This is a genomic window from Schauerella aestuarii (assembly GCF_009866805.1).
GTDB lineage: Bacteria > Pseudomonadota > Gammaproteobacteria > Burkholderiales > Burkholderiaceae_B > Schauerella > Schauerella aestuarii.
This window is the reverse complement of record NZ_SIZW01000039.1, coordinates 631547-855934: the sequence shown is the minus strand read 5'-3', so window position 1 is coordinate 855934 and position 224388 is coordinate 631547. Positions and strand designations below refer to the sequence as shown.

At 61.5% G+C, this 224388-nt stretch carries 188 protein-coding genes, 2 tRNA genes, 7 pseudogenes and 3 riboswitches (1 of these 200 running past the window's edge); of the genes and pseudogenes, 98 read left to right on the top strand and 99 right to left on the bottom strand.

Translation table 11 applies throughout. The annotated features are described in order from the left end of the window. The 3 genes and pseudogenes from EYW45_RS06790 to EYW45_RS06780 all read left to right on the top strand — a co-directional run. Window positions 1-1203, top strand: a pseudogene (locus tag EYW45_RS06790) (DUF802 domain-containing protein); the annotation flags it as partial. Further along, window positions 1200-1838: pseudogene (locus EYW45_RS06785) on the top strand (OmpA family protein); the annotation flags it as partial. The pseudogenes EYW45_RS06790 and EYW45_RS06785, both read left to right, overlap by 4 nt. A 182-nt stretch (window positions 1839-2020) precedes the next feature. Beyond that, window positions 2021-2791 (top strand): DUF2894 domain-containing protein, encoded by a 771-nt coding sequence (locus tag EYW45_RS06780; protein WP_161134560.1) that lies wholly within the window; start codon window positions 2021-2023, stop codon window positions 2789-2791. On the opposite strand, the gene EYW45_RS06775 is transcribed toward EYW45_RS06780, so the two are convergent. The 3 genes from EYW45_RS06775 to EYW45_RS06765 all read right to left on the bottom strand — a co-directional run bounded on the left by EYW45_RS06775 (window position 2788) and on the right by EYW45_RS06765 (window position 7914). Next, window positions 2788-3441: an FMN-binding negative transcriptional regulator gene (locus tag EYW45_RS06775; RefSeq protein ID WP_161134559.1), complete on the bottom strand. Its 654-nt coding sequence runs from the start codon at window positions 3439-3441 to the stop codon at window positions 2788-2790. The genes EYW45_RS06780 and EYW45_RS06775 overlap by 4 nt on opposite strands. Window positions 3442-3696: 255 nt before the next feature. After that, a complete protein-coding gene (pdxR, locus tag EYW45_RS06770) occupies window positions 3697-5199 on the bottom strand; it encodes a MocR-like pyridoxine biosynthesis transcription factor PdxR (RefSeq protein WP_161134558.1) in 1503 nt (500 codons plus the stop codon). 243 nt (window positions 5200-5442) lie between these two features. Then, complete coding sequence (locus EYW45_RS06765; RefSeq protein WP_161134557.1) at window positions 5443-7914, bottom strand: TonB-dependent receptor; 2472 nt, start codon at window positions 7912-7914, stop codon at window positions 5443-5445. 291 nt (window positions 7915-8205) lie between these two features. On the opposite strand from EYW45_RS06765, the gene EYW45_RS06760 reads away from it, so the two are divergent. Both EYW45_RS06760 and EYW45_RS06755 read left to right on the top strand, forming a co-directional pair. Next, the gene (locus tag EYW45_RS06760) at window positions 8206-8712 is read left to right on the top strand and encodes a sigma-70 family RNA polymerase sigma factor (protein WP_161134556.1); all 507 of its coding nucleotides are present in this window, start codon (window positions 8206-8208) and stop codon (window positions 8710-8712) included. Further along, window positions 8709-9713, top strand: a complete 1005-nt coding sequence (locus EYW45_RS06755; RefSeq protein WP_235938892.1) for a FecR domain-containing protein — start codon at window positions 8709-8711, stop codon at window positions 9711-9713. Before EYW45_RS06760 ends, EYW45_RS06755 begins: the two co-directional genes overlap by 4 nt. Window positions 9714-9842: 129 nt before the next feature. Here the strand turns inward: EYW45_RS06755 and EYW45_RS06750 are convergent, their stop codons facing one another. The 3 genes from EYW45_RS06750 to EYW45_RS06740 form a co-directional block, all read right to left on the bottom strand. Then, a complete protein-coding gene (locus EYW45_RS06750) occupies window positions 9843-10811 on the bottom strand; it encodes a Bug family tripartite tricarboxylate transporter substrate binding protein (RefSeq protein ID WP_161134555.1) in 969 nt (322 codons plus the stop codon). Between the two features lie 90 nt (window positions 10812-10901). After that, window positions 10902-12245, bottom strand: coding sequence for a hydantoinase/carbamoylase family amidase (locus EYW45_RS06745; protein WP_161134554.1), 1344 nt, complete (start codon window positions 12243-12245; stop codon window positions 10902-10904). Continuing rightward, the gene (locus EYW45_RS06740; protein ID WP_161134553.1) at window positions 12242-12913 is read right to left on the bottom strand and encodes an orotate phosphoribosyltransferase; all 672 of its coding nucleotides are present in this window, start codon (window positions 12911-12913) and stop codon (window positions 12242-12244) included. Before EYW45_RS06740 ends, EYW45_RS06745 begins: the two co-directional genes overlap by 4 nt. Window positions 12914-13093: 180 nt before the next feature. On the opposite strand from EYW45_RS06740, the gene EYW45_RS06735 reads away from it, so the two are divergent. Continuing rightward, the gene (locus tag EYW45_RS06735) at window positions 13094-14038 is read left to right on the top strand and encodes a LysR family transcriptional regulator (protein WP_161134552.1); all 945 of its coding nucleotides are present in this window, start codon (window positions 13094-13096) and stop codon (window positions 14036-14038) included. 31 nt (window positions 14039-14069) lie between these two features. Here EYW45_RS06735 and EYW45_RS06730 read toward each other — a convergent pair whose 3' ends face one another. Together EYW45_RS06730 and EYW45_RS06725 are read right to left on the bottom strand one after the other, a co-directional pair. After that, complete coding sequence (locus tag EYW45_RS06730; RefSeq protein ID WP_268894258.1) at window positions 14070-14630, bottom strand: TetR/AcrR family transcriptional regulator; 561 nt, start codon at window positions 14628-14630, stop codon at window positions 14070-14072. Between the two features lie 230 nt (window positions 14631-14860). Next, window positions 14861-15979, bottom strand: coding sequence for an alpha/beta fold hydrolase (locus EYW45_RS06725; RefSeq protein ID WP_202444594.1), 1119 nt, complete (start codon window positions 15977-15979; stop codon window positions 14861-14863). A 224-nt stretch (window positions 15980-16203) separates the two neighbouring features. Between EYW45_RS06725 and EYW45_RS06720 the strand changes: the two genes are divergently transcribed. From EYW45_RS06720 to EYW45_RS06710, 3 genes are all read left to right on the top strand, one after another. Continuing rightward, the gene (locus EYW45_RS06720; RefSeq protein ID WP_161134550.1) at window positions 16204-16491 is read left to right on the top strand and encodes a co-chaperone GroES; all 288 of its coding nucleotides are present in this window, start codon (window positions 16204-16206) and stop codon (window positions 16489-16491) included. Window positions 16492-16546: 55 nt separating this feature from the next. Next, a complete protein-coding gene (groL, locus tag EYW45_RS06715; RefSeq protein WP_161134549.1) occupies window positions 16547-18193 on the top strand; it encodes a chaperonin GroEL in 1647 nt (548 codons plus the stop codon). A gap of 345 nt (window positions 18194-18538) precedes the next feature. Further along, entirely contained in the window at window positions 18539-19465 is a 927-nt protein-coding gene (locus tag EYW45_RS06710; RefSeq protein WP_161134548.1) for a YihY/virulence factor BrkB family protein, read from the top strand. Window positions 19466-19677: 212 nt separating this feature from the next. Here the strand turns inward: EYW45_RS06710 and EYW45_RS06705 are convergent, their stop codons facing one another. The 5 genes from EYW45_RS06705 to EYW45_RS06685 form a co-directional block, all read right to left on the bottom strand. Then, the gene (locus EYW45_RS06705; RefSeq protein WP_202444593.1) at window positions 19678-20721 is read right to left on the bottom strand and encodes a Bug family tripartite tricarboxylate transporter substrate binding protein; all 1044 of its coding nucleotides are present in this window, start codon (window positions 20719-20721) and stop codon (window positions 19678-19680) included. A gap of 52 nt (window positions 20722-20773) precedes the next feature. Next, window positions 20774-21655: an SDR family NAD(P)-dependent oxidoreductase gene (locus EYW45_RS06700; protein ID WP_161134547.1), complete on the bottom strand. Its 882-nt coding sequence runs from the start codon at window positions 21653-21655 to the stop codon at window positions 20774-20776. Then, on the bottom strand, window positions 21648-22391 hold the full coding sequence (locus EYW45_RS06695) for an SDR family NAD(P)-dependent oxidoreductase (protein ID WP_235938891.1): 744 nt from the start codon (window positions 22389-22391) through the stop codon (window positions 21648-21650). The genes EYW45_RS06700 and EYW45_RS06695 overlap by 8 nt, the downstream gene beginning before the upstream one ends. Before the next feature lie 153 nt (window positions 22392-22544). Further along, window positions 22545-23447, bottom strand: coding sequence for an isocitrate lyase/PEP mutase family protein (locus EYW45_RS06690; protein ID WP_161134546.1), 903 nt, complete (start codon window positions 23445-23447; stop codon window positions 22545-22547). Between the two features lie 58 nt (window positions 23448-23505). Continuing rightward, the gene (locus EYW45_RS06685) at window positions 23506-24216 is read right to left on the bottom strand and encodes a GntR family transcriptional regulator (RefSeq protein WP_161134545.1); all 711 of its coding nucleotides are present in this window, start codon (window positions 24214-24216) and stop codon (window positions 23506-23508) included. 401 nt (window positions 24217-24617) lie between these two features. Here EYW45_RS06685 and acnA point away from each other — a divergent pair, with 401 nt between their 5' ends. The 7 genes from acnA (at window position 24618) to pyrF (ending at window position 33500) form a co-directional block, all read left to right on the top strand. Then, a complete protein-coding gene (acnA, locus tag EYW45_RS06680; protein WP_161134644.1) occupies window positions 24618-27365 on the top strand; it encodes an aconitate hydratase AcnA in 2748 nt (915 codons plus the stop codon). A 61-nt stretch (window positions 27366-27426) separates the two neighbouring features. After that, window positions 27427-28791, top strand: a complete 1365-nt coding sequence (locus EYW45_RS06675; protein WP_161134544.1) for a dihydroorotase — start codon at window positions 27427-27429, stop codon at window positions 28789-28791. A 197-nt stretch (window positions 28792-28988) separates the two neighbouring features. Next, complete coding sequence (locus EYW45_RS06670) at window positions 28989-29714, top strand: isochorismatase family protein (RefSeq protein WP_161134543.1); 726 nt, start codon at window positions 28989-28991, stop codon at window positions 29712-29714. Then, a complete protein-coding gene (locus tag EYW45_RS06665; protein WP_202444592.1) occupies window positions 29711-30745 on the top strand; it encodes a CobW family GTP-binding protein in 1035 nt (344 codons plus the stop codon). The genes EYW45_RS06670 and EYW45_RS06665 overlap by 4 nt, the downstream gene beginning before the upstream one ends. Window positions 30746-30759: 14 nt before the next feature. Continuing rightward, the gene (locus EYW45_RS06660) at window positions 30760-31155 is read left to right on the top strand and encodes a diacylglycerol kinase (RefSeq protein WP_161134542.1); all 396 of its coding nucleotides are present in this window, start codon (window positions 30760-30762) and stop codon (window positions 31153-31155) included. A 160-nt stretch (window positions 31156-31315) separates the two neighbouring features. Continuing rightward, complete coding sequence (locus EYW45_RS06655; RefSeq protein WP_328703597.1) at window positions 31316-32650, top strand: NAD(P)/FAD-dependent oxidoreductase; 1335 nt, start codon at window positions 31316-31318, stop codon at window positions 32648-32650. Between the two features lie 13 nt (window positions 32651-32663). Then, the gene (pyrF, locus tag EYW45_RS06650; protein ID WP_161134540.1) at window positions 32664-33500 is read left to right on the top strand and encodes an orotidine-5'-phosphate decarboxylase; all 837 of its coding nucleotides are present in this window, start codon (window positions 32664-32666) and stop codon (window positions 33498-33500) included. Window positions 33501-33681: 181 nt separating this feature from the next. Here the strand turns inward: pyrF and EYW45_RS06645 are convergent, their stop codons facing one another. The 6 genes from EYW45_RS06645 to ribBA form a co-directional block, all read right to left on the bottom strand. Continuing rightward, entirely contained in the window at window positions 33682-34251 is a 570-nt protein-coding gene (locus EYW45_RS06645) for a CinA family protein (RefSeq protein WP_161134539.1), read from the bottom strand. Further along, on the bottom strand, window positions 34248-34757 hold the full coding sequence (locus EYW45_RS06640) for a phosphatidylglycerophosphatase A family protein (protein ID WP_161134642.1): 510 nt from the start codon (window positions 34755-34757) through the stop codon (window positions 34248-34250). The genes EYW45_RS06645 and EYW45_RS06640 overlap by 4 nt, the downstream gene beginning before the upstream one ends. Before the next feature lie 35 nt (window positions 34758-34792). Continuing rightward, complete coding sequence (thiL, locus tag EYW45_RS06635) at window positions 34793-35761, bottom strand: thiamine-phosphate kinase (RefSeq protein WP_161134538.1); 969 nt, start codon at window positions 35759-35761, stop codon at window positions 34793-34795. Window positions 35762-35854: 93 nt separating this feature from the next. Then, window positions 35855-36349 (bottom strand): transcription antitermination factor NusB, encoded by a 495-nt coding sequence (gene nusB / locus EYW45_RS06630; protein WP_161134537.1) that lies wholly within the window; start codon window positions 36347-36349, stop codon window positions 35855-35857. Beyond that, entirely contained in the window at window positions 36321-36845 is a 525-nt protein-coding gene (ribH, locus tag EYW45_RS06625; protein WP_161134536.1) for a 6,7-dimethyl-8-ribityllumazine synthase, read from the bottom strand. The genes nusB and ribH overlap by 29 nt, the downstream gene beginning before the upstream one ends. A gap of 16 nt (window positions 36846-36861) precedes the next feature. Then, window positions 36862-38049, bottom strand: a complete 1188-nt coding sequence (ribBA, locus tag EYW45_RS06620) for a bifunctional 3,4-dihydroxy-2-butanone-4-phosphate synthase/GTP cyclohydrolase II (RefSeq protein WP_161134535.1) — start codon at window positions 38047-38049, stop codon at window positions 36862-36864. Window positions 38050-38215: 166 nt separating this feature from the next. Here ribBA and glpD point away from each other — a divergent pair, with 166 nt between their 5' ends. The 3 genes from glpD (at window position 38216) to EYW45_RS06605 (ending at window position 42455) form a co-directional block, all read left to right on the top strand. Beyond that, on the top strand, window positions 38216-39772 hold the full coding sequence (gene glpD / locus EYW45_RS06615; RefSeq protein WP_161134534.1) for a glycerol-3-phosphate dehydrogenase: 1557 nt from the start codon (window positions 38216-38218) through the stop codon (window positions 39770-39772). After that, complete coding sequence (locus tag EYW45_RS06610) at window positions 39748-40569, top strand: IclR family transcriptional regulator (protein WP_161134533.1); 822 nt, start codon at window positions 39748-39750, stop codon at window positions 40567-40569. Before glpD ends, EYW45_RS06610 begins: the two co-directional genes overlap by 25 nt. 137 nt (window positions 40570-40706) lie before the next feature. Then, window positions 40707-42455 (top strand): CYTH and CHAD domain-containing protein, encoded by a 1749-nt coding sequence (locus tag EYW45_RS06605; RefSeq protein WP_161134532.1) that lies wholly within the window; start codon window positions 40707-40709, stop codon window positions 42453-42455. Between the two features lie 94 nt (window positions 42456-42549). Here the strand turns inward: EYW45_RS06605 and ftsY are convergent, their stop codons facing one another. Then, on the bottom strand, window positions 42550-43668 hold the full coding sequence (gene ftsY / locus EYW45_RS06600) for a signal recognition particle-docking protein FtsY (protein WP_235938948.1): 1119 nt from the start codon (window positions 43666-43668) through the stop codon (window positions 42550-42552). Between the two features lie 469 nt (window positions 43669-44137). On the opposite strand from ftsY, the pseudogene rsmD reads away from it, so the two are divergent. The 3 genes and pseudogenes from rsmD to EYW45_RS06585 all read left to right on the top strand — a co-directional run bounded on the left by rsmD (window position 44138) and on the right by EYW45_RS06585 (window position 45622). After that, window positions 44138-44735: pseudogene (gene rsmD / locus EYW45_RS06595) on the top strand (16S rRNA (guanine(966)-N(2))-methyltransferase RsmD). Between the two features lie 19 nt (window positions 44736-44754). Continuing rightward, window positions 44755-45258 carry a pantetheine-phosphate adenylyltransferase gene (coaD, locus tag EYW45_RS06590; RefSeq protein WP_161134531.1) on the top strand — a complete coding sequence of 168 codons (504 nt, stop codon included), beginning with the start codon at window positions 44755-44757 and terminating at the stop codon, window positions 45256-45258. A 112-nt stretch (window positions 45259-45370) separates the two neighbouring features. Further along, window positions 45371-45622 carry a YfhL family 4Fe-4S dicluster ferredoxin gene (locus tag EYW45_RS06585; RefSeq protein ID WP_161134530.1) on the top strand — a complete coding sequence of 84 codons (252 nt, stop codon included), beginning with the start codon at window positions 45371-45373 and terminating at the stop codon, window positions 45620-45622. Window positions 45623-45674: 52 nt separating this feature from the next. Here the strand turns inward: EYW45_RS06585 and EYW45_RS06580 are convergent, their stop codons facing one another. The 12 genes and pseudogenes from EYW45_RS06580 to EYW45_RS06525 all read right to left on the bottom strand — a co-directional run bounded on the left by EYW45_RS06580 (window position 45675) and on the right by EYW45_RS06525 (window position 57699). Next, window positions 45675-46064 (bottom strand): MOSC N-terminal beta barrel domain-containing protein, encoded by a 390-nt coding sequence (locus EYW45_RS06580; RefSeq protein ID WP_161134529.1) that lies wholly within the window; start codon window positions 46062-46064, stop codon window positions 45675-45677. After that, the gene (locus EYW45_RS06575) at window positions 46061-48820 is read right to left on the bottom strand and encodes an AsmA family protein (RefSeq protein ID WP_161134528.1); all 2760 of its coding nucleotides are present in this window, start codon (window positions 48818-48820) and stop codon (window positions 46061-46063) included. The genes EYW45_RS06580 and EYW45_RS06575 overlap by 4 nt, the downstream gene beginning before the upstream one ends. Before the next feature lie 288 nt (window positions 48821-49108). Further along, a complete protein-coding gene (locus tag EYW45_RS06570) occupies window positions 49109-49522 on the bottom strand; it encodes a PaaI family thioesterase (protein ID WP_161134527.1) in 414 nt (137 codons plus the stop codon). Between the two features lie 85 nt (window positions 49523-49607). Continuing rightward, a complete protein-coding gene (gene ychF / locus EYW45_RS06565; protein ID WP_161134526.1) occupies window positions 49608-50699 on the bottom strand; it encodes a redox-regulated ATPase YchF in 1092 nt (363 codons plus the stop codon). Window positions 50700-50787: 88 nt separating this feature from the next. Continuing rightward, window positions 50788-51540, bottom strand: coding sequence for a CPBP family glutamic-type intramembrane protease (locus tag EYW45_RS06560; protein WP_161134640.1), 753 nt, complete (start codon window positions 51538-51540; stop codon window positions 50788-50790). Window positions 51541-51596: 56 nt separating this feature from the next. Then, window positions 51597-52193, bottom strand: coding sequence for an aminoacyl-tRNA hydrolase (gene pth, locus EYW45_RS06555; RefSeq protein ID WP_161134525.1), 597 nt, complete (start codon window positions 52191-52193; stop codon window positions 51597-51599). 104 nt (window positions 52194-52297) lie between these two features. Then, window positions 52298-52930, bottom strand: coding sequence for a 50S ribosomal protein L25/general stress protein Ctc (locus tag EYW45_RS06550; protein WP_161134524.1), 633 nt, complete (start codon window positions 52928-52930; stop codon window positions 52298-52300). Between the two features lie 123 nt (window positions 52931-53053). Then, complete coding sequence (locus EYW45_RS06545; RefSeq protein WP_161134523.1) at window positions 53054-54004, bottom strand: ribose-phosphate pyrophosphokinase; 951 nt, start codon at window positions 54002-54004, stop codon at window positions 53054-53056. Window positions 54005-54144: 140 nt separating this feature from the next. Then, window positions 54145-54218, bottom strand: a tRNA-Gln gene (locus EYW45_RS06540). 4 nt (window positions 54219-54222) lie between these two features. Then, complete coding sequence (gene ispE, locus EYW45_RS06535; RefSeq protein WP_161134522.1) at window positions 54223-55164, bottom strand: 4-(cytidine 5'-diphospho)-2-C-methyl-D-erythritol kinase; 942 nt, start codon at window positions 55162-55164, stop codon at window positions 54223-54225. Window positions 55165-55248: 84 nt separating this feature from the next. Next, entirely contained in the window at window positions 55249-55818 is a 570-nt protein-coding gene (gene lolB, locus EYW45_RS06530; protein WP_161134521.1) for a lipoprotein insertase outer membrane protein LolB, read from the bottom strand. After that, window positions 55815-57699: pseudogene (locus tag EYW45_RS06525) on the bottom strand (tetratricopeptide repeat protein). The gene lolB and the pseudogene EYW45_RS06525 overlap by 4 nt, the downstream one beginning before the upstream one ends. On the opposite strand from EYW45_RS06525, the gene mutM reads away from it, so the two are divergent. The 4 genes from mutM (at window position 57698) to EYW45_RS06505 (ending at window position 61651) form a co-directional block, all read left to right on the top strand. Beyond that, on the top strand, window positions 57698-58525 hold the full coding sequence (gene mutM / locus EYW45_RS06520) for a bifunctional DNA-formamidopyrimidine glycosylase/DNA-(apurinic or apyrimidinic site) lyase (protein ID WP_161134639.1): 828 nt from the start codon (window positions 57698-57700) through the stop codon (window positions 58523-58525). The pseudogene EYW45_RS06525 and the gene mutM sit on opposite strands and share 2 nt — an antisense overlap. 156 nt (window positions 58526-58681) lie before the next feature. Then, entirely contained in the window at window positions 58682-59638 is a 957-nt protein-coding gene (locus EYW45_RS06515) for an MBL fold metallo-hydrolase (RefSeq protein ID WP_161134520.1), read from the top strand. 79 nt (window positions 59639-59717) lie between these two features. Beyond that, complete coding sequence (locus EYW45_RS06510; protein ID WP_161134519.1) at window positions 59718-61448, top strand: FAD-dependent oxidoreductase; 1731 nt, start codon at window positions 59718-59720, stop codon at window positions 61446-61448. An 8-nt stretch (window positions 61449-61456) separates the two neighbouring features. Continuing rightward, complete coding sequence (locus tag EYW45_RS06505) at window positions 61457-61651, top strand: DUF2783 domain-containing protein (RefSeq protein ID WP_161134518.1); 195 nt, start codon at window positions 61457-61459, stop codon at window positions 61649-61651. 50 nt (window positions 61652-61701) lie between these two features. Here EYW45_RS06505 and EYW45_RS06500 read toward each other — a convergent pair whose 3' ends face one another. Continuing rightward, complete coding sequence (locus EYW45_RS06500; protein WP_161134517.1) at window positions 61702-62607, bottom strand: LysR family transcriptional regulator; 906 nt, start codon at window positions 62605-62607, stop codon at window positions 61702-61704. Between the two features lie 127 nt (window positions 62608-62734). Here EYW45_RS06500 and EYW45_RS06495 point away from each other — a divergent pair, with 127 nt between their 5' ends. Further along, on the top strand, window positions 62735-63736 hold the full coding sequence (locus EYW45_RS06495) for a Bug family tripartite tricarboxylate transporter substrate binding protein (RefSeq protein WP_161134516.1): 1002 nt from the start codon (window positions 62735-62737) through the stop codon (window positions 63734-63736). Between the two features lie 19 nt (window positions 63737-63755). Beyond that, on the top strand, window positions 63756-64988 hold the full coding sequence (locus EYW45_RS06490) for an FAD-dependent monooxygenase (RefSeq protein ID WP_235938883.1): 1233 nt from the start codon (window positions 63756-63758) through the stop codon (window positions 64986-64988). A gap of 87 nt (window positions 64989-65075) precedes the next feature. Here EYW45_RS06490 and EYW45_RS06485 read toward each other — a convergent pair whose 3' ends face one another. After that, on the bottom strand, window positions 65076-65984 hold the full coding sequence (locus EYW45_RS06485; protein ID WP_161134515.1) for a LysR family transcriptional regulator: 909 nt from the start codon (window positions 65982-65984) through the stop codon (window positions 65076-65078). A 129-nt stretch (window positions 65985-66113) separates the two neighbouring features. Here EYW45_RS06485 and hmgA point away from each other — a divergent pair, with 129 nt between their 5' ends. Continuing rightward, window positions 66114-67412, top strand: a complete 1299-nt coding sequence (gene hmgA / locus EYW45_RS06480) for a homogentisate 1,2-dioxygenase (RefSeq protein WP_161134514.1) — start codon at window positions 66114-66116, stop codon at window positions 67410-67412. Between the two features lie 103 nt (window positions 67413-67515). Beyond that, window positions 67516-68832, top strand: coding sequence for a fumarylacetoacetase (gene fahA / locus EYW45_RS06475; RefSeq protein ID WP_161134513.1), 1317 nt, complete (start codon window positions 67516-67518; stop codon window positions 68830-68832). Between the two features lie 238 nt (window positions 68833-69070). Here fahA and EYW45_RS06470 read toward each other — a convergent pair whose 3' ends face one another. The 4 genes from EYW45_RS06470 to EYW45_RS06455 form a co-directional block, all read right to left on the bottom strand. After that, entirely contained in the window at window positions 69071-70984 is a 1914-nt protein-coding gene (locus EYW45_RS06470) for an LTA synthase family protein (protein WP_161134512.1), read from the bottom strand. Between the two features lie 174 nt (window positions 70985-71158). Further along, window positions 71159-72490: a sensor histidine kinase gene (locus EYW45_RS06465; protein WP_161134511.1), complete on the bottom strand. Its 1332-nt coding sequence runs from the start codon at window positions 72488-72490 to the stop codon at window positions 71159-71161. Then, the gene (locus EYW45_RS06460) at window positions 72490-73209 is read right to left on the bottom strand and encodes a response regulator transcription factor (RefSeq protein ID WP_407924900.1); all 720 of its coding nucleotides are present in this window, start codon (window positions 73207-73209) and stop codon (window positions 72490-72492) included. The genes EYW45_RS06465 and EYW45_RS06460 overlap by 1 nt, the downstream gene beginning before the upstream one ends. A 28-nt stretch (window positions 73210-73237) precedes the next feature. Then, complete coding sequence (locus tag EYW45_RS06455; RefSeq protein ID WP_235938946.1) at window positions 73238-74635, bottom strand: FAD-binding oxidoreductase; 1398 nt, start codon at window positions 74633-74635, stop codon at window positions 73238-73240. A 425-nt stretch (window positions 74636-75060) separates the two neighbouring features. Here EYW45_RS06455 and EYW45_RS06450 point away from each other — a divergent pair, with 425 nt between their 5' ends. Further along, window positions 75061-76458, top strand: coding sequence for a phosphomannomutase/phosphoglucomutase (locus tag EYW45_RS06450; protein WP_161134509.1), 1398 nt, complete (start codon window positions 75061-75063; stop codon window positions 76456-76458). 5 nt (window positions 76459-76463) lie between these two features. Then, complete coding sequence (gene pgi / locus EYW45_RS06445; RefSeq protein WP_161134508.1) at window positions 76464-78023, top strand: glucose-6-phosphate isomerase; 1560 nt, start codon at window positions 76464-76466, stop codon at window positions 78021-78023. A 127-nt stretch (window positions 78024-78150) separates the two neighbouring features. On the opposite strand, the gene EYW45_RS06440 is transcribed toward pgi, so the two are convergent. From EYW45_RS06440 to coq7, 10 genes are all read right to left on the bottom strand, one after another. Next, the gene (locus EYW45_RS06440; protein ID WP_161134507.1) at window positions 78151-79308 is read right to left on the bottom strand and encodes a glycosyltransferase family 4 protein; all 1158 of its coding nucleotides are present in this window, start codon (window positions 79306-79308) and stop codon (window positions 78151-78153) included. After that, window positions 79305-80468 carry a glycosyltransferase family 4 protein gene (locus tag EYW45_RS06435; protein ID WP_161134506.1) on the bottom strand — a complete coding sequence of 388 codons (1164 nt, stop codon included), beginning with the start codon at window positions 80466-80468 and terminating at the stop codon, window positions 79305-79307. The genes EYW45_RS06440 and EYW45_RS06435 overlap by 4 nt, the downstream gene beginning before the upstream one ends. Further along, window positions 80465-81655, bottom strand: coding sequence for a glycosyltransferase family 4 protein (locus EYW45_RS06430; protein ID WP_161134505.1), 1191 nt, complete (start codon window positions 81653-81655; stop codon window positions 80465-80467). Before EYW45_RS06430 ends, EYW45_RS06435 begins: the two co-directional genes overlap by 4 nt. Beyond that, complete coding sequence (gene asnB, locus EYW45_RS06425; protein ID WP_161134504.1) at window positions 81652-83604, bottom strand: asparagine synthase (glutamine-hydrolyzing); 1953 nt, start codon at window positions 83602-83604, stop codon at window positions 81652-81654. The genes EYW45_RS06430 and asnB overlap by 4 nt, the downstream gene beginning before the upstream one ends. A 25-nt stretch (window positions 83605-83629) precedes the next feature. Continuing rightward, window positions 83630-84793 carry a glycosyltransferase family 4 protein gene (locus tag EYW45_RS06420; RefSeq protein WP_161134503.1) on the bottom strand — a complete coding sequence of 388 codons (1164 nt, stop codon included), beginning with the start codon at window positions 84791-84793 and terminating at the stop codon, window positions 83630-83632. After that, entirely contained in the window at window positions 84768-86138 is a 1371-nt protein-coding gene (gene murJ, locus EYW45_RS06415; RefSeq protein ID WP_161134502.1) for a murein biosynthesis integral membrane protein MurJ, read from the bottom strand. The genes EYW45_RS06420 and murJ overlap by 26 nt, the downstream gene beginning before the upstream one ends. A gap of 1 nt (window position 86139) precedes the next feature. Further along, complete coding sequence (locus tag EYW45_RS06410; RefSeq protein WP_161134501.1) at window positions 86140-87165, bottom strand: SDR family oxidoreductase; 1026 nt, start codon at window positions 87163-87165, stop codon at window positions 86140-86142. 9 nt (window positions 87166-87174) lie between these two features. Next, the gene (tviB, locus tag EYW45_RS06405; protein WP_161134500.1) at window positions 87175-88452 is read right to left on the bottom strand and encodes a Vi polysaccharide biosynthesis UDP-N-acetylglucosamine C-6 dehydrogenase TviB; all 1278 of its coding nucleotides are present in this window, start codon (window positions 88450-88452) and stop codon (window positions 87175-87177) included. A 97-nt stretch (window positions 88453-88549) separates the two neighbouring features. After that, on the bottom strand, window positions 88550-89653 hold the full coding sequence (locus tag EYW45_RS06400; protein WP_161134499.1) for an MraY family glycosyltransferase: 1104 nt from the start codon (window positions 89651-89653) through the stop codon (window positions 88550-88552). A 594-nt stretch (window positions 89654-90247) separates the two neighbouring features. Further along, on the bottom strand, window positions 90248-90925 hold the full coding sequence (gene coq7 / locus EYW45_RS06395) for a 2-polyprenyl-3-methyl-6-methoxy-1,4-benzoquinone monooxygenase (protein WP_161134498.1): 678 nt from the start codon (window positions 90923-90925) through the stop codon (window positions 90248-90250). A 329-nt stretch (window positions 90926-91254) separates the two neighbouring features. Between coq7 and EYW45_RS06390 the strand changes: the two genes are divergently transcribed. From EYW45_RS06390 to EYW45_RS06380, 3 genes are read left to right on the top strand one after another with little or no spacing between them, the layout of a single operon-like run. Next, window positions 91255-91698, top strand: a complete 444-nt coding sequence (locus tag EYW45_RS06390; protein ID WP_161134497.1) for an OsmC family protein — start codon at window positions 91255-91257, stop codon at window positions 91696-91698. Window positions 91699-91710: 12 nt separating this feature from the next. Further along, the gene (locus tag EYW45_RS06385; protein WP_161134496.1) at window positions 91711-92682 is read left to right on the top strand and encodes a thymidylate synthase; all 972 of its coding nucleotides are present in this window, start codon (window positions 91711-91713) and stop codon (window positions 92680-92682) included. Continuing rightward, window positions 92679-93191, top strand: a complete 513-nt coding sequence (locus tag EYW45_RS06380; RefSeq protein ID WP_161134495.1) for a dihydrofolate reductase — start codon at window positions 92679-92681, stop codon at window positions 93189-93191. The genes EYW45_RS06385 and EYW45_RS06380 overlap by 4 nt, the downstream gene beginning before the upstream one ends. Here EYW45_RS06380 and EYW45_RS06375 read toward each other — a convergent pair. Then, window positions 93188-94624, bottom strand: a complete 1437-nt coding sequence (locus tag EYW45_RS06375) for an aminotransferase-like domain-containing protein (RefSeq protein ID WP_161134494.1) — start codon at window positions 94622-94624, stop codon at window positions 93188-93190. The genes EYW45_RS06380 and EYW45_RS06375 overlap by 4 nt on opposite strands. A 282-nt stretch (window positions 94625-94906) precedes the next feature. Here EYW45_RS06375 and EYW45_RS06370 point away from each other — a divergent pair, with 282 nt between their 5' ends. From EYW45_RS06370 to EYW45_RS06340, 7 genes are all read left to right on the top strand, one after another. Beyond that, window positions 94907-96190: an aspartate aminotransferase family protein gene (locus EYW45_RS06370; RefSeq protein WP_202444625.1), complete on the top strand. Its 1284-nt coding sequence runs from the start codon at window positions 94907-94909 to the stop codon at window positions 96188-96190. A 180-nt stretch (window positions 96191-96370) separates the two neighbouring features. Beyond that, a complete protein-coding gene (locus EYW45_RS06365; RefSeq protein WP_161134493.1) occupies window positions 96371-97864 on the top strand; it encodes a CoA-acylating methylmalonate-semialdehyde dehydrogenase in 1494 nt (497 codons plus the stop codon). Between the two features lie 220 nt (window positions 97865-98084). Beyond that, on the top strand, window positions 98085-99632 hold the full coding sequence (locus EYW45_RS06360; protein WP_161134492.1) for an ABC transporter substrate-binding protein: 1548 nt from the start codon (window positions 98085-98087) through the stop codon (window positions 99630-99632). 12 nt (window positions 99633-99644) lie between these two features. Beyond that, complete coding sequence (locus EYW45_RS06355) at window positions 99645-100586, top strand: ABC transporter permease (RefSeq protein ID WP_161134491.1); 942 nt, start codon at window positions 99645-99647, stop codon at window positions 100584-100586. 1 nt (window position 100587) lies between these two features. Beyond that, a complete protein-coding gene (locus EYW45_RS06350; RefSeq protein WP_235938881.1) occupies window positions 100588-101400 on the top strand; it encodes an ABC transporter permease in 813 nt (270 codons plus the stop codon). Next, on the top strand, window positions 101397-103064 hold the full coding sequence (locus EYW45_RS06345; protein WP_161134489.1) for an ABC transporter ATP-binding protein: 1668 nt from the start codon (window positions 101397-101399) through the stop codon (window positions 103062-103064). Before EYW45_RS06350 ends, EYW45_RS06345 begins: the two co-directional genes overlap by 4 nt. A gap of 6 nt (window positions 103065-103070) precedes the next feature. Next, window positions 103071-104558: a M81 family metallopeptidase gene (locus tag EYW45_RS06340; protein ID WP_161134488.1), complete on the top strand. Its 1488-nt coding sequence runs from the start codon at window positions 103071-103073 to the stop codon at window positions 104556-104558. A 137-nt stretch (window positions 104559-104695) separates the two neighbouring features. On the opposite strand, the gene gcvP is transcribed toward EYW45_RS06340, so the two are convergent. The 11 genes from gcvP to apbC form a co-directional block, all read right to left on the bottom strand. Continuing rightward, the gene (gcvP, locus tag EYW45_RS06335) at window positions 104696-107587 is read right to left on the bottom strand and encodes an aminomethyl-transferring glycine dehydrogenase (protein ID WP_161134487.1); all 2892 of its coding nucleotides are present in this window, start codon (window positions 107585-107587) and stop codon (window positions 104696-104698) included. Between the two features lie 236 nt (window positions 107588-107823). Next, window positions 107824-108204, bottom strand: a complete 381-nt coding sequence (gene gcvH / locus EYW45_RS06330) for a glycine cleavage system protein GcvH (protein WP_161134486.1) — start codon at window positions 108202-108204, stop codon at window positions 107824-107826. A 178-nt stretch (window positions 108205-108382) separates the two neighbouring features. Continuing rightward, entirely contained in the window at window positions 108383-109486 is a 1104-nt protein-coding gene (gene gcvT / locus EYW45_RS06325; protein ID WP_161134485.1) for a glycine cleavage system aminomethyltransferase GcvT, read from the bottom strand. A 95-nt stretch (window positions 109487-109581) separates the two neighbouring features. Further along, window positions 109582-109711, bottom strand: a riboswitch (glycine riboswitch). A gap of 34 nt (window positions 109712-109745) precedes the next feature. Further along, window positions 109746-109843: riboswitch (glycine riboswitch) on the bottom strand. 168 nt (window positions 109844-110011) lie between these two features. Then, the gene (locus EYW45_RS06320) at window positions 110012-110638 is read right to left on the bottom strand and encodes a superoxide dismutase (RefSeq protein ID WP_161134484.1); all 627 of its coding nucleotides are present in this window, start codon (window positions 110636-110638) and stop codon (window positions 110012-110014) included. 176 nt (window positions 110639-110814) lie between these two features. Then, window positions 110815-112017 carry a BaiN/RdsA family NAD(P)/FAD-dependent oxidoreductase gene (locus tag EYW45_RS06315; RefSeq protein WP_161134483.1) on the bottom strand — a complete coding sequence of 401 codons (1203 nt, stop codon included), beginning with the start codon at window positions 112015-112017 and terminating at the stop codon, window positions 110815-110817. Next, window positions 112017-114278 carry an arginine/lysine/ornithine decarboxylase gene (locus tag EYW45_RS06310; RefSeq protein ID WP_161134482.1) on the bottom strand — a complete coding sequence of 754 codons (2262 nt, stop codon included), beginning with the start codon at window positions 114276-114278 and terminating at the stop codon, window positions 112017-112019. The genes EYW45_RS06315 and EYW45_RS06310 overlap by 1 nt, the downstream gene beginning before the upstream one ends. Window positions 114279-114426: 148 nt before the next feature. Further along, window positions 114427-114882 carry a hypothetical protein gene (locus EYW45_RS06305; RefSeq protein WP_161134481.1) on the bottom strand — a complete coding sequence of 152 codons (456 nt, stop codon included), beginning with the start codon at window positions 114880-114882 and terminating at the stop codon, window positions 114427-114429. 102 nt (window positions 114883-114984) lie between these two features. Further along, window positions 114985-115551 carry a dCTP deaminase gene (gene dcd, locus EYW45_RS06300; protein WP_161134480.1) on the bottom strand — a complete coding sequence of 189 codons (567 nt, stop codon included), beginning with the start codon at window positions 115549-115551 and terminating at the stop codon, window positions 114985-114987. Between the two features lie 78 nt (window positions 115552-115629). After that, window positions 115630-119373, bottom strand: a complete 3744-nt coding sequence (locus EYW45_RS06295) for a translocation/assembly module TamB domain-containing protein (protein WP_202444591.1) — start codon at window positions 119371-119373, stop codon at window positions 115630-115632. Window positions 119374-119378: 5 nt separating this feature from the next. Further along, complete coding sequence (locus EYW45_RS06290; RefSeq protein ID WP_161134479.1) at window positions 119379-121328, bottom strand: autotransporter assembly complex protein TamA; 1950 nt, start codon at window positions 121326-121328, stop codon at window positions 119379-119381. A 5-nt stretch (window positions 121329-121333) separates the two neighbouring features. Continuing rightward, window positions 121334-122419 (bottom strand): iron-sulfur cluster carrier protein ApbC, encoded by a 1086-nt coding sequence (gene apbC, locus EYW45_RS06285; protein ID WP_161134478.1) that lies wholly within the window; start codon window positions 122417-122419, stop codon window positions 121334-121336. A 101-nt stretch (window positions 122420-122520) separates the two neighbouring features. Between apbC and EYW45_RS06280 the strand changes: the two genes are divergently transcribed. Both EYW45_RS06280 and metG read left to right on the top strand, forming a co-directional pair. Continuing rightward, a complete protein-coding gene (locus EYW45_RS06280; RefSeq protein ID WP_161134477.1) occupies window positions 122521-122832 on the top strand; it encodes a hypothetical protein in 312 nt (103 codons plus the stop codon). A 183-nt stretch (window positions 122833-123015) separates the two neighbouring features. Further along, window positions 123016-125193 (top strand): methionine--tRNA ligase, encoded by a 2178-nt coding sequence (gene metG, locus EYW45_RS06275; RefSeq protein WP_161134476.1) that lies wholly within the window; start codon window positions 123016-123018, stop codon window positions 125191-125193. 3 nt (window positions 125194-125196) lie between these two features. On the opposite strand, the gene EYW45_RS06270 is transcribed toward metG, so the two are convergent. The 3 genes from EYW45_RS06270 to EYW45_RS06260 form a co-directional block, all read right to left on the bottom strand. After that, window positions 125197-125943 (bottom strand): sulfurtransferase, encoded by a 747-nt coding sequence (locus EYW45_RS06270; protein ID WP_161134475.1) that lies wholly within the window; start codon window positions 125941-125943, stop codon window positions 125197-125199. A gap of 83 nt (window positions 125944-126026) precedes the next feature. Beyond that, window positions 126027-126959, bottom strand: a complete 933-nt coding sequence (locus tag EYW45_RS06265) for a DUF4377 domain-containing protein (RefSeq protein WP_235938879.1) — start codon at window positions 126957-126959, stop codon at window positions 126027-126029. Window positions 126960-126961: 2 nt separating this feature from the next. Then, complete coding sequence (locus EYW45_RS06260; protein ID WP_161134474.1) at window positions 126962-127489, bottom strand: META domain-containing protein; 528 nt, start codon at window positions 127487-127489, stop codon at window positions 126962-126964. 119 nt (window positions 127490-127608) lie between these two features. Here EYW45_RS06260 and EYW45_RS06255 point away from each other — a divergent pair, with 119 nt between their 5' ends. The 6 genes from EYW45_RS06255 to EYW45_RS06230 all read left to right on the top strand — a co-directional run bounded on the left by EYW45_RS06255 (window position 127609) and on the right by EYW45_RS06230 (window position 134496). Next, a complete protein-coding gene (locus EYW45_RS06255) occupies window positions 127609-128505 on the top strand; it encodes a LysR family transcriptional regulator (RefSeq protein ID WP_161134473.1) in 897 nt (298 codons plus the stop codon). A gap of 260 nt (window positions 128506-128765) precedes the next feature. Then, window positions 128766-129962 (top strand): CaiB/BaiF CoA transferase family protein, encoded by a 1197-nt coding sequence (locus EYW45_RS06250; RefSeq protein WP_161134472.1) that lies wholly within the window; start codon window positions 128766-128768, stop codon window positions 129960-129962. After that, window positions 129959-130912, top strand: coding sequence for a hydroxymethylglutaryl-CoA lyase (locus EYW45_RS06245; RefSeq protein ID WP_161134471.1), 954 nt, complete (start codon window positions 129959-129961; stop codon window positions 130910-130912). The genes EYW45_RS06250 and EYW45_RS06245 overlap by 4 nt, the downstream gene beginning before the upstream one ends. Before the next feature lie 180 nt (window positions 130913-131092). Next, the gene (locus EYW45_RS06240) at window positions 131093-132085 is read left to right on the top strand and encodes a Bug family tripartite tricarboxylate transporter substrate binding protein (RefSeq protein WP_161134470.1); all 993 of its coding nucleotides are present in this window, start codon (window positions 131093-131095) and stop codon (window positions 132083-132085) included. 114 nt (window positions 132086-132199) lie between these two features. Beyond that, a complete protein-coding gene (locus EYW45_RS06235) occupies window positions 132200-133195 on the top strand; it encodes an alpha/beta hydrolase (RefSeq protein WP_161134469.1) in 996 nt (331 codons plus the stop codon). A gap of 284 nt (window positions 133196-133479) precedes the next feature. Then, window positions 133480-134496, top strand: coding sequence for a pentapeptide repeat-containing protein (locus EYW45_RS06230; RefSeq protein WP_161134468.1), 1017 nt, complete (start codon window positions 133480-133482; stop codon window positions 134494-134496). 90 nt (window positions 134497-134586) lie between these two features. On the opposite strand, the gene EYW45_RS06225 is transcribed toward EYW45_RS06230, so the two are convergent. Then, window positions 134587-135723 (bottom strand): metallophosphoesterase, encoded by a 1137-nt coding sequence (locus EYW45_RS06225; RefSeq protein ID WP_161134467.1) that lies wholly within the window; start codon window positions 135721-135723, stop codon window positions 134587-134589. Between the two features lie 341 nt (window positions 135724-136064). On the opposite strand from EYW45_RS06225, the gene EYW45_RS06220 reads away from it, so the two are divergent. Next, window positions 136065-136997: a hypothetical protein gene (locus EYW45_RS06220; RefSeq protein ID WP_161134466.1), complete on the top strand. Its 933-nt coding sequence runs from the start codon at window positions 136065-136067 to the stop codon at window positions 136995-136997. 12 nt (window positions 136998-137009) lie between these two features. Here EYW45_RS06220 and EYW45_RS06215 read toward each other — a convergent pair whose 3' ends face one another. From EYW45_RS06215 to EYW45_RS06205, 3 genes are read right to left on the bottom strand one after another with little or no spacing between them, the layout of a single operon-like run. Further along, window positions 137010-137765 carry an amino acid ABC transporter ATP-binding protein gene (locus EYW45_RS06215; protein ID WP_161134465.1) on the bottom strand — a complete coding sequence of 252 codons (756 nt, stop codon included), beginning with the start codon at window positions 137763-137765 and terminating at the stop codon, window positions 137010-137012. Then, on the bottom strand, window positions 137762-138442 hold the full coding sequence (locus EYW45_RS06210) for an amino acid ABC transporter permease (protein ID WP_161134633.1): 681 nt from the start codon (window positions 138440-138442) through the stop codon (window positions 137762-137764). Before EYW45_RS06210 ends, EYW45_RS06215 begins: the two co-directional genes overlap by 4 nt. An 18-nt stretch (window positions 138443-138460) precedes the next feature. Continuing rightward, window positions 138461-139243, bottom strand: a complete 783-nt coding sequence (locus EYW45_RS06205) for an amino acid ABC transporter substrate-binding protein (RefSeq protein ID WP_161134464.1) — start codon at window positions 139241-139243, stop codon at window positions 138461-138463. 266 nt (window positions 139244-139509) lie between these two features. On the opposite strand from EYW45_RS06205, the gene EYW45_RS06200 reads away from it, so the two are divergent. From EYW45_RS06200 to EYW45_RS25005, 11 genes are all read left to right on the top strand, one after another. Further along, window positions 139510-140010: an RNA polymerase sigma factor gene (locus tag EYW45_RS06200; protein ID WP_161134463.1), complete on the top strand. Its 501-nt coding sequence runs from the start codon at window positions 139510-139512 to the stop codon at window positions 140008-140010. Further along, window positions 139997-141022, top strand: a complete 1026-nt coding sequence (locus EYW45_RS06195; RefSeq protein ID WP_161134462.1) for a FecR family protein — start codon at window positions 139997-139999, stop codon at window positions 141020-141022. Before EYW45_RS06200 ends, EYW45_RS06195 begins: the two co-directional genes overlap by 14 nt. Before the next feature lie 353 nt (window positions 141023-141375). Continuing rightward, on the top strand, window positions 141376-143814 hold the full coding sequence (locus EYW45_RS06190) for a TonB-dependent receptor (protein WP_235938877.1): 2439 nt from the start codon (window positions 141376-141378) through the stop codon (window positions 143812-143814). A 304-nt stretch (window positions 143815-144118) separates the two neighbouring features. Continuing rightward, entirely contained in the window at window positions 144119-146269 is a 2151-nt protein-coding gene (locus EYW45_RS06185; protein WP_161134461.1) for a type VI secretion system Vgr family protein, read from the top strand. A gap of 49 nt (window positions 146270-146318) precedes the next feature. After that, entirely contained in the window at window positions 146319-146792 is a 474-nt protein-coding gene (locus EYW45_RS06180; RefSeq protein WP_161134460.1) for a hypothetical protein, read from the top strand. Window positions 146793-146847: 55 nt separating this feature from the next. Continuing rightward, window positions 146848-147621 (top strand): hypothetical protein, encoded by a 774-nt coding sequence (locus tag EYW45_RS06175; RefSeq protein WP_161134459.1) that lies wholly within the window; start codon window positions 146848-146850, stop codon window positions 147619-147621. A gap of 44 nt (window positions 147622-147665) precedes the next feature. Continuing rightward, complete coding sequence (locus EYW45_RS06170) at window positions 147666-148232, top strand: hypothetical protein (protein ID WP_161134458.1); 567 nt, start codon at window positions 147666-147668, stop codon at window positions 148230-148232. A gap of 51 nt (window positions 148233-148283) precedes the next feature. Continuing rightward, complete coding sequence (locus EYW45_RS06165) at window positions 148284-148574, top strand: PAAR domain-containing protein (protein ID WP_161134457.1); 291 nt, start codon at window positions 148284-148286, stop codon at window positions 148572-148574. Between the two features lie 924 nt (window positions 148575-149498). After that, window positions 149499-152228 carry a TnsA endonuclease N-terminal domain-containing protein gene (locus tag EYW45_RS06160; RefSeq protein WP_161134456.1) on the top strand — a complete coding sequence of 910 codons (2730 nt, stop codon included), beginning with the start codon at window positions 149499-149501 and terminating at the stop codon, window positions 152226-152228. After that, window positions 152215-153267, top strand: a complete 1053-nt coding sequence (locus EYW45_RS06155) for an AAA family ATPase (RefSeq protein ID WP_161134455.1) — start codon at window positions 152215-152217, stop codon at window positions 153265-153267. The genes EYW45_RS06160 and EYW45_RS06155 overlap by 14 nt, the downstream gene beginning before the upstream one ends. Further along, window positions 153264-154598 (top strand): TniQ family protein, encoded by a 1335-nt coding sequence (locus EYW45_RS25005; protein WP_161134454.1) that lies wholly within the window; start codon window positions 153264-153266, stop codon window positions 154596-154598. Before EYW45_RS06155 ends, EYW45_RS25005 begins: the two co-directional genes overlap by 4 nt. Window positions 154599-154685: 87 nt before the next feature. On the opposite strand, the gene EYW45_RS06145 is transcribed toward EYW45_RS25005, so the two are convergent. Next, window positions 154686-155093 (bottom strand): hypothetical protein, encoded by a 408-nt coding sequence (locus EYW45_RS06145; RefSeq protein WP_161134453.1) that lies wholly within the window; start codon window positions 155091-155093, stop codon window positions 154686-154688. 255 nt (window positions 155094-155348) lie between these two features. On the opposite strand from EYW45_RS06145, the gene EYW45_RS24480 reads away from it, so the two are divergent. Further along, window positions 155349-155696, top strand: coding sequence for a hypothetical protein (locus EYW45_RS24480; RefSeq protein ID WP_235938875.1), 348 nt, complete (start codon window positions 155349-155351; stop codon window positions 155694-155696). A gap of 312 nt (window positions 155697-156008) precedes the next feature. Here EYW45_RS24480 and EYW45_RS06135 read toward each other — a convergent pair whose 3' ends face one another. From EYW45_RS06135 to EYW45_RS06125, 3 genes are all read right to left on the bottom strand, one after another. After that, the gene (locus EYW45_RS06135; RefSeq protein ID WP_161134451.1) at window positions 156009-156434 is read right to left on the bottom strand and encodes a hypothetical protein; all 426 of its coding nucleotides are present in this window, start codon (window positions 156432-156434) and stop codon (window positions 156009-156011) included. 1032 nt (window positions 156435-157466) lie between these two features. Continuing rightward, window positions 157467-157943: an antitoxin Xre/MbcA/ParS toxin-binding domain-containing protein gene (locus tag EYW45_RS06130; RefSeq protein ID WP_161134450.1), complete on the bottom strand. Its 477-nt coding sequence runs from the start codon at window positions 157941-157943 to the stop codon at window positions 157467-157469. 1096 nt (window positions 157944-159039) lie between these two features. Further along, window positions 159040-159423, bottom strand: a complete 384-nt coding sequence (locus EYW45_RS06125; protein WP_235938873.1) for a hypothetical protein — start codon at window positions 159421-159423, stop codon at window positions 159040-159042. Between the two features lie 161 nt (window positions 159424-159584). Here EYW45_RS06125 and EYW45_RS06120 point away from each other — a divergent pair, with 161 nt between their 5' ends. Together EYW45_RS06120 and EYW45_RS06115 are read left to right on the top strand one after the other, a co-directional pair. Continuing rightward, window positions 159585-160262, top strand: coding sequence for a heavy metal response regulator transcription factor (locus EYW45_RS06120; protein ID WP_161134449.1), 678 nt, complete (start codon window positions 159585-159587; stop codon window positions 160260-160262). Further along, on the top strand, window positions 160259-161653 hold the full coding sequence (locus EYW45_RS06115) for a heavy metal sensor histidine kinase (RefSeq protein ID WP_161134448.1): 1395 nt from the start codon (window positions 160259-160261) through the stop codon (window positions 161651-161653). Before EYW45_RS06120 ends, EYW45_RS06115 begins: the two co-directional genes overlap by 4 nt. 22 nt (window positions 161654-161675) lie before the next feature. Here the strand turns inward: EYW45_RS06115 and EYW45_RS06110 are convergent, their stop codons facing one another. The 4 genes from EYW45_RS06110 to EYW45_RS06095 form a co-directional block, all read right to left on the bottom strand. Then, a complete protein-coding gene (locus tag EYW45_RS06110) occupies window positions 161676-162578 on the bottom strand; it encodes a cation diffusion facilitator family transporter (protein WP_161134447.1) in 903 nt (300 codons plus the stop codon). A 63-nt stretch (window positions 162579-162641) separates the two neighbouring features. Then, entirely contained in the window at window positions 162642-165815 is a 3174-nt protein-coding gene (locus EYW45_RS06105) for a CusA/CzcA family heavy metal efflux RND transporter (protein ID WP_161134446.1), read from the bottom strand. Window positions 165816-165832: 17 nt separating this feature from the next. Next, complete coding sequence (locus tag EYW45_RS06100) at window positions 165833-167353, bottom strand: efflux RND transporter periplasmic adaptor subunit (RefSeq protein WP_161134445.1); 1521 nt, start codon at window positions 167351-167353, stop codon at window positions 165833-165835. A 12-nt stretch (window positions 167354-167365) separates the two neighbouring features. Next, window positions 167366-168835, bottom strand: coding sequence for a TolC family protein (locus tag EYW45_RS06095; protein WP_328703596.1), 1470 nt, complete (start codon window positions 168833-168835; stop codon window positions 167366-167368). Between the two features lie 126 nt (window positions 168836-168961). On the opposite strand from EYW45_RS06095, the gene EYW45_RS06090 reads away from it, so the two are divergent. Further along, entirely contained in the window at window positions 168962-169300 is a 339-nt protein-coding gene (locus EYW45_RS06090; RefSeq protein WP_161134444.1) for a DUF4148 domain-containing protein, read from the top strand. Window positions 169301-169624: 324 nt separating this feature from the next. Here EYW45_RS06090 and EYW45_RS06085 read toward each other — a convergent pair whose 3' ends face one another. From EYW45_RS06085 to EYW45_RS06055, 7 genes are all read right to left on the bottom strand, one after another. Further along, a complete protein-coding gene (locus EYW45_RS06085) occupies window positions 169625-170803 on the bottom strand; it encodes an MFS transporter (RefSeq protein WP_161134443.1) in 1179 nt (392 codons plus the stop codon). A 35-nt stretch (window positions 170804-170838) separates the two neighbouring features. Next, window positions 170839-171591 carry an arsenical resistance protein ArsH gene (gene arsH, locus EYW45_RS06080; RefSeq protein WP_161134442.1) on the bottom strand — a complete coding sequence of 251 codons (753 nt, stop codon included), beginning with the start codon at window positions 171589-171591 and terminating at the stop codon, window positions 170839-170841. Beyond that, window positions 171542-171973 carry an arsenate reductase (glutaredoxin) gene (arsC, locus tag EYW45_RS06075; protein ID WP_161134441.1) on the bottom strand — a complete coding sequence of 144 codons (432 nt, stop codon included), beginning with the start codon at window positions 171971-171973 and terminating at the stop codon, window positions 171542-171544. The genes arsH and arsC overlap by 50 nt, the downstream gene beginning before the upstream one ends. Before the next feature lie 31 nt (window positions 171974-172004). Then, window positions 172005-173297: an arsenic transporter gene (locus EYW45_RS06070; protein ID WP_161134440.1), complete on the bottom strand. Its 1293-nt coding sequence runs from the start codon at window positions 173295-173297 to the stop codon at window positions 172005-172007. Between the two features lie 30 nt (window positions 173298-173327). Continuing rightward, a complete protein-coding gene (locus tag EYW45_RS06065) occupies window positions 173328-173813 on the bottom strand; it encodes an arsenate reductase ArsC (protein WP_161134439.1) in 486 nt (161 codons plus the stop codon). Between the two features lies 1 nt (window position 173814). Further along, complete coding sequence (locus tag EYW45_RS06060; protein WP_161134438.1) at window positions 173815-174309, bottom strand: arsenate reductase ArsC; 495 nt, start codon at window positions 174307-174309, stop codon at window positions 173815-173817. Between the two features lie 63 nt (window positions 174310-174372). After that, window positions 174373-174696 (bottom strand): ArsR/SmtB family transcription factor, encoded by a 324-nt coding sequence (locus EYW45_RS06055; RefSeq protein WP_161134437.1) that lies wholly within the window; start codon window positions 174694-174696, stop codon window positions 174373-174375. 647 nt (window positions 174697-175343) lie between these two features. On the opposite strand from EYW45_RS06055, the pseudogene EYW45_RS06050 reads away from it, so the two are divergent. From EYW45_RS06050 to EYW45_RS06020, 7 genes and pseudogenes are all read left to right on the top strand, one after another. Beyond that, a pseudogene (locus EYW45_RS06050) lies at window positions 175344-175845 on the top strand (sigma-70 family RNA polymerase sigma factor). A gap of 194 nt (window positions 175846-176039) precedes the next feature. Then, window positions 176040-176429 carry a FecR domain-containing protein gene (locus tag EYW45_RS24475; RefSeq protein WP_235938871.1) on the top strand — a complete coding sequence of 130 codons (390 nt, stop codon included), beginning with the start codon at window positions 176040-176042 and terminating at the stop codon, window positions 176427-176429. A 179-nt stretch (window positions 176430-176608) separates the two neighbouring features. Further along, window positions 176609-176681, top strand: a riboswitch (Fluoride riboswitch). Between the two features lie 82 nt (window positions 176682-176763). Further along, on the top strand, window positions 176764-178077 hold the full coding sequence (locus EYW45_RS06040) for a voltage-gated chloride channel family protein (protein ID WP_161134436.1): 1314 nt from the start codon (window positions 176764-176766) through the stop codon (window positions 178075-178077). Between the two features lie 295 nt (window positions 178078-178372). After that, complete coding sequence (locus EYW45_RS06035) at window positions 178373-178693, top strand: DUF190 domain-containing protein (RefSeq protein ID WP_161134435.1); 321 nt, start codon at window positions 178373-178375, stop codon at window positions 178691-178693. 575 nt (window positions 178694-179268) lie between these two features. Next, window positions 179269-179817: a phosphatase PAP2 family protein gene (locus EYW45_RS06030; protein ID WP_161134434.1), complete on the top strand. Its 549-nt coding sequence runs from the start codon at window positions 179269-179271 to the stop codon at window positions 179815-179817. Beyond that, entirely contained in the window at window positions 179814-180431 is a 618-nt protein-coding gene (locus tag EYW45_RS06025; protein ID WP_161134433.1) for an ABC transporter ATP-binding protein, read from the top strand. Before EYW45_RS06030 ends, EYW45_RS06025 begins: the two co-directional genes overlap by 4 nt. Next, entirely contained in the window at window positions 180422-181216 is a 795-nt protein-coding gene (locus EYW45_RS06020) for an ABC transporter permease (RefSeq protein ID WP_161134432.1), read from the top strand. Before EYW45_RS06025 ends, EYW45_RS06020 begins: the two co-directional genes overlap by 10 nt. A 104-nt stretch (window positions 181217-181320) precedes the next feature. Here EYW45_RS06020 and EYW45_RS06015 read toward each other — a convergent pair whose 3' ends face one another. The 7 genes from EYW45_RS06015 to EYW45_RS05985 all read right to left on the bottom strand — a co-directional run bounded on the left by EYW45_RS06015 (window position 181321) and on the right by EYW45_RS05985 (window position 187924). Beyond that, window positions 181321-182040 (bottom strand): 2,3-bisphosphoglycerate-dependent phosphoglycerate mutase, encoded by a 720-nt coding sequence (locus EYW45_RS06015; RefSeq protein ID WP_161134431.1) that lies wholly within the window; start codon window positions 182038-182040, stop codon window positions 181321-181323. Window positions 182041-182268: 228 nt separating this feature from the next. After that, window positions 182269-182850 carry an Nmad2 family putative nucleotide modification protein gene (locus EYW45_RS06010; protein ID WP_161134430.1) on the bottom strand — a complete coding sequence of 194 codons (582 nt, stop codon included), beginning with the start codon at window positions 182848-182850 and terminating at the stop codon, window positions 182269-182271. Window positions 182851-182852: 2 nt separating this feature from the next. Next, the gene (gene sorB, locus EYW45_RS06005; protein ID WP_161134429.1) at window positions 182853-183539 is read right to left on the bottom strand and encodes a SorB family sulfite dehydrogenase c-type cytochrome subunit; all 687 of its coding nucleotides are present in this window, start codon (window positions 183537-183539) and stop codon (window positions 182853-182855) included. A gap of 10 nt (window positions 183540-183549) precedes the next feature. After that, on the bottom strand, window positions 183550-184797 hold the full coding sequence (gene sorA / locus EYW45_RS06000; protein WP_161134428.1) for a SorA family sulfite dehydrogenase catalytic subunit: 1248 nt from the start codon (window positions 184795-184797) through the stop codon (window positions 183550-183552). A gap of 70 nt (window positions 184798-184867) precedes the next feature. Then, window positions 184868-185653 carry a substrate-binding domain-containing protein gene (locus EYW45_RS05995; RefSeq protein ID WP_161134427.1) on the bottom strand — a complete coding sequence of 262 codons (786 nt, stop codon included), beginning with the start codon at window positions 185651-185653 and terminating at the stop codon, window positions 184868-184870. Window positions 185654-185678: 25 nt separating this feature from the next. Then, entirely contained in the window at window positions 185679-186710 is a 1032-nt protein-coding gene (locus tag EYW45_RS05990; protein WP_161134426.1) for a beta-propeller fold lactonase family protein, read from the bottom strand. Window positions 186711-186802: 92 nt separating this feature from the next. Next, the gene (locus EYW45_RS05985) at window positions 186803-187924 is read right to left on the bottom strand and encodes a YeiH family protein (RefSeq protein WP_161134425.1); all 1122 of its coding nucleotides are present in this window, start codon (window positions 187922-187924) and stop codon (window positions 186803-186805) included. Between the two features lie 129 nt (window positions 187925-188053). Between EYW45_RS05985 and EYW45_RS05980 the strand changes: the two genes are divergently transcribed. The 4 genes and pseudogenes from EYW45_RS05980 to EYW45_RS05970 form a co-directional block, all read left to right on the top strand. Then, window positions 188054-188965 (top strand): LysR family transcriptional regulator, encoded by a 912-nt coding sequence (locus tag EYW45_RS05980; RefSeq protein WP_161134424.1) that lies wholly within the window; start codon window positions 188054-188056, stop codon window positions 188963-188965. Further along, window positions 188962-189258, top strand: a complete 297-nt coding sequence (locus EYW45_RS24835) for a COG4315 family predicted lipoprotein (protein ID WP_202444589.1) — start codon at window positions 188962-188964, stop codon at window positions 189256-189258. The genes EYW45_RS05980 and EYW45_RS24835 overlap by 4 nt, the downstream gene beginning before the upstream one ends. 44 nt (window positions 189259-189302) lie before the next feature. Further along, window positions 189303-189767: pseudogene (locus EYW45_RS05975) on the top strand (IS66 family transposase); the annotation flags it as partial. Window positions 189768-189977: 210 nt separating this feature from the next. Next, window positions 189978-190415, top strand: a pseudogene (locus EYW45_RS05970) (hypothetical protein); the annotation flags it as partial. Between the two features lie 329 nt (window positions 190416-190744). Here EYW45_RS05970 and EYW45_RS05965 read toward each other — a convergent pair. The 3 genes from EYW45_RS05965 to EYW45_RS05955 all read right to left on the bottom strand — a co-directional run bounded on the left by EYW45_RS05965 (window position 190745) and on the right by EYW45_RS05955 (window position 195399). Continuing rightward, window positions 190745-192172 (bottom strand): UvrD-helicase domain-containing protein, encoded by a 1428-nt coding sequence (locus EYW45_RS05965; RefSeq protein ID WP_161134421.1) that lies wholly within the window; start codon window positions 192170-192172, stop codon window positions 190745-190747. After that, window positions 192162-193892, bottom strand: a complete 1731-nt coding sequence (locus EYW45_RS05960) for an ATP-dependent nuclease (RefSeq protein ID WP_161134420.1) — start codon at window positions 193890-193892, stop codon at window positions 192162-192164. Before EYW45_RS05960 ends, EYW45_RS05965 begins: the two co-directional genes overlap by 11 nt. A 373-nt stretch (window positions 193893-194265) precedes the next feature. Continuing rightward, on the bottom strand, window positions 194266-195399 hold the full coding sequence (locus EYW45_RS05955) for an SAVED domain-containing protein (RefSeq protein WP_161134419.1): 1134 nt from the start codon (window positions 195397-195399) through the stop codon (window positions 194266-194268). A 108-nt stretch (window positions 195400-195507) separates the two neighbouring features. Here EYW45_RS05955 and EYW45_RS05950 point away from each other — a divergent pair, with 108 nt between their 5' ends. The 3 genes from EYW45_RS05950 to EYW45_RS05940 are packed head-to-tail and all read left to right on the top strand — an operon-like array spanning window position 195508 to window position 198873. After that, entirely contained in the window at window positions 195508-196719 is a 1212-nt protein-coding gene (locus tag EYW45_RS05950) for a nucleotidyltransferase domain-containing protein (protein ID WP_161134418.1), read from the top strand. 47 nt (window positions 196720-196766) lie between these two features. Further along, window positions 196767-198440, top strand: a complete 1674-nt coding sequence (locus EYW45_RS24830; protein WP_161134417.1) for a ThiF family adenylyltransferase — start codon at window positions 196767-196769, stop codon at window positions 198438-198440. Then, on the top strand, window positions 198415-198873 hold the full coding sequence (locus EYW45_RS05940; RefSeq protein ID WP_161134416.1) for a Mov34/MPN/PAD-1 family protein: 459 nt from the start codon (window positions 198415-198417) through the stop codon (window positions 198871-198873). Before EYW45_RS24830 ends, EYW45_RS05940 begins: the two co-directional genes overlap by 26 nt. A gap of 321 nt (window positions 198874-199194) precedes the next feature. On the opposite strand, the gene EYW45_RS05935 is transcribed toward EYW45_RS05940, so the two are convergent. Next, window positions 199195-199268 (bottom strand) — tRNA-Gly (locus EYW45_RS05935). A 196-nt stretch (window positions 199269-199464) separates the two neighbouring features. Here EYW45_RS05935 and trmB point away from each other — a divergent pair. Genes trmB through thiS form a run of 3 tightly spaced genes read left to right on the top strand, consistent with a single transcriptional unit; the run spans window position 199465 to window position 201311 of the window. Then, complete coding sequence (gene trmB, locus EYW45_RS05930; RefSeq protein ID WP_161134415.1) at window positions 199465-200160, top strand: tRNA (guanosine(46)-N7)-methyltransferase TrmB; 696 nt, start codon at window positions 199465-199467, stop codon at window positions 200158-200160. Continuing rightward, window positions 200161-201111 (top strand): prolyl aminopeptidase, encoded by a 951-nt coding sequence (gene pip / locus EYW45_RS05925; RefSeq protein WP_161134414.1) that lies wholly within the window; start codon window positions 200161-200163, stop codon window positions 201109-201111. Then, window positions 201111-201311 (top strand): sulfur carrier protein ThiS, encoded by a 201-nt coding sequence (gene thiS, locus EYW45_RS05920; RefSeq protein ID WP_161134629.1) that lies wholly within the window; start codon window positions 201111-201113, stop codon window positions 201309-201311. The genes pip and thiS overlap by 1 nt, the downstream gene beginning before the upstream one ends. A gap of 169 nt (window positions 201312-201480) precedes the next feature. On the opposite strand, the gene ffh is transcribed toward thiS, so the two are convergent. Next, window positions 201481-202893, bottom strand: coding sequence for a signal recognition particle protein (ffh, locus tag EYW45_RS05915; RefSeq protein ID WP_161134413.1), 1413 nt, complete (start codon window positions 202891-202893; stop codon window positions 201481-201483). Between the two features lie 107 nt (window positions 202894-203000). Here ffh and EYW45_RS05910 point away from each other — a divergent pair, with 107 nt between their 5' ends. The 10 genes from EYW45_RS05910 to EYW45_RS05865 all read left to right on the top strand — a co-directional run bounded on the left by EYW45_RS05910 (window position 203001) and on the right by EYW45_RS05865 (window position 213377). After that, window positions 203001-203843 carry a cytochrome C assembly family protein gene (locus EYW45_RS05910; protein ID WP_161134412.1) on the top strand — a complete coding sequence of 281 codons (843 nt, stop codon included), beginning with the start codon at window positions 203001-203003 and terminating at the stop codon, window positions 203841-203843. Window positions 203844-204054: 211 nt separating this feature from the next. After that, window positions 204055-204276 carry a PP0621 family protein gene (locus tag EYW45_RS24710; protein ID WP_161134628.1) on the top strand — a complete coding sequence of 74 codons (222 nt, stop codon included), beginning with the start codon at window positions 204055-204057 and terminating at the stop codon, window positions 204274-204276. Further along, on the top strand, window positions 204273-204893 hold the full coding sequence (gene ampD, locus EYW45_RS05900) for a 1,6-anhydro-N-acetylmuramyl-L-alanine amidase AmpD (RefSeq protein WP_407924899.1): 621 nt from the start codon (window positions 204273-204275) through the stop codon (window positions 204891-204893). The genes EYW45_RS24710 and ampD overlap by 4 nt, the downstream gene beginning before the upstream one ends. A gap of 66 nt (window positions 204894-204959) precedes the next feature. Further along, entirely contained in the window at window positions 204960-205886 is a 927-nt protein-coding gene (locus EYW45_RS05895; protein WP_161134411.1) for a LysR substrate-binding domain-containing protein, read from the top strand. 186 nt (window positions 205887-206072) lie between these two features. Further along, window positions 206073-207059, top strand: coding sequence for a Bug family tripartite tricarboxylate transporter substrate binding protein (locus EYW45_RS05890; protein WP_161134410.1), 987 nt, complete (start codon window positions 206073-206075; stop codon window positions 207057-207059). An 18-nt stretch (window positions 207060-207077) separates the two neighbouring features. Then, window positions 207078-208442, top strand: coding sequence for an acyclic terpene utilization AtuA family protein (locus EYW45_RS05885; RefSeq protein WP_161134409.1), 1365 nt, complete (start codon window positions 207078-207080; stop codon window positions 208440-208442). Between the two features lie 49 nt (window positions 208443-208491). Beyond that, the gene (locus tag EYW45_RS05880) at window positions 208492-208818 is read left to right on the top strand and encodes a DUF4387 domain-containing protein (RefSeq protein WP_161134408.1); all 327 of its coding nucleotides are present in this window, start codon (window positions 208492-208494) and stop codon (window positions 208816-208818) included. A gap of 274 nt (window positions 208819-209092) precedes the next feature. Further along, the gene (locus EYW45_RS05875) at window positions 209093-210697 is read left to right on the top strand and encodes a GMC family oxidoreductase (RefSeq protein ID WP_161134407.1); all 1605 of its coding nucleotides are present in this window, start codon (window positions 209093-209095) and stop codon (window positions 210695-210697) included. A gap of 21 nt (window positions 210698-210718) precedes the next feature. After that, complete coding sequence (locus EYW45_RS05870) at window positions 210719-212179, top strand: aldehyde dehydrogenase family protein (RefSeq protein WP_161134406.1); 1461 nt, start codon at window positions 210719-210721, stop codon at window positions 212177-212179. 187 nt (window positions 212180-212366) lie between these two features. Further along, window positions 212367-213377, top strand: coding sequence for a Bug family tripartite tricarboxylate transporter substrate binding protein (locus EYW45_RS05865; protein WP_161134405.1), 1011 nt, complete (start codon window positions 212367-212369; stop codon window positions 213375-213377). A 54-nt stretch (window positions 213378-213431) separates the two neighbouring features. Here the strand turns inward: EYW45_RS05865 and EYW45_RS05860 are convergent, their stop codons facing one another. Genes EYW45_RS05860 through EYW45_RS05850 form a run of 3 tightly spaced genes read right to left on the bottom strand, consistent with a single transcriptional unit; the run spans window position 213432 to window position 215884 of the window. Further along, a complete protein-coding gene (locus EYW45_RS05860) occupies window positions 213432-214334 on the bottom strand; it encodes a LysR family transcriptional regulator (RefSeq protein WP_161134404.1) in 903 nt (300 codons plus the stop codon). Between the two features lie 8 nt (window positions 214335-214342). Next, window positions 214343-214897, bottom strand: a complete 555-nt coding sequence (locus EYW45_RS05855) for a helix-turn-helix domain-containing protein (protein ID WP_161134403.1) — start codon at window positions 214895-214897, stop codon at window positions 214343-214345. Between the two features lie 18 nt (window positions 214898-214915). Next, entirely contained in the window at window positions 214916-215884 is a 969-nt protein-coding gene (locus EYW45_RS05850) for a LysR substrate-binding domain-containing protein (protein WP_235938866.1), read from the bottom strand. 270 nt (window positions 215885-216154) lie between these two features. Here EYW45_RS05850 and EYW45_RS05845 point away from each other — a divergent pair, with 270 nt between their 5' ends. Both EYW45_RS05845 and EYW45_RS05840 read left to right on the top strand, forming a co-directional pair. Then, entirely contained in the window at window positions 216155-218002 is a 1848-nt protein-coding gene (locus EYW45_RS05845) for a CocE/NonD family hydrolase (protein WP_161134402.1), read from the top strand. Window positions 218003-218027: 25 nt separating this feature from the next. Further along, window positions 218028-219056, top strand: a complete 1029-nt coding sequence (locus EYW45_RS05840) for an ABC transporter substrate-binding protein (RefSeq protein WP_161134401.1) — start codon at window positions 218028-218030, stop codon at window positions 219054-219056. 58 nt (window positions 219057-219114) lie between these two features. Here the strand turns inward: EYW45_RS05840 and EYW45_RS05835 are convergent, their stop codons facing one another. Continuing rightward, entirely contained in the window at window positions 219115-220092 is a 978-nt protein-coding gene (locus tag EYW45_RS05835) for an SDR family NAD(P)-dependent oxidoreductase (protein ID WP_161134400.1), read from the bottom strand. Window positions 220093-220250: 158 nt separating this feature from the next. Here EYW45_RS05835 and EYW45_RS05830 point away from each other — a divergent pair, with 158 nt between their 5' ends. Genes EYW45_RS05830 through EYW45_RS05820 form a run of 3 tightly spaced genes read left to right on the top strand, consistent with a single transcriptional unit; the run spans window position 220251 to window position 222698 of the window. Further along, entirely contained in the window at window positions 220251-221189 is a 939-nt protein-coding gene (locus tag EYW45_RS05830; protein WP_161134399.1) for an AraC family transcriptional regulator, read from the top strand. Window positions 221190-221206: 17 nt separating this feature from the next. Continuing rightward, window positions 221207-222247 carry an MBL fold metallo-hydrolase gene (locus tag EYW45_RS05825; protein ID WP_161134398.1) on the top strand — a complete coding sequence of 347 codons (1041 nt, stop codon included), beginning with the start codon at window positions 221207-221209 and terminating at the stop codon, window positions 222245-222247. Between the two features lie 34 nt (window positions 222248-222281). Continuing rightward, window positions 222282-222698 carry a RidA family protein gene (locus EYW45_RS05820; protein WP_161134397.1) on the top strand — a complete coding sequence of 139 codons (417 nt, stop codon included), beginning with the start codon at window positions 222282-222284 and terminating at the stop codon, window positions 222696-222698. Window positions 222699-222838: 140 nt separating this feature from the next. On the opposite strand, the gene EYW45_RS05815 is transcribed toward EYW45_RS05820, so the two are convergent. Further along, window positions 222839-224388: the final stretch of an autotransporter domain-containing protein gene (locus EYW45_RS05815; RefSeq protein ID WP_161134625.1), read on the bottom strand. Its footprint extends 3739 nt past the window's final position; 1550 of the gene's 5289 nt are visible here — the last part of the coding sequence; its start codon lies beyond the right edge, outside the window; it ends in the stop codon at window positions 222839-222841.

Below are 224388 nucleotides of genomic sequence, written 5' to 3'. Positions count from 1 at the left end.
GCCGATACCGCACAGCGCCTGCAAGCGATGTGCGACGCGCTGGCGAAGACGGCGTCGGATATCTCCTCCGAAACCCGCGCGCAAGCCACGAGCACACTGGCCGAGATCGACCGTGTGGTGCAAGTGGCTGCCGACGCGCCCAAGGCCGCCGCCGATCTGCAAACGGCCCTGGCCGCGCAGGATCAAGCGCGGCTAGCCGCATGGACGGCGTCGCTGGCCGAGATCGCCTCAACGCTGCGCGAAGAATCGAAAGCAGCCAATGCCGATACCGCGCGCCGCATGCAAGACATGTGCGACGCCCTGGCGCAAACGGCATCCGACATCTCCTCCGAGACCCGCGCCCAAGCTACCAGCACATTGGCCGAGATAGACCGCGTGGTGCAGGTGGCTGCCGACGCACCCAAGGCCGCGGCCGATCTGCAAACGGCCCTGGCCGCGCAGGATCAAGCGCGCCTGGCCGCCTGGACCGACTCGCTTGCCACGATGGCCGCCACGCTGCGCGAAGAATGGCAGCAGGCCGGTGCCCACACCACCGAGCGCAGCCAGGCGATCTGCGACGCGCTAGCCCAAACCGCGCGCGACATCTCGTCTGAAACGCAGGCTCACGCCAGCAGCACCATCGCCGAGATTGCACAGCTTGTACAAGCCGCGTCCGAAGCGCCGCGCGCGGCGGCCGACGTGGTCATCGAAGTGCGACAGAAACTCTCAGACAGCATGGCACGCGACAACGCCATGCTGGAAGAACGCAGCCGTCTGCTCGACACGCTGAGCACGCTGCTCGATGCGGTCAACCATGCGTCGACCGAACAGCGCACGGCGGTGGATGCCTTGGTCGCGACCTCGGCCGACGTGCTGGACCGCGTGGGCACCCAGTTCATCGATCGGGTGGAAAGCGAAACCACGAAGCTCACCGAGGTCGCTGCACAGGTCACCGGCAGCGCCGTCGAAGTGGCGAGTCTGGGCGAGTCGTTCGGCACTGCGGTGCAACTGTTCAGCGAATCGAACACGTCGTTGGTGAGTCACCTGCAACGCATCGAAGCCGCGCTCGACAAATCCACGACGCGCAGCGACGAACAGCTGGCTTACTACGTGGCCCAGGCACGCGAAGTGATTGACTTGAGCATGATGGCGCAAAAGCAGATCCTCGAAGATCTGCAGCACGTTGCCCGCGCGCAAGCACCCGAGAGCGACGCGCAAGCATGAAAGAAGACATCGACGCGGGCGTGGAGCCCACCGTCCCCGTCTGGCCCGTTTTCGGCGACCTGATGTCGGTGTTGCTGGGCGCGTTCGTGCTGGTGGTGGTGGGCGTGATCGGCGTGCAACTCGAACTTTCAGCCCGGCTCGACGAAGAGGTCAAGCAGCGCCAGGAAGAAACGCAGCGCCGCGTCACCCTCGAAGAAGCCTTGGCGGTGCCGCTGGCAGCCGGCCGGGTGACGCTCATCAACGGCCGCATCGGCATCAGCGGCAACGTGCTGTTTGCGCTCAATTCGGCACAACTGCAGCCCGAAGGCCGCGAGATCTTGAAGAGCCTGATTGCTCCGCTTTCGGTGTACCTCGAAACCCATCAGGAAGTGCTGATGGTGAGCGGCTTCACCGACGATCAACAGGTGCGGGAAAACAATCGTCGATTCGCGGATAACTGGGAGCTCTCGGCCCAGCGCGCATTGACGGTGACGCGCGTGCTGATCGATGAGGGCATCGCGCCCGCTTCCGTGTTTGCGGCCGCCTTCGGATCGCAGCAACCGGTGAGTTCCAACGCCGATGAAGAAGGCCGGGCCAAGAACCGCCGCGTGGAGATCGCGCCGATTCCGAAGCCCTCTGCCGATGCTGTCGCGCCAGCCAAGCCCGCGGCTGCCGTGCCTGCCGTTCCCGCAACAGCAACAAGCACGACGCCAGCCGCCGGCGATGCGGTCGCGCCGGTGGCGAAGCCTGCCGCCGATGCTGCGTCTGCGTCGCCAGCAGGCGCAGCACCCAACGCATCGCCAGCCAACACGCCGTCCAGCGGCCAGGCACCGTCACGATGACCGGCGATGCGACGACCGATCTGCACGCGACGCTCCATGCGTGGCGCGCCAGCGGTCACGATCGCCTGAATCCCGCGCGCTTTCAGTTCATCGCCGCACTGGCGCGCCGCGCGGAAAGTCATCGCGGACTAGCGCGGCAAGTGCTCGACCGCAAGCTGGCCGATGCGTTGGCGGCCTATGCGGCCCACATCGAACGCACGAGTGAAGCCGCAGAACCGGCGAGCGCAACAGCGCAGCCATCCGCGAAGGACGTTGCGAGCGTCGATGCGCGGGCCGATCGCGGCGCCGGCAGAGATCGAGAAGCCAGTGAACATCCGGCCGGCCCTGTAAATCGAGTCGCCGACACTACGGCCGTCGTGCCCGCTGGACGGCCGCTCGAAGCGCTCGCTGCGCATCTCGCCATGCAGCACGCCGCCGACGGCGACAGTGCCGTTTTACAGACGCTTGCGCAGCAGCGCGCGGCGTACCCCGAATTGCCCGCCATCGATTATTTCCGCGAGGCCTGGGCAAGCGTGAGCACCAACAAGCAATTACGGCAGTCGCAAGCGCACGTGCCAGATAATGCCGGGCCACTGAACTCCAGCCACCTCGTGCATCGCTCGCTCTCGCTGATGCGTACCTTGTCGCCGGGCTATGTGCGGCAGTTTCTGTCGTATGTGGACGCGCTGTCCTGGATGGATCAGCTGAATCAGGCCGGCACCACGCCGGCCAAGGATGCGCCGCGCACGGCCGCCGGCAAGAAAAGCGCCGCGCGCAAGAAAAGCTAGGCTGCCGCGCCCTTCTTCTGCGCCGCGGCTTGCGCCATCGCACAGGAGATCTCGGTTTCGTGACGCGCCTTCAACGCGTCAGCGGGGCCTTCGATATCGCGCACGTCCTTGTGCTTGCCGAGTTTCGATTTCGCCACAAGCGACGTGATGCGAATCTCGATCCCCACGATTGCCTTCAGCAAAGCATCGATGAATTCCGGCTCCGAATCCGTCATCTTCCACGGTTTCTCGTTGCCTGCGGTTGCCTCATGCGTGCGCGTCAACCGCGCCACCATGCCGCGCACGAATCGCTCGTCGTCCTGAATCGTGATCACGCCATGCGCATGCACCACCTGATAATTCCAGGTGGGCACCTGGCGATGCAATTCGTGTTTGCTGGGATACCACGTGGGCGAGATATACGCGTCTCCCCCGCGAAAAATGACCAGCACCTCATCGCCCGATTTCAGCGCCTGCCAGATCGAATTGGCACGGGCCACATGCGCGGTCAGTTGCCCCGGGCCGTCTTCGCCGGGCTCGAATTCGAACGGGATGTGATTCGCGTCCAGCATGCCGCCGGCCTGCGTCACCAGGATCCCGAACGGATGCTCCTTGATCACGCGGTGAATTTCGTCGAGGCGCGTCTCCTCGGTTTGCGCGGGCAGGTACATACTGGATACTCGATAAAGAAGTGGTTGCCACGCGATGCTCGGGGTGGCCAGCCGTTTGCCCAGGGCACGATGGCAAATGATTTGCACAATGGGCAAGTCGCCACTACATCACACCCTGCCCTACCAGGGTAGGCATGCTTTCCAGCAAAACGAGCGGGCCAATCGGGCCACAGTCCCGGCACACCAACCGGAACGCGCGCTCCTACGCAGCGCGTCACTCACTGTGGCGCGGCCGATGCGGTCTTACCCCCCCCGTCATCGTCGGGCGACCTGCTGCGCCAGCGCCGCAGCGATCGTTGTTACTGCCGCCTTGATGGCCTCCGGCGTAAACCCGCCAAACCCCAACATGAAACCGCGCATCGTCGTTGCGCGCACATAAAACGGCGATATCGCCCGCAACTCAAGCCCCCCTTCGCGCAACGGTGTGGCCACCGCCACATCGTCGATATCGTCATGCAGGCGAAACACCACGTGCATCCCTTGATCGCAAGGCAGCACCGCGCCATACGCTTGAAGCTGGCGTTCGCATTCGCGAATCAGCACCTGGCGGCGCTTTTGCAGCAAGCCGCGAATGCGCCGCACGTGAATCTCGTAATGCCCCTCGCGAATGTACTCCGCGAGGATCGCCTGCTGCGATTCGGAAGAATGCCGGTCTGCCAGCAGCCGCGCCCCCGCAAACGCGTCCACCAACGCGCGCGGCACGATCGCGTAGCCCAGGCGCAAGCTTGGGAACATCATCTTGCTGAACGTGCCGAGGTAGATCACGGATTCGGATCGGGCATCCATGCCCTGCAGCGAAGGAAACGGCCGCCCCTCGTAACGCAGTTCGCTGTCGTAGTCGTCTTCCACGATCCAGCTTTGCGTGCGCGCCGCCCAGTCCAGCAACTCGGCCCGGCGCGCCATGCTCATCATCATGCCCAACGGAAACTGATGCGACGGCGTGACGAACGCCGCTTTCGCCTGGGGCGCCAGTGTCATGCCCGCTGTGACCTCAAGCCCCTCAGCATCCACCGGTACAGGCACGGTGAGCACGCCGCGATGGGCAATGGTCGCCGCCATCAACGTGTAGCAGGGATCTTCCACCCACGCCGTATCGCCCGCGTCCAGAAGCACTTGCGCGCAAAGCGTCATGCCCTGCTGGCTGCCGGAGGTGATCACCACCCGATCTGCATCGCACTGCACGCCGCGAAACTTGCGGGCATACTCGGCCACCACTTCGCGCAACGGCAGATAGCCCTGGGGCTCGCCGTAACCCGCGTGCCGCCAGGGCCGGCGTCCAAACCGGTTCGCGATCTGCGTCCACGCACGGCCTGGCGACATTTCTTCCGATGGGGCGATGATGGCCAACGGCACCTGTTTCTGCGGCAGCAGCGTGGTCGACACGGCTGCGAGACGACGTGCGTGCGCCGAGAGCGCGCGAGCGGGACCGATGGCCGTCGAGGCGTTTTCTTGCGCCAGGGTGGACACGACGGTGGCGGTGTCGGGCGACCGTGGCGCCACCCAGGTGCCGGCCCCCGCACGCGTCTGCAGATAGCCCTCGGCAATGAGTTGAGCGTAAGCGGTATCCACGGTGGCGCGCGCGACCGTGAGCCGCGTGGCCAACGCGCGGATGGCGGGCAGGCGATCGTTTGCGCGCAACACACCCGCCTTGATCCCCACCCGAAGTTGATGCGCGATTTGATCGGTGAGCGTAGGCGCCCCCCGCGCGCGATTCAATACGATCTCGACCGGGACATCGAGCCCACTCGTTCGTGACACACCCTGCTCCTCATGCAAACGATGCACTGTAAACCGTGGCGCCCGGCCAGGCACCGCGATGTCATTATCGCTTCAAGGGGGCATCGCGCGGTCGATGTGTGCCGTCTCCCTCGCGGCTTGCGTCACGAGCGGAAATCGAAGCAAAGCGGGCTGCTTCCAAGTTGAGAAGCAGCCCGGGTGGGGAAATCGCCCTCGTCGGGCTTCAAGCGACTTACTGCACCTCGCCCTAAAATGCACCTCGCCTTAAAACGCGGCAGACACCGACAGCAATACCGTGCGCGGTGCGCCGATGGTCAACCCTTCACGCGCGGCCGATTGCCAATAGTTCTTATCGAGCACGTTCTCTACCGTGGCACGCACGACCATCGGCGTACCGTTGGCCTTGAAGGCATAGCGCGCGCCCACGTCGAAACGCGTCCAGCCCGGAATGGTTTGCGTGTTGCCCACGTCGATGTATTGATCGCTAGTGCGCAGCATTCTGGCGGTCAGCGTCAATCCGGTCATGAACGACGTATCCCACTCCGCCGCCGCATTGAACTGCAAACGCGGCACGGCAGGCGCCCGATTGCCATCGTTCAAGCCGCCTTCGGTGCGCGTCAATCGGCCGTCGGTGTAGGCCACCCCGCCCAGCAAGCGCACGCTTCGCACCGGTTCACCCTGCAACAGCAATTCGAGACCGCGATTGCGCTGCTCGCCATTAGCCACGAAACGCTGGGTTGAAAAATCGAGAAAGCTGCTGGGCTGCTCGATCTGGAACGCGCTGATCGTGGCCGCCACCTTGCCGAAGTCGTATTTGGCACCCACTTCGATTTGCTTGGATTTCGCCGGTGCAAACATCTCACCCGCGTTGATCGCGCCTTCCGGTGCGGTCGGCCCCTGACTCAACCCTTCAATGTAGTTGCCGTACAGCGACAACGGCTCGATCGGCCGCACCGTCAGTCCCACTGCAGGCGTGATGGCGGATTTGTCGTAGCGCGTGGTGCGCTCACCGCTGATCTGATTGAAATTCGACGCATCGATCTGCTGATGCCGGACGCCGGCAATCACCTGCACCCGATCGTCGGCAAAGGACAGCGTATCCGCCAACGCCACGCTATACAGGCGCGATTCGGTGGCTTTCGCCAGTCCGCTGGGACGGGCGATATTCGGCTTGGCCAAATACACCGGATCGTAGATATTGGAGAACACCGTGCCGGAGCGAATCCGGGCCGACGAGTAATCGATATCCAGCACGCTCGCGCTGAGGGTGGGTTCGTGCTTCACCGCACCCGTATCGAATCGCCCCCGCACACCCATTTCGGCGGTCTTGCTAAGCAGCGACTCATTCAAGCGGGCGGGTACTGCGCCGATACTGCCGTCGCCGTCGAGCATCAGCCAACTGGTCTGCAGGCTTTCGAAATCATGCTTGCGCGCCCCGAACGCGCCATACACGCTCCAATCCGACGTCAGGTCATACTCGGCGCGAACAGCGCCCGACCATTCGTCGGTTTTCCAATACGTCCAGGGCGGAAAGAAATTGCTGCGCGCATCGGGCGGCCCACCGATCTGCACGCCGGGCGACGGCGGAAACAGCAGCCCGCTGCGCGCATCGGTTTTGCGATTCTGGTAGTTCAGATCGCCTTCGATGCGAAACCGGTCGGCCTGATAATCCAGACCCAGCGCCACCGCGCCCATGTCCTCTTTGCCGTTATCCACGGTCATGTCGCCGCCACTGCGCTGCACATTCAACCGCACGCCCAGCTCCTGGCTATCGCCGTAGCGCCGCGCAAGATCGGTATGCACGCCGAACTGGCTATCGCCGATATACGACAGCGTTACGCGATTCAACGGATCCGGGCCGGCGCGCTTGGGCACCAGATTGATCGCGCCGCCCACCGAGCCGTAGGGCGCCATGCCATTCAACAGTGCATTGGGGCCGCGCAGCACTTCGACGCGCTCGATACCGATCAGCGAACTGGCGTTGCGGGGCGAAATGCCATAAAGGCCGTTGAAAGACACGTCGTAATTGAAGAGCGTGAAGCCCCGGATATTGAACTCATCGCGCCCGGCGCCGCGCGCATACGTGTTGCGCACCGAGGGATCGTTGACGAGGATATCGCCGATGTTCTGTGCCTGTTGATCCTCGATCAGCGCCGCCGTGTATTGCGTGGCGCTGAAAGGCGTGCTCATGTCGTCGCGATTGCCCAGGATCCCCAAACGGCCGCCGCTGGCCACCTGCCCCCCCGCATACACCGGCGGCAGACTGTCGGAAAACGCCGATCCGCGCACGATCACCGGTTCGAGCAGCGTCGCGGCGGCCTGTGGCGCGAGCGTCAACCGATATTGCCCAGGCGCGTCGCGCATGGCTTGCAGCCCCGTGCCCGCCAGTGCGCGCACCAGTGCCTCATATGGCGAGAACCTCCCTTGCACGCCATTGCTCTGACGGTTCGTCACCAATTGCGGCGTGGCCGCGAGCCGCAGGCCCGAGGCGTTGGCAAGCTGCGCCAGCACCTGATCGAGCGGCGCGGGCGGAATCGAAAAGGCGATTGCGTCAGATGCAGCCGTGGCTTGCGTCGGCACCTGCTGCGCGTATGTGACCGAACTCCAGGCCGATGGCAGCGCCACGCCCAGCGCAACCGCCAGCCCAAACGCGCCGCCCCGGCTGCGTGCCGGAGAAAACACGAGCTTGGCCGTTGACGAGGATGCCGTCGCGTCAGAAGGAAAACGAGGAAACATGACTAACCTGTGCATTCAAACAAGAGAAAGGGACATTGAGATGCTTTGCGGCGCTGGACCATGGAAAGCGGCGCGGCGAGATCTCTCCTACTTGTTGATCGAACAGCCCTGTCAAAAGCGGAACCTTTATTTCGCATGTTCGTGTGCGGATGGGTCGCCGGCGTCGCCGCCTTGTCTCCGGCAGCCCCAAGACAATTGCCTTCCTCCCCTCAGTGAGTGATAATCGTTCGCAATTCAACTTTACCTCGTCAGCCCGCGCCGCGGTGACTGTTGGCAGGTCGGTCACAGGCAGTGAACACCTTGGATAACGCCGTGCCGCCTAATGTCGAAACGCTCTACAGCGATCACCACGTGTGGCTCCAGAGCTGGCTGCGCCGCCGATTGGGCAATGCGGCCGATGCCGCCGATCTGGCGCACGACGCCTTCCTGCGCCTGTTGACGGTGCCGCGATCCTTCGGCAGCGCGCCTGAGGCGCGCGTGTATCTGCGCACCATGGCAGGCGGCCTGTGCGTCGACTTGTGGCGCCGGCGCCAAGTCGAGCAAGCCTGGCTGGATACCCTGGCCGCCATGCCGCAGGCCCATGTGCCTTCGGGCGAGCACCAAACCATGGTGCTCGAAGCCCTGCAAGAAATCGACCGCATGTTGTGCAAGGTGCCCGTGAAAGCCGCGCACGCCTTTGTGATGGCCGTAGGGTGCGACATGACGGACAAGGAAGTCGCAGAAGAACTCGGGGTATCGACCCGCATGGTGCGCAAGTATGTGGCGCAGGTCATGCTGCATTGTTTGAGAGCACGTTGAGCGCGACTAACCTCTCCTCGACGTCCGAGCACCCGTTGAACCACACGGGTGACGATGCGCTCGAACAGGCGGCTGACTGGTTCGCCCTGTTGCGATCGGGCGAAGCCTCGGCCGCCGATCGCGCAGCGTGGCAAGCCTGGTGCAATGCAAGCGAAGCGAACCGCTCAGCTTGGGCACAAGTCGAGAATATCGGCCGTCGGTTTCAGCCCATACAAACCACGCCAAACCCCCGCGACACGATGGGCGCCTATCGCCTGGCCACGGTGAACGCCCGGCGCCGCCGACTCGTTCTGGGCCTGTTGACGATCGCCGGCACCGGGTCGCTCGGTATCTTGGCTTGGCGGCACTCGCCGGCACCGATCTGGCTGGCGGCCAAAACCGCAGACCACCGCACGGCCATGGGTGAGGTGCGCCAGATCACCCTTTCCGATGGCAGCACGGTCTGGCTCGGCACTGCGAGCGCCTTCGATGAGGACTTCAGCACCGGATTGCGCCGCCTGTACTTACGCGCGGGCGAGATGCTCATCGCCACCGCCGCCGACTCAAGCCGCCCTTTCGTGGTGGACACGCCCCATGGCCGACTGCGAGCCTTGGGCACCCGATTTACCGTCCGGCTCGACAACGCCGACACGCGTCTCGCGGTGTACGACGGTGCCGTGCAAGCCCGCGCAGCCGAAGGCGCAATCGATATCATCCGGGCGGGTCAGGAAGTCAGGATGTCAAAGCGCGGCCTGACAGATTTCAAACCCACGGATCCCGCTCGCGAATCGTCGACGCGCGGCCTCTTCATCGCCCAACATGTACCGCTGCACGCCGTCATGCACGAGCTGGAGCGGTATCGCATGGGCCACATCAGCTTGTCGCCCGACGTGGCGAACCTCGCGGTGTTTGGCAGTTACCCGATGACCGACCCCGATCGCACGCTGGCCATGCTCGAATCGGTCATGCCGATCCGCGTGCGTCGTCCATTGCCGTGGTGGATCAGGATCGAGGCGCGGTAGACACGGCAAACGCGCGCCCAAAAAAAACGGGCCACCCGCATGCGCAAATGGCCCGATACCTTCAAGTCATACCGTCAAGTCGACGCCGGCAGCTACCCAGCAAGCCGTCGCCGCCCCGCCGTGCAGGCTTTAGTTCAACTGCACGTTCGCATCCTTGGCGATCTTGCCGAACTTCACCGTTTCAGTGGCGATGTAGTCCTTGAACGTCTTTGCATCGGCGTACTGCACCGTCAAGCCAGCTTCCTTCAACTTGCCGTTCGTCACCGGATCGGCCAATGCCTTCTCCAGCGCCGCGCCCAGCTTCGCAACCACGGCCGGATCCGTCTTGGCGGGTGCCCACAAACCGAACCACAGCACGATGTCCACGCCCTTCAGCGCAGGCGATTCGGCCAGTGCCGGCATATTGGGTTCGGCTTCCGTACGCTTGGCCGACGTCACGCCGATGCCCTTCAACGCGCCCGAACGAATGTGCGGCAATGCCGTCGAGAACACCAGCACGCCGCCTTCGATCTGGCCGCCCATGATGTCGGCCAGCACTGGCGCGCCGCCCTTGTAGGGCACATGGAACATCTGGCCGCCGCTTTCCTTGGCGATCAGCTCACCGGCCAGGTGCAGAGGCGTTCCGATACCGGACGTGCCGTAGCGGAATTCCTTGGTCTTGATGCTGGCCAGAAACGACGGCACATCCGTGATCGTCTGATTGGGCGCAGCCACCAGGGCGAGCGGCTGCGAACCCACCTGGCCCACCGGCGCCAGATCGCGCTCGCCGTCGTACTTCACGGCCGGGTTGATCTGCTGCGCGATCGAGATTTCGCTGGGCGAGCCCAACAGGATCGTGTAGCCGTCGGGTTGGGCATTGACCACGCGCGATGCGCCGATCGTGCCGCTGGCGCCGGGCGCATTCGTCACGACCACAGTCTGGCCCAGGAACGGGCTCATGCCCGCGCCAACCAGGCGTGCGATCAGATCGTTGCTGCCGCCACCGGCGTACGGCACGACGATGGTGACGGGTTTGTTCGGAAAATCTTCGGCCGCATAAGCAGCGCTGGACAATGCAAATGTTGCGGAAACAAGCGCGCCGACGAGCGGCTTGCTCATCTTGGTGAGACAAAACACAGTGGGATCCCCTTGGTTTTTTGGTAAAGGCAAATAGCGGGTGGGTAAAACACACGAGCCGATGCAGGCACATCAGCTCGCGCGAGGAGGCGCGATTATGTCAAGCAATGCGCCTTCGAACAAATCGACACCGACCAGAAAGTCGTCGATGTCCATATCTTCATGCGGATTGTGGGAGCCGTTTTCGTTGCGAACGAACACCATGGCCGAGGGCACCCCCGCGTTGGCGAAGACGGCCGCATCGTGGCCGGCCCCGCTGGGGATCTCTTCGAGGACCGCGCCGGTGACCGTGGCAGTGGCAGTGGCGGTGGCATTGGCATTGGTAGTGCCAGTGGCAGCGCCGTTGCGGGCGGCCGCCACTTTCAGTCGCTCGACCCAGCCCGCATCCATCGTGGCCGGCGCCGTGACCAGTTTTTCGTCGAACTCGAACCGCACACCCCGGGATTTCTCAATGGCCGCGCACTCGTCGCGCATCAGCGCATAAAAGCGCTCCATCGTTTGGGCATCCTGGCTGCGCGCCTCGAAGCTCAAGCGCACCTCGCCCGGAATAACCGACACGGCATGCGACTGGGGCAGCGTGGAGCAGATCCCGCTCGTCATCACCAGATCCATCCCCATCTGCAGCAGCACCCGCCAATGTTCGTCCATCCGCGATAGCAACTCGGCCACCGCCAGCAGCGCATCCTTGCGCAACCAGCGCGGCACCGCGCCCGAATGGCCCGCCTCACCGATACAACGCACCACGTTGTGCCGGATATTGCCGCGGATACCGGTTACGGCCGCCGCCGGCCAGCCGCGCGCCACCATCACCGGCCCCTGCTCGATATGCAGTTCGAGATACGCGCGCACCTGCGCCACGTCGAGCAACGGCTCGCCCGCGCGCACCGCCTCCACATCAACGCCGCAAAGCGCCATCGCCTCGCCCAACGTGCCCTTGCCACTGCGATGCTTGAGCGCCAGCGCCTGCGCGGGCAACCGCCCCAGCAGCGACAACGACCCCATATAGGCTTTGCCGTACCACGCACTCTCTTCACCACGCAGCGCCAGCACCCGCACCGGCGGCGCCGACGCGTAGCGATCGCGCAATCCAGCCAGCACCAGCATGCCCGCCACAATGCCCGCCAACCCATCGAAATTGCCGCCTTGCGGCACCGAGTCGGCATGCGACCCGATCACCACGAACGGATCGGTGCGCGTGTCTTCAGGCAGCCGCATCCACAGATTGCGCGCGCGGTCGTACTCGCACACGAGGCCCATTTCCTCGGCGTGCGTTTCGAGCAGCCGCAACGCCGTGTTCTCACCCGCGCCATAGCTTTCGCGCGTCACGCCGGGGCCGTCTTCCGTCTCGCGGCGCACGTCCGCCAGGATCTCCAGAGCCAACGCGCGGGGATCGGCACACACATCCATCGCCGTCATGCTCCCGTCCCTCCGTGATGGATGGACCAACCCACCGGGTCTTGCGCAAAGGTAGACAGCATCCGCGCCTGCGCCGCATCCAGCCGCCCACTCTTGATCAACGCCTCGTGCAGATGCTGCCAGCGCGCCAACGCATGAAGATTAAGCGACCCGTCGTCAGACGTGCGCCCCTCAGGGGCATACAGTGCATAGTCGAGCAGCACAAACACATCCGACACCACCGGCCCGGCCTGGCGCAACGCCGCCACCGCACCCGCCTTCGAGCGCCCGTCCGTGGTCACATCGTCCACCAGCAACATACGCGCATCCTGAGGCATCGTGCCTTCCAGTTGCGCCGTCATCCCCCAGCCCACCGGCCGCTTGCGCAGATACAGCATCGGCAATGACAGCCGCTCCGCCAACCAAGCCGCGAACGCAATGCCCGAACTCTCCGTGCCCACGATCGCGTTGATACCCTGCGCCTCGACCACAGGCTTGATCACCCGTGCAGCGATATCCATCATCTCGGTACGCATCGCCACGTCCGACATCAGCACCTGCGCATCCACATACACCGGGCTCGCCCAGCCGGACGTATAGAAGAACGGCTGACCGGAAGCGATGCGAACGGCATCCAGCCCAACGAGGATCTGAGCTACGCGCGGCGCGTCGTCAGCGGAAAGAATCATGAGGGGTGCGTCCTGAATGGATGGAAATAGAGCAAGCATCCTAAGAACCGGAGCCACATGGGAGAAGTTCCGATAATTCCTCGACCCGTTCCCAAATGAGATGCCTCAGCACCAGAATGGCGAATCGAATGCGCTACGATCGTGCATGACCGCACCCTCTTTGTGCAGCCCGGAGCCACGATGTCCCCGTTCGCCTCATCCCGCAGTTTCCTGCGCCAGATCGACGTCTCCACGCTTGATCTGTTCATGCTCACCTGCGAAACCGGCAGCATCGCTCAGGCCGCCGAACGCGGCCAGATCGTGGCCTCGGCCATCAGCAAGCGCATTGCCGAATTGGAACTGCTCGCCCGCACGCCGCTGCTGCATCGCCACGCGCGCGGCGTGCGCCCCACCCCCGCCGGCGAACTGCTGCTGCGCCACGCCAAAGCCATCCTCATGCAGGTCGAACACCTCAGAGCCGACTTGGGCGAGTACGCGCGCGGAGTGCGGGGCGTGGTGCGGCTCAGTGCGAACGCCTCGGCAGTTGAACAGTTCTTGCCCGAAGACATCGCGAGCTTCGTCAGCCAACACCCTGAAATCCGGATCGACCTGAGGCAAAACACCAGCCGAGCCGTGGCGCGAGCGGTGCGCGATGGCGTCGTGGATCTGGGAATTTGCAGCCCCAGCGAAGAAGCAGCCGGCTTGGCTGTACTGCCCTATCAGCGCGAACACATGGTGCTCGTGATCCCGGCGGGCCATGCATTAGCGAAACGCCGACGCATGCTTTATGAAGACGCGCTCGATTATCCGCAGATCGGATTGCGAGATAGCAGCATCGTGCGCGAGACACTGGATCGCGAGGCGCAATCGGTGCATCGGGCGTTGCAGCAGCGTATCGAGGTGGATAGTTTGAGTGCGATGTGCCGCATGATCGAGTGCGGGCTGGGGGTGGGGGTGATGCCGGAAGGCGCGTTTCGGGCGCTGGATAAGGCGAAACGGATGAGAGGCGTGGCGCTTAGCGATAGTTGGGCCGAGCGGGAATTGAATCTTTATGCGGTCGATTTTGCGGGGTTGCCTGCAGCGGCCCGGGGGTTCGCCGAGGCGATTGGCGCGAAGGAAAGCGCCGCTGGATCGCATTCACTTTAGGGGTTGGCGCATCCCGATATATTGGTTAGCTTCAATCACTGGACTGTGATCGCGCCTTCATCTCGTCCAATGCTCGTGTTCCACTGATCGCTACCGCTCGAAGCGTGGCCGGCGTTGCACCGTCTCGGGCAAGAATCGACATGCCGGCCTGCAGCGCTGCATAAAAAGCCGCTGCGGCTTGGCTATCGAAGGTCGCGGCCAAATCACCGGCTTGGATGGCAACGTCGAAACGCTGTTTGAGCCGTCTGATGTCGTTCGCGCGGCGACGCTGCAACTCATCTCCAACCGCACTCGCGCCTTGCCTGGCGTGATGCGCACCGAGGACGATCATGCACCCCGCAGGATAAGCAGGATCTGAAAACGCGTCCGCGGTTCGCATCAGAAAGCTTTCGATCGCGCCCTCGATGGTCGCGTCTTCGAGCGAGGCCCAGATCATCGGGCCCAACGTCTCCTGGTACATGTCCAGTGCCTCACGGAAGATCGCTTCCTTGGAGCCAAACGCCGCATAAAGACTGGCGGATCGAAGCCCTGTCGCTTGGGTCAGGTCCGTCATCGACGTCTCTTCGAATCCCTTGTTCCAGAACATGAGCATTGCGTCGCGAAGTGCGACTTGACGGTCAAAGCCCCGCGGGCGACCACGTTCTGCCATCGTCGATCATTACCTTTGCTGCTCGGGCGCGTCGCGCTATTGCTGAACATCCGCAGCTTCATTATCAAAGGGCTCGGCGCGCAATACGATGCGCGCCGCCGATGAAGCCAAATATGTTACCAGCACAGGATCGCAGCAGCGGATGGCCGATCGGGCCATCCATCGCACGGCAGCTACGGGCGGAAGAAAGCCTTGAGGGCACTCACGGTTGCGGCCGGTTGATCCTCCGGCACGTAGTGGCTCGCTCCACTCACTTTGACCACCTGCACGTTTTTGCCCTTCGAAGGCATGATGGTTTTCAAGAACGGATAGTTCCTCTCTCCGGCGAGCATGAGCAATGGAGGATCGATCGGGCCATAGTGTTTTTGATCTTCGATGTCCTGGCGGAAGGTCTGATACCAGGCGTTGCCCGCACGAATAGCGTCTGCGCTACTGTAAGCAGCCGCATAGATTTCGCGGTCCTTTGCACTGATGGCGCTGGGGTCCTTGAGCTGGGTATCGAACAACCAGTCGATCAAAAGCCGCATGCGCCCGATGAGCATTGCCTCGGGCAAGTCTGGAATCTGGTTGAGGGCGAACCACCAGAGGAAAACGGGATACTCGGCGTTGCCTGAGCCGACGGCGGGTTGACCGGCTGGCGGCAGCAGGGTGAGGTCGTACAGGCTTTCGTCCGGATGAGCCACGTCGATCAGCGCAATCTTGTTGACCTGACTGGGGTAATTGGCCGCGAACGCATAAGCGACCATCGCCCCAATGTCGTGGCCCGCGATATCCACGCGGTCATGCCCCAGTGCCGCGGCCAGCGCATGAATATCCGCGGCCATCGTTTTCTTGTCATAGCCCGCGAGCGGCTTGTCGGACCCTCCCATGCCCCTCAAGTCGACAGCAATGACCTGATGGGTCTTGGCCAATTCCGGCATGATCTTGTTGAACTGCCACCATGTTTGCGGCCAGCCCGGAAGAAGATAGAGCGGTTTGCCCTGCCCACCGATCACATAGTGCAACCGGACACCGTTGACGTTCTGTGTGCGGCTGACGAAGCCACCTGGAAGAGATTGGGCAAGTCGTTCATTGGAGACGACAGCTTGTTGACTGGCTGTCGGATCCACACGAGTGGCGGCGGGGGCCGCTTGAACGACGGGAGCCGCAAGGAATAGAAAACCAATAAGGGCAAGCTGCAAACGAATGTTGCGCAGGCGCGCGACGCTTGCCGCTAAAACGCGATGTGGCATCACCGATCCTTTTATTGGTTGATTGACCAATAATTTAAATGCGGCAATCTTCGAGGTCAACGATTTATTGATTGAGTGACCAATATTTCTCCAACGCGTCGCAACAAGGGCAGGCGCGCAGCGCTCTCAATCGACCACACCATTTTGTAACACCTCCACCCCACCCTCTTGAAGACTGTCACATCGTCCTTATAATTAGCACTCGATCCTAGAGAGTGCTAACGCTCTCGGACCCTAGTGTCTTAGACCTTCGTGTCTTTTTTACCTAATTACAGGAGTTTTTCATGGCCCTGCGTCCCCTGAATGATCGCGTGATCATCAAACGCCTGGACAACGAGCGCACCACTGCCTCGGGCATCGTCATCCCTGAAAGCGCGGCTGAAAAGCCCGACCAAGGTGAAGTCATTGCTGTCGGTCCCGGCAAGAAGACGGAAGACGGCAAGCTGTTGCCGGTCGACCTGAAAGCAGGCGACAAGGTGTTGTTCGGCAAGTATGCCGGCCAAGCCGTCAAGGTCGATGGCGAGGAATTGCTCGTTATCCGCGAGGAAGAAATCCTCGCCGTGATCTCGTAATCGCACTTCCCCCGATCGCACTCGTAATCGCAAAAACGAATACAAGGAATCAAGCATGGCTTCCAAGCAAGTATTGTTCGGTGATGACGCCCGCGTCCGCATCGTCCGTGGCGTAAACATCCTCGCCAACGCAGTCAAAACCACCCTGGGTCCCAAGGGCCGCAACGTGGTGCTCGAGCGCTCCTTCGGCGCCCCCACCGTCACCAAGGACGGTGTGTCGGTCGCGAAAGAGATCGAACTGAAAGACAAATTCGAAAACATCGGCGCTCAGCTGGTCAAGGAAGTCGCTTCCAAGACGTCTGACAACGCGGGTGACGGTACCACGACCGCTACGGTTCTGGCCCAGTCGATCGTCCAGGAAGGCCTGAAGTATGTGGCCGCCGGCATCAACCCGATGGATCTGAAGCGCGGTATCGACAAGGCTGTTGCAGCCGCTGTCGCCGAACTGAAGAACCTGTCCAAGCCTTGCACCACCAGCAAGGAAATCGCTCAAGTCGGTTCGATTTCGGCCAACAGCGATGCGTCGATCGGCAAGATCATCGCCGACGCGATGGACAAAGTGGGCAAGGAAGGCGTCATCACCGTCGAAGACGGCAAGTCGCTGGACAACGAGCTCGACGTCGTCGAAGGTATGCAATTCGACCGCGGCTATCTGTCGCCCTACTTCATCAACAATCCGGACAAGCAAGTTTCGGCGATGGACGATCCGTATGTCCTGATTTTCGACAAGAAGATCAGCAACATTCGTGACCTGCTGCCGGTGCTGGAACAAGTCGCCAAGTCGAGCCGTCCGCTCTTGATCATCGCTGAAGACGTCGAAGGCGAAGCCCTCGCGACCCTCGTGGTGAACAACATCCGTGGCATCCTGAAGACCACCGCCGTCAAGGCTCCGGGCTTCGGCGATCGTCGCAAGGCCATGCTGGAAGACATCGCTGTCCTGACCGGCGGTACCGTGATCTCGGAAGAGACCGGCATGTCGCTCGAGAAGGCCACGCTGGACGATCTGGGCCAAGCCAAGCGCATCGAAGTGGGCAAGGAAAACACGACGGTTATCGACGGCGCTGGCGACAGCAAGTCGATCGAAGCCCGTGTGAAGCAAATCCGCACCCAAATCGACGAAGCGACCTCGGACTACGACCGTGAAAAGCTGCAAGAACGCGTGGCCAAGCTGGCCGGCGGTGTTGCTGTGATTCGCGTCGGCGCCTCGACCGAAATCGAAATGAAGGAAAAGAAGGCCCGCGTCGAAGATGCGCTGCACGCAACCCGTGCCGCCGTCGAAGAAGGCATCGTTCCTGGCGGTGGTGTTGCGCTGATCCGTACGCGTGCCGTCGTGGCACAAGTCAAGGGCGACAACGTCGACCAAGACGCCGGCATCAAGCTGATCCTGCGTGCCATCGAAGAGCCCCTGCGCACCATCGTGGCTAACGCCGGCGAAGAGCCCAGCGTCGTGGTCAACCAGGTTGCCAGCGGTTCGGGCAACTACGGCTACAACGCCGCCACCGGCGAGTACGGTGACCTGGTCGAACAAGGCGTGCTGGATCCCACCAAGGTGACCCGCACTGCCCTGCAAAACGCCGCCTCGGTTGCCAGCCTGTTGCTGACGACGGAAGCAGCTGTTGCAGAAATCGCTGAAGACAAAGCCGCCGGTGGTCCTCCCCCGGGTATGGGCGGTATGGGTGGCATGGGCGGTATGGACTTCTAAGTCCAACTTCCCTGCTTCACAGGCAAGCTGGCAACGGCACAGCCTGGGATCCGGTGAAAGCCGGATCCACCGCACCACAAACACCTCGACAGGTTCGCCTGCCGGGGTGTTTTGCTTTGCAGGGCAGCAGGCCAACCTGCGCGCGGGGTGTTTTGCTTTGCAGGGCAGCAGGCAGCAAGCCGCCCTGCGCGGCCGAGCGCCGTTAAACTGGCTGCAGACCCTTCCGCGACGGGCATCCCAATTGCGGGACGCAGCGCTTGCGCGCGCGGGCAGCGCGTCATACTCGGTTTGCCCGCGCATACTGCGCTGCAGGTACAGGCATCAGCATCACAACAAGGATCCGTTATGAAACTCCCCGGAGAACTTCGCGTCATGAGCTTTCGCTCAGTAGGCGCCATGCTGAAGGAATCGGCTGCGCAATGGTCCAAGCATCGCGCTGCCAGCAAAGGGGCGGCACTCGCGCTGTATATGATTTTCTCGCTGGCACCGATGCTGATCCTTGTGATTGCCGTGGCCGGCTTTTTCTTCGGCGAAGTGGCGGTGCAGGCGCAACTGGTGGATCAATTGCGCGATCTCACCGGCGAACGCGGCGCGGAAGTGATCCAGACGGTGCTGGCCAGCGCGCATGAATCCAATAGCGGCATCATCGCGGCGATGGTGTCGATCGGGGTGTTGATTTTCAGCGCCACAACCGCCTTTGCCGAGTTGCAGGCGAGCCTGGACGATATGTGGGAAGTGGAAGCCGCCAAACCGGAAGGCATCAAAGGTTTCGTCCGTACGCGGTTTGCGTCGTTCGGTTTGGTACTCGTACTGGCGCTCTTCCTGTTGATTTCCTTGAGCGTGAACGCGGGGCTTGCTGCGGCGAAAAGTTATTACGGCACGATGTGGGCAGCGTCGTCGTTTGCCACCGTGGCCGATGTGTTTGCGAATCTGTTTGCGTTCAGCGTGGTGTGCGCGCTGTTTGCGGTGATTTATAAGCTGCTGCCGAGCACCAAGCTGTCGTGGCGGGATGTGGTGCCGGGTGCGATCATCACGGCGATTCTGTTTCTGGTCGGCAAATACGCCATCGGGCTGTATCTGGGACGTGACGGTGTCGCGTCGTCGTATGGCGCGGCGGGTTCTGTCGTCGCACTGCTGTTGTGGATCTATTATTCGGCCCAGATTTTCTTCATGGGTGCCGTGATTACCCGGCAGTTTGCCGAGCGCTTCGGCACGAAGGCGCGGCATGCCGCTCGAATGGATGCGGGAACGACGTCGCAGCCGATTGGTTGAGTGGACGTCTCGACGTGTCTGTACGAGCATAGGCGAATGCGTACACGTCACCCCAGCGCATAGCGCAGCACCGCGCGGTCTCCGTTGCGGCTCAGGCGCTCAAACGCAAATCGCGCACCGAGTACAGGCAAAGAAAAAGCGGACCGAGTTTCGGTCCGCTTGGCTTTTGGCGGGGGTGCGCACCTCGGCCTCACCGCCCTTCAGGAGCCCAATCAATCCACCTTGGCACCCGAGATCTTCACGGCCTCAGCCCACTTCGTGATTTCGCTATCGACGAAAGCGCGAAACTGCTCCGGTGTGCTGGGTGTGAATTCGCTGCCCGCGGCAAGCATTTTCGCTTTCGTTTCAGGCTGCTCCATCACGCTGCGCATGTCGGCCGAGAGCTTGTCGATAATCGGTTTGGGCGTGCCTTTGGGCACGAAGAAACCCGACCAGGGCGGGGCCGAGAATCCGGGGAAGCCTTGCTCGGCCACCGTGGGATAGTCGGGCGTGCTGGGAAAGCGTTCTGCCGTGGTGACGGCAATCATCTTCAGCTTGCCGGATTTCACATAAGCCTGCACTGCCGGCAAGCCGGTAATGCCCACCTGGATCTGACCGCCGATCAGATCGGTGATCATCGGCGTGCTGCCGCGATACGGAATGTGCGCGATCGGGAAGTGTCCCTTGCTGCGCAGCATTTCCATGCCGAGGTGCGAAGCCGTGCCGTTACCGTCCGAGCCGTACGAGTACTTGCCCGGGTCAGCCTTGAGCAAGGCGATCAGCTCTTGCAGATTATTGGCGGGCACGTCGTTGTTGACCACGATGGCATTGGGATACAGCGTGGCCTGGGTCACCGGCTCGAAATCCTTGAGCGGGTGATAACGCATATTGGAATACAACGAGGTGTTGATGCCATGCGAACCGGTCACGCCGAGGATGATGCTGTAGCCATCGGGCGCGGCACGGGCCACGACTTCCGACCCCAGGTTGCCACCGGCACCCGGACGGTTTTCGACCACGACCGATTGGCCCCATTTCTTCGACAATCCCTCAGCCAGCAAACGACCGGTGATGTCGGTTGCGCCGCCTGCAGGAAACGGCACGACGATGGTGACCACACGCGAGGGATACGTGGCGGCATCATCCGCCGCGAGCGCAACGCCAGGTGCGGCAAACGTGCCGGCCAATCCCAGAAACGGCACGAGCATCGCGGCGGCAATCCCGCGACGCATGCAATTGACACCGTGCGATGCACGATGGATGGCAGACTTCTTCATACGGCTTTACTCCCAAACATGACTTCCCCTTGTTGAGCCCAGGCATCGAGGCCTAGACGGCTGTATATCCTCCGTCGACGAGCAGATCGGTTCCGGTAATGAACCCTGCCCCGACGCCGGTAAGAAACAATGCGGCTTCGGCCACGTCTTCGACGGTGCCCAAGCGTTGTATGGGATAACGCGGCGCCAGCGTACGCGTGGCCGCGTCGGCGCCGCCATAACGGGTGACGACGCGACTGGTGAGTACCGCGCCGGGCGACAAACTGACCGCGCGGATCCCTTGCTCGGCGTAGTCGACCGCCAGCGAACGGGTGAGCGCCATCAAGGCGGCCTTGCTGACGCCATAAGCGCCACGTCCGGCTGCGGTCACATGACCGAGCTGAGACGACATATTGAGAATCACACCGCCACCCTTGGCCGCCATGTGCGGCACGCACGCCCGCGCCATGCGCCAGGCACCGGTAAGATTGACGTCGAGCGCCGTTTGCCAAGCCTCGTCGTCCAGGTCGCACACGGGCTGCGAGGAGGTGACCGTAGCCGCGTTGTTGACGAGTACATCGACCCGCCCCCAACGTGCGGCCACTGCATCGATTGCCGCGATCACGGATGCCGTGTCGGCCACGTTGCAGGCGAGCATGAGCAGATCGGCGGAGTCGTCATCTTGGATATCGCCATCAGACCCGCGCGGCGCCTCGGCTTCGACGCCACACCACGCCTTGTAGCGTTCGGCCAGCACGGCGGCGTTCAGATCCAGGGCGGCCACCCGGCAACCCTGCGCCAGAAAGCGCTCGGCGATCGCCAATCCGATATCACCGGCAGCACCGGTAATCACGCACACGCGCGAGCGGGATGCACCATCGCCAGGCGTGCGCGACAACGACCCCACCTCGGCGTGCCCGCGAGCGCCCTGCTTGGGTGAAAAAGCATTAACCATGAGGCAGATCCAACGACGCGCCGCCGCACACATACAGCGTTTGCCCGGTGATCGCGCCGGCCTCGGGGCCAATCAGAAACGCGATCGTGGCGGCCACTTCGGACGGCTCAATCAGGCGCCCGATCGGTAAAGCCGTTCGGGGTGGCGCACCGCGTTCGGGATCCCGCAACATGGGCGTATCGACCGCACCGGGCGCCACAACATTGACGGTGACGCCGCGCGTGACCAGCTCCGCCGCCCAACTGCGCGCCAAGCCGATCTGCGCGGCTTTGCTGGCGGCATAGGCGGCACGCCCGGGCCGGCCGAGCACGGCGCGGCTGGACACGAGAATCACCCGGCCATCATGCGCGGGCAGCCTATCGGCCAGCACGCGCATCAGGCGCATCGGCGCTCCGGCATGCAATTGCCACAGCGCATCCGCTTCCGCCATATCGGTATCGGTCAGCCCACCGGAACGCACGATGCCGGCGCAGTGCACGATCGCCGTCAGCGGGGTATCGCCGATGGCATCGAGCGCGGCATCGCAATCGCGCGGATCCAGCAGATCGGCCACGATGCCGATGAATTCGGGCGGCGCGTCCTGCGGCGCAGGCGCGCGATCGATACCGATCACCTGCCAGCCGTCGTCGAGCAGTCGCTGCGCCAGCGCCAGGCCGATGCCCGAGGAGGCGCCGGTAATCAGGCACCGGGGCGTGTCGGTCGGCATACCGGGAAGCAGGGAGAGGGACGGCATCATGGCTGCGCGTGCATTGAGAGAGGAGGTTGCGATTACGGTTGCGGTTGTCGTTGGCGTTGCAGTTGCGTGTGCGATGACAGTTGCTTGTGCAGTTGCAATTGCTTATGCGACTGCAGCGCCAGGCGATGGCAGTGTGGCGGTTGCCGGTTCCGGTCAGGCCGCCACAGCGGGCAACGTCGTCAGGCGCTTTTCCATTTCGCGCATTTCTTCGTAGCCCATCAGTTTCATGATGTCTTCGATGCCCACGAGCAGGTCAGGACGATGCGCGGGTTGGCCGGTCGCAATCACCTCCTTCATCACTGCCAGCGCTTCCTGCATCGAGCGGATGGCAGCGGCCGGCAGCATGCGCGGCAAGCTGATGCGTTTCACGCCGAGTTCTTTCAGGCGCGGCAGCGGAATGAGCGGCGTGGTCGGGCGTTCGCGGATACCGAAGCCCATATTGACGCTGATGGGGATACCGGCCGCATCCACGATGCGCTTGATGTCATCTTCGGTGCGCACGGCATCCGGAAACAGCATGTCGGCGCCGGCTGCGGCATACGCACGGGCGCGCTTGATTGCACCTTCGATGCCTTCCACGGCCAGCGAATCGGTGCGCGCGATGATGACGAATGCGTCATCGCGGCGCGCTTCGCAGGCGGCTTCGATCTTTTTGACCATTTCTTCCAGCGGGATCACGTCTTTGCCCGGCATGTGACCGCAACGCTTGGGGCTGACCTGATCTTCGATATTGACACCAGCGATGCCGGCCTCTTCGAACATGCGCACGGTGTGGAACACGTTGACCGGGTTGCCATAGCCCGTGTCGGCATCGGCCGTCAGCGGAATCGACACGGCACGCGCCAGGTGGCGACAGTGGTTGACGTTCTCGCTCAAGCCCATCACACCGATATCGGCGATGCCCAGCAGGGCATTGGATAGCGCCGCACCGCTGGTGCACGCCGTCTTGAATCCGGCCGCTTCGACCAAACGAATGCTATAGCCATCGTAAACACCCGGCGACACGATAAAGGGTTCGGTGTTCAACAATTCCCGAAATTTACGGGCTTGACTCATACAGGTGCTCCAGAAGAAAGAAAGTGCGCAGGCGCAGGGCAGCGCGCCGCGCGAATCGTTATTTCGATGCGTTGGCCGACATTGGCGTGTCGCCAAGATGCTCGAAGAGATGTTGGGCTGCGCGCTCGATATGCGAGCGCATCAGCGATTCGGCGAGTTCGGCATCGCGCGATTTCATGGCGCGCAAAATTTGCCAATGCTCGGCATACGCGTCGTGCTTGCGTTCGAGCACGGTGCCCGAATGACGGCGGTAGACGCGCAACAGGTGATAGAGATCGCCGCACAGCGCATTCACGATGCGGCTATTGCCGCTGGCGCGCACGATGCGCTCATGAAAGTCGAATACGCGTGGCGCTTTGGTCGCACCCGCATCGGCTTCGACCTGGCGCTGACGATCCTGCTCGAGCTCCATGATCAACAGCGCGATTTCGTCGTCCGACATGCGGCGGGTGGCCAACTGGCATGCCACCCCTTCGAGCGCCATGCGCATCTGAAAAAGCTCGATGGCGGATTCGGCCGACATCGACGCTACGCGCGCCTTCACGTACGGCTCGCGGGTCACCAGCTGAATGCCTTGCAGGCGGCGCACGGCTTCACGGACGGGTCCGCGGCTGACGCCGAATTCCTGCGCAATCGCCACTTCGTTGATCACGCTGTCGGGCGACAGGCGCCCTTGATAGATCCACTCGAGCATGTGTGCAAACACCGCGTCGGCCAAGGGGCCGGTAGTGTCTTCAAGGCTGGTGGTAATCGGGCGGGTGTCACTCATGATGTCGCCAGATTATCAAACTGATTGTTAAAGTGTCAACTCTTTAGAATTTTTTGATGTCGGTAGATGTCAAACCATGCAGCCATACCTCTTCTGGGCACCCTCGACGGCAAAGGGTTGATTCGGTCATAAAACCACGACAGCGATCCATACCGGTACGCCGTGAGCGCCTTACACTTCCCTTAATATCAACGCACTAGGGTTTCCCCTAGGAATCATAGTCTCTTGCCTGTCAGCCCCTGTCGAGCCAAGCGGTGGCGCCAGCATGCCATGCTCATCCACTGCCTCAACACCAAACCAGCTTGGCGTCCGAAATGCCAAAGTGTTGACACTAAAACGGTAGCGCGCATAAGATAGGTCATCTAATGCCTTCTCGCCTTTCGGCTTTTCCGTCCGCGCATATGCCCGCCACCCTGCCCTTCAAGGACGACCTCGTCCGCTTTGCCGACATCGCCAGCGCCACGCGCACGGCGGGTTGCGACATCGATACCTACCCCTATGTGATCCGGGTGCTGCTGGAAAACCTGCTGCGGCATCGCGCATGGGGAGCGGCCGTCACGCAGGCGGATATCGATGCACTGTTGCATTGGGGGTCGCACGCGCAAGCCGACCTGCCGCTGCACGTGGCCCGCGTCATCCTTCCCGACTCGAGTGGCTTACCGGTGTTGCAGGATCTGGCGGCACTACGTGACGCCGTGGCCGAACGTGGCGGCGATGTGGATGCCGTCGCCACACGCATCCCAGTGGATGTGATCGTCGATCACTCGCTGCAGGTGGATCACTGGGGCAGCGGCGATGCGATGGTGCGCAATCTGACGCGCGAGTTCGAGCGCAACGATGAGCGCTACCGCTTTCTCAAGTGGGCGCAGCAGGCGTTTCGCGGGCTGCGTGTGTTTCCGCCTGGCACAGGCATCATCCACCAGGTCAATCTCGAGCACATCGCACCGGTGGTGGTTGAAACGCAGCGCGACGATGGCCTGTGGGCCCATCCCGATTTCGTGATCGGTGGCGACTCGCATACCCCCATGATCAATGCGCTGGGCGTACTGGGCTGGGGCGTGGGCGGCATCGACGCCGAAGCGGCACTGTTGGGCCATGCGTATACCTTCCCCGTGCCGGAAGTGGTGGGTGTGCGGTTGAGCGGGCATATCGCCGCCCCCGCCATGACCACCGATGCCGCACTTCTCATCGTGCAGCAACTGCGCCAGGCCGGCGTGGCCGGCACGATGGTGGAGTTCTTCGGCCCGGCGGTGGCACTTCTTTCCGTGCAGGAGCGCGCCACGATTGCAAACATGGCGCCCGAGTACGGTGCCACGTGCGGCTTCTTTCCCATCGACGACGCGACGCTGACCTATCTGCGCGCCACCGGCCGGCCTGCTCGCCGCACCGAACTCGTGGAAGCCTACGCGCGCGCCAATCATCTGTTTCGCGGTCCCCAAGCCGCCACGCCGCACTACACCCGCGTCATCGACATCGATTTGAGCGAAGCGCGCCCGAGCCTGGCCGGCCCACGCCGCCCGCAGGATCGCATGCCGATCAAGGCGATCCCGGCCGACTTTGGCCGACGCTTGGGGCTCTCGCTGGCGGATGGCGGCTTCGACGTGCACACCTACACGCCCCAGTCCGGCACGCCCGATGCCATGCGCGGCAAGCAGAAGGCGCAGGATGCACAGCCCGACTGCACGCGCACGCACGACGACCTCGACCTGCGGCACGGCGCGGTAGTGCTGGCAGCCATCACGTCGTGCACGAATACATCCAACCCCAGTGTGATGATTGCCGCGGGCTTGGTCGCGCAGAAAGCCGTGGCGCGCGGCCTGATGCCCAAGCCCTGGGTAAAAACTTCGCTCGCCCCGGGCTCGCGCGCCGTCACCCAATATTTGCAGAATGCCGGGTTGCTGCCCGCACTGGAGCAACTGGGTTTTTACGTGATCGGCTATGGCTGCACCACCTGTGGCGGCAAATCGGGTCCGCTGGACCCAGCCGTGGCACGCGTTATCGAAAGCAAGAAGCTCGTTGCCGCTGCTGTGCTGTCGGGCAACCGCAACTTCGAGGGCCGCATTCATAAACTGATCCGCGCCAACTACATCGGCGCGCCGCCTTTGGTCGTGGCTTACGCCCTGGCCGGCCGGATCGACATCGATTTCGATACCCAGCCGCTTGCCAAGGATGCGGAGGGCAAACCCGTGTTCCTGCGCGATCTGTGGCCCACGCCCGAAGAGATTGCCGCACTGCTGCCCCTGGCCAGCGACCCGGCGATGTTTGAGCAAACCTACGATCCCGCCAACATGGACGCCGCCATCTGGAACGATCTCGAAGCGCCGGGCGGCCAACGTTTTCCATGGGATCCCGAGTCGCACTATCTGGTTGAGCCGCCTTTCTTTCGCAACACGCCACAGGGCAATGCGCTGGATGAGCTGGCCCGCGTGCTGACCGACACCCGCGTGCTTGCCGCGTTCGACGATTCGCTCACCACCGACCACATCTCGCCGGGTGGCGAGATTCCGCCCGACACACCTGCTGGCCTTTACCTGCAAGCTGCCGGCATCGTGCCCCGCGACTTCAACAGTTATGTGGCGCGCCGCTGTAATTTCGAAGTGATGACGCGCGCGACGTTTGCCAACATCCGCATCAAGAATGCGCTGCTGCCCGAGGAAGAAGGCGGCGTCACGCGGCACTTTCCCGATGGCGCCCGCATGACGATTTTCGATGCGGCTGCGGCGTATCGGCAGGATGGCATCGCCACCGTGATCATCGCCGGCAAAGAGTATGGCACCGGCAGCAGCCGCGATTGGGCAGCCAAAGGCTCGGCGCTCCTGGGCGTCAAAGCCGTGATCGCCGAATCCTTCGAACGCATCCATCGCGCCAACCTGGTGGGCATGGGCGTGCTGCCGTTGGCGTTTCGCGCAGGCGAAGGCTGGCGCGCCTTGGGGCTTACCGGCGAGGAGTCGTTTACCTTCGAAGGCGTGGCCCATGGCGTGCGCACGGGCGAGGCGATCCGTGTGATCGCGCGCCAAGGCGATCGCGAAGTGCGCTTCGACGCGCTCCCACAAGTACTGACCGCGGCGGAACGCGGCCTGATGGCCGAGGGGGGCATTCCTGCCAGCGTGCTCAACAGCTTTACTGCCGTGCACGCAACGCCGTCGTGATGCCTCACATCGTCCGCCTTGCTCACCTCACCTCCACGAACGTCCACACCACCGCCACGCCATGACGCTTGATCTTCTGCTTACCCATGCCCGCATCCTGCTGCCGCAACAAGGCCTCACCGAAGGCCAGATTGGCGTGAAGGACGGCCGCATCGCCATCATCGCGGGGCCCGACGCCGACTTGACGGCCACGGAGACGATCGACTGCAAGGGCCTGTGGGTGCTGCCCGGCGTGATCGACCCGCATGTGCATTTCGGTTTCGGCTCGCCCGAAACCGACTTCGAAACCGAGTCGCGCAACGCGGCGCTCGGCGGCACCACCACCGTGCTGTCGTTCCATCGCTCGAAAGATATCCGCGAGTCGTTCGAACCCACGCGCGAGCGCGCCGAGCGGCAAAGCTGCATCGATTTCGGGTTTCACTTCGGCATCACGAGCAATCTGCATGTGGAAACGCTGGACGAGATTTCGCACGGCTTTGGCGTGTCGTCCTACAAGCTTTACATGATGTACAAGGGCGCGGCCGGCTTGTCGAAAGGCTTTACCGATATCGACGACGGCCTGCTCTACTCGGCCTTGCAGGCCACGGCCGCCATTCCCGGCGCGGTACTCGGTGTGCACTGCGAAAACGTCGAAGTCATTCCGGTGCTTCGCGACCCGCTGCGCGCCGCCGGCCGCGACGATTTGAAAGCCTGGAACGAACAAAGTCCGGATTTCCTGGAGGCCGAGAACGTGCACCGCGTGTGCTACTTCGCCTCCAAGACGAATACCCCCGTCAACATCGTGCATCTGAGCTGCCGCGAAGCGCTGGACGAAGTGCGCCGCCACCGCCTGCGCGCCGAAGGCCCGCCGATCTATGTGGAAAGCTGCCCGCATTATCTGTTCTTGAACGACGAGTCGCCGGCCGGCCCCTACGCCAAGGTCAATCCGCCCGTGCGCGGCCAGGACGACGTGGAAGCCATGTGGGAAGGCGTGCGCGATGGCGCTATCACCACCATCGGTTCGGATCACGTGCCGCGCAAACGCGCCACCAAGGACCACGATATCTGGGCCGCCAGCAACGGCTTTCCGGGCACCGGCATGATCTTGCCGATCCTGCTGCACGAAGGCTACCACCGCCGCGGCGTGCCCCTCATCCGCCTGATGGAACTCGCCGCCACCAACGCCGCGCGCATCTACAACCTGCCGTCCAAGGGCAGCATCGAAATCGGCAAGGACGCCGACCTGCTGATCGTGGATCCCGAGCTCGAGCGCACGGTGGATCCGGCCACGCTGGAGTCGCACGCCGACTATTCGCCGTACGAAGGCATGACGCTCAAGGGCTGGCCCGTGCGCACGCTGGTGCGCGGCCGCACTGTGGCGCAGGACGGTCGCATTACCGACGACGCGCGCACCAATCCGTCCGGCCGCTACGTCCGGCGCCTGTGAAGGTTGCACGACCGAGGTGCCGGGCCCGCGTCACACTGATCGCAGGCAATCCGGTGCCTCATACGAAAACGCCCGACAACGCACGTACGCACTCGCATCGCGAATGTGAATAAACGAACGACAGCGATGCATCCAACTCGGCGCCATCGCTTCACGCTTTTGCATTTCAAGACACTCTCTACAGGACCCTCGACGCCATGAGCGACACCAAACGAATCTGGGACGACTTTCTTACCGAACGCGACCAGGAAGTATTGAAGGTAGCCGGCTACGGCAAACGCGGCGGTTTCGGCAAACGCCCGGCACTATTCATCATCGACGTGCAGTACAACTTCTGCGGCGATACGCCCGAGGATATTCTCGAAGGCCTGAAGCAATACCGCACGCATTGCGGCCGCGAAGCCTGGGATGCCGTGGCGCACATGGTGCCGCTGCTCGAACTTGCGCGCGAAAAGAATATCCCCGTGTTCTATACCGAAAGCGGCCGTCGTCCCGACTTGATGGACAGCGGCGTGCAAGTGGGCAAGAACCACCGCGGCGGTGAAAAAACGGTAGTGGCCAATACGCACGCCACGCAAACCGTCGAGCCGCTGGCCCCGCGCCCGCAAGACATTCGGATCTCGAAGCAGAAGCCGTCGTGCTTCTTCGGCACGATCTTCATGAGCCACCTCAATTTCTTCGATGTGGATACGCTGATTCTCGTGGGCTGCACGTCGTCGGGCTGCTTGCGCGCCACGGCCGTGGACGCGTACTCGTACAACTTCAAGGTGATCATTCCCGAAGAAGCGGCGTTCGACCGGTTCCAGGCCAGCCATGCCGTCAATATGTTCGACTTGAACTGCAAATATGCCGACGTGATCCCGTCGATTGAAGTGGCCGATTATCTGAAAGGTCTGCCGGCCCCGGTTGCGGAGCAGGCTTGAAGCCAACGGCACCCCAGGCGCCGTTGCCCGTCTATCTGCTGACGGGCTTTCTGGGCAGCGGCAAGACCACGCTGCTCAGCCGGCTCGTGCGCAGCGCCGCGTTTGCCGATACGGCCGTCATCATCAATGAGTTCGGCCAAGTGGGCCTGGACCATCGGCTGGTCGCGTCGTCCAATGACGACGACGTGGTGCTGCTGGATTCCGGCTGCCTGTGCTGTGCCACCAATAGCGCGCTGCAGGATAGCCTCGAGTCGCTGTATTACCGGCGCCTGCGCGGCGACGTGCCCGCGTTTGCGCGTGTGGTGGTCGAGACGTCCGGCTTGGCCGATCCCGCGCCGCTGATCAACACGTTGGCTGGCGATCCGTCCGTGGCGCGCCATTACCGGTTTGGCGGCGCGATCACCACGGTCGACGGCATCCATGGGCTGCGCACGCTGGACGATTATCGCGAGGCCGCCACGCAGGCGGCCGTGGCCGACAAGCTGATCATCACGAAAACGGATGTGACGCCCGACCCCGCGGTGCACGCCTTGCGCGAAGCGCTGCGGGCGCGCAATCCGATGGCGCCGATCGTGACTGCGACGGCGCACGCCTGCGAAGGCGAAGCCGTGCTCTTCGACGGATTGCATCGGACGGCGCCGGTGTCGGCAGGTCCCGCCGCGAACGATCGCACGTCAACGTTCTCGCCTGCCGTCCCGCTCGCACTGACGCGACTGGGCCATGTGCTGCGCTATGGCATTGCGTCGTACGTGTGCCGGGTCGAGGCTCCCGTCACCTGGCCTGCCTACGCAGCCTGGGTCAAGCATCTGCAAACCCACTTCGGCGAGAACCTCCTGCGCGTCAAGGCGCTCTTGCCAATGAGCGACGGGCAAACCTACGCCATTCATGGCGTGCGTCATCTGTTCAGCCCGCCGGACCCCATCGATACCGCCGCTGCGGGCGACCAATTGGGTACTATCGTGATCATCGCGCAGGCGATGTCGGAAGAAGACGTCGCCCAGGCGCAAGCGGTGCTTACGCGCCCCACTTGATCACCGGACCCTCGATGTCAGATACGCCCCACCCCTCTCCCTTCAAGAGCAAACGTGGCCTGGGCCGGCTCTTCAACGCCTTGCGCTACGCCGTGCAAGGCATGCAGGCGGCGCTCACGCACGAAGCGTCTTTTCGTCAGGAGTTCGGTCTGGCGGTGATCATGATCCCCACGGCGTTCTGGCTCGGCCGCCACCCCTACGAAGTGCTGCTGCTGATTGCCGTGGTGCTCGTCGTGCTGGTGGTCGAACTGCTCAACTCTGCCATCGAAACAGTCGCCGATGCGGTATCGCTCGAGCCGCACCCGCTGATCGGCCGCGCCAAGGATTTGGGATCTGCTGCGGTGATGATCACGCTGATCTTTGCGGGAGCCACCTGGGCGATGGTCGCGTATCTGCGGTTTTGGGGCTGAACGTCCTGTTTTCGGCTCCGCGCCTGCTTGTTGGCGCCGGCACTTTCCCTATGCCTGCCTTGATCGAGTGACCGAAGCGGACGTCGGCAGGGCAAGTACGTTCGTCCACGCGATGGACGCTTCAAGCACGGGGCCGTTTATACTTGTCCCTATGAATGATGTGTCACTTCCCGCCAGCCCGGACGCCGTCCGACCCTCCTCCCCACGCAAAGTCGTCATTATCGGCGGCGGTGCGGGCGGCCTCGAACTCGCCGCAACGCTCGGCCGCAAGCACGGCCGCGAAGCCGTCACGCTGGTCGATGCGCGCCCCTTCCACGTGTGGAAGCCCTCGTTGCACGAAGCGGCCGCGGGCACGCTCGATATCCATCAGGAAGGCCTGTCCTATCTGATGATGGGTGCCTTGTCGCACTTCGGGTTCGTGCTCGGTGGCGTGACCGACATCGACCGCGCGGCGCGCACCATCACGGTGGCCCCGGTGTGCGATGCCAACGGCGTCGAGGTCGTGCCGGAGCGGCGCATCGGCTACGAGATACTGGTGTTGGCGATCGGCAGCACGTCGAACTTTTTCGGCACAGCCGGCGCCACCGAACACGCACTCACGCTGGACACCATCGATGGCGCCGAACACTTCCGGCTCACCATGCTCAAGCAGATGGTGCAGATCGATCAGGCCAAGGCCACCTCCCCCGATGCCCGACTGAACGTGGTGATCGTGGGCGGTGGTGCCACCGGCGTCGAGCTGGCAGCCGAGCTGCACGAAGCCAGCCATGTCATCAGCGCCTACGGCCTGCCGCACTTCAAGCCGTCGCGCGATCTGGCGATCACATTGATCGAAGGCGCGCCGCGCGTATTGGCAGCCCTTCCCGAACGCATCTCGGCCGCCGCCACCGAACGTCTGCAATCGATGAACGTGCAGATCGAAACCGGTGCCAAGGTGTCCGAGGTGGGCCACGACTACGTCAACGTGTCCGACGGCCGCACCTTCGAGGCCCAGATGTGCCTGTGGGCCGCCGGCATCGCCGGACCCGCATTGTTGAAGACGCTCGACCTGCCGCTGAACCGCATCGGCCAACTCGAAGTGGACGGCACATTGCAAACCGCCGACCCCAATGTGTACGCCATCGGCGACTGCTCCGCCGCGCCCTGGAAAGACGGCAAATCGGTGCCGGCACGCGCCCAGGCCGCGCACCAGCAGGCCGACTACCTCGCCACCCGCATCAGCGATCGCCTGAAGGGCCGCGCGTCGTCGTCCGCCACCTACGTCTATCGCGATCACGGCTCGCTGGTGTCATTGGGCAGCAGTGCCGGCGTGGGCAGCCTGATGGGCAAGCTCTCGGGCCGGGGCCTCTTCGTGAGCGGTACACTGGCACGCCTGATGTATATGAGCCTGCACCTCATGCACCACAAAGCGGTGCTGGGTGTGTCACGCACAGCCACCCTGGCGGTGGCCCGATTGCTCATGCGTCGCACCCGTCCGCGCGTCAAACTGCACTGATTCTCTTATCCCCATGAACTTCAAGTCACTCCTCGACCAGGCTTGGTCATCCACCGGTTCGCTCCTGCAGGTGGGACTGGATCCCGATCTGGCCCGCTTGCCTGCCGAACTGCAGGACGATCCCGATGCGATCTTCACGTTCTGCCGCGATATCGTCGATGCGACCGCGCCATACGCCTGCAGCTTCAAGCCGCAGATCGCGTACTTCGCCGCTCATCACGCCGAGGCGCAGCTTGAAGCCGTGTGCGCGCACATCCGCGCCAAACACCCCACGCTTTCGATCGTGCTGGACGCCAAGCGTGGCGACATCGGCACCACCGCCGAGCAGTACGCCCGCGAAGCTTTCGAGCGCTACGGCGCGCATGCGGTCACCGTCAGCCCGTATCTGGGCTACGACTCGGTGGAGCCTTATCTGGCGTGGCGCGACCGTGGCATTTTCATCCTGTGCCGCACGTCCAATCCAGGCGGCTCGGATCTGCAGTTTCTGAAGATGGAAAACGGCGATCCGCTCTACCTGCACGTGGCCGGTCTGGTCGCGGACAAATGGAATCGTCACGAACAATGCGGTCTGGTCGTGGGCGCCACGTTCCCCAATGAACTGGCGGCTGTACGTGCCCGTATCGGCGAGGCCATGCCGTTGCTGGTCCCCGGCATCGGCGCCCAGGGCGGCGACGTTCGCGCCACCGTACAAAGCGGCTGCAATGCCGCCGGCACCGGCATGCTGGTGAACTCGTCGCGCGCGATTCTGTATGCGAGCGGCGGCGACGATTGGCGCGAGGCAGCCGCTCGTGCGGCCAAGTCGCTGCGCGATCAGATCAACGCCGTACGGGACGTTCAGCAGCAGGCGTGACGTCGATGAGAATGAGCGGCCTGAGGTGATTCGCATCAGGCATGACTTTCCTCGACATCAGGCTGAACCCAACATCGTCATCGAGCCTGGACGTAAAAAAGCCCTCCTGTAAACGACGCCACGGCGTCGGCAGAGAGGGCTTTTCAACGCAATCGCGTGATGCGATCGCACGTTTGGTCGTTCAGGCAATGACCGGCGTGGCGCGAACATCCGTCACACGGGCATCGATCGATTCCAGCAGCCCGCGCAACGCAGCGCCGACTGCGGCCAGACGAATCTCGGCGCGATTACCCGGAAATACGCGCGTTGCCGCCCGGGTGGTGATGCCGTCACCGGCGCGCACCGCGAAGCCGAAGCACACCATGCCCACCGGCTTGCCGGGCGTACCGCCGTCGGGGCCTGCGATACCGGTGATGGACACCGCCACATGGGCGTCCGGCGCCCCCAGCAACACACCGCTCGCCATTTCGATCGCCACTGGTTCGCTTACCGCACCGTGACGCTCGAGCGTCTCGGGTGAAACTTCCAGGTTTTCGATCTTGGCATCATTGCTGTACGTAATGAACCCGCGGTCGAACCAGGCGCTCGAACCGGCCACGCTGGTGATCGTGGCGCCCAACAGGCCACCCGTGCACGACTCGGCCACACCCACGAGCCACCCCTGGCGCTGCAGGTCCTGGCCCAACTGCTCGGCCAGCGCCACCACATCTTCTTCCAGCGCCGGCGTATTCAATACGGTCTCGTTCATCATCCCAAAACTCCCAAGCGCACCGCCGCGGCGATCACCAGCAAGGCATAGCACGCGGCCAAAATGTCGTCCACCATGACCCCCAGCCCGCCTTTGACGTGCGCATCGCAGTACTTGATCGGTTGGGGTTTGAGAATGTCGAACACGCGAAAAAGCACGAACGCCGCAATCTGAGAAATCCAATCCGACGGTGTCAGCCACAACACCAGCCACATTGCGATCATCTCATCCCAGACCATCCCCAGATGATCCGGAGTGTCGAGTTCGCGGCATACCTTCAGGCATGCCCAACATCCATATGCAAACGCCAAAGCAAGAAATAGGCCTACATACAGGTCCGACGGGAGCCAATTCTCCACTGCAATCCACATCAGCCAGGCGAGCAGCGTGCCCCAGGTGCCTGACATCGGCCGCAGAAGCCCACTGCCGAAGCCGAAGGCGATCAGGCGGTGCGGACGCGCGCAGATCCAGGACAGGCTGGGATAAACGACGCGCATGCGCTCGGCCATCGAACTGGTGGCCGGATCGGATGAGGGTGAGGGGGTCATGTCGAGGCGAAGTGATCGAAGCCGCCCGGCAGATCGCCGATCGGCTGGCCGGCAGTATCGAGCACGCGCAGACCACGCTGGGACACGATGGTGCCCACGCGGGTGATGCGAACGCCGATGCTGCGGGCGGATTGAATGATGCGATCGCGATCGGCCGGGTCGGCCGTCACGCACAATTGGTAGACGTCGCCACCGCCCAGCACACAGCCGCGCGCTTGAGCGGCAGGCAAGGCAGCAAGCGCATCGTCCACGGGTAAGTCGGCTTCCTGCAGGGTGGCACCGACCTGGCTGGCCGCGAGGATATGCCCCAGATCTTGCAACAACCCATCGGAAATATCGATGGCGGCGTGCGCGATGCCCGCCAACCCCATCCCGAGTGCAACCTGCGGTTCGGGCCGTTCCAGCGCGGGCCGGCAAGCCGCCAGCAGCGCGTCATCTCGGGCCCATTGACCCGAAAGCAGGCGGTAAGCCGCGTCGGCGGCGCCAAGCGTGCCGCTCACCCATACGTCGTCACCCACGCGGGCACCGGAGCGCTTCAATGCGCGCTGCGCATCCACGGCACCGAACACCGTCACGCTGATGGCAACATGGCCGTCGGCCGCACGCGTGGTGTCGCCCCCGATCAACGGACAGCCGTGCGTATCGCACAGGGCATGAAACCCGCGCGCGAACGCTTCCACCCAGGGCAGATCGACATTGGGCAATGCCAATCCCAGCAGACAGCCAATGGGTTGAGCCCCCATGGCGGCAAGATCGGAAAGATTGACGGCCAGCGATTTGTGACCCAGTGCGTACGGATCGACGTCCGGGAAGAAGTGCCTACCTGCAAGCAACAGATCGGTGCTGGTGGCGACATGCTTGCCGTGGGGCACGGCAAAGAGCGCGCAATCGTCGCCCACGCCCAGCATGCCATCCGGCGCCGGGCGCGCAAAGCAGCGCGCGATGAGGTCGAACTCCGATGTCATGCCTCACCCCTCGCCGCTGTGCGCACAAGACGCTGGGCGGTAAAGGATGGGCTGACCGGACATCGCGCGCAACGCCTCGGAGGTACGCCGCGATCAGCGGCGCGCCGCCGCTGCAACCTCGGAGGGACGCACATCGGCGGCCAGCTTATCGAGCACGCCGTTGACGAACTTGAAGCCGTCGGTACCGCCAAAACTCTTGGCCAGTTCGACCGCCTCATTGATCGCCACGCGATACGGCACTTCCACGTGATGCACGAGTTCGTACGCGCCGATGAGCAAGATGCCATGTTCGACAGGTGACAGCTCGACGAGCGGCCGATCGACGAATGGCGAAAAACGCTCGCGCAGCGCCGGCGCTTCGCGGATCACGCCATGCAGCAAGGTTTTGAACCACTGCGCGTCGGCTTCCGAAAAATCGTCGGCATCCCGCACGTGCGCATCGATCTCGCCCGCGTCTTGATTACCCACGCCGCCCTTCAACAGCCAGGAATACACGCCTTGCAGGGCAAACTCGCGGGCACGGCGACGCGCGCTACGCGCGTTCGCACGTGCTTCGCCATCAACGCCCGTTGTCTTCTTCGTCGTCAAAATCTTCGTCCTCTTCTTCGTCTTCGTCTTCGGCTTCCGGCTCGAGCGCGGCAACCAGATTGGCCATTTCAACCGCGACCTGGGCGCAATCGCGACCCTTGCCGGCAGCGCGCTCTTGCGCCTGCGCTTCGGTTTCGGTGGTCAACACGCCGTTGGCCACGGGAATACCCGTCTCGAGCGAAATACGCGAAATGGCTTGTGCGCTTTCGTTGCTGACGACTTCGAAGTGGTAGGTTTCGCCGCGGATGACCGCGCCCAGCGCGATCAAAGCGTCGAATTCGAATGTTTCGGCCATACGGGCCAGGGTGACGCCGAGTTCAAGCGCGCCGGGGACCGTCACGACCATCACGTCGCGCTCGTCCACGCCCAGCGTAGCCAGTTCTTCAAGGCAGGCATCGAGTTCGGCTTGGCCGATCGCTTCGTTGAAGCGCGCACGCACGATGCCGATATGCAGTCCCTCGCCGTTGAGGTCGGGAGTAAGGATGTAGGGATTCATAAGGGCCGCCTGGAAATTAAGTGGCGCTTGGTTGGGCAAGCGCGGAAGGGTCGCAATCGTAACCCGTAATGGTGAGTGAGAAGCCGGCCATGCTCGGCATCTTGCGGGGTCGTGCCAACAATTTCATCTGCCCCACGTTCAAATCGCGCAGAATCTGGGCGCCGATCCCGTAGGTGCGCAATCCCAGACGGTCGCCATCCTGCGAACCCGGGTGAGCCTTGGGATCGGTCCACGCCGTGATCTGCGCCGCCAGATGCTCGGAAGAGGCCTGGCAGTTCATCAGGATGACAACGCCCGCGCGGCTCGCCGCAATCGTTTGCATGGCGCGCGCCACGGTCCAGCTATGCGGGCTCGACCCGGTATCCAGCACATCCAGGAGCGATGCCGGCTCGTGCACCCGCACCAGCGTTTCGCTGTCAGGATCGATCGTGCCGTGCACCAGCGCCAGATGGGTGGAGGCCGTCGCGGTATCGCGGTACGCCACGGTATGGAACTCGCCCCACGGGGTTTGCAAGGGACGTTCACCCACCCGCTTCACGATCGACTCATGCTCGCTGCGGTACTGGATCAAATCGGCGATCGTGCCGATCTTCAGGCCGTGTTCGCGGGCGAAACCCATCAGATCGGGCAGCCGCGCCATCGTACCGTCGGGCTTGAGGATCTCGCAGATGACGGCAGCCGGGGTGAGCCCCGCCATCGCGGTCAGGTCACATCCCGCCTCCGTGTGCCCGGCACGCACCAGCACACCGCCGGGAACCGCACGCACAGGAAAAATGTGACCCGGCTGAACCAGATCGTCGGGCCGCGCGTTGCGTGCCACCGCGACCTGGATGGTGCGGGCGCGGTCAGCGGCCGAGATGCCGGTCTCGACACCGGTAGCGGCTTCGATCGACATCGTGAAATTGGTGCCGTACCGGGTGCCGTTGCGCGAGGCCATCAACGGCAGATCGAGCTGGCGGCACCGTTCTTCGGTAAGGGTGAGGCACACCAGGCCGCGGGCATGGGTCACCATGAAGTTGATGGCTTCGGGCGTGACGAATTCCGCCGCCATCACGAGATCGCCTTCGTTTTCACGGTCTTCCTCGTCCACGAGAATGACCATCCGGCCGGCGCGCAGCTCGGCGATGATGTCGGAAACGGGGGCGATGTCGAACGATTCGGCATTCCCGCCGGACGCGGACGTGGGGTGGAGGGAGACGGACATGGCGGCAACAGTGTGGGCGGGAAACCCCTGATTCTACCAATGTGGGGGCCGCCGTGCGCTCGTATTCGTACATGTACGACCCTTCAGCGCAAATCGTGCTCTGCCCCCGTTTCCCAGAGTAAACTTCAGGGTTTCCCCGCCCCACTTCGCGGATCGCCCCATTACTATGACCACGCCTTCAGTTTCAGCCGCTCCCGCGCATTACGCGGTCGACATGCTCATCGTCGGAGGCGGCATCAATGGCGTCGGCATCGCCCGCGATGCGGTCGGCCGTGGCCTGAGCGTGTTGTTGTGCGAAAAGAACGACCTGGCCAGTGCCACGTCGTCGGCCAGCAGCAAGCTGATCCATGGCGGTCTTCGCTATCTCGAAAACTACGAGTTCCGTCTGGTGCGCGAGGCGCTGTCCGAGCGTGAAGTGCTGCTCTCGAACGCGCCCCATATCGTGCACCCCCTGCGTTTCGTCCTGCCGCACGACAAAAACCTGCGTCCGGCCTGGATGATCCGCATCGGCATGTTCCTCTACGATCATCTGGCCAAGCGCTCGCCGCGCCTGCCGGGATCGCGCAAACTCGATCTGCGCAAGGTGCCGCAAGGCGCGCCGCTGCGCACCAGTCTGCATACGGGCTTCGAATATTCCGATGCGCGCGTCGATGACTCGCGCCTCGTGGTGCTCAACGCCATGGACGCGCGCGAGCGCGGTGCCCACATCCTCACGCGCACCGAATGTGTGGCGCTGCGCACCAGCGGCGGCCGCTGGCAGGCCACCTTGCGCGACGTCGACGGCACTGACATCACCGTGGATGCCGGCATCCTCGTCAATGCGGCCGGCCCCTGGGTCGAGCGCCTGCAGCGTCTGGCCATTCTGGCCGAAACGGGCGAAACCGAGTCGGCCACGCCCCCACGCAGCAAGCTGCGCCTGGTAAAAGGCAGCCACTTCACGGTGCCCAAGCTCTACGAAGGCAACTGGGCCTACATCCTGCAAAATGCGGATGGCCGGATCATGTTCGTGATCCCCTATCAGGACCAGTACTCGTTGATCGGCACCACCGATGTCGTCTACCAGGACGATCCGTCGGCGGTGCACATCAGCGATGAAGAAGTGCGCTATCTGTGCGACATCGTCAACAGCTACTTCGTCAAACAAATCAAACCGTCCGACATGACGTGGTCGTATTCCGGCGTGCGTCCGCTGTATGACGATCAGGCGGGCAACGCCTCGGCGGTCACCCGCGATTATGTATTCGATGTGAGCGGCGGCAAGGAGGGCAAACCGCCCTTGCTGTCGATCTTCGGCGGCAAGATCACGACCTATCGCCGCCTGGCCGAACACGCGCTCGAAAAACTCGCGCCCTTCACGAGCAAGCCGAAGGGCTGGACGGCCACTGCCCCGCTGCCGGGTGGCGACATGCCCAACGCCGATCCCGCCGCCTACGCCGCAAAATTCGCACGCCGCTATGAGTGGCTGCCCGAAAGCGTCGTTCAGCGCCTGGTGGGCGCCTACGGCACGCTGGCGGAGGGCATCGTGGGCGGCGCTACGTCGCTTCACGACCTGGGGCTCGACTTCGGCCTGGGTCTGTATGAACGCGAGGTGCGCTGGCTCGTCGAACACGAATGGGCCCGCACCGCCGAAGACATCCTCTGGCGCCGCACGCGCCTGGGGCTGCACGCCGATGACGGCATGTCTCAGCGCCTGACCACATGGCTAGAACAGAACCGGACGTAACCGCCGCCGCCAACGACGGCCGCCGCAGCATCCAGTCGATCGAGGTCGGCTGCACGCTGTTGACCGCCCTGGTCGAGGCGGCCACCCCCTTGAGCCTGCGCGATCTGGCGCAGGCCGCCGGCATGACGTCGGCCAAGGCCCACCCCTATCTGGTCAGTTTCATTCGGGTCGGCCTGGTGCAGCAGGATGGCGTCACCGGCCACTACGAACTCGGCGCATTTGCCCTGCAGATGGGGCTCGTCAGCCTGCAACGTCTCGACCCGGTGCGCGCCGCCATGCCCGAGCTTGCAGAGCTCCGGGATGAGATCGGCCACACGCTCGGAATCGCCGTGCTCGGATCGCATGGGCCCACGATGGTGCACATGTCGCAGGCGAGCTACCCGGTACACGTCAATATGCGCCAGGGCACGGTGATGTCCATGCTGCACACCGCCACCGGTCTCGTCTTTGCCGCGTGGTTGCCGCCCAAGGTGGCCGACCACTACATCACACGCGAGATCGGCGATACCGCCGTCATCTCCAGCATCGACACGCCCGTTGCCACGCCCCGCTCCACGCTTGACGCGATGCTGGCCGACATCAGGGTGCACGGTATGGCCCGCGCGCTCGGCAATCCGCTGCCGGGCGTCGATGCGCTATCGGTACCGGTTTTCGACAACACCGGGAGCGTGGTGTTGGCCCTGACCAGCCTTGGCCCCACCGGGCGGTTCGATACGGCCTACGACGGCGTGATTGCGCGCCCATTGCTGCGCTGCGCACAGTCGATTTCACGCAAGCTGGGTTATACCGGACGGTAACGTCATTGCCGATCCCGCAGCGATGCAGGATGATCGGATTCGGCAATGTCGGCAGTCGTATGACCGAATTATGACCAGTCATCAAATCGACGGTCTCTGCTGAGTAACATCTGGCTCTTTTTTGTTGGAAGGTGATCATGTCGGAACAGGAATTGAAGTTGCACGTCCCGGCAGCCGCGCGGCCCGCAATCGAACGCGAGCTCAAGAAGCAGCGCGACGTGTCGCAGGTGCGGCTGCATGCCCTGTATTTCGACACTGCCGATCGCGAACTGGCCCGCGCGCGCATTGCCTTGCGCCTGCGCCAGGAAGGTCGCGACTGGATTCAAACCCTGAAGGCGCCCGGCGCCGACGCGATCACCCGCAAAGAAGTCAACCACGCCCGGCCCGGCCCGGTGCTGGATCTGTCGGTGTATGCCGGTACCGAATTCGAGGCCGCGCTGTCGCAGATCAAGGGTGAACTCACCCTGCGTTACGTAACCGACGTGGTGCGCACGCTGCGCAAGATTCGCACGCGCCAGGGCGTGGTCGAGCTGGCTTACGACATCGGCATGTTGCGCGCTGGTGCGCTCGAGCTTCCGATCTCCGAGGTCGAATTCGAACTGGTTTCCGGTCAGGTGGCGGCACTCTTCACGCTCGGCCGCACCTGGTTGCAACGCCATGGCCTGGTGCTGGATGCCCGCTCGAAATCCGAGCGTGGCGATGCGCTGGCCACATTGGCGCATGTGCTCGCGCCCGCCGACCCCACCGCGCTGCCCGAAGCCGATGAACGCACCCGCGCCATCGCGCAATTCTGGGCGCCGCGCGGCGCCGAAGGCATTACGCTGAAGCCCGAGATGACGCCAGGACAGGCCTTGTCCGCCGTCACCGCAGAATGCCTGGATCAGATTATCCGCAATACGGCCGTCATGGCCGAGGTCGACACGCTCGGCGTGTATGACGCAGGCCGGGCCGAACATGTGCATCAATTGCGCGTGGGGGTGCGCCGTTTGCGCTCAGCGTGGCGCCTGTTCGAAGGGTTGGCGACGCTTCCCTCCGACGTCTTGCAAGAAGACATCAAGGTGCACTTCTCGGCATTCGGCGCCAACCGCGATCAGGATGTGCAGGACGAGACGATCGCGCCGGTGCTGCGCGAAGCGGGCATGCCCGATTTCGCGATGCCGGGTTCGCCGCCGGCAGAGGATGCACGAACGTTGGCACAGGGCCGTGCGTTTCAGGGCTGGTTGCTCGAGATGCTCGAATGGAGCCTGACGCCGCAACCGCCCTACACCCCCCACCTCGTGCCTACGGCGACTGAGCCGCTCAAAGCCGCAACGGGTGCGGCAGCGTCGATCGCCATTGCGGACGAGGATGATGATGTGGACGCGCCCGCCGCCGCCAGCGGCCAGCATGTGGGCGAACTGGCTGCCATGCTCGCCACCGCCTCAGGCACGGGCAGCGCGCCCGGCGAAGCCATGGTCGTACCGATCATCATCCCCCTCCATCCGGCCACGCCTGCCCATCCGCTGCAAGCGCGGTTGGTGGATCGGCTGCGTCGCTGGCACAAGAAAGTCGTGTCCGACGGCAAGCACTTCGCGACGCTGGCCATCGACGACAAGCACGCCTTGCGCAAACGCGCCAAACGGTTGCGGTACGGGTTGTCGTTTACCGAAAGCCTGTTGCCCGCCTCCCGCCTGAAGGCGTATCGCAAGCAACTGGCGCAAGTGCAGGACGTGTTGGGGGAATTCAACGACCTCGCTGTCGCCCATGAGCGCTATGAAGCGGCTGCGGCCGCCCATCCCGAAGCATGGTTTGCGGTGGGCTGGATCGCTGCACGCCAGGCCGCACTGGTAGAGCGTGCCGAGCACGCCTTTCGCGAGTTGAGCAAAACGCCCACGTTCTGGAAGTGATGCGGTACGGCGGCATCGATATGCCGCCAAACGATCTGAGAAATAAATGGGCCGCTCTAAAGCGGCCCATTTTCGTACGCTGATCGAAGGCCCGTCAGGACAGTCCCAGCAGCGCCTGAGCGAACTCGCGCGCCACGAACGGCTGCAAATCCTCCATGCCCTCGCCCACGCCGATCCAGTACACCGGAACGGGGCGTACGCCTTGGCTGCCCGCGGCCACGGCGGCGAGCGTGCCGCCCTTGGCGGTGCCGTCCAGCTTGGTCACCACCAGCCCGGTCAGATTGAGCGCGGCGTCGAAAGCGCGAATCTGCGCGATGGCGTTCTGGCCCGTGTTGCCGTCGATCACCAGCAACACCTCGTGAGGTGCCGCCGGATCGGCCTTGGCGATCACGCGACGGATCTTCTTGATCTCTTCCATCAAATGCAACTGCGTGGGCAACCGGCCGGCGGTATCCACCATGACCACGCCCATTCCCCGGGCACGGCCAGCATTGACGGCATCGAATGCGACCGCCGCCGGATCGCCCTTGTCCTGCGCGATCACGCTCACGTTGTTACGGGCGCCCCAAGCCACCAGTTGCTCACGGGCCGCCGCGCGGAACGTGTCGCCGGCCGCCAGCAAGACGCTCGCGCCCTGCCGCTGGAAGGTATGCGCCAGCTTGCCGATCGACGTGGTCTTGCCCGCCCCATTCACGCCGGCAATCATCACGACGAGCGGTTGGGCGCGCTTCAGGTCGAAGGGACGCTCGAGCGGCTTGAGATGGTCGGTCAACACATCGCACAAGGCACGCTTGACCCCTTCTGCGTCTTCGATCCGCTCTTTCTTGACGCGGGCGCGCAAGGCGGTGATGAGCTTTTGGGTCGCTTCTACGCCCGCATCGGCCATAATGAGCGCCGATTCGAGCTCTTCAAACAGGTTTTCGTCGACGCTGACGCCCACGAAAATGCCGCCGATGCTCTGCCCGGTGCGCGACAAGCCGCGCTTCAGACGGGTAAGCCAGGAGGCTTTCTTTTCGGCCGGGGCGGCGGCTTCGGCAGCAGGCGTGCCGGGCACTGCGGGGACGGTGCCGACGATCGGCGTGATGCGATCCGGTACGGACGGCACCGATGCCGAAGCCTGTGCGGCGGATGCCGGCGTTGCAGGCAGCGCCGCCGCGGGCGCATGGGCTGGCAGAATGGTTGGCCGGTCGACCGGCGTGCCGGACGGCGCCATCGAGGGCGACACGGCGGTTGCCGGTCGAACTTCTGCAGGAATCACCGCAGGTGCAGGCTCGGCCGGCGGCACATCGACCGTGACCTGCTGCGGCACAATAGCGGGCTGGCTGGCGTAGCTGCCCGTTGCAGGAGCGATCGACGCGCCCGGAGGAACAGTCGCCGGTGAGACAGCCGGCGTTTGGGCGGTATCGAGCGGCGGAATGGTCGGTTCGAAATGCGTCGCCCCGACGTCCACCGCGTCTTCGGAGGCAATCGGATCGGCCGGCGGGGGTATCGCCCCATCCGGCAACGACGGCTCGATACGCGTAGCGGGATCGGCGTACGGCGCAGTACTCTGCGCATCGGCCACGGCGACATCGCCCGACGCAGGCGGAACGCCTTCGGCGGGGTGCTCGACTCCCGGCTGCGGGGCCGGCTTTTCAGCAGGCGCGGCAGGCGGAGGAGATTTTTTCTTGAAGAAGCGGAACATGGGCAAGAAGTATATTCGCATCGTTGGCGGTCAGTACCGCCGAACCCCTATCGAAGTGCTCGATATTGCCGGTTTGCGGCCCACACCCGACCGTGTGCGCGAAACGGTGTTCAATTGGCTGGCCCATTTCTGGGCCGGCGATCTGGCGGGCCGCAAGGTGCTGGATCTGTTTGCCGGTAGCGGCGCGCTCGGCTTCGAGGCGGCATCACGGGGCGCGGCGCACGTGCAGATGGTCGAGCGCGACCCCAAGGCGGTGGCCGCGATTCGCGCGTTGCGCGACAAGCTGGGTGCCACCGCGATCCGCATTCTGCAATCGGATGCCCTCGCCTCGCTCGATCGATTCGATGCGCCTGCATTCGATCTGATTTTTCTCGATCCACCCTTCAATGCCGAGTGGTTGCCTAAACTGTGGGATCGCCTGCCGGCTTTGATGGCTACCGATGGCTTAGTCTATGTGGAGTCCGAAGCCCCCCTTACGCCGGAGGCGCCATTCACACTACTGCGTCAAGGCAAAGCGGGCGCCGTACACTTCCACCTTCTTCGAATTTGCTGCAATGCGCAAAAGGGACAATAATCTGCGCTTCGGAGGAAGGTGACATAAAGGTAGGAGTACACATGATTACAGCCATATATCCGGGCACGTTCGATCCGCTGACGCGCGGACATGAAGATTTGGTGCGCCGGGCAGCCTCGCTGTTCGACAAGGTGGTGGTCGGTATCGCCCACAGCCGCAATAAAAAACCGTTCTTCAATATCGACGAACGCGTCAGCATTGCGCGCGAAGTGCTGGGCCACTACGGCAACGTCGAAGTGAAAGCATTCGGCGGCTTGCTCAAGGATTTCGTACGCGAACAGGAAGGCCAGGTCATCGTCCGCGGATTGCGCGCCGTCTCCGATTTCGAATATGAGTTTCAAATGGCCGGCATGAACCGCCATCTGCTGCCCGAAGTCGAAACGCTGTTCATGACGCCGTCGGAACAGTACCAGTTCATTTCCGGCACCATCGTGCGAGAGATTGCACAACTGGGCGGCGACGTGAGCAAGTTCGTGTTTCCTTCGGTCGAACGCTGGATGCACGAAAAGGCCAGCGAGCGGCGCGAGCAATCCTGGCCGGGCTAACGCCGGCGGGGCTGCCATCCAACCCGATTTGACCAGAGGTCTACAATAGACGGATAGCAGTGTCGGCACGTGCCGCCCTGCTGTCTATGCCTCTTTTTGGTTGGTTTCGATCATGGCCCTTCGAATTACCGATGAATGCATCAATTGCGACGTGTGCGAGCCGCCGTGTCCTAATGACGCCATCTCGATGGGCGAGGAGTTCTACGTCATCGATCCCGACGCCTGTACCGAATGCGTGGGCCATTTCGATGAACCGCAATGCAAGGTCGTATGTCCGGTGGAGTGCATCGAACTCAATCCGCAGTGGGTTGAGGGACAGGATGCGTTGATGGCCAAATATCGCCGTCTGACCGGCAAAGCATAAGCCGCTTTCATCACCGGCCCATTACCCGCGATCATCGCCGCCGCCTGGCGCTTTACCCGCGCGGCCAGCATACCTCGGCCACATCCGGGTGCACCTTCATGATGCCGCACGGCTGGCGCAAGTAGCTCGACATCCACGCGGTGGCAAGTTCGCCCTCATCGACGACATCGATTTCCTGATCGCCCACCATGGCGGTGAAGCGTACGCTGTCGTCGTCTTCGATCACATCCAGCGGAATATCCAGGCGCAGCATGCCGGGCGCACGGATCACGAGATACCCCAATCGGAGTTCGACGGTCACATCGGCGAGCTGTGGAAAATGCGTCTGCGTCATCCACCGCCCGTCTTCATGCACCACCAGCCAGCGCCGGTCGTACGCCTGGGCGCGCTCGTCGGCCACGCTACCGCATTCAACCAACGGGGTGTAGACCACGGGTGTCATCGCTTCAGCAGTCCCTTGAGCGCATTGCCGATCTCCTTGGCGGCCTCGGGCGATGCGCCGGTGTTCTTCTCGATCACTTCGCGCAACTTGTCTTCGGCACGGCCTTTGAGCAATTCTTCGGCAGCGCCCCGCCATTGCACGGCAAACAGCGGCTTTTCGAACGGCCCGGCCACATGGATCGGCACCGTCACGTTGCGCAATTCTTCCAGCCCTTCTCCGTCCTGCCCCGTGAGCGTATTGACCACACGAATCAGGGCCACGAAATCGACCACGCGTGTGACCAGATTGAAGGTCGCAGGACTGCCTTGCGAGATGCGCAGCAACGGCGACGACAAATTGAGGTTTTTGACCGTGCCGATGCCGCGGTCGAACTGAACGTCGGCATCCAGTGCAGTGAAGTCGGTTTGCTGGGCATCGCCGGTGGCCACGCCCACTGTTGGCGAAACCTCGCCCGTGACGACGCGCTTCAGTTCACGCAGCGTTTGCGCGATGTTGATGCCCTTGACCGCGCCATCGCGCAAGCGTGCCTGCAACGTACCGGCCAGATTGTTGGTCATCGCGTAGGTATTGGCGCCCGACGTAGTGAGGTCCAACACGACCGAACCCTTGCCGCTTAATGACGTGCGGCGGGTGAGGTCGTTGAGCAGCGGCTCGATCGAGATGCCGGCGAGCGAGAGCTTTGCCGCAACCTTGTTGTTTTCAGAGGCATTCACCGACACGACGCCGGCGAGTTTGCCTTCGTAAAGCGTGGCGGCAAGCGTGCTGATATCGAGTTTGCCCTTTTCCAGCTTGATGTCGGCACTGACGTCGTCGGCCTTCATCCCACGTACCACAAGCTTGCCCACCTTGATGCTACCGCTCGCCGTGGGGCCCACCAAGGCGCGCAGGTCGATCGTGTCGTCGACGGGCGGCGCTGCCGGAGCCGGTGTGCTCGTCGGCGCGGGGGTCGGTGTTGGCGCGGGTGTGGGCGCAGGGGTCGATGTGGCAGGCGCAGGCGAAGAAGGTGCTGCCGGCGCAGCAGCCGACGTGGACGCCGGAGCCGATGTGGACGCTTGCGCTGGGGCCGCTGCAGCGGGCTTGGCACCGGCCGTAGACGCTGCGCCATTTGCCGCCGCGGGCGCATTGGCTGCAGTGGCCGCATCGGGCGCGGCCGTTGGCGCAGCAGCCGGCGCGGGCGCGGCAGCAGGTGCGGACGGCGCAGCAGCCGCAGGTGCCGGCGCAGGCGTTGCTGCCGGTGCGGCGGCAGGCGCAGGCTTGGCCGTCGAAGCAGCGGCGGCGGCCGGCGGTACGAGCTTGTCCAGATCCAGCACATCCACGGCCAGTGAAAACGCCAGACGCGGCGCATCGGACAATCGGGCGACGTCCGCCGTCAGATCGAACTTACCGCCTTCAAGCACGGCATTGATCTTGGCCGCAGCCTGATCCTTGACCAGATCGGCGCTCAGGCTGCCGATCACCGGGATCTGCAAATTGCCCTTGGGCAGACCAGGATCGGTAATGTTCACGTCGCCACGCAGCGCCGGCATACTGGCCGTGCGTTCCGACAAGCCCAGCGACACCGGGGAAGTAAACGCAAACTTCACCAATCGGTCGTTCTGTTTGAGTGTGCCGTTGAGCTTGGCTTCCTGGATGTCGAGCTCGGCGGCATTGCCGCTGATGCCCGTGAGGCCGAAGTTCGTATCGATGCCACTCGGGCCATCGAGACGCAGCCGGCCGGTAAGCGCATCACCAGCCGCCTTCTCGGGCGAAATATTCAACGACGGTGCATCCAGCGCGAGCTCGAACGGCCCACGTTCCATCGCGCCGCGCGCGCGCACTGCCAGACGATCGATCTGCAGCCTGCGCTTGAATGGATCGGCCACCAGACGAGGAATCGAGACGCTGGCGTCCACGCCCTTCATCGCCAGATCCGGGCGCGTCACATCGCCCTGGAACAGCAATTCGAGGCCCGCCACATTGAGCGACGACGTTTGACCATTGAAGGCCACGTTGCCGCGCGCGATCAGGCTGGTGGCCTGCGCGTCGGGCAATTGGCCGGTAATCCGCATATCGAGCTTCTGCGCGGAATATTCCTTCGCGGCCGGGTTGAGCATCAACATGCCCTGCCCCGTCAGATTGGCATCCATGCGCGGATTGCCGCCTTCGAGGTGCGCATTCAAATTCACGTTGAACGGCTGATTGAAGGTGATGCGGCCGGTGCTCGCGTTAAGCCGATTGATCGTGATCGCGCGGCCAGTAATCTGATCCTGCAGCACCAGATCGCCCTGCTGCAAATCCATGCCGGCGATATCGATCTGAAAACCGGAGTTCTGGTCGCGCGGCGCGTCGGCGGAAGCGGACTGCGACATGTGATTGTCGGCACCCACCAGATTACTGAAATTGAATTGCCCGGTTTTGTCGCGAATCACCCGGGCCTTGAAACCCGTGACCGCCACGTGATCGACCACGAGATTGTCGGACAGCAGCGGCCAGATCGCCACGGCAAGGCGAGCGCTCTCGACCGAGGCGAACGTCTCGTCGCTATTCACTTCCGACAGCGACACGTCCTGCAACGACAATCCCAGGCGCGGGAAGAGCGACAACTCGATGTCGCCTTCGATCGCCAACGTGCGCTGATAGCGCGTTTGTATGAGCTCTTCGAGCTTGTACTTGTATGCGTTGGGATCGAACGTGAGGAGGAATATTGCCAGGCCCACGATCGACACCAACATCAGAACCACAAGGCCTATCAGTATTCGCTTGATCCACGTCTTCATCGTTGCCTCGTGGGTACCTCGATCAGTATTGTGCGGGAGCGGCGCAGAACAGAGGCGCCTAAGGAGCGGTGCCCGGGCCGCACATTACGTGCGCGCGCCTGCAAGCCGCTGCGAAGGGCCTATCGTATCAAATTGAGGGGGTCGGTTTGCGCCAGCCCCGGCATTGGAAGTGACTAATTTGTACCGCAATGTGGCGCAACGCCGTTGAAAGCAAATGACGTCAGGTTATGGGTTCGACCCACACCGCCGCAAACGGTTCCGCACAATGCGCCGCTGAGCGCTAGCCTATTACCAAAGCACCATCTGCGTGCAACGAAAGAGCGCCGTCTTCTTGCCTTGATCGTTGAACACTGCCGCGGACCAGACCTGGGTATTGCGTCCCAGATGCTCGGCCACCGCTTCGGCCCGAAGCACACCGCCTTTCGCCGTACCCAGGAAGTTACTTTTCAACTCGATGGTGGTGAAGTTCTTGGCGCCTTCCGGCAAATGGGCGATGGTGGCATATCCTGCGCTGGTGTCGGCCAGGAGAATGACCGTGGCGGCATGCAGAAACCCGTTAGGCGCCATCATCCAGGGCTGAAGCTCGATCTGCGCCTCCAGACGTCCTTCGTCGAACGCGGTGACCTCGAAGCCGTAATGCCCGGGCAGACGATCCGCGGAACGGGCGTTCAGATACTCGAGGGTGATATCGGGGCGAAGCATGCGTCTCATCCTGGTGATGGTGGAAGACACAGTTTATCGCCTGCACCGCCGCCATTACCCAGGCGACGGCCCTGAACGCCTAACCTTAAACGTTGAACAGGAAGTTCATCACATCGCCGTCCTTGACGATGTATTCCTTGCCTTCGGCGCGCATCTTGCCGGCTTCCTTGGCGCCCTGCTCGCCCTTGAACGCGATGAAATCCTCATACGCGATCGTTTGCGCGCGGATGTACCCGCGCTCGAAGTCGGTATGGATCACGCCGGCGGCCTGCGGGCCGGTGGCGCCGATCGGCACGGTCCAGGCGCGCACTTCCTTCACGCCAGCGGTGAAGTAGGTTTGCAGGCCGAGCAGCTTGAATGCGGCGCGGATCAGTCGGTTCAGGCCCGGCTCTTCCATGCCCATGTCGGAAAGGAACGCGACGCGGTCTTCTTCACCCAGGTCCACGATCTCCGACTCGATAGCGGCACAAATAGCCACCACAGGCGCGCCGCGCGACTTGGCGAATTCGGTCAGGCGATCCAGGAGCGGATTATCCTTGAAGCCGTCATCGCTCACGTTACCCACATACATGGCGGGCTTGGCGGTGATGAAGCAGAGCTGGGCGATATCGGCGAGCTCTTCCTTGGTCAATCCCAAGGCGCGGATCGGCTTGGCTTCGTCGAGTTGCTTGATGCATTTCTCGATCACCGTCACCAAACGCTGGGCATCCTTGTCGCCCGAGCGCGCAGTCTTCGAGAAGCGATGCAGGGCCTTTTCGGCCGTCTGCATGTCGGCCAGTGCCAGTTCGGTTTCGATGACTTCGATGTCCGCAATCGGATCCACGCGGCCGGCCACGTGAATCACGTTGCCGTCTTCGAAGCAGCGCACCACGTTGACGATGGCGTCCGTTTCGCGGATGTGGGCCAGGAACTGGTTGCCCAGGCCCTCACCCTTGCTGGCGCCCGCCACCAGGCCGGCGATGTCCACGAATTCGACCGTGGCCGACAGGATGCGCTCGGGGTTGACGATTTCCGCCAGCTTGGCCAAACGGGGATCGGGCACCTCGACCACGCCCACGTTGGGCTCGATCGTGCAGAACGGATAGTTTTCCGCCGGAATGCCCGCACGCGTAAGCGCGTTGAAAAGCGTCGATTTACCGACGTTGGGAAGACCGACGATGCCGCATTGCAATGCCATGAGAAAAATCCATCGAGATAAAGATTGAGCCGGGCAGTTTAACGCCTGCACCGGCGAATGAGATTCGAGCGACCTCGGGCGCGATGCCCTAGCCGCCCAACGCTTCTGGCGAGACGACCTGCATCGCCAGGAACAGCAACAACAATGGCCCGCCGTTATAGAGGGCGTGCAGCACGATCGAGGCGCCGATACCGCGTCGCATCCGCACCCAGCCCATCACCACGCCGGCCGCAAACTGCGGCAGCACCAGTACGGGCATCATCCACCAGGCAATCGCGCCCAGCTTGAAGTTCGCGAGGTGCAAGGCAGCAAACCCGAGCGAAGCGCCGTAAAACACCCAGCCAAAATGCTTTCGGTACAGCCGTCGCCAGCCATGCACCCGCACGCGGCGCACAGGCCCTTCCCGCAGCGTCCAGAATGCCACGAGGATGGCGATCGCCATCATCCACACGGCCCAGGTCTGCGGACCTTTCACCATGGCAAACGCCGCAATCGGCAGCAGCCATAACGCCTGCAGCGGCCGCCGCAGGCCGTAGCGGAACGTGAGTTCCTCGACGAGCGGTGCCCACAGGAAGCCGGTGAACCAGGGAATATTGTTCATATCCAGGCGGTGGGTGCTGCCGCCGGCCGATGCGGCCTGCACGGCCAGGGGGCCCAACACGCCCGCGTTCAACAGCCACAGCACGGCCGCCCAGGCCAGCAAGCGGCGCCACGCCAATCCCGACACCGCATCGGCCACGCCGATCGAGCCCGCATGACGGCCCGGCCGCCGCGGGCCGAGCGACGGCTTGCGAATGAAACGCCACAGATCGACCACGTCGTCGCGAAAACGCGCGCCCAGCGGCCTTGAAGGCGGCCGCTCGGGTGCCGTCGGCTGCACCGATTCGCCCGGCGTATTCACTTCACGCCGCCGTCGGCCAACTGCCGTGATGCCCGGGCAAAATCGCCCAGCAAGAACCAGGTCATCACGGCGCGGCACCGATCGATCACGCGATCGATTTCCGCCTGTTCTTCACGCCGCGGCGGATGCAGGACGAAATCAGCCACTTGCTGCGCCAGGTTCAACGTGCGCGGATGACCGATGCCCAAGCGCAAGCGCCAGAAATCGGGGCTGCCGAGCGCCGCCTGGATATCCTTCAGGCCATTGTGACCGGCATGACCGCCGCCCTGCTTCATCTTGACTTGGCCCGGCAGCAGATCGAGTTCGTCGTGCAGCACCAGCACCTGTTCGGGCACGAGCTTGTAAAAGCGGGCCAACGCGCCCACGGCCAGGCCGGAGCGATTCATATACGTCATGGGTTTGAGCAGCAATACGTTGTCGCCGTCGACGCGCGCCTTGGCCACCGCACCGGAGAATGCTTTCTCGACGGTAAACGACGCCTTCAGATCGTCGGCCACGTGGTCGGCGAGCCAGAAGCCGGCGTTATGCCGCGTGGTCTCATATTCCGCACCAGGATTGCCTAGTCCGACGATGAGTCGTATCGGTGTCGACATGCTGAACCCTTGTCCTGAAACCTCAAAAAAAGAACCCTGCGCATGCGAATCGCGCACGCGCAGGGTTCGTTCGATCCGCCAGTTTAAGGTGGGGATCGCGTCTATCAGGCCTGCGGCGCGTCGGGCGCGTCGTCGCCTTGAGCCGGAGCGGCTTCGTCTTCTTCGATCTCTTGCGGACCCTTCACGTTGGCCGAGGCCAGGATCGGGTCGGTTTCAGCGCCGTGGGGGACGTACGTCACGCCGTTCGGCAGCTTGATGTGCGAGAGGTGCAGGGGTTCGCCAACCAACAGGTTGCCCAGGTCCACTTCGATGAACGGGGGCAGGTTCTTGGGCAAGCAAGAAATTTCCAGTTCGGTCACGATGTGCGTCACGACAGCAGCGTTGAGCTTGACGGCCGGCGACGATTCTTCGTTGATGAAGTGCAGGGGCACCTTGGTGTGCAGAGCGGACTTGGCATCGACGCGTTGGAAGTCAACGTGCAGGACCAATTGGCGATAGGCGTGCCATTGGACCGAACGCAGCAGAACCTGCTCGCTCTTGCCTTCCAGTTGCATTTCCAGGATCGACGAATGGAATTGTTCCTTGCGCAGGGCGTGGAAAATTTCATTGTGATCGAGTTCGATGTTCTTGGGCTCGCTCGTTCCACCGTAAACGATGGCGGGAACGCGGCCAGCGTGGCGCAGGCGGCGGCTCGCACTCGATCCCTGTACGCTACGCGTAGTGGCATTGAATTTCATGGATAACTCCAAACAGTGGACACCGTGATCTGGCGTCCGATTAGCGACACGGCGGGCAACATGCCCGCCGTCATCTGAACGTGCCGCCGCGACCAGCGGCACGCGCAATTCTGAAAGCTTTACTTAGTCGACGAACAGCGAGCTGACCGACTCGGCGTTCGAGATACGCAGAATGGTCTCGCCCAGCAATGCCGCGCACGACAATTGGCGGATCTTGCCGCACTGGGCAGCCTGGTCCGACAACGGAATGGAATCAGTAACGACGAGTTCGTCGAGTTCCGATGCCGCAATGCGGTCGACCGCGCCACCCGACAACACGGGGTGCGTGCAATATGCGTACACGGCGCCGGCGCCGCGCTCCTTGAGCGCCTGGGCAGCCTTGCACAGCGTACCGGCCGTGTCGACCATGTCATCCATGATCAGGCACGTGCGGCCGTCGATCTCGCCGATGATGTTCATCACTTCCGACACATTGGCACGCGGACGACGCTTGTCGATGATGGCCAGGTCGGCCTCGAGCTGCTTGGCCAATGCCCGGGCACGCACCACGCCGCCGATATCGGGCGACACCACCACGAGATTCGAGAAATTGCGGCGCCAGATGTCGCCCAGCAAAATCGGACCGGCGTAGATGTTGTCGACCGGAATGTCGAAAAAGCCCTGGATCTGATCGGCGTGCAGATCCATTGTGAGCACGCGATCGACGCCGGCGACCTGCAGCATGTTGGCCACGACCTTGGCCGAAATCGACACCCGCGCCGAACGCGGGCGGCGATCCTGACGCGCATAACCGAAGTAGGGAATGGCGGCGGTGATGCGGCCGGCCGAAGCCCGGCGCAAGGCATCGACCATCACCATGACTTCCATCAGGTTGTCGTTGGTAGGCGCACAGGTGGGCTGCAGCACGAACACGTCTTTGCCGCGCACGTTCTCATTGATCTCGACCATGACTTCGCCGTCCGAAAAACGGCCGACCGTCATCTTGCCCAAGGACATGTCCAGATGGTTGACCACGTCGACGGCCAAACGTGTATTGGCCGTCCCGGTGAAAATCATGAAGCTGTCGTTTGGCATGAGCGGTGCTGCTGTCGAGTGAAAAGGCGCGGCGCGAGAGACGCCGGATTTAATACGTACCAACAAAAAAAGCTGCTGAACCGGGCCAGTATCAGACGGGCATGTTCAACAGCTTTTTTTAATATTTTTATGAATTCGGGCTGGGGAGGAAGGATTCGAACCTTCGCATGCTGGAATCAAAATCCAGAGCCTTAACCAACTTGGCGACTCCCCAACAATCAAGCAATCCAATACCGCAACGGATGCTCGTCAAGACCGGAGCAGGACTGCAGCAACCTGAATCGGGCGGCGGCATACACATCATCTGTGCTTGCCCTCCCGCTTGTCCGGCCAGGTGAGATTGCAGAACCTCGACTTGCGGCACGCATTGTAGCGGCAATTTCCTGCTCTGCCAAAACGGCTGTTGCGAAAGAGGGATATTCGGCAAACAAACACGCACCGGAACCCGACATTCGCGCAGCCACTCCCATCTGTTTCAGGGCTCGCAGGGCATTCGAGACAGGCTCAAAACGCTTGCAAACCACCGGTTCCAGATCATTCCGACCGAAGTCAGAAGTGGGCCGTGCAAGAAAGTCCGCTATTATGATCATCGGCGAATCCCTTGTCAAATCGGGGTCGCTAAAAACCGACATTGTCGGCACGGAAGCGTCGGGTTGCGCGATCACATACGCCCGTTCGGGCAACGTCACAGCGGTCAGTTTTTCGCCCACGCCTTCGGCGAATGCCGACTGCCCGAAGATGAAAACCGGCACATCTGCGCCCAGCGGCAACGCCAGCGCCATCAAGGCTTCGCGCGACAAGCCCGTGTTCCACGCCCGGTTGAGCGCCATCATCACGCTGGCCGCATCGCTCGATCCGCCCCCCAGCCCGCCCCCTGCCGGGATGCGCTTGACCAGGTCGATGTGCGCGCCCTGCGTGCAGCCGGTCGCGGCCTGCAGGGCCCGTGCGGCCCGCACGCAGAGATCGTCGTTTTCAGCCACGCCAGGCAGATCGTAGGCGCGCGTGATCTGCCCATCGCGGCGCACCTCGATATGCAAGGTGTCTTGCAGATCGATGAAACGGAAGACGGTCTGCAGCAAGTGATAGCCGTCGGCGCGACGGCCCACCACATGCAGGAACAAATTGATTTTGGCTGGCGCCGGGATGTCGTAGAGCGTCACGGGTGCAATTCAAACGAAACGCGCCGCAGGATGCGGCGCGCGATACAAAAAACAGACCGGCGCGATACGCCGTCCGCCATGCAATCAGGGCGCGTTGACGACGAGGCGAACCACAACCCGACGACCATCGACGCGGCGTTCGAGCACAAGCAGTTGCGGGCCTTGCGCGTCATAGCGCGACAGGTTGGCTTGCCAGCCGCCCTGTTGGAATGATGTGGGACGATTTTGCGCGTCGCTCTGCAATTGCGTGGCGGCGGGCTGGCGCGCCGTACGGCCGCGCAGCCAATCGCGCATGCCGGATACCGGCACCGGGCTGCCCAGCGCATCTTCGGCCAAGGCATCGGGATCGTCGGCTTGTAGCACCTCGCCATTGGCACGCGTGAGCGTCGCGCCGCGCGCCGTGCCCTCGACGCGGGCCTGGGTCGACCCAAGCGGATTGGTGAGATCCAGCACGTACCGATCGCCTTCGTCGAGCCAGGAGAAACCGCCTTGCACCGCATCCTGCTTGCCGTCCGGCTCGGTCACGGTGAGGGCGAAGCGCCCTACCCGGCTGAACTCATCGGCGCGACCCGAGCCGCCGATACGATCTGGCGTCACGCACGCCGCCAACATCAGGCATAACGCGCCTGCAATCGCTACCCGCCAACCCTTCATAACTTCACACCCAAACGCTGGATCGTGTCGTTGAGCGTTTTATTCGTCGAATCCTTTTCATAGGCGCCCTGCAGCAGCTTCTGCGCTTCGTCGCGCTTGCCGTCCACCCACAGCACTTCGGCCAGGTGAGCGGCGATATCGGCCTCGGGGCGAAGCACGTAGGCTTTGCGCAGAAAGTCGATGGCGGCAGCGTTATCGCCCAGGCGGTACTTCACCCAGCCCATGCTATCCATGATGAACGGGTCGCCGGGCTTGAGTTCCATGGCGCGACCGATCAGCGACTGCGCTTCGGGCAGGCGCTTGTTGTTGTCGGCCAGCGTGTAGCCCAAGGCGTTGTAGGCATGCGCATGGTCAGGGTCGAGCGCGATCACTTCGCGCAGCAGCTTTTCGAGCTGGTCGAACTTGCCCTGGCGCTCGACCGTCATGGCGAGTTCGTACTTGATCTCGACGCTATCGGGAATGGCGCGATCCGCATCGGACAGCACTTTCACGGCAGCGTCGAGCTGATCGGCATCGCGCAGAATCTGCGCCTTGGCCAGCACACCGATCACCCGCTCGTCGTCATCCAGCGGCTCGGCGGTGTCGATCAAGCGAACGGCCTCGGCCACGCGGCCTTGCTTGGCGCGAATACCGGCCTGACGCACGGTGGACGAATAGCGCAACGAGGGATCGTCGATCTGGTCCAGCTGCGCCACGGCGTCGTCATAGCGGCCTTGGTCTTCTGCAATCTTGGCCAGCATCGCATGCGCATCGGCAGCCGCTGCGCCCGCGTCGCTCGCGCCCGGCACAGTGGCCTGCTCGCGTTGGTTCTGCACGCTCAGATATTGCTCGAGCAACGATCTGGCCTGATCGGCGCGACCGGCCTTGTAGGCCACTTGCGCCTGCAGCGACAGCAGATCGAAGTCTTCCGGCGACTGCTTGGACATCGCCTGCAGCTCGGTAAGGGCACCGTCGTAATCGCCGGTGTCGGCCAACTGACCAGCCAACATCAGCCGCAACTTGCGCGCATCGGGATGCCGGGCGATATACGCCCGGGCATCGGCCTGAGCACGGCCCGGATCGGCAACCATGCCGTATTCGAGCAGCCGCTGCGCCGCTTCCTCCGAGTTCGGGTCCACCCGCAAGGCATTGCGCGCCTCGGCCAGCGCACGTGGTGTATCGCCACCCGCCTGCGCCACATCGGAAAGCGCCAGGAATGCGGCCGGCGATTTGCGCGCCGTCGGGCTCAAGGCCTGGTCGAGGATCTGGAACGCGATGCGCTTGTCATTCAGGCGGCTCAACACGGCCAGCGCCTGGCCGATGGCGGCCGGCTTGTCCTTGGAGGCGTCGATCCGGACGCGCAGCGCTTCGGCCAAGCCCTCGGTCTGGCCATTGGCGGCCGACAAGGCGAGCTCAGTCGAATTGGCTTCGATATCGTTGGGCGACAGGCGCGACCAGGCGCGCGAGGCTTCGAGCGCACCGCGCAGGTTGCCGCCAGCCAGGAAGAACTCCAACCCGCGGCGGGCAAGCCGTGGATCGCTGGTGTCGCGCGACAGATTGACCATCGTGGTGCCGGCAACACCGAGCATGCCGCGCTGCGCCGCGATTTCAGCGCTCACCACACGATAGAACACATCCGAGGTCAGGGTGACGAGCGGCAGTTGCCCCGAACGCAGGCGGATGACTTCCGTCTCTGGCTTTTGCGTCTTGGGACCCATCCGGGGACCGGTAGCGTCACGCGGCCGGCTTTCGGCGGCGTGCAGGGGTGCGCTGTGTATTCCCACCAGGGCTACAAACAGCGCGGTCAATCCGATATTCAAGAGTTTCTGCGACGACTTCACGCGGCCCGTCCGGTTGATGGCACAATCAGTACATACATTGGATGATCTTACACTGGCTCATGCCGGAACTGCCCGAAGTCGAAACGACCCGGCGTGGAATCGACGCCGTGATGACAGGCCATCGCCTGTCCCATCTCGTTATCCGCCACCCGCACCTCCGTTGGCCCATACCGCCCGAACTGCCTGCCTTGCTGGCGGACCAGACGGTGCTGGCCTGCGAGCGCCGCGGCAAATACCTGCTCTTGCGGTTTGCCCACGGTACGCAAATTGTGCACCTGGGGATGTCGGGCTCGCTACGGCGGGTGCCCGCCGACGAGCCGCCGCGACTGCACGATCATGTGGATTGGGTGTTTCCGCATGCCATCTTCAGGCTGCACGACCCCCGGCGCTTCGGCGCGGTGCTGTGGCACGACGCCAAAGCCGGACCGATCGAATCGCATCCCCTGCTCGCGCGCCTGGGCATCGAGCCCTTCGATCCGCGCTTCGATGCCAAGTGGCTGCACGACCAGTTCAAAGGCCGGCGCGTGGCCATCAAGCAAGCCCTCCTGGCCGGCCATGCCGTGGTCGGCGTGGGCAATATCTACGCTTCCGAGAGCCTCTTTCGCGCTCGCATCAACCCGCGCACACCCGCGCAAAAGCTGTCGCTTGCGCGCTGCCAACGATTGTTCGAAGCTATCCGCAGCACGCTGCTCGACGCGCTCGCTTCGGGCGGCAGCACCTTGCGCGACTATGTGGGCGCCAGTGGTGAGCCCGGTGCCTACTTCACCATCCACGCCGCGGTGTACGAGCGCGATGGGCAGCCCTGCCGCGTTTGCGAAACGCCCATCAAGCGCATCGTGCAAGGCCAACGGGCGACGTATTACTGCCCCAAGTGCCAACGGGTATAGCGCAGCAGCAGTACTGCCCGGCAGGGCAGCGGCCAAAAGGAACTATGGCGGATCTCCTCACAATTCGTTTATAACGAACGTATTGCACTAAAACGAACGCAAGACTATAGTGATCTCGACCGCCCCTGTAGAGGCGACCGTCTGGAGACACCGTTCATGACCAAGAAATTTGCTTCGCACGCCGACGTCGAAGAGAAAGTCGTCTCGTTCGAAAAGCTTTCGGATAACGCCTATGCCTACACGGCCCAGGGCGATCCCAACACCGGCATCATCATCGGCGACGACGCCGTCATGGTCACCGACACGCAAGCCACGCCGGTCATGGCGCAGGACGTGATCCGCCGCATCCGCGAAGTCACCGACAAGCCGATCAAGTACGTGCTGCTCTCGCACTATCACGCGGTGCGCGTGTTCGGCGCGTCGGCCTACGAAGCGCAGGAAATCATCGCCAGCCGCGACACGTACGACTTGATTGTCGAGCGCGGCGAGCAAGACAAGGCCAGCGAGATCGGCCGCTTCCCCCGCCTCTTCCGCGCCGTTGAATCGGTACCCGATGGCCTGACGTGGCCCACGATGACGTTTTCGGGCGAGATGACCGTCGATCTCGGCAACCTTGAAGTCAAACTCATGCAGGTGGGGCGCGGCCACACCAAGGGCGACACGATCGCGTGGCTGCCGGATCAGAAGATCCTGTTTGCGGGCGATCTGGTCGAGTACATGACCACCCCCTATGCGGGCGATGCCTATTTCCGCGACTGGCCCGCCACGCTGGACAACCTGGCCCGCATGGCGCCATCGCAGTTGGTGCCCGGCCGCGGTCCGGCGCTCACCAACCCGCAAGACGTGCAGCGCGCCCTGGCCGGCACGCGCGCGTTCCTGACCGATCTGTACGGCAGCGTCTATCAAGGCGTGGCCGACGGCAAAGACCTCAAGACCATCTATCGCGAAACCTATGCGCTGATGCAGCCGCGATATCGCGACTGGGTGATCTTCGATCACTGCATGCCGTTCGATGTGACGCGTGCCTATGACGAAGCCACCGGCCATGACCACCCGCGCATCTGGACCGCCGAGCGCGATGTCGATATGTGGCAGCAACTCGAAGGCGCTTAAGCGCACACGATCGACCCGTTGCGCGTGACCGTCCGGCACAGGACGGCGCGCGAGAACAAGCCCACACCGGAGACAAATCGTGGGAGACATCGACTATCAGCGGCTGGCGTTCGCCTATCGGCGCCACGCCGATCAGGATCGCGCGCCCGCGGCACCCCATCCCGTGGTCGTGGTGGGCGCAGGCCCCGTCGGCCTTACGGCGGCGATCGACCTGGCGCAACAAGGCGTGAAGGTCGTTATGCTGGATGACGACGACCGGTTATCGACCGGGTCGCGCGCCATCTGTTTCGCCAAGCGCACGCTGGATATCTGGGATCGCCTGGGGCTGGGCGAAACGATGACGCAAAAAGGCGTGTCGTGGAATGTCGGGCGCGTGTTCTTCCGCGACCAGGAAGTGTGGCAGTTCGATCTGCTGCCCGAATCGGGCCATCGCCGCCCGGCCTTCATCAATCTGCAGCAGTACTACGCCGAAGGCTATCTGCACGATTGCGCAAGCCGCCACCCCAATATCGACCTGCGCTGGAAAAGCAAAGTCGCCAACGTGACCCCGCATGCGGATCACGTCACGCTCGCAATCGAAACACCCGACGGCCCCTACACGCTCGACGCGCAGTGGGTTGTGGCGTGCGATGGCTCACGTTCGCCGATTCGAAAAGCGATCGGCCAGGAAAGCCGCGGCCGCGTCTTCCGAGATCGGTTTCTCATCGCCGACGTGAAGATGACGGCAGACTTCCCCACCGAGCGCTGGTTCTGGTTCGATCCGCCCTTTCATCCCAATCAATCGGTATTGCTGCACCGGCAGCCCGACAACGTCTGGCGCATCGACTTTCAGTTGGGCTGGAACGCCGATCCGGTAGAGGCCGTCAAACCCGAGAACGTGATGCCCCGCATCCGTGCCTTGCTGGGCGCCGACGTGGACGTCACTCTCGAGTGGGTAAGCGTATACACCTTCGCATGCGAACGCATGGATGCGTTCAGGCATGGCCGCATATTGTTTGCGGGCGATTCGGCCCACCGCGTGTCGCCGTTCGGGGCGCGCGGCGCGAACAGCGGCGTGCAGGATGCCGACAACCTGGCGTGGAAGCTCAAGCTTGTGCTGCAAGGCAAGGCGCCTGCCACGCTGTTGGACTCTTACGCGTCCGAGCGCGAATTTGCCGCTGACGAGAACATCCGCCATTCATCGCGCGCGACCGATTTCATCACACCCAAAAGCGAAGCGAGCCGCGTGCTGCGCAATGCCGTCCTCAATCTTGCCAAGCGGCATGTGTTTGCACGCGCGCTGGTCAATAGCGGACGCCTCTCCACCCCCACCGCCTATCTTCAGTCCGAACTGAATACACCGGACGCGGCGCCCTTTTCTGCGGCGCGGGTTGCCCCTGGCGCAACGGCACTCGACGCACCTGTCACCTTGCCCGACGGTACGGCAAGCTGGTGGCTCGACGCGCTGGGCGGCCGCTTCGTGCTGGCGCACTTTTGCGGCGACCGTGCGCCCGATGCCGCAACGTGGGCGCGGTTGCAAGCCGCTTCCGCACATGCGGTGCCGCTGGACGTCGTGCTGGTGTTCGACACCGCGCCGGCATGCGCGCAGGCGCCTGCCGGTGCCACCTGCCGCATCGACAGCAACGGTCTCTTGCGCCAACGCTACGACGCCGAGGCCGGCACCGGCTACCTGATCCGCCCCGACCACCACATCGCGGCACGCTGGCGAACGCTGGATGCCCGACACGTGGATGCCGCGCTGGCGCGAGCCACCGGACACGCGGCCGCCGTGGATGTCAGGCCAGCGTCGGCTGCAGCCATTGCTCTGTGAGAACCCTCATGCCATTGCAACGCGAACTCAATCTTGCCGCACCCGACGATTTTTATGAGACGCTCATCGACACGCACCGGGATTTGACCCCGGCGCAAAGCGAAGAGCTCAACGCCGCATTGGTGCTGCTGCTGGCCAATCACATCGGCGACATGGCGGTGCTGCGTGAGGCATTGAATGAAGCCCGAATGTCGGTGGTGTGACGCGATCGAAGGTGTGAGGCGCGGGACATCACCGCTTCGATGTGCGCGGCTCACACATTCAGTCGTGTTCGCATGACGCGCGTGAAGGTTTCGGCAAAACGATCGATCGTCTCGACGTCGCGGCGGCCCGCCCGCGTAATCACGTAGTAATCCAGATCGACGCGGGGCACGAGCGGCGCGAGGTGAACCCGCCAGCGCTGAGCCGCCACCCCTGCAAACGACGGCACGATCGCTTCTCCCAACCCTGCTTCGACAAGCGCGAGTACGGTCTCGAGATGCGTGACCGTGCGGCGGCGCGCAACGTCCTCAGGGCGGCTTTGCGCATGACGATCCGCCAGGCGTTGAATGGCATTGTCGGCCGGCAATGCGATCAGCTGCGACGACGCGACATGCGCCCATTGAACGGCGCGCCGCCGACGTGAATCCCCCATTGCGCCGTGCGGCTGAGCGAGCGCAAGATGTGCCGGAAAGATCGCGCGCCGCTTTACCCCGGCCACTTTGCCGAAGAACCCGCCAAAGCCGGCGTCGAGGGATCCGTCCTCCACGCCCCGCTGTATCAAGCCACGATCGAGGTCCTGCATATCGACGACCACATCGGGAGCTTCCTGCGCGAAGAGGCTGAGGATCTCGGGCATCACGCTGCTTGCGATCAGCGGCGTGACGCCTACGCGCAGCGCATTGCGCGCGCGCTCGCCCGATTGCGTCAGCCTTGAAAGGGCATGGCCCAGCTCCGCGACCGTGCGCAGGGCAATGGGCAGCAAGGCCTGTCCTTGCGCGGTGAGCGTTACCGCGCGCGTGCTGCGCTCGAACAGTCGGCATCCCACGCTGTCCTCGAACTCTCGCACCATCGCGCTGAGCCCGGCCTGGGTGACGTGCAATTGCTCCGCAGCCTTCGTGAAGCTGCCGTGCTCGGCCACGGCCAGGAAACCACGCAACTGCCGATACGAAAAATTCATCGCGCAATAACAAATATTGGTTGTTAATGCATTAATTATCGTGGTTTTACTTGTTTATCGCTTTGCGCTGCAATAACGAGGAGCGTCCCACCCATGATGGACGCCGCAAACATGGATGGAGACTCCCATGACGTTCCCCTTCTTCAGTTCCCGCCGCCTGCGCGGCATCGCGCACGTCGCGGCAGCATTGGCGGTAAGCGCTTCGATGATGCCGGTTGCCGCCCACGCTGCCGATACTTTTCCCTCCAAACCGATCACGCTCGTCGTGCCCTTCCCACCCGGCGGGCCGACCGATAGCAGCGCGCGACTGTTCGGGAAAGTCATGGCCGACGCGCTGGGACAACCGGTGATCGTCGAAAACCGCGCGGGTGCAGGCGGCACCGTGGGAACGGCCGCCGTGACGCGCCAACCTGCCGACGGCTACACCCTGCTTTGGGGCGGCACCAGCAGCATGGTCGTGGCCCCGGCGCTCTATCCCGATCTGCAGTACGACGCCATCAAATCGTTCACACCCATCGGCATGGCGGTGCGTGGCCCACTCATCCTGGTGGGCCGCCCGGCGCTGACTGCCCAAACCCTCCAGGACGTGCTGCGCGAGGGTCGCAGCAAACAGGCAACCGTGGCCTCGGCCGGCAACGGCTCCGTCGGCCACCTGACCGCCGAGCTGTTCAAAAGCGAGAGCGGCGTCGATATGCTGCACATTCCTTATCGTGGCGGTGCACCGGCCATGAGCGATGTGATGGGCGGTCAGGTCGATTATCTCTTCGATACGGTCACGCTGCTGTACCCCCAGATCGCTACAGGCAAACTGCGCGCCTTTGCCGTCACCGGTTCGCAACGCTATGCGAAATTACCCGATGTGCCCACCGTTGCTGAAGCGCTCGGCAAGCCCTTCGAGGCCTACTCCTGGTTCGGGTTGCTGGCGCCCGCGGGCACGCCGGCGCCTGTGGTGGCGACCTTGACGAAGGCCTTGGCTAGTGGCGCCAAGGATCCCGAGGTCATCAAACAGATGAACGCCCTGGGCCTGGAGCCCGTGGGTGGATCGCCCGCCGACTTCGCCGCATCGATCCAGACCGACCTCGCCAAATGGGGTCGGGTGGTCAAGCAGGCCAACGTCAAACCCGAATAGCACCAAGGACGCCGCAGTCATGTCTCTTCTTTCCATGCAAGACGCATCCGCCACCCCCGATGCGCCGCTTTTCATCATCGCCGGTGCGGGGCTTGGCGGCCTGACCGCAGCGCTGGCCCTGCTGCGGCGTGGCTATCGCGTTCGCGTGCTCGAACAAGCCAACGCCCTGGGCGAAGTGGGTGCCGGCATTCAGCTCAGTGCCAATGCCAACCGCGTGCTCTTCAACCTCGGCCTGGCAGACGCGTTATCGAAAGTCGCCAACCCCGCAGCCGGCAAACGCATTCGCCTCTGGTCGACGGGGCAGACCTGGCCGCTCTTCGATCTGGGCGGCGAGTCGGTCTCGCGCTACGGCTATCCGTACTACACGCTGTATCGTGCCGACCTGCACCGCATCCTTGTCGACGCGGTTCTCGCCGCGGATCCCGATGCGATCAAGCTCGGCGCGCGCGTGATCGCGGCGGACCAAGTCGACGCAGGGGTAACGGTGGCGCTTGCGAATGGCGACCGGCTGCATGGCGACGCCTTGATCGGTGCAGACGGCGTGCATTCGCAACTGCGAAGCGCGATGTTCGGCGCGGATCGCGCGCAATTCTCCGGAACGGTGGCATGGCGCGGCATTATCCCCGCCGAAAAACTGCCGGCACATTTGCGCGAGCCCTATGCCGTGAACTGGGTGGGACCCGGTGCCCACGTCATCCACTACCCCCTGCGTCGCGGCGAACTCGTCAATTTCGTCGGCATTCTGGAACGAGACGACTGGCAGATCGAATCCTGGACCGAACGCGGCACCGTCGCGGAATGCGCCCATGATTTCGAGGGGTGGCACGACGATGTGCAAACCCTCATTCATGCCCTGGATGCGCCGTTCAAGTGGGCATTGATGCTGCGCGAGCCGCTTCCCAAATGGACTTCAGGCCGCATCACGCTGCTGGGTGACGCCTGCCATCCCACGCTGCCCATGCTGGCGTCCGGCGCCGCCATGGCGATCGAGGACGGTTATGTGCTTGCCCGCGCCATCCAGGCGCACGATGGCGACATTGCCACGGCCTTCGCCCGCTACGAGCATGCACGTGTAGAACGCACGGCGCGAGTGGTTCGCGGGTCGGCCGAGAATGCCAAGCGCTTCCACAATCCGGCGCTTGCGCACGCCGAAGGGGCGGCCGCGTATGTGGCGCGCGAATGGACCGAAGATCGCGTCAAGGCGCGCTATGAATGGTTGTTCGAGTATGACGTCGACAGCGTGAATGTGTGACGCGCAGGCGTCGGCACTGCTGCCGACGCCTGCAACGCTAAGGGTGTCAATGGACTCAGGCCACGCACGCTGCGCGCCACCCTGACGTCACGGCAGCGCCACGAACGCATCCATCACCATGTCCCGCAACCATTGATTGGCCGGCTCGCGTTGCACGCGGCGAGGCCAATACAAGTTGGTTTGCAACTGCGGCACCCGCACCGGTGGCGTGAGCTGCAACAGATCGAATCGCGGCGCGGCGCTGGCCGCCAGTTTTTCGGGCACGGTCGCCAAAAGATCGGTCACGCTGAGGATGTATGGCACGGCCGAAAAGTGCGGCACGCTGTAGTGATCTTCCAGCCCAACACCCGCGCGGGCCAGCGCCTGATTGACCTGGCCGTAGGGCGCCGCGCGCGACACGATCAGATGACGCTCGGCGCGAAACGCCTTGAGCCCCATTTCCGCGTGCGCCGTGGGATGCCCGCGCCGAAAGAGCGTGGCGTATCCCTGGCGAAACAGCATGCGCTGAAAGGTGCCCGCGCCTACCCTATCGAACGCCCCCACTGCCGCATCGATGCGGCCCGCCGCCATCTCGCGCGCCAGATCGGCACCGGCGACCCGCACCGTATCCAGGCGTACGCCGGGCGCGTGGCGAGCGCAATGTTCGATCAACACCGGCATGAAATAGATCTCACCGACATCCGTCATGGCGAGGCGAAATCGGCGTGCACTCGTGGCTGGATCGAAGTCATCCTGCGCGGCAAACACATGATGCAGTGCTGAGAGCGCTTCAGCCACCGGCGCATCGAGCCGCTCGGCCAGCGGCGTGGGCTGCATGCCTTGCGCGGTGCGTACGAAAAGCTCGTCGTTCAGCCGCTCGCGCAACCTGCGCAGCGCATGACTGACCGCGGGCTGTGACATATCGAGTTGCCGCGCGGTCTCCGACAAATTGCGCGATGCCATGATCTGCTGAAAGACCACCAGCAGATTGAGATCGACACTGCGAAGATCGGTCATATCATCCTCTAGACATCCCTTGCACGCGTGACCTGCACTATTCACGCCATGAATAATGCTTATTATCCATGATGTATGGCGCAGCGCTGCCCCGATTGGCGACAATAGCCTCAAACGAGAGGAGACCTCATGAGCATCCAATACCAGACCGGGTTCGGCAATCAGTTCGCCACCGAGGCGTTGCCGGGCGCACTGCCCGAAGGGCGCAATTCGCCGCAGCGATGCGCCTACGGCTTGTACGCCGAGCAATTGTCGGGTACCGCCTTCACGGCGCCGCGCCATGAGAACCGGCGCTCCTGGCTCTATCGCATTCGTCCGGGCGTGCAGCACAAGCCGTTCGCCCCCTATGGCGGTGCGGCCGATTGGAAGAGCGACTTCGGCACCCTGCCCGTTACCCCCAATCAACTCCGCTGGAGCGCGCGGCCCATGCCGGCCGCCCCCACCGACTTCATCGACGGCATGTACACGATGGGTGGCAACGGCGCGCCCGATGAGCACAGTGGCGTGGGCATTCATGTGTACACGGCCACGGCATCGATGGACGACCGGTTCTTCTATAACGCCGACGGCGAGATGCTGGTCGTGCTGCAACAGGGCCGACTGCGTTTCGAGACCGAATTCGGGTTGATCGAGGCGGAACCGCTGGAGATCGTGGTGATCCCGCGCGGCGTGCGTTTTCGCGTCGTCCTGCGAGATGCCGATGCGCGCGGCTACGTGCTCGAGAACTTCGGGGCCGCGATGCGCTTGCCCGAGCTCGGCCCCATCGGTTCGAACTGCCTGGCCAACGCCCGCGACTTCCAGACGCCCTGCGCCTGGTATGAGGACCGCGACGGCGACTTCCGCCTGATCGGCAAATTTACCGGCGGCTTCTGGCAGGCCGAGATCAGTCATTCGCCGCTGAACGTGGTGGCCTGGCATGGCAATCATGCCCCCTACAAGTACGATCTGCGGCACTTCAATGCCATCGGCTCGATCAGTTTCGATCATCCCGACCCCTCGATCTTCACCGTGCTGACGTCGGCCTCCGATACCCCGGGTACGGCCAATATGGATTTCGCAATCTTCCCGCCGCGCGTGCTGGCGATGGTGGACACTTTCCGTCCGCCCTGGTTCCACCGCAACGTGGCCAGCGAGTTCATGGGTCTCATCCAGGGCGTGTACGACGCCAAGGCCGAGGGCTTTGAACCGGGCGGCGCGAGCCTGCACAACTGCATGAGCGGGCACGGCCCGGATGCGGAAACCTTCGAGAAGGCGTCAGCGGCAGACACGAGCGTGCCCCACTACATTCGCGACACGATGGCGTTCATGTTCGAAACGCGCCGCGTGATCCGCCCCACCGAAGCCGCGCTCGCTGCGACCACGCTGCAAGGCGAATACTATCAATGCTGGCAAGACATCAAGAAGCACTTCGATCCCAGCAAGCGATAGCTGACGGACCTGCACCGGTGCCGCGCGCATCACGACTCAGCTAACGACGCGCGATCCACACCCGATCGCGCCCCGACAATCTTCAAGCGAGATGACAGCCCCAATGGTTACATTGAACGAAACCCACGATCCCAAACTGCAGAGCTGGGTCACCAGCGCCAACGACGACACCACCGGATTTCCGATCCAGAATCTGCCGTTTGCCGTGTTTCGCCGCGCCGGCAGCAACGAGGCGTTTCGCCCTGGCGTCGCGATCGGCGATCAAGTGCTGGATCTGCCGGCACTGGCCGACGCCAAAGTCTTCAACGGCCAAGCCGCCGAGGCGCTGGAAGCCTGCCGCGATACCGCGCTCAACGGTCTGATGGCATTGGGCCAGACGCACTGGTCAGCCCTGCGTCTGGCGCTGTCGCGGGCGCTCTCCACCGGCGCCGCCGCTCAAACCCGCATCGCGCCGCTGCTGGTGCCGCAAGCCGAGGTGGAATACAACACGCCGGCCCGCATCGGCGACTACACCGATTTCTATATCTCGCTGCATCACGCCACGGCGATCGGCAAACAGTTTCGTCCCGACAATCCTTTGCTGCCCAACTACAAGTGGGTGCCGATCGGCTATCACGGGCGCGCCTCGAGCCTGGGCGTGAATCAATCGTTTCCGCGCCCGATGGGCCAGATGAAGCCGGCCACCGAAGGCGGCACGCCCGACTTCGGCCCTTGCAAGCGCCTGGACTACGAACTCGAACTCGGTATCTACGTGGGCACCGGAAACGCCCAAGGCACGCGCATCGGCATCGACGACGCCGAATCGCATGTGTTTGGTCTGGGCATTCTCAACGACTGGTCCGCGCGCGATCTGCAGGCCTGGGAATACCAACCCCTGGGCCCGTTTCTCGCCAAGAATTTTGCGTCCACGCTCTCGCCCTGGATCGTCACCCTCGAAGCCCTGGCCCCGTTCCGCACCGCGTTCGATCGTGGCGCCGACGAGCCCCAGCCGATGCCGTATTTGAACTCGACGAACAACGTCAAGGAAGGCGCCTTGGACGTCGCACTGGAAGTGCTGATCACCACCACCCAGTCGCGCAAGACGGACGCCGCGCCGGCATCGCTCTCGAAAAGCAATTTCCGTCATGCGTACTGGAACGTCGCGCAGTTGATCACCCATCACACGGTCAACGGCTGCAATCTGCAACCGGGCGATCTGCTCGGCACCGGTACCCTGTCAGGCCCCGAAGCCTCCCAAGCCGGCTCCATTCTGGAGCTCACGAAAGGCGGCAAAACGCCGATCGATCTGCCCTGGGGCGAGAAGCGCGTCTTTCTGGAAGATGGCGATCAAATTATCTTGCGCGCAGAGTGCCGTAAAGCGGGCTATCCGCGCATCGGCTTCGGCCAATCCGCAGGCACCGTCCTGGCGGCGCGGGAATAACCCTGGCTGCACGGGAACAACATCTGTGCGAGGCGTGTCCGTCACCGTGCCGCACCAAGCGGCGCGAGGTGGCATTCCGCATGAGGCCGCGCGAGGCGGTACGCGCATGCGGCAACGCGACGCGACGCAACGTGACGTGACGTGAAAGCGGCCCACGGCCGCGCCCGCCAGTCGCCCAAAACACTTCGGCCGATGCTGCTTCCCGCAACATCGGCCGATGTGGTTCTAGTGGCTTGGGTTACTTACCCGCCTCGGCCGGCTTGGGCAGCGCATATCGCTCGTTCATGTACGCCCAGCTCGGCCACAGCACCGTGGCCAGGGCCTTGCGTGAAAAGGCCGGATCGGTCGACATCGGCGTGAATCGGTCGTCCACCTCACCCACACCCGGCACATAGCTGTACTGACGCGGCGTTTTATGCGGCTCGATCACCAGTAACTCGTCGCCCTTCAAATACGCGAAGTTCTCACCGTACTGCATCATCGCGCGGTTGGGATCGCGCTGCGTCAGATCCGCGCCCAACATCGGGTGCACACTGTCGATACCGGCCAATGACAACAACGTGGGGCCCATGTCGATCTGGCTGACGATGCGGTCATCCTTGCGCGGCGCGATATCGGCACCCAGCAGCAGAGCCGGAATGCGGAAGTGCTTGACCGGCACGAGGTTGGCGCCGAAAACGCGCGCATCGTGATCGGCGATCACCAGAAACAACGTGTCCTTCCAATAGGGCGCCTTGCGCGCCTTATCGAAAAAGTCGCCGATCGCCCAATCTGCATAGCGCACGGTGTTGTCGACCGTGGCGGGATCGCCCACGGGCTTGATGCGGCCCTCCGGATACTCCCATGGCGAGTGATTGCTTACCGAGAACGCCAGCGTGAAGGTCGGCTTGTCGCCGTCCTTGCGCAACTCGCGGTCGAGTTCGTTGAACATGTCTTCATCGGACGCCCCCCAAGAACCCACGAATACCGGGTTCTTGAAGTCCTTGCGATCGATCACGCGATTGAAGCCATTACCCAGGAAAAACGCCCGCATGTTATCGAAGTGGGCCTCGCCGCCATAGATGAAGCGCGACTCGTAGCCCTTGGTGCCCAACAACTCGGCCAGGGTGAAGAAGCCGGTTTGCGATCGCGGTTGCTTGAGCACGGATTCGGCCGGCGTGGGCATGAAGCCCGCCGTGACCGCTTCGAGACCACGCACCGAGCGCGTGCCCGTGGCATAGGCGCGCGTGAAGTTCCAGCCTTCCTTTGAGAGCCGGTCGATCTGCGGTGTGAGATCGCGTCCGCCCAGATTGCCCACGAATTGGGCACCCAGACTCTCTTGCAGAATGATCACGATATTGCGCGGCTTCTCATGCCGGGCAGTGGCTTGCTGCGCATGCAAACTGGGCAGCCGTGCGTCGATCGGCGGGCCGGAGAACCCCGCATCGGTGCGCACGATCGTATTCATTTCGTCCACCGGCATGTCGCCGTAGAGCGACGCCGAGGAAATTTCGTTGCTCACCTTGTAGGCGGCGTCGATCACGCTATAAAGCGAATTCAGCGGCAGGGTGTTGACCATTGCATCGCTGCTGAACGCCACCATTGCCGGATTGATCGGACGATGTTGCAGCGTGCCGCGAATCGCCAGCACACCGACCGCGATCACCACGAAAGAAAGCACCGGGCGCCACAACCAGCCCATGCGTTTGTCGACCACCGTGGTGGGGAACAGCTTGCGGCTGCCCCACGCGGCCAAAGCGAGCACGATGAAGGCGGAGAGCAGCACGAGCTTGTAGCCTTCCCACAGCATCGACGCGACTTCCCGCGGATTGACCAGATACTCGAAGAACAGGCGGTTGGGACGTGTGTCGTACTCGGCGATGAACTGGGGTGTGGATACCTCCAGCAGCACGTAGAGCATCCAGCAGAGGCGGAACCAGTACGCGGTCAGGCGCACGGCGAGCGGACGGTGACCGAACCAGAACGACAACGCCGCAGGCAACACCGAGAACATGCCGATGGAGCAGATATCGATGCGCAAGCCGCCCAACATGACGGGCAGCAAGCCGCCGGCATCCTGCACGCGGTCCCACATCCAGAACGACAGCCCCAGGCGGCTGAGCGTGAGCATCAGAAAAACGGAGACAATGAACCGCAGGGTCAATTGACGCATGCTGCACTCCCCAAACGTGTTTCGTGGCGCTTATGCCGCTGTACAGCCTCGATCATCGATGCAGGTCCTCAACAGAAAAAAGTTTTTAACGTTAAAGAATGACGCGTGAAATTAGCGTCAAATCGAGCGTTTTCGACAGCTTTATTGCGCCTGCCAAGCGTTCTGCGCCTCGACTCAGGCGTTCAGGTCGAATTCCAGGCGGAACGTCGTGCCTTGCTCCGGACCGCTGGTGTGCGAGGTTACGCTAAGCGACCAGCCCTGCATATCGCAGATGCGCTTGGCGATGGCCAGGCCCAGTCCACGACGCGGTGCGGCATCCGATACCAAGGCAACGGCTTGGCCGTTGGTTTGATCGGTGCGATGGCCGCTGTAATAGCGATCGAAGACGAACGGCAGCGCCGCCCCGTCAATGCCCCGCCCGTCGTCGCGCACCAACATGGCCTGGCCATCCCATTCGGCGCGCAAGGTGGCGGGTGCCGCGTGTTCGACTGCATTGCGAATCAAGTTGCGCAGTACGGTCAACACGGCATGCCGATCGAGTTCGCGCGTGACGTCGGGCGCGATGCGATTCTCGAGCAGCAATCCGGCCGCCTCGGCCTGCATGGCCTGCACCCGCCAGGCATCGTCCAGCACGCCTGCCAGATCGACCGTCTCGCGCGGCCGGCGCTCGTCTGCGGCCAGCGCGCGGGCACCCGCCAGGGCGGACGTCACCGCATCCACGTTGGCCATGATCCGATGCAAGCGCAGCTTCTGATCGTCGTTGAGCGTGTTGGCCAGCAACATGATTTCGCTATCGGTGCGCATGGCCGACAACGGCGTACGTACTTCATGACTCAGATTGGCGGTGAACTCGCGCTCACGCGCCATGATGCGGTCCACCTCGTTCTGCACGCGATTGAAAGCCTCCACCAACCGGCCAGCTTCATCGGAACGCTCCACGGCGAGATCGGGCGATCCCGGCGCCCAGGTCGCCAACCGATCCGTGAGATCGAGCATGGGCCCGACCGCCAACTTGGCCACGTTGCGGGCTACGCCATAGGCCCCCACCATGCAAATCGCGCCAAGCCCGATCACGATCAGACCGAAGTCGTACACGCGCCCTTCGTTCTCGGTGGCGTCGTAGAGCACCACGACGCGGCCCAGCGCCGAATCGGCCACCATCACGTGCCAGATGGCCCCGCCCGGTTCGATCTCGTGCAGGCCTTCGGCCAGACCCTGCAACTCGGCCGGCAACGGATGACCCACGCGAGGATGATCTTCGAACCACGCGTTCATCGATGCGCCCAGCCAGCGGAATTCCGCCTCCCCGGCGCGCACCTCACCACGGTCGATCATCTGCAAAAGGCGGCTGGTCTCGGTAGCGAGGATGTCGTTGACGAGATCGTCTTCCATGCGGTCGAACGTGGCATACGCCAGAATGACCAGCGCACTGACGAACAACGCGACCGTGCCCGCCAGGGCCCAGACGACCCGTTGCGTGAGCGTGCCGCTTTGCGAGGTTTCCATCACGCCGCGGCAGGCGCGACGATGCGCCAACCCGTGCCGTGAACGGTTTCGATCCCGTCGAATCCGGCCTCGCCCAACGCGCGGCGCAGCAGGTGAACCTGGCTGCGCAGGGCATCGGACGACGGCGGCTCGCCGCCCCATAACGCCGTTTCAAGCTCGTCGCGCGTCAACACCCGACCCACGTCCCGCAACAACAGATCGAGGATCTGCGACGACTTGCGCGTGAGATGCACGATGGCGCCGTTCACCATCACTTCGCGGGTGCGGGAATCCATGCGCAGATTGCCGCACGTGCGCACAGCCGTCACCGTCGCGCCTTTCGCCCGCTGGATCAACGCCAGCAAGCGCGCGGCGACTTCCGCCAATGCAAAGGGTTTGGTGAGGTAATCGTCGGCACCGTGCGCAAAGCCCGCGAGCTTGTCTTCGAGTTCGTCGCGCGCGGTGAGCATGAGGACCGGCACCGTGGAAAACTGCTCGCGGCGCAGATGCGCGAGTACCGAATAGCCATCGCGGCCCGGCAGTCCCACATCCAGCACCACGGCGTCGAATCGCTCCTGCTCGAGCATGCGCACCGCGGCATTGCCTTCATATACCGCGTCGGGCACGAAGCCGCGCGTTTCCAGATAGCTATACAGATTGCCGGCGATCGTCAGATCGTCTTCGACAATAAGCACGCGGTAATGCGGCATGTGCGGATCGGTCGGCGCCGGATGCGTCATGACGTGTCTCCCTCGGAAGCTGGCGTGACTACGCCTGCAGCACTTTACCCGGATTCATGATGCCGGTCGGGTCCAGTGCGTCTTTGATGCGACGCATCAGGAGCAGCGCGACGGGGTCCTTGTAGCGCGGCAACTGATCGCGCTTGAGCTGGCCGATGCCATGCTCGGCGCTGATCGAGCCGTCGTGTGCCACCACACTGGCGTGCACAATGGCATACACGGCCTCTTGCAAGGCGAGCAATTGCGTTTCGGTCTGCTCCGGCGCGCGCGATACGTTGTAGTGCAGATTGCCGTCGCCCAGGTGCCCAAAGATCACGTTCTGCACGCCGGGATGGGCGGCTTGAATGGCGGCATTGGTGGTGGTGACGAAGTCGCCGATGCGCGAAATGGGTACCGAGATATCGTGCTTGATCGCTTTGCCGTAGGCCAACTCGGCCAGCGGAATGCTCTCACGCAGATGCCACATGGCGCGGCTCTGCGCCCCGTTGGCCGCCACGGCCACGTCCACCGCCTCGCCTGCCTCCAGCGCGTCGCCCAGAATCGTTTCGAACCGCGCCTGTGCATGCGCTTCGCTTTCGCTGTCCGACAACTCCAGCAGCGCGAACCACGGCGACTGCGTGCTCTCACCCGACAGCGGGAGCCGCTGATCCGGAAACTGCCGCAGCACGCCTTGCAGGCAATGCCGGCTCATGACCTCGAAACCCGTGAGCGAGGCGCCGAAGCCGGCACGCGCGCGCGCCAGCACCGCCAGCGCGGCGGTAAGCGACTCGAACGCGAGGAAGGCCGTGCAACTGGCCACCGGCAAGGGAAACAGCTTGAGCGTGGCTGCCGTGATGATGCCCAGTGTGCCTTCGCTGCCGATGAAAATATCGCGCAGATCGTATCCGGTATTGTCCTTGCGCAGGCCGCTCAGGCCATTCCAGATCTCGCCTTGTGCCGTCACGACCTCGAGCCCGAGCGCCAGATCGCGCGTGTTGCCATAGCGCAGCACCTGCGTGCCGCCCGCGTTGGTGGCCAGGTTGCCGCCGATGCAGCAACTGCCCTCGGCGGCCAGGCTCAATGGAAACAGGCGTCCCACATCGCGCGCGGCGCTTTGCACCGCCTGCAGCACGCACCCGGCCTCAACCGTGATCGTGTCGTTCAACGGATCGATAGCACGTACCGCATCCATGCGCCGCAATGACATCACGATCGCATCGCCACCGGCATCCGGCGTGGCACCACCGCACAAGCCGGTGTTGCCCCCCTGCGGCACCACGGGCACGCGATGCTGGTGACACCACCTCATCACCGCAGCCACTTGCGGCGTATCGGCCGGGCGCACCACGGCAAGCGCCTGCCCCACGTAGCGCCCGCGCCAATCGGTGAGATACGGCGCGGCATCCTCGCCGGTGAGCACATGCGAAGCACCCACGATTGCGCGCAACGCATTGAGCGCCGCAGCCGCGCCAACGGCCGTATCGGCCGCTCTATCGGCCGTCAAATCGGTCGCGGTGTGGGTCGCTTCGTCGGCACCCGTGCGTGCAGCGGTATCGGTCAAGGAAGAATCGTGCGGCACCCTCAGTCCCCATAAAAAGGTCGCGCCCCTACGACTTAGGCAGTATGGCCGCGACGACCTATGCATTGTAGGCTTTCACCGTTGCGCATCGGGAGCTGATCAGCGGCTTGATCGCTAGCATGAAACGCACGAAATCGGACTGTTCCGACGTGCCTCGGCATGTATTTTGCTTACCGATGTCATCTTTTACACGACACCGCTTGCGATTGGTGACGAAATCATCGCAAACGGACGCCAAAACTCAAATCGTTGAGCAATAATCTCGACGACACGCATACCCTTTAGGAGCTTTTGTGAGCGCAGCTTCGCCATACACCAAGTCGGTTTTCAAAGCCTATGACATCCGCGGCATCGTCCCGGAGCAAATCAACGCCGACTTCGCGCGTGCCCTGGGCCGCGCCCTGGCTGCCAAAGCCCGCGAAAAGAACCTCACGACCCTCGTGGTCGGCCGCGACGGCCGCCTGAGCAGCAAAGAGCTGTCCGAGGGCTTGCAGGAAGGGTTGCTGGAAAGCGGCATCGATACCCTGGATATTGGCGAAGTGCCCACGCCGCTCGTCTACTACGCTACCCACGTCTACAAGACGGGATCGGGCGTTGCCATTACCGGCAGCCATAATCCGCCCAAGTACAACGGCTTCAAGATGGTCATGGCCGGTGCCGCGCTGTACGGCGCCGATGTCCAGGCGCTGCGCGAATCGATGGATGCCACGTACGGCCAGGCACCTGCCGGCGTGAAGCGCGGCACGCGCCGTGAACTGAACATCGTTGACGAGTACATCGAACGCATCACGCGCGACGTCAAATTGTCGCGTCCGATGAAAGTGGCGATCGACTGCGGCAACGGTGTGGCGGGCGCCATCGCCCCCAAGCTGTTCCGTGCGCTGGGCTGCGAAGTGACCGAACTCTTCTGCGAAGTGGACGGCACGTTCCCCAACCACCATCCCGATCCCGCCGAGCCCGAAAACCTGCACGACCTGATGCACTGCCTCAAGACCACCGATTGCGAAATCGGTCTGGCCTTCGACGGCGACGGCGATCGTCTGGGCGTGGTCACCAAGTCGGGCGAGATCATCTGGCCGGACCGTCAACTGATTCTGTTTGCGCGCGACGTGCTGTCGCGTTGCCCGGGCGAAACCATCATTTACGACGTGAAGTGCAGCCGCCATGTGGGCCTGGCCGTGCGCGAAGCCGGCGGCAAGCCGCTGATGTGGCAAACCGGCCACTCGCTGGTCAAGGCCAAACTGGCCGAAACCGGTGCGCCGCTGGCCGGCGAAATGAGCGGCCATATCTTCTTCAAGGAACGCTGGTACGGCTTTGACGACGGGCTCTACACCGGCTCGCGTCTGCTGGAAATCGTGTCGCGCGACGCCGACGCCTCCGAAGCCCTCGAAGCGCTGCCGCAAGCGTTGTCCACGCCTGAGCTCAAGCTCGAGATGAACGAAGGCGAGCCGTTTGCACTGGTCAAGGCGCTGCAGGAAAGCGGCAAATTCGACGGTGCCACTGAAATCATCACGATCGACGGCGTACGCGCCGAGTACCCGGACGGCTTTGGATTGGCGCGCCCATCCAACACCACCCCGGTCGTCGTGCTGCGTTTCGAAGCCGACAACGAGGCCGCGCTCAAGCGCATCCAGGAATCGTTTCGCGAGCAATTGCTGCGTCTCGCGCCCCAAGCCAAGTTGCCGTTCTGATCGCCATGCCCGACTCCCTTGCCGCCAGCCCTGCCTGGCAAGCCTTTGCGCAAGCCGTCCACGACACCCCGCTCGATGGCGCCGATCTGGCGATCATCGAGGCGGCCGGTCTGCAGGTCGATTTCACAACCCAGCGTCATTCGGCCGCCTTGACGGCAGCCGGTGCGGCGCTGTTGGCGCAACAGGGCTTCGAGCCCACACGCCAGGCGCTGTTCGATGGCGCACCGGTGAACTGGACGGAAAATCGCGCGGCATGGCATACCGCCCTGCGCGCGGCCAACCCGCCGGAAGCCGTGTCTGAAGCGGTGACCAACGAACGCGCCCGCGTGCGCGCCTTCGTCGAAGACGCGGATACCCGCGGCGCTTACAAGCACATCCTGCATCTGGGGATCGGCGGTAGCGATTGGGGACCGCGCATGGTCATCCAGGCGCTCAAGTCGCACGCCATGACGCGCACCATGCGCTTCGCGTCGAACGTCGACGGTCATGCCATCGACGAGGCCCTGCAGGGCCTGGATCCCAAGCAAACGCTGATCGTGATCGCCTCCAAGACGTTCACGACCACCGAACCCCTGGCCAATGCGAAGATCGCGCTTGACTGGCTCGCCGCCGGCGGCGTGGCCGACCCGTTGGCGCAAGTGGCCGCCGTTACGGCCAACGTCGATGCGGCGCGCGCCTATGGCGTGGCGCCAGAGCGCATTTTCAGCTTTTGGGATTGGGTCGGCGGCCGATATTCGTTGTGGTCCTCCATCGGTCTGGCGATCTCGCTCGCGCTGGGCCCGGACGCACTCGACGGCCTGCTGGCTGGCGCGGCCGACATGGACGAACACTTCCTGACCGCCCCCGTCGAACACAATGCGCCGGTGCAAATGGCGTTGGCGGGTATCGCCAATTGCAGCGTACTCGGCTATACGTCGCTCGCGCTCGCGCCCTACGACGCGCGCTTGGCGAGTGTGGTGCCTTGGGCGCAGCAGCTTGAGATGGAATCGCTGGGCAAAACAGCCACGCACAGCGGCAGCGCCGTCGATGTGCCCACCAGCCCTGCCGTCTGGGGTATGCCCGGTACCGATGGCCAGCACACGTTTTTCCAGTGGCTGCACCAACATCCCGTGGGCGCACCGGTCGACTTCATGCTCTGTCTGACGCCGGACCATCCGTATGCGCGCAATCACACCTTGCTCGTGGCGAATTGTCTGGCGCAACGTGCGGCATTGATGCGCGGCAAGCCCGACGCACAAAATGCCGCCGAGGCTCGCGAACTCACCGCAGATGACGCCGCCGCCGCCAAACTGGCGCCGCACCGCGCGCATGCGGGCGGTCGGCCCAGCACCCTCATCGTGCTGCCGCGCCTTACCGCGCACACGCTCGGTGCGCTCCTGGCGATGTATGAACACAAGGTGTTCACGCAAGGCGTGGTGTGGGGTATCAACCCGTTCGATCAATGGGGGGTGGAGTACGGCAAGCAGTTGGCCAAGAACATCATCCATGAGCTCGACGACCCCAAGGCGCAGATCAGCGCGCAAGATCCCTCGACGCAGCATTGGATCGAAAAGCTCTCAGCCTGATCGTTTCAACGGGCATGACCGCCCGCGCTGCGAAAAAAACGCCTCACCGCTTGGACACTCGTCCGGCTGTGGGGCGTTTTCAATGGTGCCATCGATGCTTGGTGGCGCGCGGCAAAACAGTCGAGGACTAGCGCCCCGCCGCCTCACATAGCATGTCGTATACATGCACGTGCTTGCCGGCCACCTCGCGCACATCGAACGCTTGTTCTGCCAACGCGCGTCCCGCCAGACCCATGCTGGTGCGCATGGTTTCATCCTGCGCCAGCTGCCCAATCGTGTCCGCCAGCGACGCGGCATCCTTCACCGGCACCAGCACACCCGTCACATCGGGTTCGATCGCGTCCCGGCAACCGGGCACGTCAGTCGTTACGACCGCCCGCCCAGCCGCTGCCGCTTCGAGCAATGCCTTGGGCAAGCCTTCGCGATACGACGGCAACGCCACAATATGCGAATCGGCATACAGCGCGGGGATGTCGTCCCGCTCGCCCAAGCATTCCACATCGCCCTGCGCACGCCACGCCGCCACCTCATCATCCGTGATGGAGGCCGGATTGCCCGGATCGGGATTGCCGGCCAGTCGCATCCTCACCGGCACGCCGCGCTCGCGGAGCAAGCGCGCCGCTTCCACATACTCGCGTACGCCCTTGTCGATCAACAACCGTGCGGCCATGGTCACCACCACGGGTGGCGCGGGCGGCGGCGGGGCGGCGGCGAAATCGCTGAGTTCGACCCCCGCGCCACGAATCATCACCACTTGATCGTCGCGGATGGCGCCCAACTGCGCCAGCATCCCGCGGTCGCTCTGGTTCTGAAAAATCACGCGGCTGTTGGGATGCCCCAACGCCACGCGATAAAGCCGGGCCACGATGGCGCGCACGATGCGGGCACGAACGCCGCCCTGCATAAAGATGAAGCCCAATCCCGAGATCGCGGCCACCATGCCGGGTACGCCTGCCAGCCGCGCCGCAATACCGCCATACAGCACGGGTTTGATCGTCACCAGATGCACCACATCGGGCCGCACCTGTTTGAAAAGACGCCGCAGCGCCACAATGGTGCCCAACTCCTGCAAGGGTTGCTTGCCGCTGCGCGTCATGGGCACGTTGTGGTGCGTCATGCCCAGCGCTTCGATCCGTGTCACGCTTTCGCCCCCCATCGTTGCCACATGCACGGCATAGCCTGCAGCTTGGGCCGCCAGGGCCAGTGGCAACCGGTGCGACAAAAAGAACGCCGGATTATTCACGACAAACATCAACGTGCGAGGACGGGTCTGCGCAGGCGTCATGCAGCGCGTCCCGCGATCTTGCGCCACACTTGCAAATAGCCTTTGACCATGCGATCCAAAGCAAACTCGCTTTGAACGCGCTCGCGTCCATGCTCACCGACCGTGTTGCGGCCGTATTCGGCCACGGCCGCCAGCGCCGACCCGATCGCGCCGGCCAAGGCACCCGGCCGCTCGGCCGGTGCGACCCAGCCCGCATCGCCCACGATACGCGCCGCGTCGCCCACCTGCGTGACCACGCACGGCGTGCCGCATGCCATGGCCTCAGCCACCACGTTGGGAAAACCTTCCGCCCGGCTCGACAGCACATGCACATCCAACGCATTCATCACAGCGGGAATATCGTCGCGCGGTCCCACCAGAATCACGCGCGAGCGCAATCCGAATTGCTCGATGATGGCCGACAGCGCCTGATTGTCGGCCGTCATGCCGCGGCCGATCAGGGCGCAACGCATCTTGCCCGCCTTGTCTTCCGCTTCCAGCGCGGCGAGTGCGCGCAGCAGATTTTCATGATCCTTCAACGGATCCCAGCGCGCGACGCAGCCGATCAACGGCACGTCGGCCGGCACGTCCCACTCCTTGCGCAAGCGCTCACGCCCGAGTGGATCCGGCGAGAAGCGAGCCAGGTCGTAGCCGTTATTGATCACCACCATGCGGTCGCCGTCGTAGCCTACCGCCTTGTGACGTTCGGCCGCATCCTGTGCACAACACACGATGGCCGCCGGCACCCGGCGCGACAGGCGCGCGCACAGGCGCAACACGATGCGCGCGGAGCGGCTGCTCTTTTCGAGGAACGCACCGGAGTTGCGGATGCCCCAGGAAATCGCCCGCACACCCGCACTGCGCGCCGCCAACCCGCCCAGTAAATCGGAGTGGTACATCCACGTTTGCACGACATCGGGCTCGCGTTCCTTGATCAAGCGGCGCAGCGCCAGAAAGCCGCCAATGCTGAAACGGCCCCGCGACATGCCCAGCGTGCGCACATCGACGCCGGCCACGCGCAGGCGCTCGGCGTAAATGCCGCCATCGGTCAGCGAAACCACGGTATGCGTCACCGACTGGCTCGATGCCGTCGTGAGGCGATACAGCACGGACTCGGCGCCGCCCTGCCCCAGACCCGTGATGACGTGCAGAATATGGAGGGTGGGGTTGCTCGTCGTCATGGCGTTCCTTGCCGCGCGGCCGCGTCTGGCTGAGAGATAAGTTCGTTCGCGTCGGCCGACGCTTGAGCCGGATGTGCGCCCACCTGGGCGAACAGCGCGTCCCATTGAGCCAGCACTGCCGGCAAAGAATAACGGCGCCGCACGGCACGCGCCGCACGTTCGCCCAGATCGCCGCGCAAATCGTCGTCGCTCATCAGGCGCCGCAGGGTGTCCCGCAGCGCTGCGACGTCGTTTGCCGGCACCAATAAACCATCGCGGCCATCGCGCGTCATTTCGCGCGGGCCGCTCGGGCAGTCGAAGGCGGCGCACGGCAAGCCCAACGCCATGGCTTCGAGCAGCACATTCGGAAAGCCTTCCACCGATGAACTCAGCACGAAGGCTTGCGCCAGCGCAAGTTCGTCCCAGGGCGACTCGGTGCGCCCCGGCAACCGCACGCGATGACCCAGGCCTGCCTGCGTCACTTGTGCTTCCAGTGCGGCGCGCTTGGGTCCCTCGCCCCAGATCCACAGATCCCAATCGGGAATATCGCCTGTGAGCCCGGCAAACGCCTCGATCAGCAGATCGAATTGCTTTTCGCCGACCAGGCGGCCCATGGCCATCAGCCGCTTGCGCACCGCGCGCGGGGCGATCGGATCGACACCGGCGGGCGGCGCGTCGACGAGGTCGGCCGGCAAAGGATTGGGAATCACCGCCAGGCGTTTGATGCCCGGCACCTGTTTGGCAAACGGTTCCACCGTATCTTCGGCCTGCACCGTCACCATGTCGGCGCGCGGATACAACGCGCGGCGCAGGCGCTTCCAGATCGGCGACACCTTCTGCAGCACCGGATTCGTGCGCTCGCACACGATCAGCGGCACGTTCAATCCTCGCGTCGCAAGGATTGCCGCCACGTTCACGTTGGTCAGAAACGAAACGACGACGTCCGGCGCTTGCTCTTGAACAAGACGACGCAAGGCGCGCAAGCGCGTGAATGCCGCCATTGGACCCTTGGCACGGGTGCCTGCACGATCGGCCAGCCACACCAGATCGACCGCATCCGACACGGGATAAAAGCACGTGCCTTTGGACGAGAACGTGGGCACGAGCGTGACCCGATCGCCGCGAGCCGACCATGCGTTCACGAGCGTGGCGGCGACCCGTTCGGCGCCGCCTGCATGCATTGAGCTCACCAGCAGCATGATCTTCATGCGGCTTCTCGCGTCACGATCAGCGGAGCATCGCGCGGCGTCAGCGCCTCGCCCGGCGGGTGCCGCTCAAGCCAGGCTTGCATCATCAATACGCCCCACAAATGACTGCTCCAGTTACGTTGGCCCGAGCGATGCTCGCGCCATTTCTGCACGATGGGTTCGGGCTTGAAATAACCCTGATTGTGCAACAGCGCCGGGTCGAGCAAGGCATCGGCCCATTCGCGCAACGGCCCGCGCAGCCACGCCGCCAGCGGCACCGAAAAGCCACGCTTGGGGCGATCGACGAGCGCCTGCGGCACATGGCGATACAGCACCTGCCGCAACAGCCACTTGCCGGTACGATCGCGCAGCTTGTAGCGTGCAGGCAGTTGCCAGGCAAATTCGAACACCCGATGATCGATCAACGGCACGCGCGTCTCGAGACCCACGGCCATGGCCGCCCGGTCGACCTTGACCAGGATGTCGTCGGGCAGGTAGGTGACGCTGTCCAGCTTCATCATGGCATCCAGCGTGGAACCCGTCATGATCTGCGCAAACGGCGTCGCGGGTTCGGTGCCGCCGATGACGATATTGTCGGGATGATGCCAGTACGACACGAACTCGCGGTAGAACTCGCCTTTCGTACGCGTGCGCAAGAGGCTGCCCATCTTGCCGACCTTGCCGCGCCACGCGCCATTGCCCGGCAGTTGCGCCGACGCCGACATCGCCAGCCCTACCGGATGCCGCACCAGGCGCGGCACGCGTTCGCATTTGGCCCACCAGTCGCGCACGCGCAAATAGCGGGAGTAGCCCCCGAAGAGTTCGTCCCCGCCGTCGCCCGACAAGGCCACGGTCACGTGTTCGCGCGCCATGCGCGTCACCAATGCGGTCGGGATCTGCGAGGCGTCGGCAAACGGTTCGTCGTAAAGATCCGGCAGCGTCGGCACCACGGCGAGTGCATCGTTGGCGGTCACGTAAAGTTCAGAATGATCCGTGCCCAAATGCCGCGCCACCGCCTTGGCATGCTCGGCTTCGTCGTAGCCTTTTTCGTGAAAGCCGATGGCGAACGTGCGCACAGGTTGACCGCGCTGCGCTTGCATCAGCGCGACGATGGTCGACGAATCGATCCCGCCGGAAAGAAATGCGCCCAGTTTCACATCGGCCAGCATCTGGCCCGATACGGCCTGCGAGAGCACCTGCTCCAACGCGTCCGCGGCGGCCCCATCGCTATCGAAGGCGAGCGGCGACTGCTCGCCTGCCTGCGCGGCGGCCATAGCCGACCAGTACACCGTGGGCTCGGGCATGGCCGCATGCAGCAGATCGTTTTCCGACAGGGTGAGCCACGTGCCGGGCGGCAGTTTCGCCATGCCTTCGTAAATGCACCAGGGCGCTGGAATGTAGTTGTGCCGCATCAACAGCATCAGCGCATCGCGATTGACCGTCTGGCCAAAGCCGGGCACCGGCCGCAGGGCCTTGAGTTCGGATGCGAAGACCAGATTGCCATCGGCATAACCGTAGTACAGCGGTTTCTCGCCCATCCGGTCACGCGCCAGCGACAGCGAACGGGTGTCGCGATCCCACAGCGCAAACGCATACATGCCCACGCACGCCTGCAGCGTGCGATCCATGCCCCAGGCCACCAGGCAGGCCAGCACTGTTTCGGTATCCGAATGCCCGCGCCAGTCGGGCGCGGCGCCGCTGGCTTCGAGCTGGGCGCGCAACGCCAGATGGTTGTAGATCTCGCCGTTGAGCACCAGCACGTACCGCTGGCAGGCGGAGATCATGGGTTGATGGCCGGCCTGCGACAGATCGAGAATCGCCAGGCGCACATGCGCCAGGGCAATGCCCGCGCCCGCGTCTTCCCACAGCCCGTGATCGTCCGGGCCGCGATGCCGAATCTGCCGGCAGCTCTCAGCCAATACGCGAGACTTGTCGGCAAGCCCGCCCCATATTCCCGCTATTCCACACATAACCTGTCTCGTCTCATACTGCTCATCAGCTCGCGCGGCTTGCCGCCTGATCGCGCGCGTCGTCAAATACTTTTTGCCAGCGGCTCAATACATGTTCTGGCGAAAACCGCTCGCGCACTTCGATGGCGCGCGCACCCAGGGCCTCGCGGTGCGCATCGTCGGCCATCAGCGCATCGAGCGCCTGCGCCATCGCGTTCACATCGCCGTTGGGGCGCACCAGCACGCCGTCCACCCCTTCGCGCACGATCTCTCGCGGACCGGTGTCGCAATCGAAAGCGGCTGCGGCCAGGCCGCTGGCCATCGATTCGAGCAAGGTATTCGACAGCCCTTCGAAGCGCGAACTCAACACATACAGATCGGCCGCGCCGTACCAATCGCCCACGTTGCCCACGCGACCGGGCAGCAACACGCGCTCGCTCAAGCCCGCAGCGGCAATGTGCGCGGTCAGGCGGGCGCGCTCGGCCCCCTCGCCCAGAATAATCAAATCCCATTCGGGATGCGCCGCCGCTACTCTATTAAAAGCGGTCACCAACGTTTCGAAGCCCTTGTCCGGATGCAGGCGCCCCACCGCCAGCGCGCGGCGGCGGCCATTGCGAGGCGGTGGCGGCACGTGCGGTTCGCTCTGCGCCAGGGGCCAATGCACCGGGTTGGGGATGACGTCCAGGTGTGCACCCGGCACGTGCTTGTCCAGCCAGCGGGCCGTGCCGCTGGTGAGTGCCACCACGCGGTCGGCGCGCGGATAGGTCCAGCGCCGCAACCGGCGCCACATGCCGGAAATGCGCTGCGACGGCGGATGCGTGTGTTCGGTAGCCACCACGGCGCACGGCAGGCCGCGCGCAGCGAGCACCGACAACACGGACGCCGTGGTCATCATGCCCAGCACCACATCCGGCTTGAACGACACCATCAGGCGGCGCAAGGCGCGCACGCGTTTGAAGTTTGCCGTAATCCCCCGCCAGCCCCCGCCGGTCACACCGGCCAGGGTCAGGGTTTCACGCTGCACATCGGGATGCAAGGGATAGACGTCGCCATGGTCGTCGGTTTGCGTGACCACCATGACCGTACGGCCCGCATCCGCCCAGTGCCGGCTGAGATCGGCGGCCACGCGTTCGGCGCCGCCGCCGCGCAAGGAATGGATGACGATCATGACCCGCAACGACACATCACGCTCCTGGCTTCGATTGGCCATTGGCCGCCACCAGTGCGGCCGGCTTGAGCGCGACCACCACATAGCAGACGTACGACAACGCGTACATGAAACTCGTGGCCAACATGATGCCGGCCGTGCCCATGCGCGGCGCCAGCACCATGTTCAACACGGCCTTGAGCAGAAAATTGGCGACGGCGATCGCCGCCATGATGCGGTAGCGGTTCTGGCTGGCGAGCAACTGCACCAGAATCAGCACCCCGAAATAAAACGGCAACTGCAGCAGCCCCCAGCGCAACACGCCGGCCACGGCAATCGTGTCCTCGGCGGTAAAGGCGCCACGCTCGAACAATATGCGCACGCCCCATGGCGCCAGCAGCCAGCCGATCACCACGACCACGGCGCCCGCGCCTACCATGGCCACGGACCATTTGAGCGCCATCACGCGCGCCTGGGCGCCGTCGCCCCGCGCCTGCACATCGGCCAGCACCGGCAAGGCCGCACGGCCAACCGAGACCGCACCGATGCCGAGCAGCAGCGACAACAACCGCGCGGCGTAGCCGAGCGTGGCGTTGGCGTTCGATCCCAGATTGGCAGCCGCGTACTGATCGAGCGGCCCGACGAAACTCATCGCAAACTGGCCGATCAGCATCACACCTGCCGCGCGCACCAGCATCGGCCAGTGCGGCGAGCGAAAGGCAACAACCGGCGCGCCCCAGAAGCCGCGATCGGCGCGCGCCGCCAGCCAGGCAAGCCACACCGTCTGCACCGCATAGCCCACCAGTGTGCCCCAGGCCAGCGGACCCACGCCCGGCGTGGTGGTGGCCAACATCACGAAGATCAGCACCGATACGGCCGGCACGCTGTCGAGCAAGGTGTTCACGTGACGCTCGTGCGCCCGCAGCCGCGCTGAACTGATGCCCGCGATGAGCATCAGGCCGGCAACCGGCGCAAAGGCCCACAGCAACTGATCGGTCATGCCCTGCACCGTGGCGGACAGACCGCCGCCCAACAGGTCGACCACAAAGGGCCATGCCCACCAGATCAGCAGCCCCAGGCCGAGCGCAGCGATCGCCATGATGCCTTGCAGCTCGCGCACAAAGTGCACGCGTTCCGCATCGTCGGCGCGCCGCAGGCGCACCAGCACGGGAATCAGGACGACGGAGAGCACACCCACAATCGTGACGGGCATCCACGATGCCATCGTCAGGGTGAATTGATAGGCGTCGACCGCATCGCTGACACCGTAGCGGTAGGCCACCGCCATCTCTTTGATGGCGCCTGCCGCCTTGCCGAGCACCAGAAACAACGCTACCCGGGCCGCGCCGCGAAAGATCCGCTGGTGGTCCGGGTTGATGGCGTTGAATCTGGCGCGCAGCGCTTTCAAATCAGCGCAGGAATTGCGTGTACCAAGGCATGGCAACCTCGAGACCCCGAAGGATGTCGTGCTTGGGCTCATAGCCCAAGAGATTGCGCGCCTTGTCGATATCGGCTTGCGAGTGCCGCACATCGCCCGAGCGGAACTCGGCATACACCGGCTGCTTGTCGTACTGCACGCCGTGACGGCCGAGCTGGTCGGCCAGATGCGCAAACAACTCATTCAGGCTGGTGCGGGCGTTGACGGCCACGTTGTAGACCTGATTGACGCCCTCGGGCTGCGCAAGCGCCGCCAGAATATTGGCCTGAACGGCGTTTTCCACGAAGCAGAAATCGCGGCTCGTCTCGCCGTCGCCGTTGACGACGACGTCCTCGCCGCGAATCATCGCCGCGATCCATTTCGGGATCACCGCGGCATAGGCGCCGTTGGGATCCTGACGCTTGCCGAACACATTGAAATAGCGCAGGCCAATGCTGCCGAAACCATAGGCGCGCGCGAATACATCGCCATACAGTTCATTGACGTACTTGGTGACGGCGTACGGCGACAACGGCTTGCCGATGTTTTCTTCGATCTTCGGCAGCGCCGGGTGATCGCCATACGTCGAACTCGATGCGGCGTAAACGAACGACTTGACGTCGGCGTCTCGCGCAGCAACCAGCATATTCAGAAAGCCGCCGATGTTGACGGCATTGGTGGTGACCGGGTCTTTCAGCGAACGCGGCACTGAACCCAGCGCGGCTTGATGCAGGACGAAATCGACGCCGGCGCAAGCGCTCGCGCAGGCTTCTGCGTCGCGGATATCGCCTTCGATGAATCGAAAGCGCGCCCACTGCTCGGGCGTCACCAACGCCTGCACTTCATCGAAGTTGCGCTGGTAGCCGGTGGCAAAGTTATCCAGGCCAACCACGTTCTGGTCGAGCTTGAGCAAGCTTTCCAGCAGGTTCGAGCCGATGAAACCGGCGCATCCCGTGACCAACCAGGTACGGGGCTCGGCGCGCAATTGCGCCGTCACGTTCTCATATTGCGAGCTCATAAAGCCTCCTTACAGGCGCAGATCGGATTCTTGGGGCGTGAGCACATACTTGAGGTCGTACAGCACGTTGTTCGGCTTGCCGAACTCGCGAATCCGCGCCGCACCCATTTCGATGAACTGCTTGTGCGCCACGGCCAGCACGATCGCGTCATAGGCGCCGGCCTTGGGCGAATCCACCGGCGTCAAATCGTATTCGTGCTGCGCCTCGGCGGGGTCGACCCACGGGTCGTACACATCCACCTCGACGTTGTAGTCGCGCAGCTCATTCACGATATCCACGATACGCGTGTTGCGCAGATCGGGGCAGTTTTCCTTGAACGCCAGGCCCATCACGAGCACGCGGGCGCCCTGCACGTGGATACGGCGCTTGGTCATGCACTTGACCAGTTGCGACACCACGTATCCCCCCATGGCGTCGTTCAAGCGCCGGCCGGCCAAAATGATTTCGGGGTGATAGCCGATCGCCTGCGCTTTGTGCGTGAGGTAATACGGGTCCACGCCGATGCAGTGGCCACCCACCAGACCCGGACGGAACGGCAGGAAGTTCCACTTCGTGCCGGCAGCCTGCAGCACCGCTTCGGTATCGATGCCCATCTTGTTGAAGATCAGCGCCAGCTCATTGATCAGCGCGATGTTCACATCGCGTTGCGTATTCTCGATCACCTTGGCGGCCTCGGCCACCCGGATGCTGGACGCCTTGTGCGTACCGGCGGTGATGATCTCTTTGTAGATCTGGTCGACGAGTTCAGCCACTTCAGGTGTGGAGCCGGACGTCACCTTCTTGATCGTGCTGACGCGGTGGGCCTTGTCGCCCGGATTGATGCGCTCGGGACTGTAGCCGGCGAAAAAATCGACGTTGAATTTCAGGCCCGACACGCGTTCGAGCACCGGCACGCAATCTTCTTCGGTCGCGCCCGGATAAACGGTCGATTCGTACACCACGATGTCGCCGCGCTTGAGCACGGCACCGATCGTCTCGCTCGCCTTGATCAGCGGCGTGAGGTCGGGTTGCTTATAGTCGTCGATCGGCGTGGGGACGGTCACGATGTAGACGTTGGCATCCGCGAGCTGGGCGCGGTCGGCCGTATAGCTCAGATGGCGCGCCTCTGCGAGCTCGGCGTCGTCCACTTCGAGCGTGTGATCATGGCCGGCATTGAGCGCATCGATGCGGCGCGTGTTGATGTCGAAACCGATGATGGACCGTTTCTTGCCGAACTCCACAGCCAACGGCAGGCCCACATACCCCAGCCCGACGACCGCGAGTTTGACGTCTTCAATACGCAACATGACTCTCCTCTACCGTCGCAACGTGCAACGGACCTGAATGAACAAAGGGGGGATAAACGATAACCGAGTGCTGCGGCGTCATGACGACACCGATGACTCAATCGGTTCGTATCGCCGACGGCAGCAACAACCAGCCTGGCCTGCGCCACGACACCAGTCGCGAATACAGCCAGATATAGACGGCGGCAAACACCGCCATGCTGGCGCAGAGCGCCCAGGCGTTGTCCCACCAGATGGTGGCCGGAACCAGCCCGATCAGCGCCAGCACCCACAGATACGGCGATGCCAGGGCATTGCACAGGGCTGGAATCGAGCGGCGACGGCCTTTGCTGAACGTGACCCGCACCAATCGGCGAAATACCAGTTGATGCAAATGCAACGCATCCGGCTGATCGACGGGAGTGCCGCGCTTGAAGCGGCGGCGCCAGATCGAAAAGCCGGTTTCGAAAACGGGATAGAACAGGACGGCGAGCGCGAAGAACGGGGATACCGACGGATTGCGCACCACCAGCAACACTGCCAATTCGGCCAGCATGAAACCCAGGAAATAGGCCCCGCCGTCGCCCAGGAACACGCGGCCGAACGGAAAATTCCACACCAGGAAGCCCAGGGTGGCCGAGGCCACGGCGGCGGCGATCATGAAAATCGGCATGTCGCCAACCTGAATCGCGACCAGCGCAATCGACACGGCCATCAAGGTAGCGATCATGCCGGCCAGACCGTTCATGCCATCGACGATATTGAGGGCATGGGTGCACCCCCCCACAGCGATCATCGTGAAGAGCAGCGAAATTGGCCAGTAGGCCAGAATGAAATCGACAGGCGCGATGCCGACGCGCGTGACGCCGCCGAGCAGCCACCAGGCGATGGCGGCCGACAAAAAGGCGGCCATCAGGCGTTTGCCGGAGCCGATATCTTTGGTGATGTCTTCAAGGAGGCCCGCCACGAACACCGGCAAAGCCGAAACGAACAACGCGGGCCAGAGCCACGTCAACGTCATATTGCTGGGACCCAGTACCAGCAGCCCGGCGAGTGATCCGGCGAGCACGGCCAAACCGCCCACCCGGGGCGTGGCGCGCGAATGGCTCGCTTGAGGTTTGTTGAGGTCGCTATCGCCAGTGAAGGCACCGTGCCAACGTTCGGACGCCACGATGAGTCCACCCACCATGAACGCGACCACGCAGATATAGAGCCACGTCACAAGGCGTCCTTGAAATGGTCGTGCGGAGTCAGGTCAGCATTATGCCGGGCGCATGTAACGTTGATATATGGTGCGAATGATGAAGTGAAATCGCGGCGAACAAAACGTAACAGCTTGAGCATGGGTGTCCTGATTGGGGTAAACCCCGGGGGATGGCGCCATGCTAGCGCAAAAAAAGACAAAAAAAAGCCCGAGATCTTGCGATCTCGGGCTAAATCCACCAAAGGAGGAGGGTGGAGGAGACAACCGTGGCATGTCGGGATCAGAACCTTTTCGATCACCACGCTGCTGGGGTTTTTCACCGCACCAACTGCGTTTCGACATCCGATGTACAAACTATAAAGCGATTTTTTGTGCGGCGCAAGATTTTTTTGAGGGTGTGGCAAAAAACCAATAGCGCACCAACTTCTCCCCACCTGCACCGCGCACTATATATGAACGATAACCTGTTTTCGGCCCACCAACCCCGTAAACCCTAGGCTTTGTAGGGATAAATGCCTACCCACGCGGCTGAGCGTTGAGGATGACAGGGAAAACCCGAGGCCAAAAAGCGATGTGCGGCACTGCGTCATAGGTGGCATCACACCCCCTTTTTCAGACATAGTACGCCGTGGTCGTCATCACCTTCGACATCGCGCGCATCAACCCCTTCACCGGGAACGGCAGCGGCACCGCACCGGCGCGCTCCGCCGTCAGACGGTGACTGATTTCGTCTTCCTTCATCTGCTCGATGATGCTGCGCGAGCGGGTGTCGTGCGTGGCCATGTCTTTCAGGTGACCATCCAGATGGGCCTCGACCTGACGTTCCGTTTCGGCCATGAATCCCAGATTGCGGGGCACGCCCGCATAGCCGGCGAGCAAGCCCAGACTGAACGAACCGGCATACCAGAGCGGATTGAGCAAGCTGGGCCGCGACTGCAATTCCTCGAGCCGGCGGTTGCACCACGCCAGATGATCGACTTCTTCGGTGGCGGCGTGCAGCAATAACTCGCGCGCCTGCGGCTCCCGGCACACGGCAGCCTGGCCGCGGTACAGCGCCTGCGCGCACACCTCGCCCACATGGTTGACCCGCATCATGCCGGCCGATTGGCGCTTTTCCTCGACGCTCAAGTCTTGCGCAGGCTCGACCTTGCGGGCCGGATAGGGCCGCCCCGACGTCGCCGATCCCGACAGCACCTTCATCGCGCGATCCACTTCGGACAGCAACGCATCCAGCGGCCCCATGCGGCGGGCAAAGGGGCGAGGCAAAACAGTCAAAGCGGTGGTCGGCATCCATTTCTCCCGGAATCCATAGCCATGCCGCGCAAGCGGCGCGCCACCCTACTCGGTGGAGGTACTAGTTTACGCCCGCCATGCGTCACACCTGCCGGCTGAGCGCGGCGCTCGGGTCGGGCGAACGCCCCTTTGGCCCCCGTTGCCCCCCCCTGCCCCCGGCGACGGTTACTTAACGCCTGCGCAAGGCCGGTAAACGGATTTGCCCTCATCGCGAAGGGGGTCACCGCGGGCGAAAAAAATCGACAGAGGTAAACTCATCGCCTGACGCTTGATCTCCTTTAAGCAGTTCTTTTACGCGCGTGTGCAGCACGCGGCGAGGATCAACCATGGAATGCACGATCGATTGGGGTGGCCCGGACGGCATGATGTTCGTTGCGCGCACCGGTAGCGGCCATGTGGCCGTCATGGACGGCGCGCCTGAAGGCGGCGGCCACAATCTGGCACCGCGCCCGATGGAAATGCTGTTGCTGGGCACTGGTGGCTGCACGGCCTACGACGTGGTGCTCATTCTGAAGCGCGGGCGTCACGCCGTGACCGGCTGCACGGTCAAGCTCGACGCCGACCGCGCCGACACGGATCCCAAAGTGTTCACGCGCATCCATTTCACGTTTACCGTAACCGGTAGCAAGCTTCCGCGCGCCGCCGTCGAACGCGCGGTGCAGCTGTCGCATGAAAAGTATTGCTCGGCGTCCGCCATCCTCGAAAAAACTGCCACGTTGACCTTCTCGGTCGATATCGTGGACACCGCCGCCACGCTCGAATCGGCCTGATCGCCGCACGTCATGAAACAGTATCTCGATCTGGTCCAGAACATCCTGGACGCCGGTTCCTGGCAAGAAAACCGCACGGGTGTGCGCACCCGCAGTCTGCCGGGCGCCGCATTGCGCTTCGATTTGCGCGAAGGCTTTCCCGCCGTCACCACCAAGCGCCTCGCTTTCAAGGCTGCTGTGGGTGAGCTGGTCGGCTTTCTGCGCGGGTCGCGCAGCGCTGCCGAATTCCGCGAGCTGGGTTGTCGGGTCTGGGACCAGAACGCCAACGAAAACGCGCAATGGCTGGCCAACCCTTATCGCTTGGGCGAAGACGACCTGGGCCCCGTGTATGGGGTGCAATGGCGCGCTTGGCCGGCATACAAGGTACTGGCGGCAGATGCGCTGGCCCAGCGCCAGGATGCGACCTCGCGGGGCTATAGCGAGGTGTCTGCCTTTACCGAAAACGGGCAGGACAAGGTGCTGTTGTACAAGGCCGTGGATCAACTGCGTCAGTGCCTGGACACGATCCACAGCAATCCATCCGATCGCCGCATCATTTTCCACGGCTGGAACTGGGCGCAGATTGAGGAAATGGCCCTGCCGCCCTGCCACCTGCTCTATCAATTCCTGCCGAACGCGCAAACGCGCGAGATCTCGCTTTGCCTGTATATCCGCAGCAACGATGTGGGCCTGGGCACACCGTTCAATCTCACCGAAGGTGCCGCGCTCTTGCATCTGGTGGGCCGATTGACCGGTTATACCCCGCGCTGGTTCAGCTATTTCATCGGCGATGCGCATATCTATGAAAACCACCTGCCGATGCTCGAAGAGCAACTGACGCGCACGCCTTACCCCGCGCCGCAGCTCAAGCTCTCGGACCGCATTCCCGACTTCGCCGTAACCGGCAAGTACGAGCCGGAATGGCTCGAACGCGTGGAACCGGGCGACTTCACGCTCGAAGGCTATCAGCACCACGCGCCGCTCACGGCGCCGATGGCCGTATGACGCCGCCCGTGTCCCCTGCCGCCACGCCCGTCGTCACCCTTGTCGTGGCCTACGCGCGCAACCGCACGATCGGCCGCGACAATGCCCTGCCCTGGAAATTGCCGGGCGATCTGGCGCATTTCAAACGCACCACGCTGGGCGCGCCTATCGTGATGGGCCGCAAAACCTGGGAATCCCTGGGCCGGCCACTCCCTGGCCGCACCAATATCGTCATCAGCCGCGATAGCGCGTATGCGGCCACCGGCGCGCACGTGGTGACGTCGCTCGCGGACGCGGTGGCGCAGGCTGGCGAGGTGCCCGAGGTATTCGTGATCGGCGGCGCACAGATCTATGCGCAGACGCTGCCCCAGGCCGACCGCATCGTCGCCACCGAAGTGGCCGCCGACGTGGACGGCGACGCCTTCTTCCCGACATTGCCGGCGGGGCAGTGGAAGGAAGTGAGCCGCGACAGTCAGCCCGAGGAAAACGGGCTGGCGTATGACTTCGTGGTGTACGAGCAGGCCCGCTAGCGTGACGACGCCCCCGTCGCCCCCGCTTTGCGCAAAAAGTCCCACAGCGCGGGCGACTCCGAATACGCCACGTTGAAGCGCACCCAATCGGTGTCGGCCTCCGACGCTTCGAAATAAGCGCCAGGCGCCAGCCAGATCCCCGATTGCAGTGCCTGCTCGGCCAGCGCCTTCGCGCCCTGCCCGCGCCAGCGCCCGCCCAGACGGGCCCACAAGAAGAGTCCGCTCTGCGGCTCGCCCCATAACGTGAGACCGCACTCGCGCATCCGCCGCCCCACTTCCGCATGGGCAAGCGTGAGCCGCTCACGCGCGTGTGCCACGTGGGCACTGTAGTGCCCGTCGGTCAGCACCCGGTGCACCACGCGCTCCATGATTTCAGGCGACGTGAGCCCCACGGCCATCTTGGTGCGTGCCACATCGCGCAGCACATCGCGATGACCCGCGATATAGCCCACGCGTACCGACGGACTGATCGTTTTTGAGAAACCACCCAACGAGAGCACGCGCTGCGCCCCGTCCAGCGCCCCCAGGAGCGGTGTGGGGCCGTCGGACAGCTCTCGCGAAATGCCGTCCTCGATCACCCACACGCCATGTTGTTCAGCCCATTGCAAAATCCGAAACGCATTGGCCATCGTCACGCTGGATCCGGTGGGATTCTGCAACACGGTATTGACGAACAGCGCCCGTGCCTCATGCAATGCGCCGATGCGGGTAAGCGCATCGATGTCCAGCCCGGTCGCCGTGCGCGCCACCGTCACGATGCGCAGGCCGGACAACCGCAACAACTGCAGCAGATTGGTATAGCAAGGCTGCTCGACGATCACCGTGTCACCCGGGCGCAGCAGCGTACGCGCCACCAGATCGAGCCCGTGCGTGACGCCTTGCGTGAGCACCAGTTGCTGCGCGTCGATTGCCATGCCGGCCGTGGCGAGCGATGCCGCAATCGTTTCGCGCAGGGGCGCATAGCCATACGGGTGGCCGTACCCCGCCATCTGCGTGGCCGGCACACGTGCAATCTGCCGCAGCGCGTGATGCATGCCCGTTTCGTTCAACCACTCGCCCGGCAACCAGCCGCAGCCGGCCTTGATCGGAATCGAGTGGTCGGCAAAGATATCCGACAGCAGCCAGCCCGAGCTCACGCGGGGTGCTTCCCACGGCGTGGCGGCCGGCGGCGACGCGCCGGTGACGCGCCGGGGTGCAATGCGATAACCCGCCCCGGGGCGGGCGATCAACCAGCCCTGCGACACCAATCGTTGATAAGCGGCCGACACCGTAAACGTGCTGATGCCATGCTCGCGGGCGCAATCGCGAATCGAGGGCAGCGCCATGCCTGGGCCCAGCCGCTGTTGCTCGATCGCGGCCGTGACGGCGTCGACGAGTTGCTGGACCAGCGTGACAGAGGCGTCCGCCCCACGCACCGGGCTGAAAGCGATCATGATCCGAATACCCCGCGACCTGTACAGTTGTGCTGAACAGCACTATACAGTGAGCGGTCAATAGCCGTGCTGTGTATGTGCAGCCTGCACCCGCGAACGCACAATGTCCGTTGATCACACAGCCTGCATCCGGCAGTCTGCTGCCGCGGCGCGCGACGACCGCAAGTGCCCCCTTTTACCGCAGTGCCCCTTTTTATGGACGGCTCGACCATGACAGCTCTCAATGCCCAGGACCTGACGCGCGTGGGCGCCGTCAGTGATCTCGACCTTTCGCATCTGTGGATGCCTTTCACGGCCAACAAGCAGTTCAAGGCGCAACCGCGCCTGCTCAAAAGCGCCAAGGGCATGTACTACACCTCCGCCGACGACCGCAAAGTGCTCGACGGCACGGCGGGCCTGTGGTGCGTGAACGCCGGCCACGGCCGCGACGAAATCATTCATGCGATCGCCGAACAAGCCGCCACTCTCGACTACGCGCCCGGCTTCCAGCTCGGTCACCCCGACGCGTTCTCGGCCGCATCGGCCGTGGCGTCGTTCATGCCTGAAGGCATGGATCGCATTTTCTTTACCAACTCGGGCTCCGAGTCGGTCGATACCGCGCTCAAGATCGCGATTGCCTACCACCGCGCTCGCGGCGAAGGCCAGCGTACGCGCCTGATCGGTCGCGAGCGCGGCTACCACGGCGTGGGTTTCGGCGGCATTTCGGTCGGCGGCATCATGGCCAACCGCAAAGCCTACTCGGGCGCCTTGCTGCCGGCCGTCGATCATCTGCCCCATACGCATAACCTGACGGAAAACGCGTTCTCCAAGGGCCAACCCGCCTGGGGCGAGCACCTGGCCGACGAGCTCGAACGCCTCGTTACCCTGCATGACGCATCCACGATTGCCGCCGTGATCGTCGAGCCCATGGCGGGTTCCACCGGTGTGTTGATTCCGCCCAAGGGCTACCTGGAAAAGCTGCGCGCCATCACCGCCAAGCACGGCATCCTGCTGATTTTCGACGAAGTGATCACGGCTTTCGGCCGTCTGGGCAAGGCCACCGCCAGTGAGTACTTCGGCGTCAAACCCGACATCATCACCATGGCCAAGGGTGTGAGCAACGCTGCCGTGCCGGCTGGCGCCGTTGCCGTACGCCGCGATGTGCACGATGCCGTGGTCGACGCCACCGGGTCGGGCATCGAATTCTTCCACGGGTATACCTACTCCGGCCACCCGCTGGCCGCGGCCGCCATTCTGGCCACGCTCGGCATCTACCGCCGCGAGAATCTGTTCGAGCGTGCGGCCGAACACGCCCCGATCTTCGAGAAAGCCGCTCACGGTCTGCGCGATGCCAAGAACGTGGTGGATGTGCGCAACATCGGTCTGGTCGCCGGGATCGAACTGTCGTCGCGCGACGGTGCGGTCGGCGCGCGTGCCGCCGAAGTGTTCCAGAAATGTTGGGAGCGCGGCCTGATGGTGCGCTATACCGGCGAAACGATTGCCGTGTCGCCCCCGCTCATCATCAACGAAGATCAGATCAACGAGATCTTCCACATCATCCGCGGCGTGCTCCAAGAGGTTGCCTGATCGCTGATGTCCCGTCACACGCCACGCCGGGCGCCAAGCGCGTAGCGTGGCGTTGCTCCCCGCGCCGAGCACATGCCGGGCGCGGGCGGTATTCTCGTACTCAACGGCGCCGCGCAGGCCGCCCGCCCATCGGGCAGGCGACCTGCGCCGTCTTCATGCCACCTTACCCATTTCGTATTGATGAAAACTCTTTCGCACTTCATTAACGGCCAGCACGACGCCGGCCAGAGCGGCCGTCATACCGAAGGTTTCGACCCGGCCACCGGCACCGTCACCACCACCATTCCGCTGGCGTCCGTCGAGGACGTGGATCGCGCCGTCGCGGCCGCCCGCGATGCCTTCGTCGAATGGTCCGAAACCCCCGCGCTCAAACGCGCTCGCATCCTGTTCAAGTACAAGGCCTTGCTCGACGCGCATCAGGATGAACTGGCCGAACTGATCACCCGCGAACACGGCAAAGTGTTTTCGGACGCCAAAGGCGAAGTCACACGCGGCATCGAAATCGTCGAATTCGCCTGCGGCATTCCGCATCTGCTCAAAGGCCAGTACACCGACCAGATCGGCGGTGGCATCGATAACTGGAGCATGCGCCAATCGCTGGGCGTGGTCGCCGGCATCACGCCGTTCAACTTCCCGATGATGGTGCCGTGCTGGATGTTCCCGGTGGCGATCGCCTGCGGCAACACCTTCGTGCTCAAGCCCTCCGAGCGTGACCCTTCCGCTTCGATCCGCCTGGCCGAACTGTTCAAGGAAGCCGGCTTGCCCGACGGCGTGTTCAACGTCGTCCACGGCGACAAGCAAGCCGTCGACGCGCTCATCGCGCACCCCGACGTGCAGGCCCTTTCGTTCGTCGGGTCCACGCCGATCGCCGAGTACATCTATGCCCAGAGCACCGCGCGCGGCAAACGCGCACAAGCCTTGGGCGGTGCCAAGAATCACCTGGTCGTCATGCCCGACGCCGACCTCGATCAGGTCACCGACGCGCTGATCGGCGCGGCCTACGGTTCGGCCGGCGAACGCTGCATGGCCATTTCGGTAGCCGTCGCAGTCGGCGACGTCGCCGACAAGCTGGTCGAACGTCTCACGCCGCGCGTCAAAGCACTGAAGATCAAGAACGGCATGGAACCCGATGCCGAAATGGGCCCGCTGGTCACCGCCCAACATCGCGCCAAGGTGCTGGGCTATATCGAAGACGGTATCGCGGCAGGCGCCACGATGGTGGTCGACGGCCGTACCGTCACGGTGCCCGGCCACGAGAAAGGCTTCTTCCTGGCTGGCACGCTGTTCGACAACGTGAAGCCCGCCATGAACATCTACCGCGAAGAAATTTTCGGACCGGTACTGTGCGTGGTGCGCGTGCCCGACTTCGCCTCCGCCGTCGAATTGATCAACAAGCATGAATTCGCCAACGGCGTGTCGTGCTTCACCTCCGATGGCGGCATCGCACGCGCCTTTGCTCGCCAGATCAAGGTGGGCATGGTCGGCATCAACGTGCCGATCCCCGTGCCGATGGCATGGCACTCGTTCGGCGGCTGGAAGCGTTCGCTGTTTGGCGATCATCACGCCTACGGCGAAGAAGGCATCCGCTTCTACACCCGCTACAAGAGCATCATGCAACGCTGGCCCGACAGCATCGACAAGGGCGCCGAGTTCACGATGCCCGTTGCCAAGTAAATCTCACCACCGCTTCGCATGCCGCACCGCAGCATGCGAAGCGCGCGATTGCACGCCATTCAAGGTCTGACTTAACGCTTCTACGCAACCGTGCTTGTACGCGTACCCCGCACCTTGCGTGTGCGATATGCTTTGACCTTTTTCACGACAGGGGAAAGTCATGCCGTCCACGTTTCTACCCGTGATGCGTTTTCGATCGGCACGTTGTTGCGCCACCTTGATGGCCGCAACGATCGTTGCCCTGACCGCGAGTACCGGCGCGGCGCAGGCCGAGACCACGATCAAGGCAGTGATGCACTCGCCGCTGCGATTGACCGATCCGCATGCCACCACGGCGTACATCACGACGTGGCATGGCTACATGATCTACGACACCCTGTTGGCCACCGATGCCGACAACGCCATCAAGCCGCAGATGCTCGAGCGATGGGACGTGTCGGCCGACGGCAAAACCTATACCCTCACCTTGCGCGACGGATTGATGTGGCATGACGGCAAGCCCGTCACGGCCGAAGACTGCGTGGCCTCGATCAATCGCTGGGCCAAGAACGACGGCATGGGCCGCGCGGTGCTCAAGCTGGTCGACAAGATCGAAGTGGTCGATGCCAAGTCGATGCGCATCGTCATGAAAGAGCCTACCGATCTTGCCCTGCGTGCGCTCGCCAAGCCGACCGGTACCGCCGCGTTCATGATGCCCAAGCGCGTGGCCGATATCCCCGTGGGTCAGCCGATTACCGATATGACCGGATCGGGCCCATTCAAGGTGGCCGAATTCAATCCCGGCGTCAAAACCGTTTACCTGAAGAACACGGCCTACAAGCCACGCAGCGAGCCTGCCAGCGGGCTGGCCGGCGGCAAGGTCGTCAATGTGGACCGCGTCGAGTGGGACGTGATGCCCGATGCCATGACGGCCGCCAATGCGCTGTTGGGCGACGAAGTCGACATGGTCGAGCAGTTTCCGTATGACCTCCTGCCCATGGTCGAAGGCAATGCCGACCTGAAGGAGACCGTCATCAGCCCGGTCGGCTACTACGTGATGTACCGTTTCAACTTCACGCAACCGCCTTTCAACAACAAGAAGATCCGTCAGGCCGCAATGTATGCCGTGGGTCAAGAACCCGTCATGCAGGCGCTCGTGGGCAATCCCAAATACTGGAAGACCTGCGCCTCGCTGTGGGGCTGCGATACACCCTTCGAAAGCAAGATCGGTGCGGAGATGACCGTCAAGTCCGACATTCCGAAGGCGCAGGCGCTGCTGAAGGAAGCGGGCTACGACGGCACGCCCGTCGTGATCATGCAAGCTTCCGATCTGCCCACGATCCGCGCACAGCCGGTCGTCATTGCCGAGGCGCTGCGCCGCGCGGGCTTCAAGGTCGATCTGGTCGCCATGGATTGGCAGACGGTTGCCACGCGCCGCACCTCCAAGGCGCCGGCCGCTCAAGGCGGTTGGAATATCCACAACACCAACTGGTACGCCACCGACATCATGGATCCGATTCGCTCGGCGCCGGCTGCCGCCAACGGCGACCAGGCCTGGTTCGGCTGGCCCGACTTCCCCGAGATCGAAAAGCTGCGTGCCCAGTTCGCGCTGGCCAGCGATCCCGCCGAACAAAAGCGCCTGGCCGAGGAAGTGCAGCGCGTCGCCATTGACGAGGGCCTGTATGTGCCGCTCGGCCAGATGTCGGTGCCCACGGTGTATTCCAACAAGCTCTCCGGTTGGGTACGCGCGCCCGCCACGACGTTCTGGAACGTCAAGAAAGCGCCGTAAGGGAGGGCCGTCATGCTCGCCTTTCTGCTTCGCCGCGTTGCGGCGACCGTGCCGGTATTGCTGATGGTGGCAGTGGTGGTGTTCGCCATCCTGCGCTTCAGCCCCGGCGATCCGGCCGTCGTCATGGCGGGCGATGCCGCCACGCCCGAGCGGATCGCGCAGATCCGCGCGGTGATGGGGCTGGATCAGCCAGTGCTGCAACAGTTCTTCACCTGGATCTGGCGGCTCGTGCGCGGCGACATGGGCACGTCGCTCATTTCGGGCGCGCCGGTGTCCACGCTCATCGCCGGCCGCATCGGCCCCACGATGAGCCTGGCGCTCACCACCCTCATCATCACGCTGGTCATCGCCATCCCGCTGGGCGCGTTGGCCGCCTGGCGTCAGGGGCGGCTGATCGATCGCGCCGTGATGGGCTTGAGCGTGCTGGGCTTCTCGGTGCCGGTGTTCGTCACGGGCTACGTGCTGATCTGGATTTTCGCCATCGAGCTCAAGTGGTTCAGCGTGCAAGGCTATGTGCCGTTGGCGCAAGGCGTCTGGCCCTTCCTGCAGCGCCTCCTGCTGCCGGCGGTGGGCCTGGCCACGGTGTACATCGCGCTGATCGCCCGCATCACGCGCACCAGTCTGGTCGAAGTCATGCACGAAGACTTCATCCGTACCGCGCGCGCCAAAGGCCGCAGCGATTTCGGCGTGCTGTGGGCGCATGCGCTGCACAACGCCGCCGTGCCCATCGTCACCGTCATCGGTGTGGGCATCGCCATGCTCATCAGCGGCGTTGTGGTCACCGAGTCGGTTTTCAATATCCCGGGACTGGGCCGGCTGGTGGTGGAGGCCGTCTCCGCGCGGGACTACCCCGTGATTCAGGGGCTCACCTTGTGTTTCGCGCTGGTGTACGTGTTCCTGAACCTGCTGGTCGATGCGGCTTACACCGTGTTCGATCCGCGCATCCGGGTATGAGATGTTGAAGTCGCCCCCCGTTGTTCTGGCCTTTATCGTTTTTGCGCTGGTCGTGTTTGCCGCTTGTGCGGCGCCCTGGCTTGCGCATGTCGATCCCACCGCGCTCGATCCTGCAGCCCGCCTGCGCAAACCCTTCACCGACGCCATGTTGGGCACCGATGCCTTCGGCCGCGATGTCTGGTCGCGCGTGGTCTACGGCGCGCGCGTCTCGCTCATTGCCGGGCTTGGCGCCGCACTGCTGAGCGTCACGATCGGTCTGGTACTGGGCGTGCTGGCCGGCGCCTTCCGATTTCTTGACGGCATCATCATGCGCACCATGGACGCGCTGATGGCGATTCCCGGCATCCTGTTGGCCATCGCGCTGGTATCGGTCACCGGCGCGAGCGTCACCACGGTGCTCATCGCCATTACCCTCCCCGAGATCCCGCGGGTGGTGCGCATCGTGCGCGCGCAGATTCTCAGCGTGTGGCACGAGCCGTTCGTGGAAGCCGCCGTTGCGCTGGGCACGCCCACGCCGTGGATCCTGTGGCGTCACATGATTCCGAATACGCTGGCGCCGCTCACCATCCAGGCCACGTATGTATTCGCCTCTGCCATCATTACCGAAGCCATCCTGAGTTTTCTCGGTGCCGGCATCCCGCCCGAGATTCCGTCGTGGGGCAACATGATGGCCGACGGTCGCATGTACTTCCGTCTGCTGCCGGGGCTGATTCTGTTCCCCGGCCTGGCGCTCTCGCTCACGGTATTGAGCGTCAATCTGCTGGGCGACGCCTTGCGCGATGCGCTCGACCCGAAGATGGAGCAACGGCCATGACGCGCGGCGAAACCATCCTCGATATCCGCAATCTCACCGTGCGCGCGATTCGCGGCGGACGCGACGTGGTGGAGAATGTGTCGTTCACCGTCGCTGCTGGCGAAACCGTATGCGTGGTCGGCGAATCCGGCTCGGGCAAGTCCGTCACCGCCATGTCGGTGATGGGGCTGTTGGCGCCGGGGTCGTTGAAGGTGACCGGAGGCAGTGTCGTGCTCGACGGCGAAACCGTCACCACGCTGTCGGCCAAGCGGCTGCAAGCCCTGCGCGCCACGCATATGGGCATGGTGTTCCAGGAGCCGATGACGGCGTTGAACCCGGTGCAAACGGTCGGCCGGCAAGTGGATGAAGTGCTGCGCCTGCATCGCCGCATGGACCGCGCCGCGCGCCGGGCGGCCGTGCTCGAGATGTTTGCGTCGGTGCAGCTGCCCGATCCTCAGCGGCTGTACAACGCCTTCCCGCATCAGCTCTCGGGTGGGCAACGTCAGCGTGTGGTGATCGCGATGGCGCTCATCTTGAAGCCGCGTCTGCTGATTGCCGACGAGCCTACTACGGCGCTGGACGTGACCACACAGCGCCAGGTGCTGGACCTGATCCGAGAGCTGCAAGACAAGCACGGCACCGCGGTGCTTTTCATCACCCACGATTTTGGCGTGGTGGCCGATATCGCCGACCGCATCGTCGTCATGAACCACGGCAAGCTGGTCGAAACCGGTGCGCGCGATCAGATGCTCACCGCACCGGTGGCGGATTACACCCGCCGTCTGATCAGTGCCGTGCCCAGTCTGAAAGCGCCGGGGCGCGCCATCGTGGATGGCCCCATCGTGCTCGACGCACGCGATGTGGGCCGCCGCTACACCGATCGCAAACCGCGCTGGCTGGGCGGTGGCCGCGATATCGTGGCCGCCGAGCACATCGATATCGATCTCAAGCGCGGCGAGATCGTCGGTGTGGTCGGCGAATCGGGCTCGGGCAAGTCCACGCTTGCGCGCTGTCTGGTGCGCTTGATCACGCCCAGCTCGGGCAGCATCGTGCTGGGCGGCACCGACATCGCACAGTTGTCGCCCGCGGCCATGCGCCCGCATCGCAAGCGCGTGCAGATCGTGTTCCAGGATCCGTATCGCTCGCTCAATCCGCGCCGTCGCATCGGCGAGTCGCTGATCGAGGGCCTGCGCAACCAGGGCGTGGATCGCGCCACGGCGATGCGCCAGGCAGGCGACATGCTGGCCGAAGTGGGCCTGGATCGCGATGCGCTCGACCGGTATCCCCATCAGTTTTCGGGCGGTCAGCGGCAGCGCATCTGTCTGGCGCGCGCGCTCGTGCTCGAACCCGATGTGCTGATCGCCGACGAGGCCGTCTCGGCACTCGACGTGTCGATTCAGGCGCAGGTACTCACGCTGATCGACACCATTCGCGCCCGCACCGGCATCGGCATTGTCTTTATCACGCACGACCTGCGCGTGGCGGCACAACTGTGCGACCGCCTGCTGGTAATGAAAACCGGCCGCGTCGTCGAACACGGCGCCACGGCACAGGTGCTCGAAGCGCCGGCCCACGAATACACCCGATCGCTCATCGCGGCCGCACCCGGCCAGCATTGGGATTTCCAACACTTCAGGCCGATTGCCGGGATGTCCCCGGCCACGGCGCCATCGACTCCGAGGTAACAGGCTATGCGCTGGCTGCTCGCCATGATCAAGCACGAAACCAATACGTTCTCGCCGGTGCCCACACCGCTGAACCGGTTCTTTCGCGGCAACCCCGAGATCCTCGCAGGCGATGCCGCCATTGCGGCTTACAGCAACACCGATAGCGGCCTGGGCGGCTACATCGAAGTCGCCCGCCGTGAGGGCGCCGAGATGGTCGTGCCAGTGGCAGCCGAATCCTGGCCCAGCTCGCCCACCGATGCCGCGACCTATGAGTTGCTGTGCAAACGCATTCTCGATGAAGTGGCCCGCGGCGGCTTTGACGCCATCCTGCTCGACCTGCACGGCGCCATGGTGGCCGAAGGCATCGAGGATGCAGAGGGCCATCTGCTCAAGCGTGTGCGCGAACTCGACCCCACCACGCCCATCGGCGTCACGCTCGACATGCATGCCAACGTGTACGACGACATCGTGAAGCACGCCAATGTGATCACCGGCTTTCACACCTACCCGCACGTGGACATCCGTGAGAGCGGCGTGCGCGCGGCCGACGTGATCGTGCGGATGCTCAAAAGTGAGATCAAGCCCGTCATGTCATGGGCCAACCGCCCGATGCTGCCGCACATCATGTGCCAGGGCACCCATGCCGAGCCCAACAAGTCGCTGCAGGAAAAATGCGCAGCCTGGGAACACAACGGCAGCGTGCTGGCCGCGTCCGTTTTCGTCGGCTTTCCGCATGCGGATATCCGCGAAGCCGGCTTGAGCGCGGTGATCTGCACCGATGGCGATCCCGCGCGCGCCAGCGCCCTGCGCGACGAATTGCTGGACGATGCCTGGACACGCCGCGAGCAGTGGGTGTTCCACCCCGAACCGCTGGCACCCACGATCGCACGTGCCAAGGCGATCGAAGAAGGCCCGGTGATTTTGCTGGATCACTTCGACAATACCGGTTCGGGCGGCACCATGGATACCACGGCGGTGTTGGCCGAGATCCTGCGCCAGGAACTGGACAACGTGGCGTTTTACGCGCTGTGCGATCCGGAAGCGGCCAACACGGCAGCGGCGGCCGGCGTGGGCAAGACCATCACCCTCGATATCGGCGGCAAGGTGCCGCTGCCTTCACTGGGCGTACCCAATACGCCGCTCAACGTGACGGCGCGCGTCAAACTCATTTTCGATGGCGCCTATCGCAATCGCGGCCCGATGTATCGCGGTGTGCGCAACGATACGGGCTTGACCGTCGTACTCGATACCGGCCGCGTCGAGATCGTGCTGGTGTCGCGCCATCAGGAGCCGTTCGACATCAATTGCCTGATCTCGGCCGGCATCGATCCGCTGCAAAAGCGCTACGTGGTGCTCAAGAGCCGCGTGCACTGGCGCGCGGGATTTGCCGCGATGGCGACCGAGATCATCACCTGCACAGGCGTCGGCGTCACCACCTCGGACTACAGCCAGCTGAGCTTCAAGAACGTGCGCCGGCCGATCTATCCGCTGGACGAAGCCACGACGGCGTAATGGATAAGGGCGAATCCTCGATCAGGAGGATTCGCCCTTTTAACATCGCAATTCGGGGTCAACCGCTCACAGGCAACGATGCATGAAGCGGTTCTCGGCAACGGTGATGTCCTGTTGCCGATGTCTTTCGCCGTCGATCACACCTCGGCGTCAGCTTCCGAATACGACTCGATCGGCGGGCAGGCGCACACCAGGTTGCGGTCGCCATAGGCGTTATCGACACGCGCCACGGGCGGCCAGTACTTGCCTTCGCGCAACGCGGCCAACGGATACGCCGCCGATTCGCGCGTGTAGTCGTGATGCCATGCTTCCACCATCAGCATCTGCGCCGTGTGCGGCGCGTTCTTCAACACGTTGTCGCTGCGATCGCTGGCGCCCGATTCCACGGCTGCCACTTCAGCACGGATGGCAATCATCGCGTCGACGAAGCGATCCAGCTCGGCCAGGCCTTCGGATTCGGTGGGCTCGACCATCAACGTGCCCGCCACCGGGAAGCTCATCGTCGGCGCGTGAAAGCCGTAATCGATCAGGCGCTTGGCGATATCTTCCGCAGTGATGCCGCTGGTTTCCTTCAACGGCCGCAGATCGAGAATGCACTCGTGCGCCACCCGATGGTTGCGGCCCGTGTACAGCACCGGATAGTGATCGCGCAAACGCGTGGCCACGTAGTTGGCGTTCAAGATCGCCACTTCGGTCGCGCGGCGCAGGCCTTCGGCGCCCATCAGCATGATGTAGATGTACGGGATGGGCAGGATACCGGCCGAGCCGTAAGGCGCTGCCGACACCGGGCCCACTTCATATTCGCCGGGCAACTTGCCTTGCGCATTGAGCACGCCAGGCAGGTACGGTGCAAGGTGGCCGCGCACCGCTACCGGACCCACGCCCGGACCGCCGCCGCCGTGCGGAATGCAGAAGGTTTTGTGCAGGTTCAGGTGCGATACGTCCGAGCCGAACTTGCCGGGCTTGGCCACGCCCACCATGGCGTTCATGTTGGCACCGTCCATGTACACCTGGCCACCGGCCTCGTGCACGATCTCGCAGATCTCGGTCACGGCCTCTTCAAACACGCCGTGCGTGGACGGATACGTGATCATCAGTGCCGACAGCTTGTCGCCCACTTGGGCGACCTTGGCGCGCAGGTCGGCCACGTCCACGTTGCCGTTGGCGTCAGACGCCACGACCACGACCGACATGCCCACCAGTTGCGCCGACGCCGGATTGGTACCGTGCGCAGACGACGGAATCAGGCACACGTTGCGCTGCGTCTGGCCTTGCGCACGTTGATAGCCGCGGATGGCCAGCAAGCCGGCATATTCGCCCTGCGCACCCGAGTTGGGCTGCAGGCTCACGGCGTCATAGCCCGTGATTTCGCACAGCGCCTTCGAGAGGCTATCGATCAGCGCGCGGTAGCCGTCGCTTTGATCGATGGGTGCGAACGGATGGATCTGCGAAAACTCGGGCCATGTGATGGGGATCATCTCGGCGGTCGCATTGAGCTTCATGGTGCACGACCCCAACGGGATCATCGTGCGGTCCAGCGCCAGATCCTTGTCGGACAGGCGGCGCAGATAACGCAGCATGTCGGTTTCCGACTGGATGCTCGAGAAAATCGGATGGCTCAGGATCTCGCCTTCACGTGCGACCGCGTCGGGGATACCGCCCTCGGCGCACGCTTCACATGCCGACACTTCGACCTTCACGTCGTCTTTCTGGAAGCCCGATGAGAACACGTTCAACAGCACCTGCAGGTCGTTCAACGTGACCGTTTCATCCAGCGACACGGCGATGCGCGCACCATCCACGCGGCGCAGATTGATGCGCTCGCATTCGGCCGCGACCAGCATGGCCGGCGTCACGCTGCCCGTTTCCAGCAGCAGCGTATCGAAGAACGTGTCGTTCAACACTTTCACATCGAGGCGCTTGAGACCTTCGCGTAGGGCGGCGGTATAGCGATGCACGCGCTGCGCAATGCGGCGGATACCCACCGGCCCGTGCCACACGGCATACATGCCGGCCATCACGGCCAGCAACACCTGCGCCGTGCAGATATTGGACGTGGCCTTTTCGCGACGGATGTGTTGCTCGCGGGTTTGCAGCGCCAGACGCAGTGCCGGCTTGCCTTGCGCATCCTTCGACACGCCGACCAGACGGCCCGGCATGTTGCGCTTGAACGCATCCTTGCAAGCCATGAAAGCGGCGTGCGGACCGCCGAAACCGAACGGCACGCCGAAACGCTGCGCCGAACCGATGGCGATGTCTGCACCCCACGCCCCCGGGGCGGCCAAAAGCGCCAGCGCGAGCAGGTCGGTGGCGCAGGCGACGACCGCGCCTTGCGCATGGGCAGCAGCGGCGATTGCCTTGTAGTCGCACACGGCGCCCAGGCTGTGCGGATACTGCAGCAGCACGCCGAAGCAGTCCGGCAAACCGGCGCTCTCGTCGCCGATGGCCAGTTCGATATCCAACGCCTCGGCGCGAGTGCGCACCACTTCGATCGTTTGCGGATGGCAGTGCTGCGACACGAAGAACACATTGCTTTGCGACGACGCGCCACGACGCGCAAGCGTCATCGCTTCGGCTGCCGCCGTACCTTCATCGAGCAGCGATGCGTTGGCGATATCCAGACCGGTCAGGTCGGTCACCATCGTTTGATAGTTCAGCAAGGCTTCGAGGCGGCCCTGCGAAATCTCCGGCTGATAAGGCGTATAGGCCGTGTACCACGCCGGATTCTCAAGAATATTGCGCAGGATCACGTTGGGCACGTGCGTGCCGTAGTAGCCCTGACCGATGTAGTTGCGAAAGACCTTGTTCTGACCCGCCAGGCGCTTGAGCTCGGCGAGCACGTCCACCTCGTCGCGCGCGGCGGGCAGATCGAGCGGCGTCGTGAGCCGGATCTTGCCCGGCACGACCTGCTCGATCAACGCGTCCAGACTGTCGGCGCCAACGGCCGCCAGCATGCGTGCCTGATCGTCGGCCGAAGGCCCGATGTGGCGAGGAATGAAATCGGAATGGGTGTCGAGCGTATGGGGCATGGCGGCGTGGTGTCGGTAATCGAAACGCCTGCGCTTGCGTGCACGTGGCGGCGTTCCGAGATGAACGGTGTACGGCGATGAATCGATGCGGGGCGCTCGAAGCCGACAAGCACTTCGAAGCGCGAACGACATGGTCGGAACAGACTTGTGCGCCGGTCACCCGTCAGGGCGTCGACGCACGGCAATGCAGGCAGGCTGACCGCGGAAACACTCCGCGATGAGCGGCAACCGTTCGATCAGCCGGCGTCGACGACCGACTGATACCCGGCCGCGTCGAGCAGCTTTTCGACATCGGCAGCGTTCGCAGCCTTGATCTTGAAGATCCAGGCGTCATGCGCGCCTTCGTTGATCAGGCTGGGGTTGTCTTCGAGCGCAGTGTTGAAAGCGACGATCTCGCCATCCACCGGTGCGTAGATGTCCGAAGCGGCTTTCACCGACTCGACGACACCGGCCGTTGCGCCCTGCTTGAGTTGCGCACCCACTTTCACTTCGCCGACGAACACGAGGTCGCCCAATTGGTCGGCCGCGCTGGCGCTGATGCCCACAGCGAAAACGTCGCCGTCGGCTTTGACCCATTCGTGGGAAGCGGTGTATTTGCGATCGGTAGGCAGCGTCATGAATGCACTCCAGTAAATAGTCGAGAATCTGAGAAAAGAAAAAATGAAGCGGTACGGCAGATCACGCACACGCACCAACAGACGGATGACCTGCCTGCGGGTTCGATTGCGCCACCTTGGCGATTCGGCATCCACTCATCCACCGCATCCGCCGTTTTACAGTACCGCGTGAATGAGTTTACGAGGCTTCGACAGCTTTGCCGTGACGCACGAACGTGGTGGCGCACACGACGGCCGGCACCGCCGTGCCGCGGATATCGACGGTGACGGTATCGCCGGCCTTCACACCCGCCGGCACACGCGCGAATGCGATCGACACGCCTAGCGTGGGCGACATCGTGCCGCTGGTCACTTCGCCGGGCCCCTGGGGCGTCTGTACGGTCATGTGCGCGCGCATCACACCGCGCGATTGCAACTTGAGCCCGACGAACGCGGCGGGCGCGGGGAACTGCTCGATGGCCTGACGGCCGATGAAATCGCGGTCCGCATCCTTCAACGACACGGTCCAGGTCAAACCGGCTTCGCCCGGATGCACGAGCTCATCCATGTCCTGGCCATAGAGGTTCATACCGGCTTCCAGGCGCAGCGTGTCGCGCGCGCCCAGGCCGCACGGGCGCACGCCTTCGGCGGCGAGGTCGTTCCAGAGCGTGACGGCCTGGTCGGCAGGCAGCACGATCTCAAAGCCGTCCTCGCCGGTGTACCCGGTGCGGGCGACCAACGTATCGGCATCGATAACGGCAGCCGAAAACGGCTTGAGCGGCTCGCTGGCGGCGGCCCAATCGGGACGGACGGCGAACACACGCGCCCGCGCCTGCGGGCCTTGAACGGCGATCATGGCCAGGTCGCGGCGCGGCGTGATCGTCACGTTTGCGTCGGTCGCCTGGGCGACGCGCTTCATCCACGCGATGTCCTTGTCGGCCGTACCGGCATTGACGACGACGCGCCAGCGATCGGGCGTGAAAAAATAGACGATCAGGTCGTCAATGACCCCGCCTTGCGGATTGAGCATGCAGCTATAGAGTGCGCGGCCCGGAGCGGCCAGCTTGGCCACGTCATTGGCGATCAGCTTGCGCAGGAAACGCGTGGCGCCGTCGCCCGTCACATCCACATTGAGCATGTGCGACACATCGAACATGCCGGCATCGGTGCGCACCGCGTGATGCTCTTCGATCTGCGAACCGTAGGCCACCGGCATATCCCAGCCGCCGAAATCGACCATGCGGGCACCGGCTGCACGATGCATATCGGCCAGGGGGGTCGTCTTGAGCGGGGCTGCGGACATCGTCGGGGTACTCCAGGAGCGGCGTGGCCGTAAGCGGGCGCACGTCAAGGGATGGGTTCGGCCGTGAGCGACGCACATGCGTCACCTCCCGGTTGATCCGCCCCTCTGTCCTTTTGCCTGAGAGTTGCCCTGCCAGCTTGCGATGGCAGGTTTGCACCTTCGGCGTCACGGTCCACAGCCTGCCCTCGGGCAGCACGGCGGCCGGATCTCTCCAGAGTGCTGTCTCACCGCGTGCACCGGTAAACGGCACGAGACGGCAAAGCACGACGCGGTAACGGATGCCTGAGCGATTCTGGGCGAATTGCGCCTTCGGCGGCTGCACCGGTAAACCGGCCAGCGCTCTCCCGCGTCATACGTGGACAGCCCCGTAAGAATACCGCGAAAGTGCACCCGCTCAAAATGAAAAATGGCCGGATTGCACCGGCCATTCGTCTTGCGGGTCCTGCCCCGATCGGGGCTGTCCGATCGCGCGCGGCACACGTCGCGGCTCATCGGACTGTCGTCAGGGACGACAGGACCAGATCATCACTTCTTCTTGCCTGCCTTGGCGGCTTCGAAGCGGCGAGCCACTTCTTTCCAGTTCACCACGTTGAAGAACGCGCCGATGTAATCCGGACGGCGGTTTTGATACTTCAGGTAGTAAGCGTGTTCCCACACGTCCAGACCCAGAATCGGGATATTGCCCTTTTCCAGCGGGCTGTCTTGGTTGCCCGTGCTTTCCACGACGAGCTTGCCGGCCGGCGTCACCGACAGCCAGGCCCAGCCGCTGCCGAAGCGCGTCAGGGCAGCTTGCGTGAAAGCTTCCTTGAACTTGTCCAGACCGCCGACGTCGCTGTCGATGGCTTTGGCCAGATCGCCGTCCGGAGCACCGCCGCCTTCAGGCGACAACACGGTCCAGAACAGGCTGTGGTTGGCGTGACCGCCGCCGTTGTTGCGCACCGGACCCTGCAGGTCGGCGGACAGCTTCGAAATTCCGGCCACCAGATCTTCCACGTCGGCGGGCGCGTCCACGCCGGCTTTTTCCAGCGCAGCGTTTACGTTGTTGATATAGGTCTGATGGTGTTTCGTGTAATGAATTTCCATCGTCTGCGCATCGATATGGGGCTCGAGCGCTTTGTAGTCATAGGGCAATTTCGGCAGTGAATAAGCCATGTTCCATCTCCTATATATCGTTCAACAAAAAGGTCGCTCTCAAGGGTAAGCGCCGGGGCCCGGTCAAGGCAAGTATCGCCCTGCTGCACGCCCGGACATTCATCTACCCCTTCATAAGCAACCGCCTAAAAATCATAAGCAAACCGCCGCAAGTCGGATGCCCGTGCGCGTCTGCCTCATAGCGCCCGGCCGCAGGCCGCGCCCGAGGCCCAGGCCCACTGAAAGTTATAGCCGCCCAGCCACCCGGTCACGTCGACCACTTCGCCGATGAAATGCAGGCCCGAATGCGTGCGCGACTGCATCGAGCGCTGATCCAGACCGCGCGTATCCACGCCACCGCGCATCACCTCGGCCTTCTTGTACCCGGCCGTGCCGGTGGGGGTCAGCGACCACCCATGCACATTGTCGGCCAGACGGCGCAGCACCTTGTCCGGCGCGTCGGCCAGCCGCATCGAGGCCATGTCGGGCGCGGGCGCCGTGGACGGCGTCGCCAGCCACTGTTCAGCCAGGCGCTTGGGCCACAAGCCGCCAAGCACCGTCCCCAACTGCTGACGGCTGCCCGACTTGGCCTCGATCAATGCTGCGCCCAGGTCGCCCCCGGGCGCGAGATCGATCCGGATGGGGGTATTGGGCTGCCAATAGCTGGAAATCTGCAGAATCGCCGGCCCCGAGAGGCCACGATGGGTGAAGAGCAGGTCTTCGAGAAACGCCCCGCCGGCGCGTTTGTCGCCGGTGGCCACGCGCGCCTCCAGCGCCACCCCTGACAGGCTGGCAAAGGGTTTCCAGGCGTCGGGTTCGAACGTCAAAGGCACCAGCGCAGGTCGCGGTTCGATTACCTTGTGGCCGAACTGCCGGGCGAGCTTGAGACCGAAATCGGTCGCGCCCAATTGCGGAATGGCCATGCCGCCGGTGGCCACGACCAGCTTGCGCGCAGCGATTGCGCCCTGGTTCGTCTGCAGCGCATAGCCCTCCGGCGTGGCGGCCACGCTGTCCACCCGACACGGCATGCGCCACTGCACGCCACCCGTGCGGCACTCATCGCGCAGCATGTCGATGATGGCTTCGCTCGAGGTATCGCAAAACAACTGACCGCGATGCTTTTCGTGCCAGGCGATGCGGTGGCTTTTGATCAACTGCAGAAAATCCTCAGGCGTATACGCGCTCAAGGCTGAGCGGCAAAACGCCGGATTATCCGAGAGAAAATTGGCCGGCAACGTGCCCAGATTGGTGAAGTTGCAGCGCCCGCCCCCCGAGATGCGGATCTTCTCCGCGAGCTTTTCCGCGTGGTCGATGATGACCACGCGCAAGCCGCGTTGACCGGCCACCGCGGCGCACATCATGCCCGCGGCGCCGGCGCCGATGACGGCAACGTCGAACATCAGTCTTCGATCAAGCAGTCCACGTAGTAGCGCGTGCGGCCATCAGGCATCACTTCGGCGGCCAAGCCGTGCACATACGTTTCGAAACTCGGGAAGCGCTCGTTGAACTCGCGGGCGAACTGCAGGTATTGCACGATCGTGCGGTTGAACCGCTCGCCCGGCACCAGCAGCGGAATGCCCGGCGGGTAAGGCGTAAGCAGCACGCCAGTGACGCGCCCTTCGAGCTGATCGATCTCCACCCGTTCGACTTCGCGGTGCGCCATGCGTGCAAAGGCGTCGGACGGCTTCAACGCCGGCACCATGTCGCTCAGGTACATCTCGGTGGTGAGGCGGGCCACGTCACGGGCGCGATAAGCCTCGTGGATCTGCTGGCACAGATCGCGCAAACCGATGCGCTCGTAGCGGCGGTTCTCGCGGCAGAAGTCCGGCAGGATGCGCCACAGCGGCTGATTGCGGTCGTAGTCGTCCTTGAACTGCTGCAAGGCGGTGAGCAGCGTGTTCCAGCGTCCCTTGGTGATGCCGATCGTAAACAGGATGAAGAACGAGTACAGGCCCGTCTTCTCGATCACGATGCCGTGCTCGGCCAGATACTTCGACACCAGCGCGGCGGGCACCCCCGTCTCGCCGAAGGCGCCGGAGATATCCAGGCCCGGCGTGATGATGGTGGCCTTGATCGGATCCAGCATGTTGAAGTCTTGCGCCAGATCGCCGAAGCCGTGCCAGTGATCGTTGGCTTCGAGCAACCACTCATCGCGGTTGCCGATGCCTTCGGCGGGCAGACGATTGGGACCCCACACGCGGAACCACCAGTCGTTCTTGCCGTAGTCCGACTCCACCTTGCGCATTGCGCGGCGGAAATCCATGGCTTCCTTGATGCTCTCTTCCACCAGCGCGGTGCCGCCCGGCGGCTCCATCATCGCGGCGGCCACATCGCACGAGGCGATGATGGCGTATTGCGGCGAGGTCGACGTATGCATCAGATACGCTTCGTTGAAGATATTGCGGTCGAGTTTGCGGGTCTCGGACTCTTGCACAATGATCTGCGAGGCCTGCGAAATCCCGGCCAGCAGCTTGTGCGTGGAGTGGGTTGCAAACACCATCGCTTCGGGGCTACGCGGACGATCCACGCCGATGGCGTGCATGTCCTTGTAGAACGTGTGAAACGCGGCGTGCGGCAACCAGGCTTCGTCGAAGTGCAAGGTGTCGACGTAGCTGCCGAGCTTTTCCTTGATCATTTCGACGTTGTAGATCACGCCGTCGTACGTGCTTTGCGTGAGCGTCAGAATGCGGGGCTGCTTGTTCGCGACCTTGCGCGCAAACGGGTTGGCCTCGATTTTCTTGCGGATATTTTCGGGTTCGAATTCTTCGAGCGGAATCGGCCCGATGATGCCCAGGTGATTGCGCGTCGGACGCAGAAACACCGGGATCGCACCCGTCATCGTGATGGCGTGCAGAATCGACTTGTGGCAGTTGCGATCGACCAGCACGATGTCGTCGGCAGCCACGTTGGCATGCCAGACGACCTTGTTGGAGGTCGACGTGCCGTTGGTCACGAAGTAGCAGTGATCGGCGTTGAAAATGCGTGCCGCGTTCAGTTCCGATTCGGCGATGGGGCCGGTATGGTCCAGCAACTGGCCCAGTTCGTCCACGGCATTGCACACGTCGGCGCGCAACATGTTCTCACCGAAAAACTGGTGGAACATCTGGCCCACCGGGCTTTTCAGGAACGCCACACCGCCTGAGTGACCCGGGCAGTGCCACGAGTACGATCCGTCCTGCGCGTACTTGACCAGCTCACGGAAGAACGGCGGCGGCAGCGAATCCACGTAGCTGCGGGCTTCGCGGATGATGTGACGCGCCACGAACTCGGGCGTGTCTTCGAACATGTGAATGAAGCCATGCAGCTCGCGCAGGATATCGTTGGGGATATGCTCGGAGGTACGCGTTTCACCGTAGAGGTAGATCGGGATTTCTTCGTTGCGAAAGCGCAGTTCGGCGATAAACGAGCGCAGTTTCTTGATGGCGCTGGCCACGTCCTCGGGCGAATCGGCGTCGAACTCTTCATCGTCGATCGACAGGATGAATGCGCTCGCGCGGCTTTGCTGCTGGGCGAAGGAACTCAGATCGCCGTAGCTCGTCACCCCCACCACTTCGATCCCCTCGGCTTCGATCGCGGAAGCCAGCGCGCGAACGCCCAGACCCGAGGCGTTCTCGGATCTGTAGTCTTCGTCGATGATGATGATGGGGAAGCGGAATTTCATGCGGGCGCTCCTGAGGTAGGCCAAAACGGACGCGAGTGTACAGCGCTATCGTGTCCGTGCGCTGACAATGAACACGCAAAAGGCGTGCAGCAAAAACGAGAGCCCGCCTGAGCGCGGGCCAAATATGAAAAGAGTGCGGAATCGGGCACTAGCGGATCACTTCCGACGTGCGTGCGGCCACGCCGGCCGCGAAACGTTGATAGAACTCGGGCAGCGAGTCGCCGCGGTCGGTACCCCGGGCCGCGTTCTCGACCTTGGAAATGGCGCACAGGCACACATCGAACTCGGGCTCGCCGGTGACGAGCACCACGGGATCGTCGTCGTCGCACACTTCATACAGGCCGCCATGGGCGCGACGCGCCACTTCATACACATACGAGGCGGCACCGAGCGACTGCAGGCTCGACAGCTCAAGTTTGCCCAACGCCGCCTGGCCCAACAGCATGTCGACCGCACGCAGACTGGCCGCGCTGTAATCGAGGACGAGGTCGTCGCGCGCGAAGTCGGCCACGAAACCATCGGCCGCTGCCTGCACGTTCGCCACAAACTCGTCCTGAATCTGTTGGGTGTCGTCCTGGGTGTCGCGCTTGAGAAATTCAAACATCGCTTATCTCCTACGATCGGCCCTGTACAGGCATACAGTCGATTATAGGAACGCCGAGCGCCACGGCGTCGGCAGGAGTGCAGCGGTTTGCATCCGAATGCTTCAGGTGCGCGGCAACGTGACACCACGCTGCCCCTGATATTTGCCACCGCGATCCTTGTACGACGTTTCGCACACCTCGTCGCTTTCGAAGAACAGCATCTGCGCGCAGCCTTCGCCAGCGTAGATCTTGGCGGGCAAGGGCGTGCTGTTCGAAAATTCCAGCGTGACGTGGCCTTCCCATTCGGGCTCGAGCGGCGTCACATTGACGATGATGCCGCAGCGCGCATAGGTGCTTTTGCCCAGGCAAACGGTAAGCACGCTGCGCGGAATGCGGAAATACTCGACCGTATGCGCCAGCGCAAACGAGTTCGGCGGAATGATGCACACATCGCCCTTGAAGTCGACGAACGACTTCTCGTCGAACCGCTTGGGATCGACGATGGTTGAATTGATGTTTGTGAATATCTTGAATTCGTTCGAGCACCGCACGTCGTAGCCATAGCTGCTCGTGCCGTAGCTCACAATGCGCTCGCCCTGGGCGTCGGTACGCACCTGGCCAGGTTCGAAAGGCTCGATCATGCCGCCTTCGGCAGCACGACGAATCCAGCGGTCGCTTTTAATGCTCATGAGGTAACCCGTTTCTAAAGTGACGCATATTTTAACGATGCTGGGCCAATCGTTGGCGGCGGTGCGACCCGCGCGCGCTCAATCATTGAAAAAAGTGCGATAAATCAGCGACAGCCCGTTGACCGAGCCGCCTTTCAAATCGACCGACAGCCGGCGCGACAACGCATAGCTGGCGCGGCCGACGGTTTCGGAGCCGGCCATCGCCTGCTCCACGCTCAGGGTAATCCCATTGGCGAACTTTTTGCTCGCCACCAGGAATTGCGTGGCCAGATCGCTGTCGCTGTCACGGTTGACGTTGCCCGCCACGGTGCGGTCGGGCAGCAGACTGCCCGAACTGCCGATGGCCCCGGAACGCACGCTGACGTCGTCAAGCCCGAATCGCCGATAGAAAGGTTCGCCACCGCCCAGAAGCGCTGTACCCACCGACAGCAGCAGGGCCGTGTCGGCGCCGCTTTCATCGGGGCCGCGGCCCAGAATCAGCCACGACAGCTTTTCGACGTCGTCCACATCGGGGTAGGACACCAGATCGATGCGCGGGCGTTGCGCCGTGCCGACCACGCGCACACCCGCTTCGACCTGCTCGCCGGTGCGCAAGGCTTCGATATCCAGAATCGGGTTGTCCAACGCGCCCTGGAAGGTCAGCGTGCCGCGCCGCAATTGCAGCTTCTGGCCGTAGGCTTCGATCCGCCCACCGCGCGTGCGCAGTGCGCCCACACCGGATAGGCGCCCGTCATCCATAACGATCTGGATATTGCCGATCAAACCCGCATCGAGCCCCATGCCTGTGATGTAGAACCGCGGCCCCATGTCGAATTTAAGGTTCATGCTCATCTGCATGGGCGTGCCGGCAGACGCCTGCGTTTGCGTTCCCGGCCGCACCACGCGCACGTCGTCGTCCAGCGACGGCACACTTTGCAGGATCTCCAGGCTCACCCACCCGGCATCCGCCGTCAGATCGCCAGTGATCGTCACACGCGGCAACGCGGCGTCGATGTTGAGTACGCCCGAGATCATGGCATAGCGGTCGCTACGCTGCAGGGCCGGAAAACGATGGACGTCGACGCGCACGTTGCCGACCGACTCCACCAGATTCCATTTGCCCTTTGCCTCGATGTAGCCACCCTTGGCGCCTTCGTTCTCGGTGATCCAGGTGCGGGTACGCCATTCGTCCGGCATCACACGCAAGGAGGCGGGAAAACGCAGGCTATCGAGGATGACGGTGTTGTCTTCGAGCCGTGCCGAGAGCGTGCCGTCGAACAGGCGCACCCCATCGTCGATACGGATCACGCGCAGTTTGCTGCCGCGGATCGTGCCGCTGGTGCGCCACGGGCCGGCCAGCGTGCCTTGCGTATCGATACTGGCGGTGACGGCACCGCCCAACTCGATCGAGTCGCCGGTAAAGAGGCTCACCCAGGCCAGATCGGCGATGTTGGCATCCAGTTTGGCGCGCAAGGGCTGCTTTTCGTCCAGGGCCAGGCCGTTGAGCATGGCGCTGGCGTTACCCTTTACCGTGCCCATCTTGGCCGTGGCCACGTTGATCGTGGCATCCACCCGGCTGGCCGCGCCGCCGGTAGGCTTGGCCACGAGATCCACGGCGAGCGCTTGCAGATTGAGCGGAATCGGCGGATCGCCCGGGATCATCACGTCGCCATTGCGGCGCGCGATGCGCGCCTGGCCCGACAACGCGTTGGCGAACTTGAGATCCCAGGAGGCGTCCAGCCCAATGCTGCGTGCCGCGTCGCTCGGCCGTGCGTTCACACGCCCGCGCTCGCGCGCCGCCTGCTGGGCGGCATCGGGGTCGAGGGCGCGCATGATGCTCTCGACCAGCGCGGGCGACACGATTGCGTTATCGATGCGGCCCGCCGTTTCCCAACGTCCCGCGCCCCCACGCGACCCGGCGTGCGCGAGCGTCATGCGTTGCTTGTTGGGAAAGCCCACGCCCACCTCGGCAGCACCCACCTGCCACTGCCATTGCGGCGCCTGTGCGTCCGGCAGGAATGCGACCTCGATCTGACGCGCGATGCCCACATCGAATCCTGCGTGGGAGGCTGTGAGCTTGGACAACTGACCGCGCCACCCCACCAGTGCAGATTGAGGATCCGTACCGGCACCCTTGCCCCAGCCGCCGCTGAATGCCAGCGCCGCATCGGCGCGCGCGCGGCCCAAGGCGTTTTCACGGGCGTTGGCCGGCGTGTAACGCGCAGTCAGTTCGCCCTGATGCGAGGCGATGGTGCCGGCAAGCCGGGCCTTCAAATCGGCGCCGCCCGGCAGATCGGGCCAGAAGGCATCGAGCCTCGGCGCCGTCGCCGCCAGCGTAATCGCGCTTTCTGTCGCACCCAAACTGCCCTGTGCCTGCACCTTGTTGGGCCCCAGCCTCAAGTCGATGTCGACGTTATCGATGCGGAACCCCGCCAGCGCTTCGGCTTCGGCGCTTTGCGCCTGCCCGGCGACCGCCGGTGCGGCGAGCGTATCAGTGGCCACGCGTGCCGCCACTTTGCCCGCCAGCGGCTGCTTGTTCCAGCGGCTGCCCTCGGCCACCGTCAGATCCACTTGCGCTTGTTGCAGGGCCGATTGATCGCGCAACTCGGCCGAAAAGGCCAGATCCGTGGTCAACAGTGCCTGCGGCATGCCGCCGCCCGCCAGACGCGCCACGTCAAGACGACGGGTGGCGAGCGTGCCCTTGAGCACATCGCGCACAAACCCTTCCATTTGCTCGGTGGTCCAGTCGACCTGGGCGGTAAGGCCCGAGCCATCGGCCAGGGTGACGGCCGCGTCGGCGCGGCGCAGGGGGAACAACCCGCGCGGCGTGAGATCGGCATTCGCCGCCAAAGTGAGGCCCGAGCCCTCGCCGTCGAGTTTGATGGTCAGGGCGTCGAGCGAGCCGTTCGCGTGCACGGTGACCACCGCCGGGCAGGACGCGCGTGCTGATTCCGCCGCTGAAGGCGCGCCGTCAATGCCCGCCGCCTGGCCTGGCGCTTGAGCGGCAGGCCGCGCGACGAGCGCCGCGTCATAGACCGCTGCCGTGGCGGTCATCGCCCGATACCGGTCGCGCGGCGACAGTGCGGCGGACTTCGCGGGTTTCCCGGCGCCAGCCTTGATCGGCTTGCCGTCCTTATCGCGCGCCAGCGCACGCCCGGCCGGATCCAGATACTGATCCAGACACAGCGGCGAGTCCGCGCCAATGCCGGTGGCCGCTGCAATCAGCCGCGCCTCGAGCGGGTACGGATCGTTGAGCGATGCCAGGTTGATCTCTGCTTGAAGATCGGTCTTGGCGATCGGATGGTCGATATGCAGGCTATTCACGCGCAATTGCGCGCCGTTGCCGTTGGCCGCCAAAGTGGCTTGCAAACGGCTGAGCGATACGGGCAACGGATGCCCATTCTGCGTGAAATTGAATTGGTCGATGGCGAGACGATCGACGGCGATATCCACCGGCAGCGACAGCGGACCCGCAGGCCCCGCATCTTCCTCGGCCGGCTTATCCGTATCGGAAAGCGCAACTGTCAGGCTTTTGGCCGACAGCGCGCGAACGTGTACGCGGCGGGCATTGAGCGCCTTCCAGTCCACAACCAGATTCAGGTCGTCGATCGCCACATCCACGCCCGGCAGCTTGATCGCCAGACGTTGCGCCGAAACGCCCTCGAGCAGCGTGCCGGACACGCCTACGGCCTCGCCGTCCAGCTGATTGGCGGCGGTGGTCAGCAGAATCCGCGTGCCGGTTTGCGTGCCCATCGCCCAGAAGGCGAATCCCAACACCACCGCCAGCAACAGCACCATCGCGGGCAGCGTCCACACCAGAAGCCGCCGCAGCAGTTTGCTCAATCCATTCAAAACGCCAGACCCAAGGAAAAGTGCAGCCGGAGATCGCGTTCGCGCTGCCCCCAGGCCACGTCAAGAAACAAGGGCCCGGCAGGTGTACGCACCCGTCCCCCCACGCCATAGCCGATCGCCATTTTCATATCGCCGAAAGACTCGGCGGCGTCGCCCGCGTCGACGAACACGCCTACCCCGAAACGCTCATCGAAGTAGTGGTCGTACTCGACGCTGGCGACCGCCAGCGCGGGCGCACCCACCGTGGCGTCGCCCCGTTTGGTGCCGATGCTTTGATAGCGATAGCCCCGGATCGAGCGTGCGCCACCGGTACGAAAACCGAAATCGTCAGGCACGCTGACCCGTGCCGCCGACCACACCTTGCCCACTTCGGCCCGCGTCGTCAGGACGTCGCGTTCGCCGATCGGCCACCATTTCTGCGCCCGAGCGCGCAGCCGGGTAAACGGCTCGCCGTTGTCCAACGTCACGCCCACGCCGGTGCCCAACGAAATCAGGTTGCCCTCGCGCGGGTCGTATTTGCTGTTCACGTCGCGGCGCAGCCATTCGGCGGTGGCCGTCAACGTGGGCAGGTTGTAGGGCTTTTCACCATCGATTTCGATGCGATCGTGCGCGGCAAGCAAGCCCCACCGGTTTTCGTATTCGACCCGGCTGCCGTCGCCGGCCGCGCGTTCACGCAACCGCGTGGCGCCCAGCGCGAACCGCGTCACTTTCAAGCCCTCGATATCCGACCGGTCGGCCAGCACACCCACGCTATCCTTGTTGCCCTTCTGGTCGGGCGGCAACCCGATGTCGGCGTAGGCCCGCTGGCGCAGCCGATCCAGGCCGATACCCGTCTCCAACGTGACCGGTTGCCCCAGCACGACGTTCTGCCGGTACTGCGTTTCGAGCCGCACACCCGCGCTATCGTCCACGCCGATCGACGCCGACAGCCGCTTGGGCGGCGCCTCGACGACCCGAACGCGCACCGGCAAGGTAATTTCGCCATTGGGATCGACCGCTTCGGCCGCGCGCCCATCGCGGCCACCGGCCACGCGCGCGTCGCCACGCGGCGAGGTTGGATCTTGCCCTCCCACCGACAGGCCATCCTTGGCGGGTCCCGCGGCCGCTTGCTGGGCGTCCCGCGCATTGCCGCGCTCGTCCGGCGCCTCGCCGGCCTGCGGCGACATGTCCGGCCCGCCGGGGCGCTGCAGCGACACGAAGGCTCCGCGGAAAAACGACGTGCCTTGCAGATCCTGCTGCCAGGTGTCCAGCTTGTCCTGGTCGTAAGCCGCGCCGGGGCGATAGCGGATATAGCGTCCGATCAGCGAATCGGGCACGCGGTTCAGCCCGGTGGTTTCGAGCTCGCCCATCTTCACGGCAGGCCCACTATTGATATCCACGCGCAACCGCACTTCACCGGCGTCCGGATTCACCGCAGCCTCCGATGACGTCATCCTGGCCAGCAGAAAATCCTTGCTCGACACCGAATTGAGCAACTCGGACTTGGCCTTGTTCCAGTCGGCATTGATGAAGGGGCGGCCCTCTGGCAACAGCCACGCGCGGCGCAAGGCGGCAATCCGCTCGGCATAATCGTCGCCGGTGATGCGGCCCGCGAAGGTGAGATCCACCCCGGCAATCGTCGAGCGTTTGCCTGCCTTGATGCTGATGTTCCAGGTTTCGCCAAGGGCGTCGGTATCCGGCTCGAGCGTGACCTCAGAAGCAAAATAGCCTTGTGTGGTGAGCGCCGTCTGCGTGGCATCGCGGGCCCGGCGGCGCAAGCGGTCGGCTTCGCCGCCGTCCTGATCCTCGGCCTGCGTGGCGATCACGTTCACCGCCTGCGTGATGACTTGCAAAGATTGCGGGGTGACCCCGCCCGGGTCGATCACGATCTCGGGCTTTTTGGCGTGGACCGCGTTACCCCATAGGGCCAGAACCAATGCGAAGGTGGAGTGGGTCTTCCAATGCATAACGATTAAGACGCGGCCACGACCGGCGGAAACATACCGGCGCGGTCACGCGGCAACGCCGCCACACCGATGGCCACACGGCGGGCGATCCGCCGATAGGCCGCAGCGGCCTCGCTATCGGGCGCGGCCACGACGGTGGGGTTGCCCGCATCGGCCTGCTCACGAATCGACATCGTGAGCGGCAGGCCGCCCAGCCAGGGCGTGTCGTATTGCGCAGCCATGCGCTCGCCGCCGCCTTCGCCAAAAATGGCTTCGGCGTGGCCGCAGTTCGAGCAGATGTGCATCGACATGTTTTCGACCACACCCAAAATGGGCACTTCGACCTTCTCGAACATCTTCAGCCCTTTACGCGCGTCAAGCAAAGCGAGATCTTGCGGCGTACTGACAATGACCGCGCCCACCACAGGCACTTTTTGTGCCAGGGTCAAGGCGATGTCGCCGGTGCCGGGCGGCATATCGACGATCAGATAGTCCAGATCGCGCCAGTTGGTTTGCCGCAGCAGTTGCTCCAGCGCCTGCGTCACCATCGGGCCGCGCCAGATGGCGGGCGACTCGGGATCGATCAAAAAGCCGATCGAGTTGGCCTGCAACCCATGTCCCATCAGAGGTTCCATGGTCTTGTTGTCGGTACTCTCAGGCCGACCGTCGATGCCCAGGATCGTCGGCTGACTGGGGCCGTAGATATCGGCATCCAGAATACCCACCGACGCGCCATCGGCCGCCAGCGCCAGCGCCAGATTGGCCGCCGTCGTGCTCTTGCCCACGCCACCCTTGCCCGACGCGACCGCCACGATGTTACGGATATTGGGCAGCGGCTTTAACCCGCGCTGCACCGCGTGCGTCGCAACTTTCCAACGGATCGACACGTGTGCGCCCGGTGCACCGGCCTGGGCCAGGGCTGCATTGGCGGCGTTGGACAACGCCACGCGGGTCGCTTCACCGACCGGATAGCCAAGCGCCACGCCGATTTTCAGTGTATCGCCGGTTTGTTGCACGTCGCGCGCATCAATGGAAAACGCCCAGCCGTCTCCGGTTTCGGGATCGGTCACAGTGCGTAACGCATCCCGTATTTGTTCGATCGTCAAACTCATGTCACTATGGTTCCGTAGACAACTTCATATTCGCAGCGATGGCAATCCCCTAAGGATAGCGGATCGTGGGAACCAATCCCGCCATCGAGGCTCATACTCTCATGACTGATACGATTTCTCGCTTAGTACAGGGCGTCTTGTTCGCCATGCTTGCCGTGATCGGCATGGGCATGGCGCTGGTCTTCATGATCTCCACCGCGATTGCGGTGGGCGTCCTTTATATCGTGGCCCGCGTCCGCGGCAAGCCCTTTGGCGTACGCGCCTATTGGGATCAACGTCGCGGCGGCCCGAAAAAGCCCGGATTCGGCGATGCGGCCGGCGGTTTTGCCGCCAAGGGCCCGTTCGCCCGCCAATCCACGCCCAAAACGCCCCGCAAAGACATCATCGATGTCGAGGTACGCGAGGTGCAGTAAACCGGGTGGCGGGGCGCGCTTCTATGCAGCGCGCCCGTTTTTCTTCATGCGGCAGCATTGGGGAAGTCGTCCGATTTGAACGGCATCCGGGGTGCATTTTGGATGCAAGTCGCACGCCTCTCGCGCGGCTTGCATTTCGTGCCCTAAAATAGCGGGTTGACGTCTTACTCGTTGATCCGCCACATGTCTCGCACCCTTTTCGTTACGACCGCACTGCCGTACGCCAACGGCTCCTTCCACATCGGCCACATCATGGAATATATCCAGGCCGATATCTGGGTGAGGTCAATGCGAATGGCAGGGCACACCGTGCACTTCGTCGGTGCCGACGACGCGCACGGCGCACCGATCATGCTCAAGGCCGAAAGCGAAAACATCACGCCGCAGGCGCTGGTGGCCCGCTATGCCGACGAACGTCCCAAGTACCTGAACGGCTTCAATATCCGTTTCGACCACTGGCACAGCACCGATTCGGCCGAAAACGTCGCGTTGTCGCAGGACATCTATCGCGCCCTGCGCGAGGCCGGCCTGATCGACACCCGCACCATCGAACAATTCTACGATCCGGTCAAAGGCATGTTCCTGGCCGACCGGTACATCAAGGGCGAGTGCCCGAAGTGCCACGCCAAGGATCAGTACGGCGACTCGTGTGAAGTCTGTGGCGCCGTCTATGCGCCCACCGATCTCATCAATCCCTACTCCACGCTCACGAATGCCACGCCGGTGCTCAAGCAGTCGGAGCATTTCTTTTTCAAGCTCTCGGATCCGCGCTGCGTAGCCTTCCTGCAGGACTGGACCACGGGCAGTAATGCCGTGGGCGCCAAGCGTCTGCAATCCGAAGTGCTCGCCAAAACGCGCGAGTGGCTGGGTGGCGAGGATGGCGAAGCGAAGTTGGGCGATTGGGATATTTCTCGCGATGCGCCCTACTTTGGCATCGAGATCCCCGATGCGCCGGGCAAGTATTTCTACGTGTGGCTGGACGCCCCGGTGGGCTACCTCGCCTCGCTCAAGGCCTACTGCCAATTGAAGGGGCTCGATTTCGATGCCCTGCTCGACCCGGCCGGCGCCACCGAACAGGTGCATTTCATCGGCAAGGACATCATTTACTTCCACGCCCTGTTCTGGCCCGCGATGCTCAAATTCGCCGGCCGCAAGACGCCGGACGCGCTGAATGTGCACGGTTTCATTACCGTCAGCGGCGAAAAGATGTCCAAGAGCCGCGGCACCGGCATCTCGCCCCTGCGCTATCTCGACCTGGGCATGAATCCGGAATGGATGCGCTACTACATCGCCGCCAAGCTCAACGCACGCGTCGAGGATCTCGACTTCAATCCCGACGACTTCATCGCTCGCGTCAATAGCGATCTGGTCGGCAAGTACGTCAACATCGCCAGCCGCGCCGCCAACTTCGTCACCAAGCACTTTGACGGCAAGCTGGCCTTCGTGGGCGATACCGATGCAATGGTGCAAGAGCAGACGGCGTTGGCCGACAGCATTCGCGCCGGTTTCGAAGCGCGCGAATTCGGCCGCGTGATTCGCGACATCATGGCCTACGCCGACCGCATCAATCAGGCGTTCGACGCCGCCCAGCCGTGGCTGCTCGCCAAGGGCATCGAGGGTGCCGACGACGCCACCCGCGCGAAGTTGCAAGATATCTGCTCGCGCGCACTGGCTGGCTTCAAGGCCGTTTCGGTCATGCTCACGCCGGTGCTGCCCGCGCTCACCGACCGCGTCGCGCAGGAACTGTTCGGCGCTGAGCAACCCTTCGTCTGGGCGGATTCAGGGCAACTGCCGCAGGCAATCGCCCCGTTCAAGCATTTGATGCAACGCGTCGACCCCAAGATGCTCGACGATCTGTTCGAGCCCCCGGCCGGTGCCGTGGTGGCAGGCGCCACAGCCGCCGCGGTGGCGGCAAAGGCGGCCAAACCGGCGCAAGCTGCGACGTCCAGCCCCGCAGCCACGCCTGGAGATGGCACGGTTACCGCAGACGGCGTCTTGCCCGGCGGCGAAGCCATCGCCCCCATCATCACGATCGATGATTTCGCCAAAATCGACCTGCGCATCGCCAAAATCGTCGATTGCGTCGCCGTTGAAGGCTCCAAGAAGTTGCTGCAGCTAACGCTGGACGTGGGCGAAGGCCGCCATCGCAACGTGTTCTCGGGCATCAAATCGATGTACGAACCGCAGGACCTGATCGGCAAGCTCACGGTGATGGTTGCCAATCTGGCGCCGCGCACCATGAAGTTCGGCGTCTCGGAAGGGATGGTGCTCGCCGCCAGCCACGCCGATGGCAAGGCCGACCCCGGCATCTATGTGCTGGAACCGTTCACGGGCGCCAAGCCGGGGATGCGCGTGGGATAAGGTTTACGGCGCCAGCCGCGCAGGCGCCAAACCCGGATCCAGCGTTTCGCGGTCGTCGAACACGAAGCAATTGCCGCGGTATCCGGCGCCGTCGGTTTCCTCGAAGTATTTGAGGATGCCGCCCTCGAGTTGATAAACGTTGTCGATCCCTACCTCGGCCATCAGCAATGCCGCTTTCTCGCAGCGAATGCCGCCGGTACAGAAGCTCACTACCGTCTTGCCGGCCAGCTCGTCACGGTGCGCGCGCAGCGCTTCCGGAAACTGCGTAAAGCGATCGATGCGCCAGTCGATGGCGTTCTCGAAGGTGCCGGCATCCACTTCGAAGGCATTGCGCGTATCGAGCATGACGATCGGACGCCCTGTATCGTCGCGGCCCTCGGCCAACCATCGCGAAAGCGTTTTGGCATCCACGCTGGGCGCGCGGCCCGACTCCGGCTTGATCGCCGGATGGTCCATGCGGATGATCTCGCGCTTGAGCCGCACCCGCATTTTTCGAAATGGTGTGCTGTCCGACGTGCTGTACTTGGGCTCGATATCGGCGAATTCAGGGCGCGCGCGCAGCCCCCTCATGAAGGTGTCGATACCGCGTTGCGTTCCCGCCAGGAACAGATTGATGCCCTCGGGCGCCAGCAATATCGTGCCTTTCAACGAACAGGCGGCAGTTTCGTCCACGAGTTGCGCGCGCCAAACAGGCAGATCGTTGAGGCTGACGAACTTATAGGCGGCGATATTGACGATAGGGTCGGACATGAGCGGCACGCATACGAAAGGCCGCCTTGCAAAGGCGGCGAAGCGCATCATTTTAAGTCACGATGCCGCCTGCCCGGCAAACCTCAATACCCCACCACCTGCCGCTCGACGATCCGGTCCAGTACCCAGCGCGTGGCAATCGCATCCTGCGGCGGATTGGCATCCGTGGTTTCGGTCACGCTGATGCGGTAGATCACGCCCGGCCGGTATTCGAAGCCGGCAATCTCGCCATACCAAAGTTGCCAGGGCTGGCTTTCGTTATCGCGCACCTGATAGCAGGTGGTTTGCATCACGCCCGTTGAGCACGGTGCGCGTTGCGCATTCACGTACACCAGTTTGGTCGCGCCCGGCTGGCCGCCCACAGCCGGATCCTGGCGGCGGGCGAAGTCGAGGATGTCACCGTTATCGAGTGTCAGCGTCAGTCGGGTAGGACTGCTGTAGTTATCGACCGACGAGGCCACGATGCGCGTGAGACCGGCCAGATAATCGCGCTCCAGGGCCGAGGTCGCCGGCGACGCGCACGCCATCAGGGTGGCGGCGGGCTGGGCGGTCAGAATCAGCAACCCATTGGCCACCGTGTAGTCTGCAGAATAACTATTGCAGCCCGCAAAGCCGTTGATACGGCGTTGTCCCTGCGTGTGCGTGAATGCGATGGTCAGGGGCCGGCTACCCAGGTCCGGCGCGACCGGTTTGGCCGCGGATGCAGTCGGACGGCTTGCAGCCTTGCCGGTTTTGGCGACATTGGCTGCATTGGTCTTGCGCGTCGCTGGGGGCGGCACCGTCGCCGATACCGGCCGTGCGGCCACTGGCGTGGGGATCGCGCGCGATGCACCGCCCACGCTCGTCCAGCGCACGAGTTCCCAGGACGTTTGCGCCAGATAGTCCGACGCCTCGGCCGGCTGGAATCGCGCCGCCGGCACCACATCATTGCGACCGTTGTAGGACGACGCGCAGGCGGCGAGCGACGCACACAGCGTCGCCAGAACAAGGGTTCGCAATGTGCGGGTGCGCGTCATGGTCAATCTCGGCTGGAGGGATCGGCGCGGCGGGTGAACGTAAGCACGTCACCGTCCGAAATCGTAAACGTCATCTGACGCGGGGCACCGGCATTGTCGAGGGCAAACTTCGATACCTTGCGCAGCGCCTGCATGTACGACACTTCGAGCGCGTTGCGGGCCGCGTCGGCGCACGCCATGCGGGTGCTGGTGGGTGCGGTGATCGTCATGCGGCCCTTTTCAAGCTTGTAGCCGCCCATGTAGCGGTTGCAGCCCGAAAAACCCGCCACGCGGTAATCGCGCTGACGCACCAGAAAATCGATATGAATCGGCTCGCCGCCCGCAGGCGTGGTCAACGCCCGAATGCTGCCATCCGGATTTTTCCAGCTGGTGAGTTCCCAACTGGTCTGTGCCAGCGAATCCGACGTGGTAGCGGCATTGGCGGCCGCAGGCCCCTCCGCTTCCGCCCGGCCCGTTTGCGTGGCGCAACCCGCCATCGCCGCCGCGAACACGGCAACTCCCAACACTCGCGATAAGGCGCGGACTTGCATCGTTACTTCTCCTGGCACCCTGCATGAGCGCTTCCGCCCCTATTGTAGAAGCGCGCCGCGCTACCATTGTGATCCACTTGTAAACGCACGCGACAGCGCCGCGTCTCCCGAGCCGCCTCATGAACCTCGCCCGCCTCGATCTCGTCACCCTGTCTCTGTACGTGGCCGTCGCCCGGCTGGGCAGCATCTCGGCGGGCGCGCGTCACATGCATCTGGCAGTAGGCGCGGCCAGCAAGCGCATTTCCGATCTCGAAGCGGCACTTGGCACCACATTGCTCTATCGCAGCGCTGGGGGCGTGCACCCCACCGATGCCGGCCTGGCCTGCCTCGATCATGCGCAACGCGTGTTGAAGGAGGTCGAGCAACTGGCCGGCACCTTGTCTGACTACGCCGACGGCGTGCGCGGGCAGGTGCGCATCGCGGCGAATACGTCTTCGATTACACAGTTCTTGCCTGACGATCTGGCGCGCTTCATGGCTGAACACCCGGCCGTGCGTATCGACCTCGAAGAACAGAACAGTGACGAAGCCGTGGCCGCGGTGCATGACAACCGTGCCGACATCGGCATCTTCGCCGACCGCATGCCGTCGGGCGATTTGGTCACGTTTCCTTATCGTCAGGACGAACTGGTGGTGGTCGTACCCGAGGCGCACCCGCTGGCCACCCGTCCCCGGGTGGCATTTGTGGACACGCTGGACTACGACCACGTCGGCCTGCCGCCGGCCACCTCGCTGGCGTTGCGCCTGGCGGCTGAAAGCACCCGGCTCTCGCGCACGATCACATTGCGCATCCAGGTGCGCAGCTTCGACGCGATTTGCCGCATGGTCGGCGCCACGCGCGGTGTCGGCATCCTGCCGCGCATCGCCGCCGAGCCGCACGCGCGTTCGATGCAACTCAAACTCATCGCATTGACCGACGAATGGGCTCATCGGGGCCTGCTCCTTGGCGTACGCGATCTGGAATCGCTTGCCGTGCCGGCCCGATTGCTTCTCGCGCACTTGAGAGCGACGGGGTGAGTGACATGCAACGGACTGGCTTGCCGGACAAGATGCTGCTGTGCCGGCAACGGGCCAAACTTCGGACACTGGGCTGATTAAAGGCTTGGGACGACGCGTTGAGGGTGGACGCTGACCTGAGTGCGTCGCGCCGAGCCACATCAACCAATGGCGCTCGCCTTTCGCGAACCGCGAAAGCCCCCTTCGCCGATCGTCCATTCCAAGCCGACCTGCGCTCGGGCACACTCGCCTCATAACGATTCCAACTATTCGGAGACATCATGGCGCGCCAGATTCTGTCCGGCATTCGCGTGCTGGAGTTGGGCCAACTCATTGCCGGCCCCTTTGCCGCCAAAACGCTGGCCGACTTCGGGGCCGACATCATCAAGATCGAGCCCCCCGGCAATGGCGATCCGCTGCGCAAGTGGCGCATGCTGCACGAAGGCACGTCGGTCTGGTGGGAGTCGCAGTCGCGCAGCAAGCAATCCGTGTGTGTGGATCTGCGCCAGGCCGAAGGCCAGGAAGTGGTGCGTTCGCTGGCGGCTCAAGCCGACGTGTTGATCGAGAATTTCCGCCCGGGCACCATGGAAAAGTGGGGCCTGTCGTGGGAAACGTTGCACGCGCTCAACCCACGCCTGATCATGTTGCGCATCTCGGGCTACGGGCAGACCGGTCCCAAGTCGCAAGAGCCGGGGTTCGCTGCCATCGGCGAAGCCATGGCGGGCTTGCGCTACCTTAACGGCGAGCCGGGCCGTGCGCCGGTGCGCGCCGGGTTGTCGCTGGGCGACACCATCGCCGGCCTGCATGGCGCCCTGGGGGTGCTGCTGGCCCTGTACGAACGTGATGCGCGCGGCGGCCAAGGCCAGGTCATCGATGCGGCGTTGTACGAGAGCATTTTCAACCTGACCGAAAGCCTGCTGCCCGAGTACTCGGTGTTTGGCGCGGTGCGCGAACCGGCAGGTGCGGCCTTGCCCGGCATTGCGCCGTCCAACGCCTACCCCAGCCATGACGGCACCTTCGTGCTGATCGCCGGCAATGGCGACGGCATTTTCACGCGCCTCATGCAGATGATCGGGCGTCCCGATCTCGCCGCCGATCCGGGCCTGGCACGCAACGATGGCCGCGCGGCCCGTGTGGTCGAGCTCGATGCCGCGATTGCCGCCTGGACCTCCACTCGCGATATCGAGACCATCCTCACCGCCATGCGCGAAGCGGGCGTGCCGTCCGGCCGCATCTATTCGGTGGCAGACATCGCTCAAGACCCGCACTTTCAATCACGGGCAGCCATCGCACACATTACCTCGGCCGCCGGCGCCGAAGTGGATATGCCTGCCGTCTTTCCGTTGCTCTCCCAAAACCCTGGCGCGATCCGTCATCGTGCGCCCGTGCTGGGCGAGCACACCGATGCCGTCCTGCGCGACGCAGGTATCGACGAACCCACCATCGCCAAGCTGCGCCAGGCAGGAGTCATCGCATGAACCGCGGTTCCGCCCTCATCGAAGTCAACGAAGTCGGCCCGCGCGACGGCCTGCAAATCGAACCTGTGTTCGTGGCAACGGACGACAAGGTCGCATTCGTCGATGCCCTGTCAGCCTGCGGGTTCAAACGCATCGAGGTCAGCAGCATGACGTCGCCCAAGGCCATTCCGGCGCTGGCCGATGCGCAGGATGTGCTGCGCCGAATTCGGCGCGCGCCCGGCACGATCTATACCGCGCTGATTCCCAATGTGCGCGGTCTTGAGCGCGCATTGGAAGTGGGCGTGGACGAGATGAACCTCGTCATGTCGGCCAGCGAAACGCACAACCGCGCCAACCTGCGCATGACGCGCGAGCAATCGTTGGGCGAGCTGCTCGCCATCCTGAAGTACGCCCGCGCGCACGGCGATGTGCCCTGCAACGTCTCCTTGTCTACCGTGTTTGGCTGTCCATTCGAGGGCGACATCGCACCGGATGACGTCATGACGCTGGCCACACGATTGGTCGATGCCGGCGCACGCGGCATCACGCTGTGCGACACCACCGGCATGGCGTTTCCCAATCAGGTCGCTGCGCTGTGCGAACAGGCCGCGCACACGTTGGGACCCGACATCGCCCTTACCCTGCACCTGCACAACACGCGCGGCATGGCGCTGGCCAACGCCGTCGCAGGCTGGCAAACCGGCATTACGCGTTTCGATGCGGCCGTCGGCGGTCTGGGCGGTTGCCCGTACGCGCCCGGCGCAAGTGGCAACGTCAATACCGAGGAACTCGTGCACATGTTTGCGTGCATGGGGGTGGACACCGGCGTCGATCTGCCGGCGCTGCTCAACATTGTTGCCACGCTTCCCGATCTCGTACAGCGCAACATGACCACGCCATTGCTCGCTGCCGGCCCCCGCCTTCAAACGCATCCCGCACCGGCTTGGCTGGCCGAGCGGTTTCCGGCTTGACGATGATCATGCGCCGGCAACGATTTTTTGATCGCTCTTTCGATCGCGCTTTCGTCGCTCCCCCGTGCGGACATGACCGCACCACCTTGCGCCGTGCGCTGACTTGAACCTCACCGATTTCGCCTTTCATCCTTTATTGCCGCTTTACCGATCCCACATAAAAATATCGGAGACAACCCCATGACATCCTCTTTCACGCCTCGCGTCGTCAAACTCGTTGCTGCCCTCGCCGGCACCACCGTGCTATCGCTTTCGTCAGTCGCCCAAGCGGAATATCCCGAGCGCCCCGTCTCCCTGATCGTATCGGCCGCAGCCGGCGGCACGACGGATATCGCCGCGCGCCTGATTGCACAGCCTCTGGGCGAAGCGCTCAAGCAAAGCGTGGTCGTGGATAACCGGCCTGGCGCCGCCGGCGGCATTGCCGCCCAGGCCGTCAAACGCGCCGATCCCGATGGCTACACGTTGATGCTGCAGTACTCCGGCTTCCAGGTCATCACGCCCACGATCCAGCCCAACGCCGGCTGGGATCCGATCGCCGATTTCGCGCCCGTCGCCAATATCCTTTCCGCCCCGCAAGTGGTGGTGGTGCGCCCCGATCTTCCCATCAACTCGATGAAAGAACTGGTGGCCTACGCCAAGGCCAATCCGGGCAAGTTGAACTATGCCTCTTCGGGCAACGGCTCGCTGCAGCATGTGGCCACCGAACTGCTCAACCAGCAGGCCGACATCAAGATCACCCACATTCCGTACAAGGGCACGGGTCCGGCCTTGAACGATTTGCTGGGCGGTGCGGTCGACATGACCATCACCACCCCGCCGCCGCTGATTCCGCAGATCAAGGCGGGCAAGCTGCGCGCGCTGGCCGTCACGGGCGACAAACGCTTGCCCAGTCTGCCTGACGTGCCCACGGCCGCCGAAGCCGGCTTCCCCGATCTGCTCGTGTCGTCGTGGTTCGCCATCTACGCCCCGGCCAAAACGCCGAAGCCCGTGATCGACAAGCTCGCCGGCGAAGTCGAAAAAATCATGAAAACGCCCGCGTTCCAGCAAAAAGCGCAGGATCAGGGCGCGGAAGCCGACTTCAAAGGTCCCGCTGCGCTGGCCCAATATACGAAAGAAGAACTCGATCGCTGGGCCAAAGTGGTCAAGGCCGGCAACATTACCGCTGGCAACTAACGGTATGAAGGGTGCACCGCCAGCTCCCGACGGGTATGCAGCGTGCTGAATCATCGGTTAACCGAGCGCGTCGCCCATGGTGACGCGTTTCCTTTTCAGAACAAGGAGAACCGTATGAGCCTGATGAATACCGTCAAGGACGCCCTGGGCGTCGATCCTTCAAGCAACGCCGATCCCGACATGGGTCGCGTGCTCGAGGCGCTCAAGGCGCGCGATCCCAAGCCGATCGAAGATTGCTCGCCCGAGGAAGCGCGCGAGCAACCCACGCCCAGCGACGCGGTGGCCGACATCATGCAAGCTGATGGATTGTCGGCTGACGTGCCCGGTGTAACGAGCGAAGACATCACCATTCCCGGCCCGGGCGGCAGCAACCCCGCGCGCGTTTATCGTCCGCAAGGCACCGGCCCCTTCCCCGTCATTCTGTACTTTCACGGTGGCGGATGGGTCATCGCCGACATCGACGTCTACGATGCCACGCCGCGCTCGATCGCGGCGCAAACCGGTGCCATCGTGGTCTCGGCCGAGTATCGTCGTGCGCCGGAACACAAGTTCCCCGCTGCGCATGACGATGCCAACGCCGCCTACGCATGGTTGCTTGCCAATGCAGCGTCGATTGGCGGCGACCCCTCGCGCATCGCGCTGTTGGGCGAAAGTGCCGGCGGCAACCTGGCGATCAACGTGGCCATTCATGCTCGCGATACCGGCCTGCAGGCACCGGTTCATCAGGCGCTGATTTACCCGGTGGCCAGCAACGATATGAGCTCCGACTCATATCACCAGAACTCGAACGCCAAGCCGCTCAACAAAGACATGATGAAGTGGTTCGTCAAACACGTGATCCGCACCGACGCCGACAAGGACGATCCGCGCATCAACGTGGTGGCCGCCAATCTTCAAGGTTTGCCGGCCACGACAGTGGTCACGGCGGGCATCGATCCCCTGCGCTCGGATGGCGACAAGCTCACCGCCAAACTCACGTCCGCCGGCGTGCCTACCCAGCAATTCGACTATCCCGGCGTCACGCATGAGTTCTTCGGGATGGCCGCTGTGGTGAGTGCGGCCAAGGATGCGCAGAATACGGTGGCGCAAGGACTGAAAGCCGCGTTCTAAAGCAGCAAACCTGTAAATTGCAAACAATTGTCTGCCGCCTGATTTTGGGCGGCAGCGCGGATTCGACGGTCCCTGTACCGGAGATCCGAATCCACGAATTCAACCGCGGAAAAACCGTGCACGTGAAATTCGACGCCAGCACCCAGGAGGTCGCGATGGAACTGGACACACCTCGGTCACATTAACCCCTTACCGTGTGCGATAGGCGCGCGGCGTCTGGGCCGCGGCGGACCGCAATCGTGCGACAGCCGCTCGGGGCCTGCTTGCATGTACGGGGTCACCCAATGGATCGCAACGATTTCTTCGCCCACATCGCGCACGGCCGCATCATTCGGAACGCCGACTGTCGAGGATGGGATCTGTCGGACACCGACTTGTCTGGCGCGCACTTCGATAACGTCGATTTCGCAGGTGCCGACCTCACCGGCGCGATGCTTGACGATACCCAGTGGCAGCATTGCGAGCTCTCGGATGTGGCGCTCGAACGCGCGCGATTGGTTGAAACGCGGTGGTTTCGCTGCGATCTTTCGCGCGTAAATGCCACGGCCGCGCACATCGAAAGCTGCGCATTCGTCGAGAGCGCTTTCACCGATACCCGCTTCGCGGGCGCCGACATCAGCTGGACGACGTGGTCGGATTGCGATCTCAAGCGTACCGACCTGCGCTGCGAACGCCTGGAACGCGCGACCCTGCTGCGCAGCCAGATGGGTGGCGTGACGTTGCGCGACACGCGCTTATCGTTCGTGGTGTTTCACGATCTTGATCTACGTCGCGTAGACCTCACCGGCGCGGCGTTCGACGACGTTACCTTCATGCAATGCAACCTGACCGCAAAAAGGTTGAGCGGGCAGTTTTTTCATCACTGCCGATTTACCGATTCATTGCTTGAAAACGCGGATTTCTCGAATGCCCGACTCGGTGCCTGCACATTCGAGAACGCCATGCTTCGGCAAGCACACTTCGACGGCGCATCGGGCGCACACGCGCAGTTTTCGCACGCAGATCTATCAGGCGCGCAATTTTGCCGCGCTCAGTTTCAGCAGGCGGTGTGGTCAGACGCCAAACTGGACGAAGCCAACTTCGATCATGCGGCGCTCACAGCGAGCGTGTTTCATCGCGCACGCTGCGCACGGGCATCGTTTCATCACGCCCTTCTGGACGATGCGGACATGTCGATGGCCGATCTCAGCGACGCCGACTGCAGCGGCGCAAGCCTGACCGGCACGCGGATGCATCGTGCGATGGTGGCGGGCGTGCAATGGGCGACGCGCCATGACGCAGAAACAACCATTTCGGCATAGCACGAATCGTCACCCGGCTGCAGCGTGTGAAACCAGGCGGTTTGCAGGCTGTCTTTCAACGAACATCTGTGCGATGTCGTGATTCGAGCCTCAGTTGCGCTGCGGCCCCGATCGCAGCACGATCTCCGTAATTTCCGAAGGCCGGCCCAACCGGATCGGGAAGCCGGGCCATAACCCGCTGCCGTTGCTCACGTACAGCACCATGTCGTTGACTTGATACTGCCCGGAGACGAATCCTTCGTTCACCATTTGCGCGACCACATGCACGCCCAGGATCTGCCCGCCATGGGTGTGACCCGACAACTGCAGATCGACGCCGGCCGCCGCATTGGCGACCGCGCCCACCGGGCGATGGCTCAACAGGATCACGGCGTCGTCTTTCGACGTTTCCGTTAACGCAGCGGTGAGGTCGGGTTCCGGCTGGCCCACCATCGTCGCAGCACGATCGGTGATGCCTGCCACCACAAGATGTTGTCCGGCACGAGTGAGCGTGACGTGCTCGTTGAGCAGCATGCGCAGCCCCAGGCGCTGAAAAGCCGGCACCCAACGCACATACTCGGCGTAGTACTCGTGATTGCCCGGAATCGCGAGCACGCCATCGGCGGCGCGCAACTGCTGAAGCGGCTGCACATCCGCCGCACGTGCCTCAACGGTGCCGTCCACCAGATCCCCGGTAATCACGGTCAGGTCCGGTTTGAGCGCATTGGTGCGCTCGACCACTTCTTTCATCCACGGCCCCTGCAGCAGTCGGCTGGCATGCAGGTCGGTCAGTTGCACGACGCGATAGCCATCGAACGCCGCGGGCAGGCCCGGCATGGCGATCTCGATGGTTTTGACATCGGGCACCCGCACGGCTTGCCACACCCCAACGCCACTGAGCACCACCGCAATGGCGCCCAGCGCCGCACTCACGCCGCCATGGGCGAGGACGCGCCTGCCCTTGTCGCGCGAGATTGCGAACGTTATGCCGCCCACAATATCCCGTATCAACAGCAGGATGCCGAGCAGGATCAGCGCGCCGAACGCCCAGCCCAGCACCACCAGTACCTGATGCGGCACCTCGGGCGAAGCCATCGTGCCGAAGAAATTGCGCGTGATCAGATGATGCTCGGCGGCAAGCAGCACGAGCACAGCGAGCGCCACGCGCGCGGCCTTGCTCCAGCGCAACGGCCAGACGAAACGCCAGATCACATAGAAGGCGATGAGTGCCGTGAAGACATGAAACACGTTGAACTTCCTGCTGAAAAAACGAATCGCCTGTGCCGGGATAACGACACAGGCGCTTGCATGATGGACGATGAGGCACACGTGAAAAAATCGATGGACATCGAATCGGTATGCGTGTGCCACGCGAGATACAAGGTCAGACCGCGTCAGGCGAGAAAGATTCCAACCTTACACAATTGCGATGACAGGCATTGGTGCGGCCATCGAAAGAGATCATTCACCCGCCGATGCCAGATGGCAGATGCCAGATGGCAGATGACAGATGGCCGGATGCCGGATGACAGATGCCAGATATCTTTGCGATTGTTGCATTACCCATAGTGCACACGCAAAATGCGCACATGAAAAAACGCCCCCTTGCGTCGCTCCTTGCACTGTTCATCACTGTCGCGAACGCGCCGGTATCCGCCGAGACGCTATACAACAGTGGCGGTTTGATGGTTGACGCCGACACCCGCAGCCAGCGCGATGTGAATACCGGCCAGGCACAGCATGTGTCCCGCACCCTCATCACGTTCCAAGGTCGTCCACTGTGCGGCACAGACGTCGCAACGCTTCTCTATCCCGAACCGGATGGCAATTCGCCGCGCGCCTTCTATTGTTCGGGGCCGGTGAAGGTGATCGATGCCGGAATATTGGCGTTTTTCACCAGCAGCAGCGCCAAGACGGTACTGGCGCACCTCACGGTCCGCGAGGGTGCCCTGCGCGTGCGACGCATCGATGTGTCGCCCCAGCCGTCGCGCAACACGCTATACGGAACGAGATTCATGGATGCGCGCTTGCCGGGATGGACACGCATCGAAACCGCCTGGAAAGAGACGGTGCTGATCCGGCATGCCGATGCACGCGTCGTTAGCCTGGGAGAGGGCCGATTGCTCGACATCGAAGGTGACATCGCCTACCTCGCCATCCCACCTGGATCGACCGTGATTGAACGCCAGCCCGAGACGCGCATCAAGGACGCCTACGGCGATATGCAGCGCGTGCCTGCGATAACCGAACACGTCGCCACGGCACTCGCGTTTCGCGCCGTACGCGTGACCGACGGGCGCGAACTGGCCCGACTGACCGGCGCCGACAGGTGCCTGCTACTGCCCAGGATCGCATTCGAGCCGAACGCGTATGCGGCGGGCAGCAAGATCGACGTCGCGTACGACGACGTGCCGGCATGGCGGGCGAGCACGTTGCAATTCAATCCAGTAAAGGGTTCCGCCGCATTGCAATTACGACCGGGAATCCAGCTTCCCCGCAAGCCCGGCTGCACGCCAGGTTGATCGCCAACGACGTCAGATCGTGGGCGCCCCTTGCGTCAACGTCGACACAAAACGCTGCGTGCGCGGATCGGTGGGCCGTTGAAAAATCTCAGCAGACGGCCCCGACTCCACCACGTTGCCTTCGCTCAAAAACACCACATTGCGCGCCACCGATGCCGCCAGACGCAGGTCGTGCGTGGCCATCAGCATCGTCATGCCTTCACGCGCCAGTTGCTGCAACACCTCAACCACCTCTGCGGCCAGACCGGGGTCCAGCGCCGACGTCGGCTCGTCGCACAGCAACACCCGCGGCGACGGGGCCAACGCACGCGCGATGGCCACGCGCTGCTGTTGCCCGCCGGAGAGCATGGCCGGCCAGGCTTCCGCCTTTTCCAGCATGCCCACCTTTTTCAACAGTTCTTCGGCGCGTGCCCGCGCACGATCGAGCGGCCACTTCTGCACCGTCAGCAAGCCTTCCATCACGTTGGCGATTACGCGCTGATGCGGAAAAAGCTGGAAGTTCTGAAACACCATCCCGGTCTGGCGGCGAATGCGCTGCACTGCTTCGCTTGGCAGCCTCTTGCCGTCGAACACAACGGTCTCATCACCGATCTGCAAGGTGCCCGACTCCGGTACCTCCAGCAAATTCACGCATCGCAGCAGCGTGCTCTTGCCGCTGCCCGACGGGCCGATGAGCGCCGTCACGCTGCCTTCTTCCAGCGCCACGTTCACACGATTGAGCACATGCAGTTCGCCGAAGTGCTTGTCGATCTGTTCAAGACGAATCATCGGCTGCCTTCTCCAAACACCGCATGCTGGCTGAAACGCTTTTCCATCTTCTGCTGCGCCCACGAGAGCACGGTGCTGATGATCAGATAGATGAACGCGGCCTCGAGATACAGGATCAACGGTTCATACGTGACGGCAGCAATGCGCTGGGCCGCCTGGAAAATTTCCGGCACGGTCAGCACCGCCGCGAGCGACGTGTCCTTCACCAGCGAGATCACCGAATTGGCCAAGGGCGGCACGGCCACACGCGTGGCTTGGGGAAGCACCGTGCGTCGCACCGCCTGCCACCGGGTCATGCTCAATGAATATGCCGCTTCCCATTGACCCTTGGAAATCGATTCGATCGCGCCGCGGATCACCTCGGAGTTGTACGCACCTACGTTCAACGTGAAGCCGATGAGCGCGGCGGGTAGCGGGTCGAGCACGATCCCCACGCTGGGCAGTCCGTAGAAGATCACGAACAACTGCACCAGCAGCGGCGTGCCGCGAATCAACCACACGTAAAACCGCACCAGCGCCACGAGCGGCTTCGGGCCGAAGAGCCGGATCAGCGCGACCACGAAGGCCAGCACCAATCCCAGCGAGAACGACATGATGGTGAGCGGGATCGTGAACACCAACCCCGCATGAAGCAGGGGCCAGAACGAATCCAGAACGAGCTGAAGCCAGGCGGGCACGGTTTGCATTACCCCGGATTATTGCTTCGACACATCGACGCCGAAGAACTGCTCGGAGATCTTCTTGTACGTGCCATCGGCCTTGATATCGGCAAGTGCCTTATTAATGGCCGCCACCAGGGCGGGATCGCCTTGGCGCAACAGCACGCCCGAACTGCTGAACTCGGCGCTCTTATCCAGGGCAGCAATCTTCACCGGCGCTTGCGGACGCTGCTTCTTGAAATCCAGGAATGAGAGATTGTCATTCACCGTGGCTTCGACGCGCTTGGAGACGAGCAGCTCGATGGCTTCGTTGAAACCCTGCACGCCCACAACCTCCGCGCCGTTGTTCTGCGCCAGCTTGCCGAAGTTGCTGGTCAATGTATTGGCCGACTTCTTGCCTTTCAGATCGGCAAACGACTTGATGGTCGTATTGTCGTCACGCACGATCAACGCGGCCGCCGACGAAATATAGGGATCCGAGAAAGCGTATTTCGCCTTGCGCGCGTCGGTGATGCCGACTTGATTGATCACGGCGTCGTAGCGCTTCACGTCGAGGCCTGCGATCAGGCCATCCCACTTGCCCTCCACGAACTGGGCTTTCACACCAAGCTTCTGGGCGATCGCGCGGCCAATCTCGACATCGAAGCCGGTGAGCGCGTTGGATTTGTCGTGAAAGCTGAACGGCGCATACGTGCCTTCCGTGCCGATCTTGATCACACCGGCGGATTTGATATCGGCCAGGTTGGATTGAGCGAAAGCGCCAGCGGCGGCGGTCAGTTGCAGCAGGCCCGCGACGAGCAACACGCGAAGAGATTTCATGAAGAAACTCACTGTAGATTTGAATGTGGAATCGACTCTAGCAACTTACCTAATGCCAATCAAAGCATATTATTAGCTAATAACATTACTTGAAGTAATAAGCCGTCGACGGGCGCTGCTTGAAGGCGCGACGATCGACAAGGCGGCCCGGCCTGCGTAAGCAATTCCGGTTCCAGATGAGGCTCCCGCACCACACCTTTCGCGCCATATGGGAATGCATATTAGAATCAATAGCTGTCTGTCATCCTATCTCCACCCTCCTCCCCATGTCCGATCCCGCCCAGGCCAAAAAAGACTGGCTTGCCCATTACGCAGAAATGATCGGCAAGTGGCGCGGACGACGGCGTGAAGACGGCGAAGACGCCATGCAGGACACCGTGCTGGGCATGCTGGAGCGCGGCGTCGCGGCCATCTACGATCCGCGCGCGTATATGTCGCGCGGCACGTCCAACCGACTCGTGAGCGGCTATCGGCACGTCAACGCGCTGGAAATGACGTCGCTGGATGCGCTGGAAGGTGTGGAGCATCGGGCCTGCGCCCAAGCCGAGGACGACGTGCGGCTCAGGCAACTGGCGGATGAGCTGGGCAACGCGCTTGAGGACCTGCCGCTCAAATGCCGGCAGGTGTATATCCGGTGCCGGCTGGAAGGCTGGACGCACACGGAGATCGCAGACGAAATGTGCCTCTCGCGCAGCATGGTGGAGAAATACATGACGCGGGCGGTACGTCACATCAACGAGCGGTTGCAACACCATGCGCCGCACTGACGTCGACTCGGCGCATCCGTCCGTGGACGACGGCGAGGATGGCGCGCTCGACGTGCCCCTGGATGCTGCTCATTGGTTCGCACGCATGCACTCCGGCGAGGTCACAAACGCCGATCGGCAAGGCTTCGCCGCGTGGTGCGCCGCCGACCCCGCCAATGCGCGCGACTATCGCGTCCTGGTCGCGCAGTGGCATGCGGCACGCGTGCTGCCCGAAGCACGCCTGCGCGGCTTGATGCATGAGCCACCCGCTTCGCCCCCGTCCCGGCACACGGCCCGGCGGCGTTTCGCGCTCGGCATGGCAGCCGCCTGTACGCTCACCCTCGTGGCGGGTGTGCTCACCGCGTCCCACGTATTCGAGCACGCGGCAGATCCCGTGGCGTTCGTGACCCGCAAAGGGGAGCGACGCGAGGTTGCGCTATCCGACGGCTCCGTGCTGCATCTGAACGGCGAAACCCGCCTCATCGCCACACTCGGCCCGCGAGAACGCCGAATCCTGCTCACGCATGGCGAAGCGTTTTTCGAGGTGGCGCACGACGCCGCGAGGCCCTTCGTGGTTGAAGGCGGGGCCGGCCGGGTTACGGTAACGGGCACCCGCTTCAATGTACGGCACGATAGCGACACCTTGCAGGTGAGCGTCGAATCCGGCTCCGTCCGGCTGGATACGGGCCCGTGGTGGCGCGCGATCGAGCGCCGGCTTACCGCCGGGCAGCAGGCCGACGCCTATGCGGACCAGACGCTCAGCAGCGTGACGCAAGTCAACGTCGAGCAGCTTGCGGCGTGGCAGCGCGGCAAGATCGTCTTCAACGATGCGCCGTTGTCCACCGTGATCCGGGAAATGAACCGCTATCTGACGCAATCTGCGCGGCTCGCGTCGCCGGAGCTCGGCTACTACCGGATCTCCGGCATTTTCAGTGTGGACGATCCTCTGGCGATGTTCGATGCGCTGCCGGCGATCGCGCCGGTGCGCATCAACCGGCGGCCCAACGGCAACCTGTGGGTGCTGGCCCGATAGTGATTGCGGTTTTTTCGGTAGCCATCGTTCTGCCGGCCTGCTGATGATGGCGAATTCAACGACGTGAGCCTCGATGCCGGGCCGTCGCCGGCAACAGGGCAGGTATTAGCATGCCGGCCGCACCGTCACTGCAATGTCAACGAGGCAATGTCAACGAGGCAACGTCAGCAAGGCAATGTCAGCAAGGCAATGTCAAAACGTAACAGATCGATTACAAAATAATAGTAATTCGCATTCCGGTAACAGGGCCTCTCAAGCGACTAGGTAGATGAGGGGTGGTCTTTGCACCTCGCCCCCAGCTTTCGATTGCAACCTTCGCGCCCCCTAAGCGGGCTTATCCCTGGATACCGATCTTGAACTCCGCCTCGACCCGACCCGCGTTGCAAGCTGCCCCGCGCGTCACGCTAAGCGCCCTTGCGTTCTCGCTCTCCCTCGCCTTCGCCGCCATGGCGCCCGCCGCCCACGCTCAGGAAGCGCCTGTCAGCGTGAGCATTCCAGCGCAGCCCCTGGGCGACGCCCTCCTGCAACTGGGCTCGCAAACGTCTCTGCAAATCTTCTTTTCACAGGACGTGGTTCGTGGCCGCAACGCGCGCGCCGTCTCCGGCACGCTCACGCCCGAACAGGCACTGAGCCAACTGCTGCAAGGCACCGGTATCCAGCAAACCCGTAGCGGCAACAACGTCACGCTGTCGCAAGCCGGCACGGCGGGTGTGGCGACCGCCACCGGTGGCGCCACCGAACTCGAAACGGTGACGGTCACCGCCGGCATCCTGGGCGATCTCGCCGCGCCCTACGCGGGCGGCCAAGTCGCTACCGGCGGCAGCCTGGGCATTCTCGGTTCCGAAGACGTGATGAGCACCCCGTTCAGCACCGTCAACTACACGTCCGAGCTCCTGTACGACCAACAGGCCCGCACGCTGGCCGATGTGGTCGTCAACGACGCCTCGGTGCGTACGCTTACCTCGAGCGGCGGCTTCGGCGAAGACTTCCAGATTCGTGGCTTTCCGGTCGGCAGCGGCGACGTGAGCGTCAACGGCCTGTACGGCCTGGTGTCGTCGAGCCGCGTGCCGGTGCAGATTCTCGAGCGCGTTGAAGTGCTCAAGGGCCCCGGCGCGTTCATGCGCGGCATTCCGCCCAACGGCAGCATCGGCGGCGCGATCAACGTGGTCACCAAGCGCGCCGACGACGAGCCCTTGGCACGCGCCACGCTGGGCTACATGAGCAAGAGCAACCTCACCGGCCAGTTGGACTTGGGCCGACGTTTCGGCGAAGACAATGCCTGGGGCCTGCGCTTTAACGGCGTCAAGCGGGGCGGCGAAGCCACCCTGAAGGACGGCAAGCAGGGCCTGGAAATGGGCGCGCTGGGCATCGACTACCGCGGCGCGCGTCTGCGCTGGTCGGCCGACGCCATCCATCAGGAAGACACCATCGAGGGCGTGCGCTCGCAGATCGGCTGGCAGCCCAATGTGCGCAGCCTGCCCAGCGCGCCGGACGGCGACATCGATTTCTATCCCGGCACGCGACTCACGCAACGCGACAGCACCATCATGTCGCGCCTGGAGTACGACTTTACCGACAATCTCACCGGGCACATCGCGGGCGGCTATCGCGACGGTAAAGTGCGCCAGATCTTTCCGGTCACGGTAAATTCCGCAGGCGCCCGTCAATCGGTCGACGAGAATGGCAACTTCAACGTCATGACCACCTACTACGACTCGTACTCCAAGACGGGGAGCGGCGATGCGGGTGTCACCGCACGGTTCAACACGGGCAGCGTGGGCCATCGCGTGGCCCTGGGCGCTACGTACCTGAACCAGGAAAATGGCAACGCCTACTCCACCGGTTCGGCGATCGTCGCCTCCAATATCTACAACCCGGTGGATATTCCTGCCGGCCCCGCGACCCGTCTCACGCCGCAGAAAGCATCCGACACGACGCTCACGAGCTTCGCACTGTCCGACACGCTTTCATTCGCCGAGGACCGGATTCTGATCACGGCCGGGGTGCGCCGCCAGACGGTCGACGTCGACAGCTTCAACACGATCACGGGCGCGCGCACCAGCGGCTACCGCGCCAGCGCCAATTCGCCGATCGGCGGCATCGTGCTCAAGCCGGCGGACAACGTCTCGGTGTATGCCAACTTCGCGCAGGGCCTCACCCGCGGCACCATCGTGGCCGACCAGTATGAAAACCGCGGCAGCGTGCTGGCCCCCTACAAGTCCAAGCAGTACGAAACCGGTGTGAAGGTCGATTGGGGCAACGTCACCACCACCGCGGCGATCTACCAGATCGCCCGTCCCGCTGGTCAGGCCGACACCACCAGCAATATCTACGGCTACTTCGGCGAGCAACGCAATCGCGGTCTCGAACTGACCGCCTACGGCGAACTCACGCGCGGCCTGCGCCTGATGACGAGCGCAGCGTTCGTGAAGAGCGAACTCACCAGCACGCCCAACGGCGTGAACCAGGGCAACCGTCCGTCGGGTGTGCCGGCCAGCACGTATAGCGCCGGTCTGGATTGGGATACGCCATGGGTGCAGGGTCTGAGCCTGAACGGCCGCACGATCCGCACGTCGTCGGTGTACCTCAACAACGACAACACGCTCGACCTGCCCGGCTACACGCGCTTCGACATCGGCGCGCGTTACGCCACGCAGATCGCCGGCAAGGATGTGGTGTTCCGCGCCAACATCGAAAACGTGACCGACAAGAATTACTGGCTGTCGTCGGGCTCGTTCGTGACCAATGCCGCAGGTCGTACCTACATGTTGTCGGCGTCGATCAATTATTGATTGAGGCAGGGCAACTTGCGCGCGACGCTACTGGCGTCGCGCGCTAAGCGAATCAGGTCGGTAAGTTTGCGCCAAAGCATGTTGCCGCCCCCGTCTGACTTCTATCCCGCGGATGTGGTGCTAGGGGCTGCTTTGGTCTCCGGGGTTACAGACAGAATTCAGGTATGTCCATTTGAAAATTTCGGGAATGGGCTGCCCGTGCTTACTTTAGTATGCCGGGGCGCTGACGCACATGGGCACACATAAGCCTCATGGCCGCGCATCAAACCAGAATATTGAGTACAGCTCATTCACGCGGGGTGAGATGCCTTCGATTGCAGATTCAACACACATACTGAATACGGACCGGTCGATCCGGGTGTCGGTCGGCACCGAGCCGTCCGGATTTCTGTTCGACGCCATGCAAGGCACGGACGGCCTGTCGACCTTGTCGGAGTACCGGGTGCGCCTGTTGCATCGTTCGATGCAGGTCGACGTCGGCAGCCTCCTTGGCCAACCCCTTGTCCTGACGATCGAGGCTACGACCGCGCCCAGATATCTCGGCGGCGTGATCGCCAGCTTTGCACTGCTGGGCCAGGCCGACGACACGGATCGCTATTTCGCGTACGAGGCCGTGGCGGTGCCGTGGCTGTGGCTGGCCACGCACAAGCGGGAATTCCGCATCTATCAAAACCAGAGCGTGCCGGACACCATCAAACAGGTGTTGGCGCCTTATGGGTACGCATTCGAGTTCGAGCTGGCCGAAAAGTACGAGCCGCGCGTCTACTGCGTGCAGTACGACGAAAGCGATTTTCAGTTCGTCAGCCGGCTGCTCGAAGCCGAAGGCATCCACTACTACTTCCGGCATGCCCAGGACAAGCACACCCTGGTGATGAGCGACGAAGTACAGAATCACAAAACCGTGGCTGGGTACGAACAGGTGCGGTACTTCCTCGAAGACAAGCTGACGCGGCCGCAGCAGGAACACATGACCCGGATGGCCGTGTATCAGAGCTTGCGACCGGGCCGATACACCACCAACGACTACAACTTCGTCACCCCCAACGCCGACCTGAAGGCCCGCCAGCACATCCAGCTGCCCCATGAACACAACCAGGCCGAGGTTTACGACTGGCCCGGCAACTACGGCGACACGCCACTGGGGGAGCGCTATGCACGCCAGCGCATGGAGGAACAGCATCACGTCCGCAACACCCGCACATTGCACAGCACGGCGCGGGGCGTGGCCACTGGATCGCTGTTCAATCTGACCGGTTGCCCGCGCACGGAAGAAAATCGCGAGTATCTGGTGCTGGCCACGCGCTACGACTTGAAGGAAAACAACTACAGCTCGCTGGGTGACGATGCCTCGCAGGGCCACAGGTGCCGATTCAACCTGACCGTTCAAGATTCGAAGCTGCCGTTCCGGCCGCCCCGCACCACTGAAAAGCCGCGTTCCAAGGGACCGCAGACCGCAGTGGTCGTGGGGCCGCAGGGCAAGGAGATCTGGACCGACGAGTATGGCCAGGTCAAGGTGCACTTCCACTGGGACCGCTACGACAAACGCGACGAAAACAGCTCCTGCTGGATCCGTGTTTCGAGCAGTTGGGCCAGCGGCAATTTCGGCGCGATCCAGGTGCCACGTATTGGCGACGAGGTCATCGTCGATTTTCTGAATGGCGATCCGGACTGCCCGATCATCACCGGACGGGTATACAACGCGGCGAAGATGCCGCCCTGGACGCTGCCTGAAAACGAAACCCAGATGGGCATCTACACGCGCTCAAGCCCTGGCGGCAACTATCACACGGCCAATGCCCTGAGATTCGAAGACAAGACCGGCCAGGAAGAGATCTACATCCTCGCGCAGAAGGACCGCAACGAGAAAACCAAGCACAACCATACCGAGCGGATCGACAACAACTGGGTGCAAGCCATCGGCAACCACAAGGCCATCGAGGTCGACGGCAATCACAGTGAGTCGGTGCACGGCAACATGGTGCTGCACGTGGGCCCCAGCGGCGTGGGACGCGTGCTGTCCGATTCGTTCCGCAAGTTGGTGGAGGGCATCGGCAATGTGGCCAAGGCGTTGCCGATCCCGGGCATCAATCAGTTGGGGCGCGGCGTTTATTCGCTCTTTGCGGATCAGGCCATCAACGAGGCCACTGCTGGTGTCAAGACCGAGTTCGTGGGCATAAGCAAGACGGTGACCGTGGGCGGCACGATCGTCGAAAGCGCCGGTCATTCGATCCAGCTGACGTCGGGCTCCCATATCTCGCTGGACGCGGCAAACACGGTGTCCATGACCTCGAATGGCGAGTTCCATGTTCAGGTCGGAAAATCGGAGCTGCGCCTGACTGCCGATGGGTTCATTCGTTTGAGCGGAGACACGCTCTTTCTGAATTTCGAGAACGGCATCGAGATGCAAGCCACCAATGAAATCGCGCTTGCTTCAAAGAAGATCAACCTGAACTGATCGCTCTCAAACCAAAACTCACTCAATTGCATCAAGCACATCAATCATCATGATTCACAACAAGCGACAGTTTTTTATCTCGGGCGCGACATTGTTGCTCGTGATCGCCGGTGTATGGATTGCATCGCATTTTTTTGGTGAGCAAAGCAAGCCGCCACTGGCTTCGGCACAGGGACAACTGTCTTGCGGCAGCGAGCAGTATTCCGAATACAACAAGAATATGGTGCTGGCCGGAGAAATGACGATCGGCAGACAGCCCCCGACGGGTACGCGCCAGCAGCAGCAAGCCATGGTCGACGCGTTCGGCGCACTCACCCTGCCAAAAGACAAGACCGTCATTGCCGCAAGCTTCCTGAAAACGGGGAAGGTATACACGCAGATTTGTCAGGGCGAGAAATGCACCATGAACGAAATGGCGGCGCCCGAGCAGGCCTGCCTGGCCGAGAACTGGAGCGGTTGCCAATATCTGGCCATGCAATTCAGAGAAAAACAGTACTGCTTCCTGACGCCCGCGGATCAGTGACATGAGCGACACCGAATTTCCATTTGGCAATGACCTGATGAAGCCCGACGATTGGGTGGGTGCGATGAGCACGAAATCCAAACGCTGGCTCATTTCCTATGAAGGCAGCCTGGCGGTGGTCTGCGGCTACCACAGCTTTATTTTTCTTGGCCTGGACAGCATGGCCATCAGCGTGGTGAACATCCTGAACTGCGGCATCACCGCAAGCGCTCCCATCGGCAAGCTGTTCAAGGCTGCGGGCGGCGTCGCGAGGGATGCCCTGGCCTTCGAGAAAGCTAACGATGTCGCCGGCAACGCCAAGAAAATCGACGATGCCGCCACCATGGAGCGTGAACAAGGCGCAGCCAACAGCGGCATGGCGCTGTACGAGCGCATGAAGAAGGCGATCCCTCAACTGGTCTACGCGAACAAGCCTTTTTCGCTCGACGATCTTGCCGGCATGCCTGGGGGCATCGCCGGTGCCGAGATCGAGGCCGTCGGTGCCGCGGGGATCTACCGAATCGAAGGATACGACGGCATCACGGGCGGGTTTACGAGCGATTTTTTCTTTAGGGCGACGGTCGCCAATGCCGGGACGGGGTTGGTCGCCGGTGGCGTAGGAATTTCCGCGGGCGTCTGGAGCGTCGAACGCCCTCACAATCTTTATTGGGAGCTGGGCGCCAGCGCGCGTGCGCGGTGTGTGGTGGAGAACAGCGCACCGGGCTACGACCAGCCCTATCGGCAAATTCCAAACCTGCATCCGTATTTGCAGGGCCTGCCCCCAGCGGGCTGCCCGATCGAAGAAACCCACTTCAATCCTGCCCGCCTCATGCAGCAACCGATCCCTTGATTCCAATGAACACCCGAAGCGCAATCGAACCCAGCAAGCCGGCATTGGCCGGCGCCATCCTGTCCAAAGGCGGCCAGAGCATGCCGGATCTGTGGCGCATTCAACATTCGAACGCCAACCTGTTTGCCCGCTTCGTCAGAACGGCGCAGCCTCAGCGAGCGGCCGGTATCTCGGCGCTGATTGGCGACGGAGAAATCGCCATCCGGCGGGAATTGCAATCCATTCCCGCAGCGTCCTGGGTAAGCCTGTGCGCGGCGGCCGGCTGGACGCATGTCGGCGCAGCATCGCTGTCATGGTGCGACGGCGTCAACGAGGAACAACTATGGCAAGCGTGGAACGAGGCCACGCCGTCGGCAGCCTCCCCGGAGGATGCCTTCTTCATCGCCGCCAGATCGACGAACCCCGCGTTCCTGCTCGACGACAAGACCCTGTCGGCCTTCGTGCCGCATCTGCTGGCAGACAAGATGAAGGTATGCGTCTCCCTGGCAGCACGCAGCGAGCAGGTGTCGATGGATTGCTCGCCGGCAGCGCTACATGCTCTGCCCAAGGACTTTCAACAATTCCTGTCCCATCGCGAAATCAAGCTCGACCAGACGGACGCCCGGCGCTGAGCGCCGAACCTGTGCATCGCGCACAACCTGTTTTGGAATACCGCCCTCCCGATGCCCGCCGCAGCCAGACTCAACGATCACGCCTCCGACCATGACGGTGCGCCGCCGACCCCGTGTACCGGCGCCTCGCCCGATGTCAGCATCGACGGCCGCGCCGCCGTACGTGAAGGCGACCCCTTCGCGCCGCATGCCCGCCCAGACGAATCCGATCATGCGCGCAACCTGGCGGCAGGATCGAGCTCGGTGTTCATCAACGGCAAGCCTGCCGGCAGGATCGGGGATAAGATTTCATGCGGCGGCCAGATCGCGGAAGGCTCGGAGACCGTCTTCATCGGCGGCTGAGCACGACTTGCCGTGTGGAAAAAACCATAAAGTGGCTGCCCGGGAAACCAATTAGCGGCTGAAAGTGACAGTTTCCGGCTGTAAAACCGCCATCGCCGAAGCGCTCCCGAAATCAAATATTGGCCGACCTTCAAAATCGCAACCATAACTTGGCACGATGGCGATGCGGCTAGATTATCGCAGCCTCATCAGCTCAAAATATTTTTCGGCCACTCTCCCTGCTCGCAACTCATTTGACGCCACGCATGCGGACGAGCACCACGATACTTATGATCAAAACTGCCTCGGAGTTGCTCGCAGCATTCATCCTTGCCGAACTTAAGAACCTTGAATCGATCGACATGTCGCATATGCCAACCCTTGGCGCGGCCTAGGAAAGGATCGAAAACGGCTAATCATGCAAGATCAGACCACCAAAACAGCATGAAAATCCTTTTAAATCAAAGGCATAAGACACCCTCCAATTTGCAGCGTCAACAATCTCGTGGCAAAATCGACGACCAGATTCCTTTATGCAGTTTTGCACCCCCGATCTCGGTAAGAGACTCGGGCAAGGAATCTCACGTCCACATGGAGCCACCACAGAAATAGATCACGAACGTACGAGATAGACGCAAGAAAGCCAGCAGCTCCCTGGCAGGAGATTGCTGGCTTTTTGGACCTTGCTTAGGTATCAGACCCTACGCATGATCCTAATGGATTGGGATAGCTTCGTCAAGCTGTCCACGGGCACACTCGTGCCTACACTTCATCTTGCTGCTCCTTCTCGACAATTCTAATAATTGAAGGACGCATAACTCTGCGGTCAGCCTCGCTGTGTAGCGGGTAGCCAAATAAGCACATACGTCTAGGTTTGCACGCTGCTTCAAATACAGCAGGCAACAGATGGAGCTGAACGCAAGCTTATGCAAGAGGAGTCAAGTCATGCTGAACAGTGCACAGCTCGAACAATATTTTCTCGATATAAGCCTTCCAGAACAAGGGCGTCAATTAGTGAGGCGCGTCCGCGATGGCGATCCCGCTCGTACGCCGAAAAATCAGTACGGAAACAGCGTCGTTTGGTATGCAAGCCGAAAGATGCATAAACGCTTCGTGCGCGTAGAGAGTCGGACAATTGAAGCTCCGGCAGCCGCAATGTACGACATGGACGATTCAGTGCTGGAGTTTTACGCACAGCCGACCACCGTGTCGCTGACACTAATCGACCAGCACGGCCGTCGTTCGGGCAAGGTAAATCACACCCCTGACTTTATGGTCTTGCGTAAAACGCACGTCGAGATGATCGAATGGAAGCAAGAATCTCGGCTTCGAGCTCTGGAAAAGCATCACAGCAATTTCCAGAAAGATGCGGAGACTCATACTTGGCATTATCGACCAGCTGAAGAGTACTTCTCGCGATATGGCGTGATGCATCGGACGCTAAGCGATTTTGATATTCCACGTGTTGAGATAGCCAACTATCGATTTCTCGACGATTACCTCCTTGAAACCGCCCCGCCTTTATCACCACAGGCCGAAACCAACCTTCGAGCGGTGTTTGACAATGAACCAAGCATTCGATTCAAAGATCTGATTGAATTAAATGAGGTTAATTCTGATGACATCTTCAAAGCTGTGATTGCAGGGCTCATATTTGTAGACTTAAAAAAATCCCGCCTCGACTTTACCGAATCACTAATCCTGCATCGGAATCGCAACTTTGCACTCATACACGAAGAGCTGGAAAACCAGACGGACCTGACGATTCCTTATCCTGGTATGAGTAAAACAATCGAAGTAGGTACGCAAGTCATCTATCATGGAAAGACATGGAAGATACGGTTTATTCATGGCCAAGAGGTTGGATTGCAGGGAGAGGGAAATGCACAAATATCACTCCTGATCGAAGATCTCTTCCATTCTCAAGTCACAGTTATGGCATCAGCGGCAGCTGTCGATTCATTCCATAGTCCAATACAAAAAATCAAAAGTCTCGCTGATGCCTCGACCGAGGAACTCGAATTAGCCTTGCGCCGTCGTGAAATCATCAAAGATCACAGCCCAACGACGCCAGTCAGAACTAGAGCACGATGGGCAATGCGTCTGAATGGGCTCACAAACATTTGCGACCAACTGATCGCTTTGATTCCCCGTTTCCGCGATCGCGGTAATCGCAGTGCCCGGATCAGCGAAGAGACGGAAACGTTGATGGCGCATGTCATTCGGAAGTTCTACAACACGCCTGAAGGGCGGTCGACAATAGCCTCATATAGCGAATACGCACGGCAATGCGCTCTCGCAAACGTGGAGGCTGCAAGCATTCAGACCTTTCGTAAACACCTAAAGAATCTAGGGTCCACACGCGCTCGAGCCGGCAAGCGTAAGGACTATTCCGAGCGAGCAATTCCACTCTATCTCGACTGCAAAGAGCCCGTGCATGGAGTACTTCCTCATGAGGTCTGCTATGTCGACCACACTGTTCTCAACCTTGCAACAACGGGCCCAAATGGAAGCGATCTGGGGAAACCATATCTATCACTTGCCGTTGACGGCGCGACAACTCTAATAAGAGCGTTCTTCGTAGGCTATTGGCCCCCCTCTTCCACTGTGGTCCTATTACTCCTCCGTGATTACGTTCGTCGCCACAATCGCCTTCCAAAAATCCTTGTATTGGACGGAGGAGCCGAATTCAGATCCAAAACCTTAATAACGTTCTGCAGAATATTTAACATCACCATGCGTCATCGCCCACCCGGAAAACCGCGGGGCGGAACTCTCGTAGAGAGAGCTTTCGGAGCTTTGGAAACAGACTTTATTGCTCAACTGGAAGGCAATACCCGCATTCTAAAAGAGGCAAGAATCACGACAAAGTCAGTTGAGCCCTTTCGACGGAGGCGCTGGACACTGGTTGCGCTCTGGCATGCGCTGGACGAATATTTCTTTAAAGAAATTAACCTTCGGAGAATCCATCCCGTACTAGGCATTACACGAGGTCAATTTGAACTTAACTTACATGCGGAAACCGGCAAGCGCGAGCATGTGAAGATTCCGTTTGATGAAAACGTGGTGCTAATGACCTCACCGCACGGCCCTCAATCAGTAAAGAAGGTAAATAATAAATTGGGAGTTTGGTCCGGCAATCGAAGCTACTGGAACGATGCCTTCAAGGCAGCGGGAAAGGCTGAGAGTGTCGAGGTTCGAATTGAGCCCTGGAATCATGACGTAATTTACGTGCATTTTCGAGGTCGATGGATTTCCGCCCTCTTCCGGAACATTCGGCGCAACCCGGGGATAACACCGTATGCCTACCAGGTTGCACTTCGGGAAGAGCGAAGGCAAGCCAATAAAAGGGCCGCGGACGACTCAGGCTCAGCCACTCGTGGGTCCCGTATGCACACGCTTACCGAGCCTGCGAATTACGACCCTCGACTGCGCGAGCAAGAGAAAGAGCAAAAGGCGCTGTACCTCAATGTGGGGCTCGTGCTCAATGCTCTCGAGGATGTGGAAATCGCCGAATCCTCATCTAAGGATGCGCCTTCAGATCTAGGAGGGATAGTTACGCCAGATGCGATTACGAGTAAAGACTCAGCAGAGGCCGAGGCTAATAGCGATCTCAGCTTGCAGACATCACCTGCCGACGACTCCATTTGGGACGACTTCGATGACTTTAAATAACCAAGCCGAAAAACCTGAAACTGAGGCAAATCGCGAAGTCTTGCTGAAGAGCTTCAGAGCCTTGCAAGTCAGACATAAGAAAATGGGGGAGATGATGAGTACCCTGCAGATTCTGACTGATCTCGAGGCTCCAGCGAACATCATCTTCCTTATCGGTCCAACTGGAATCGGCAAAACGAACTTGTGCCTTCGTGTTCTACATTCTTTGGTGATTAAAAACTCCGCTGATTTTGAATGCTCGAATGATCAAATACCGTACATCTTCGTTCCAGCGCCAGCGAACGGCGATCGTTCCCTATCATGGAAATCGCTGTATACGCATGCGCTTCAAAGCGCCGGAGACATTTTCACTGATAAAAAGCTAGCCAGAGAAATCTCCGGAGGCAACGTTCTCAAACAATCGGGATCTTTTTCAACGCTAGCAGCGCTACGAACCTCACTCGATAATGTTCTAAGACATCGAAAAGTAAGGGTATTGGTGATTGACGAGGCCTACCATCTACTGCGCTTTGGCAATTACACCGCAGTGATGGATACGCTCAAATCCATTGCCGATATGACTGAAACAAAAATTTTGCTGGTAGGAACCTACGACCTGGCGGGGCTAGCCGAGGCATACGCGCAAGTTGCCCGAAGAGCCGAAGTCGTCCACTTCGAGAGATATAAAGTCGATTCGGCAGATGACGTTGCTGAATTCCGGCGTGTACTCGCGAAGCTGCAACAGCACTATCCCTGCAAGGAGACACCGAATTTTGTTGCGGTAACAAAGGAGCTTATGGAGTACTCGTTGGGTTGCTTGGGACTTTTGAAAGATATTCTAAGGGGGGCATTATTGCTTCAGCTGCGGAGCTCTGGGGTTTGGAATACCGCCTTCCTTATTAAGTCCATCAAGTCTGCTGGTCTTCGCGAGCAAATACGAAGAGAGATCGAACTTGGTGAAGCGAAGGTTGCTAATTTGGCATACGGAGGGAACTGGATGGATAAGGCTGCACAGAACCATCTCGATAAGGCGATACGAAGAGGCGGAGCGCAGCAGTGACTTATCAAAGCTCTGCCGACGAAGAAGTTGATTTTCTTCCTGACTATGTCTCCACCATTGTCCCTGCTAAGCCATTCTTCAAGCTTCTCCCGCGCGATCTCGGCCGTTCTACTGCTGAGTCACTCCAAAGTTACGTGCGTCGGCTAGCCGATGCACACTGCATATCGCCGTATGTCCTCTCGGCCTTCGCGCTAAGTTCGACGGCCTCGCCGGGTGCTGTCCCCGACATTCTGGCTCGATTAAGAACGCCATCCATGGGGTCAGGAGCGTCAAACACGGCATCAATGCTCTCAGAGGCATTTGCTGATCGCACGGGTGAACCCTCAGTTCTGCTTACCACGCTGGCCCCTCTGTCCGAGGTGATCTCAAACCATGGGCTGCATCGTAAGCGTCCAGCGCATTGTCCTGTCTGTGTTTCGGTCTCTCTAACGGATGCACATGAACAGTTGCTTTGGACTATTCTCGCTGTTGCTGCATGTCCAGTCCACAAAGTCTGCCTCGTCGATTCGGTCTGCGGGAGTCCAGGCACCGACAAGCTTCATGAGACTCGAAAACTAGTGCTACCCGGTGTCTGCAATCGCTGCGGCAGCATTGGCTTTAAGTGCAAACCTTCCAAACCAGCCAACGCCTCGGCGCACCAAGTCTGGATCGCGGATCAAGTCGGAAGTCTAATTAGTCTGATTAGTGGAGGGTTTGAACCCAATAAAACGCTGCTATCTGCCGGACTTACTAGGACAGCAAATTTGCTAGGCAAGGGCAACTTATCTCGAGGCGCTCTAGCGGCCGGCCTACGCAAGGGGCAGTTCTCGGACTGGAGAAACGGAAAAGTACGACCTCCACTAGCCGCACTAATTGCATTAGCCTCATCGGCGAATGTGAGCCTGAAATCGATCTTTGAAGGCGAAGCACAACCCAATGAAGCAGACAGCATCGGATCGATCCTTTATGCGCCCAGAATTCGGCGTGTGAGGCAATCTCAACGTTCTGTTGAAAGGCTGATCAGAATCGCGGTGAGCGCCGAAGCCCCGCCTAGCGTCGCCGAGGTGGCAAGGAGCGTAATGATGGACAGGAAGACGCTTCAGCAACGCTACCCAAGGCAGGTTGCTCAAATTCAAAAAAATTATCTAGATCGTCTAGCTGCGGATAAGCTTGAACGACGACGCCTAGCCCACGAAGAGGTGAGCAAGGCTATGACCCTGATCAGTTCAAGAAACGAAAGGATTACCCTACGTCGGGTTCGCGAGATAGTCCGAAGGCCGTTCATGCATCGCGGGATTTACTACGACGCGTACATGACGTTGAGGCGACAAGTGGACAGCAATTTGGGTTAGCCGAAGGTCACTTCCCCGCTTACGTCCGCTCGCGCAGTAGGCTACGTGCCAATACATGAACCCGGTATGAATTGGAGTGCGCTTGGCCTAGTCAACGTCATTCGCTGCGATTCTGTCTGCACAAGAGTCGCAGACCGTGCGTATCCAATTCGTACGTCGAATCTTTCCAGGCTGGCCACACACCTCGCATGTTCGTTGACTAGCTGTCTCCGCTTCATCCACCGCTGCCGAAATCTTCGCTTGCGACTCTTTGTCGAAGCCTTTTGCCTCGTAGTAGAAACGCAGTGCTCCAAACTTCTCTTTGATCTGCAAAGGCCGAAATTTGCTTTTCGGTGCAACAGCGAGCACTGGTTCAATTTTATCGAACATCGATGCTAAAAGAGCGTCCCACCCAACTCCGCACTCCAGGCCCCAAGGCAAATCTGCCTTAGCAAAGATCAGTGGGTACCGCTTGGCGAAGAGGTCAACTCGCTCACACTTTTCTGGCATTTCCATGATTGAACTTCTCCTAGTACATGACTTGACGCGAGACTAAGTAGATACGAGGTTTGATGCGTGCCTCGTTCTTCAGAACTGTTACTAGCTCCGCAATGTTTCGACAACGTCGACACTAATGCGGCAGACGGACTATTGATAAGCGCCACTCGATATCGCACCGAACACACTGCAGACGCACCTGACGCCGGTCGACGTGTCCAATAACTCGCAAGGCATTGCACCGGCTAAGGCGGGTTGGGGCAAGACCAGCCAATGGCCAAGCCACACCAGTGCATCGAAGCCGCGTGCGGCCGGTGCCGTGCTGTCTTCGATCATGCGTTGTGCATCACATGCGAGCCGGATGATGGCGATCGCTGCCATACCTGGCACACCGCGCACCGCTCCATTCGCTCGCATGTAGGTTCTTGCCCGGGCTTTGCTCAGGCCAATAAGTTCGAAGATTTTGTATTTTGGCAAGTGCATCTGCGAGCTAAGCTCAGCCAAGAACAAGGCATCTACACCCGATCGTTCAAGCGCTATGAGTTCCATCGTTGTAGCGCTTCCGAACGCTTTCAGCGCGACATCTATATCGCGGTGCGCACCGGAACGCACAAGAATTGAAGCGAGCGAAAAGCCAGTGTCTTGCCGCGCGTTGTTAGGTCTGCTCGCGTGCATAATCTCAATCTCAATTGGTTGGATAGCTCGTACTGCGATTGACTCGGCGAGGCTTCCTAGTCATCAAGTCGCCACTTGCAAACTAGGAGTCATTCCCACGTGTCGTACGAATCCGAGGCTATCAATCAGAAGTGATGGTCTACGTGCGGATCAAACCACTTCCGAGGTCGTCGCTGCTTGCAAAAAGCGTAGGCAATAGCCCGCACCAAGCAATTGCGGCCACGACTTGCAAGATGTCTCTCCAGTCCGAACTCTAAGTCAATGTTGATTACGAGCATCAGCTATCTGGACTGATGCCCGCTGCGATCGCGCACGACGCGCAGAGTGTCCGGCTCCAATTCTTGCGCCGCAATTTCCCGTGTTGTCCGCATACTTCGCAAACTCGCTGACTTGCCATCTGAAAGAATTCGACCACGCTGGAGATTCCCGAAGCCGACCGTCATCGATGCCTTTCGGGTCATAGTAGAAAAGCAAGCTGCCAAACTTTTCTTTGATTTGTGAAATCCCGACGGTGCCTTCGCCGGAGCCAACAAGCACTAAGTCAAGTTGCTCGCATAGCGACGCGATAAGCGGATCCCAACCAGGTCCACATTGCAACCCAAATGGCAACGTCGCCTCCGCGAATACTCTCGGGTACTTTTCAACCAATCGATCAAGACGTTCGGACTCATCAAGCTTGTTCATGTTTGATATCTCCAAGTGCACTGCATACACCCAAGGAAGTCATGGGCTATGAGGGGTGGTAGGAGCGTTGCGGAGTTGCTCCAAACGTGCCAAACCCCGCTCGTGGCGGGGTTTGGGTGACATTTCAAATGCTTTTGGCTAAAGGCCGACGATCAACGCATCGCGCGACAGCCGTATACGAAGTGGCATGGGCCAAATGCGCGGCGTGATGTGTTCGCACAATTCTTATGTGAACTGAGCCTACCCTCAAATAGCGAGAGAATCTAGACTTCCCGGCTGTCTTTTAGAAGTGTTACCTCCTCCGCAACGTACCGACCACCCCGATGACCACATTGGAAAACCTCACTGATGTTTCATCACTTTTCCAGAAACCGATGAAATCCTGTCAGAGTGTAGAGCGCTAGACTCTTCGCTTTCGATTCGGAATGGAGACGCCGGAACCTGTCTCAGTGCGTCAGCAGCCTCTGAAGACTCGGTACAACGCTCTAACGTTCCGACCGGAACTCCAATTTCGTTGAGCACCCATCGACGCCCGCCGCCCGAGAAATAGGATCAATCGTTGGAGAGAACGAAAGTCAAGAGATAGAGGCAAAGCTTCGGTCATTGCCCATAGCAAGAGTCTTCGGTTCAACACTACTGCTCTGCGTCGACGGCAACCGCCCTATTCACCGTGAAGCAATCGATCATGCCCCGATCCGTTTGACAAGGCAGCGGTTTGACGATGAGCCTGACAACAGTTTTCTATCGCGCTATTAAACGCTGCAGCATGCTTATCAAGCTTGAAAGTAAAGAACTTTAGAAGCTTTTTGAGCCACATGATCTCTCCGGTCTTGCACTGCGCAATCGTGTCGTGACGGCACCTATGACAAGAACCCACAAGCCTGAAGGCCAGTTGGCAATGCGCGGCATCGCAAGATTTGGCGAATTTGGTAGGCGACTGTAGCGCCATGCCAATCTTGATGATCGTTGTCGTTAGCCGCCCTTTTCCTGATGACGACCTTAACCGATATGCAGCGATTCTTTGCGCTCGTGTTAAGCGACTTCACCCCAATCTAACGATTGAAGAACACGGCGAACTTGCCTTGCGCCAATCTCGGTTTCGCAGAGCAGAACCGGTTTGTTGTCGTCTAGAGCCTTGTTGCGCTTGGACAGCCATATGGCAGCAGCATCTCGATCCTCGAAGACGCCTTCGGCCTGATGCGATAGCAAAGCGAGGCGATCAAGGCGCTCGGAAGCAACCATATCGAGCGCTTGATTTTCACGCACCCGTCGTTGCAATGTGAGGATCGATGCGTTCAACAAGAGAGCTAGTTCACCATCATCTAGATCGAACGTGTAGCGTATTGCTCGGGTAAGGTAGGCAGGAAGGCCCCTTCTAATTTGCTGGAGCCGGTCAGCTTCATTGAGTTCAAGCCTGCATTCGGCGAAGTTCCAAAATGCCTTTGTTCCTGCAACTCGAACCTCCGTCGTCCTTGAGTCTCGCCGGCGCTTATATGTTGAAGTGACCATGGGCTCCCCATAGGGTTAAGAGAGACTGCCTTCAAATAGACTGAACCTCCTCGCCCAAAGATCGGGTAGAAAAACCGCCGAGGTGTCGTGATCGCCGATCTCTCTCGGCGCGGACCGTTTCGTTGCGCGAGCTAGCCGACTTACGAATCTCGGGTCCAAAACCGATCGAATGTGACATTTTTGAGCGTCATCATCCATCTCGTCCCAACAACCTTCTGCACATCAGTCGTTACCGTTATCGCGGACCAACGCTCGCGCGGCGTTCATTAGTCTTGCTCGCTCCACGTCGCGGATAGCCTGCGCAACATGCTCCGGTGGCCCGCTCGAGGCGAGCTGGAGATACATCGAAATTGATTCCTCGTCGCCCAAATAGTTGGCAACATCGAAGTCGCTTAGATGGACTAATTGGTTCGGTTTTTTAGGTTCCATAAAGCCAATGGCAGCATATTGGGGGTTCTAATACAAGTACAAAAACGCCGTGTTTGAGCAGAATCTTACATACCCAGAAGTATGTAAGATTGTAGGCATCGATCGAGTACCGTGTCCGCGACATCTTCCTTTGGTCGACTTTGAGCGTTCCTTCCCTGGTGACCAGCGTGAAACGGCTCACACGCACTTCGAGCTTTCATCTTGCGACGGGTCTACATCGAGACGTCGCCACTCACTTAACGGATGTAGACCGCCCCGAGCGTTCAAGCTGACTAATGGAATTGTGGTCTTTTATCCACAGCGTTATGACGCTAGATGCGAGGGCTTTGATTTCCGCTAGTTCCTACAACCTCTAGAGACATGCATGGAAGTCGAATGGTCATGTCAGCCGCAACCTCTACTGCAGTCGGTTCCGTGCTGCCTAAATTTGCCGATCTCCATTGCCTTTGGTGCGGCCAACAGGCTATCCCGCTCAATGTGTGTCTCGATAACTACAAATCATAAAAATTCGTGAGCCGTCTCTTTTATTACAAAAAAGTAATGCTACGGTTGGAATTATGAAAGTTTTAATAAAAATAAGATCTTCGCAGATAAATTCAATTGGTTTGAACTAAAATCGGGGTAAGGTACGTATCGTGTTGGCAACTATCGAGTTAGCGATCAGGTCTCATCGTCCCGTTTGAGGGTACCCCATTCCACGGAACGGCTTCCAATTTGTCTGTTTAGCTTCTATCAGTTCCTCCACAACTTGCCGGCGCGTCTTTTGTTGCGTTAGAGCCTGCGTTGGAGGGTAGTCCAATTCGCCGAAGCTGTTGGCTCCAATCTCATTTGCCAATGTGAGATCTTCCTTTACCTCCGAACGTGTCTTGGTGCCTGTAAGGCGTTGCGCTGTGGCGGGAGGATAATCGAGTGTTGACGTTTGTACGAAGCCGCTCGCTTTAGCCTCTATGTTTTCAGCATTGACTTGTTCGCGTGAAGCGGCAGTTGCGCTTAACGTTGGCACGACGGCAAGGAGCAGAAACGAGAAAATTGGATTGAAAGTTTTTTTCATATAGAACCCTTAGTTTGTGTTGATGATTCCAGCTCCTCATGGATTGAAAATCCAATCCCATTGATGATGCTGCACATGTTGAGTCACTATATATAATTAGGCTCGTCATTTTTCGGACATTTAAATTACTTTTTTTGAAATGTTGGACTCGAGAAAAATTAATGCGTATTCTAGTTATAGAGGACGAGAAAAAGCTTGCTGACTACCTTCACAAGGGGCTAAGCGAGAACAATTACGTCGTCGATGTGGCACGCAACGGTGTGGATGGTCTGCATATCGCCCGTGAAGGCGATTACGACGTGGTACTGCTCGATGTGATGCTTCCAGGCTTGGACGGTTACGCAGTTTTGGCTGCGTTGCGCCAGAGCAAGCTTACCCACGTCATCATGCTGACGGCGAAGGACACTGTTGAAGATCGCGTTCGCGGCCTCGAAAGCGGTGCAGATGATTATCTCGTCAAGCCCTTTGCTTTTTCCGAGTTGTTGGCACGAATCCAGGCCGTGATGCGGCGCGGTCGTGGCGCAGCTGAGCCCACGGTGTTGCAGCTGGCGGATCTTGAGATGGACCTTGCAAAACGCAAGGTCACCCGGGCTGGTGCCCGGATTGACCTGACCGCAAAGGAATTCACACTGTTGGCGTTGATGCTGAGGCGGCAAGGCGAAGTGCTGTCCCGCACTGTGTTGGCGGAAAAAGTGTGGGAAATGAACTTCGACGGTGACACGAACGTTATCGAAGTGGCCGTTCGCCGCCTGCGCGCGAAGCTGGATGACGATTACGCGATCAAGTTGCTCCACACGGTGCGCGGCATGGGATACGTACTGGAGCTGCGAACAGCGTGAAATTCTTCAAGCTTTCGTCGATTCAAGCGCGTCTGATTGTCGTCTTCGGTGCCATTGCACTTGTGGGGTCGTGTACCGCCGGCTGGATGTTGTTTCGGGTGTTGAACTATGAGGTGCGCCACCAGGAGATTGCCGAAGTATCGGGCAAGATCGAGCTGATTCAGCACTTGGCGCGTTTGCAAGACGCATCGCAGGACCTGCCTGCCTTCTATCGCTCGATTGACAATCTTCTGGGTGGGCACGAGCATCTGAAAGCATGGATCATTGATCCATCAGGGGCGTCGGTCTATGGCGGAGCCCTCCCCCAGATTCAGCCGAGCACGTCGGAGGGGGAGTATCGCGTGATGACGCCTGCCGACGACGCGATGCGAGGCATGACCTCTGCCTTTGCTGCGGGCGCCCTCACCGATTACCGGCTCATCGTGGCCACGGATACCGTTACTGGCGATCGTTTGCTGTATGCGTTCGGTACGGCCTTGATGGTCATCTGCGCTATATGGGTGGTCGGCGTCTCGATCTTTGCCGCTTGGGCTGTCCGACGATCCATGTCGGCGATTGGCCGTCTGTCCGAACAGGCCGCACGAATACGGCCCGACGATCTGTCCGTGCGGTTGCCCGTGGAGAGTATCGATCGGGAACTGCGCGAGTTGTCGCTTGCATTTAATAAGACGCTGGATCGCGTGCAAGGTGCCTACCGTCAGATGGAAGGCTTTAACGCCGACGTCGCGCATGAGCTGCGCACCCCGCTGGCCACGCTGATCAGCGGTTCGGAAATTGCACTAAGCCGGTCGCGATCGGCGGAAGAACTCCGCGAAGTCGTTTCCTCCAATCTTGAAGAGCTCGAAGCGATGCAGCTGATGGTTAACGACATGCTTTTTCTGGCACGTGCAGACCGAGGCGAGCCGGCGTTGGATCGCGCGGTCATCTCAGTTCGAGATGAGGTGGCGATCGTGCTCGATTACTACGAGGCAATGCTCGATAGCGCAAACATTTCTGTGCAAGTGGTAGGGGCCGCGCGCGCAACGGCAAGCCCCCGTCTGATGCGGCGCGCGATTTCCAATCTGGTGTCGAACGCCATCAAGGCCACGCCAAGCGGGCAAAATATCTCCATTTGGATACGCTGCGAATCGAATACCGTACAGGTCGAAGTGCGCAATCCTGGCGATGGCATTGCGCAAGACATGCTGGGCAAGATTTTCGATCGCTTTTACCGTGGCGATTCCGCACGCGCAGATCGTCCAGAGGGTCACGGCCTGGGCCTGGCGATCGTTCGCGCCATCGCCAGGATGCATGGCGGCGACACCTTTGCGCGAAGTGGCGCTAGCTGGAGCGAGGTGGGGTTCTCCATCCAGCGCGAACCGGACAACGCCGGCCTATCGAGCGGTGCTTGACGATGCCCGCGCTGCCCTGCCCTCAATAATGAAGCGTTGACGTGGCTTGAGTGCACGGTTCCAACTCAAACTGAATCGTCACGTGGGCAATGTCGAAAGCGTCGTGCAAGCGCTCGCGAATCGCAGGTAGTGTGACGCGGTAGTGATCGATACCGTCATCAACCACCGCATGTACCGTGAGGGACGCCTTGCCACTCGTAAGTGCCCACACATGCAGGTCGTGGATCGATCGCACGCCGTCCACGCTCAAGATCGCGGCAGACACTTTTTCGATCTCGACGCCGTCCGGTACGCCTTCGAGCAGGATGTTGACGCTGGCCTTGAGCAACAGCCAGGTGCGCGGCACGATCCAGACGCTGATGGCGACGGCAACCAGCGAATCGACCCAACTCCAGCCCGTGTATCGAATGACCAATGCGCCCACGATGACGCCGGCAGAGCCAATTGCATCGCTCAGCACCTCCAGATAAGCGCCTTTGACGTTGAGACTCTCACCCTGCCCGCTTTGCAGTAGCTTCATGCTGATCAGATTGACGATCAATCCGACCGACGCCACGATCAGCATCCCCGTGGTTTGAATGGACGGCGGATCCGAGAAGCGTCGGTAGGCCTCGTACAGCACGTAAAGCGCCACGGCGAACAGCAAGCCGGCATTGAAGGCGGCCGCCAGAATTTCAAATCGGTGGTAGCCAAAGGTGCGCCGCGCATCGGCCGGCCGCTTCGCCAGGCGAATGGCGATCAGGGCGATCGCCAGTGCAGCCGTGTCGGTAAACATGTGCGCGGCATCCGCCAGCAAGGCCAGGCTGCCGGTGATAAGTCCGCCGATCACTTCGACAACCAGGAAGGTGCCGGTGAGCAGCAACGCTATCGAGAGCTGCCTTTGCGGCAACCCTGCGCCGTGTGCATGTTGATGATCGCCGCTCATGTGCTTGCCTTCTTGAAAGCGGCCGCGTAGCGCACTGCGCTCCCAACGCGGACCCTTGTTGAACTATGGGTGACCGGTAGCGGCAGGCGAAGGCGTCTGCAAGGGCTCTTCGTCCGGATCGCGCCGATGGGCAAGACGATACAGCAGCGGAAGCACAAGCAGTGTGAGCAATGTGGAAGAGAGAATGCCCCCGATCACGACCGTTGCAAGGGGTCGCTGCACTTCCGCACCCGTGCCCGTGGCGATCGCCATCGGCACAAAACCCAGCGAGGCGACAAGCGCTGTCATGAGGACAGGCCGCAGCCTCGTCAGTGCGCCAATGCGGATCGCATCCTGCAGGCGCTTACCCTCTTCCCGCAGCGTGCCGATATATGACAGCATCACCAGGCCATTAAGCACTGCCACGCCGCACAATGCGATAAAGCCAACCGCAGCTGAAATGGACAGCGGAATCCCGCGCGCCCACAGCGCCAGCACCCCTCCCGTCAGCGCAAATGGAATGCCAGTGAAGACGATCAGGCCGTCGCGCACATTGCCGAACATCGCAAAAAGCAGCGCGAATACCAGTAACAGTGCGACAGGCACCACGATCTGCAATCGTTTGGACGCTGATTGAAGTTGTTCAAAGGTGCCGCCCCAACTGATCCAGTAACCTGAGGGAATCTTGACCTCGCTGATGGCTTGTGCCGCTGCCGGCACGAACGAGCCCAGATCGCGGCCGCGCACGTTGGCGCTGACGACGATTCGTCGCTTGCCATCCTCACGCGATATTTGGTTGGGGCCTGGTGCGAGCGTGAGCGTGGCGATCTCGCTGAGCGGGATATAGGCCGTTCGTTCCTCTCCCCCGTTCTTTGGCAGGGCAATCGGCAACTGACGAATCGCGTCCAGGTTCTCTCGTACGGTATCGGGCAATCGCACACTGATATCGAAGCGCCGGTCGCCCTGGAAAAACGTCCCCGCTTCACGGCCGCCAATGGCAATCGCCAGCGTCTCCTGTACTTCGAGCATGTTCAGGCCATAGCGTGCTGCCCTCGCCCGGTCGATATCGACGGTCAGCACAGGCAGGCCGCTTGTCTGTTCGATCTTGACCTCGGTGGCGCCTTCGACCCTGGTCAATACTTCGGCGATCTCCTGGGCCGTCGCGTTCAGCACATCGTTATCGTCGCCGAAGATTTTCACGGCGACGTCGCTTCTGACGCCCGAGATCAGCTCATTGAAACGCAACTGAATTGGCTGGGAGAATTCGTAGTTGTTGCCGGGTACTTTGTTAGCCTCGTCCTGAATGGCGACGAGCAATTCGTCACGGGTTTTACGCGGTGCCGGCCATTGATCGATGGGCTTGAGCATGATGTAGCCATCGGAGATATTGGGTGGCATCGGGTCGGACGCGATTTCTGCCGTGCCGGTACGCGCAAAGATGCGTTCTATTTCCGGAAACTTCTCCTTGAGCCGCGCTTCGATCTGCTGCTGCATCGCCACCGATTGAGAGAGACTGGTTCCGGGGATCCGCAATGCCTGGATCGCCAGATCTCCTTCATTGAGATTTGGAATGAATTCGCTGCCCATACGGCTGGCCACCGCGCCCGTGGCAATCACCGACACGATCGCCAACGCAAAGACGACTTTACTGTGGTTGAAAGCCCAGTCAAGCAGCGGCGCGTAGCCGCGCTTGGCCAGCGACATCAACCGGTTTTCCTTTTCGGCCACCTTTTTGCCGATGAAGAGCGCAACGGCTGCCGGTACAAAAGTGATCGACAAGATCATTGCGCCGATCAACGCGATCACGACGGTGAAGGCCATGGGATGAAACATGCGTCCTTCGACACCCGTCAACGCGAAGATGGGGAGATAGACGACCATGATGATCAATTGGCCGAATAGCAACGGCCGCCGGGATTCTCTTGCAGCAGAAAACACTTCGTGAAAGCGCTCGGCAAGCGTGAGCGGTCGTTTGTGATGTTCCTGAGCGTGCGCAAGCCGGCGAACGCAGTTTTCCACGATGACGACAGCACCATCGATGATGATGCCAAAGTCCAGCGCCCCAAGACTCATGAGATTGGCGCTGACTTTATAGGTCACCATGCCTGTGAATGTAAACAGCATCGAAAGCGGAATCACCATCGCTGTGATGATGGCAGCCCGAATGTTGCCGAGGAACAGGAACAGAATCACGATTACCAGAATCGCGCCCTCAAGCAGATTCTTTTTCACCGTATCGATCGCCTTGTCGACCAACACGGTGCGGTCGTACACCGTAACGGCGTGCACACCCTCGGGCAGCGAGCGATTGATTTCCGCCATTTTAGTGGCAACGGCTTGCGACACGGAACGGCTGTTTTCGCCGATCAGCATAAATACCGTGCCAAGCACGACCTCTCGGCCATTCTCGGTTGCGGCACCGGTACGCAGTTCACGTCCGAGTGCCACCTCAGCGATATCGCGCACACGGATGGGTTGCCCCCCTGCCGTGCCGACGATAATCTCTTCGATGTCCGCGATCGAGCGCACCTGGCCGGGTGCCCGTAACAGGTATTGTTCGCCGTTGCGTTCGATGTAGCCCGCGCCGACATTGGTGTTGTTTTTCTCGAGCGCGGTAACCACATCAGCCAAGGATAAGCCAAAGGCAGCCAGCTGTTCGGTGTTTGGCGATACCTGGTATTCCCGTGCAAAGCCTCCGATCGAATTGATCTCCGTGACCCCAGCCACATTGCGCAATTGCGGCTTGATGACCCAATCTTGAATCTCGCGCAGGTCCGTGGAGGTATAAGGCGAGCCGTCGGGTTTGCGTGCGTCTGGTTCGGATTCCACCGTCCAGAGGTAGATTTCGCCGAGTCCGGTGGAGATCGGTCCCATCGCCGGATTGATTCCTTCAGGCAGATTCTCCGTCGCTTCCTGCAGTCGTTGATTGACCAACTGGCGCGCAAAGTAAATATCGGTGCCGTCCTTGAAGATCACTGTGACCTGTGACAGACCATATCGCGATATGGAGCGCGTCTGCTGCAGCCCGGGCAAACCCGCCATCACAGTTTCGATGGGGTAAGTAATGCGTTGTTCCACTTCGAGCGGCGAGTAGCCAGGTGCGCCCACGTTCACCTGAACTTGAACATTGGTGATATCGGGAACCGCGTCGATGGGGAGTCGGTTGTAGTTGTATATTCCGAGCGCCGCCATCCCGAGCACCGCCAGCATGATCAGCCAGCGTTGTTCGATGGCGAAGCGAATGATACGTTCGAACATGTTGAGGTGGCTCCGTATCAGTGGGCGTGCTCGGCGCTGGCTTTACCCAGTTCCGACTTGAGGATGAAGCTGTTCGCAGCCACATACTTCACCCCAGGCGTCAGCCCCCTGATGATCTCCACCCGGTTATTGGTGCTTTTTCCGAGGATGACGGGCTGAGCGATGAAGCCATCCGGCACGGCGATGAACACTGCCGGGCTGTTTTCAACGGTCTGTATGGCATCTGAAGACACCGTAATGCCCGAATTTGTTTCGCTGACGACAACCGCCACCGTTACGAAGATGCCAGGTCGCCACGCCATGTTCGGATTCTCCAGGCTTATCCGTGCCGTCGCCGTACGGGTTTGTTGGCCGACCAATGCGCCAACGTAAGCGATCGTGCCTACCGCCTTGCCGGAGAACGCAGCGCTGGAAACCTCCACTTTTTTCCCGACTTGTACGCTCTCCAGGTCCTTGGCCGCAATCTGGAATTCGACCCACACGGTACGCAGGTCGGACAGCGTGAACACGGTCGTGGCTTCTGTGATCGATTCGCCCAATGTGATGTGCTTCTGAATGACCATCCCATCAAAGGGGGCACGCAGCTCCAGGCGTCCGAGTTGTTGGGTGGGTGACGAGTCTGCACCGATGGCGGCCAACTTCTGCTTTGCGTTTTGCAGCGTGATATGGGCTTCCTCCATCGCGGCGCGGGCTTGCAAGAAATCTTGCTCGGCCGAGACTTTCTCCTGCCACAGCGTGCGTTCGCGCTTGTAGACCGTGCTCGCCAATGCCGCGCGACGCTGCGCAGCCATGTATTCACTGCGCAAATCGGCGAGCGCCGTGCTGGCGATCACGGCCAGGACTTCACCTGTCTTGACCTGCTGTCCCAAGGCCGCGGGCACGCTTTCGACGATACCGTTCAACCGCGGCACCACATGCGCCGTGCGATCTTCGTTGAACTTGATTTCGCCGGGAAACGGTAGCGTAGTCTGAAGCGTCGAGGGGCCGGCCGTGTCGAGTTTCAAGCCGGCAGTTTTGATTTGTTCGTCGTTTAGTTCGATCAGCCCTTCACGTCGCACCACGGTCACCTTGGCCTGTTTATTCTCGCGTGCTGCGATCACATCGATCTCAAGCGAGAAATAATGAGGCTCGGCGATCACTTGGTCGCTTTGCAGCGTGCCATCGACGTTCGAGAACGTGATGCGCACGCGCTCGCCGTTTGGACGCAAGAGCGTGCCTGTTGCCTTCAGGTTGCCAGAAGCCAACGGCTTTTCATCGAGCATGGCCCAGAGCTTAAGACGGGGCTTGCCGCCAGCCTCGGAAAGGAGCGATTCGATCTCCATGCCACCGGCCTGCGTCACCTCGCCGCCATTCGGGCCCTTGCCATGGTCATCATCCTCATCGTGATCGGCGCCGCCGGCGTGGCCGCCATGCGACGCTTCCCCTGTGCGCTCAGCCGCGATCGCCAGACTGGGGGCCAGTGACATCGGTGCAAGCAGTGCCCCTAAGAGTGCCGCGCGTGACAAATAAGCCGCAAGCGGACGTTCAATACGTTTCATCGGTAATCTCACTTAACGGCCCAGGATGCGATCGATCCGCGCCACGGCTTGATAGGTGGTTGAAAGAACGGTGAGATAGCGCGCCCGCGCCTGAGACAGGCTGCGTTGCGCATCGAGAACCTCGGTGAAGCTAAACTTGCCTGCTTCGAATCCGCGTTGCGCGGTATCGAACGACTGGCGGGCGGTGGGCAATATCAGCGTATTCAGTTTCTGCGCGGCGTCGCGAGAGAGATCGAATTGGCTTGCAGCGGCCTGTAGCTCGGTTTCGAGCTGCAGACGCATGCCGCGGTAATCATCCTGGCTTTTGTAGGCCAGCATTGACGCCTCATAGAGATTTCCCTGGTTCCGATCGAAGAGTGGCAAGGGAATGGACACGCCGACTGTCGGTTGATTGCGGCCCAACTCCTGATCGCGCATGACGCCCACACTCACAGTCAGGTCGGGATATCGCTTGCTGCGCTCCAGCTGAATCTGCGATTGGCTTTTTTCGACCGCGAGCCTCGCCGATTCAAGCTGTGGCGAACGTTCGAGTGCGCTGATCAAGTCGTCGAGCGCCGGGCGCGAAGGCAAGGCATTGAGATCGCCGCGTGCCGCACTGAAGGCGGGTCTGGGGTTGCCCCAGAGCGCCGACAACGTTCGTCTTGCGAGCGTCAACCCAACTTCGGATTCATTAAGCTCAAGCTCCGCATTGGCCTGTTCCACCTGCGCCCGGCTTTCTTCCAACGGTGCGACTTTGCCCGCTTGCACCCGTCGATTGGCGACACGTGTCGCGCTTTGCGACAGGTCGAGGGCGCTCTTGGCCAATGCCACCTGTTCCTGCGCAATCAACACATCGAAAAATGCCGCGATGGTTTGTGACTTGATGTCGGCTCGGGTCACTTCGAGGTCACTCAATGCCATTCTGCCGCCAAGTTCGGCAGTTGCCATGCGTGCACGTCGTTTACCACCAAGCTCGATCGGCATGCTCAACGATCCTGTGGTCGTGCGGGTCGCTTTGCGATTGGTGTCTTCCACCTCAAATCCCACCGTGGGGTTCGGTAATACGCCCGCTTGGGTAACAGCGCCCGCTGATGATGCAGCCAGATTGCGAGCAGCGGACAGACTGTGGTTGGTCGACAGCACCAATTCCAACGCTGCTTCAAGTGTCAGTTCTCCGGGGGGTTCACGGTAAGCCGAAGCGGCGTCGAATCGCTGAGATGAAATAGGTTGGGCTGCTGCTGGGAAAGCCAAGGCGGCGGCAAGCGCCAGAAAGACAATTGAGCGTCGCATGAAAAGACCTGATGGATAGACGCACGAAGTGCAATCGGTTGACTGACGACGTATCCCAATGGATTTCATCAGCCGACGCACTTTAGCGGTCGGTGCCTTTCGCAATACCCACTGCCAGATTACGTTTCTGTAATGTTGCGGCGCTGTGCTTTCCGGATTGGCTTGATTGCACGCATGACAGCAGCAGGCGTCTCGTCGATCGATAACGAACATGTAATGAAGGCGTGGGCAAATTGACGGCGGCCGCTCATTAGAGTGTCGACATCGCCACAACGGCGATACACGCGAACGCACTATTTCAATGACGTTCTCGTGCTCGATAATCAAGGAGATCTACAAATGAAGATTCGCCATCTCGCCCGCACTTTCATCGCGGGCATCATCTTCACGATTCCCGCGTTGGCCACCGCAGGTCAATGGGACCTCAACGACACGGAAGTGGGATACACCTATGATGCTTCGCACGCTGCAACAACCAAGACGCGAGCGCAGGTGCAGGATGAACTGAGCCGCGCGCAACAGGATCGGCGCAGTTGGAACTATGCCTACCTGAACGTCGCAAAGCCTGTCTGGTTCCAGCCCAAGAGCGCCGTCACGCGCAATCAGGTTTCTGCAGATGCCGCAGAAATGACGACCGCTGAGCGCAAAAGATTGGATGCAATTTACACGCCGGGCTAAGTCGAAGCAGTACGCCGAAGATCTCTTTTCACTTGGGTCAAAGGCTTCAGGCGTCAAATTTTGGGATGCCGGCGTGGTACTACCGTCACGTAGTAATCGCTGGCACCTTCGACATTTGGTTATCGAACTCGCTGCCACCCGGGCAGACTTGGCAAAGCTTGCATCCCTCAACCAAATGCTGCTGAACGAACCGGCTTTGGTCAGAGATATGGCCACGGAAGAAGTTGTCTCAATTCTTCAGCCAAATGCGTCGAACATTTAGTCGACCGCAAAACCTCGAGTCATTTTTTTTGATGGTTGGCGCTGGCATTGTTGCGATTCTGCTTAAAGGGTTGCGTCGAATGTATCGCCGCTCTTCGAACGATTGATTAGTGCGGTCATGATGGCCAGCGCCAGGCAAGCGGCAAGTGACAAAAAGACAGAAACCCACAATGACGCAACACCCCAACCCTCAACGGCGAGCCCGAAGACAAACGGCGCAGCGGCTTGCACCACGCGTGCCGGCACCATAAGAAAGCCCTGACGCTCTCCATAGCCCTTGGCACCGAAGATCATCAGCGGCAACGTACCAATGGCGATCGTAAGGATCCCGTTACCGACCCCGTGCAGCACAGCGAAAGCCGCTGCGGCCGAAGTGCCGAAGAGGCCAAGGCAAAGCGCGCCGAGCGGATGCGCCAACGTGGCCAACCGCGCCGAAAGAAGCGGGTGTGCCCTTCTCAGGAAGATAAAATCGATCAGTCGCCCGGCCACTTGCGCAGGTCCGACAAGAGCAGCGATTCCAACCGCGATGGTCAATGTTGCGCCAGTGGCCAAAAAAAGTTCTGGCAAGTGCGCAGCCATCGCCGTGCTGTTGAACCAGGTCAGGGCAAAAACGATAGCCATCAGGAGGGCCGTGCGGTGCCGTTGAGCAGGCGAGAGTCCGGCACCCGCGGTATCTTTAGTTGTGGTGCCCTTCGACGCCACAACCACCCGTGTCACGCGTGGCAGCAGCGCGTTGAGCGGCAGCCCGATGATGATGTGCATTGCAGCCCACGCCAGGCACGCGCCACGCCATCCGACCGTACTTTCGAGATAGGTAGACAGCGGCCACCCTACCGTGCTCGCAAAGCCTGCGAGCAAGGTGATCCCCGTGATGGCACGTCTTGCGTCTGCCCCGTGCAGGCGCACGACGGTGGCAAATGCAGATTCGTAAAGACCGCTGCCCATGGCCAGCCCCATCACAGCCCATGCCCCGAAGACGTGGATTGTCGTATTGGCCTGGCTGAGCAAGGCAAGTCCTGCGGCAAATACAAGGTTGCTCGCAATAAGAACGGGGCGACCGCCCAGTCTGTCAATAAGCCGTCCAGCATAGGGACCTACGGCAGCAGCAACCAAGAGGGCCACGGAAAATGCGCCAAAGATCGTGGAGGCTGACGTTCCGATATCTCTGCCGATAGCACCCGCCAGCACGGCCGGAAGGTAGTACGACGAAGCCCACGCCAGCGTCTGGGCAAGGCCCAGCATCACGGTGGTCGTGGTTCTGCTTTGCAACGGCTCGATCAGATGCTCCGCAAATTAACGCGCTTCGACAGCGCCTCAGCGCTCTCGCGTCGCTCGCTATAGCGGTCAACCAGATAGTCGGCGCAGCCTCGTGTGAGCAGCGTGAACTTCACCAGTTCCTCCATCACATCAACCACGCGTTCGTAATAAGGTGAGGGCTTCATGCGGCCATTATCTTCAAACTCCAGGAAAGCCTTGGCTACCGAAGACTGATTCGGGATGGTGATCATGCGCATCCAGCGCCCGAGTATGCGTAACTGATTTACCGCGTTGAACGACTGAGAACCGCCAGAGACCTGCATCACCGCCAGCGTCTTGCCTTGCGTAGGTCTCACAGAACCTATGGCCAGGGGAATCCAGTCGATCTGCGCTTTCATGATGCCGGTCATGGTGCCGTGACGCTCGGGTGAGCACCACACCATTCCTTCCGACCATTGCGCCAGATCGCGCAGTTCCTGCACTTTGGGATGATCCTCAGGTGCCGCATCGGGAAGCGGCAAGCCACTCGGATTGAACATGCGCGTCTCTGCACCCATCGCTTGTAGCAGCCGCGAGGCTTCCTCGGTCACCAGCCGGCTGTACGAACGTTCGCGTAACGACCCATGCAGCAGCAGGATCCGCGGCGCGTGAGTCGCTTGGGTTTGGGGAAGCAGTCGATTCAGATCAGGCTGCTGGAATGTCGTTGTATCAACGTTCGGGATATCAGGATTTATCGACACGCTGTCCCTTTGCGTCAATGACCGTTTCGCCATCCTCTTTGGAGAATGCCCTCTGCTGCGGCTGCGGCAAGATATCCAGCACGGCTTCAGACGGGCGGCACAGGCGCGTGGCGAGCGGCGTCACAACGACGGGTCGGTTGATAAGGATCGGATGTTGCAGCATGAAGTCGATCAACTGGGCATCGGTCCACTTCGAGTCGGCCAAACCCAGTTCGTCGTAGGGCGTGCCCTTCTGGCGCAGCAAATCACGCACCGGCATGCCTAAAGCGGTGATCAGCGTGTTGAGCGTGGTGCGGTCTGGCGGATTTTTGAGGTACTCGATGACCTTTGGCTCTTCACCGGAATTACGAATGAGTGCAAGCACGTTTCGGGACGTGCCGCAGGCCGGGTTGTGATAGATGGTGATGTCGGTCATGGGATCGAATTTGGGATTGGAGTGATACCGTTTAGGCAAGGCTAAGGCTAAGGCGAAGCGCCAATGCGGCCAAAGTAACGAACAGAACGGGCAAAGTGAGCACGATGCCAACCTTGAAGTAGTAGCCCCAGGCGATCGTCGTTCCCTTCTTGGCGAGCACGTGTAGCCAGAGCAACGTGGCAAGGCTGCCGATCGGCGTGATCTTCGGGCCGAGGTCGCAGCCGATGACGTTGGCATAAATCATCGCGTCCTTGACGATGCCGCTGGCGTTTGAGGCATCGATCGACAGTGCACCGATCAGCACGGTCGGCATGTTGTTCATCACCGAAGAAAGGATCGCAGTGAGAAAGCCGGTCCCCAAGGCCGCACCCCAAATACCACTCTGCGCGAAGACGTTGAGCAGCGATGCGATGTGGTCGGTCAGGCCCGCATTGCGCAGCCCGTAAACGACCAAATACATCCCCAGCGAGAAGACGACGATCTGCCACGGCGCCCCGCGAAGAACCTTCTTCGTGCTGATTATTGACCCCCTCGCCGCGACACCGAGCAGGATGACGGCACCGAGGGCAGCAACGGCGCTCACGGGCACGCCCAGCGGTTCGAGTCCGAAGAAGCCGATCAGCAGGAGCACCAGCACCACCCAACCCGCGCGGAACGTTGCGCGATCGCGGATCGCTTCGTCGGGCGCCTTGAGTTGGTTCATGTCGTAGGTCGCAGGGATGCTACGACGGAAGTGCAGCGTCAACACCAGCAGACTGGTCAGTACCGCAGCGATATTCACTGGCACCATCACCGAGGCGTAACTGTTGAAGCTGATCTCGAAGAAGTCGGCCGAAACGATGTTGACCAGATTGGAGACGATCAGTGGCAGGCTGGCGGTATCCGCGATGAAGCCGGCGGCCATCACGAAAGCCAACGTCGCAGCCGGTGTAAAACCGAGAGCGATCAGCATGGCCATGACGATGGGTGTAAGGATGAGCGCGGCACCATCGTTGGCGAACAGCGCTGACACGGCAGCACCTAGCAGCACGATGAACGCGAACAGCAGCCGACCGCGACCGCCGCCCCATCGTGCAACGTGCAGCGCGGCCCACTCAAAAAACCCGGCTTCATCGAGCAGCAGGCTGATGATGATGACGGCGACGAACGTGGCGGTCGCGTTCCAGACAAATCCCCAGACCACGGCAATGTCGGCCAGATGGACGACACCCAGGGTTAGCGCGATCACAGCCCCTAGAGACGCGCTCCAGCCGATGCCCAGGCCGCGCGGCTGCCAGATTACCAAGACAAGCGTAAAGATGAAGATGACGATGGCGGTCAGCATGGGAGCGCTAAGTTGATAGAGGCCTTGGCCTCAAAGGGCTTCGAGCACCACGCGTAGCTGCATGTCGCTCAGGGCGTCGAACTGCACCTTCGCCAGCGCCTGCATACGCTCGCCAATCGCTTGGCGCGTCGACTCGAAGGCGGCACGCTTTTCGGAATCGGTCGTGCCGACGTCGGAAGGGTCAGGGTAGCCCCAATGGATCTTTACAGGCGATCCCGGCCAGTAAGGGCAGGTCTCGTGGGCCGCGTCGTCGCACACCGTGATCACCACCCGCATGGCGGGTGCGGTGTTGCCGGAAAATTCATCCCAGCTTTTGCTGCGATAACCGGATGTGTCGACGCCTGCGCGTTGCAGGACGTCAATCGCCATTGGGTTGATATGGCCTTTCGGGGCACTGCCGGCACTGTATGCCTGCAGGTCTGCACCGAGCTTACTTGCCCAGTGGTTCAACATGCCCTCAGCCAAAACGCTTCGGGCCGAGTTGTGCGTGCAGAGAATCAGAACATTTGTCGTCATTTCAGCGCGTGCCGATATCGCGCACTTCGCGCTGGATGGCCAGAGCCTCGAGCTTAGCGAGTGGTAGAGATAGAAGGAACTCGATACGACGTTTGAGCGTGAGTGCCGTGTCTCGGAATGCGCGCTTCTTGGCGTCGTCCGATCCCTCCACGACTGCAGGGTCTGCCACGCCCCAGTGGGCTGTGATGGGTTGGCCGGGCCATACCGGGCATACCTCTTTGGCCGCGTTGTCGCAGACCGTGATCACGAGGTCCATTGGCGGCGAACCTTCGGCCGAAAATTCTGCCCAGCTCTTGCTGCGGTATCCGGTGTCGTTGAAGTGCAGGTAGCGCAAAGTGTCGAGGGCCAGCGGGTGCACTTCGCCCTTTGGTTGGCTGCCGGCAGAGTATGCGTTGAATCGGCCGGCACCCAGCTGATTCAGCATGCCTTCGGCCAAGATGGAGCGGGCGGAATTGCCGGTGCAGATAAAGAGCACATTGAGTGTGCGATCAGCCATGACGGTTCTCGAGAGCAAACGTGGTGGAGGAACATGGGATGCCAGCGTCGGCCAGCATCGACTTCAACAGTCGCAGGCAACGTTTCCTTCCAGAGCGCAAGCTTCGCCTTGGCAACAGTTGTCGGTGAGATATGCCAGCAGTCCGTTCATTTTGTCGAACGCCGCTCTGTAGATGAGATTGCGGCCTTGGCGCTCCTGAGAGGCTAGGCCCGCGTGGGTCAGTTCCTTCAGGTGGAATGAAAGACTGGTCGCGGGAAGTGCAAGCGCATCGCTCATGGCTCCTGGCGTCAATCCGTCAGGCCCGGCGATCACGAGCGCGCGGAACACGCGAAGACGGCTCTGCTGTGCGAGCGCGGCCAAAGCTTTAACGACATCATCTTCTTCCATAATTCAATTATTATTGAATATTAGAATCAATGCAAGAGGCAATGATGAGACAGGCAACAACGTTGCGCTCTTGGAAGCCCTGTCGGATCTCTCTCGTAGCGATAGCAAATAGCCTTAGATCCTCGGATCGGCCATGCAGATGCTTAAAAGTGTTAGTCCTTGAAAACTTCAAGAAAGCGCGAGCTCATTTTTTCTAATTGTTAGGGCATCCAGAACAACGATGGCTGTGTGGTGGCGTGCCGCGCCGAAATCAAAGCGATGGGCGTCAAGATGGGTGAGCCCTGCGAATCCATCGTCGCATTCTCCTCATTCTATGCTGCATGTCAGCAATCATTCCCTGCTTCACAATCTTACATACTGGGGAAGTATGTAAGATTGTGGAGTAGTTTGGTAGTCAGGGTCCGCATAGTAGTTCTAGAACGCTCTCGAGAGGCGTTTTCTGGTTAAGGGGCAGCTATGGGATCCGCGAGCGGCCGCTTGGGGTCGGAATCAATCATTCATTCATGCCGGCTTTCGGCCCATGTCAGCCACTCGGGAGCGGCATGCCAAAAACCGCGTGTCTGATGGAAAATTGATTTAATTCTCATCACTAAATTGCCAATCCGGAGCGCCTGGTGTCCACTCCTCCTCCTACTACCGAATCAGCGATGCATACGTTTTGCAGTGATAACTACGGGTGGCTATTGGGGTGGTTGCGGCGTCGTGTGGGTGATCCGTTCGACGCGGCTGATCTAATGCAGGACACCTTCGTGAGGGTGTTGAAGACGCATATTGGGCGATTCTGCGCGGCCAGCACCGACCCTGCCGCTGCGATCGGAAAACCGCGCGCTTACCTGGCGACCATCGCCCAAAGCCTGATGATCGATTTTCCGTCGTCACACGCTGGAGCGAACCTATCTCGAGGTCTTGGCCGCACTGCCACCGCAGGAGGTGCCTTCGCTAGAAACGAGGGCCGTGTTGCGTAGTGCCGTGATCGAGATCGACGCCATGCTCGACGGACTCGGATTGAAGGTCAAGCAGGCCTTCCTGATGGCGCAGTGCGAAGACCTTCCCTATGCTGAGATTGCCAACCGTCTAGGGGTATCGCGTCGCTGCGTGGACAATTATCTGTCGCGCGCCATGGTGCATTGTTGCCTGCTCTTGCCGTGAGCGGCACGCCGACGTCTAAGGAGACAACTCCCAGCGTGCGGGACCTGCGCGCTACCAAGCAGGCCGCCACCTTGTACACGCGCCTTAACTCGGAAGCCGTCACCGCCAACGATCGCCACGCCTAAAGCCACTGGCTCGCCGCCGACGCCGCCCACCGCGCCGCATGAAGCAAGGTCGAGCAGGTCTGCTGCCAGATGGGCCGTCTGCCAGGCAGCATCGCCCGCCCTACGCTAGCACCGGCCAAGCCGTCACGCCGCAGTGTGCTGCGTAACTTCGGCCTCGTAGCAGGCGGCGGCATCGCCTCCTGGCCGGGTTGGCGCACGCTGCCGTGGGTAGGCTGGACCGCCGACTATCACAGCGCCATCGGCGAACGGCGCAACATCATGCTTACCGACGGCTCGTCCATACTGATGGACACCGATACCGCCATCGACGTCTCATACGACGCCTATGCCCGCATCCGGTACCTGCGATCGGGCGCCATTCTGGTCTCCACGCATCGCGATCCCGCCACCACGCCCCGGCCCTTCTCGTGCGCACCCGCCCGGGTAAGGCACTCGCGCTGGGCACGCGTCACACGGTGAAGGCCGAAGATGGCTGGACGCGCGTGGCCGTTCTGGAAAAGTCCGTCCGGGTCGAGACCGCGCAAGAACAGGCCGCCGTCGTCCTGCATGCTGGTCTGCAGGCGCGCATCAGTGTATGCGGCGTTACCTTCCTAAGATAGCCCCGCTTGCACCGCCGTCCCGCGACTGCTACGATCAAGCTGTATTTCGGAGATGGCATTCCTCCGTTAACCGCCGCTGTTATTCACTGCGGCTGATGATGCCTACAGGCCCCTGGTTTTACTGGGGCTGTAGGCATTTTTTGCGTCCTATGGCTGCGTAGATCAGGGTATATCGCCCCTAGAACCTTGATCTTATGCCGCGCACAACACACCTAGAACAACTAGACCTCCTGCCCTACATAGGCAAATGGCTAGTTCTCTCCTTCATCGTCGCGTGCCTGGCCGGCAGCGCCTCCGCTTTCTTCCTTCATGCGCTTGATTGGGCAACCTCCACACGCGAAGCCTATCCTTGGCTGATCTGGTTGTTGCCGATTGCTGGTTTCGTCGTCGGTTGGTGCTATCTGCGGATGGGGCGGCCCGTAGAGGCGGGCAATAACCTAATCATCGATGAGATTCATGACCCCAAGAGGGTCATCCCTCTGCGTATGGTACCCATGGTGCTCATAGGTACGGTGGTTTCGCATCTGTTCGGTGCGTCGGTGGGGCGTGAAGGGACGGCTGTACAGATGGGCGGCGCACTTGCCGATCGACTCACGCATGTCCTGCGCATGCGCCCCGAAAACCGGCGCATCATTCTCATGGCGGGTATGGCCGCCGGTTTTTCTTCTGTTTTCGGCACGCCATTGGCCGGCGCCATCTTCGGCCTGGAGGTACTGGCGATCGGCCGCATGCGCTACGACGCTCTATTCCCGTGCATGGTAGCAGCCATCGCTGCCGACCGGATCGGACTCCTTTTAGGTGTGCATCACACGCATTACTCGGTGTTAGAAGTAGCCCCTTTGGGCGTAATGAGCGTGCTGAGCGTGGTTGCTGCCGGCATTCTGTTTGGCTTGATCGGCATGATCTTTGCCAATAGTGCCCACGCAATCGGTGCGTTCATGAAGCGGCATGTGCCATACGCGCCGCTTCGGCCGTTAATAGGCGGTTTAGTCGTGGCGGTGGCCGTATGGGCGGTGGACGGCTACCGCTACATTGGTCTGGGTATTCCGTCCATCGTTCAAGCCTTCCGACAACCCATTGCTCCATGGGACTTTTTAGGCAAACTGCTGTTCACGGTGGCTTCCCTTGGAACGGGATTCAAGGGCGGCGAGGTCACTCCCCTTTTTTACATCGGTGCAACGCTCGGCAACGCCCTGGCTCCCCTTCTGCATCTGCCCTTCTCGATGCTCGCGGGCCTGGGATTTGTCGCGGTGTTTGCGGGCGCAGCAAACACGCCGATAGCTACCATTGTCATGGCCATTGAACTGTTCGGCCCGGACATCGCGCCATTTTCCGCCATCGCCTGCATCGCGGCGTATCTCTTCTCTGGCCATAGCGGGGTATACCACGCGCAGCGTGTCGGCCACTCTAAGCATCGCGTGCTGCCTGAAGGACTACGGATATCGGAACTCGGGGCATACCGCAAGCAACTTCGCCAGCAATCGATGGGAGGTACGCCTGAAAAATAAGCCGAGGATCCTTATCCAGATTGAGCACTGACATGACTGCATTGTGCCTGTACCGTCCTATTCCTGCACGGGGTTCCGCGACAAGCTTGTTACATAAACTAATCGCGTCCACAAGACCACCAACCGATCACTGCGATCTGTAAATCTAGCACTCAGAAAAACTGACGCGTCACTATCTGGAGAGTCACAAGTATGAGATATACGCAATGCGTTGGTCTGATAGGCAGTGAGTCTGTCTATGCACCGATCTCCGCGTAGCGATCCACGAATTATTCATTTTGAAAAGGAGATCATCATGAAGGGTTACCAGTTAACGTTCTACACTCAGCAGGATCGGCGGCACGGCAAGAAGTCGATGGCCGAGTGGCTGCTCGAGCTGTCTAGAGAACATGGCGCGTTTGGCGGGACCTTGTTCAGCGCGGGTAAGAGTTTTGGTCACGACGGGCGCTTTCATTCTGCACATTTCATCGAACTCGCGGATCAGCCCGTTGAGGTGACGATCGCGCTGGATGAGACTATCTGCGATCGCCTTTTAGAGGCTATAAAACAAGAGGCCGTCGACGTCTTCTTCACAAAAGCACCAATTGAATTTGGCCGTACAGGCGGACCAATCTGAGCCAACGCAATCTCATATAGGCGAGCAGCTGTGACGAGGGCACGACATGTCCTGATCTTCCCGCACGCACGTTGCCCGACCAAGTCGGAGCACAGTGCGTGATGGCGAATTCATCTATCTTCTGCGATTTACTGCGGGACGAATTGGCTTGCTATCTGGGTACTCAATGTTCCCCGCACTCCAAGCCGATGGTACACCCGGCTAATTGTTGCGTAGGGGTAGCTACCGCTGGTGTATGGAACGGATCCTGGCTACACCTTACCCTTGGTTCGAGCGTGCACAACACGCTGCATTTCCAAATGACCGTTCCTTTGTGACCGTATGAAAACGCACGCGGAGCTCTACGGCAGGTTGATTCGAATCTTTTCCATGCATGATTGGCACATGGTCTCCCATTGCCGACGGTCATCAACGTTAATGTAATTTCACGAAAGTTCGACGGGTCGTGTCTCATCCTCTCATCTTGCGGCATCGAATAGTCTATTCAGGATCCCGAGCAAATGAATATATGGGTCTAGGCTGACGGCCAATAGCTTGTCGATTCTTGCTCACACTAAAAATGCATGAACAGTACTATGGCTCCCTGGAAACATCTGGAAGTTTGGAATCTGTTTGCGTTTAAGGTTTTCCAAGGAACGCCTGATGCGCCAGCGGAATTGGTTGCGGCTGCGCGCTTGTTGACCGAGTTTCCTGTATATCTTGCCGTGTCTTTAGCTCTCTATTACGTCCTGACGAAACGTGACGCTGCATGCGGGGTGGCAATTGTCTTGGCAGAAGTCATCGCGCGTCTTATTGAGGTGATGACAAACCTATACGCGTTTCATCCAAGGCCGTTCGCGGCAGGCTTCGGACCCGCGTTGGTGCATCATGCTGCAAATAATTCTTTGCCCAGTTCGCATGCGACTTTCGTTTGGACTTTCGCTGCCATTTTTGCGTTTCGCGGCCATGCCGCGCTCGCAGCAATCATGTTCGGGATGGGCGTGCTGGTTGCGTGGGCACGAATCTTCGTTGGTATTCATTGGCCCCTCGATATGGTGGCCTCAGCAGTCGTTGCAGCATTTTCTGGAGGCGTGGGATCTATTCTGTTGAGAGCTGGAACTAAAGTGCTTGGGAAAAGAAAATGACATCCATCCCATTCCCATGTCTCTCGCTACGCAACGTGGCTTGCGCACGGCTTGTTTGTTCCAGCCTTGATATCGGACATGGTCAATGTGTCGCGATAACCGGATCATCTGGATCGGGAAAGACGTTGCTGTTGCGCCAGATCGCTGATCTAGACGAAGGAACCGGTCAAATTGAGCTCGACGGCGTTGATCGGGCCATGATCACAGCGCCAGATTGGCGAAAAAAAGTTATCTACTGCCCAGCTGAAGTGGGATGGTGGTCGGATGCAATCTGCGATCATTTCCCCAATCGCGATGCGGCGCTGGAGATGGCAGCGAGCTTGGGCTTAATGCACGGTTGGATCGACGCTTCGGTCCACCAATTATCCAGCGGCGAGCGTCAGAGGGCGGGGCTTCTCCGTTCCTTGCTGCGGCGCCCTCAGGTTTTATTGCTCGACGAGCCGACCTCGGCACTTGATGAAAAAACAACTTTGAAAGTAGAGGACGTGCTACGGGACCAAATGCAGGACGGTATAGCGTTGATGGTTGTGACGCACGATGATGCACAGGCGAGGCGATTAGCCGACTGTGCTTACCGTGTTCACAAGGGCAAGGTGACGTTGGCATGGAACTGATTCAGCTACGTGGGACCGACTTGGCATTGGCAGCCTCTTTGGTGGTGATCAGTGCGCTGCTGTCCCAACTTCTGAGCTTGGGCTTAACACGTGGCATTGCTTGGGCAGCCTGTCGTACCGTAGTTCAACTTTTGTTGGTCGGCATGGTCTTGAGCTTTGTTTTTACGCATGCAAGTCCGTGGCTAACGTCTCTTATCGTTCTGGTGATGATGTGCTTGGCAATACTTGAAGTCACGGTACGACCTCGCGCCCGTCTTCTAGCTGGCGGAAACGTCTGGGTGGCGGCAATGGCCGTTAGTGCGGCGACCTTCGTGACGGTCGCATTCATTCTGAGCACAGCATTGCGACCTGACCCTTGGTATGACCCTCGCTACGTGATCGCATTAGTAGGAATTGTGCTCGGCGCAGTGCTAAATGCTGCAAGTATCTGTATGGACAGCATGCTGTCAGGCGTGCGTCACGATCAGGCAGCAATCGAAGCGCGTCTTGCTTTAGGTGACTCGCCCAGGATTGCTTTTTCTGCGCTTATAGCCGTGTCTGTTCGACGCGGCGTACTTCCTTCGATAAATCAGATGTCCGCGGCAGGAATAATTACCCTTCCTGGCATCATGACTGGGCAGATCATTGCTGGTATGGATCCACTGAATGCAGTGAAGTACCAGATTCTTGTGATGTTTCTGCTTTGCGGTGCGAGCACCTTGGCTTCAATATGCTCTGCGTACGCAATACTCCGCCGGGTCACGGATGACCGCGCGCGGCTTCGGTTGGATCGATTGACGTTCTGAACGGCAACTTGGTGGCTGTCGACGCGGTAAGGAGGCGGATTTGACGCATCCGGGATACTTGTACTTTTGACACCCGCTGCCTTGGGCGTTAGCAACTGAGCGGATCAGAGGATATCCGACGCGCTCTGCAATGATTGGGACAGGACTCGCTTATCGATAAGGGTCAACGCTGAATCAAATTCGTACACACGTGGCTCACCGTTGGCTATTTCAAGCCGTCCGATATCCGCATCTGCGGTGCCTTCGATGATTTTTGTGAGTGCGCGCAGGCTATTGCCATGTGCAACGACCAAGACGGACTGACCCATGCGTAAAGCTGGCGCTATGGATTCCCGCCATGTCTCAGACACACGTGCAACCGTCTGAAGCAGGGATTCGCCCGTCGGTATAGTACTAGCAGGTAGGCCTGCATAACGACGGTCCAGTTTTACAAATACTCCCGATTCGCCAGAGATCGGAGGCGGTTCGGCATCGTAGGCGCGCCGCCATCGTTGCACCAGTGCGGCACCATATTCCTTTTCAGCTTGCATCTTTGATTGTCCGGTTAACGCGCCATAATGCCGCTCGTTGAGTCGCCAATCGATTCGCACGGGAATCCAAAGCGTTCCAATTGCGTCTAGCAGGATCCACAGCGAGCGGATGGATCGCGTTAACGTGGACGAATATGCCTCGTTCAGTTCAATGCCATGCTGGCGCAATGTCTTTCCGGCGCGCTCCATCTGTGCGACCCCGCGCGGCGTCAAATCAACGTCGGCCCAACCGGTAAAGCGCTGTTCCAAGTTCCATTGCGATTCGCCATGACGCACAATAACCAAACAACTCATTTCTTCTCGTCTTCAATCATGCAGTGAGACGGTTGACCGCTGCTAGCTCTTCGCGTCAATGGTGAGCTCGGGGATACGGGGTTCATTGTTGAGCGTTCTAACCGAAGCCTGCGTGGACCGAGAGCATCGGAGGATGCTACAAGCACGATCCCTGCTTCACATCCGCGACTGATCGAGATCGTCACTTCAGGTCACGCGGTATACATGCTGCCCTCAAGCCGAGGTCACTTAGAGCTGCGCCGCATTGATCGGGGACCCGATCACCCCGGGCATCCAGTGAGCCAACCAAGCCTTCAACGCTTGCAGGTCATCCGGGCGCCGACGCACATGGAGCGAATGCCCCTGTCCCGAATGGACAAGGTGCACGAGTTCGGTGGGCAGTTCGGGACTCTGGTTGCCGAAATACCAAAACTCCCAGGACACCAGTGCATTGCGACCGCTTATGTCTTGCGCAGCAAGCTTCTCGCCATGCAGGGTGTTGCTCACCCTTGTAAGCAATCCACCTCGCCCCACTCGATAAAAATTGTCTGGGGGCCGCCGTCCTCCCGGTCGCTTGGCTCGGAATCGTGGGTCGGACCAGTAGTTGCCAAGTGGCACCACCTCATCCACACGCATTGCGAAAACGACTTGATCGTTGGCACGGCTACGCAAGCCGACGATCCAGTCACCGACGTGCGCTGTGCGGCGGATCTGCGGCTTGCACACCGCCAGAGAACACCATCCGTGGTACGGATTCGGCGATCCTCCCTGGTCGACCCTAACGACATAGCGAAAGATTCTGGCACCGCCATCACCATCAGCGTGAAGCATGTTCACTGCTTGAGCACAAACTCGGCCAGTGCCTTCAGTTCGGCATTCGTCAACTGCGCAAAAGGCGGCATGGGAACTGCCCCCCACTTCCCCGAACTGCCGGATTTGATGCTCGTGATGACCTTTTCCACCCCGCCAGGATCGGCTTTGTACTTGGCCGCCACGTCATGGTAAGCGGGTCCGACGACTTTCTGCGCAATGGCGTGACACCCCAGACAGGCATTTGCATTCAACAGCGCATGCACGTCGATCGCGCCACCTGCCGCGGCTGGCGCACCGGCTGCGCCAGGCCTCGACGTTGTGGGTTCAACTGGTGCAGAATCGGTGGTGGCGCGATCTTCCATCGTCACGCTCGCTGCATCGCCATAGGTCGCCGCAAGATAGATTCCCAGCAGTTTGATTTCACTGTCGTCGATTGGCGCGCCATAGAGATGCTGCATCTTGGTCATTTCGGCCGTCCACTGGCTCACCGTCATGCCCGGAGGCTGATAGGCGATGTAGTCAACCGAGTGGCACATGGCACACTTCTGCTGAGCAATCGCGTAGCCGGGCAAGGTCGAAGACTTAAGCTTGACGGTCTCGCCAGGCAGTTGAATGGGGTTGGGCGGAGCGGCCGATGCCGCAGTGGCGACGATTGCGCAGACCGCCGCCAGCACGGCCTGCGTAGCTTTCAAACGCATTGCTTGCATGACGTGCTCCTCACGCGATATTGACGGTGGTAGATTCGATGACATGACGGCGGTAGCCGGCCGGGTTCCAGTCCGCAGTTGCCGGCTGGCCTTCGCCTTTCTGATTGACGGCGCGCACCATCAGGACCGCTTTTCCCCTTTGCGCGAAACTGATCGGCATGCGCCACTCGCGGAAGGAGAAGCGGCCCAGATCCTTTCCCAGTGTGGCATTGCGCCATTGCCGACCACCATCAACGGACACTTCGACCGTCTTGATACCCGCGCCAGCATCGAAGGCAATGCCCTTCAGCTCGACGGTGCTGCCGGCCGGCAGTACACCGCCATCCAGCACGCTTGTGATGAAGCTGCGTACGGGCAGCGTTGAAATGGGCCGCGTCTTGGCTGCTACGGTGCCCGGTGCCACACACTGGCAGTCGTTGTCGGGTACCCGGTAGGCCGTGGTCATGAAGGCCGCATCGTGGCCCTCAAATGCGTGTTCCAGCACTTCGATCTCCGACAGATGTTTGACCCAGTAAGTCCCAAAATAGCCCGGCACGATCAGCTTGAGCGGATAGCCGTTAAGCATCGGCAGTGGCTCGCCGTTCATGGCCCAGGCCAGCATGGGCTCGCCATTCATGGCATGCTCGATAGACAAAGCTTTGCGGAAGTCTGGCGTGGCCGGCAGTACAGGGCTATCCAAGCCATCGAACGTGACCTGCACGGCACTCGCGCTGACGCCGGCTTTCTCGAGCACCGTGCGTAGCGGCACGCCAGTCCAGTGCGCGTTGCCCATCGCACCATTGGCCAGTTGAGCGCCGAACACACGCGGAGACGCGAAGCCCCGGCTGTTGCCCGAACACTGGTTCACAGCCACCACCTCGACCGGCTCGGCGATCGCTTTAAGTTCGGCTAACGACAGCATCAAGGGCGTAGCTACCTTGCCTTTGACACTCAAGCGGAAGGTGGTGAGATCCACTGCCAAGGGGATGTTGGCCAAATGGTAGCGCACAAAGAAAGCGTCGTTCGCGGTAATAGGCCCATCATTGAACACGGCGAACGGCGTCTCAAGGTGCGGTGGACGTGTATGCACGCGGATCAGCGGGCGTTTACCGGGATATTCGACCAGGGGACGCGGGCCATCGGCGAAGCTCACGCCTTCTCCGGTGTCTACTGCTGCCAGCGCTGCGAGTGGCGACGCCGCCACGGCCAGCAGGGCCCCGCCTCGCAAGAAGCTTCGTCTCCGCAAGTCGGCTGAAGCGAACTTTTGAATATCGGGCATTGTGTTGTCTCCTAGTTGTTGCCTGGTTTCGTTCCCGGTCAAATTGCTGCGCGGTTGCTGCAGCGGCGCGTCAAGGCTTCTTCCAGCCCCACTTCTCAAAAATCGACTGTCCTTGCGGCGACTGCAGGAAGGACACGAAAGCCTTGGCTTGCGACCGTTCTGCGCCCTTGAGCGTCAATACTACGCCGGTGTCTCGGTAGATGCGGAAGGGCTCGTCCATCTCGACCAGTTGAGCCAGCTCCGGATTCGCCACTTGCCAGATATTCCAAATGAGCCAGACATCGATGTCGGGCTGCTCGGTCCAGCGCTTCCGCGCTTCGGCGCTGTTGGGCGCTTCAGGCAGCACGAGGTTCTTGCGGAAGGCGCGCACCAGGGCAATGTCACCAGTGCGGCCAGCCACGTCTTCCCACAGGCCGGTTTGTCCAGCGCCTGCCACCGCCATGACTTTGATGCCAGGCTTGATCACATCGCGGAAGCCGCTGATCTGCTTTGGGTTGCCGGGCCGCACCAGGATGGCCACCGGCCGCAGATACAGCGGCTCTGCGTTCTTCAAATCGAACGCGCCAGGCAAAGCCTTGGCAAAGTCGCTCATCATGTTCTCGGCGCCGCTGAATACCACATCGGCATCGGTCTTCGCTTTGTCGACCCACTGTGGCGTCGGGCCAGCCGTGACCTCGACCGTGATCTTGTTTGCAGCACCAAAGGCCTGCGCCGCCTCTTTCATGGCTGGAGCCGGCCCCCCTGGCCCGTAGACATGGAGCACCTCCTGCGCTTGGACGCCGATGGTTGCAAAGGCGAGCGCTGCCGTGGTCAGCCCAAAGATGAAAACGGATTGGATACGTCGAACGATGTGCATGCTGGATCTCCTGAGATGGTCCAATTCAGATGGGCCGCGCCGGCGCCGCTATAGTGCCGACCACGCGTTGGCTGGAACGGTCGACCTTAGCCACGCTTAGATCTTCGTTCAGCACGTACGCCCATTTGCCGTCGCGTGTGAACACGATTGCCTGGCGTGGCTCCTTGAAGCCAGAGATGGTGACCACGACCTGGCGGCTGGCCACCGAGATCACCGAAACGGTGTTGTCGGCCAAATTGCCAACGTAAACGAACTGTCCATCCGGTGTAAGCGCCGCACCGTAGGGATCCTTGCCGACCGGCACCTTAGCCGTGATCGCGCGTTGGACAACATCGACGATCGCCACCGAGTTGCTGCCACTGTTTGCAGCAAAGATGGTCTTGCCGTCCGCCGTGACCGAGATGGCGCGCAGCTTGTCGAAGCCCTTGATCTCGCCGGTGATCTTGTGGGTTGCCGTATCGACAATGCTGATCTTGTCACCTAGGAAGTTGGTGACATAGAGCGTCTTGCCATCGGGGCTCAGGCGCACGCCTTGGCGTGGCTGCGCGAAACCGGTCACCACCGCACGGGGCTGCTGCGCTGCCGGGTCGTACGCCGTAACGGTGCTGGCTGCTTGGTTGTTGATGTAGAGCGTGCCTCCGTCCTGACTCAGCGTGGTGCCGAATGTGCCGGCGCCCGTTGGCAAACTACCCACGGTCTTGAACGTTGCCGTCTCGATGATGGACACCGTGCCCAGGCTACTGTCAGACACGTAGAACCGTTGCCCTCCGGGCGCGAAGACTATGTTGCGGGGCGTTACGAAATCGTTCAGCACTACGCGCACTTTTCCGCTCGTCAGATCGTAGATCACCACATCGGGTCGCTCACTGTAGGACACAACGGCCAATCGCTCATCTGGGCTGATCGCCAGCGAGTTGTTCTTGATGTTGCCGTCGAAGGTCCAGCGTGCGGTAGCGGCCGGCGTCCGATTCGCTGTGTCCGACGGCGTGCCCGCGGTCGAGCACGCGGTTGATAACAGGGCCAAGGTGAGGGAGGTGGCGAGAGCCAGGATTTTCATGGGGGTCCTTGTCGGGTTTATCGATTCTCTACCTGAATGGACGGATGGCACAGATCGAATATTCCATGGGCAACTGAAAAAGTGGGCTCAGGTCAGGAAAACAGCGAGGCGATACCCGCGTTGATGGCTAGGCCGCCACCGATCAGCCAGGCGAACAGCAGCGCAGCGAGCGCCAACGGTTTGATGCCTGCGTTTCGGATGGCTGAGACGTGCGTCGTCAAGCCCAGGGCAGCCATGGCCATCGCCAGCAGGACGGTGTCGATGTCGATTACGGTGCTAACTACCGGCTTCGGCAACAGCGCCAGGGAATTGAGGCCGGCCACGGCCACGAAGCCCAGTGCAAACCAGGGAATCACAATCCCGCCAGGCTTGTGACTCCCGCCATCCGCGTCGGGCGTGGCGTGCGCTGCATCGTCATTTTTGGAGCGCGAGAGATAAGCCGACAAGATGATCAGGAATGGCGCCAGCATCATGACGCGCACCATCTTGGCGATCACTGCGGTGTTGCCCGCGTCGATGCTGATGGCATTGCCGGCAGCGACGACCTGCGCAACCTCATGAATTGTCGAGCCGGCAAAGATGCCGTAGGCGGCCGGGGACATGGCCAGCAGGTGGTACTGCTCGTTTAGGTGGTACAGCAGGGGGTACAGAAAGATGGCCAGCGTGCCAAAGACGACCACGGTGGAGACGGCTACCGTCACCTGTTCGGCTCGGCCACGCAACACAGGCTCGGCGGCCATCACTGCGGCTGCGCCACAGATTGAGCTGCCTGCGCCGATCAACATGGCGACCTTGCGATCCAGACCGAACACGCGGGTTCCCAGGAACCAGGACATTGCGAAGGTGCTGCTCAGTACTAAAGCATCGATCAGCACGCCGGCCAAACCGACATGGCCGATATCCTGAAAGGTCAGGCGCAGGCCGTACAGAATGATGCCCAGACGCAGCAAGGTCTGCTTGGAGAACGCCACGCCGACCGCGCTGGAGTGTGCCAGGCGCCCATACACTGTGTTGCCCACCAACATGCCGAGCACGATGGCAATCGTAAGCGCGCTGATGCCGTTATGTTGCAGCCCGTCCAGCTTGCCCAACTCAATCGCTGCGTAAGCCAAAGCGCCGGCCAATGCCAGACCCGGCAGGAATTGGACTACCCGCTGCGTGCCAATTGAAGGTTTGTGGCTCGGGATCTTCGAGACGGTCGAAGGTGTGGACATTGGGGCTCTCCTTACGAGCTGAATTTGGGGAAACCGTGAACCTCAACCAGAGTGTGAACGCAGTCGATCAATCAAGCAAACGGGTAATTTATGTATGATCTAGCTGAAAATACGGTAAAGGAGAACTTCTTGCGCCTCACACTTCGCCAGCTGCAAATCTTTGCGGCGGTCGCCGACACAGGCAGCACCGTTGCTGCCGGGCTACAAGTCGCCTTATCGCAATCCGCATCCAGTGCCGCGCTCAATGAACTTGAGGCACTGCTAGGCGCTCAGCTTTTTGACCGTATCGGCAAACGACTGGTGCTCAACGATACCGGGCGCCGCCTGCTGCCCCAGGCTCGAGCACTGCTAAACGGTGCGGTAGACATCGAAAGCCAGTTCGGACTGGGTGACGGAAAACCTTCGGCCGGGGGCATGCTCACCCGCTTGCGCGTTGGCGCAAGCACCACCATCGGCAACTATCTGCTGCCGGCATTGGTGGCTAGCCATCTGCGCGAAGTGCCCAACACCATCATCGACGCAACCATCGGCAACACCAGCGATATTGCTGCTGCAGTAGCCCGGCTGGACGTGGATCTGGGCCTGATCGAAGGCCCTTGCCATGAATCCGCACTGCAGGTGCGTCCTTGGATCGAGGACGAGCTGGTACTGGTCTGCTCACCGTCGCACCCTTTGATGGCCGGCGATCCGGCCACCCGCATCGGATTGAAGGCATTGCACCGGCAGCGCTGGCTGGTGCGCGAGCCGGGCTCAGGCACGAGGGAAGCGGTGGAGCATGCGCTTTCGCCCCACCTGCATCAGTGGGAGCAACCAATGCAGTTAGGTAGCACTGAGGCGATCAAGCAGGCTGCAGCCGAGGGCCTGGGACTGGCCTGTCTATCCCTGTGCGCCGTGCAGGATATGTTGACGCTGCAAAGGCTGGTGCTCGTCAACAGCAGCCTGCCGCGATTGACCCGGCGCTTTTACCTCGTGCACCATCGGCAGAAGCAGTTTTCGGCCGGCCTTCAGAGGTTCGTCGCCCGTTGCCAGGCCGCCAAATGACTCTTTTGGAAGCCAATAGAATGAAGGCGCAAGGCAGTGTGCAAGAATCGTCCATGCCCATGCGGATCCTTCTTACCCTGTCGCTGACTGCTGTCTTTGCCTCGATGGCCCACGCCGAGTCCGCTGTCAAGATGGCCTGCGCCATACTGGTCGACACCAGCGGCACGACCCTTTACACCTTCGACAGGGCTGTCGTAGGCAGCGGCAAGAGCACCTGCATTGGTCCCTGCGCCGTCCTCTGGCTGCCGGCATCCGCAACTTTCGATGCCAATTCCGAAGTACGGAGTCACTAGTTTGCGTGGTGCAGTTGAACATAAAGATCGCGAGTCGATTTACTGTCAAACGAAAATCTGCCGGCTCACGCAAGACATGGCGATGCTTAAGTGCTACCCCGGTCGCGCGACGCAGTGAGCAGTTGGACGGCACGCAGGAAAGTCTGTTGGACGAGCTGCACGATTGGATGATGGCGCATCAACAAAAGGCGCCGGAAGGCTCGATGCTCGCACATGCGCTGGAGTACAGCTTGAATCGCTGCGTAGCCCTCATACACTACCTCGAGGACGGCAATGTACCGACCGACAGCATTTGGGTCGAGAACCAGATTCGCTCTCGGGCTGCGGGACGTTCTAATTGGCTGTTCGCAGGATTGTTGCGGGCTGGATTACGGGCGGCTGCCGTGATTAGTCTGGTGCGATCGGCACGACTCAGATGGCACGATCCGTCCGCTTATCTAAAAGATGTTCTGAGACGGCTGACGACGCAGCGTCAGAGCGAGATTGGCGAATTTCGACCACATGGTTGATACTCGCTGCATAGTCTGACGCACTTTGGGGCGGCGCAGTTCCAGTGTGGAGTTAAAACTAGAAGCGATGGGGTCCGCAGAAAGGATGCTGCAGTTGCAGGCTGCGACATTGGACGTCAGTATTGTGGCGAGTCCTCAACCCGGGGGTGCTGGCGTTTCGCTACTGCTTAGCGCGACGATTCCCGGAAGTGTCGATCCCGGCTTGCGGGAGGTGCCCGACCCTATAGCCTAGACTTGCTGCCGAGCCTACGATGTGCGTCCTTTGTAGCCGGGACGCAAATGCGCGAACTGATTGCGTCGTGGTTTGGGCAAGCCGGACTTAATTTGCACCCGTTCCTCACAAATAGCTATTCCAAAGCGTTGAAAAACTTGGCAGCGACAAATCTAAGCGCAGCGTTTCTCCCATCAGACAAAATTGAAGATCAGACCCGCATGCTGCGTCTGCAGGCGCAGCATCTTTATCCACCAACATGCCGCAGAATTCAAGTCGATGAGCTCCCAGCGCCCGGATGGATTGCGACTTCCACCGAAGTTGATCGTTGCAAAACTTTGTGGCGTGTGTCCTCGCTACCGTTGGTGTCCGCACTGCCGATCAATGGCAAGCTAAATATTGGCTCGATCGCGATTCCTGTGATTAGCGACGCGTAGTCACAGATAATGTTTGGATAACTCTGCGCATTGCGTTCTTAATGTGGGTGCCGGATCTGTCGTCTAACGAAGTTCGCTGAAAGCAAACGGAGGACTCACCATAATCTTACATACTGGCAGGTATGTAAGATTGTGGGGCGATACGGTCGTAAAGGTGAAAAAGGTCTTCTCACCGCCTTCGTAGACGGCGCACGCAGCCTGAGCCGCAGTTGCGCCGCCCCTGCACTCTCCTACATGCTGCCGAAATCCTAACGCCGATGTAGAAGACAAATTTGGCTAGTTAATCTCTCGGCTGTCCGTTCGTCAATCGCGAACGAACAGCTCAAGCTTCAGCCGCCTGCGAGCGGCATCAGTGCGCTATTCGGCGAACACACGACAAGCTGACGCGCACCGCGTGTCAGTGCAACATAGAGATGTTGGGCCGTCATGGCCTGCGGCTCGAGCACGACCGCCACATCGGCTTCGAGTCCTTTAAGCAAGAGCGTGCTGCCAACTGCCCGTCGTGCAACTGGCCTGCTCATGTGACGTTGATGTTCACGCGCCTGGAGTCCTGCTGCGTGCAACGTGCAAGTTCCGCGAGCAGCGACTTGCATCGCAGCATGACAACAGCGCAAAACTTCGGGACGGTATACATGCGCCCCGGGCTGCCTGGCGAAAGTCTGCAGCAGACGAGACGCTTCAGCAACACTTGGACTTCGCGCGAATGCCAGAGCTGCGGCTTCAATCGGCGTCGGCGGATTGCGAGGCCTGCCGTGCTGTAAAACTTGCACACGTTGCAAGAGCGCGGCTGCACCGACGCCCGTCATCAGGCTCGCGGCGAAATTAACCACTTGTCCTAGCGCATCGGCGCCCGCAGGGTCGAATGTTCGTGCAAATTGGATGAATTCAACAAAGTCAACGCGTTCGACAACCGTCGCTCCGGGCGTCTGGCTGGTCAACCGGTAACGCCCGCGGACATTCATCGCGTCGCCTATAATGAGTACGCCATGATTTGGGTCGCGCCCGCGCGTCCTCGCCGCAGTCCTACGCTGTTCTTCGGCCGTTGCCGCATGCAACTGCACCCATTGCACTTCAGCTGGCGCTCCCCGCAGTTCCACAGCACGGCCGGCCTGAAGCAGCGCTCTCGCGTTCAGCAGCCATTGCCCGAGTTCCTCGGTGCCTGCCAGCCGCCATCGCCAAGGTGTCTGCAGCATGCCCACTGATGGAAACTGCGGCTCGACATCGGTCTGCCAGTTGACTAGGCGATTGCCACCGAATCCGAAGATTGCCTGCATCGGATCGCCGAGTACACATGTTGGCAGAGTCTGCGCAGCCCACGCCACAAGGCTGTGCTGGGAAGAATTGCAGTCTTGGTATTCATCGACCAGAAGCCTGTCGTAAGTGGCTCGCAGCGATGCGTTGATGTGCCCGGCTGCTAGTAAATTAGCTGCGGCATTTTGTATCGCTAAATAGTCGTGACCTGGATTGGCCAGTTCCAGCGTCTGGGGAAGGAGACCACTTCGCAGAGGAAATTTTCCAACAAGCCGCATCGCAAATCCATCGATCGTCGAAATTCTATATGCCGAGCTGTGAATAGCTGCTCTAGCCATGCGAGCTCGCAATGCCGCGACGCCAGCGTTGGTGTGAGTCAAAACTAGGATGGGCTTGCTGCCCGTATGCGCCTTTAGCGTATCGGCGATGAGCTGCGTCTTACCGCAACCGGCCGGGGCGGTGATTGACCCTCGGGCGACTGCGAAAAGGTCCAATTCAGGCGGCATGATTAAGTGCCCACAGCCGATTAATTACTTCGACGAATCCTGCTTCAGCGTTCTGCAGGTTGGGTCCAACGATGCTGCGGCCGACGTGTTGGTAAGCAGATACTGACTTGAACCAACCGTTTCTGCTGACCCGCGCTGCACGGCCCAAGAGCTCGCGTGTCGCCATTGGGTAAACGCCCTGCGCCGCCCTCTCAGCCTCAATCGCTTCGAGGGTTCGATGGCCCTCGGACTTTGATCGAATGTGTGCAGCCACATCTTCACGGCCAATTCGTTCGACGGCATAGCTGAGCAGGGAATCAATCGCTGCGTCTGTCATGCAGATAAATAGTTCATCTTCCAACGCGCGCCCTGCCCGCCAAGTTAGGAGGGTAACGCCCTGGACGGCAAGTGTCTCAAGCAGCGCCGGCGTCGGCGCCTTATCCGCATCAATAAACGCAGTCACGTTGTAGCCCAGCCGACGCATGACGACCGCCTTTTCTAGGCATAGGTCAGGTGTGCTGCCGCCCGCATTGACGTACGCACCACCGAGGGCAAAGAACGACGTCTGATTGTGGTCCTCCACGCCATACTGGTCCAACCCCCGCGCGAGTCCAACTTCACTGGCTCCTTCGCAGACCAAAATAGATTTCGCTAAGAAAGCTTCCGGGTCTGTGCGCAGGATACCTTGTATCTCATCGGCCACGCCTGCTGGGCGTACCACATGGCGCTCACCTTCACATCTGACGATGAACAGTTGGCCACCGGAAAGCTCGCGCAGCGCAACGGGCGAGTGCGTCGTCATGAACACCTGAAGGGGATGGTTCGTGGCCTTGGCTCCCATGGAGTCCAGCAGGCGCTTGAGCCGGTGAGGCTCCAAACCAAATTCGACCTCGTCAAGAAGCGCAATAGTGGCCGCTTGCGCGGCTTCTCGCTGCAGCCCGGCCATGAGCAGGCGCGCAGATCCCGTCCCAAGCAAGCGAAGCGGGATGCCGGACTCGCTGTGCAGTCCGATCGCACCATCGCTAACGGACACCGCATGCGCATCTAGCATGGCTTGGGCTTCTCCAACGGGCACACCCAAACCCGCGGCGATTCTGGTCACGACCTGAAGGGTCTCTGCCAACTGAGCACCGGCCTGGTTGCCAAACGCTGTCCTGGCGTCCCGCGCTGCGCTAGCTAGCTCGGCACCCAGCTCGGGGCGTTCATCCGTCAGCTTGTTTAGTACAGAATTTCGGCTCCAGGACAGATGAGTGCTGGCGTAGTTACCGATGCGCGCTGGTGCCAGTGCGGCCCGGTGTTTCCACGCGAGGCCGCGCTCGAGTCCTTGCTCTTTCGCTCTCTCCGAGTAAAGTTGCCAAGACGGCTCAAGGTCCGCGCCGACCTCCAAGCGTACCGTCAACGCGGTCTCGATATCGGCCCTGGGTTCGGGCTCGATTTGCCCAGTTGCTGCGTTATGACCCCGAAGAAATTCCCCGTAGACCTCCAGGCTCAACAATTCGTCGGACAGACCACCTAAGGTAATAGTGATTTCTATGGGCTCGGTGACAACAAGCCCATAAAAATCCGTGTCGGCAAAGCCGACGCTGCGCCGCGCGCCCAAGCATAGATCTATGGCGTCCAGGATGGTCGACTTGCCATTATCTCCTGGACCAATGAGGCAGTTGATGCCCGCCGAGGGCGCCCAGTCAAGTTTCTTGATCGAACGAAAATTGCGAATTTCCAGCCGTCGGATGCGCGCCATACTTTTCCCAAGATAAGATCGTTTTCCACGCCTGCAGCAACTGCTTTCGGGTATTTCCGCAGGCTTCTCATTCGAACAATTGCAGCCGATCTTTGCAATGCGCCTTACACCCTCCGTTTTTTGAATCGTAGAGCCCTGCCATAAAAGCCAACTCATCCCGGTCGAGCATGCACCCCTCTCTGCACGACTCGAGTTCCACATATCATCGCAGAACGGGCCGCTCACTTATGCATCAAAAACCATCTAACCAATTGAGCATCTTTGAATTAGCATATGCTGTCCAAGTTTCTGCAAAGCATTGCAGATGCAATGGCGTTAGTTTTGAACTTCGACGTTATGCGAGTCGCTGCAGATGATCAGGAGATAGTCGCCGTTACCGATTAATTATCAAAGTTGGAATAAAGCCTCCGACAGATCGATTTTGATCGTAGATTCTGAGCGGCAAGTCAGCTTTCGGCATCACCACCCTGCCCACCTCGACCGCCGCGGAATTGGGTAACGCCGGGAAAATATTGATTGTTGCAGATTCACCGTGGAAAGCCTTGATTCGGTCAAACAAAAGCCTCAAGTGACGTTTGAATTCGACAAGATCCTCGGGTCTCCGCATGATGTCGTTGTGCGGATTCTCCGCAGTCAATGACCAAAGCGCAACATCGTCGCCAAGCACGGATCGGATTCGTTCGTTTGTCACCGTGCCGCTAAGTGCGAGTTTCAGTGCAATTGGGCGGTTAGGCGGTCCTAAATACTCCTCTAATTGAAATATTATCGAGGGCTGCGCGGCTTGCCAACGCCAAGTCGGCGGCTCTCGGTATTTTTGGTGAACCGTGACCGGGACTATATCTCCCAGCAGATGACCGAGCGCAATCAGAAGCGGCTGCGGAGCTAAAGCAAAGACGCTAAGCTGTTTGATCTCTTTTTGCTCGATCCGTTCTTTTACCTTTCGTGCAAAAGCTCGCTGCAGACTTTCCTCTTGATAGACCCAGTAACTCTCTTCATGATCACAGTACTCACATCCGGCAAGTTCAATATCTATCGTGCGCCCTTCCGCCGGATGTCTGTCCGGCGGCATTGCCATGAATATTGAGCGGGTCGAAACAAGTGCGTCTCGCTGTCCAATGTCGGCGGCGAATCGGAGCACATGAGCAGCGCGCTCTTGCGTCATGGCCGTGACAATGGCGATTCTATCCTCGTGCTCAGACTTCATTTCAAGAAGAACACTCTCAGGATGATCCGCAAGATAGTCCACGTCTATGCATTTATGATGCTTTGCACAAAGCAGCATAAGATTGTTTAAGTCTTTGGCAAGCAATGGAGACCGAATGGAATCGCCGCGAGGCCCCGACTCGCTGTCAGCGACGATATGAGCAATGAATCCAAATTTGCCATCCTCACGCCCTGCAACTAAGTCACCTATCAATTCCTCGTTGCAGCCGCGATATTCGCAGCGGCCGGCCGCCTGCGACCACAGCGCAACCTGAACTTTATTTGGGATTTGTGTTTTTGCCATGATCATTGCTTTGCTTGATTTGGGTATAGTGTTCACGGTTTTGCATAAAAGCTCAACATTGCCAAATCTGTTATTAAACGCCAAGCCGTTACTTGATCTGGAAGGTCGATGGTGAACAATCTTAGACATACCCGCGAGAGTGAGATCTTTCTTGAGGATCTTGCTGAAGAGCTCAGTGTTCCTATCGGCAGGTATGAACAAGCGGAGCGAAGTTACCAATCACTGGGTGAATGGCTTCACCGCGAAAAATCGAGCGTTCGGCCGTTTGATCCTAACGTCTACGTTCAAGGTTCCTTTCGCCTTGGAACGACAATCCGACCCTCAACCGATACGGAGGAATACGACGTTGACTCGGTTTGCGAGCTTCAGAACTTAGACAAGTTTTCGTTAACCCAGAGACAACTTAAGACTCTGCTTGGCTTAGAAATTGAGGCCTATCGCAAATCCCAGAGCATGAACAAGCCTCTCCGCGAAGGAAGGCGCTGCTGGGTGCTTGACTATGCGGATGGTGCCCAGTTTCATATGGATATTGTGCCTGCGATTCCAAATGGGCAAGGTGCTCGGGCCCTTTTGGAATCCCGCGACCTCGAGACTCGCTGGACCGACACGGCGATTGCAATTACGGATAATAAGGGGGCAACATATAGCTCCCTTACCGAAGACTGGCCGCGCTCCAATCCGAAGGGTTATTGTGAATGGTTCAAGAGCCGAATGTCGGGGGACCTCGAACGTCGCAAGCGCATCCTTGCAGAGAGTGTCAAAGCGAGCGTTGAGGATATTCCAGACTATAAGGTGCGAACGCCACTGCAAGCTGCAGTCATGATCCTCAAACGACACCGGGATTACAGCTTTGCGGGCCGTCAAGACGAAAGACCAATTTCCGTCATCATCACCACACTGGCGGCGCACTCCTACAACGGGGAGGAAACCATAGGTGGAGCATTGGATGCCATCCTCGGAAACATGGAGAAATACATCCTATGGCATAACAATCGTCACTGGATACCAAATCCGACTGACCCTCTCGAAAATTTTGCCGATAAGTGGGCGGAACATCCTGAGCGAGCTGCCGCGTTTGTTGAATGGTTGCTGAAGGCAAGGGAAGAATTTGCACGGGCAGCTCATTCGAGAGACAGGGCGATCATTGCTGAGACGGTGGGGCGAGGCGTCGGCCTGTCGCTTGCTCATCGGGCAGCACGGAGACCGCATCAATCTTCCCTCCTGAAGATTGGATCGATAGCGCCAGTAAGTGCCGGCCTCTCCTTTCCGGACCGCAGCCGCGTTCCAACTAAGCCCCAAGGATTTGGAGGCGCACAGTGATTTGGTGGCTCGATAATCCAGCACTAGCGCGATCTGAGCGGCAGAGTGTGGCTGATCTCGCAGAGCAAGTAGGCTGGCTTAAAGACGTCCGTTGGCATGTATCAGACGGAGCTGCGTTGGCTGTCGAGTTCGTAATCGAGCACTGCGGTGAGGACATTCCATTTGCGATGACCTACGCGGTATTTCACCCTAATTGCCCACCTATCATCGTGCCACGAGATGGCCGTCGCATCTCAGGTCATCAGTATGGCGTCGGGGGCAATCTTTGCCTTGAATACCGTGCTGACAACTGGGAGACCACAATCACCGGGGCGGCGATGATTGAAAGTGCCCATCGTCTAATTGCTGGTGAACACCATTCGGATGGTCCCGAATTGCCGTCTGCCCACACCGTATCTATCGGGCAAAGCGTGCGCAACTCAGTCCTCCGATTTCTGATAACTCAGCCTGTCGAAGACCGCTTAAAAATGATGGAGCATGGACAGGCGATAGAAGTAAGTTTTGCAGAAAAGTTCCACGCTGAAACGCTCACCGTTACGATTACAGAAATGGATGGTGCCTCCAATGTGCGTGCTTGGCCTGCCGGCGTTCGTGAAACGGCTAAGCAGGGGCACGCAATTAGGCTACCCAAAGACATTGCAGTGCCGGAGGCAGTGCAGGAGGATATCGCAGATCTGCTTGGAGATCTCGGTTTCGCAGAGCTCCGTGAAAAAGCGCTTGGTACCACCGGCGAAATGGACTTGGTACTAGTTTCGGACACTCAGATTGCACATATTTATGCTTTTGATGGCAGTAAGTCGCGCAACTTCCTTCGTGCACGCAATCTGAAAGTTTTGGCTGACAGCCGACTACCAAATGAATATGCTGTGCTTCTTGAAAAGAACGTCGGCATCGTCGGTTGCGGCTCGCTTGGATCCAAGATTGCCGCGATGCTCGTGCGCGCTGGCGTGCGCAGGTTCACACTCATCGATGACGACGTAATATTTGCGACCAACTTGGTGCGAAATGAGCTCAGCGCCGTCGCGACAGGTGTTCACAAGGTCGACGCGGTGCGAAACCGTCTAATTGAAATTGCTGGAACGATCGACATTTCGGTACGTCGAGTCGCATTGGGCGGTCAAGAGAGTGCGGAGACAACCGAATCTTTGATGTCGGCATTGCGGAATTGCGACGTAATCATCGACGCAACCGCTGATGCGCATTGTTTCAACTTTTGCGCCGCCGTCGCGAATGATAGCTCTAAGCCACTTATCTGGGGCGAAGTATTGGCTGGCGGCATCGGCGGTCTGGTAGCACGTATTCGATCTGGTCACGAACCAGAGCCCCAGGCAGCGCGCAATCAAATCAACGCTTGGTGCAATGGGCATGGCATCGCTGCCCCCCTTGCCAGCGTTTCAACACCCTATGTTGGCTCCGTTGAAGGCGACAGTCCGCTAGTGGCAGACGACTCAGAAGTGACCATAATCGCGGGACATCTGGCGCGCTTGGCAACGGACGTACTTATTCGGCCCGAGGCCAGCGCCTTTCCTGTACCAGCCTATGCAATCGGACTCCGCACTGGCTGGATTTTCTCTCAACCCTTCGAGACATGGCCGATCAATCTAGTCGGGTCTGAACCGTGGAAAGCTCAACAGGATTCATCCTCTGCCGCAGACGGTCTTGCTCTGCTCAGAGAACTCCTCCCCACTGCCTTTGATGGTCACGATAAGCCTTCCAAATAATCAGCGGGCGCGACTCCGCACATGTCTGCGACGTGCCGGTCGGCGAGAGATCGGTGGGATTCTCATGGGTGAGCAGATTGCACCGAACCACTTTCAGATCGCGGATTTCTCGGTCGACAGTCAGACGGGAACTGCGGCGCATTTCGTACGCAGCCCGGAGCATCACGCAGAAGCTCTAGAACGCTTCTTTCATAAGACTGGATATGACTTCAAACGCTTCAATTACCTCGGCGAATGGCATTCTCATCCAAGTTTCGCCATTCGACCTAGCTTCGAGGACATCACTTCAATGCAACGTCTTGTACACGGCGAACGAGACATCGACTTTTCCGCCCTTATGATCGTCAGGTTGAACCATTTTTTCTTCGTTGAAGCCGCTGCCGTAATGTTTGTCCGACACGGTGCTCCAACAGAAGTAACATTGCAACGTTAATTTCAGTCATCGTCACGCCTCGAGTCGGGAATCGGAAGAATGACAGTGAGATGGGCTGAATTCCGCGAAGCAACCACTTTTGGCGTAGCACTGCCTATCTAGAGGACACCGAGCTCCCTAAAATAAGCAAAACCCTCTGGCATGCGATTCCGCGCTAATCGATTTGACACATGAAAATCCAGCAATGCAGGACAGTCATTAATGTCAAATAGTTGAAGGGCGGAAACCATAACATGGCCCGGTTCTTAGGAAACCATAACGTGGCAAATCGGCCAATAAATGGTTTTTTTCACATGCCGGCAAGCCGCTGGAAACGTGATGTGGAGCGGGTGAAGGGAATCGAACCCTCGTATGAAGCTTGGGAAGCTGCCGTTCTACCATTAAACTACACCCGCTCTGGGTGCGCGCAAACGCTCGCGCGACGAGAATTATAGCGCTGGTTGTCCTGCAATATACCCGGGCGCCACCCATGTGACGTTTTGAGTCGCTGAACGGCGGGTTGTCGCCCAACGACGCGCTTCCCGCCGGGTGTCACGGATTTGTCCTCCCTGCCTGCGCAAATCCCCGCGCCTCAAATTACAATCCCCCGCTATGACTACGAACACCCCTCCGGCGAACGCGCCGACCCATATCCGCAGCTTCGTCCATCGGCGCGGGCACATCACCCAGGGCCAGCGCGATGCGCTCGAAACGCTGACCGGCAAATGGACGATTCCGTATGCCGCCGAGCGGCTCGACCTGGATCAGACCTTTGGCCGCACGGCGCCCACGATCCTGGAGATCGGTTTCGGCATGGGCGAAACCACCGAGAAGATCGCCACGGCCCGCCCCGACGACAATTTCCTGGGCGTTGAAGTCTTCAACGCCGGCGTGGGCTCGCTCATGCGCCGCGCTGAAGATAACGGCCTGACGAACATCCGCATCATTCAGCACGATGCAGTGGAAGTGGTGCGCGACATGATCGCCCCCGACTGCCTGGCGGGTGTGCATGTGTATTTCCCCGATCCGTGGCCCAAGAAGCGGCATCACAAGCGCCGCTTGCTGCAACCCACCTTCGTGGCTGCGCTCACCAGCCGCATCGCACCCGGCGGTTATTTTCACTGCGCCACCGATTGGGAAGAGTACGCCCACCAGATGCTCGAAGTGCTGGGCGGCGAACCGCTGCTTGAAAATACTGCCGACGGCTTTGCGCCCCGCCCCGATTACCGCCCGCTCACGAAGTTCGAGAACCGCGGCATTCGCCTGGGTCATGGCGTGTGGGATCTCATTTTCAAACGTAAGGCCTAAATGCTGTTTCCTTCGATCGAACCGTATCGCCACGGCATGCTCGATACCGGCGACGGGCACCAGATCTACTGGGAGTTGTGCGGCAATCCGGAGGGCAAGCCGGCCGTGTTTCTGCACGGTGGCCCAGGAAGTGGGTGCTCGCCCGTACACCGCCAACTCTTCGATCCCGCCAAATACAACGTCTTGTTGTTCGATCAGCGCGGTTGCGGGCGCTCACAGCCCCATGCGAACCTGCAGAACAACACAACGTGGCATCTAGTGGCCGATATCGAGCGCCTGCGTCAGGAAATCGTGGGCGCGGATCAACTACTGGTGTTCGGGGGATCCTGGGGGTCGACATTGGCGCTGGCCTATGCGCAAACGCATCCCGAGCATGTGAGCGCGCTGATCGTGCGGGGCATCTTCACGCTGCGCCGCGCCGAAGTGCTGTGGTTCTATCAGGAAGGTGCGTCGTGGCTTTTTCCGGATTATTGGGAAGATTTCCTGGCGCCCATTCCGGAAAACGAACGGGCCGACCTGATCGGCGCCTACCATCGCCGCCTCACCGGCAAGGATGAAGCTGAGCAGCTCCGCGCCGCGCACGCCTGGAGCAATTGGGAAGATCGCACGATCACCCTGCTGCCCGGTTCCCGGCATCAGCAAGCCAACTCATCCGATCGCCGTGCATTGGCCTTCGCCCGCATCGAAAACCACTACTTCATCAATCGTGGCTTCATGGATGAAGGCCAGTTGTTCCGCAACGTCGATCGCCTGAAGGGCATTCCCGGCGTGATCGTGCAGGGGCGCTACGATGCCTGCACGCCGGTGAAAAGTGCGTGGGACCTGCATCGCGCGTGGCCCGAGGCCGACTTCCAGCTCGTGCCGGATGCCGGCCACGCATTCAATGAGCCAGGTATTTTGAAGCGTCTGGTTGAAGCTACCAATCGCTTCGTCGCAGATCAGGAAGCATGATGGACATTACCTTGAACGGCGAAAGCCGCCCCCTCTCCGGCCCCACCACCGTGGCACAGTTGCTTGAAGAACTGGGCTACACCGGCAAGCGTGTGGCCGTGGAACGCAATGGCGACATCGTGCCGAAGAGCCAGCACGGCGATACCGCGCTGGCCGCAGGCGACAAGCTGGAGATCGTGGTGGCCGTCGGCGGCGGCTGAACGGCCCGTCAACGCTTGCCGATCCGTAGCGCCGTCCGACTTTTGCACACACCAGTTTGGTACGGAAGCCGAACTCAGCGCGAAACAAGCCGACAGCGGCCTTGCAAATCAAATCGGGCCACCTCGAAAGAAGTGGCCCGATTTGCATGGGTGCGGTGCCTGATGTGCCTTAACGCATCTTTCCGCCGAGCTTGGCCAAGCCCTTCATGCCGCCCATGGCGCGCATCATCTTGGCCATGCCGCCCTTCTGCATCTGCTTCATCATGCCTTGCATCTGCTCGAACTGGTTGAGCAGGCGGTTCACTTCCTGAACCGGTACGCCCGAGCCCATCGCGATACGGCGTTTGCGTTGCGCCTTGATCAACTCAGGCTTGGCGCGCTCGGCAGGCGTCATTGAATTCAGAATGCCTTCCGTGCGGCGCATCTGCTTTTCAGCCTGGCCGCTTTGCAACTGACCGGCCGCTTGCTGGAACTGCGCGGGCAGCTTTTCGAGCAGCGAGCCCATGTCGCCCATCTTCTTGACCTGACCCAACTGCTCGCGGAAGTCGTTCAAATCGAACTTATTGCCCGATTTGATCTTGGTCGCGAGCTTTTGCGCCTCGGCGATGTCGATGTTTTGCTGTGCCTGCTCCACCAGCGACACGATGTCGCCCATGCCCAGCACGCGTTGCGCCATCCGGTCGGGGTGGAACGGCTCCAGGCCGTCCAGCTTTTCGGATACGCCGACGAACTTCAGCGGCTTGCCGGTGATGTGACGCACCGACAACGCCGCGCCGCCCCGGGCATCGCCGTCGAGCTTGGTGAGTACCACGCCGGTCAGCGGCAAGGCATCCGAGAACGCCTTGGCCGTATTGACCGCATCCTGACCCTGCATCGCGTCGACCACGAACAGGGTTTCGATCGGCTTGACGATGTCATGCAAGGCGCGGATTTCGCGCATCATGGCCTCGTCGATACCCAAACGACCGGCCGTATCCAGAATCAGCACGTCATAGTGATGACGCTTGGCGTGATCCAGCGCCCGGCGGGCGATGTCTTCGGGCTTCTCGCTGCTTTCGGTTTGCAGGAAGTCCACGCCCACTTGCGCGGCCACGGTCTTCAACTGCTCGATGGCGGCCGGACGATACACGTCAGCGCTCACCACCAGCACGTTCTTCTTGCCCGTTTTGCGGCCTTGGTGGACGTGCTGCCCTTCCTTCAGCCAGCGGGCGAGCTTGCCGGTGGTGGTGGTTTTACCCGCCCCCTGCAGGCCGGCCATCAGGATCACGGCGGGTGGCGTGGTGGACAGCGACAGCTCGCTGGTGTGCGGGCCCAGATCGCCGCCCATCAGGGCAGTCAGTTCTTTGTTGACCACGCCCACGAGAGCCTGGCCGGGCTTGAGGCTGCCGACGACCTCCTCGCCGAGCGCCTTTTCTTTCACGCGGGCGACGAAATCGCGCACCACGGGCAGGGCGACGTCGGCCTCCAGCAAGGCCATACGGACCTCGCGGAGCATTTCCTGGGTGTTGGCCTCAGTCAGGCGGGCTTCGCCGCGGATCGTCTTGACGACCCGGGACAGACGTTGCGTTAAGTTGTCGAGCATGAGAGGCGTTTCCGCTTAAACTAGTCGATTGAACGGTGACCGACGGGCGCTGAAAATGCGCCGGCGGGCGACGATCGCCCGGGGGTCGCTACCTGACGACGGTTTTTATGTCACTAGGCATTGTATTTCACGCGGCGGCTGCTGTGGCTTACGCCCTGCTGGCCGCCGGACTTTGGTTGCGTCTCACCCGGGGCGACACCATCGCCCAGAGCGGCAGAATCGGCCGCGCGGGCCTGCTCATCGCGTTGGTGCTGCATGGCGCCGGCCTGTACGAGACCGCGTTGGCACAGGGTACGCTATTCATCGGCTGGGCGTCGGCGTTGTCCGCCGCCGTCTGGCTGGGCCTGGTGGTGTATTGGCTCGAAAGCCTGGTCGTCCGAATCGACGGCCTGCAGCTCCTGCTGCTGCCCGCCGCCACGGCCGTCACGCTTCTGGCCGCCCTCTTCCCGCAGGGCGTCGTGGTGGTCCACGGCGATAACGTCTGGCTGCGGGCCCACCTCATCATTGCCTTGTCGGCGTACGGCCTCATCACCATCGCCGCATTGCAGGCCAGCCTGATGGCGCTGCTCGACCGGCGGCTGCATCGCCCGCAGGAAGACATGTCACAGCGCACCATCGTGGGCCGGGTGCTCGATGCCCAGCCGCCGCTTCTCGAGCAGGAACGCCTGCTGTTCCGCCTGATCTGGGTGGGATTCGTGGTGCTCACCCTGGCCGTCTTCAGCGGGTCATACACCTCGATGATGCTTACCGGCAAGGTGTTGCCGTTCGACCATAAAACCGTTTTCACCTTGTTATCGTGGCTCACCTTCGGCATCTTGCTGCTCGGCCGCCATATTTGGGGCTGGCGCGGCCGCGTCGCCCTGCGCTGGACCCTCACCGGGTTCGCCCTGTTGATTTTGGCGTATACCGGCAGCCGGTTCGTGCTCGAAGTCATTTTGCATCGGAGTTGACGTGGGCAAGGTATTCGTTTGGGTCATCGTCATCATCGCCGTCCTGTTCGTGATGCGGATCATCGCGCACAACAAGGCCAATACCGAGAAGCGCGATCGCGACAGCCGCAATGGCCGCGGTCCGGCGTCGGGGCCAGCTTCAGGGTCAACCTCGGGTTCGACCTCACGTTCAACCAACGCCGGCGGATGGTTTTCCCGTCGCAAGCCCGGCGTGAGCGACGATGCTGGGCGGGCGCAGCAGTGGCCGCGCAGCGGGCCGCAGGCGTCCGGAAAAGCGGGGCAACCTGCAGGTGGCCGCGCCGTCTCCGAATCGATGGTGCGCTGTGAGTACTGCGGTATTCACTTGCCGCGATCGGAAGCGCTGCTGTTGCAGGGCAAAACCTGGTGCGGTGAAGAACACGCCCGATTGGGCGGCGTGCAGGTCAAATCGTGATCGAACGGGCTGTGGCTGCGCCTGGCGCGTTGCACCTCGATCGCCACGGCTGGCTGGTGTCGTCGTCCCGCTCCTCAACAGACGCGATCCGGCATTGCCCCTCGCCAAACCACGATCGCCGCCCCTCGGGCACGTCGATCTCGCTACTGGTGATGCACAACATCAGCTTGCCGCCCGGCCAGTTCGGCGGGCCGCATGTGGCGGGCTTGTTCACCAATACCCTCGATTATTCGTTTCACCCGTGGCTGGAGCGCCTGCGGCCGTTGCGTGTGTCGGCGCATTTCTTCGTGCGGCGCGACGGGCAAATCGTGCAGTTCGTGTCTGCCGACAAACGCGCCTGGCATGCGGGCATCTCGACCTTTCGTGGCCGCGACAAGTGCAATGATTTTTCGCTGGGCATCGAGATGGAAGGCACCGATGTGCTGCCTTACACGGATGCGCAATACGCTGCACTCGCGCGATTGGTGCCGGCATTATGGTCGCGTTATCCGCTCTCGGCCGTGCGCGGCCACGAGCATATTGCGCCAGTGCGAAAAACCGATCCGGGCCCGGCCTTCGATTGGCGGCGATTCGGGGAGGTGTGTGGCTTGCCGGCGAGGGTGTTGCCGCGGGTTTGAAGATCGCATGTTCGTTGTATCCCCTGGCGGGTGGCAAGGGGCGAGTCTCACACGGGTAGGTTCGCGATGCAGATGAATTTGCGCCAGTTGGAAGTGTTTCGTGCCGTGATGGTGAGTGGGTCCATCAGCGGTGCGGCGCAACTGCTGCATGTATCGCAACCTGCCGTCAGCCGATTGATCGCCTATACCGAGCAACGCCTTGAGCTGGTGCTCTTCGAGCGCATCAAGGGCCGACTTTATGCGACCAAAGAAGCCCGGCAGTTATTCGGCGAATCGGAGCACATTTACCAGGGCTTGCAGCGTTTCAACGATCTCGCGCACAGCTTGTCGCAGCAGGCTGGCGGCGTCTTGCGGGTGGTGTGCAGTCCAAGCCTGGCGCATGGATTGATGCCGCTCACCATTGCGGCGTTCATGCGCACCCATCCGGATGTGCGAATCACCCTGGCCGGTCGCCAGGTCGACGAGCTGGTCGATCTGATCACCACGCAACGCGCCGACCTCGCCGTCGCGATGACCCCATTGCAGCACCCGCATATCCAAGTGCATAACGTCTTTCGGAATCGGGTCGTTGCGGTGCTGCCCCCAGGCCACCGGTTGCTGCGCAAGAACCGTATTGCCGTCAGCGATCTCAAAGGGGAGCGGTTGATCGGCTACCACCCCGACACGCCCCTGGAACAGGCCATTCAACGCATGTTCGATGCGAAAAAGATCTTGCCCACACGGGTCGCCGAAGTCGAACAGATCCATGTGGCATGTGCCATGGTGCAACTGGGTGTGGGCATTGCGCTGATCGACGAATTGGCCGTGCTGAGCGGTGCGTGGTCGACGTTGCATATCCGGCCCATCGTGGCCCCCATCGACCTGCAGGTGCGCCTGGGCTACCTGCGTTCCGAGCCGCTGTCGGGCCTGGCGCAGGCCTTTGGACAGACGCTGGAACAGTTGGACCATCCGGCACTCCATCGCGTGGCGACGACGCCGGCAGGAAAACCCTAAGCGCAGCCGCAGCGCCAATGGCGGCGCGGCGATTAACGTCGTGTTATGGCCTTTTGCCATTTAAGAATAGGACACCTGCGAGCACACTTCCTAAGATCGGTTTCAGGGGAAGCCCATGCACGAATCCCGCGATGGATAGGCATCGGCTCATGAAGACACCTGTTTCACCGACCGGGAAGAACACTCATGAATCGCGCCGCATCGTTACGCAAGATCATCGCCGCTGCCGCCGTCTTTTTCGCAGTCGCCCCGCCTCTGGCACACGCCCAGGCCAGCTTTCCCGATAAACCCATTCGCGTGATCGTGCCCTACCCCGCCGGCGCGTCGCTCGATGCCGTCATCCGGCCGATCGCCGATGCCTACGTGAAGATGACCGGCCAGCCGATGATCATCGAAAACGTGGGTGGCGCCGGCGGCCAGATCGCCGTGTCGCAGCTCATGCAAGCCAAACCCGATGGCTACACCGTCATCATGGCCACCAATGCGCAGGTGTCGATCGCACCTTTCGTCTATCCCGCATTGCGCTACGACCCCGTGCAAGATCTGGTGCCCGTGATCCATTTGATCGACAGCATCGCCGTGCTGTATGCCAGCGCCAAGTCACCCTACAAAACCTTCGCCGACGTGCTTGCCGATGCGCGCGCCAGGAAGGCCCAGGTGCCGTTCGCCTCGGCCGGAAAAGGCACGGTCACACACCTCGCGTTGGAGCTCCTCAGCCGCGAGTCGGGTGTAACCTTCAATCACATCCCCTATCGCGGTGCGGCGCCCGCCTTGCAGGACCTGGCCGGTGGACAAGTGGCGCTGCTGTTTACCTTCGTCGGCTCGGCGCAAGCCATGACGACCTCAGGGATGGTCCGCCCCTTGGCGGTGGCGTCCGATCAGCGCCTGGCGGGCCTGCCCGCCGTGCCGACGTTTGCCGAGCTCGGCTATCCCAAGATGCAAGCCTTCACCTGGATGGGGTTGATGGCCCCCAAGGGCACACCTGAATCATCGGTGACCGCACTCAATAAACAAATCCAGGCCATCCTCGCTCAGCCCGATATCCGTACGCGCATGGATGCCATGAGCGCCGAGATTCGCAGCGGGAGCAGTGCGGAATTCAAGTCGATGATCGCGGTGGATACCGAACGCTGGCGCACGTTGTCGACCACAGTCAATCTGGCCGCCGAATAATCATTCAAGGACACAAGCATGAAACAAGTCACCGGTGTCGCGCCTTCTGGCTCGATGGGTAGCGGCTACAACATCGAATCGTTCAAGCGCGCCATGTCGCTGTCGCCCGACTTCATCGGGCAGGATGCCGGCTCGACAGACATGGGGCCTTATTACTACGGGGCCGACAAGCCGTTTCTTCCGGAGTCCGCCTATCGCCGCGATCTGGAAATCATGTTGGCCGCCGCCCGCAGCGCCAGGATTCCGCTGTTGATCGGTTCCGCCACGACGAACGGTTCAAGGCAAACGCTGGATCAGATGGTGCGCCTGGTGCACGAAACGGCGCGTAGTCAAAAGCAGTCATTCAAGCTTGCCGTCATCAATGCCGAAATCGACAAAACCTACTTGAAAGGCAAGATCACGTCGCATGGGGCGCTTGAAAGCATCGGACCGGAAGCCGCACTGACCGCTGAGAGGGTAGATGCCGCCGGCCCCATCGTGGCGCAAATGGGCATGGAACCGTTCATGAGCGCGCTAGATGCTGGTGCCGATGTGATCATCGCTGGACGCGCCTGCGACGACGCGGTGTTTGCGGCCATGCCTGTGCTGCGCGGGTTCGACCGTGGGCTGTCCCTGCATTGCGGCAAGATTCTCGAATGCGCGGGGCTGTCGGCCATTCCCTACGACCTGGGTGAACCCATGGTGGGCCGGGTTCGCCATGACCACTTCGAGGTCGAGCCCGGCAATGCCGAATACCGCTGCACCACCGTTTCAGTGGCCAGCCATTCACTCTACGAGCGTTCCGATCCCTATCTGCAAGCGGGCCCTGGGGGGATCAACAATCTCACCCACGCGCGCTTCGAACAGCTCGACCCGCGCACGGTACGCGTCACCGGCAGCACCTTCGTGCCGGACGAGCAATACCGCGTCAAGCTGGAAGGCGCCGAACATGTGGGCTACCGCAGCATCGTGATCGTGGGCATTCGCGATTCGATCATGATCGAGCAGCTCGATTACGTGATCGAACACGTGCGCGAGCGCGCCGAAGAACGCTTCGGCATCAGCCGCGAGGGCATTCATTTGATGTTTCGGGCCTACGGTCGCGATGGCGTCATGGGCGCCATGGAGCCCGATCGCCACATCGTCCCGAAAGAAATCGGTTTGGTGATCGAAGCCGTTGCCGCCACGCAGGATCTGGCCACCGCGATCGTGATGTTTACCCGCGGCGTGATGCAGCACGCGGACTATCCCGGCATCCTCACTACCGCCGGCAATATGGCTTATCCGTTTTCACCCTTCGGCATTCCGGTGGGGCCTGCCTATCGGTTTTCGGTGTATCACCTGATGCCCGTCGCCGCGCCTGATGAATGCTTTCCGATTCATTATGAAACGGTGACGTACTAGGCACGTCGTGTCGATCCAAGTGCAAACACCCAAACCTGCCGAGACAACCATGCCTGCACCCTCCCGCCCGCTGACCGACTACGCGAAAGTCATCCGCAGCAAGAATTCCGGCCCCTTCGAGGTCACGTTCGATGTGATGTTCGACGACCGCGCACCCTACGACATCGTCAAGAACAGTGGCGCCATCAGTGTGGACACGATCGCCGCCGCCTTCGGCATTCCAGTCAAGCAAGTGCTCGTGTGTACGCCGTTCGATGCCGGCATGGCGATCAAGGTCACGATCCGCCGAACGGTAAGTTCGGGCGATCTGGAGGATCGCGATGTGTATGGGTGCCAGCAGCATGTGCCGCTGACGCGGATTGCGGTGCAGGGTTAATTTCACACGTTGGCGTTCGCAAACGCTGACACTCGAACGTGGCGAGCAAGACACCCCAAACAACTGCTAGGCTGCGGCAGTCTTCATCGGAGCCGCTGTGTGGGCGACAGTGATCAATTTTCACTTCTGCGCGGGCGTCGACCAATACGCCTCGCACTCGCCCAAAACATCAATAAAACCGATGCTTAACCATAGCAAAATATTGATTGTTTCCATGTGACTGCCGACATATTCTGCGCTCAGTGAAACGGAGAGCGCACTTTGCGCAGCGCAAATGAAGGAATATGTGGATTACGTCATCGTAGGCTCGGGTCCCTCAGGATCCGTGATTGCGAGGCGGCTCAGCGAACGAAGCGACGCCAGCATCTGCGTCCTGGAGGCGGGTCGTGACGATAAGAACTTCTTCATCCGCGTGCCTGCAGGATTTGTGAAGACGCTCTACAGCGGACGCGTCACGTGGGATTATCAAACCGAGCCTTCGGATGCCACACATGGGCGGAAGATCGCCATGCCACAAGGGCGCGTCGTCGGCGGTTCGAGCTCCGTCAATGGGCTCGTCTATTCAAGAGGCCAGCGAGAAGACTTCGACGATTGGGAGAAAATGGGTAATCCTGGCTGGGGTTATCGAGATGTACTGCCCTACTTCAAACGTTCAGAACGACGCATCGGTGACTGCGACCCCGCATATCGCGGAATCAACGGTGAGCTCCCGATCACCAATTCCGATTGGACCTCAGCGCTCTGCGACGCATTCATAAACGGATGCAACGAGTTCGGCATCCCATCGAACCCTGACTACAACGGTGAAAACCAAACTGGAGCGGGTTACTTTCAACGATATATCTACAAGAACAAGCGCGTGAATTGCTCGGATGCGTTTCTGCGGCCGGCGATGAAAACCGGACGTGTCGAACTCAAGACCGACGCCGTGGTATCCGAGATCCTTTTCGACGGCCATCGCGCCATTGGCGTCGTTTACAACAAAGCTGGCAATACCTACCGGCTCTACGCACGCCGCGAGGTGATCATCAACGCTGGCGCCGTCAACTCGCCAAAGATTCTTCAGCTGTCGGGCCTGGGTCCGGCCGAACTCCTGGCGCGCCACGGCATTCCCTTGCGCAAGGGGCTACCCGGCGTGGGCGCGAATTTTCGCGATCACTACACGGTGCGAAGCATCGCCAGAGCGAAATCCGTGATTACGCTGAACGAGTTGTCCAAAGGCTGGCGTCTCGGCAATGAGATTTTGAAATGGTTTGCAGGCAAGCCAAGCATTCTGAGTCTCAGCCCATCGTTGGTGCATGTGTTCTGGAATACCAAACTGAGCCCAATGCGAGGCGATATCCAGATACTGTTCACGCCTGCCAGCTACAAGGCCGGCAGCAATTATGTGCTTGATGATTCGCCGGGCATGAGCACAGGCGCACGCCAACAGCGCCCCGAGAGCAGTGGCTATGTGCGGATTCAATCACATGACTATCACCAGGCGCCAACCGTGCAGCCCAACTTTCTATCGCACGAACTCGATCAGCGCACCATCGTCGAAGCGTTGAAGATCGCGCGCCAACTGATGTCGTCGCCGGCAATGTCCCGCTATCTTGACACCGAGCTGCTGCCGGGCAGGAACGTTTCCACTGACGACGAATGGCTCGACTACGCGCGATCGAAGGGTACGTCGGGCTATCACATGGTGGGTACCTGCAAGATGGGGCCGCATAGCGACCCCATGGCCGTCGTCGATGCTCAGCTGCGCGTGCACGGCATCTCGAACCTGCGCGTGGCCGACGCTTCCATCATGCCCCAAGTGCCCTCCGCCAACACCTTGGCGGCCAGCTTGATGATTGGGGAAAAAGCCGCCGACATGATCTTGGCGACGGCGTAATCAATTTACGGAGATAGAGCGATGTCCAATCAGATTCTCGAAACGCTGAAATCAGTCTCGACCTTGAGCTTGATCAATGGGAAACGCGTGGAAAGCGGCACTACATTCGCCGTGCTCAACCGGTTCTCTCATGAGGTGATCGCGCATGTCGACCGAACATCGAAAGAACATATCCAGCAAGCCGTTGCAGGTGCCCGGCGTCATCTGAAAAACGTGCCCGACGGCTACGAACGTTCACGCATCCTGCGTAAAGCCGGCGACATCATCACTGCCAAAAAGTCTCAATTCGTCGACATCATGACACTGGAGGCCGGCTTCACCCAGGCTGAAGCCGGCAACGAAATTGCCCGCGGCTTGGATACGCTCGAGATCGCTGCAGAGGAGTCGAAGCGTATCTGCGGCGAAATGATCCCCATGGACGGCAATCCAGGACAAAAGGATCGCATTGCGTTCACCATCCGGATGCCGGTTGGCATCGTGTGTGCGATCACACCGTTCAATGCGCCATTCAATGCATTGCTGCACAAGATCGCGCCTGCCATCGCCGCAGGCAACGCTGTCATTCTGAAGCCGTCTGGCTTCACACCCCTCACGGCCAGCATGATTTGCGACGCGTTGCTCGAAGCCGGGTGGCCACCTGAGCTGCTGTCGCTTGTGCATGGGGAAGGCGCCGAAGCTGGCGAATACCTGCTCGATGAACAGGATATCGACTTCTATACCTTCACAGGCAGCACTCGCGTTGGGCGCATCATTCAGCAGAAAGCCGGTCGCCGCCGTACTCAACTCGAACTGGGCAGTATCGCCTGCACCGTCGTTTGCGAAGATGCCGACATCGATATGGCGTTGCCGCGGATCATGCGTGCCACGTTTCGCAAAGCCGGACAGGTTTGCACATCCATTCAACGGCTGTATGTGGCTCGCTCGCGTATCGACGAATTCACCGCCAAACTGGCGCAGGCAACAAGCGCACTCAAAACCGGCAACCCTCAGGGATCCGATATCGATGTCGGCCCCATGATTGCCGAGAAAGAAGCGGTGCGTGCCGAGTCGTGGGTGGCAGAAGCGGTAAGCATGGGTGCACGTCTGGTCCACGGTGGTCAACGCGACAAGTCCGTTCTCGCGCCGACAATTCTTTCTGATGTACGCGCAGGAATGAAAGTATTCGACCTTGAGATATTTGCGCCTGTCGTCACCCTCATCCCGTTCGACGCCATAACGGAGGCGGTCGACGGTATCAACGCAACACCTTACGGATTGGCCACGGGCGTCTTTACCAATGATTTGAATACTGCGTTTTACCTGGCGCGCAATCTTCGGGTCGGAGGCCTGCACGTCAATGAGACGTCGAGTTCGCGCAACGATGGCATGCCCTACGGAGGAGTGAAAGATAGTGGCTACGGCGTGGAGGGACCGAAGTACGCCATCCGCGACATGACAGATGAAAAAGTCGTGACGTTCTCGCTGCGAGATCCCGTGGCATAAATGCCGGTGCCCTCCAAAGCGAGGGCACACCAACCCATCTTTGAAAACACCGGGCCTGCTTGTGTTCGAGCGCGCCGGGGGTATCCGTTCGCACGTCATCAACTCAATCTCGAAGAGAACGGCAAGTAGTACGCGCCGAGTAGTTTCGCTCGATCATGAAGCAATTCTAAAAACACTGGAGACAAGCATGAACACCAACACGGGCATACTCGCCCCAAAAAGACGCCTTTCCGCTCTCGCTTTTGCAGGCGTTATGGGTATCGCGATGACGGCAAGTGCCCAGGCGGGCAGCTATCCGGAACGCCCCATCAGTTTGGTCGTGCCGTACACGGCTGGCGGGGCCACCGATGTCTTGGCAAGAACGATTGGCGTGAGTCTTTCCAAGGAACTCAAGCAGCCCGTCATTGTGGAGAATCTGCCGGGCGCAGGCGGCACCATTGGACAGTCCAAAGTGGCTCGAGCCGCCGCAGATGGATACACCATTCTTTTGGGGAATGTGGGGACGCTCGCGGCGAATCCCTCGGTGTACAAGAACTTGCCTTATGACATCCTCAAGGATTTCACCGCTATCGCTTCCGTGGGCGATACGCCTCAGGTGCTGTCAGTGCGGGCCAATTTCCCGGCGTCCAATCTCGACGAATTCGCCAAATACGCGAAGGCCAATGACGCAACGATGAACTTCGGTGATGCGGGCATCGGATCTGGTGCTTTCCTGGGCGGCATAATGCTCAATGCCGCGTTGGGAATCAACGTCACACCGGTTCACTATCGTGGCGCTGCCCAAGCCAACTCCGACGTCATGGCGGGTCTGATCGATTACACCGTCGAAAGCATCAGTACGGCCGTAAGCTCCATCGCCGGCGGAAAGATCAAAGGTCTGGCTGTGCTGGGCCCCAAACGCGCGAGTGTGTTGCCTGATGTGCCCTCGACCAGTGAGAGCGCATTCAAATCTCTGGACTTCACGATCTGGAACATGGTGATGGTGAGGAGCGGCACGCCGCCTGAAATCACCAGCAAGCTTAATGCGGCGATCAACAAAGCGCTTACCGACCCCGATCTCAAAGAGCGCTATGCACAAACCGGTGTTGTCGTGCCGACCGCAGAACACCGCAGTCTGGTTGGCGCCCAGGCGCTTCTGGTCGATGAGGTTGCGAAATGGCACAAGCTGCTTGGCGATGCAGGCGTGAAGCCTGAATGACGTGGCGTCGAACGAGGTGCCGATCTCGACGGATTGTGTCGCACGGTCGTCTCGTCAGCGAAAGGTCGACATCGCCTTAGCCAGCTTGACCAGTCGCCGAATGACTGTCTGACTTTGATCGATGCCCCATGCCGCATTGAAGTTGATTTGCGGCAGGGGCGGTGCGTTCTTCAATACGACGAGTTCGCCCCGTTTCAACTCTTGCTCGATCAAGGCATGCGTCATCAGCCCGACTCCCGTGCCACCGCAAATCAGCTTCTTCAGCGTCAGCACATCATTGCAGATATCGACCTTCTTTCGAATATTCTGCTCGCGGAGTACACCTTTCAAGATGGCGTGCATGGGCGATTCGCTGGACAGCGACCAGATCGGCTGCGTCTGGAGAAGCGCTAGCCATTCGACCTCCGACTGTTCGTTCTCGCGTCCGACGAGCGACGGCGCTCCCACCAGCCGTACATCGGCAACACCGATCGATTCGACATGAAAGCGATCCGAGGTCAGCGATGGGGTCGCCATGAAAACCAGGTCCAGGTGACCTGACTCCAGTTTGCTGACGCTCAGCGCCGTCTGGCCCACACCCACATCGAAACTCAACTGCGGCATCGCCGCTCTGGCAGCAGTGATGAACTGAGGGAACCAAGTCTGTGCGATCAAGCCGGCAATGCCCAGTCGAATCAGCCCTGAAGCGTGAGACGCATCGTCCAGGGCATAGATCACGTCTTCCAATGAGGCGAGCAAGGGCTTCACCTGTTGGACGAGCTCTCGCCCCTGCGTTGTGAGATCCATTCGACGGCCACGCTTCTGGAATACCGGGAAACCAAGCCTGATCTCCAGTTCCCTCATGCGCGCGGAAACGGTCGGCTGTGTGGTGTAGAGATGATCCGCGGCAGCTTGATAACTTCCTAGCTGCGCAATCTGACACAACGTTTGAAGATGCAGGATATTGATTTTTGACATGACTCTGGTCAGACCTGACCTTTGCGAACGATCACATTTAAAAACCGCGCTGGCATGTCGCCCTCGTTGCGATATCCATGCGGTGCGTCGGCGGCGAACATGCTCGATGCGCCTTCGGCCAGCACCATCCATTCGCCATCGCGCAATACCGCCATCGTGCCTGCGATGACGACCACATACTCGAACATTCCCGACTGATGCCCCTGCGCCAGACGTTCGCAGCCCGGTGCCAGTTCGACTTCCAGAATCTCTACCCCTGTTCGTGCATCGAACGGCTGGATCAGCGTGGCCTTCATTGGAGCTTCGGGATCGGCAGAGTAAACCGGCGCCGCGCTGCCTGGGGCCAACCGCGCCGCGTCATCCCAAAACGCCGAGAACGGAATATTGAGTCCGGTCGCCAGCTTCCACATCGTGGCCATCGTGGGACTCGACTCACCTCTTTCGATCTGCCCCAACATCGCCTTGCTTACACCGGTCGCGGCCGCGCAGGCGTCCAGGCTCCAGCCTCGATCCTTGCGAAACTGCTTGAGGGTATGCGCGATAGAAAGTGACGGGTCGTTCATAGTCGAGAGCTTAACGCGTCAGCCCCCCAGCCACGTCACGCCTTTCCAGCGGCCATCCTGCGCCATATCGCGTACGAGTTCGAACGTGAGCCGCTGCACGGCCATGCAAGCGAGACTGCTTTGCGCCGAGGTCGACATGCACAACGAGATGCGGCGCTTGAGTTCGCGATCGGCGATCGGCGTGCCCACAATCGGCGGGTTCAAACCCTCGGCACCCGCCAATGCCGACCACGGCAGGATGGTCCAGCCGTGACCGCGCTGCACCGACGAGAGCAGGATCGATACCGCGCTGGTTTCGGCCACCAGCCGCAGCGGCAAGGCCGCGTCCGCAAAGGCGCGATCCACCGTCACACGCACTGAATTTGGAAAGCTGGGCAGCAACAGCGGCAACGCCGCCACTTCCGCCAGCGTGACCGCGTCCTGACCGGGGAGCGCCTGGCCCACCAGCATCAACTGCTCTTCAAGCAACGGCACGACCTGCATACGCGGTTGCGGCTGCACGTTCATGGCGATCGCCAACTCCAACCGCTGCGTGGCCACCGATTCGGCCAGCCCGAGACTCGATCCCTCCACCAATTCGAACGTGACCTGCGGCAAGTGCTGCGCAACGGCTTCGATCAGGGGCATGGCCAACACGCGCGAGGTGCTGGTCGGCAAGCCGATGCTCACGTGTCCCGATGGAATATCGCGCCCATGCTCCACCGCGGCGCGCGCCTCATCCATCTGGCGAATCACCATCTTGGCGTGCCGATACAGGATGCTGCCGGTGTGCGTGGGCTGCACCCCGGCGGGGCCGCGCACGAGCAGCTTGGTATCGAGCTCGCTTTCCAGCTTGGCCACCTGCTGGCTCAACGACGGCTGCGCGATATGCAGCGCATCGGCGGCGGCCGTGATGCTTTCGAGCTCGACGATGCGCGTGAAATAGCGCAACTGGCGAATGTCCATGGCGCAGGCCACATAGGATGAAGTTATCGGATAACGAATCATGTCCTAATCGGGCGCGCGAATGCGCCTCGCCATACTAGCGATTACCCCTATGAAAACGGTCTGGATTCAAGCCTGCACCAGGGAGATAGGTTTAACCAATGTGACCATCGGCAATCGGTATTTGTGGATACGCGCAATGCGTTCCTAAGATAAATAGAGATGTCATCACTGCCTGGCTCAGTAGGTGAAGAAGCATCGAAAGCGCCATCTGAGGTCTCATCCAAAGCCGCATCGAAAGCCACACCTAACGCCGCATCCAACGCTGCAACCATGACCACACCGATTCAAACTTCCCACACCAACGCCTGGTCCATTCCCCCGCATGACTATGAGGCGCAGCGCCCGGTCGCATATCGGTTGCCCGATGCACCGGCATCGCGCTACCTCACCATGCGCGATGGATGCCGTCTGGCGATCGACGTTTATGTGCCGGAGCCGTTGAACGAGGGCGGTAGCACCACCCAACACCCCACCCTCACCCTATTCACCCCGTACTACCGCCGCTTCAAGATGGCGGCCAACGCCGAGGGCGATCGCGGCCCGAACACGGCCAAGTTCCGTGATTACTTCGTGCCGCGCGGCTATGTGGTGGTGGTGATCGACGTGCGTGGCACCGGTGCGAGCTTCGGCACGCGCGATAGTTTCCGTTCACCCAAAGAGCGTGACGACAGCCGCGAAGTGGTGGACTGGATCGTGGCGCAGCCATGGTCTGACGGCAAGGTGGGCGCGACCGGCATTTCGTATCCCGGCGCCGCTTCGGATTTCCTCGCCAGCACGGGCCATCCGGCCGTCAAAGCCATCGCACCGCTGTTCGCCGTGTGGGATACCTACACCGACAACTACTTCCCTGGCGGCATCCAGCTCAAGGCGCTCACGCAAAGCTACGACGATCTGATGGTGGCGCTCGATCACGATCAGCGCCACATGCTGCATCGCTTCGTGTACTACGCGAATCCGGCTTACGAAGGCCCGCAACCGGTGGATGAGGACCCCAACGGCGAGCTGCTGAAGCAAGCGATTACGGAACATCTGGGCAATTTCCGCCAGACGGAATTCATGCCCGAGTTCAAGTTTCGCGAAGAGGCGTTGCCGTACGACGCCGCGTTCAGTTCCGCATCGTTCAGTCCGTACGCGACATCGGGCGGCGTGCGCGAAGACGTCGCCATTCTGTCGATGTCGGGCTGGATGGATGGCGCGGGTTATTCCAATGCCGCCATCTCCCGCTTTCTCACACTCGATAAAAACCCACGTCACCTCGTACTTGGCCCGTGGGATCACGGCGCACGCATCGATGTCTCGCCGTGGCGCACGAGCACCATGGCCGACTTCCCGTGGCTTGCCGAAGTGCTGCGTTTCTTCGATCACTACCTGATGGGCCTTGATACGAGCCTTGCCGACGAAGCGCCCGTTCATTACTTCTCCCTGCATGCGCAAGCGTGGAAATCGGCGGCACAGTGGCCGCCCGAACCCGAGCACACCACGCTGCACTTCGCTGCCGACGGCGCACTGACGGCGCAAGCCGGTACGGCCGGCGAAGATACCTGCCAGGTCGACTTCAGCCTGGGAACGGGCGCTGGCACCCGCTACGAGCGCATTGCCGCGATCAACAGCACCGAGTACTACCCCGACTGGCAGGGCCGCACCGATCGCATGCTGAGCTTCACGTCGGCGCCCCTGACCGCGCCCGCCGAGCTGGCCGGTCACGTCATTGCCGATCTATGGTTTTCGGCCAGCGAGCCGGATGCCGCGCTCTTCGTTTATCTGACTGAAATCGAAGCCGACGGCACGGAGCGCTACGTGACCGAAGGCCTGCTGCGCGCGCTGCATCGCAAGGAAACACCGTGCCCCGATACGTACCGCACCACGTGGCCGTTTCGCACCTTCACCCGCCAGGATGCCGCGCCCCTCGTGCCCGGGCGCGTCGAACACATCCGCCTGGGGCTGCTGCCTGTGGCCTGGCAGTTCGCCGCCGGTAGCCGCATCCGCGTGTCCGTGGCGGGCGCCGATGCCGACCATTGCGGCCAAGTGCCGCATGGCCGTCCGCCCGCACTCACGTTCACTCGCGGTGCCGATCGCGCGTCGCGCATCGCGCTGCCCATGCGCCCCGTTTCCGCCTAACCCCTCCACCTCACAGGAAAGCTCCATGACCAACATGACTCGACGCCACTTGCTGCAAGGCGCTGCCGCCGGACTGCTGTTGCCCAACATGGCGTTTGCCGCCGAAGAGCAGGTCGTCGTCGGCACCTGGGGCGGCGACTTCGGCAACATCCTGCGCGCGGGCGTGGACGAACCGCTCATCACGCCCATGGGCATGACGGTGGTTCAAGATGTGGGCGCCCCCATGCAACGGCGCACAAAACTACTGGCCGAACGCAATGCGCGCCGGGGCAGTATGGACGTGGCCTGCCTGGCGGATTTCGATATCTACGCCGCGCAGCAGTTGGGCGCGCTGGAAGAGATCACCACGGCCAACGTGCCGCGCACGGCGCAAGTGCTGCCGTTTTTGAAAAAGACGCACTCGATTCCGCATATCTATTCGGCACACGTCATCGTGTACAACACCGAGAAAATCAAAACACCGCCTGCTGCGTTTGCCGATCTCTGGGACCCAAAATATCGCGGCAAAGTGGGCCTTACCGATTTTCTATTCACCACCAACACCACCATCGCGGCCATCGTCGGCGGCGGCTCGCCCACGAACTTCGAGCCCGCCGCCGGCAAACTCGCCGAGCTGCGCGACCTCGATGTGAAAATCCTGCCGTCCACCGAATCGCTCGCCACCGCCCTGAAATCGGGCGATATCTGGATCACCGTGATTGCAGCGGCGCGGGCCTTCATGTGGAATCAGGCCGGGCTACCCGTGGCGCACGCGTTTCCGTCCGAAGGCGGATTTCCCACGTTGTATGAAGCGGCCGTTCCAAAGAATGCGCGCAACAAGGATGCGGGTTTGAAATACGTGAATGCCATGCTCGAACCGCAGGCGCAATTGGCCTTCGCGCAACGCATGGGCTACTTGCCCACGGTTAAAGACGCCAAACTGCCCGACGATCTCAACCGTGCCATCGCGTTTACCGAAAAGCAGCAAGACAATCTGCTGCAACTCGACTACGGCTATCTGCAAGCCAATCAGGCAAAAATGCTGGAGATGTGGAATAAAACGTTCAAGGCGTAAGGCTGGGCGATGCGGGGCGCGGCGGGGTGGCGCGACACGCCAATCTAGCGCTCGCGCCTCAGTTCGACATCACCGGCGCACCCACCATATCCAGCGACATCTCCCACAGCAGACTACTGGCCTGCGGGTCCCGCGCCCATTCGCGTACGCTGTTCGGCTCGAAGGCCGCGTCGCTGCTGTCTGCCATCGGGGCGGCTTCATTACAGTCTGACAAGTACCGTCCGCCTTTGCGCGCAAACTCGCGCGAGAGCGCCGCGACCAGCGTGGTCGCCGCACCCTGGCGCACGGTTTTCCTTCGCAGCAGCCCGCGTCGCTCCATCTCGTCCCAGGCCTTTTTGGTGTCGGGCGGCACGTAGCGCTGCAATCGCGTGGCGGCAAATCCCGGATTGACCGCGTGCGCCACGATGCCGTCGTGCGCCCACCGCGCACTGGCTTCCACCGCGAACAGGGCGGCGGCGGTCTTCGACTGCGCGTAGGCCGTCCACGGGTCATAGCGCCGTCGTTCGAAATGCGGATCTTCGAAATCGACGGGAGCAAGCGCATGCGCCCCGGAGCTCACACTCACGATCCGCGCCTCGCCCCGCGCGTCGGCCCCACGGCATAGCGCTTCATGCAGGCCCAGCGCCAGTTCGAAGTGGCCCAGGTAATTGGTGGCAAAGTGCCGTTCCCAGCCCTCGGGCGTGCGGGACAATGGGCACGCCATGACCCCGGCATTATTGATGAGCAGGTGGAGCGGCCCGCGCCAGCCGTCGGCCAGGCGGCCGATCGAGCCCCGATCGGCCAGATCGAGCTGCACGCCCCGCACACGGCGGCTTCCCGTTTCGCTCACGATCTCGGCCAGCGCCGACCAGCCCGCACGCTCTTCACGCACGGCCAGCACGACCTCGGCGCCCGCACGCGCCAGCGCCTTGGCCGTTTCAACACCGATGCCGGAACTGGCGCCGGTTACCAGCGCACGCACGCCGGTAAGATCGACCCCGCGCACGACATCATCAGCGGTACTCAGCGCATTGAATGGTGTGGCAATCAACGTCATCGCACTTCTCCCTATGTTGAAGGCGAGAGTCTATGGCCGTGCTGCGACGCAGCGTTAGCCCAAACCTTCCTTGTTCTTGCCTAATCCTCTGGCGCACCTTGTGTTGTGAATTCAAAGACATACACTTGGCCATCACATGATTTCGACCCGGAGCCCGCATGCGATTGGCCGCCAACGACGACTTGAATCAGACCCATATCGACCGCGACGCCGAAACGCGCACGATGCTTGCCGATACGATCACTCGCCATATGGGGGACAACGTGGGATGCGACACCGCCGTTCCGGGCTTGAGCTTCTATCGTTGCGGCAAAGCGGCCAAGTCCGTCACCGCGATCTACGAGCCCTGCTTGGGTGTGATCGTGCGCGGCCGCAAACGTATCGAGCTCGCCGGCCACGTGCACGAGTACGACGACACCGGCTTCATGCTTGCCGCTATCGACCTGCCGGTGACCTCGATGGTCATGGATGCAGGCGGCATGAAGGATTTCCTCTCGATGGTGCTGAAGATCGATCTGGAAATGGTGCGTGAGGTCGCTGCGGCCACCGACGCCGAAACGCTCGCCCCTTCCACTCCCGCCACCGGTCTGGCGTTCGGTCCGATGACCCCGGCGCTACTGGATGCGCTCAGCCGATTGGTGGGCTTGATCGACACCCCGCGCGACATCCCCGTGATGAGCAATCTGCTGCAGCGAGAGATCCTGTACCGCGTGCTCAATAGTCCGGTGGGCGGGCGCTTGCGGCAAACCGCCCTGGCCGGCACGCAGAGCAACCTCACGGCGCGCGCCATCGCCTGGTTGCGCGAAAATTTTGCGCAAGCGATCAGCGTGGAAGACCTGGCCGAAATTTCGAATATGGGCGTCTCTACGCTGCACCATCACTTTCGCGCGATGACCGCAATGAGCCCGCTGCAATACCAGAAGCATTTGCGATTGCATGAAGCGCGCCGCCTGATGCTGGCGGAAAACGTGGCGGCAGGCACCGCGGCGATGCAGGTGGGCTACGAAAGCGCCACGCAGTTCAGCCGCGAATACCGGCGGTTGTTTGGCGCGCCGCCGCTGCAGGATATCAAAGCCATTCGCGCCACTGCGGCGTAGCGCATCGAAAACCCACCATGTCTCTTTCTTCGCCAAGCCTGCCCTCCCCGCCTGACCGCGTCGCAACCGCCTCGCCAACCCCTTCACAGCGTCACAACTGCAAGTATCGGAACGTCGTACCCCGCCAAGCCATGGGTGTCGCCAAAACGATGACCATCATGTGGCGCATGCTGACGCAAAAGCGTGCCGATACGCGCCCCGCCTCGCCCGTGCCTGTGGAGGCGCTCACCGCCGAGCAGCTTGCCGCCGCGCCCAATGCCAGTCTCTTTCGCCTGGGCCACTCCACGCTCCTGCTCAAGCTCGACGGTGCATTCTGGCTCACCGACCCCGTCTTCGCTGAACGCGCGTCGCCGTTGCAATGGATGGGCCCCAAGCGGTTTCATCCGCCCCCCATCGCCATCGCAAACCTGCCGCCCATCAAGGGCATCCTCCTTTCCCACGACCACTACGATCACCTCGACTACGTCGCGATCAGAATGCTCGCCCCCAAGGTTGACGTGATCGTGACGCCGCTGGGTGTCGGCGACCGCTTGATCTCGTGGGGCGTGGACGCCCACAAGGTGCGCCAGCTCGACTGGTGGCAGGAAACAACGGTCGACGGCATCACCTTTGCCGCCACACCCGCGCAGCATTTTTCAGGACGCGGGATTCGCGACAGCGACCGTGCGCTGTGGGCCTCGTGGGTGATTCTGGCGGGCGATCTGCGATTGTTCTTCAGCGGCGATTCCGGTTACCACACGCATTTCAAAGCCATCGGCGATCGTTACGGCCCGTTCGATGTGGCGATGGTGGAAAACGGCGCTTATAACGACCAATGGCCAGACGTGCACATGCAGCCCGAAGAAACGCTGCAAGCCTTTCTCGACCTGCGCGGCCAGTGGCTGATGCCGGTGCATAACGGCACCTTCGATTTGGCGATGCATCCGTGGCATGAGCCGATGGACCGCATTTTGGCATTGGCCGACAAGGCGGGTGTGAAACTGGCGACGCCGATGATGGGCGAGCGCCTGGCGCTGGACGCACCGCATGAAGGGCAACGATGGTGGGTCGGGGTATAACCGCCTTCTACCTTCAACACACAAGGCGCTTCCCATGACCGACCGCGACGTCATCATCCCTGCCACCATGCGCAACATCGTCGAGCGCGCGGGTTACGCACCCGCCGTCAAAGTGGGCGCCACCCTATATTGCTCCGGTCAGGTGGGCCGTACGGCCAACATGGAAGTGATCCCCGACCCCGAAGCGCAATTCGTGGCGTGCTGGGAAAACGTGCGAACGGTGCTTGAGGCTGGCGGATGCACGTTCGACGATGTGGTCGAGATGACCACGTATCACGTCGACATGACCCGTCACATGCCTGTGTTTCGCGATGTGAAGGATCGGCTGTTTCCGCGCGGCATCAGCGCGTGGACATGCATCGGCGTCACCGAATTGGCGCACCCGGGATTGCTGGTGGAGATCAAGTGCATCGCCGTGGCGCGCACCACCACGATGAACCCGCTCGATTAGCGCCCATGCATTCGAGGTAGAAGGCCGCGCGACCGAATCGGGGCGCGGCGCGCGACATTCAACCCATGCAACACCAATAAAAAAGCCGGCACTGCATCGTGCAGTGCCGGCTTCGATTCGCCGATTAAGCGACCCTCGCGTTAGAACGCTACGCGCAGATACAGGCCGCCAGCGTTATCGCGGTTGCCGTTACCGAACTGGCCGCTATAGCTCAAGCCCAGCGCGGTGTTGCGCGACACCGCCACTTCGGCGCCCAGGTCCACCACGGCGGCGTCCTTGGCGATCGGCGCACCGGCCACGCGGAACGCGCCTGCACCGCCTTCAAGCAGCGACAACTGCGCCTTCGGCGTCAAGCCGCCGAACGCATGGCGCCAGCCCAGACCAGCTTGCAGTGCCACATCGGCCGGACCCACTTGCACTTGCGTCTTGCTGCGCAAGCCGAGTGTGGTCGTGGTCACGTCTTCGTTGCCCGACGTACCGCGCAGTGCCGCACTGCCGCCGTTTTCACGGAAGCCTTGCGTGTGCTGGTTCAGGTACGCCACGCCGGCATACGGCTCAACCGTCACGCGGCTGTTGACCGGAATCGCGTAGCCCAACTCACCAAACACTTGCGCCGTCGAGGCGTCGTAGGCGGCCTTCAGCTCCTGACCGCCACCCAGGCTCACGCTGCGACGCGTATCGACGTCGTGCCACGTATAGCCCGCGCCCACCATGGCGTTCAGACTGCCCACGCCCAGCTTCCAGCTATTGCCGCCGTAAATACCCAGCGAGTAGCTGTCCACATCGGCACGCGACTGACGATCACGCACGCGCACGCTGCCGTCGGTATAACCGAACACACCGCCCACGCGCCAACCGCCGCGCACCAACGTATCGCCGCCCAGGTACAGGCCATACAGATCCTGTTCCAGACGCGCCGAACCGTTCTTGCCATCCATGCGCTGCCAATTACCCACCACCTGGCCCCAAACCGGACGCGCCGAACCCGGCAATGCCGAACTCGTGGTCGCGGCCGTCGACGCCGTCGGGGCACCCGCTGCCATGCCGTTATCCAGATTGCCGCGCAAGCGCTGCGAAATGGTATTGGGCAACAGCGACGCGCTGGCGATCAAGGCCGAACGCGTGCTGGCATGCACTTCGCCCGACAACTGATCGAAGGCCTTGGCCGGTTCCGGGTTTTGATAGGCATCGTCCACGGCCGGGTTGGTGCCGACGGACGGCAACGTGTTGTCCACCACTTCTTGCTGGTTCTCGGTCAGCGGCAGTTCTTCAACCTTTTTCTCGTCCACCGTCAGACGCACGGCCACGGCATTCGCGCCGTACACCGGTGTCAGCTTCACGATCTCGGTGCCCGTGTAGGCCGTGCTCAGGAACGGCGTGATCGCACCGGCTGCGGTCAGCACGGTGTAGTCGTAGTTCAGGCGATAGCCGCCCGTGCCGTTTTCCTGGCTCACCCGCAACGCGGTCTTGCTCAGATCTGCGCCGCCACCGGTGACGTCGATACGATCCGACTGACCGGCCGCGTTGATCTCGGCGTCATACACCGTACCCACGCCCCAGTTGATCTGGTTGACCGTGACCACACCTACCGAGTTGCCCGGGCGCACAAAAGAATTGTTCGACACATTGAGCGTGCCGCCAATCTTCCAGTTGCCGCCAAACACTGCAGCGTTGCTCACGTTCACGTCGC

Bases quoted from the DNA above. Each gene is read 5' to 3' on its own strand.
- EYW45_RS06780 (WP_161134560.1), top strand. From the start codon at position 2,021: ATGACCGGCGATGCGACGACCGATCTGCACGCGACGCTCCATGCGTGG.
- EYW45_RS06775 (WP_161134559.1), bottom strand. From the start codon at position 3,441: ATGTACCTGCCCGCGCAAACCGAGGAGACGCGCCTCGACGAAATTCAC.
- EYW45_RS06765 (WP_161134557.1), bottom strand. From the start codon at position 7,914: ATGTTTCCTCGTTTTCCTTCTGACGCGACGGCATCCTCGTCAACGGCC.
- EYW45_RS06750 (WP_161134555.1), bottom strand. From the start codon at position 10,811: ATGAGCAAGCCGCTCGTCGGCGCGCTTGTTTCCGCAACATTTGCATTG.
- EYW45_RS06745 (WP_161134554.1), bottom strand. From the start codon at position 12,245: ATGACGGCGATGGATGTGTGTGCCGATCCCCGCGCGTTGGCTCTGGAG.
- EYW45_RS06740 (WP_161134553.1), bottom strand. From the start codon at position 12,913: ATGATTCTTTCCGCTGACGACGCGCCGCGCGTAGCTCAGATCCTCGTT.
- EYW45_RS06735 (WP_161134552.1), top strand. From the start codon at position 13,094: ATGTCCCCGTTCGCCTCATCCCGCAGTTTCCTGCGCCAGATCGACGTC.
- EYW45_RS06730 (WP_268894258.1), bottom strand. From the start codon at position 14,630: ATGCTCATGTTCTGGAACAAGGGATTCGAAGAGACGTCGATGACGGAC.
- EYW45_RS06720 (WP_161134550.1), top strand. From the start codon at position 16,204: ATGGCCCTGCGTCCCCTGAATGATCGCGTGATCATCAAACGCCTGGAC.
- groL (WP_161134549.1), top strand. From the start codon at position 16,547: ATGGCTTCCAAGCAAGTATTGTTCGGTGATGACGCCCGCGTCCGCATC.
- EYW45_RS06710 (WP_161134548.1), top strand. From the start codon at position 18,539: ATGAAACTCCCCGGAGAACTTCGCGTCATGAGCTTTCGCTCAGTAGGC.
- EYW45_RS06705 (WP_202444593.1), bottom strand. From the start codon at position 20,721: ATGAAGAAGTCTGCCATCCATCGTGCATCGCACGGTGTCAATTGCATG.
- EYW45_RS06700 (WP_161134547.1), bottom strand. From the start codon at position 21,655: ATGGTTAATGCTTTTTCACCCAAGCAGGGCGCTCGCGGGCACGCCGAG.
- EYW45_RS06695 (WP_235938891.1), bottom strand. From the start codon at position 22,391: ATGATGCCGTCCCTCTCCCTGCTTCCCGGTATGCCGACCGACACGCCC.
- EYW45_RS06690 (WP_161134546.1), bottom strand. From the start codon at position 23,447: ATGAGTCAAGCCCGTAAATTTCGGGAATTGTTGAACACCGAACCCTTT.
- EYW45_RS06685 (WP_161134545.1), bottom strand. From the start codon at position 24,216: ATGAGTGACACCCGCCCGATTACCACCAGCCTTGAAGACACTACCGGC.
- acnA (WP_161134644.1), top strand. From the start codon at position 24,618: ATGCCCGCCACCCTGCCCTTCAAGGACGACCTCGTCCGCTTTGCCGAC.
- EYW45_RS06675 (WP_161134544.1), top strand. From the start codon at position 27,427: ATGACGCTTGATCTTCTGCTTACCCATGCCCGCATCCTGCTGCCGCAA.
- EYW45_RS06670 (WP_161134543.1), top strand. From the start codon at position 28,989: ATGAGCGACACCAAACGAATCTGGGACGACTTTCTTACCGAACGCGAC.
- EYW45_RS06660 (WP_161134542.1), top strand. From the start codon at position 30,760: ATGTCAGATACGCCCCACCCCTCTCCCTTCAAGAGCAAACGTGGCCTG.
- pyrF (WP_161134540.1), top strand. From the start codon at position 32,664: ATGAACTTCAAGTCACTCCTCGACCAGGCTTGGTCATCCACCGGTTCG.
- EYW45_RS06645 (WP_161134539.1), bottom strand. From the start codon at position 34,251: ATGATGAACGAGACCGTATTGAATACGCCGGCGCTGGAAGAAGATGTG.
- EYW45_RS06640 (WP_161134642.1), bottom strand. From the start codon at position 34,757: ATGGCCGAGCGCATGCGCGTCGTTTATCCCAGCCTGTCCTGGATCTGC.
- thiL (WP_161134538.1), bottom strand. From the start codon at position 35,761: ATGACATCGGAGTTCGACCTCATCGCGCGCTGCTTTGCGCGCCCGGCG.
- ribH (WP_161134536.1), bottom strand. From the start codon at position 36,845: ATGAATCCCTACATCCTTACTCCCGACCTCAACGGCGAGGGACTGCAT.
- ribBA (WP_161134535.1), bottom strand. From the start codon at position 38,049: ATGTCCGTCTCCCTCCACCCCACGTCCGCGTCCGGCGGGAATGCCGAA.
- glpD (WP_161134534.1), top strand. From the start codon at position 38,216: ATGACCACGCCTTCAGTTTCAGCCGCTCCCGCGCATTACGCGGTCGAC.
- EYW45_RS06610 (WP_161134533.1), top strand. From the start codon at position 39,748: ATGGCTAGAACAGAACCGGACGTAACCGCCGCCGCCAACGACGGCCGC.
- EYW45_RS06605 (WP_161134532.1), top strand. From the start codon at position 40,707: ATGTCGGAACAGGAATTGAAGTTGCACGTCCCGGCAGCCGCGCGGCCC.
- ftsY (WP_235938948.1), bottom strand. From the start codon at position 43,668: ATGGCGCCGTCCGGCACGCCGGTCGACCGGCCAACCATTCTGCCAGCC.
- coaD (WP_161134531.1), top strand. From the start codon at position 44,755: ATGATTACAGCCATATATCCGGGCACGTTCGATCCGCTGACGCGCGGA.
- EYW45_RS06585 (WP_161134530.1), top strand. From the start codon at position 45,371: ATGGCCCTTCGAATTACCGATGAATGCATCAATTGCGACGTGTGCGAG.
- EYW45_RS06580 (WP_161134529.1), bottom strand. From the start codon at position 46,064: ATGACACCCGTGGTCTACACCCCGTTGGTTGAATGCGGTAGCGTGGCC.
- EYW45_RS06575 (WP_161134528.1), bottom strand. From the start codon at position 48,820: ATGAAGACGTGGATCAAGCGAATACTGATAGGCCTTGTGGTTCTGATG.
- EYW45_RS06570 (WP_161134527.1), bottom strand. From the start codon at position 49,522: ATGCTTCGCCCCGATATCACCCTCGAGTATCTGAACGCCCGTTCCGCG.
- ychF (WP_161134526.1), bottom strand. From the start codon at position 50,699: ATGGCATTGCAATGCGGCATCGTCGGTCTTCCCAACGTCGGTAAATCG.
- pth (WP_161134525.1), bottom strand. From the start codon at position 52,193: ATGTCGACACCGATACGACTCATCGTCGGACTAGGCAATCCTGGTGCG.
- EYW45_RS06550 (WP_161134524.1), bottom strand. From the start codon at position 52,930: ATGAAATTCAATGCCACTACGCGTAGCGTACAGGGATCGAGTGCGAGC.
- EYW45_RS06545 (WP_161134523.1), bottom strand. From the start codon at position 54,004: ATGCCAAACGACAGCTTCATGATTTTCACCGGGACGGCCAATACACGT.
- lolB (WP_161134521.1), bottom strand. From the start codon at position 55,818: ATGAAGGGTTGGCGGGTAGCGATTGCAGGCGCGTTATGCCTGATGTTG.
- mutM (WP_161134639.1), top strand. From the start codon at position 57,698: ATGCCGGAACTGCCCGAAGTCGAAACGACCCGGCGTGGAATCGACGCC.
- EYW45_RS06515 (WP_161134520.1), top strand. From the start codon at position 58,682: ATGACCAAGAAATTTGCTTCGCACGCCGACGTCGAAGAGAAAGTCGTC.
- EYW45_RS06505 (WP_161134518.1), top strand. From the start codon at position 61,457: ATGCCATTGCAACGCGAACTCAATCTTGCCGCACCCGACGATTTTTAT.
- EYW45_RS06500 (WP_161134517.1), bottom strand. From the start codon at position 62,607: ATGAATTTTTCGTATCGGCAGTTGCGTGGTTTCCTGGCCGTGGCCGAG.
- EYW45_RS06495 (WP_161134516.1), top strand. From the start codon at position 62,735: ATGACGTTCCCCTTCTTCAGTTCCCGCCGCCTGCGCGGCATCGCGCAC.
- EYW45_RS06490 (WP_235938883.1), top strand. From the start codon at position 63,756: ATGTCTCTTCTTTCCATGCAAGACGCATCCGCCACCCCCGATGCGCCG.
- EYW45_RS06485 (WP_161134515.1), bottom strand. From the start codon at position 65,984: ATGACCGATCTTCGCAGTGTCGATCTCAATCTGCTGGTGGTCTTTCAG.
- hmgA (WP_161134514.1), top strand. From the start codon at position 66,114: ATGAGCATCCAATACCAGACCGGGTTCGGCAATCAGTTCGCCACCGAG.
- fahA (WP_161134513.1), top strand. From the start codon at position 67,516: ATGGTTACATTGAACGAAACCCACGATCCCAAACTGCAGAGCTGGGTC.
- EYW45_RS06470 (WP_161134512.1), bottom strand. From the start codon at position 70,984: ATGCGTCAATTGACCCTGCGGTTCATTGTCTCCGTTTTTCTGATGCTC.
- EYW45_RS06465 (WP_161134511.1), bottom strand. From the start codon at position 72,490: ATGGAAACCTCGCAAAGCGGCACGCTCACGCAACGGGTCGTCTGGGCC.
- EYW45_RS06460 (WP_407924900.1), bottom strand. From the start codon at position 73,209: ATGACGCATCCGGCGCCGACCGATCCGCACATGCCGCATTACCGCGTG.
- pgi (WP_161134508.1), top strand. From the start codon at position 76,464: ATGCCCGACTCCCTTGCCGCCAGCCCTGCCTGGCAAGCCTTTGCGCAA.
- EYW45_RS06440 (WP_161134507.1), bottom strand. From the start codon at position 79,308: ATGACGCCTGCGCAGACCCGTCCTCGCACGTTGATGTTTGTCGTGAAT.
- EYW45_RS06435 (WP_161134506.1), bottom strand. From the start codon at position 80,468: ATGACGACGAGCAACCCCACCCTCCATATTCTGCACGTCATCACGGGT.
- EYW45_RS06430 (WP_161134505.1), bottom strand. From the start codon at position 81,655: ATGAAGATCATGCTGCTGGTGAGCTCAATGCATGCAGGCGGCGCCGAA.
- asnB (WP_161134504.1), bottom strand. From the start codon at position 83,604: ATGTGTGGAATAGCGGGAATATGGGGCGGGCTTGCCGACAAGTCTCGC.
- EYW45_RS06420 (WP_161134503.1), bottom strand. From the start codon at position 84,793: ATGGCCAATCGAAGCCAGGAGCGTGATGTGTCGTTGCGGGTCATGATC.
- EYW45_RS06410 (WP_161134501.1), bottom strand. From the start codon at position 87,165: ATGAGCTCGCAATATGAGAACGTGACGGCGCAATTGCGCGCCGAGCCC.
- tviB (WP_161134500.1), bottom strand. From the start codon at position 88,452: ATGTTGCGTATTGAAGACGTCAAACTCGCGGTCGTCGGGCTGGGGTAT.
- coq7 (WP_161134498.1), bottom strand. From the start codon at position 90,925: ATGCCGACCACCGCTTTGACTGTTTTGCCTCGCCCCTTTGCCCGCCGC.
- EYW45_RS06390 (WP_161134497.1), top strand. From the start codon at position 91,255: ATGGAATGCACGATCGATTGGGGTGGCCCGGACGGCATGATGTTCGTT.
- EYW45_RS06385 (WP_161134496.1), top strand. From the start codon at position 91,711: ATGAAACAGTATCTCGATCTGGTCCAGAACATCCTGGACGCCGGTTCC.
- EYW45_RS06380 (WP_161134495.1), top strand. From the start codon at position 92,679: ATGACGCCGCCCGTGTCCCCTGCCGCCACGCCCGTCGTCACCCTTGTC.
- EYW45_RS06375 (WP_161134494.1), bottom strand. From the start codon at position 94,624: ATGATCGCTTTCAGCCCGGTGCGTGGGGCGGACGCCTCTGTCACGCTG.
- EYW45_RS06370 (WP_202444625.1), top strand. From the start codon at position 94,907: ATGCCTTTCACGGCCAACAAGCAGTTCAAGGCGCAACCGCGCCTGCTC.
- EYW45_RS06365 (WP_161134493.1), top strand. From the start codon at position 96,371: ATGAAAACTCTTTCGCACTTCATTAACGGCCAGCACGACGCCGGCCAG.
- EYW45_RS06360 (WP_161134492.1), top strand. From the start codon at position 98,085: ATGGCCGCAACGATCGTTGCCCTGACCGCGAGTACCGGCGCGGCGCAG.
- EYW45_RS06355 (WP_161134491.1), top strand. From the start codon at position 99,645: ATGCTCGCCTTTCTGCTTCGCCGCGTTGCGGCGACCGTGCCGGTATTG.
- EYW45_RS06350 (WP_235938881.1), top strand. From the start codon at position 100,588: ATGTTGAAGTCGCCCCCCGTTGTTCTGGCCTTTATCGTTTTTGCGCTG.
- EYW45_RS06345 (WP_161134489.1), top strand. From the start codon at position 101,397: ATGACGCGCGGCGAAACCATCCTCGATATCCGCAATCTCACCGTGCGC.
- EYW45_RS06340 (WP_161134488.1), top strand. From the start codon at position 103,071: ATGCGCTGGCTGCTCGCCATGATCAAGCACGAAACCAATACGTTCTCG.
- gcvP (WP_161134487.1), bottom strand. From the start codon at position 107,587: ATGCCCCATACGCTCGACACCCATTCCGATTTCATTCCTCGCCACATC.
- gcvH (WP_161134486.1), bottom strand. From the start codon at position 108,204: ATGACGCTGCCTACCGATCGCAAATACACCGCTTCCCACGAATGGGTC.
- gcvT (WP_161134485.1), bottom strand. From the start codon at position 109,486: ATGTCCGCAGCCCCGCTCAAGACGACCCCCCTGGCCGATATGCATCGT.
- EYW45_RS06320 (WP_161134484.1), bottom strand. From the start codon at position 110,638: ATGGCTTATTCACTGCCGAAATTGCCCTATGACTACAAAGCGCTCGAG.
- EYW45_RS06315 (WP_161134483.1), bottom strand. From the start codon at position 112,017: ATGTTCGACGTTGCCGTCATCGGCGCCGGCGCCGCGGGCATGATGTGC.
- EYW45_RS06310 (WP_161134482.1), bottom strand. From the start codon at position 114,278: ATGAAATTCCGCTTCCCCATCATCATCATCGACGAAGACTACAGATCC.
- EYW45_RS06305 (WP_161134481.1), bottom strand. From the start codon at position 114,882: ATGTTTGAATTTCTCAAGCGCGACACCCAGGACGACACCCAACAGATT.
- dcd (WP_161134480.1), bottom strand. From the start codon at position 115,551: ATGAGCATTAAAAGCGACCGCTGGATTCGTCGTGCTGCCGAAGGCGGC.
- EYW45_RS06290 (WP_161134479.1), bottom strand. From the start codon at position 121,328: ATGCATTGGAAGACCCACTCCACCTTCGCATTGGTTCTGGCCCTATGG.
- apbC (WP_161134478.1), bottom strand. From the start codon at position 122,419: ATGAGTTTGACGATCGAACAAATACGGGATGCGTTACGCACTGTGACC.
- EYW45_RS06280 (WP_161134477.1), top strand. From the start codon at position 122,521: ATGACTGATACGATTTCTCGCTTAGTACAGGGCGTCTTGTTCGCCATG.
- metG (WP_161134476.1), top strand. From the start codon at position 123,016: ATGTCTCGCACCCTTTTCGTTACGACCGCACTGCCGTACGCCAACGGC.
- EYW45_RS06270 (WP_161134475.1), bottom strand. From the start codon at position 125,943: ATGTCCGACCCTATCGTCAATATCGCCGCCTATAAGTTCGTCAGCCTC.
- EYW45_RS06265 (WP_235938879.1), bottom strand. From the start codon at position 126,959: ATGACGCGCACCCGCACATTGCGAACCCTTGTTCTGGCGACGCTGTGT.
- EYW45_RS06260 (WP_161134474.1), bottom strand. From the start codon at position 127,489: ATGCAAGTCCGCGCCTTATCGCGAGTGTTGGGAGTTGCCGTGTTCGCG.
- EYW45_RS06255 (WP_161134473.1), top strand. From the start codon at position 127,609: ATGAACCTCGCCCGCCTCGATCTCGTCACCCTGTCTCTGTACGTGGCC.
- EYW45_RS06250 (WP_161134472.1), top strand. From the start codon at position 128,766: ATGGCGCGCCAGATTCTGTCCGGCATTCGCGTGCTGGAGTTGGGCCAA.
- EYW45_RS06245 (WP_161134471.1), top strand. From the start codon at position 129,959: ATGAACCGCGGTTCCGCCCTCATCGAAGTCAACGAAGTCGGCCCGCGC.
- EYW45_RS06240 (WP_161134470.1), top strand. From the start codon at position 131,093: ATGACATCCTCTTTCACGCCTCGCGTCGTCAAACTCGTTGCTGCCCTC.
- EYW45_RS06235 (WP_161134469.1), top strand. From the start codon at position 132,200: ATGAGCCTGATGAATACCGTCAAGGACGCCCTGGGCGTCGATCCTTCA.
- EYW45_RS06230 (WP_161134468.1), top strand. From the start codon at position 133,480: ATGGATCGCAACGATTTCTTCGCCCACATCGCGCACGGCCGCATCATT.
- EYW45_RS06220 (WP_161134466.1), top strand. From the start codon at position 136,065: ATGAAAAAACGCCCCCTTGCGTCGCTCCTTGCACTGTTCATCACTGTC.
- EYW45_RS06215 (WP_161134465.1), bottom strand. From the start codon at position 137,765: ATGATTCGTCTTGAACAGATCGACAAGCACTTCGGCGAACTGCATGTG.
- EYW45_RS06205 (WP_161134464.1), bottom strand. From the start codon at position 139,243: ATGAAATCTCTTCGCGTGTTGCTCGTCGCGGGCCTGCTGCAACTGACC.
- EYW45_RS06200 (WP_161134463.1), top strand. From the start codon at position 139,510: ATGTCCGATCCCGCCCAGGCCAAAAAAGACTGGCTTGCCCATTACGCA.
- EYW45_RS06195 (WP_161134462.1), top strand. From the start codon at position 139,997: ATGCGCCGCACTGACGTCGACTCGGCGCATCCGTCCGTGGACGACGGC.
- EYW45_RS06185 (WP_161134461.1), top strand. From the start codon at position 144,119: ATGCCTTCGATTGCAGATTCAACACACATACTGAATACGGACCGGTCG.
- EYW45_RS06180 (WP_161134460.1), top strand. From the start codon at position 146,319: ATGATTCACAACAAGCGACAGTTTTTTATCTCGGGCGCGACATTGTTG.
- EYW45_RS06165 (WP_161134457.1), top strand. From the start codon at position 148,284: ATGCCCGCCGCAGCCAGACTCAACGATCACGCCTCCGACCATGACGGT.
- EYW45_RS06160 (WP_161134456.1), top strand. From the start codon at position 149,499: ATGCTGAACAGTGCACAGCTCGAACAATATTTTCTCGATATAAGCCTT.
- EYW45_RS06155 (WP_161134455.1), top strand. From the start codon at position 152,215: ATGACTTTAAATAACCAAGCCGAAAAACCTGAAACTGAGGCAAATCGC.
- EYW45_RS06145 (WP_161134453.1), bottom strand. From the start codon at position 155,093: ATGGAAATGCCAGAAAAGTGTGAGCGAGTTGACCTCTTCGCCAAGCGG.
- EYW45_RS24480 (WP_235938875.1), top strand. From the start codon at position 155,349: ATGGCCAAGCCACACCAGTGCATCGAAGCCGCGTGCGGCCGGTGCCGT.
- EYW45_RS06135 (WP_161134451.1), bottom strand. From the start codon at position 156,434: ATGAACAAGCTTGATGAGTCCGAACGTCTTGATCGATTGGTTGAAAAG.
- EYW45_RS06130 (WP_161134450.1), bottom strand. From the start codon at position 157,943: ATGGTCACTTCAACATATAAGCGCCGGCGAGACTCAAGGACGACGGAG.
- EYW45_RS06125 (WP_235938873.1), bottom strand. From the start codon at position 159,423: ATGAAAAAAACTTTCAATCCAATTTTCTCGTTTCTGCTCCTTGCCGTC.
- EYW45_RS06120 (WP_161134449.1), top strand. From the start codon at position 159,585: ATGCGTATTCTAGTTATAGAGGACGAGAAAAAGCTTGCTGACTACCTT.
- EYW45_RS06110 (WP_161134447.1), bottom strand. From the start codon at position 162,578: ATGAGCGGCGATCATCAACATGCACACGGCGCAGGGTTGCCGCAAAGG.
- EYW45_RS06105 (WP_161134446.1), bottom strand. From the start codon at position 165,815: ATGTTCGAACGTATCATTCGCTTCGCCATCGAACAACGCTGGCTGATC.
- EYW45_RS06100 (WP_161134445.1), bottom strand. From the start codon at position 167,353: ATGAAACGTATTGAACGTCCGCTTGCGGCTTATTTGTCACGCGCGGCA.
- EYW45_RS06095 (WP_328703596.1), bottom strand. From the start codon at position 168,835: ATGTTCGTTATCGATCGACGAGACGCCTGCTGCTGTCATGCGTGCAAT.
- EYW45_RS06090 (WP_161134444.1), top strand. From the start codon at position 168,962: ATGAAGATTCGCCATCTCGCCCGCACTTTCATCGCGGGCATCATCTTC.
- EYW45_RS06085 (WP_161134443.1), bottom strand. From the start codon at position 170,803: ATGCTGGGCCTTGCCCAGACGCTGGCGTGGGCTTCGTCGTACTACCTT.
- arsH (WP_161134442.1), bottom strand. From the start codon at position 171,591: ATGGCGAAACGGTCATTGACGCAAAGGGACAGCGTGTCGATAAATCCT.
- arsC (WP_161134441.1), bottom strand. From the start codon at position 171,973: ATGACCGACATCACCATCTATCACAACCCGGCCTGCGGCACGTCCCGA.
- EYW45_RS06070 (WP_161134440.1), bottom strand. From the start codon at position 173,297: ATGCTGACCGCCATCGTCATCTTCATCTTTACGCTTGTCTTGGTAATC.
- EYW45_RS06065 (WP_161134439.1), bottom strand. From the start codon at position 173,813: ATGACGACAAATGTTCTGATTCTCTGCACGCACAACTCGGCCCGAAGC.
- EYW45_RS06060 (WP_161134438.1), bottom strand. From the start codon at position 174,309: ATGGCTGATCGCACACTCAATGTGCTCTTTATCTGCACCGGCAATTCC.
- EYW45_RS06055 (WP_161134437.1), bottom strand. From the start codon at position 174,696: ATGGAAGAAGATGATGTCGTTAAAGCTTTGGCCGCGCTCGCACAGCAG.
- EYW45_RS24475 (WP_235938871.1), top strand. From the start codon at position 176,040: ATGGGCCGTCTGCCAGGCAGCATCGCCCGCCCTACGCTAGCACCGGCC.
- EYW45_RS06040 (WP_161134436.1), top strand. From the start codon at position 176,764: ATGCCGCGCACAACACACCTAGAACAACTAGACCTCCTGCCCTACATA.
- EYW45_RS06035 (WP_161134435.1), top strand. From the start codon at position 178,373: ATGAAGGGTTACCAGTTAACGTTCTACACTCAGCAGGATCGGCGGCAC.
- EYW45_RS06030 (WP_161134434.1), top strand. From the start codon at position 179,269: ATGGCTCCCTGGAAACATCTGGAAGTTTGGAATCTGTTTGCGTTTAAG.
- EYW45_RS06025 (WP_161134433.1), top strand. From the start codon at position 179,814: ATGACATCCATCCCATTCCCATGTCTCTCGCTACGCAACGTGGCTTGC.
- EYW45_RS06020 (WP_161134432.1), top strand. From the start codon at position 180,422: ATGGAACTGATTCAGCTACGTGGGACCGACTTGGCATTGGCAGCCTCT.
- EYW45_RS06015 (WP_161134431.1), bottom strand. From the start codon at position 182,040: ATGAGTTGTTTGGTTATTGTGCGTCATGGCGAATCGCAATGGAACTTG.
- EYW45_RS06010 (WP_161134430.1), bottom strand. From the start codon at position 182,850: ATGCTTCACGCTGATGGTGATGGCGGTGCCAGAATCTTTCGCTATGTC.
- sorB (WP_161134429.1), bottom strand. From the start codon at position 183,539: ATGCAAGCAATGCGTTTGAAAGCTACGCAGGCCGTGCTGGCGGCGGTC.
- sorA (WP_161134428.1), bottom strand. From the start codon at position 184,797: ATGCCCGATATTCAAAAGTTCGCTTCAGCCGACTTGCGGAGACGAAGC.
- EYW45_RS05995 (WP_161134427.1), bottom strand. From the start codon at position 185,653: ATGCACATCGTTCGACGTATCCAATCCGTTTTCATCTTTGGGCTGACC.
- EYW45_RS05990 (WP_161134426.1), bottom strand. From the start codon at position 186,710: ATGAAAATCCTGGCTCTCGCCACCTCCCTCACCTTGGCCCTGTTATCA.
- EYW45_RS05985 (WP_161134425.1), bottom strand. From the start codon at position 187,924: ATGTCCACACCTTCGACCGTCTCGAAGATCCCGAGCCACAAACCTTCA.
- EYW45_RS24835 (WP_202444589.1), top strand. From the start codon at position 188,962: ATGACTCTTTTGGAAGCCAATAGAATGAAGGCGCAAGGCAGTGTGCAA.
- EYW45_RS05965 (WP_161134421.1), bottom strand. From the start codon at position 192,172: ATGCCGCCTGAATTGGACCTTTTCGCAGTCGCCCGAGGGTCAATCACC.
- EYW45_RS05960 (WP_161134420.1), bottom strand. From the start codon at position 193,892: ATGGCGCGCATCCGACGGCTGGAAATTCGCAATTTTCGTTCGATCAAG.
- EYW45_RS05955 (WP_161134419.1), bottom strand. From the start codon at position 195,399: ATGGCAAAAACACAAATCCCAAATAAAGTTCAGGTTGCGCTGTGGTCG.
- EYW45_RS05950 (WP_161134418.1), top strand. From the start codon at position 195,508: ATGGTGAACAATCTTAGACATACCCGCGAGAGTGAGATCTTTCTTGAG.
- EYW45_RS05940 (WP_161134416.1), top strand. From the start codon at position 198,415: ATGGTCACGATAAGCCTTCCAAATAATCAGCGGGCGCGACTCCGCACA.
- trmB (WP_161134415.1), top strand. From the start codon at position 199,465: ATGACTACGAACACCCCTCCGGCGAACGCGCCGACCCATATCCGCAGC.
- pip (WP_161134414.1), top strand. From the start codon at position 200,161: ATGCTGTTTCCTTCGATCGAACCGTATCGCCACGGCATGCTCGATACC.
- thiS (WP_161134629.1), top strand. From the start codon at position 201,111: ATGGACATTACCTTGAACGGCGAAAGCCGCCCCCTCTCCGGCCCCACC.
- ffh (WP_161134413.1), bottom strand. From the start codon at position 202,893: ATGCTCGACAACTTAACGCAACGTCTGTCCCGGGTCGTCAAGACGATC.
- EYW45_RS05910 (WP_161134412.1), top strand. From the start codon at position 203,001: ATGTCACTAGGCATTGTATTTCACGCGGCGGCTGCTGTGGCTTACGCC.
- EYW45_RS05895 (WP_161134411.1), top strand. From the start codon at position 204,960: ATGCAGATGAATTTGCGCCAGTTGGAAGTGTTTCGTGCCGTGATGGTG.
- EYW45_RS05890 (WP_161134410.1), top strand. From the start codon at position 206,073: ATGAATCGCGCCGCATCGTTACGCAAGATCATCGCCGCTGCCGCCGTC.
- EYW45_RS05885 (WP_161134409.1), top strand. From the start codon at position 207,078: ATGAAACAAGTCACCGGTGTCGCGCCTTCTGGCTCGATGGGTAGCGGC.
- EYW45_RS05880 (WP_161134408.1), top strand. From the start codon at position 208,492: ATGCCTGCACCCTCCCGCCCGCTGACCGACTACGCGAAAGTCATCCGC.
- EYW45_RS05875 (WP_161134407.1), top strand. From the start codon at position 209,093: ATGAAGGAATATGTGGATTACGTCATCGTAGGCTCGGGTCCCTCAGGA.
- EYW45_RS05870 (WP_161134406.1), top strand. From the start codon at position 210,719: ATGTCCAATCAGATTCTCGAAACGCTGAAATCAGTCTCGACCTTGAGC.
- EYW45_RS05865 (WP_161134405.1), top strand. From the start codon at position 212,367: ATGAACACCAACACGGGCATACTCGCCCCAAAAAGACGCCTTTCCGCT.
- EYW45_RS05860 (WP_161134404.1), bottom strand. From the start codon at position 214,334: ATGTCAAAAATCAATATCCTGCATCTTCAAACGTTGTGTCAGATTGCG.
- EYW45_RS05855 (WP_161134403.1), bottom strand. From the start codon at position 214,897: ATGAACGACCCGTCACTTTCTATCGCGCATACCCTCAAGCAGTTTCGC.
- EYW45_RS05850 (WP_235938866.1), bottom strand. From the start codon at position 215,884: ATGATTCGTTATCCGATAACTTCATCCTATGTGGCCTGCGCCATGGAC.
- EYW45_RS05845 (WP_161134402.1), top strand. From the start codon at position 216,155: ATGACCACACCGATTCAAACTTCCCACACCAACGCCTGGTCCATTCCC.
- EYW45_RS05840 (WP_161134401.1), top strand. From the start codon at position 218,028: ATGACCAACATGACTCGACGCCACTTGCTGCAAGGCGCTGCCGCCGGA.
- EYW45_RS05835 (WP_161134400.1), bottom strand. From the start codon at position 220,092: ATGACGTTGATTGCCACACCATTCAATGCGCTGAGTACCGCTGATGAT.
- EYW45_RS05830 (WP_161134399.1), top strand. From the start codon at position 220,251: ATGCGATTGGCCGCCAACGACGACTTGAATCAGACCCATATCGACCGC.
- EYW45_RS05825 (WP_161134398.1), top strand. From the start codon at position 221,207: ATGTCTCTTTCTTCGCCAAGCCTGCCCTCCCCGCCTGACCGCGTCGCA.
- EYW45_RS05820 (WP_161134397.1), top strand. From the start codon at position 222,282: ATGACCGACCGCGACGTCATCATCCCTGCCACCATGCGCAACATCGTC.